Below are 228,045 nucleotides of genomic sequence, written 5' to 3' on the forward strand. Positions count from 1 at the left end.
CAGGCGCTGTCCGCGCTGCGCGGCGAGCTGACCCCGCTGGAGGACTTCCTGACCGAACTCGCCCGCACGGCCGACGGCACCGAGGTCACCGTCACGGGTGAACGCAGACCCCTGCCGGCCGAGGCGTCCCAGGCCGTGCGGCGGGTGGCACAGGAGGCGCTGACGAACGTCCGCAAGCACGCCCATGGCGCCAGAGTGGATGTCCGGCTCGACTACAGCGAGCACGAAGTCACGCTGAATGTCCGGGATTCGGGCGGGCGGCCGAGCGAACTCGACGGATCCGGAGGCGGGTACGGTCTGCTGGGCATGCGTGAGCGCGCCGAACTGCTCGGCGGTTCGCTGGACGCGGGGCCGGATGAAGAAGGGTTCGTGGTGACGCTGAAGGTGCCCGTATGACAGGGACGGAGGGGCAGGAGAAGATCGCGCGGGTGGTCGTCGCCGACGATCAGACCGTGGTCCGTGAGGGCATCGTGATGCTGCTGGGACTGCTTCCCGGTGTGGAGGTCGTGGGTGCCGCGGGCGACGGCGAGGAGGCCGTGCGGCTGGTCGGTGAACTCGCGCCGGACGTCGTCCTGATGGATCTGAGGATGCCGCGCTGCGACGGCGTCGAGGCCACCCGGCGGATCCGGGCGCGGTACCCCGGGACCCAGGTCGTGGTGCTCACCACCTTCTCGGACGACGAGTCGCTGTTTCCCGCGCTGCGGGCCGGTGCCCGGGGGTATCTGACCAAGGACGCGGACGGTGACGAGATCGTGCGTGCCGTGCACAGCGTGCTGTCGGGCGACGCCGGGCTGTCGCCGAGCGTCCAGAGACGGCTGCTGGAGCGGCTGTCGCAACCGGAGCCGGAACCCGCACCAGCGGCGGACGAGGCACCCGACGGGCTGACCACGCGGGAGATCGAGGTTCTGGTGCTGATCGCCGAGGGGCTCAGCAATCAGCAGATCGCTCGCAGACTGCATGTGTCGACCGCGACGGTGAAGACCCACATCAACAACCTCTTCGCCAAGGCGGGCCTCAAGGACCGGGCGCAGGCCGTGCGGTACGCCTACAGCAAGGGGCTGGCGCAGCCGCCCACCCGGTGACCAGCTCCTCACCGTCGTCCTCCTCCCACGCTCCTCCTCAGCACGTCCTCACCTGGACCTCTGCCCGCATGCGAGGCTGTGCGGCTGCGCGGGACCGGGCGGCCCGCCCGCCGACTACTCCCAGGGCGACAAGTCCCTGTACGCCCAGGCCGTCAAGAGCACCCTTCGCATCGTCGACGCGGGCAAGTGACCGCCGCCCGCCGCGCGCTCAGGCGTGGGTCGCCCACACATAGCGGTGTTCCGGGCGGCCGGCGTCGCCGTACTTGAGGGTCAGCCGGGCCCGGCCGGTGCGCTCCAGCAGCTTCAGATACCGCTGGGCGGTCTGCCGGCTCACCCCCGTCCGCTCGGCGATCTCCTGCGCGGACAGCGGGCGTTCGGCGCTCAGCAATGCCTGGCGCACCAGCTCGGCCGTCGTGGGGGAGTGTCCCTTCGGCAACTCGGGTTCCGACGGGGCGGACAGCGCGCCGAAGATCCGGTCCACCTCGGCCTGCTCCGCCTCGCCGCCGCCGTCCAGGGTGCGACGCAGCTCGGCGTACGCCTCCAGCTTGGCCCGCAGCCCCGCGAAGGCGAAGGGTTTCACCAGGTACTGCAGCGCCCCCTGCCGCATGGCCGCCTGCACGGTCGACACGTCCCGTGCCGCCGTCACCATGATCACGTCGGCCTGGTGGCCGCGCCGGCGCATCTCACGGACCACCGCGAGACCGGTGTCGTCGGGCAGGTAGTGATCCATCAGGACCAGATCGAGCCGCGGCAGGCTCTCCACCTGACGCAGCGCCTCGGCCGCGCTGTGCGCCTCGCCGGCCACATGGAAACCGGGCACCTTCTCGACGTAGGCGGCGTTGACGCGGGCCACACGGGTGTCGTCGTCCACGACCAGGACCTCGATCATCACGCCTCCTCCTCGGCGCCGGCGACGGTGACCATCGACGTCCCGGCAGACTCCTCGGATCCCGCGGGCACCGGTTCGGGCTCGGTCAGCGCCTCGGGAAGCACCACGGTGAACTCCGCGCCGCCGCCGGCCGCCGGGCCCACGGTCGCACTCCCGCCCTGCCGCTCGGCGAACCGCCGGACCAGGGACAGCCCGATGCCCCGCTTGCCGTGCGCGGGCGGCTTCTTGGTGGACCAGCCCTCCGTGAAGATCAGCTCGCGTCGGTCCTCCGGCACTCCGGGACCCGTGTCGCGTACCCCCAGGACGACCGCACGGCCCTCGGCGCGCAGTTCGACCTCCACGCGCGCGTGCGGGGTGGCCGCGACGGCGTCGAGGGCGTTGTCCACGAGGTTGCCCACCACCGTGACCAGCCCCCGCGGATCGATCAGCCGGTCCGGGAGCCGGGTGCGCTCCGACACCCACAGCGCGACCCCGCGCTCGGCCGCCACGGTCGCCTTGCCGACCAGGAGCGCGGCCAGCAGCGGGTCCTGGATCCGCTCCGTGACCTGCTCGGCGGTGGCCCGGTGGTCCCCGACCACCTCGCCGACGAACTCCACGGCGTCGTCGTACATCTCCAGCTCCAGCAGCCCCAGCAGGGTGTGCATGCGGTTGGCGTGTTCGTGGTCCTGGGCGCGCAGCGCGTCGATCAGCCCGCGCGTGGAGTCCAGTTCCCGTCCCAACTGCTCCAGCTCCGTGCGGTCGCGCAGGGTGGCCACGGCACCGCCGTCGCCGGTGGGCATGCGGTTGGCGACCAGGACGCGCTGGCCGCACACGGTGAGCAGGTCGGTGCCGGTGACCCGGCCGGCCAGCACATCCGTCGTACGGCCCGTGCCGAGCGCCTCGTCCGGGGTCCGCCCGAGGGCCTCGTCGCCGATCCCGAGCAGCCGTCGTGCCTCGTCGTTGAGCAGGCGGACACGGCCGCCCCGGTCCAGCGCCACCACCCCCTCCCGGATGCCGTGCAGCATCGCCTCACGCTCGGCGAGCAGCGCCGAGATGTCGGAGAAGGCCAGGTCACGGGTCTGCCGCTGGACCCGCCGGGAGATCAGCCAGGCGGCCAGCGCGCCCACCGCCAGGGCACCGCCGGCGTACGCGAACAGTCCCGGGATGGCGCTGATCAGCCGCGCCCGCACACTGTCGTAGGCGATGCCGACCGAGACCGCGCCGACGACGTGGTGGCCGGCGTCGTACAGCGGCACCTTGCCGCGCGCCGAGCGGCCCAGGGTGCCCCGGTCGATCTCCATGACCTCCTTGCCGGCCAGGGCGTCGGACGGGTCGGTGGAGACGCGCCGGCCGATCTCCGAGGGCGTGGGATGCGACCAGCGCACCCAGTCGCGGTCCAGCACCACGATGTACTCGGCGTGCGTGGCCCGCCGGATCCGCTCGGCCTCCCGCTGCACGGGGCCGTTCCCGCTCGGGGCGGTGGTCCGGACGCCCTCGGCGATCTGCGGGTCCTGCGCGGTGGTCTCGGCGATGGCCAGCGCCCGCCGCATCGCCTCCTGGTCCAGCTGTTTGCTCAGCGGTGCCAGGAACAGCCCGGTCGCGAGCACCGCGACTCCCGCGGCGATCGCCACCTGCATCAGCAGCACCTGGGAGAACATCCGCCGGGGCAGACCGAGGCGCAGACGGCGTACGGGGGGAGTGGAGCGCATACCCATGACGGTACGTGGGGCGGCCGGAAGCCCCCAGCGGGTGTGGTGTGGTTCTCTTGATCAGCTGTTGATCAACATGGACGGGGCACGGGCCGGGTCAGCTCGCCAACGCCGACGGCCGCAGCTCGCGCACCTCGACCACGTCCATCCGCGCGGGCGTGCCGAGCACCTCCGCGCCGCAGCTCTCCGGGCGGGGCGGCAGGGACGCGCCCTGTGCCACGGTGACCCGCCACCGGCGGCCGTCGGCGTGGGCGACGGTGACCTCCCAGCGCGGAGCCGTGCCCTCGGTCCGTACGACGCTCAGCACTCCCGCCCGGTACTCGTCCGCGGCCGTCCGCACGGCCAGCTCCGCCGCCTGGCCGGGCCGCTCCCACGCGGAGCACCCCCGGCATCCCTCGACCAGCACGCGCCCCTCCTGGGCGCCGTGCAGGGCCTCCTTCACGGTGTGGGCCCCGGCGCGGCCGTAGGCGTAGCCGTACGGCAGCACGAGGACCGTGGGCGCGAACCGATGTCCACCCAGATGGGTGACCTCCCAGACGCCGCGAACCCCCGACGCGACCAGCTCCGCGGCGAGGGGGCGGCCCAGGAGGGCGCAGCAGCGGTCACGCTTGCCGTTGGTGCACACGAGCGCCAGCGGGTCACCCCGGTGGGGCCGTCCGCCGAGCACCGTGCCGAAGGACCGGTGGTCGCCCGCCCCCAGCGCGGCGAAGTCCAGGTCGAGCAGGCGCCGCGGGTCGACGGTGCTGGCACGGTGCAGCCACACCCGCCCGGGAACGGTGTGCGCGGCGTACACCTGCCGCACCGGGGGCGGCCCGGGGTCGGCGTGGCGCCCGGGACGGCGGATCAGCGCGATCCGCACGCCGGTTCCGTCGGCGGCGGCCTCCAGCGCACGGCCCAGCGCGGGGTCGAGATGGCTGGACGTCAGAGCCCTGGCACCCCAGGGGCCCGGCTGTTCCAGCAACAGCCACGTCGTCGCCGTGGCAGCCGTACCGGAAACCGGCTCGTCGAGCACGCGGGAGACGGTCGCACACCTACTCACAGAGGTGAGCCTAACCTGACTTGACCGGCGGTGACTTGTGGGCCCGCCGTGCCCTACTCCGGGAGGGGCCGGGGCGGGCGCGGGCCGACGTAGTGCCCGCTGGGGCGCATGCGCAGCGGGCGCTCGCCGTACTCCTCCAGGGCGTGCGCGATCCAGCCCGCGGTCCGCGCGACGGCGAAGATCGTCTCGGCGGCCGAGGCCGGCATGCCGCAGGACACGGTGAACACCGCGAGGGCCAGGTCGACGTTGGCGTGCAGCGGGGTGTGCCGGGCGGTGGTGGCGACGATGTCCCGGGCCGCGAGCAGCGCGGACTCCGCGCGCGGGATGCGCTCCAGCAGCTCGAACAGCACCCGCGCGCGGGGGTCCTCGCCGGTGTACAGCCGGTGGCCGAGACCGGGGACGCGGCGGCCCGCGCGCAGCTCTTCGGCGATCACCGGGACCGCCGTGCCCTGGTCGAGCACCTCCAGGAGCATCCGGTGCGCCAGGCCGCCGGCCGCGCCGTGCAGCGGGCCCTCCAGCACGCCGAGCCCGGCCGAGACCGCCGCGTACGCGTGCGCCCGGGCCGAGGCGGCGACCCGGACCGCGAGCGTGGACGCGGCCAGGTCGTGGTCGGCCAGCAGGGCCAGCGCCGTGTCCAGGACGCGCAGGGAGGCATCGTCGGCCGGGTGGCCGGTCAGCCGGCCCCACAGGCGGTGGGCCAGCGGACCGTCGTCCTTGTGGTCGTACCGGACCCGCGGCAGCGCGGCGACGAGGGTGGGGATGAGGGTGCGCGCCGTGTGCAGCACGGCCTCCTCGGACAGGTCGAAGCGCAGCGGGTCCTCGGCGGCCGCGGCGATCGCGGCCACCCGCAGCCGGTCGACGGCGGAGGCGTGCTCGGACAGCGCGTCCACCGCGCGGCGGGCGACCGCGACGGTGGCCTCGGGCGCGGTGAACGTCGCCCCCGGCGCGGGCCGGCCGGTCCACAGCCACTCCGCGACCTCCTCGTAGGGGTGGCGGGCGGCCAGCTCTACCGCGTCGACGCCGCGGTAGTAGTACCGGTCCTGCTCGATCAGCGTGAGGCGGGTGCGGACGGACAGTTCACCGCCGGTTGCCGGACTTCCGGCGGCCTCCCGGCGGTTGCGGCGGGCGAGCGCCTCGACCTCCCCGGCCTCGAAGGTGCTGACCCGGCCGCCGGGCTCGCGTCTGCTGCTGAGCAGGCCGCGGCTCACATACGCGTAGACCGTCTCGGGCTTCACGCCGAGCAGTTCGGCGGTCTCCTTGGTGGTCAGCCGGCGCCCGGGACGGTGGGGAGCGGTGTCGTGATCGCGCATGGGGGTCACCGTAGCCGCCTCTGCACATGTTGATTCGCGTATTGATGCACGCAACATTGACCGTACCTTGATCCCTTATTGATCCTCGGATCAAGTCCGGGTACGCGCGGGCGACGAAGCAGGTTCGGGGGCGCTCGCCCACGGAGCCGGTCCCGGGGCGCTCGTATCCTGGACCCTCCGTCCCTGCCCGTCCGCGCACCGGGCACGAGCCGGTGCGCGCTGGTACGTCTGAGAGGTCGCCCGTTGGGGAACAGCTTGGCAAGCGGCGGCAGCCCGCAGCAGATCCCGGTCGTCGTACTCGCCGGTTTCCTGGGCTCCGGGAAGACCACGCTCCTCAACCATCTGCTGCACCGCAGCGGAGGCAGCCGCATCGGGGCCATCGTCAACGACTTCGGCGCCATAGAGATCGACGCCATGGCCGTCGCCGGCGCCCTCGGCGACTCGACCGTCTCACTCGGCAACGGCTGCCTGTGCTGTGCCGTGGACGCCAGCGAACTCGATCTGTACCTGGACCGGCTCGCCGCGCCCGCCGCCGGCATCGATGTGATCGTCATCGAGGCCAGCGGACTGGCCGAACCACGCGAACTCGTGCGCATGGTCCTCGCCAGCGAGCACCCGGGCATCGTCTACGGCGGTCTCGTCGAGGTGGTCGACGCCGCCGAGTTCGACGACACCCGCGCGAAGCACCCCGAGATCGACCGGCACCTCGCCCTCGCGGACCTGGTCGTCGTCAACAAGCTCGACCGCGCCGGCGACGCGGACCGGATCCTGGGGCTCGTCCGCTCGCTCACCGACCGCGCGGCCGTCGTCCCCGCCACCTACGGCCGGATCGACCCCGAGTTCCTCTTCGACTGCCGGCCCACCGAGGAGCGCGTCGGCCAGCTGTCCTTCGACGACCTGCACGACCACGACGACCCGGACCACGCCGGGCACCTGCACACCGGCTACGACAGCCTGTCCTTCACCTCCGCCGCCCCCCTGGAACCCCGGCGGCTCATGCGGTTCCTGGACAGCAGGCCCGAGGGGCTGTACCGGATCAAGGGCTACGTCGACTTCGGGCCGTACGACACGGTCAACCGCTACGCCGTGCACGCCGTCGGCCGGTTCCTGCGCTTCTACCCGGAACCCTGGGCGCCCGGCGACGAACGCCTCACCCAGCTCGTGCTGATCGGCTCCGGCATCGACGCGGACGCGCTCCGCAAGGAACTGGAGGCGTGCGGGAACGACGCCCCGCACGCCGACGAGCACGGCATGTGGGGCGTCCTGCGCTACGTACAGGGACCGGACGAGGCGGACGCCGACGTGGAGGAACCGCCCGCCTAGACCCCCGGGCGAACCCCCGGGCGAGCCCCAGGGGCCCGCCCGGAACCCGGTTACAGCACCGGCCCCGCCACCACCGCCACCGTCTTCGGCAGCGACGTGCCCGAGCCGTCCCGGCGCGGGTCCGGCTCCGGCAGCTCCGCCGGGGTGCCGTTCTTCTGCGCCGCGAGCGCCGGCGCCGGGCCCGCCCAGGCCAGCGACAGGCAGTCCTCGCCCTTCAGGAACCGCTGGCAGCGTACCCCGCCGGTGGCCCGGCCCTTGCGCGGGTACTGGTCGAACGGGGTCAGCTTGGCCGTCGTCTGCACCGAGTCGTCCAGCGTGCCGCGCGAGCCCGCCACCGTGAACACCACCGCGTCGGCGGCCGGGTCGACCGCCGTGAAGGAGATCACCTTCGCGCCCTCGGCGAGCTTGATGCCCGTCATGCCGCCCGCCGGACGGCCCTGCGGGCGGACGATGGAGGCCTGGAAGCGCAGCAGTTGCGCGTCGTCCGTGATGAACACCAGGTCCTCCTCGCCGGTGCGCAGCTCCACCGCGCCGACGATCCGGTCCCCCTCCTTGAGCGTGATGACCTCCAACTCGTCCTTGTTGGACGGATAGTCGGGCACCACCCGCTTGACGACACCCTGCTCGGTGCCGAGCGCCAGACCCGGCGACGACTCGTCCAGCGTGGTCAGGCAGACCACCGTCTCGTCGTCCTCCAGGGAGACGAACTCCGCCAGCGGGGCCCCGCCCGAGAGGTTCGGCGCGGCCGTCGGCTCGGGCAGCTGCGGCAGGTCGACCACGTTGATCCGCAGCAGCCGGCCCGCCGAGGTCACCGCGCCGATCACCCCGCGCGCGGTCGTCCGCACGGCCGAGACGATCACGTCGTGCTTCACCCGCTTGCCGCCCGCCGCCCGCGGAAGCGGCGCGTCGGTCGCCGTACGGGCCAGCAGCCCGGTCGAGGACAGCAGCACCCGGCACGGGTCGTCGGCCACCTGGAGCGGCACGGCGACCGGCGTGGCGGCGGACTCCAGCAGGACCGTGCGCCGGTCGGTGCCGAACTTCTTCGCCACGGCGGCCAGTTCGGCCGAGACCAGCTTGCGCAGCTCCGCGTCCGACTCCAGGATCCGGGTCAGCTCCTCGATCTCCGCGGTGAGCTTGTCCTTCTCCGCCTCCAGCTCGATCCGGTCGTACCGGGTGAGCCGGCGCAGCGGCGTGTCGAGGATGTACTGCGTCTGCACCTCGCTCAGCGAGAAGCGCTCGATCAGGCGCTCCTTGGCCTGCGCCGAGTTGTCGCTGGACCGGATGATCCGGATGACCTCGTCGATGTCGACCAGCGCGGTCAGCAGGCCCTCGACCAGGTGCAGCCGGTCGCGCTTCTTGCCGCGGCGGAACTCGCTGCGCCGCCGGACCACGTCGAAGCGGTGGTCCAGGTAGACCTCCAGCAGCTCCTTGAGACCGAGGGTGAGCGGCTGGCCGTCGACCAGGGCGACGTTGTTGATGCCGAAGGACTCCTCCATCGGGGTCAGCTTGTACAGCTGCTCCAGGATCGCCTCCGGCACGAAGCCGTTCTTGATCTCGATGACCAAGCGCAGGCCGTGCTCGCGGTCGGTGAGGTCCTTGACGTCGGCGATGCCCTGGACCTTCTTCGCGTTGACCAGGTCCTTGATCTTCGCGATGACCTTCTCGGGGCCGACCGTGAACGGCAGTTCCGTGACCACCAGGCCCTTGCGGCGGGCGGTGACGTTCTCGATGGAGACCGTCGCGCGGATCTTGAAGGTGCCGCGGCCGGTCGCGTACGCGTCCCGGATGCCGTCCAGGCCGACGATCCGGCCGCCGGTGGGCAGGTCGGGGCCCGGGACGTGCTTCATCAGCGCGTCCAGGTCGGCGTTCGGGTGCCGGATCAGATGGCGGGCTGCGGCGATCACCTCGCGCAGGTTGTGCGGCGGCATGTTCGTCGCCATGCCGACCGCGATGCCCGAGGCGCCGTTGACCAGCAGGTTCGGGAAGGCGGCGGGCAGGGCCACCGGCTCCTGCTCCTGGCCGTCGTAGTTCGGCGCGAAGTCGACCGTGTCCTCGTCGATCGACTCGGTCATCAGGCCCGTCGCCTCGGCCATCCGGCACTCGGTGTACCGCATGGCGGCCGGCGGGTCGTCGTTGCCCAGCGAACCGAAGTTTCCATGGCCGTCGACGAGCGGCACGCGCATGGAGAAGGGCTGCGCCATGCGCACCAGCGCGTCGTAGATCGACGCGTCGCCGTGCGGGTGCAGCTTGCCCATGACCTCGCCGACGACCCGCGCGCACTTCACATAGCCGCGTTCGGGGCGCAGGCCCATCTCGTTCATCTGGTAGACGATCCGGCGGTGCACCGGTTTCAGGCCGTCACGGGCGTCCGGCAGGGCGCGCGAGTAGATGACCGAGTACGCGTACTCGAGGTAGGAGCCACGCATCTCGTCCACGACGTCGATGTCGAGGATCCTCTCCTCGAACGAATCGTCGGGCGGCGGGGTCTTCGTGCTGCGGCGGGCCATCGCTGCCTGGCTCCTTCTGATCTGGTCGCTCGCCTACGGGGCGCTTGGTGCTGAAGCGTTTGACGGATCTGACGCCGACCATTGTGGACCGAGGCACTGACAACCCGTGCACGGCCCGGTCCGGGCGGCCCGGCCCGGCACCGGGGAGCGGGGGCGCCCCAGCGCCGGGCAACCGTCCGGGGAGGGGTCCGACGCAGCGTACGCGATCCGCTGTCGGCGTACGTCCGCGGGAACTTCGCGAAGGCCCCGCACGCTTTGCATACAGTGGCAGGAACGGCAGCACAACCGCGGTTTCCATCAACCGCCTCCGCTCGCGAAGGGACGTACATGCCCATGGGTCACACGACCACAGCCGAGGCAGGCTCCGGGGGCCTGGCAGCGACCGAGCACCGCCTGGCCAACGGTCTGCGCGTGGTGCTCTCCGAGGACCACCTGACCCCGGTGGCGGCGGTCTGCCTCTGGTACGACGTCGGCTCCCGCCACGAAGTCAAGGGGCGTACCGGCCTCGCCCACCTCTTCGAGCACCTGATGTTCCAGGGCTCCGCACAGGTCAAGGGCAACGGCCACTTCGAACTGGTGCAGGGCGCGGGAGGCTCGCTGAACGGCACCACGAGCTTCGAGCGCACCAACTACTTCGAGACCATGCCCGCCCACCAGCTGGAGCTGGCCCTGTGGCTGGAGGCCGACCGCATGGGCTCGCTGCTGGCCGCCCTGGACGAGGAGTCCATGGAGAACCAGCGGGACGTCGTCAAGAACGAGCGCCGCCAGCGGTACGACAACGTGCCCTACGGCACCGCCTTCGAGAAGCTGACCGCCCTCTCCTACCCGGAGGGCCACCCGTACCACCACACGCCGATCGGTTCCATGGCGGACCTGGACGCGGCCACGCTGGAGGACGCCCGCCAGTTCTTCCGCACCTACTACGCGCCGAACAACGCGGTGCTCTCCGTGGTCGGCGACATCGACCCCGAGCAGACCCTCGCCTGGATCGAGAAGTACTTCGGCTCCATCCCGTCCCACGACGGCAAGCCCGCGCCCCGCGACGGCTCCCTGCCGGACGTCATCGGCGAGCAGAAGCGCGAGGTCGTCGTGGAGGAGGTCCCGGCGCGCGCCCTGATGGCCGCCTACCGGCTCCCGCACGACGGCACGCGCGCGTGCGACGCGGCCGACCTCGCGCTGACCGTCCTCGGCGGCGGCGAGTCCTCCCGCCTGTACAACCGCCTGGTGCGCCGCGACCGTACGGCCGTCGCCGCCGGCTTCGGCCTGCTGCGCCTGGCCGGCGCGCCCTCCATGGGCTGGCTGGACGTGAAGACCTCCGGTGACGTCGAGGTGCCGGTGATCGAGACCGCCATCGACGAGGAGCTGGCCCGGTTCGCGGAGGAGGGGCCCACCCCCGAGGAGATGGAGCGCGCCCAGGCCCAGCTGGAGCGCGAGTGGCTGGACCGGCTCGGCACGGTCGCCGGCCGCGCCGACGAACTGTGCCGGTACGCCGTCCTGTTCGGCGACCCGCAGCTCGCCCTGACCGCCGTCCAGCGCGTCCTGGAGGTGACCCCGGAGGAGGTCCGGGAGGTCGCGGCGGCCCGTCTGCGGCCCGACAACCGCGCGGTCCTGGTCTACGAACCGAAGTCCCCGGAGGCCGCCCCCGACGCCGACGTCCCGGAGGACCCCGAGCAGGAAGCGACCGTGGAGGCGGGCCGCGACGAGACCGAGAACGAGGAGACGGCCAAGTGACCGAGCTCGCCACCATGGAGTTCCACCCCCAGCCGCAGCCCGGTGAGGCCAAGCCCTGGGCGTTCCCGGCCCCCGAGCGCACCGCGCTCGACAACGGCCTGACCGTGCTGCGCTGCCACCGCCCCGGCCAGCAGGTCGTCGCCGTCGAGGTGCTGCTGGACGCGCCGCTGGACGCCGAGCCGGCCGGCCTGGACGGCGTCGCCACCATCATGGCGCGTGCCTTCTCCGAGGGCACCGACCGGCACTCCGCCGAGGAGTTCGCCGCCGAGCTGGAGCGCGCGGGCGCCACCCTGGACGCGCACGCCGACCACCCCGGCGTCCGGCTCAGCCTGGAGGTCCCGGCCTCCCGCCTGGCCAAGGGCCTCGGCCTGCTCGCCGACGCGCTCCGCGCGCCCGCCTTCGCCCCGAGCGAGGTCGAGCGGCTCGTCCGCAACCGCCTGGACGAGATCCCGCACGAGCTGGCCAACCCCTCCCGCCGGGCCGCCAAGGAGCTCTCCAAGGAGCTGTTCCCGGCGGCCTCGCGCATGTCCCGGCCGCGCCAGGGCACCGAGGAGACCGTCGAGAAGATCGACGCGGCGGCCGTACGTGCCTTCTACGACCGCCATGTACGGCCCGCCACGGCCACCCTGGTCGTCGTCGGCGACCTGACCGGCACCGACCTGGACGCGCTGCTCGGCGACACCCTGGGCGCCTGGACCGGCACCCCGGGCGAGCCGCGGCCGGTGCCGCCGGTGACCGCCGACGACACCGGGCGCGTGGTGATCGTGGACCGGCCCGGCGCCGTCCAGACGCAGCTGCTCATCGGCCGGGTCGGCCCCGACCGGCACGACCGCGTGTGGCCCGCCCAGGTGCTCGGCACCTACTGCCTCGGCGGCACCCTCACCTCCCGCCTGGACCGCGTCCTGCGCGAGGAGAAGGGCTACACCTACGGCGTGCGCTCCTTCGGGCAGGTCCTCAGGTCCGCGCCGGACGGCACGGGCGCGGCGATGCTCGCCATCAGCGGCTCCGTGGACACGCCGAACACCGGCCCGGCGCTGGACGACCTGTGGAAGGTGCTGCGCACCGTCGCGGCGGAGGGCCTGACCGACGCCGAGCGGGACGTCGCCGTGCAGAACCTCGTCGGTGTGGCGCCGCTGAAGTACGAGACCGCGGCGGCCGTCGCGAGCACCCTGGCCGACCAGGTCGAGCAGCACCTGCCCGACGACTTCCAGGCGACGCTGTACCGGCAGCTGGCCGCCACGGGCACCGTGGAGGCCACCGCGGCCGTCGTGAACGCCTTCCCGGTGGACCGCCTGGTGACCGTCCTCGTCGGCGACGCCTCCCAGATCAAGGCGCCGGTCGAGGCGCTCGGCATCGGTGAGGTGACCGTGGTGCCGGCCGAGTAGCGGCCCGGCACGTCCGACGCACGCGCGCGTGGCCCGGCGCATCCGGCACGCGCGCGTGGGGCCCTGACGGCTTACGGGCCGTCAGGGCCCCACGCTGTTCCACTCGGTCCCTCAGATGCCCGTTTTGGGGCGGAGGTTGCCTGTCTGACCTGTGGGATGCGCTACAAAACACCGGATCCGTTTGAGGATCGAAAGCGGGCCGCCGTAGCGTCATCCGGGTTGTTCGTCAGGCAGTGCGCCGCACCCGCGGCACCGGACAGCCATCGCCGAGTCCCCGTACGGCGCGAGCCAGGGGAGCCGGGGACCCACCGTCCCTGGGGTGAATCGGGCGCCCGCGCGCGAGCGAGGGGGTCCGTAGGAGACCTTCCTGCTCCGAACCCGTCAGCTAACCCGGTAGGCGAGAGGGAAGGAAAGGACCAGCCACTTCATGGCGTTCATGTGCGCCACCGGGAAGCACCGCAAGCCCGGCCGGGTCAAGCGCACCACCGCTCAGGCGGCCGGCGTCGCGGCCCTGACCACCACCGGTGTCATCGGCACCCTCGCCGCCTCCCCGGCGCTCGCCGCCGACAACCCCGTGGACCAGACCGGCCTCACGCCGGTCCTCGCCGCCACCGAGGACGTCGCCGAGCAGATCGACGCGCAGGCCACCGCCCAGCAGCAGGCCGCCGACCGCAAGGCGGCCGAGGAGGCCGCGGCGAAGGCCGCCGCCGAGCGGGCCGAGGAGGAGCGGGTCCGCGCCGCGCGCGAGGCCGAGCGCCGCCGGCTGAACACCTTCGTCGCCCCCATCGCGCACTCCTACGTCTCCACCGCCTACCAGGCCTCCAGCTCGCTGTGGTCCTCCGGCTCGCACACCGGCATCGACTTCCACGCGGCCAGCGGCACCACGGTGCACTCGGTGGGCGCCGGCACGGTCGTCGCCACCGGCTGGGGCGGCGCCTACGGCAACCAGGTGGTGATCCGGATGGCCGACGGCATGTACACGCAGTACGGGCACCTGTCGTCCATCGGCGTCACGGTGGGCCAGCAGGTCGAGCCGGGCCAGCAGATCGGTCTGTCCGGCGCCACGGGCAACGTCACCGGCCCGCACCTCCACTTCGAGGCGCGCACGACGCCCGACTACGGCTCGGACATCGACCCCGTCGCCTACCTCCGCGGGCACGGCGTGCACATCTGACGCCCCGCGCGTTTCCGGCGGCCCCGGCTCACCGAGCCGGGGCTTTCGCCGTTTTTCACGCCGTCCGCCGGACTCGTTGTCCAAAAAATATCCATGGATTACCGCCCGCCGTCGGAAATTCCGGCCCGCTGGAATAGAGTCACGGGATACGCGTCCATCGTCGGCGTTTCACGGGGATTAAGGCGGAGGTCGGTCATGCGTATTCCGGCGCACTCGGTGTGCACCGCTGTCCGGGACGACATCGTCGCGGGTGTCTACGAGCGCGGCAGCCGGCTCACCGAGGAAGTCCTGGCCCGCCGCTACGGCGTCTCGCGCGTCCCCGTCCGTGAGGCGCTGCGCACGCTGGAGGCCGAGGGGTTCGTGGTGACGCGCCGGCACGCGGGCGCGTGCGTGGCCGAGCCGACCGAGCAGGAGGCCGCCGACGTGCTGGAGATGCGGACGCTGCTGGAGCCGCTGGGCGCCGCGCGGGCCGCCCAGCGGCGCACGGAGGCCCATCTGAAGGTGCTGCGCGGCCTGGTCCGGCTGGGCCAGGAGCGGGCCAGGAAGGGCAACAGCGAGGATCTGCGCTCGCTCGGCGGCTGGTTCCACGAGACGCTCGCCCAGGCCTGCGGCAGCCCGTCGCTGACCTCGATGCTGACCCAGCTGCGGCACAAGATCGCCTGGATGTACGCGGTGGAGCCCCCGGTGAGCCCGGTGGAGTCCTGGGCGGAGCACGGCGCGATCGTGGACGCGGTGGCGCGCGGGGACGGTGAACGCGCGCGGGCGCTGACGGCCCTGCACGCCGAGCGCGCGGCGGACGCGCACCGGCTGCGCTTTTCCGTCGCCGGGGAGCGTGTGAGGACTTCGCAACATGCCGTAAACATGTCGGGCCTGCGGCATTAACACGGGCACCGTATACAAAGAAGGGTTATTCGGTGGCGGTGTTTTCCGCTGCCCTTTTCGCGGGCTGCCCTTTTCGCGGTGCCGGAAATTCACGGTCGCGGGGGCCCGGATGGGCGAGGTCGGCAGGACGGTCCGCGAGAATTTCGGCCGGCCGGAAAGCCGTAGGCGCCCCGGTCCGAGTGGCGGTGAGAACGCGGAAGCCGCGCCGCCCGGTGCGGACGGCGCGGCTTCCCGGTCGTGCTCAGACGGTCTCGGGCAGCTCCTCCAGGCCCTCGGAGACCAGCTTGGCCAGACGGTCCAGGGCGGCTTCGGCGCCCTCGGCGTCGGAGGCGAGGACGATCTCCTCGCCACCCTGGGCGCCCAGACCCAGGACGGCCAGCATGGAGGCCGCGTTGACGGGGTTGCCCCCGGCCTTGGCGATCGTCACCGGGACGCCTGTGGCCGTGGCGGCTCGGACGAAGAGAGAAGCGGGGCGGGCGTGGAGGCCCTCGGCCCAGCCGACGTTGACGCGGCGCTCAGCCATGTGTTGCTGCCCTTCAGTACTCAGGGTTGTCTAGACCAGTTTCCCATACCGTGAAGCGTGCCCGGAGCGGGCCCGAAGGACCGCTCCGGCGCGACCCCGGACCGCGGCCTCGGTCCGGCGTCGCCCCCATAGACTGCCTCGCGCCGTTGTCGTACGCGACCCTTACGCTGGGGCCCATGCACACCTCGGCGGACCGGCAGGACCGGCACCACTATCCCGCCCACTGGGAGGCGGACGTGGTGCTGCGCGACGGCGGTACCGCGCGCATCAGGCCCATCACCGTCGATGACGCCGACCGCCTGGTCAGTTTCTACGAGCAGGTCTCGGACGAGTCGAAGTACTACCGCTTCTTCGCGCCGTACCCGCGCCTGTCCGCCAAGGACGTCCACCGCTTCACGCACCACGACTTCGTGGACCGGGTGGGACTCGCGGCCACCATCGGCGGCGAGTTCATCGCCACCGTACGCTACGACCGCATCGGCACCGACGGCCTGCCCGCCTCCGCGCCCGCCGACGAGGCCGAGGTCGCCTTCCTGGTCCAGGACGCCCACCAGGGCCGCGGGGTCGCCTCCGCCCTCCTGGAGCACATCGCGGCCGTCGCGCGCGAGCGCGGCATCCGCCGCTTCGCCGCCGAGGTGCTCCCCGCCAACACCAAGATGATCAAGGTGTTCACGGACGCCGGCTACACCCAGAAGCGCAGCTTCGAGGACGGCGTCGTACGCCTGGAGCTGGACCTCGAACCCACCGACCGGTCCATGGCCGTGCAGCACGCCCGGGAACAGCGCGCCGAGGCCCGCTCGGTACGGCGGCTCCTCGCGCCCGGCTCGGTCGCGGTCGTCGGCGTCGGACGCGCCCCCGGCGGGGTGGGCCGCAGCATCCTCGGCAACATCCGCGAGGCCGGCTACGCGGGCCCGCTGCACGCCGTGAACAGGGCCTTCCCCGAGGATCTCAAGGAGATCGACGGGGTGCCCGCGTACCGCTCGGTGCGCGACATCGACGGGCACGTGGACCTGGCCGTCGTCGCCGTACCGGCCGAGCACGTGCCCGCCGTGGTCGCCGAGTGCGGCGAGCACGGCGTCCAGGGGCTGGTCGTCCTGTCCGCCGGGTACGCCGAGAGCGGGCCCGAGGGGCGCGAACGGCAGCGCGCGCTCGTCCGAGCCGCCCGCGCCCACGGCATGCGGCTCATCGGCCCCAACGCCTTCGGGATCATCAACACCGCCGAAGACGTCCGGCTGAACGCCTCGCTCGCCCCCGAGCCGCCCCGCCCCGGCCGCATCGGGCTCTTCGCCCAGTCCGGCGCCATCGGCATCGCCCTGCTGTCCCGGCTGCACCGGCGCGGGGGAGGGGTGACCGGCGTCACGGGCGTCTCCACGTTCGTGTCCGCCGGCAACCGCGCCGACGTCTCCGGCAACGACGTCCTGCAGTACTGGTACGACGACCCGGACACCGACGTCGTCCTCATGTACCTGGAGTCCATCGGCAACCCCCGCAAGTTCACCCGGCTCGCCCGGCGGACCGCCGCGGCCAAGCCGCTGGTCGTCGTGCAGGGCACCGGCACCGCCCCGCAGGGGCACGCGGTACGCGCCACCCGGCTGCCGTACGCGACGGTGTCCGCGCTGCTGCGGCAGGCCGGGGTGATCCGGGTCGACACCATCACCGAGCTGGTGGACGCGGGGCTGCTGCTCGCCCGCCAGCCGCTGCCCGCGGGACCGCGCGTGGCCATCCTCGGCAACTCCGAGTCGCTCGGCGTGCTGACGTACGACCGGTGTGTGGCGGAGGGGCTGCGGCCGGCCCGGCCGGTGGACCTGACCACCGGGGCGACGGCGGCGGACTTCCACCGGGCGCTGGCCGGCGCACTGGCCGACGACACGAACGACGCCGTCGTCGTCACGGCGATCCCCGCGATCGGGGAAGGGTCGCCGGGGGACGCCGAACTGGCGGAGGCACTGCGGTCGGCCGCGGCGGCGGTGCCGGGCAAGCCGGTGCTGGTGGTCCATGTCGAGCTGGGCGGGCTGGCGCAGGCACTCTCGGCCGCGACGAGCACGGCGCCGGGGGCCGCCGACAAGACGCCCGGTGTGGGGACCGGCGCCCCTCCGGCCCGCCGCGCGGACCACGTGCCGGGTGCGCGAGCGGAACGGCCGTGGGGCGAGACGGCGGCACCGCCGTTCGCTCCTGCCGCCGAAACCCCCGCACCCCTTGCATCCCCCGCGCACCAGCCACCACAGGACGGCCCCCGTCTCATTCCCGCCTACCCCGCGGCCGAACGCGCGGTGCGGGCGCTCGCCGAAGCCGTGAGGTACGCGCGGTGGCGGCGGGAGGCGGCCGACCCGGGGAAGGTGCCGGAGTTCGACGACATCGACGAGAAGGGGGCCGCCCGGCTGATCGGCGAGCTGCTCGCCCGGGGCGAAGGGCTCACGATCTCCGCCGAGCAGACCTGCGAGCTGCTCGGCCGGTACGGCATCCCCGTGCGCCGTGCCCTGCCCGCGCCCGGCCCGGGCGCCGCCCTGGACGCCGCCCGCGAGCTCGGCTACCCGGTGGCCCTCAAGGCGACCGCCCCGCACCTCAGGCACCGCGCCGACCTGGGCGGGGTTCGGCTGGACCTCGCGGACGAGGAACAACTGCTGCGGGCGTACGCCGAGCTGACCGAGCTGTTCGGGCCGGCGCAGGAGCTGCGGCCGGTGGTGCAGGCGATGGCGCCCCGGGGCGTGGACACCGTCGTCCGCGCGGTGATCGACCCGGCGGCCGGGGCCGTGCTGTCCTTCGGCCTGGCCGGTGCCGCCTCCCAGCTGCTCGGGGACATGGCCCACCGGCTCATCCCCGTCACGGACCGGGAGGCGACCTCGCTGGTGCGCTCCATCCGCACCGCACCGCTGCTGTTCGGCTGGCGCGGCTCCACCCCCGTGGACACCCCCGCCCTGGAGGAGCTGCTGCTGCGGGTGTCCCGGCTGGTCGACGACCACCCGGAGGTGGTCGCGGTCACCCTGGAGCCGGTCGTCGTCGCCCCGCACGGCGTGAGCGTCCTCGGCGCCACGGTACGGCTCGCGCCCCCGCCCGCCCGTGACGACCTCGGCCCGCGCACGATGCCGGCCTACTGAGCGGCCCCACCGCCGTCCGGAACCCTCCGGCCACACCCGCCCCCGGTCCGTCCGACTGGCCCGGAGTGCCCCTGCCCACGGATTAGGATGGACGCCATGGCCAAGACCAGTACGACGACCCAGGGGCTGCGCGCGGCGATCGAGCGCAGCGGCTACTACCCGGCCCTCGTGGCCGAGGCGGTGGAGGCCGCTGTGGGCGGCGAGCCCGTCCGGTCGTACCTGGTCCACCAGGAGACGACGTTCGACCAGAACGAGGTCCGCCGGCACGTCACCGTGCTGGTCCTCACCGGCAACCGCTTCATCGTCAGCCACACCGACGAGCAGGCCGCCGACAGCACCTCCCCGACGCCGTACGCCACCACCTCCACCGAGTCCGTGAAGCTCGACCGGATCTCGTCGGTCGTGGTCAGCCGGGTGGTCGCCAACCCCGAGCAGTACACGCCGGGCACGCTGCCCCGCGAGGTGGTGCTGACCATCGGCTGGGGCGCGGTCAACCGCATCGACCTGGAGCCCGCCGCCTGCGGCGACCCCAATTGCGACGCCGACCACGGCTACACGGGCAGTTCCACGGCGGACGACCTCAGCCTGCGCGTCAGCGAGGCCGGGGACGGCCCGGAGACGGTGCGCCAGGCGCTCGCCTTCGCGCAGGCCATCTCGGAGGCGACCGCGGACCTCACGCGCTGATGTCCCAGCTCTCCGCCTGGGACCACCCGGAGCCCCTCGCCCTGGACACCGCGCCGCTGCCCGAGTACGGCAGCGGCTCCCTCGCCGACCTGCTGCCCACCCTGGCCGCCGGCCTCGGCGTCCCCGGCCCGACCGCCACGATCGGCGAACTGACCCCCGCCGACCGGGTCTGCGTCTTCCTGGTCGACGGCCTGGGCTGGGAGCAGCTCGCCGCCCACCCGGACGAGGCCCCCTTCCTGACCTCGCTGCTCGGCAGTTCCCGCGGCGGCACCGGCCGCCCGCTCACCGCCGGCTACCCGGCGACCACCGCGACCTCCCTCGCCTCCGTCGGCACCGGCCTGCCGCCCGGCGCCCACGGTCTGCCCGGATACGCCGTGCGCAACCCGGCCACCGGCGAGCTGATGAACCAGCTCCGCTGGCAGCCGTACACCGAACCGGGCGCCTGGCAGCCGTACCCCACCGTCTTCCAGCTGGCCCACCAGGCCGGGGTGCACACCGCCCAGGTGACCTCGCCCGCCTTCGAGCACACTCCGCTCACCAAGGTCGCGCTCAGCGGCGGCACCTTCCACGGGCGGCTCACCGGCGAGGAGCGCATGGATCTCGCGGCCGAGCAACTGGCCGCCGGCGACCGCTCGCTGGTGTACACGTACTACGCCGAACTGGACGGCTCCGGGCACCGCTACGGCATCGCCTCCGACACCTGGCGCGGCCAGCTGATGTACGTCGACCGGCTCGCCCAGCGGCTGGCCGAGCAGCTGCCCCCGCGCAGCGCCCTGTACGTCACCGCCGACCACGGCATGGTCGACGTGCCGTTCGACGAGCGGCACCGCATCGACTTCGACGAGGACTGGGAGCTGCGGGCCGGTGTCGCGCTGCTGGGCGGCGAGGGCCGGGCCCGGCACGTGTACGCGGTGCCGGGCGCCGAGAACGACGTGCTGGCCGTGTGGCGCGAGGTGCTCGGCGAGCAGTTCTGGGTGGCCTCGCGGGACGAGGCGATCGAGGCCGGCTGGTTCGGGCGGCCCGGCGAGTGCGACGAGCGCGTGTACCCCCGGATCGGGGACGTGATCGCCGCCGCGCACGACGACGTGCTGATCATCGCCTCCGAGCGGGAGCCCAAGGAGTCGGCGCTGGTCGGCAACCACGGCTCGATGACCCCGGCGGAACAGCTCGTCCCGCTGCTCGAAGTACGTTCCTGACCTGACCTGACCTGACCTGACCTTCCGCCCTCCCTTTTCACCGATTTCGCCGAAAGGTGCTCAACCCCTCATGCCCGAGCTGGTGTTCTTCTCCGGAACGATGGACTGCGGGAAGTCGACGCTGGCTCTGCAGATCGAGCACAACCGTTCCGCGCGCGGCCTGGCGGGCGTGATCTTCACCCGGAACGACCGCGCGGGCGAGGGCAAGCTGTCCTCCCGGCTGGGCCTGGTCACCGAGGCGGTGGAGGTCGAGGACGGCAAGGACCTGTACGCGTACCTCGTGGACCACCTCTCCCAGGGCGGCCGGGCCGACTATGTGATCGCCGACGAGGCGCAGTTCCTGGCGCCCGAGCAGATCGACCAGCTCGCGCGCGTGGTGGACGATCTCGGCCTGGACGTCTTCGCCTTCGGCATCACCACCGACTTCCGCTCCAAGCTGTTCCCCGGCTCGCAGCGGCTGGTGGAGCTGGCCGACCGGATCGAGGTGCTCCAGGTGGAGGCGCTGTGCTGGTGCGGCGCCCGGGCCACGCACAACGCCCGCACGATAGACGGCGAGATGGTGGTCGAGGGTGCCCAGGTGGTCGTCGGCGACGTCAACCAGTCCGCGGGCGAGGTCGGCTACGAGGTGCTGTGCCGCCGGCACCACCGGCGCCGGATGACCGCCGCGACGGCCCGCGCGGCGGCCCTGTCCCCGGACGTACTGCCCGTCTCGCCCTCCTGAGGCTCGGCCCGGCCCCTGGATCACCGGCCCTCCTGAGGGCTCAGCGCGGCCCCTGGATCACCGAGAACTCGGCGCCCTCCGGGTCCGCCACCGTCGCCACCCGCCCGTGCGGCCCGTCGTACGCCGGTGCGAGGACCCGGCCGCCCAGTTCCGCCACCCGGCGCAGCGTCGCGTCGAGGTCGGCGACCTCGAAGTACGTCCGCCAGTGCGGCCCCCGGTCCGGGGGCAGGCCGTGGCCCACGCCGTGCAGCCCGGCCACCGGACGGCCGTCCAGACGCAGGGTCAGACAGTCGTCACCGGCGGAGACCACCGGCTCCTCCTCGTACGGAAAAACGCTTTTGTAGAACTTCGTGACGCTTTCCGTCTCGAAGGTGAGCAGTTCGTTCCACACGGGGGTGCCCGGCACGCCGGTCAGGGCCGTCCCGGGATGCGCGACGCCCTCCCAGATCCCGAACACCGCCCCGGAGGGATCGGCGGCGATCGCCATCCGCCCGGCCTCGGCGGCGTCCAGCGGGCCGACGGCCACCGTGCCGCCGCACAGCCGTACCGTGTCGGCGGTCCGGTCCGCGTCGTCCGAGGCGAGGTACGGGGTCCAGGCGACCGGCAGCCGGCGGTCCGTCGGCAGCCGGCCCACGCCCGCCACCTCCCGTCCGTCGAGCAGCGCCCGCACATACGGGCCGAGCTGCTGCGGGCCGGGCCGGAACTCCCAGCCGAACAGCTCGCCGTAGAACTCCTCGGTGGCATCCAGCCCGTGCACCATCAGGCTCACCCAGCAGGGTGTGCCGGGCAGGCGCCGCGCGTGCGGACCGGCCGGCTCCCGTGCCTCGGTCATCGATCACTCTCTCCCCGGCCCCTCGCGGTGGCCGTGTCGCTTCCGCTCCCCGGAAGGGTGTCCGCGCCGTCGGCGCGCACGCCCGTGCCGGTCCCCGCATCCTCCGGGTGCCGCGGGGCCGTACCGCGCCGCTCGCCGTACCTACGAGAGGATGCCCGATCCGCCGTCTTTCGCCCCATCTTGGCGATGGCCGACGGTGTCCGTCAGTGGTACACCATGTGCTCGATCCCGTACGGACCGTGATCGAGCCTGTCCGGCCGAGCAGAGTAGCCGGACCTGGACGTCGCGGCCACCCCTGGCGTATGGATGGACCCCATGACAGCCATCATCACCGCATCCGAACTCCTGCCCGCGCTCACCGGCGGCAATCCGCCCGTCCTGCTGGACGTGCGCTGGCAGCTGAGTCTGGCCAAGGCGGCCGGCGCGCCCGCCTTCGACGGCCGGGCCGAGTACGCGGCCGGACACATCCCGGGCGCGGTCTTCGTCGACCTGGACCGGGAGCTGGCCGGGGCGCCGGGCGCGGCGGGCCGGCATCCACTGCCCGACCTCGCGGAGTTCGGTGCCGCGATGCGCCGCGCGGGCGTGTCGGCCGGCCGGCCGGTCGTCGTGTACGACGGCGGGCAGGGCTGGGCGGCGGCGCGCGCGTGGTGGTTGCTGCGCTGGACGGGTCACCCGGACGTGCGGGTCCTCGACGGCGGGTTGCCGTCCTGGCGGGGTGAGCTGTCCACCGAGGTGCCGGTCCCGGCCGAGGGCGACTTCACTCCGGCGCCGGCGGCCGGGGGGCTGCTGGACGCGGACGGGGCCGCCGAGCTGGCCCGCACGGGTGTGCTGCTGGACGCCCGCGCGGGGGAGCGGTACCGCGGTGAGGTGGAGCCGGTCGACCGGGTCGGCGGGCACATCCCGGGCGCGGTGTCGGCGCCGACGACGGAGAACGTGGGCCCCGACGGCCGTTTCCTGCCCGCGGCGGAGCTGAGGGACCGCTTCAAGGCCCTGGGGGTGTCCGGGGACACCGAGGTGGGCGTGTACTGCGGTTCGGGCGTCTCCGGCGCCCACGAGGTGCTCGCGCTGGCGGTGGCGGGCATTCCGGCGGCCCTGTACGTCGGCTCCTGGTCGGAGTGGTCCTCGGACCCGTCGCGTCCGGTGGCGGTGGGGGCGGACCCGCGGTAGCGCCACGACCGGGAACCGGCGAACGAAAAAGAGGGGCACGCACGCGTGCCCCTCTTTTTTCGACTGCCGTCGGCTGCCTACTCCTGCTTCTTGCGGCGGGTGCCGAACACGATCTCGTCCCAGCTCGGCACGGCGGCGCGGCGGCCGGGGCGGACGCCGTCGGCCTCGGCCTGGCGGTCGGTCGCGCCGACGAGCCGGTCACGGTGGCTGCCGACGGAGCGCGGCATGAGGACGTCCGCGTAGGCGGAGCCGGCCGAGGCGGCGGGCGCCGGCGGCTCCTCGGCGTCGGGCTCGTCGCCGGGCTCCTCCGCGGAGTCCGGCGAGCGCTCCGGGACGACCAGGTCGCCCCGGAAGCTCGGCACGGCCTCCAGCAGGCTGGTCAGCGAGTCGCGCTCGCCCGTGCTCTCCTCGGCCGGCTCCGGCGGTTGCGCGGACAGGCCGGGCCGCTCCCGGTCCACCCGTTCGAGCGCACGGTCCATCGAGCGTTCGCGGGGCAGCCGGGCGATCCGGGGGACGAACGGGAAGCTCGGCTCGGGCGCGGCCAGGTCGTCGGACTCGCCGATCAGCGAGCGCGCCTCGTCGTCCACGGCCTGGACCAGCCGCCGGGGCGGGTCGTACGTCCAGCTCGCCGAGTGCGGTTCGCCCGCGACCCGGTAGACGAGGAGCACCTCCCAGGTGCCGTCGTCGCGGCGCCAGGAGTCCCACTGCACGGTGTCCTTGTCGGCGCCGCGCAGCAGCAGCCGTTCCTGCACGGCCTCGCCGAGCAGCGGGCCGGAGTTCTCGCCGGGGCGGCGGACCGGGGTCTTGCGGGCGCGCTCGGCCATGAAGGCGCGCTCGGCCAGCACGGGCCCCTCGAAGCGCCGGACCCGGTCGACGGGGATGCCGGCGAGCTGTGCGACCTCTTCCGCGGTGGCCCCGGCTCGTATCCGGGCCTGGATGTCCCGCGGGCGCAGATGGCTCTCGACCTCGATCTCGATCTGGCCGAGACGCGGCCGGTCGCCGCGCACGGCGGCGCGCAGCCGTTCGTCGATCGGAAGTGTGTACTCCGTGGAGTCGGCAGCCTTCAGCACCAGCCGTGTGCCGTCATTCGAGACGGCCACGACACGCAGTTCGGGCATGGGGACCTCCCGGGTGGTGCCTGCCGACGTCACGTGCGTCGCTGCTTCCGCTAGTCGAGTGTGGCCTGCCCGGGTGCAGCCTGCCACAACCTTGCCGAGTTGCCCGGCGTGTCGGGCGCGGGCCCGGGACCGCCGTTATGGCACGGTTACCTGTTCGCCACGCTAAGTGACCAACTCCGTCACCCTGTGCAACTAGTCCCCTCCCGGTGATCCAGCGGGGCCGCGGACCTCCTGGTGGGAGACCGGACCCAGGGCTCGCAACAGTACTCCATTTGGGCCACGTGCGTGGATTGGCGCGCTGGCCAACTTCTCGCAAGGGGTACGACTTGGCCGTTCGCAACCGGTTTTGTCGATCATGACGTGGTGAACTTCACGCAATCGCCAGAAACGGAACTAATGGTTTCGTCCATACGTCCCCTTCTCGTGCAGTCGGTCGGCCAATGTCGATCAAGTACGGGAAAGGCAGGCAAGTTCCGGGTATGCGTGAGACACCCGATACGGGGCGCAAGCGGATCGATCTGAACGTCCCTCAGGTGGCGGGCGGCGCCCTGGCGGCGGTCGTGGCGGCGAAACTGGCTTCGTATTTCGGGGTGTACGGCACGATCCTCGGCGCCGGTGTGGTCAGCGTCCTCGCCACCTGTGGTGGAACGGTCTTCCAGCACTTCTTCAAGCGGACCGGGGAGCAGCTGAGGGAGAAGGCGGTGGTGGCGGCCCGGCCCCGGGAGCGGACGGTGCCGGCCCCGGGGGAGTTCACCGAGGGCACCGTCTACCGCGCGCGGGTGAAGAGCTGGCGCCGTCCGCTGGTCGCCGCCGCCCTGGTCTTCGGCGTCACGATGGCCGGTATCACGGCCTACGAACTGATCTCCGGCAACAGCTTCAGCGGCGGCAAGGGCACGACCGTGAGCGACGCCGTCACCGGCCGGAACTCCTCCGGCACCCGCTCCGACCACACGCCGGCCCCGTCGGACACGCCGTCCCCGCGGCACACCCCGGCGGGCGGCGGGGACACGTCCCACAGCACGTCCCCGACGCCCGGCGGCTCTCCGAGCGGCGAGCCGGGCGACGGGTCCGGCGGGACCCCGAGCGGCACCCCGGCCACCCCGTCGGCCCCCGCCACCCCGAGCCCCACACCCAGCGCGCCGGGTGCGTCCGCCACGGCGCCTACGCCCCCAGGACCCTCCGCAGATAGTCGTTCTGGAACAGCCGGTCCGGATCGAGACGGTCCCGCAACGCCGTGAACTCGCCGAAACGCGGATATACCCGGGAGAAGTACTCGGCGTCCCGGGTGTGCACCTTGCCCCAGTGCGGCCGCCCCTCGTGCGCGGTGAAGATGCGCTCGGCGGCCGTGAAGTACGCCTGGTACGGCGTGCCCCGGAACATGTGCACGGCGATGTAGGCGCTGTCCCGGCCGGAGGCGGTGGACAGGGTGATGTCGTCGGCCGGGGCGGTGCGCACCTCCACCGGGAAGCTGATCCGCAGCCCCGAGCGGTCGACCATGGCCCGCAGCTCGCGCAGGGTCTCCACCACGGCGGCGCGCGGGACGGCGTACTCCATCTCCACGAACCGCACCCGGCGGGGCGAGGTGAAGACCTTGTAGGGGATGTCGGTGTACGTCCGCGCGGACAGGGCCCTGCTGGAGATCCGGGCGATGGCCGGGACGGCGGCCGGCGCGGCCCGGCCGGCCCACTGGGCCACCTGGAACACCCCGTTGGACAGGAACTCGTCCTCGAACCAGGCGGCCGCCTGTCCCACCGGCCGCCGGGGACCCGCGCTGCGGTTGTTGCGCTTGGTGGTGGTGTTCCCGGTGTGCGGGAACCAGTAGAACTCGAAGTGCTCGTTCTCCGCCCACAGTTGGTCGAACTCCGACAGGACCCGCTCCAGCGGCATCGGTTCCTCGCGCGCGGTGAGCAGGAAGAGGGGCTCGACGGCGAACGTGATGGCGGTGACGACGCCCAGGGCGCCGAGGCCGATCCGGGCGGCGGCGAAGACCTCGGGGTTCTCCCGCTCGGAGCAGGTGAGCACGGATCCGTCGGCCGTGACGAGTTCCAGCCCCTTGATCTGGGCGGCGATGGAGCCGGAGGTGCGGCCCGTGCCGTGGGTGCCGGTGCTGGTGGCCCCGGAGACGGTCTGCTCCATGATGTCGCCCATATTGGTGAGCGACAGACCCTCGCGCGCGAGGGCGGCATTGAGTCTCTTGAGCGGGGTGCCCGCCTCCACCGTGACCGTCATGGCGTGCCGGTCGATGGTGCGTATGCCCGTCAACAGTTGAGGGCGGATCAGGACACCGTCGGTGGCGGCGATCGAGGTGAAGGAGTGCCCGGTGCCGACCGCCTTCACCTTCAGGCCGTCCTCCCGGGCCCGGCGCACCGCCGCGGCCAGCTCCTCCACCGAGGCCGGTGCGACCTGCCTGGCGGGCCGCGCGGTGACGTTGCCGCCCCAGTTACGCCAGGTTCCGTACGTCCCGCTCGCTGTGCTGCTCAACGGTGCCTCCCCGCCCCGCCGCCGGCCTGCGCAGCCGGCGGTACCCGAGGAAACCGACCACGACCGCGACGGCCCCGGACACGGCCGGAACCCCGTACCCGGCCCGCGCCCCGGCCGCGTCGATCGCCCAGCCGGCCGCGGACGAGCCGAGCGCGACACCGACCGCCAGGCCGGTGCTCACCCAGGTCATGCCCTCGGTGAGCCGCGCGCGAGGTACGTGCTCCTCGATGAGGGACATCGTCGTGATCATCGTCGGCGCGATGGACAGCCCCGCAACGAACAGCGCCACGGCCAGAAGCGGCAGGTTTCCGACCAGTAGGAGGGGGATCATACTCACGGCCATCGCCGCCACGCCCAGCAGCCAGCGGCGTTCCGGCGCCCCGCCGAAGCGCAGCAGCCCGAAGACCACGGCGGCCACGCAGGAACCGGCCGCGTACAGCGCGAGGACGAGGCTCGCGGCGCCCTTGTGGCCGCGCTCGTCTGCGAAGGCGACGGTGACCACGTCCACCGCGCCGAAGATCGATCCGGTCGCGACGAAGGTGGCCACCAGCACCCGCAGCCCCGCCGAGCGCAGGGCGCTGCCGCCGCCCTGCCGCTCGTCCGGGTGCGGCACCGGTTCGGTGGCCCGCTGCGCGGTCAGCCAGAAGACGCCGGCCGCGAGGAAACAGGCGGCCAGCAGCGGGCCCGCCTCCGGGAACCAGGCCGTGGACAGGCCGATGGAGACGATCGGCCCGAAGATGAAGCAGACCTCGTCCACCACCGACTCGAACGAGTACGCGGTGTGGAGCTGGGGCGTGCCCCGGTACAGCGCGGCCCAGCGGGCCCGGACCATCGCGCCCAGGCTCGGCACCGAGCCGGTCCCGGCGGCGCAGACGAACAGCACCCAGTCCGGCCACCGGAACCGGACGGCCAGCAGCAGCCCGGCCGCCGCGGTCAGGGCCACCAGGGTCGCCGGGCGCAGCACGCGGCGCTGTCCGTGGCGGTCCACCAGCCGGGAGACGCGCGGGCCGATGGCGGCGGCGGACAGCGCGAGGGTGGCCGACAGGGCGCCCGCGAGGCCGTACCGGCCGGTGACCTGGGAGACCATCGTGACCACGCCGACGCCCATCATCGACAGCGGCATCCGGCCGAGGAATCCGGCGGCGGAGAAGGCCTTGCTGCCGGGTGCGGCGAACAAGGCTCTGTAGGGGCTGGGCACGGGGTCTCCGGAAGCGGCTCGGTAAGGCACGAATAGAGCCGGTACAGCTTACAAGTAAGGGCACCCTAAGTGAACCCGTGCCGACGGTCCGGAATGCGCCAATATGAGCCGCGCGAACAAAGGGCCGGTAGGCGTTCGGGCAAAAGGCCGGTAGCCGTGCGGGCAAAAGGTGGCCAATAGGACCGAACCCGACTCCTCGCACCGCTGTTTCCCCGCTGTCAGTGCCGGGTGGCAGGATCGGACCCATGCCAGACGCGCTCGATGCCACCCCGTACGACGCCCTGCTCCTGCTCTCCTTCGGCGGCCCCGAAGGCCCGGACGACGTGGTCCCGTTCCTGGAGAACGTCACGCGCGGGCGCGGCATCCCCAAGGAACGCCTCAAGGAAGTGGGGCAGCACTACTTCCTCTTCGGCGGGGTCAGCCCCATCAACGACCAGAACCGCGCCCTGCTCCGGGCCCTGCGCGAGGACTTCGCCGCCCACGGCCTGGACCTGCCCGTCTACTGGGGCAACCGCAACTGGGCGCCGTATCTGACCGACACCCTGCGGGAGATGGCCGCCGACGGCCACCGCCGCATCCTGGTCCTGGCCACCAGCGCCTACGCCTCCTACTCGGGCTGCCGCCAGTACCGGGAGAACCTCGCCGACGCGCTGGCCACCCTCCAGGCCGAGGGTGTGGAAGCGCCGGCCGTGGACAAGCTGCGGCACTACTTCAACCACCCCGGCTTCGTCGAGCCCATGATCGACGGCGTGCTGCGCGCCCTGGCCGAGCTGCCCGAGGACGTCCGCGCGGGGGCCCACATCGCCTTCACCACCCACTCCATCCCGACCGCCGCCGCCGACACCTCGGGCCCCGTCGAGTCCCACGGTGACGGCGGCGCCTACGTGGCGCAGCACCTGGACGTGGCCCGGCTGATCGCCGACGCCGTCCGCGAGCGCACCGGCGTCGACCACCCCTGGCAGCTCGTCTACCAGTCCCGCTCCGGCGCCCCGCACATCCCGTGGCTGGAGCCCGACATCTGCGACCACCTCGAGGAGCGGCACGCGGCCGGCGTCCCGGCCGTCGTCATGGCCCCCATCGGCTTCGTCTCCGACCACATGGAGGTCCTGTACGACCTCGACACCGAGGCGAAGGCCAAGGCCGAGGAGCTGGGCCTGCCCGTGCGCCGCTCGGCGACCGTGGGCGCCGACCCGCGGTTCGCCGCCGCCGTCCGCGAGCTGATCCTGGAGCGGGCCGCCGTGGAACGCGGCCGGGAGGTCACCCCCTGCGCCCTGGGCGCCCTCGGCCCGAGCCACAACGTCTGCCCGGTCGGCTGCTGCCCGGCCCGTGCCCCGCGCCCCGCCGCCGCGGGCGCCGACAGCCCCTACGCGTGAGGAGAGCCGTGACCGACCCCCTGCACCGGGACCTGCTCGCACTGGCCCGCGAGGCCGCCCGCCGGGCCGGCGAACTGCTGCGCGACGGCCGCCCGAGCGACCTGGCCGTGGCCAGGACGAAGTCCAGCAACGTGGACGTCGTCACCGAGATGGACATCGCGGCCGAGAAGCTGATCACCGATCTGATCTCCGGCCGGCGCCCCGACGACGGCTTCCTCGGCGAGGAGGGGGCCTCGGCCGAGGGCACGAGCGGCGTCCGCTGGGTGATCGACCCGCTGGACGGCACGGTGAACTACCTGTACGGGCTGCCGACCTGGGCGGTGTCCATCGCCGCCGAGCAGGACGGCGAGACCGTCGTCGGAGTCGTCGCGGCGCCGATGCGCGGCGAGACGTACCACGCGGTGCGCGGCGGCGGCGCATGGGCCACGGGCGCGTGGGAGGGCGAGCGGGCGCTCGCCTGCCGGCCCGCGCCCCCGCTGGACCAGGCGCTGGTCTCCACCGGTTTCAACTACGTCACCGAGGTCCGCGCCCACCAGGCCGAGCTGGCCGCCCGGCTGATCCCGCTGGTGCGGGACATCCGGCGCGGCGGCTCCGCGGCGGTCGATCTGTGCGACGTGGCCTGCGGCAGGCTCGACGGGTACTACGAGCGGGGCCTGCACCCGTGGGACTTCGCGGCCGGGGACCTCATCGCCCGGGAAGCCGGCGCGCTGACCGGCGGACGGCCCGGAGAGCGGCCCTCACGGGAGCTGACGGTCGCGGGTGCCCCCGGCGTCTTCGAACCGCTCCAGCGGCTGCTGGAGGACCTCGGGGCGTGGCACGACTGACCGGGGCGGAGACGTGGCCGCACGCGAAGGGACCCCGGCGCTGGATTCGCCGGGGTCCCTCGTCGCGCTCGGGTCGATCAGACGCGTGACGCGCCGACCTCCACACCGTGTTCGGCGGCGAGGCGTCGCAGGTCGTCGAGTTCCGCCTGCTCCACTTCGACAAGGAAGTCGTCGCCCTCGTCACGAGCCCGCGAAAGGTCGGACTCGGTCGCCCTTATGCGCTGCAGAAGTCCTGAGGTGAAAGCGTCCATGCTGCGCCCCCTCGTCCTGGGTCGTGGGTCGGTGGCACGGGGGTGTGCCGTATGGAAGGGGCGATCACGGCTCTCGCGGGTGCCCAGCGCTGCCCGGCCGGGCGGCGACGGTGCCGGACACCCACGCCCGCTCTGCGGAAGCGGAAGGCGGAGTGCCGCATGGTGCTGCGGCACATGCAGAGCGTGATCGCGGGGTGTAAAGCCGTCCTCCCCCCGCTCCCCTCCGGGGAAACCTAACCGCGGGAGAAATTCTCGTATTCCCGCCCCGCAACCCCTGTCCCTGCGGTCCCGGAGGCCGCCTTACAGCCGACTTATGGCCGAAAAGGGCAGGATGGGGCTCACACCCCAACGCACACCCCTGCCCGCACGCGCCCGCGGCGCGCTAGCGCGGGTGGACACAGGAAGGACAAGCGACGTGCGCGTACTCGTCGTCGAGGACGAGCAACTGCTCGCCGATGCGGTGGCCACCGGACTGCGCCGGGAGGCCATGGCCGTCGACGTCGTGTACGACGGTGCGGCCGCCCTGGAGCGCATCGGCGTCAACGACTACGACGTGGTCGTCCTCGACCGCGACCTCCCGCTCGTGCACGGCGACGACGTCTGCCGCAGGATCGTGGAGCTGGGCATGCCCACGCGCGTGCTGATGCTCACCGCCTCCGGCGACGTCAGCGACCGTGTCGAGGGCCTGGAGATCGGCGCCGACGACTATCTGCCCAAGCCGTTCGCGTTCAGCGAGCTGATCGCGCGCGTGCGGGCCCTCGGCCGCCGTACCAGCGTGCCCCTGCCGCCGGTCCTGGAGCGTGCCGGCATCAAGCTCGACCCCAACCGCCGCGAGGTCTTCCGCGACGGCAAGGAGGTCCAGCTCGCTCCCAAGGAGTTCGCGGTGCTGGAGGTGCTGATGCGCAGCGAGGGCGCGGTCGTCTCGGCGGAGCAGCTGCTGGAGAAGGCCTGGGACGAGAACACCGACCCGTTCACCAACGTGGTGCGGGTGACGGTGATGACCCTGCGCCGCAAGCTGGGCGAGCCGCCGGTCATCGTCACCGTGCCCGGCTCCGGCTACCGGATCTGATCCCGGTGGCCGCGACACCCGCGCCGCCCCAGGCGCCGCCGAAGCCCACCTGGGACCCCAGGAGGCCGCAGCCGCCCTTCCCGTGGCTGCGGCCCACGATCCGCATACGGCTGACGCTGCTGTACGGCGGCATGTTCCTGATCGCCGGCATCCTGCTGCTGTCGATCATCTATCTGCTGGCCGCGCAGGCGATCAGCACCGGCAACCAGCCGCTGTTCAAGATCGTCAGCGGTTCGGCGATCAAGGTCACCAGCGACAACTGTCCCGCGGTCACCGCGATCAACTCCGGTCCGGTGCCGCTGTCGGACTTCAACGAGGCGATCGCCCACTGCGTCGACCAGCAGCGCCAGGCGGCCCTGGACAACCTGCTCAGCCGGTCCCTGCTGGCCCTGCTGGGGCTGGCCGTGATCGCCTTCGCGTTCGGGTACGCGATGGCCGGCCGGGTGCTGTCCCCGCTCGGCCGGATCACCCGCACCGCCCGCCAGGTGGCCGGCTCGGACCTGTCCCGCCGCATCGAGCTGGACGGCCCCGACGACGAGCTGAAGGAGCTGGCGGACACCTTCGACGACATGCTGGAGCGGCTCCAGCGGGCCTTCACGGCGCAGCAGCGCTTCGTCGGGAACGCCTCGCACGAGCTGCGCACCCCGCTCGCGATCAACCGCACGCTCCTCGAAGTGCACCTGTCGGACCCGAACGCGCCGGTGGAGCTCCAGCAGCTCGGCAAGACGCTGCTGGCCACCAACGAACGCAGCGAACAGCTGGTCGAGGGACTGCTGCTGCTGGCCCGTAGCGACAACCAGATCGTGGAGCGCAAACCGGTCGACCTGGCCGAGGTCGCCACGCAGGCCATCGACCAGGTGCACGCCGAGGCGGAGGCCAAGGGCGTGACCATCCGGGGCGAGCGCAAACCGGCGGTGGTCCAGGGCAACGGCGTCCTGCTGGAGCGGATCGCGCTGAACCTGGTGCAGAACGCGGTGCGCTACAACGTGCCCGACAAGGGCTGGGTCGAGGTGAATACCGAGGTCGAGCACGGGCAGGCGGTGCTGACGGTCTCCAACACCGGGCCGGTGGTGCCGGCGTACGAGATCGACAACCTCTTCGAGCCGTTCCGCCGGCTGCGCACCGAGCGCACGGGCAGCGACAAGGGCGTGGGCCTCGGCCTGTCCATCGTCCGGTCCGTGGCCCGGGCGCACGGCGGCCACATCCACGCCCGTCCCCGGGAGGGCGGTGGCCTGGAGATGCGCGTCACTCTGCCCATGTGACGCGGACGGACACACGCGGGCCGTGTTCGCTCTACGCGGAATTTTCCAGCCGCCGAACGGACGCTCCTTTGTGTGATCAGTCACATGGACGGATTTCCGGCCATGTACGGAGGGTGATCATGGCGACGGATGGAAAGCCGGGAATGTCCTGGTTTTCAAGGCCGTTGATCACGGGAAGTACACGGAGGGGCGCCTTTGAGGTGCGACATCGGGACCGTGTACGGTCCTCACCGCCATCCAAGCCGATCACTCCTGAGGGGTCGGATTGGGTGTCGATTGAGTAACAGACCTTGATGTGAGGCAAAATCTCCGCTTCAGGTCGGGCACAAGTCCGGCCTCTCACGCGTTACGTGCGCTGGAGAACACCGCAGACACCCAGAGGGGGAGAGCGATATGGCAACCGATTACGACACTCCACGCAAGACCGACGACGACGTCGACTCGGACAGCCTTGAAGAGCTGAAGGCCCGGAGGAACGACAAGTCCACCTCGTCGGTGGACGTCGACGAGTTCGAGGCCGCAGAGGGCCTGGAACTGCCCGGCGCGGACCTTTCGAACGAGGAACTGGCCGTCCGGGTCCTGCCCAAGCAGCAGGACGAGTTCACCTGCATGAGCTGCTTCCTGGTGCACCACCGCAGCCAGCTGGCCCGGGAGAAGAACGGTCAGCCGATCTGCCGCGACTGCGACTGAGGACGGGTCGGCCATGTCTGGCTCGACCCCTCCCCGGAAGCGCCGCTTCCCCCTGGGGAAAGCGGACCAAGGGCCGCTCGACGGCCCGCACGGCGCGCGTGACGACGAGCGGGGCTCACCCGGCGCGGGAGCCTCGCTCGGACCGGCGGAGGACCGGGACGGCCCCCCGGCGCCGGACCGGCACCCCGCGCCCGTCGCCCGGCGCCGGGCGACGGTGATCCGAGACAAGGCCCGGGACCTGGCCCGGGAAGGCGCCCGCAGGGGCGGCAGCCGGGCCCGTGCGGGCCTCGCCCACCTCGCGGACCGCGTCATCGACATCGCCCCGCGTATCCCCGTACGCGACCTCGCGACCCTGCGTCGCCAGTTCCCCGGCCTCGGCCCCGAGGAGCTGGCCGACAAGCTGGTGAAGGGCGCGGCGGCCGGCACCTCCACGGTCGGCGCCGGAATCGGGGCGGCGGCGATGCTGCCGGTGCCCCCGGCCATGCCGACCGAACTGGCCGCGGAGGTCACCGGGGTCGCCGCGATCGAGCTGAAGCTGATCGCCGAACTGCACGAGGTCTACGGCGCCCGCCCGCCGGGCGGCCTCAAGGCCCGTACCGCCGCGTATCTGTCCTCCTGGTCGGGGGAGCGCGGCATCGACGTGACGAAGCCGTCGACGTACGACACGGCCCTCGGCGGCCGGATGAAGCGCGAACTGCGCCAGCGGATCATGAAGCGGATGGTCCGCAACCTGCCCAACCTGGCGCCGTTCCTGGTCGGAGCCGCGGTCGGGGCGGTGGTGAACCGCCGGGAGACCAGAAAGCTCGCCGACCGTATCCGGGCCGACCTGCGCAGGACGAGGGTGCCCTGGGACGAGCTGCCGGAGCTGCCACCCCTGGAGAAGCCGGAGCGACCGCTGGAACTGCCCGGGCTTCCCGAAGAGCCCTGACCGGGCGCCGGCCGGGCGTTCTAGGCGTGCGCCTTCCGCGCCGCGTCGATCGCCGCGGCGAGCTTCTGCGGCTCCCGCGTCGACAGGTACAGGTACGGCGTCGGGTCCTCGGGGTCGGTGACCTCCACGCGCAGTGCCGTCGGGATGTAGGCGCGCAGCAGCAGGAAGGCGCGGGTGTCCGCCTTGTACGTCCGCCAGGCGCGGGCCTCCTCGGCGTCCAGGATCTCCGTCGCGCCCAGCGCGGACACCGGCAGCCTGGCCTCGCCCGCGATCAGCGAGTCCCCCACGACCCGGATGCGCGGGGAGCCGTAGGCGCTGGCCACCACGGCCGCCGCGGCCGTACCGCCGACCAGGCCGCCGAGCAGGGGCAGGGTGCCGAACGGCAGCAGGATCAGGGCGAGCGAGACGCCCACCAGGAGGCTGATCACCCACCACGAGCGGGGAGCCGTGAGACGTTCTTCGTAGGGGGTGGCGGAGAGCTGCATGAAACCTAGCTTGGCATGGGATCCGTAGTCGGCCGATGCGCGGGTAAGGTCTGCGGCTGTGAGTGGTAGTTCCGCAGCTCTTCAGCCTCCCGCCGACGCGGGCAAGCCCATACGGCACCCCGACGCGCCCGCGCCCGGGGAACTCCTCGGTGCCCATTACGAACACTGTTTCGGCTGTGGCCCCGGCCAGCCGCACGGACTGCACCTGGAGGCCCGGGCCGGAGAGGGTGTGTCGCTGACCGCCGAGTTCACCGTGCGCCCCGCCCATCAGGGCGCCCCGGGACTCGCCCACGGCGGCGTGCTCGCCGCGGCCCTGGACGAGACCCTCGGCTCGCTGAACTGGCTGCTGCGCACCATCGCCGTGACCGGACGGCTGGAGACGGACTTCGTCCGGCCCGTGCCCGTGGGCGCCACACTGTTCCTGGCGGCCGAGGTCACCGCCGTCGCCGGACGCAAGATCTACTCCACCGCCACCGGACGCGTCGGCGGCCCGGGCGGCCCGGTCGCCGTCCGCGCCGACGCCCTCTTCATCGAGGTCAAGGTGGACCACTTCATCGACCACGGCCGCCGGGAGGAGATCCAGGCCGCCATGAACGACCCGGACCAGATCCGGCGCACCCGCGCCTTCGAGGTGAACCCGTGAGCCGTAGCCCCCTCGACGTGCTGATCCGCCGGGTGGACCCCGACGTCCCGCTCCCGGCGTACGAACACCCGGGTGACGCCGGGGCCGATCTGCGCACCACCGAGCCCTGCGAGCTGGCGCCCGGCGAGCGCGCCGTGCTGCCCACGGGAGTGTCGATCGCCCTCCCGGAGGGGTACGCGGCGTTCGTGCACCCGCGGTCCGGCCTCGCCGCCCGCTGCGGTGTCGCCCTCGTGAATGCCCCGGGGACGGTTGATGCCGGGTACCGTGGGGAGATCAAGGTGATCGTGGTGAATCTCGACCCGCGCGAGAGCGTGCGGTTCGAGCGCTTCGACCGGATTGCCCAACTGGTCGTCCAGCAAGTCGAGAGGGTCCGCTTCCAGGAGGTCGCGGAACTTCCCGGCTCGGCGCGGGCCGAGGGGGGCTTCGGGTCCACCGGCGGCCATGCCGCGGTGGGCGGCGACAGCGGCACAAGCGGTCAGGCCGCCGTAGGCGGTCCGACGGGTGGGAATCGATACGCTTCGGTCGTATCCGACCGGGAAGGACAGTGACGTGTTCGGACGTCGCAAGAAGAAGGGTGCCGCCGAGGACGCGGCCGGCGAGGCCGAGCAGGTCGTCGACAGCGTCGACACCGAGGCGGACGAGGAGGAGGCCGGACGCGAGCGCCTCCGGCTGGAGCCCGGGCCCCGGCCCGACGGGCCGTGGGACAGCAGCGAGGTGCGCGACCCGGCCGAGGGCCGCGTGGACCTCGGCGGGCTGTTCGTGCCGGGCGTCGACGGCATGGAGCTGCGGGTGGAGGTGGCCGGGGACGCCATCGTCGCCGCCACCGTCGTGCTGCGCGACAGCGCCATCCAGCTCCAGGCGTTCGCCGCGCCCAAGCGCGAGGGCATCTGGGGCGAGGTACGCGAGGAGATCGCGTCCGGCATCACCCAGCAGGGTGGCATCGTCGACGAGGTCGAGGGCCCGCTCGGCTGGGAGCTGCGCGCCCGGGTACCGGTGCAGCTGCCCGACGGCACCGGTGGCTTCCAGGTCGTCCGGTTCGTCGGCGTGGACGGCCCGCGCTGGTTCCTGCGCGGTGTGATCTCGGGGCAGGGCGCGGTGCAGCCGGAGGCCGCCGGGCTGCTGGAGCAGATCTTCCGCGACACCGTCGTGGTGCGCGGCGAGGGTCCGATGGCTCCGCGCGACCCGATCGTCCTGAAGCTGCCGAACGACGCGCAGATGGTGCCCGAGGGTGTCCAGCAGGAGGAGGGCTCGCGCTTCTCCGGCGGGATGGGGCAGTTGCAGCGGGGTCCGGAGATCACCGAGGTCCGCTGACGGCTTCAGCCGGGATACACGGGCCGTGCCTTCGAGGCGCGGCCCGTTTTTGCGGGGGGGGTGCCCCTATCTGTTTGGTCAAGGTCGAGGACCAGTAGGTTCGTGTGGTCGAGGGCGGGGCCGAGCCGTAGGGGTGTGCATGGGGGATAGCCAGGTCACGATCAAGCTCACGAGTGACGAGGCGCTGGTGCTGTCGGACTGGCTGGAGAAGCTCCAGATGACGGACCTGAGCCGGGTTGTCGACGATCCGGCGGTCTGGGCGCCGATCCATCGCATCGCCGGGACGCTGGACAAGTCCCTTCCTGGGCTGTTCGCGCCTGACTATGACCAGCAACTTGAGGCCGCTCGCCGACGGCTTCGGCCGGAGGAGGACTGATCGATGAGTCTGAACCGTCACCTGGCTCCTGCGGGTTGGGGTTCGTAGAAGGTTGCGTCGCGGAGCATCGCGAAGAGAACGTCGGCCCGACGTCTCGCGAGGCAGAGCAGGGCCTGGGTGTGGTGCTTGCCCTGGGCGATCTTCTTGTCGTAGTAGGCCCGGGAGGCCGGGTCGCCCAGGGCGGCGAACGCGGAGAGGAAGAAGGCCCTTTTGAGCTGCTTGTTTCCTCTCCTGGAGGGCTGTTCGCCGCGGATCGATGAGCCCGAGCTCCTCGTGGCCGGGGCGAGTCCGGCGTAAGCCGCGAGGTGGCCGGCGGTCGGGAACGTGCTGCCGTCGCCGACCTCGATCAGGATCCTGGCTCCCGTCCTGACGCCGACTCCCGGCATCGACGTCAGGACTTTCGAAAGAGGGTGGGCCTCCAGCAGTTCCTCGATCCGCCCGGCCAGTAGTTTCCGCTGGTCAAGGACGGTAGCGAGCGATCCGGCCAGGCTCGGGACGATCAGCGCGGCCGCCTCGGTCCCCGGAACGGTGACGGTCTGCTCGTCCAGAGCGGCGAAGATCTCCTCGACCAGCCGCTCGGCCATCCGCGGTGCCTTCGGCCGCAGCAGCGTGACCAGCCGCCGCCGTCCGGCCTTGCGTATCTGGGCCGGTGACCCGAACCGCTCCAGCAACGTGAGGACAGCCGGGTGCTGCAACCTCGGCCCCAGAACCCGTTCCAGCGACGGATGGACCTGGGTCAGCAGACCGTGCAGCCGGTTCGCGACCCTAGTGGCTTCGCCGGCCAGGTCGTCGTCGAACCCGACGATCATCTCCAGCTCGGCGATCGTCTCGTCCTCGCCGTCGATCGCCCGCAGCGTGTGCGGCATCGCCCGGGCGGCGTCGGCGATGATGAACGCGTCCTTCGCGTCCGTCTTCGCCTCGCCCGGGTAGAGGTCGGCGATCCGCCGCATCGTCAGCCCCGGCAGATAGGCGACCGGACAGCCCATGTCCCTCGCGACCGCCAGCGGCAGGGCGCCGATCGAGGCCGGCTGATCGACCACGACCAGCACCGTCCCGTGCTTGGCCTGCAGCTTGGCGAACAGCTCGCGGAGCTTGGGCTCGGTGTTGGGCAACCGCTTGTCGAACGCCTTCTTGCCGGCCCGGGTGACGGCGGTGGCGTGGTGTTCGCCCTTGCCGACGTCCAGGCCGAGGAAGACGTCGATGTCGCCGGTGTCGATCACGTGCAGGCCCCTCCATCACGCTTTCGTCCGGCCTTGCCAGGGCACCGAGCTGCCACATCCACGTTACGGAGAGCTCTTCCGGCCCGGGTGAAGCCGGTGCTCAAGCCCCTCATCAGCGGTCCGTCGATGCCTCCGGACCCGGTGACACCACCCCCCGGATCATGAACAACAAGGGGGGGAAGTCATGCCGGACCCGAAGGCCGGAGGCCCCATTGCGGAGCCATGAAAACGGTAACGGGGGGGCTCGCCGTTGGGGGTGCCTGTCCGTCGCCGGGTGCGGCGCCGTCGTGGTTGCTCGCGCAGTTCCCCGCGCCCCTTCGGGGCGCTTCTCGTCAGGGTTGCGTCAAAGTTGAGCCCTGCTCGCCCTTCCAGGTCTGATCGCCCCGCCGGGCGGCCGTAAGGTCGACGCTGCGCAGACTTCTGGCACGGAAAGACAATGTGGGCATGGGACGCGGCACGCTTCGGATCTACCTCGGCGCGGCACCGGGCGTGGGCAAGACCTACGCCATGCTCGCCGAGGGACACCGCCGTACCGAGCGGGGCACGGACTGCGTGGTCGCGTTCGTGGAGCACCACGGCAGGCCGCGCACCGAGGTCCTGCTGCACGGCCTGGAGCAGGTGCCGCGCGGGAGGCTGGAGTACCGGGGCGCCGTCTTCGAGGAGATGGACGTGGACGCGGTGCTGCGCCGGGCCCCCGTCGTCGCCCTCGTGGACGAGCTGGCCCACACCAACGTCCCCGGCTCCCGCAACGCCAAGCGCTGGCAGGACGTGGAGGAGCTGCTGGCCGCGGGTATCGACGTCGTCTCCACCGTCAACATCCAGCACCTGGAATCACTCGGCGACGTCGTGGAGTCGATCACCGGCGTGCGCCAGCGCGAGACCGTCCCCGACGAGGTCGTCCGCCGGGCCGACCAGATCGAGCTGGTCGACATGTCCCCGCAGGCACTGCGCCGCCGCATGGCGCACGGCAACATATACGCGCCGGACAAGGTCGACGCGGCCCTGTCCAACTACTTCCGGCCCGGCAATCTGACCGCCCTGCGCGAGCTGGCGCTGCTGTGGGTGGCCGACCGGGTCGACGAGTACCTGAACGAGTACCGCAGCGAGCACCGGGTCTCGGCGATATGGGGCTCCCGGGAACGGATCGTGGTGGGCCTGACCGGCGGCCCCGAGGGACGCACCCTCATCCGCCGGGCCGCCCGGCTCGCCGAGAAGGGCGCCGGCGGCGAGGTCATGGCCGTCTACATCGCCCGCAGCGACGGGCTGACCTCGGCCTCCCCGAAGGAGCTGGCCGTCCAGCGCACGCTCGTTGAGGACCTCGGCGGAACGTTCCACCATGTGGTCGGCGACGACATACCGGCCGCGCTGCTCGACTTCGCGCGCGGGGTGAACGCCACCCAGATCGTGCTGGGCTCCTCGCGCCGCAAGGCCTGGCAGTACGTCTTCGGGCCCGGCGTCGGCGCCACGGTCGCCCGGGACTCCGGCCCCGACCTGGACGTCCACATCGTGACCCACGAGGAGGTCGCCAAGGGCCGGGGACTGCCCGTGGCCCGCGGCGGCCGGCTCGGGCGGGCCCGGATCCTGTGGGGCTGGGCGGTCGGACTGGCCGGCCCCGTCGTCCTCGCGCTCGGCCTGAACACCGCCGGCCTCGGCCTCGCCAACGACATGCTGCTGTTCCTGGCCGTCACCGTCGCCGCGGCCCTGCTCGGCGGCCTGCTGCCCGCGCTGGCCTCGGCGGCCTTCGGCTCGCTGCTGCTGAACTACTTCTACACCCCGCCGCTGCACCGGCTGACCGTCGCCGACCCCAAGAACATCGTCGCCATCGCGATCTTCTTCGGGGTCGGCATGTCGGTCGCCTCGGTGGTGGACCTCGCCGCCCGGCGCACCGACCAGGCGGCCCGGCTGCGCGCCGAGTCGGAGATCCTCTCCTTCCTCGCCGGCAACGTGCTGCGCGGCGAGACCAGCCTGGAGGAGCTGCTGGAACGGGTCCGCGAAACCTTCGCCATGGAGTCCGCCGCACTGCTGGAGCGGGAGAGCGACGTGGCGCCCTGGACCTGCGCGGGCCGGGCCGGCTTCGGGCCGCCGCTGGAGCGCCCCGAGGACGCCGACGTGGACATGCCCGTCGGCGACCACATGGCGCTCGCGCTCACCGGCCGGGTGCTGCCCGCCGCGGACCGCCGGGTGCTGGCCGCCTTCGCCGCCCAGGCCGCCGTGGTCCTCGAGCGCCGGCGCCTCCAGGAGGAGGCCGACCAGGCCCGCGCGCTCGCCGAGGGCAACCGCATCCGCACCGCCCTGCTGGCCGCCGTCAGCCACGATCTGCGCACCCCGCTGGCCGGCATCAAGGCCGCCGTGTCCTCCCTGCGCTCCGACGACGTGGCCTGGTCCGAGGAGGACCGGGCCGAGCTGCTGAAGGGCATCGAGGAGGGCGCCGACCGGCTCGACCACCTCGTGGGCAACCTCCTCGACATGTCCCGCCTCCAGACCGGCACGGTCACGCCGCTGATCCGCGAGATCGACGTGGACGAGGTCGTACCGATGGCCCTGGGCGGCGTGCCCGAGGACAGCGTCGGCCTGGACGTGCCCGAGACGCTGCCGATGGTCGCCGTGGACCCCGGGCTGCTGGAGCGGTCGGTGGCCAACCTGGTGGAGAACGCCGTCAAGTACAGCCCGCCCGGGCGGCGCGTCCTGGTGGCCGCGAGCGCCATCGCCGACCGGGTCGAGGTGCGCGTGGTGGACCGCGGGCCGGGCGTGCCGGACGAGGCCAAGGAGCGGATCTTCGAGCCCTTCCAGCGCTACGGGGACGCTCCGCGCGGCGCCGGCGTCGGGCTCGGCCTCGCGGTCGCCCGGGGCTTCGCCGAGGCCATGGGCGGCACCCTCACCGCGGAGGACACGCCGGGCGGCGGGCTCACCATGGTGCTGAGCCTGTGCGCGGCCGGACCGCGCCCCGAGCCGCTCCCCGCCGGGGAGTTCCGTACCGAACCGGAAAGGCACACCATATGACCCGGGTGCTCGTGGTCGACGACGAGCCGCAGATCGTGCGTGCCCTCGTGATCAACCTCAAGGCACGCGCGTACGAGGTGGACGCGGCCCCCGACGGCAGGACCGCCCTCGAACTCGCCGCCTCCCGCCACCCCGACGTGGTCGTCCTCGACCTGGGCCTGCCCGACATGGACGGCGTGGAGGTGATCCGGGGCCTGCGCGGCTGGACCCGGGTGCCGATCCTGGTGCTGTCCGCCCGGCACTCCTCCGACGAGAAGGTGGAGGCGCTGGACGCGGGCGCCGACGACTACGTGACCAAGCCGTTCGGCATGGACGAGCTGCTGGCCCGGCTGCGGGCCGCGGTGCGCCGGGCCGAACCGGCCGGGCCGGGCGAGGACGACCTGACGACCGTGGAGACCGAGGGCTTCACCGTCGACCTCGCCGCGAAGAAGGTCCACCGCGACGGCAAGGACGTCCGGCTCACCCCCACCGAGTGGCACCTGCTGGAGGTGCTGGTGCGCAACACCGGCCGCCTCGTCGGCCAGAAGCAGCTGCTGCAGGAGGTGTGGGGGCCGTCGTACGGCACCGAGACCAACTACCTGCGGGTCTACATGGCCCAGCTGCGGCGCAAGCTGGAGACCGACCCGTCGCATCCCAGGCACTTCATCACGGAGCCGGGGATGGGATACAGGTTCGAGAAGTGAGCCGACGGGCGCTCTCAGCGCCCTGTCGGCCCTGCCGACGGCCCCGGTACGCTTCACATATGACTGCTGTTCCTCGTTCCGAAAAGCCGGCCGGCCGGTTCCGGCGCATGCTCGACCGGCTCTCCTCGTCGCAGGAGGACCTGGAGTCCGAGGAGCTGCGCGAAGACGCCGAGACGGCAGGCTGCACCAAGATAGGCGACTGCCACGACCGGCAGATCGTCACCGTAACTGGTACCTTGCGCACGGTCACCCTGCGCCCGCGCGCCGGAGTCCCGGCCCTGGAGGCCGAACTCTTCGACGGCTCCGCCGCCCTGGACGTCGTGTGGCTCGGCAGGCGCTCCATCGTCGGGATCGAACCGGGGCGCAAGCTGATCGCATCGGGCCGGATCTCGATGAGCCGGGGCCGCCGGGTGCTGTTCAACCCGAAATACGAACTGCGACCCCTCGGACGGGAGTAGCCGGTGACGTCCCTCGACAAGCCGACCGAAGACACCGACCAGACTCAGCCCCAAGACGCCCGCGCGGTGACCGAGGCGGCGCTCTTCGAGGCCTTCGGCGGGGTCCGCGGCATGGTCGAGACGGTCGTGCCGGGCCTGCTCTTCGTCGCGATCTTCACGATCAACAAGGACCTGCACCTGTCCGCGATCGCCGCGCTGGCGGTCTCCCTGGTGCTGGTCGTGGTCCGGCTGGCCATGCGGGACACGGTCAAGCACGCCTTCAGCGGTGTCTTCGGCGTGGCCTTCGGCGTCGTCTTCGCGATGTTCACCGGCAACGCCAAGGACTTCTACCTCCCCGGCATGCTCTACACGCTCGGCCTGGCCGTGGCGTACATCGTCACCGCCCTCGCCGGGGTCCCGCTGATCGGCCTCATCCTGGGCCCGGTCTTCAAGGAGAACCTCTCCTGGCGCACCCGCAACCCGGGCCGCAAGAAGGCGTACACCAAGGCGAGCTGGGCCTGGGGCCTGATCCTGCTCGCCAAGTGCGCGATCCTCTTCCCGCTGTACTGGTGGGCCGACACCACCCAGCTCGGCTGGGTCCTGGTCGCCCTGAAGATCCCGCCGTTCCTGCTCGCGGTCTGGCTGACCTGGGTCTTCCTGGCGAAGGCACCCGCGCCCATCGACGTGTTCGCGGAGATGGAGGCGCAGGAGGAGGCGCAGAAGGCCGAGAAGGAGCGCAAGGCCGCCGCCCTGGCCGCGGAGACCGGTGAGTCCGACGGGGGGCGGCACCGCCGGGAGGCGTGAGCGGCCGTCGTACGACGACGAAGGGCGCCCTTGTCACCAAGGGCGCCCTTGTCACCAAGGGCGCCCTTTCCGTAGGCCCGGGCTCAGCTCTCGCGCCGCACCGACAGCAGTTCCTCCAGCTGCTCCTCCCGGGCCTGGGCGGCCACGAACAGCAGCTCGTCGCCCGGCTCCAGGGAGTCCTCCTTGGAGGGGGTCAGCACCCGCGTACCGCGGATGATCGTGACCAGGGAGGTGTCCTGCGGCCACTCCACGTCCCCCACCTGGGTGCCGGCCAGGGCCGACTCCTCGGGCAGGGTCAGCTCCACCAGGTTGGCGTCGCCGTGGCTGAAGCGCAGCAGCCGGACCAGGTCGCCGACGCTCACCGCCTCCTCGACCAGGGCGGACATCAGCCGCGGGGTGGAGACGGCCACGTCCACGCCCCAGGCCTCGTTGAACAGCCACTCGTTCTTGGGGTTGTTCACCCGGGCGACGACGCGCGGGACGCCGTACTCGGTCTTCGCCAGCAGCGAGACGACCAGGTTCACCTTGTCGTCGCCGGTCGCGGCGATCACGACGTTGCAGCGCTGGAGCGCCGCCTCGTCCAGGGAGGTGATCTCACAGGCGTCGGCGAGCAGCCACTCCGCCTGCGGGACGCGCTCGACCGAGATGGCGGTCGGCGCCTTGTCGATCAGCAGGACCTCGTGGCCGTTCTCCAGCAGCTCGCCCGCGATCGAGCGGCCGACCGCGCCGGCCCCGGCAATGGCGACCCTCATCAGTGACCGCCCTCCTCTTCCGGGCCACTGGCGAACGCCGCCTCGACCTTGTCCACGTCGTCCGTCCGCATCATCACGTGCACGAGGTCGCCCTCCTGCAGCACCGTCTGGGAGGTGGGCAGGACCGCCTCGCCCAGCCGGGTCAGGAACGCCACCCGGACGCCCGTCTCCTCCTGGAGCTTGCTGATCTTGTGGCCGACCCACTTCGGTGAGGCGTGCACCTCGGCGAGCTGCACCCCGCCGGTGGGGTCGCGCCACAGCGGCTCGGCGCCCGAGGGCAGCAGCCGGCGCAGCATCTGGTCGGCGGTCCAGCGGACCGTGGCCACGGTGGGGATGCCCAGCCGCTGGTAGACCTCGGCGCGCCGGGGGTCGTAGATACGGGCCGCCACGTTCTCCACGCCGAACATCTCGCGGGCCACCCGCGCGGAGATGATGTTGGAGTTGTCACCGCTGGAGACCGCGGCGAAGGCGCCGGCCTCCTCGATGCCCGCCTCGCGCAGGGTGTCCTGGTCGAAGCCGACGCCGGTGACCCGGCGGCCCCCGAAGCCCGGGCCCAGCCGGCGGAAGGCGGTGGGGTCCTGGTCGATCACGGCGACCGTGTGGCCCTGTTGCTCCAGGGTCTGGGCAAGAGCGGAACCCACTCTTCCGCAGCCCATGATGACGATGTGCACGACCGTCCTTCCGGTGTCCAAAAGTTACTGCTCAAGCATCAGGGTCTCAGACAGACGCCCAAAGCTACACACGGGCGCCACGCGCCCCGCACCCCCCTGCCCGGCACGGAGCGAGCCGTCGGCGAGTGATCCTGAGCACGCCCGCGAGGTCTGGATTCCGAGGCCCCACGGAACGGACGGTGCCCCGATCGGCCCCGCGGCCACGCGCGGGCGGCCCCCCGGGGGCGACGGCAGGCGGCGTTTGCCCCCCGGGCACGGCGGGCACCCGCCACCACGGATTCCGAAGTTCCGCACGCCCCCGATTTCACTCGTGAGGCAGATACCGCACGCCGGGTGGGCGGGTGCCCGTACGAAGGCTTACGATCCTCTCTCGTGTCCAAACTGACCGACGTGCCCAAACGGATCCTGATCGGGCGCGCACTGCGCAGTGACCGGCTGGGCGAAACCCTCCTGCCGAAGCGCATCGCACTCCCCGTCTTCGCCTCCGACCCGCTGTCCTCCGTCGCCTACGCGCCGGGGGAGGTCCTGCTGGTCCTGTCCATCGCGGGCGTGTCGGCGTACCACTTCAGCCCCTGGATCGCCGTCGCGGTCGTCGTGCTGATGTTCACCGTGGTCGCCTCCTACCGGCAGAACGTGCACGCCTACCCGAGCGGCGGCGGCGACTACGAGGTCGCCACCACCAACCTCGGCCCCCAGGCCGGGCTCACCGTGGCCAGCGCCCTGCTCGTGGACTACGTCCTGACCGTCGCCGTCTCCATCTCCTCCGGCATCGAGAACCTCGGCTCCGCGGTCCCCTTCGTCGTCGAGCACAAGGTGCTCTGCGCGGTCGCCGTGATCGTGCTGCTGACGCTGATGAACCTGCGCGGCGTGAAGGAGTCCGGCAAACTCTTCGCCATCCCGACGTACGTCTTCGTCGGCGGCGTCTTCATCATGATCCTCTGGGGTGCCTTCCGGGGCCTGGTCCTCGGCGACACCATGCGCGCCCCCACGGCCGACTACCACATCAAGGCCGAGCACCAGGGCCTCGCCGGCTTCGCGCTGGTCTTCCTGCTGCTGCGCGCCTTCTCCTCCGGCTGCGCGGCCCTCACAGGCGTCGAGGCGATCTCCAACGGCGTCCCGGCCTTCCGCAAGCCCAAGTCGAAGAACGCGGCCACCACGCTCGCGATGATGGGCCTGCTCGCCGTCACCATGTTCTGCGGCATCATCGCCCTCGCGATGACGACGAAGGTCCGCATGGCCGAGACCCCGGCCACCGACCTGCTGCACCACGGCATCCCGGTCGGCCCCGACTACGTCCAGAACCCGGTCATCTCCCAGGTCGCCGAGGCGGTCTTCGGCAAGGGCAGCTTCCTGTTCATCCTGCTCGCCGCCGCCACCGCGCTGGTGCTGTTCCTGGCCGCCAACACGGCGTACAACGGCTTCCCGCTGCTCGGCTCGATCCTCGCCCAGGACCGCTACCTGCCGCGCCAGCTGCACACCCGCGGCGACCGGCTCGCCTTCTCCAACGGCATCGTGCTGCTCGCCGGCGCGGCCACGCTGCTGGTGTTCATCTACGGCGCCGACTCCACCCGCCTGATCCAGCTGTACATCGTCGGCGTGTTCGTGTCCTTCACGCTCAGCCAGACCGGCATGGTCCGGCACTGGAACCGCCACCTCGCCGCCGAGAAGGACCCGGCCAAGCGCAGCCACATGATCCGCTCCCGCGCGATCAACGCGTTCGGCGCCTTCTTCACCGGCCTGGTGCTGGTGGTCGTGCTGGTCACCAAGTTCACGCACGGCGCCTGGGTGGCCCTGCTCGGCATGTGCATCTTCTACGCGACGATGACCGCGATCCGGAAGCACTACGACCGGGTCGCCGAGGAGATCGCCGCGCCCGAGGGCCCGAGCGACGACATGGTCCGCCCCTCCCGGGTGCACTCCGTCGTCCTGATCTCCAAGATCCACCGGCCCACGCTGCGCGCCCTCGCCTACGCCAAGCTGATGCGCTCGGACACCCTGGAGGCGCTGACCGTCAACGTCGACCCGGCCGAGACCAAGGCACTGCGCGAGGAGTGGGAGCGGCGCGGGATCGACGTACCGCTGAAGGTGCTGGACTCCCCGTACCGGGAGATCACCCGCCCGGTGATCGAGTACGTCAAGAGCCTGCGCAAGGAGTCCCCGCGCGACGCGATCTCCGTGATCATCCCCGAGTACGTGGTCGGCCACTGGTACGAGCACCTGCTGCACAACCAGAGCGCCCTGCGCCTGAAGGGCCGCCTGCTCTTCACACCCGGCGTCATGGTCACCTCCGTCCCCTACCAGCTCGCCTCCTCCGAGGCCGCCCGGGCCCGCGCCCGCAAGCGCCAGGAGTGGAACGCACCGGGCGCGGTCCGCCGGGGCCCGGCCGTGGAACGGCCCAAGGAGCCGTCGGGGAAGGACTGAGGGAGGCGGCCGGCGGCATATCCGGCCGGGACCGAGAGGGACGGGAAGGCCGTAGACTGGTGGGCTGTCGACCGTCGGCCGACCGCCCCCGTCCTTCTTTCTCTTTCTCTTCTCTTCGATCTGGAGTCACCTCACCATGCAGGCAGAACCGACCAAGTCTCCGGTGTCTCTGGTGGGTGAGGAGTACGAGGTCGAGGTCGGCCCCGTCGCCCACGGCGGCCACTGCATCGCCCGTACGTCCGAGGGCCAGGTGCTGTTCGTCCGGCACGCGCTGCCCGGCGAGCGGGTGGTGGCCCGGGTGACCGAGGGCGAGGAGGGCGCGCGTTTCCTGCGCGCGGACGCCGTACGGATCCTGGAGCCGTCCAAGGACCGCATCGAGGCCCCCTGCCCCTTCGCCGGCCCCGGCCGCTGCGGCGGCTGCGACTGGCAGCACGCCAAGCCCGGCGCCCAGCGCCGCCTCAAGGCCGACGTGATCGCCGAACAGCTCCAGCGGCTGGCCGGCCTCACCCCGGAGGAGGCGGGCTGGGACGGCACGGTGGTCCCGGCCGAGGGCGACAAGCTGCCCGCCGGCCAGGTGCCGCAGTGGCGCACGCGGGTCCAGTACGCGGTGGACGCCGCTACGGGCAAGGCGGGCCTGCGCCGCCACCGCTCGCACGAGGTCGAGCCGATCGACCACTGCATGATCGCGGCGGCGGGCGTGAGCGAGCTCGGCATCGAGAAGCGGGACTGGACCGGCATGGAGTCGGTCGAGGCGATCGCGGCGACCGGCTCCCAGGACCGCCAGGTGGTCCTCACCCCGCGCCCCGGCGCCCGCCTGCCGCTGGTCGAGCTGGACCGGCCGGTGTCCGTCCTGCGGGTGGACGAGAAGTCCGGTGGCGTGCACCGCGTGCACGGCCGGCCCTTTGTGCGCGAGCGCGCGGACGGCCGTACGTACCGGGTCGGCGGCGGCGGTTTCTGGCAGGTCCACCCGAAGGCGGCGGACACGCTGGTCACGGCGGTGATGCAGGGCCTGCTGCCGCGCAAGGGTGACATGGCCCTGGACCTGTACTGCGGTGTCGGCCTCTTCGCCGGCGCCCTCGCCGACCGCCTCGGCGAGCAGGGCGCGGTCCTCGGCATCGAGTCGGGCAAGCGGGCGGTGGAGGACGCGCGGCACAACCTGGCCGACTTCCCGCGGGTCCGCGTCGAGCAGGGCAAGGTCGAATCGGTCCTGCCGCGCACCGGCATCACCGAGGTCGACCTCATCGTCCTCGACCCCCCGAGGGCGGGCGCCGGCCGCAAGACGGTCGCCCACCTCTCCACCCTCGGCGCCCGCCGCATCGCCTACGTAGCCTGCGATCCCGCCGCGCTGGCCCGGGACCTGGGGTACTTCCGCGAGGGCGGCTACCGGGTGCGGACGCTGCGGGCGTTCGATCTGTTTCCTATGACGCATCATGTGGAGTGCGTGGCGATTCTGGAGCCTGCGGCGAAGGGTTTCTGACCTGCGGTTTTGATGGGTGCGCATGATGTGCGCTAAGGGCGTTACGGGCGATATCTTGACGCTCAAATGACGGTCTGCGAGGTAACTTGACGCTCATTTGACGCTCGTTCTGATGGGGTGTCAGGCACCTTATCGGGCAGGTCAGACCTGTCGAGTGGCGAGTATCGATCGGGCGCCGAGGGCAAGCGACGCTGAGTGCGGACCTACTGAGTCTGGCTGGTCAGATGTCCCGGAACGGACCAACCCGGTCCTCCGCGCCCAAGTTGACCGGGATGGACGCGAGCGTCAATCCGCTTCCCGAGGCGTTGGACGCCGAGTGGCACGGCAATCCGGGGGAACGGTATCGGACCACCCCGGCGGGCATGCCGTTGTCCCGGTGTTCAGCCGGAGGTTCGGGAACTACATTCCCGTCCACGTCCCCTATGCGAGGGCTGGCGATTACCGCGTGTACGTGCCGAGCGTTGTCGCCGACTGTCTCGACCGGAAGGCGTCGTCGTCGCCGAGCGCGGTCGGGGAGATGGAGCACGCCGAGTTCATTCCGGAGAGGTTGCCGCTCGACGCCCCGTGTTCCCGGCTGACGGACAACAGGACGTATGTCTACCGGAACGGTTGGGCAGCACGACTGATCCAGTCCGTCGCCGACCCGGAGAACGTGGAACAGAGGCTGGTCTGGTCCAGTGATCTTGGCGCCGTACGGCACTCGCGCCCCATGGGTTTCCAGCAGTGCTTCCAGGGTGAGGGGCGGCGCGGCCGCGTGCCGGCGAGGGGCCTTCCCGCCCCCGGCGGTGGGCGTCGGCTACCGGTGCGCGGTCAGGAACGGCAGGATGACGTCGGCCATTTCGTCGGGTACTTCCTCCGCGAGGTCGTGGCCCGCGTCGAAGACGTGTCCGGTGACGTGGTGGGCCACGTGCCGTGCCTGGGACTCGTTGCGCTCGCCGATGAAGGCGGAGCCGCCGAGGGCCAGGACCGGGATGTCCAGCTTCCGCCGTGCGGCCTGCCGGTTCTGTTCGGCGTCGGTGAGCATCGCCCGGTAGACGGCGAGCATCGCGCGGATGCCGCCGGGCATGGAGTAGCAGCGCACGTACTCCTCGACCGCGTCGGGGGTGGCGGTGTCGGGGTGGCTGCGCTCGTTCTTGATCATGTAGGTGATCAGTTCACGTTCGTGTCCGGCGATCAGCATCTCGGGGACGTCGGGCTGGAAGTAGAAGCCCAGGTGCCACAGATGCATGCCGCTGGAGACGTTCTCGGGGGTGAGGGCGGTGTGGTCCTCGAAGCCGAAGCCCGGGAGCAGGGCCTCGGCGAAGACCAGGGCGGTGGCGTGGTCGCGGTGCCGGGCGGCGAGCTGGTAGCCGATCACCGCACCCCAGTCCTCGCCGACCACGGCGTAGGTCTCGTGTCCGAGGCGGGCCATCAGCTCGGCGATGTCGTCGCTCATCGTCGCGGAGTCGTAGCCGTCCGCGGGGCGGGCGGAGTCGCCGAGACCGCGCAGGTCGGGTACGACGACGGTGTGGTGGGGCGTCAGCTTCGGGACGAGGTGGCGCCAGTGGTAGCCGGTCTTGGGCACGCCGTGCAGCAGCACCACGGCGGGGCCGGTTCCGGCCGTCCGGTAGTGCAGGCTCGTTCCGTTGACGGCGGCACGGCCGGTGCGCAGGGGTGTCGTCGTGTGGTCGTACATCATGACGTGCTGCTTCCTGTCCTGGGGGAGCGGGTGGGGCCCGGGCCCTCGGCGCTCCTGCGGGCGCCGTGAACAGGGCGGGACGGGTCTCCGTTTTCTTGATCGAGTGTTACAGATTCGGGGTATGGGAAACGCCCGCCGAGAACGCCGGCCGCTCAGTCGAGAGTGGTCAGCGCGAGTTCCACGAGGGGTTCCAGGGCGGGCGCGTCCGGTGTGATCTTCGAGGAGACCAGCAGTCCGTTGAGGAAGGTGACCAGGAACGCGGCGACCGTGTGCGGGTCGTGCCGCGTCGCGATCTCGCCCCGTTCCATCGCGGCCCGCAGTACCTCGGTGAGCGCCTCCCGGGTCGCGTCCTGCATGTCGCGCACGGTGCGCCGGGTCGCCGCGTCCTGGGGCAGCCGCTCGCAGGCGGCGTTGACGGCCAGGCAGCCCTGGCCGCCGTGCTCGGCGGCGATGCGGATCCGCTCCGTCAGCAGCGTACGGATCGCCGCGCGGGCGTCCGCCTCCTGCTCCAGGCTGCGCAGGGCGGCCGCCGCGAGGGTGGTGCGGTAGTGCTCCAGCGCGGCCCGGTAAAGGCCGTCCTTGTCGCCGAACGCGGCGTACAGGGACCCCTGTCCGATCCCCAGGTGCTGGGTGAGATCCCGGACGGAGGTCGCCTCGTAGCCGCGCGTCCAGAACAGCTCCATGGCGCGGCTCACCGCCGCTTCGGTGTCGAACTCCCGGGTCCTCGCCATGATCCCACCGTAGCTTATCTGGATCGGTTGTTCAAGAAAGGGGGCGGGTGGTGAAACGCTCCTGCGGGCGCGCTCATGGAGGACCACGCCCGGCCGGCTCCGAAGGGCCGCTAGTACGCGAGCTGCCCGATGCCCCCGTCGACGCGCAGTACGGTCCCCGCGGTGCAGGCGGATTCGTCGGAGGCGAGATAGACCGCCGCCTTCGCCGACTCGGTGGCGGTTCCCAGGCGGTGCAGGGGTACGGTCTGTCGGAGTTCCTCGTACAGGGCGGCCTGCCCGGGGATACGGGGCGACATCGATCCAGGACCTGGTCGACGCGCTGGGCGTGGAGCGCGGCAGCCTCTACGGCACGTTCGGCGACAAGCGCCGCTTCTACCTCGAAGCCGTCAGGCTCTACTGGGAGGTGTACGAGCGGCACCTGACCGCCGCGCTCGACACCGGCCCGCTCCTGCCCGCCCTGCGCGAGATCCTGACCCATCCCGTGCGGCTGGACGAACTGATCTCCGACATGGGCGTGCCGCAGGGCTGCCTGGTCGGCAACACGACCGCCGAACTCGTCCCCCAGGACGGCGACGCCACGGAGGCCGTCACCCGCTCGTACCGCCGGTTCACCGACATCGTCGCCGCGCACTCCGCCGCGCGCAGGCCGCCGGAGAGGTCACGGACACGTCCTCGCCCGAGGCCCAGGCGCAGCTCTTGCTCTACATCGTCCAGGGCCTCTCGCTCGTATCGAGGGCGGGGCTCGACAGGACGGCGGCCCTGGCGGCGATCGACACGGCACTGGACGGGCTGCGGGCCTGACCGGGCGTTCGAGGCGGCGCCTTGACGCTCGCTCGGCGCTGGTTGTGACGGGTCGTGGGGACGGCGGCGGCCTTCCGGGACCGCTCAGTGCTCCAGGGCCTCGGCCGGCACCCGGCAGACCTCGGCGGCCGGCTCCAGGTTGGCGCTCTGGTCGGCCCCGGTTCTGTCGCCATATTGCCTCAGTCGGAAACCTTGGATTTGCTTGACGACGTCGTACGAATCCCACCCGCACCGGGCGGTGTCCCCGCCCTTGTCGGCACGTAGGAAAGGCAGGAGGCCGCCGAGGTGGTCGGTACGCTGTGAAAAGGGAATTGGTGCGGGTGAGGCCGGCGCGTGAGGAAGATCTTCCGTCGGCGGAGCGCGCCTCCGCCGCACTCTTCCTCGAGGCCGACCGGCGCAGCAGAAGAGTGTGCGAACCGGAGATCGAGCCCCGTTCGGAAGCCGCTTCGAAGCAGTGGATCGAGCGGATGCGGTACTACCTCCAGATCGATCCGGCCGGTTGCCGGGTCGCGGTCGGCGAGGACGGGGACGTCGTCGGGCTCGCCATGTCGCAGAACCGGGGCGACGTGTGGTACCTGGCGACGTACGGGGTGCTGACCCGGTATCAGGGGCAGGGGATCGGCAGGCGGCTCATGGATGCCGCGCTGGCACACGCCGACGGGCGGCCGGGACTGTTCTCGTCCACGGTGCATCCCGCGGCCACGCGCCGTTACCGGCTGGCCGGCTTCACGCTCCACCCGCAGCTGCGCATGGTGGGCACCGTCGACCGCTCGACGCTGCCTGCGGTGAGTGGGCTCCGGGAGGGCCGGGCCGACGACTTCGAGTGGATGGACCGGCTCGACGAGCGGCTCCGCGGGGCGGGCCACGGCCCGGACCACGCCTACATGCTCGACCGGCTGCGTCTCGTCGTGTCGGACGACCCCGGCCGGCCCGGTTACGTGTACATCGACGAGGAGCAGGGGCGGGGCGTCCTGCTGGCCGCGGCGGAGCCCCGGACCGCCCAGGACCTGCTCTGGGAAGCCCTGGCCGCCTCCCGCGGGGACACGCTGGTCAACTGCATCACCACCGCCAACCACTGGGCGGTGGACGTGGGGCTGGCCGCCCGGCTCGACATCGGCCAGGAGGGATACCTCGCGCTCCGGGGGATGGCGGAGCCGGCGCCCTATCTGGCCAGTGGGCACTTCCTCTGACGGCGCGAGCGCGCGCCACCCTGGGGGCGTCCGGCCGGGACCCGGCCGGACGCCCTTCGCTTTGCCGGCGCGCAGCACCGTGTCGCCATGTGGTGTCGAGCTTGGCGATGGGCCGGCAACAGCGGCTGTGTACCAGAGACGCGACCAGCGAACGAGTCCCGCATGGCCGGCGCAGGCCGCGGTCGTCCGAGCGGCCGGGAACCGGGGCCCGAAGGCCGATCAGTCGCTGGACAGCGCCCGCAGCAGATCGCCGACCTGGGGGTCCGGCAGGGCACGTGCGACATCGGCCTGGGCGACCATGCCGACCAGCTCGCGTCCGTCGATCACCGGCAGGCGGCGCACCTTGTGCTCGGACATCGTGCGCAGGATCGCCCGTACGTCGTCGTCGGCCCCGATGGTGACGGCCTCCCCCTGCGCCAGCTCCCCGGCCGGACAGGTGGCGGGATCCTTGCCCGCGCCCAGTACCTTCACCACGATGTCCCGGTCGGTCAGGACCCCCTTCAATTCCTTGTCCGTGCCGCAGACGGGCAGCGCGCCCACCCCGAGATCCTTCATCCTGCGGGCGGCGTCCAGCACCGTCTCCTCGGCACCGATGTACTCGGCGCCACCGGTCATGATGTCGCGTGCCGTGGTCATGGAACCCCTTTCTCCTGCGTCTGGATGGACCCGACTCCTGTTCCCAGGCACTGCGGGTAGTAACGGATCTTCAGCGTCCGTCAGCCATGGCGGACAAGGGGTACTGAGGGCGCGCGGCGCATCAAGGGTCGCAGCGTCGATCCTCCACTCCGACGGCGACGCCATGGACGTCGCCGTCGTGGACGGGCGGATGGCCGGGGTGCGCGGCCGGCCCCAGGACCGGGTCGATCACGGACGGCTCGGACCGAAGGACCTCTTCGCCTGGCCGGTCAAAGCCTCGCCGGACCGTCTCATCAGGCCGGCCCACACGTCCCGTCCGGTCAGGAACAGGCAGCGGCCTCTTCCACGGTCGCCCGCACCTTCAGGAACGTGTCGGCCCCCGTGATTTCCAGGAGCCTGCGGATCTGCCGCGCCGGCGCCGCCACACGGAAGTCGGTCTCGTGGTGGGTCAGGATCAGCAGGTTCAGCAGTGTCGAGTCCCCGAAGGTGATGCCGGAGGCGTCCAGGACGACCTTCCGGTGCGTCCTGGCCGCGGTGTCCAGGGCCTTTGCCAGAGGCGGGATCGTGTGCAGGTCGTAGGACCCGCGCGCGCTGATGACCCAGGCGTCACGGCATGCGTACTGCTCGACTTCGGCCTGATCGGGAATCCGAGGCGGTGTCCCGCCGATGCCGTCGGGGCGGTCTGAGACCCCTTCTTCCACAAACACCCTCGGCTCCTCCCGCGTCTCCCTACGCCGGGAACACGCTTCCGATAGCGCGAAAAGTATGTCATGCATTCGCTGTCAGGCAAACCGGGTCAGTAGAATGCCGCGCATGGTTGCAGTGCCTGGATCTCACACCGGTTGGACCTTCCTCACCAACCACGCGCGAGTACTGGCGGCGATCGCCGACAACCCGAACATCCGGATCCGCGACATCGCCGCCCACTGCCGGCTCACCGAGCGTGCCGTCCAGCGGATCATCTCCGACCTCGAGCAGGACGGTTACCTCTCGCACACCCGCGAAGGACGCACCAACACCTACCGTGTCGAACCGGACAAGGTCCTGCGCCATCCCGCGGAAGCCGGCCTGACCGTGGCCGCACTGCTCTCCCTGCTCGTCCGGGACGAGACCGACCGCATCGTCCGGGACGAGACCGACCGTACGGGGAAACCCGGCGACCGGCCCGCCTCTCTGACCGCCACCGGCGGCACGAGCCAGTAGCGCTGCGTGGCGTCCCCGGCCCGGGGGCGGGGGCGACCACCGGGCGCGTCCTGACAGACTGGCGGGCATGGACATCCTCCGCAGGAACAATGTGACCGTCACCGGTGCTCCGCAGGGGCGGCCGGTGGTGCTGGCTCATGGGTTCGGCTGCGATCAGAACATGTGGCGGCTGACGGTCCCCGCCCTGGCCGAGGACTACCGGGTAGTGCTGTTCGACTACGTCGGTTCGGGCCGCTCGGACGCGACCGCGTTCTCGGAGAATCGTTACGCCTCCCTGACCGGGTACGCCCAGGACGTGGTCGAGGTGTGCGAGGCGCTCGATCTGCGTGACGCGGTGTTCGTGGGCCACTCCGTCAGCGCGATGATCGGCGTGCTGGCGGCGGACATGGCGCCGGACCGGATCGGGGCGCAGGTGATGGTCGCGCCGTCTCCCCGGTACATCGACGACGAGGGCTACCACGGCGGTTTCAGCGCCGATGACATCGACGAACTGCTGGCCTCCCTCGATGCCAACTATCTGGGCTGGTCGGCGGCGATGGCCCCGTTGATCATGGGCAACGCGGACCGGCCGGAACTGGGCGAGGAGCTGAGGAACAGCTTCTGCGCCACCGACCCGGACATGGCGCGCGTCTTCGCCCGGACCACGTTCCTGTCGGACTCCCGGGACGACCTGAAGAGCGTACGGGTGCCGACCCTGGTGCTGGAGTGCACCCAGGACGTGATCGCGCCCCGGGAGGTGGGGGCCTTCGTGCACCGGGCGATCCCCGGCTCGACGCTGGTCACGCTGGACGCGACCGGGCACTGCCCCCATCTGTCCGCACCCGAGGCCACCAACCGGGCGATCACGGAGTTCCTGGCGGCCCTGCGGTGATGTGCCGCACCGGACGTCAGCCCGATCCGTACGAGGCCGGCGACGAGAGGTCCTCCGACAGCGCCGAGTTCGCCGCGCTGCTGGAGGACAGCGCCGAGGAACTGTACGAGCGCGCGCCCTGCGGGTACCTGTCCACGCTGATGGACGGCACCATCGCCAAGATCAACGCCACGCTGCTGGGCTGGCTCGGTGCCGACCGGGAGGCGGTGGTGGGCCGGAAGCGGTTCACCGACCTGCTGACCGTGGGCGGCAGGCTGTATCACGAGACGCATTTCGCGCCGCTGCTGCGGATGCAGGGCGAGATCAGCGGGATCGCCCTGGAGCTCAAGCGGACGGGCGCCGGCCGGATGCCGGTGCTGGTTTCGTCCGTGGTCAAGCACGGCGACACCGGCGAGCCCCTGCTGATCCGCACCACCGTCTTCGACGCCCGGGACCGCCGCGCCTACGAAGAGGAGCTGCTGCGCCGCCGACAAGCGGCCGAGGAGGCACGCAGGCAGGCCGAGGAGGCACGGGAACAGGCCGAGGCCGACCGCGCCCGGCTGCAGGACGCCCTCGCCGTGCTCCAGCAGTCGCTGCTGCCCGACATCCTCCCGGACGTACCCGGGGTGGAGACGGCCGCCTACTACCACACCGCCCATCCCGACCGGCTCGGCGGCGACTTCTACGACGTCTTCCGCATCGACGGCGAACGCTTCGGCTTCTTCATCGGCGATGTGTGCGGCAAAGGCCCCCAGGCCGCCGCGCTCACCTCGCTGACCCGCTACACCCTGCGCGCCGCCGCGCTGCACGACCCCGACCCCGTGGCCGCGCTGACCACCCTCAACAAGGTGCTCCACGAACGCTACGCGGGCAGCGGCGACCCGCGTTACTGCACCGCCGTCTTCGGCACGCTGGAGCCCGACTCCGCCACCGGGCGGGTCGCCGTCCACCTGGCCTCCGGCGGCCATCCGCCGGTCATCACCGTGCGGGCCGACGGCACCGCCGACTTCCTGCCGACCCCCGGTGGTCTCCTCGTCGGCATCCTGCCCTCCGCGCGCTTCACCGCCGCCACCACCGTGCTCGCTCCCGGCGACCTGCTCCTGCTCTACACCGACGGCATCACCGAGGCCCGTACCGGCGAGGACCGCAGCGCCCTGTACGGGGACGAGGCACTGCTCACCTGCGTCGCGGGCCATGCCGGTGAGTCCCCGTCCGCCGTGATCCAGGCCCTGACGGGCGTGCTGCGAGGCTTCGGCGACGGCCTCGACGACGACACCGCGCTGCTCGCCCTCGGTGTCCCAGTCCCCAGCCCCCAGACGAGAAGCGTTCGATGAGCCCACTGAAGATCACCACCCGAGACGCCGCCACCGGTCCCGTTCTGGAGATTTCCGGCGGGCTCGACTACGACAACGCCCCACGGCTGCAGCAGCTGATCGCCACCGTCGCCCTCCGGCCGGGCCAGCGCCTCGTCCTGGATCTGGGCGGCATGGAATTCTGCGACTCCAGCGGCATCAGCTCCCTGATCGCCGCCCACAACCACGCGCGGGCCGCCCGGGCGGACATCGCGCTCGCGGCCGTCCCCGCCTCGACCCTGCGCACCCTGCGCATCGTCGGCCTCGACCAGATCTTCGCCATCTACTCCGACAGTGACGCGGTCCCTCCAGCCGGGAACGGGGGCGGGGGCTGACCGGACGGTGACGGCGCGCGCCCGCCCTACCGGGTGCCGGTGCCGCCGCCGGCGTGCTTCCTCACCCCCCGTGTGCCCCCTCCGCCGACGGGGGCGGCTGGAAGCAGGCGGTGACGTCCTTGCCGCGGGGGCAGCGGCGGACCTGCCAGTCGTCGGCGAGGGCGTCGACCAGGAACAGCCCGCGTCCCCCGGGGGCCTGGTGATCCGCCTGGCGTTGCTCGGGCAGCCGCGGCGAGGCGTCATGCACGGTCACGTGCAGACATCGCTCGTCCCAGGTGAGGATGAGCTGAGCGGCGCTGTGCGCGTGGACATGGGCGTTGGTGACCAGCTCCGAGACGGCCAGCACGACCGAGTCCACCAGCGCCGGTGCCGTCCGCTCCCAGCCGAGCGCGGACATATGCGCACGCGTCCAGTCCCTGGCCTCCTTCACTCCCGCGCTGACCGGCAACGAGCGTGCCCACCCGACAGCCCTCATCGATGAGTCGTCCGTCATGGTTTCTCCTCCAGCCGCCGACGGTTCCCTGTCCCGTCTGCCCCGGTACGCGGCAACCCAACGTGAGCCGGCGGTGACGTCCCGCGCCGTGCCCGCCGTCGTACGAGGCGCCGCGGTGTGGCGTGGCCGACAGTCCGGTCACCCTGGCTTGTCCGGCCCGATCGGGGGTATCCGGGGCGGGAGACTGACGTAGCGGAGGCGGTACGGGGATGGTACGGACCTTGGTGGGCGAGGGCGGCGCGGCCGCGTACTCGGACGACGCTGTCCTGAGCGTCGCGGTGGCTCTGGACGGGCAGGGCCCGTCCATCGCGAGGGCCCGCCACGCGGCTGCCGGGTTCCTGGCCCGGGTGCGCTCCGAGCACGGTGTCGCGGTCTCCCGGCGGGCTGTGGAGGTGACGCAGCTGGTGGTGAGCGAGCTGGTCACCAACGCGCAGAAGTATGCCGCCGGCCCGATCGTGATGGATCTGCGGATCGCGGGCGATCTGGTGGAGGTCCAGGTGTGGGACTCCGATCCCGTGCTGCCGGTGGCCCGTGCCGCCGACGTGGGCCGGGTGGGTCAGCACGGCCTGGAGATCGTCATGGCCCTCTGCCAGGGCTTCGAGGTCACGCGGGAGCCGGTCGGCAAGCGCATCACCGCCCGCCTGGCCCTGACGGACGATCCGCAGGGTGGGCCGGGAGGCTGGTGAGGCCGTCGCGCGGGATCCCGGAGGTGCGCGGGTCCCTCGGAAGCGGTACGTGATCTCGTAGCCGAGGGGCGGTTCCTCCTTGCCGGGGCCTGAGCGGCAAGGGCCGCCGCCCCGCCGTCAAGGGGTGACGTCGAGGCCGTCGATGAGGCGGCCCAGGAACCGGCTGAAGGTGGCTTCGGGGGTGAGGGAGAGTCCGGGGGCGGCGAGCGCCTCGGCGAGTTCCGGGTGGTGGCCGTCGGCGGCGACGGCGGCGAGGTAGCGGGCCTCGGCCGCGGCTCTGTCCGGGGAGCGTGAGACCGCGGCCTGGGCGATCTCGTGTCCGACGTGCCCGGCCACGAACGCGGTGAGCTGGGCGAAGATCTCCAGCTTCGCCGCACCGTCCAGCCCGGTGGGCCGCAGGACGGCGAGCGCGTGTTCCAGGAAGGCCAGCGTGTTGGGGCCCGGCACGCGTCGGGTGACCAGCGCGGCGGGCAGCCAGGGGTGGCGCAGCATGTGGGCGCGCTGGAGGTGGGCGATGGCCTTCAGGTCGGCGCGCCAGTCGCCGGTGGGCGGGTCCGTGACCGTCAGTTCGCCGCTGACGTGGTCGACCATCAGTTCCAGCAGCGTCTCCTTGTCGGGGGCGTAGGTGTAGAGCGACATGACGCCGGCACCGATCTCGGCCGCCACCCGCCGCATGGTGACCGCGTCCAGCCCTTCGGCGTCCGCGACGGCGACGGCCGCCGCGGTGATCGCCGTACGGCTGAAGGAGGGCCTGCGTCCCTTGCGGGGTTCGGTGGGACGCAGCCAGAGCTGTTCGGGGTCGACGCCCGGGGCGCCGGACCCACCGGCATGGGGCACGGTCTCGCGTTCCTTTCCGCTGGTCGTCGAGGTCGGCTCGGGTGAGGACCATCCAAGCATCCTCTATTCTCGTACATCGTACGGAATTGAGGAGGGGAACGATGTCATCACCCACGCCCGACGCCGTGGCCGGATCCGTCTGGACGCCACCCAATGGCCAACCGCCGCTGTCCGCACGGATGATGAGGGCGACCTGGCGAGGCCTGCCCGCGAAACGGCACGCGGTCGGATGGGAACCGGGGCTGGTGGTGCCCGCCGCCGACGGCAGCCCGTTGATCACCGACCACTACTTCCCGCGCGCCGAGGGCGACTTCCCCACCCTCCTGGTCCGCTCCCCGTACGGCCGGGGCCTGCCGTGGGCGCCGATGTACGGCCTGCTCTTCGCCGAACAGGGCTTTCACGTCGTCCTGCAGAGCTGCCGCGGCACCGGCGGCTCGGGCGGTACGTTCGACCTCTGGCGCAACGAGGCCGCGGACGGGCAGGCCGCCGTGGCCTGGCTGCGCGAGCGACCCTGGTTCAACGGCACCCTCGGGACCGTGGGCCCCAGTTACCTCGGCTACGTGCAGTGGGCCCTCGCCCTGGACCCGCCACCGGAACTCAAGGCGATGGTGGTGCAGGTGGGGCTGCACGACCCCTACGGCCTGTTCTACGCGGACGGCGCGCTGCGCCTGGAGAACGCCCTCGCCGTCGGCGCGGGCATGACCTACCAGCACCAGGGCATGGCACGGTTCCTGAAGGCGACCCTGCGCCTGCAACGCCGCCTGCGCGCCGTCACCACCGCGCGGCCCCTGCGCGGGGCGCACGTGCCCGCCCTCGGCGAAGTCCCCTGGCTGGACGACGTGATGACACACCCGGACGCCCATGACCCCTACTGGCACGGCGCCTCGCAGGCCCGGTCGGCGGAGCGGCTCCGCGTGCCCACGGCCCTGATCACCGGATGGCGCGACGCGCTGGCCGACCAGACCTTCGAGCAGTACGGCCGACTGCGCCGGGCCGGCTGCGAGACCGCCCTGCTCGTCGGCCCCTGGACCCACACCTCAGCCCTCCAGCAGGGATGGCCCGAGGTGTTCGCGGACAGTCTCGCGTGGCTGCGCGCCCACCTGTGCGCCGACCCCTCCGGCCTGCGTCCCACCACGGTGCGCGCGCACGTCGGCGGTGAGAACGCCTGGCGGGACCTCGACGACTGGCCGCCGGCCGCGACCGCCACCCCGTGGTACCCCGCCCCCGGCGGGCAGCTCGTCCGGCAGGCCCCGACCGAATCGGTGCCCCTGACGACGTTCCGCTACGACCCGGCCGACCCCACTCCGTCCCTCGGCGGCCCGCTGCTCTCCCGCACCGCCGGTCCCCGGGACAACAGCGGCCTGGAGGCCCGGGACGACGTCCTGACGTTCACCGGTCCGCCGCTGACCGAGCCGGTGGACATCCTGGGTCCGGTCTCCGCGCGGCTGAGCGTCTCCACGGACACCGGGCACGCCGACGTCTTCACCCGCCTGTGCGACGTGGACGAGCGGGGCCGCTCCGTCAACGTCTGTGACGGACTGGGCCGTCTGCGGACGACCGGAGACGCGCCCTCGCAGATCACCGTGGCGATGAGCGCCACCGCCCACCGCTTCCCCGCCGGGCACCGCATCCGCTGGCAGATCAGCGCGGGCGCCCACCCGCGTTACGCCCGCAATCCCGGCACCGGCCGGTCGCCGGTGGACGCCACCGAGTTCACACCGGTGCGCCTGACCCTCCACACGGACTCGGCGCTGACGCTTCCCCGCGCCTGAGGACTCGTGTGACGTCATCAGCCCCGGGCAGCGACGGCTGACGCGCCGGGCAATGGCTGACGGGCCGGCCGACGCCTGACGGGCCGGGCAATGGCTGACGGGCTGGTGACGGCTGACGGGCCGGGCAATGGCTGACGAGCCGGGCCGCCATCCGGCCCGGCTCGTGGTCACCGGGACCCGTCGGCCGCCGACGCGGTCGCGGCGTGGCGGAGGATCGGGTCGAGCAGGCCGGGGAAGCGAGCGCCGAGGTCGTCGGCGCGTACACGGATCCGCCGGTGCCGGCCGTCGACGGTCATGCTGATCAGCCCCGCCTCGCGCAGGATCCGCCAGTGGTTGGACAGTGTCGACGCCGGAACGTCCAGCCCGTCGGCGAGCGCGGCACAGGTCGACTCGGGGCGGCCCTGCGCCCGCCGCACCAACTCCAGGCGCACCGGATCACCGAGCGCGTGCAGGACGGGTGTGAGCGTCAACGACTCGCGCGGAGGCTGGGGCAAGGAACGCATGGTCCCATGATGCACTATTCGACAGTTCGGGATTGTCGAACTATCTTGTTCCGGTCCGCGTCAGAGGGAGGGAACGACGGTGACCCCGAACGAGAGCACGGCCGCGGCGGTATCGCGCGGGGGCGCGAACACCCGGGCGAAACAAGGGGCGTTACTGGCGGTGGCGTGCCTGGGGCAGTTCATGGTGCTGCTCGACAGCACGATCGTCGGCGCCGCCCTGCCCGACATGCAGCGGCGGTTACAGATCCAGCTGACCGGCCTGCAGTGGATCGTCGACGCCTACGTGCTGCTGGTCGCCATGCTGCTGCTGTCCGGAGGCGTCTTCGCCGACCGCTTCGGCCGCAAGCGGATGTTCCTGTCCGGAGTCGCGGTGTTCACCGCCGCGTCCGTCCTGTGCTCCGTCACCTCCTCGCTCGGCTGGCTGATCGCCGGACGGGTGGCGCAGGGCATCGGTGCGGCGGCGCTGAGCCCCGCCTCGCTGGCCCTGATCGCCGCCGCTCACCCCGTGCCGCGCGAGCGCGTCAAGGCGATCGGGCTGTGGGCCGGACTCAGCGGGATCGGCCTCGCCGCGGGCCCCCTGGCCGGCGGCGTGCTGGTGGAGGCGTTCGGCTGGCCCGCCATCTTCCTGGTGAACGTGCCCATCGGCGCGGCCCTGCTGCTGGCCGGCCTCCGCGTCCTGGACGAATCCCGCAACCCGGACGCGCCGGCGATCGACGTGCCCGGTACGGTCCTGTCGGTGCTGGGCGTGGGGGCGCTGGCCTACGGGCTCATCGAGGGCGGGGCCCGGGGGTGGACCTCCCCGGCGATCCTGGGCGGCTTCGCCGCGGCGACGCTGATCCTCACCGCCTTCGTCATCGTCGAAGCCCGGGTTCCGGCGCCGATGCTGCCGCTGCGGCTGTTCCGGCAGCGACTGTTCACCGTGTCCAACACGGCCATGACCGTGGTGGGCTTCGCGCTCATGGGCTCGTCGTTCTTCTTCTCCCAGTTCTTCGTGACCGTCCAGGGCAGTTCGATCCTGCGTGCCGGTCTCCAGACCCTCCCGGCCACCCTCGCCATGGTGATCGTCAGCCCGTACGCGGGCCGGCTCGCCGCGCGGCACGGCTTCCGCGTCGTGGTCACGGCCGGCCTCGTACTGGCCGGACTGGGGCTGCTGGCACTGGGCTTCGCGCACGCGGACACCGGTTACGGGAACGTGTGGTGGCGGCTGGGCATCACCGGCGTCGGCTTCGCCCTGACCATGTCCCCTCTGACCGGCGCCGCCATCCAGGCGGTCAGCCCGCAGGAGGGGGGTCTCGCCTCGGGCGTCAGCAGCACCGCCCGGCAGATCGGCGCGCTGCTCGGCGTGGCCGTGCTCGGAGCCGTCGTCCGCACCAGGCAGTCCGACGGCGCGTCCTTCGAAGCCGGCCTCGACACCGCCTTCACCGCGGCCGGCGCCGTCACCTTGACCGGCGCCCTGCTGACCGGTCTGTGGCTGGTGAAGTCCAAGGCCACGGAACATCCCGCTCCGCAGGCCCTTACGGGACCGCCCACGACCGGAACAAGGCCCTGACCCCCACGCCACACGCCGCCCGTACGGCACTTCCCACTGTCCGCACGCTGCCGAGCACGTCCGAGGGGAATCTCGGCGCATCTCGCGCCTCTGTGGCCTTGTGTCCGTTTCAGCGTGATCGGGTTATCCGACGGGCATCCGAGAGGCTGCCCGCCATGCCGTTCCTCCCCGTGGACCGGGCGTGACCGCGGTGATGAACCGCCCGTTCGCGTCGTGTGACGACTCGGCCGTGGATCCTGGACGACGACTTGCGGGCACAGCTCCAACCCAACTCGCGTCACACCGTCACGAGCTACTCGAACGCATCGGCCATGTTGACCGGAATGGCTCTCTTTCCAAGTTCTTCGGGGTGAACGGACTCTGGGGGAAAGGGATGCGCACGGACGGTGCCGAGGGGGAGCCGCGATGTCCGGACCGCTCTACGTTCCCGTTCTGCCGGCCCGGTCACACGCGGCCGGCGCCTTCCGGCGGCTGTGGCCGGACGTCCGGGCCGCGATCAGGCCGCTGTGGAACCTGCCGCCGTTGCCCGGGGCGACTCCGGAGGCATTGGCCACGGCGGTCGGCAAGTACGTCGGTCCTGTGAGTGCCGCCAGCCGTCACGGCGGATGGCTCGACGCACCCTTCGGCGAGGACGCCCAGACCGCAGCCCTCGCCGAAGCGCTGTTCCTGTTCTGCGAGTTGGGATGGTTGCGGCCGGTCACCGGGCCGGAGAGGACGGTGGCGCAGCAGGCGGCGGCCGTGGAGACGGCCAGGCGCTGCCTGCACGGACTGGGTGTCCGGGTGTGGGTCACGGGGGAGTGGGACGCCCGCCTCGGCGAGGCTGTCCGGGTACTGCTGGCCCGTACCGGTCCGGAGGTGCCCGTAGACCTGCTGCTCGACATGGGTGCGGTCCTCGACGACCGGCCCGACGCGGGGAAGGAGGCGTTGCGCGCCCTCGACGCATTGATGCCCCTGGCGGTCTGGCGGAGCGCGGTGCTGCTCGGCGGCGGTTTTCCCCGGGTCACCGCCGACATGCTGGAGGAAGGGTGGTGCGAGAGCGCGCGGGCGGAGTGGCGGATGTGGCACGAGGTCCGCGTCACGGGCCGGGCCTACGCTCCCCTGCTCGGTTACGGCGATTACGGGGTACAGCACCCGTCCGCCCTCGCTCAGGCTCCGACACCGGGGAGCGGCGGACCGCCCTGGGGTGTGCTCCGCTACACGACCGACAGGTCGTACCTCCTGTTCAAGACGCTGACCCGGGGGCCCGACCGGATCGCCGTCAACCGCAGTGCGGCCCGCCGGATCGTCGAACTGCCCGAGTTCCGGGGCGCGGGGGCCGGGCAGGGCGAGGAGTGGCTGAGCGACTGCGCGAACGGCCCGCTCACGACGAGCAAGGGCGTGGGCGGTCCCAGGGAATGGCTGTGTGCGGGAAACCTCCAGCACATGACGTATGTCGTACAGGGCCTGTCCGGCGGCTGAGTGGGCCGCCGGACAGGCGAGCGCAGGCCGTCCTGCGCGTGGCTCAGTCGAACAGCGGTGCCAGCGCGGTCTCGCCCGCCAGGATCCGCCAGGCGGGCACCCGCACCGTCCGGCTCACCGGGCAGGCCTTGGCCCCACGTCCCCCGGAGGGCAGTCCGGTGAGCAGGTCGCCTCGCGCGTGGAGGAGCCTGAGGTGCCGCGCGGGGTCTTCGCCGGGCCTCGGTCCGGGGTCGATCAGCACCGCCGTGTTCGCGCCGGCGTCGGTGAACACCAGGTCCACAGGGTGTCCGCCCACGAGGGAGGCCCGCTCCAGATCGGTGATGCCACGTCCGGTGAAGTACTGCTGCAGGCGGTCGGCGAGGTCTTCGCGGGCCTCGGTCACCGGGCCGGGCGGGCCGGACTCTGCCGTCGTGCCGTCGCCGCCCGCCCCCAGCGGCGCCGAGCGCGCGGCGAGCAGGGCCGGCAGGCCGCTCTGTTCCTGCCAGAAGGCGAGGCCGCCCACGGTGATCAGCTGCGACTTGGCCCGGGTGACCGCCACGTTCCACAGGTTGACCTGGCTCGCGACCCAGTGCGTCGTGCGGGGAGGTGTGTTGGGCGCCGCCACCGGGCTGAGCACCATCACGTCACGCTGTCCGCCCTGGAAGGTGTGGACGGTGCCCACCCGGACCCGGTCGTCGTCCCGCCACATCCGGGCCAGTGTCTCCTTCTGCGCCCGGAACGGCGTGACCACTCCCACGGTCGCGTCCGGCGCGAGCCCCGCCAGCAGTCCGTCGACCACGCGCCGTACGGCCTCTGCCTCGGCCGTGTTCCGCCAGGACCGGCCGTCGCCACCACGTGCCGACTCCCCGGAGGGCACGTCGACCCAGCCGAGCACCGGTGCCGGGTCGGCCGCTCCCACCGGGTCGTGCCCCGGCACCTGCCGCCGCACGTCGGTGAGCACCCGCAGACGGCCGCCGTAGCAGTGGCCGTTGACGATGTCGGCGATGCGTGGATGGCACCGGTAGTGCTCGTCGAGGAGCAGCGTGCCGTCGCCGTGCTGCTCGGCCGCGTGGTACGAGGAGTACGCGTGGTAGGCGAGGCGGCGGTGTTCCAGCTGCGCGGCGCTCAGCCCGGCCCGCGTCCGCGCCTGCCTCTCCTGCTGTGGTGACACACCGGGGATGTGCCCGAGCTGCATGGGGTCGCCGATGATCAGCGCCCGGCGGGCCCGGAACAGCAGCGGCAGCACCGACGGGACGGAGCACTGGCTGGCCTCGTCGATGACGACGAGGTCGAACAGCTTCGGGGCGAGTTCGAGCTGCCGCACGGAGTGGGTGCTGACGGCCCATCCCTTGATCTGCGTCATCAGGTTCTTCTGACTGCGCTGGTAGCCGGAGCGGCGGCGGAGCGCCTGAAGCCGCTGGTTCATGAGTCCGGTGGCCCGGTCCAGGGTCTCGGCGGACAGCGCGCGGGACAGTTCCGCCGACAGGCCGGACAGTGCTTCCGCCGTGGCGGCCCTGGACGCCTTGAGGCCGTCCTCGTCCCATTCCCCGTGCCGGCGGAAGAGTTCCCGCACCTCCCGCTCCACGGACACGATCCCGGCCAGGGACTCCAGCAGCTCGGACGGCACCGGCCGGCTCGCCGCCCAGGCCGGCCACGCCGGTCCGGACCCCTCGGGGTGCTCCGCCACCGCCGCGACCAGCGCGGCGAGGGCTCGCCCACGTCGCCACTCCCCGAGCTGCCACCAGCGGGCCCCGGCCGTTCTCCGTGCCCGCTCCGCCCACCGGTCCAGCGGCGCCGGGCCGTCCGTGTCCGCCGCCCAGGCCCTTTCGAGGAGGGGCAGGGGCAGCCCCAGCTCGGTGGCCCGCTCCTCCCGGTCGCGGAGCAGTTCCAGCAGCCGCGTCTCCTCACCGACGCGCTGGGCCGCCTCCGTCCGCAGCCGCTGCGCCGTCCCCCGGGTGTTCCGCAACTCGCCGCCCACGGTTGCCGATCCGCGCCGCGGCGCCTCGACCGGTTCGGCGAGCAGCCGTTCCAGCTTGGCCGCCTCCCGCTCCAGCGCCTCCGCGTTGCCCGTCCGCATCAGCAGGCCGGGCGCGATGTCGTCGCAGCGCTCGGCGACGACGTTCACGGCCTCGTTGTTCGTGGAGGCGACCAGCACCGACTGCCCGGCGGCGACGCAGGTGGTGACCACGGCCGTGACGACCTCGCTCTTGCCCGTCCCCGGCGGCCCGGTCGCCACCGTCAGCGGCTGGGTCATCGCCGAGGAGATCACCTGCTCCTGGCTCTCGTTGCACGGCCCCGGGGTGACGGGTGGCACCGGCTCCTCAGCGGTGGCGGTGGTGGCCGGCACCTGTCCGGCCCCGCCGCCGAGCAGCGCGCCCAGGGCGGTGCCCGGGATCTGCTCGGTCCGCGTGGAGATCTGGAGCAGGTTGTCCACCAGCGCCTGGGTGGCCGTGGCCTCCGCGCCGGAGGGCACCAGCAGCACGGCCGCGTTGTGCGCGCCGGGCCGCAGCGCCTGCATGACTGTGCGCCGGCTGAGCGCGGAGGGATCCAGCGGTTCGAGTTCCGTCAGTCCCAGCTTCTGGAGCAACTCCCTGATGGCGCGCAGCATCTGCGCGTCGTTGCCCTCCTGCCAGGCCGGCTGCCAGTGGGCCACCAGGTCGGCGGCGTCGTCCGCGTCCAGGAATTCGGAGACGACGCCGCTGTGCAGGGACGGCACACCGCTGGGCCGGAGCACGTCCCGGCCGTTCTCGTCCGGCGCCAGCTCCATCGGCTGGACGAGCAGCGGCGCCAGCTCCACCGTCGCGCGCCGCCCCCGGCCGCCGTCCCGCGCGGGCAGCGTGATCGCCGGATACCCGTACCAGTACTCCTGCCGTGTTCCCGCCTCGGTGCCCGACCCGGCCCGCCCGTCCCGCGGGCGGGGCAGCGATCGGGGCGCGACGATGTGTGGTCCACGGCCCGACTGGATGGTCTCCTCGCCCTGGGCCAGCAGGAAGTACTTCTCGTCGAGGCCGCTGTCCCGGTCGGGCCGCATGCCGGCCGCCGCCTGCGCGGTGAGGCAGTCCGCGTAGTAGCGCAGCAGCCGCTGCGCGTCGACGCCGTCCCGTTCGTCCGCCTCGGCCAGCTCCCGGGCCTTCAGCAGCGCGGGGGAGCGCCGAGCGGCGTCGCCGGCGTCGTGGGGCGGCGCCGGAAGCCGCACCGGTCGTGCCACCGACCGGGCGAAGGGAAGGCTGCGGGTGGCCCTGATCGTGGACTTGGTGGGCCGCTGCTCCTCCGGTACGCCGTTGCGGGCCATCTGCGCGGTCAGGTAGTCGAAGAGGTCGTCCGGGGTGATCCAGCCGCCCTCTTTGATCCGGCCGTTGCGCAGTCCCTCGACGATCTCCCCGGTGAACCGGGAGGTGCCGAGGCCGGAGCCGGGCGGCGCCATCGCGGAGGCCGCCTGGAGGGCGTCGGACGCGGTGATGAAGTACACGCCGGTCGGCCGCAGCAGTGTGCTCGCCGCGGGCCGGTCCGGTTCCGCCGAGGACCCCTTGGCGGTCCAGCCCTGCACGACGGAACCGCTGGAGCAGCAGTCCAGCAGGACCACTTTGGAGGCGGCCCGGCAGGACTGCAGCATCCGCTCCAGGAACTCCGCCGGTACGGCCGTACCCGGCAGGTCGGCCGGATCGGTGTCCCGGGTCAGGAAGTACAGCTGGCCGTCCTGCTCGCAGTACTCGCCGTGCCCGCTGAAGTAGAGCAGCGCGGTCTCGCTGGGCTGCCGGGCCTCCAGGAACGTCTCCACGGCGTGGAACATCTCCGCGCGCGTCGGCTCGGCGGCCATCGCGCACTCGTTGTACATGCCGATCTCGGTGTTCTCCAGGACGGCCCGCATGTAGTGCAGATCGGCCCGTACGGCCGGAAGGTCGGCGTACGCCTCGCTGTCGTACGTGGAGACGCCGACGAGCAGGGCGTGACGGTCGTTGTCGGTCATCGTCGCTCAGCCCGCCGTCGTGTCCTCGTCACCGCCGTCCGAGAGGAACCGCTCGATCAACGTGTCGTCCTCGCGGGCCTCCTTGCCGGTGATGTGCAGGACCGCGCCGTCGGGCCGCTTGACGACGATGGTCCGCTGCGGGACCCGCGCCAGCCACGTCTGCACCAGCCCGACGACGAAAGAGCCGGCGCTCAGCAGCAGCCCGACGGTCTCGGCGGAGGGGCCGCCCTTGTCGCCCGCTCCCACCGGGCCGCCGGGCGCGGGCAGGTCGAGCCTGGCCGTGGAGTCCGCCTCGGCGAGCACGGCGAGCAGCTCCCGTGCCTCCTTGCGGGCGCGCAGCGGGTCCTCGTCGACGACGGAGATCCGGTATCCGATGTGGTTGTCGGGCATGGCGTTCTCGTGCTCCCCGTGAGTTCACCGGCTCCTTGCCGGGCGAACGACACTAGCGCCCGGCACTGACATCGCAGCCTCCCTTCCGCCTTGCCTCGCAGGTCGTTGGCGTGAAAGTGCTTGCCGATGGCCGGGGCCCGCGCGTTCCCTGCCGGGTCGGTTCACGCGCGATTCCGCCCGGACCGGCTTGCCCGGCGCGCCCTCACGCGGGCATCCGCCCAGCGGGTCGCCGGCGTCGCGAAGATCAGCCAGCACAGGGGCGCGTCCGGCCCGGGTGCCGGTGCCGTGGGGGCCAGGTGTGTGGGCACGCAAGCCGCGGCGCCGACGCCGCCTGGCCGGCGCACATCCCGTGCGCGCGCGGCGAGCACGGCACTCCCGCGCCGGAACTCGGCGGAGACAAGGTCCGATTTCCGCCAGCGGGAGAGCCGACCTGTCCGACACAGTGGCCAGGGCGGGGCGCCCCGCCCGCACCACACGTTCCCCCTGCCCCCGCGAGGAGCCCATGCATGTCACCGTCGACCCGAGAGTGCTCTACTTCGGCACCCCCGTGGTCCTGCTGAGCACGTGCGACGAGAACGGCTCGGTGAATCTGGCGCCCATGTCCTCCGCCTGGTGGGTGGACCAGTCCTGCATGCTGGGCCTGGACGAGACCTCGCAGACCACGAGGAACCTGATCAGGACCCGTGAGTGCGTGCTGAACCTCGCTTCACCGGAACTCGCCCACGCCGTGGACCGCTTGGCGCTGCTCACCGGTTCGCGGGTCGTGCCGGGCCACAAACTGCGCAAGGGCTATCGGTACGAGCGCGACAAGTTCGAGGCGGCGGGACTGACCGAGATGGCTTCGGAGAAGGTGCGCCCGCCGCGGGTGGCACAGTGCCCGGTCCACCTCGAGGCCGTCGTCGACCGCGTCCATCCGTTCGGTGAGGAGGGCTCCGGCCTCGTGGCCGTGGAGGCACGCGTGGTACGGGTCCACGTCGAGGAAAGCCTGCTGGTGCCGGGCAGCCGCCGCCACATCGACGCCGACCGCTGGGACCCCCTGATCATGAAGTTCTGCGGGTTCTACGGCAACAGCCGCAACGTCCACCCGTCCCGGCTCGCCATGGCCTGGGGAATCCCCGGCGCCTGAGCACAGCCCCGCCTGGTGATCAACGGGTGGGCCGGTAATAGGCCGCTACGGGGTCGCGCGCCTCGTCGTGGAGGGCCGGGCCGTCGTGCGGCACCGCCGGCCAGGCGCCCGACGGCGGGTTGAGCGCGACGAGTTGCTCGGTCGACAGCGCGTAGACGACCCGGCCGATGCCGGAGCGGAGGATGCCGCCCTCGCACATGCCGCACGGCTGACAGCTGGTGTACAGGGTGGTACGGGCAGCCGTGTCCGGGTCGAGTTCGCGGGCCGCCCAGCGGGCCAGCTTCAGTTCCGGGTGGGCGGTGATGTCGTCGTCCCGGCGGACCGTGTTGTGGGCTTCCGCGAGCACGGTGCCGTCCGGTCCGGCCAGAAGGGAGCCGTACGGCGCGTCGCCCAGGGTGACCGCGTGGGCGGCGATGCCGATGGCACGCCGCAGAAGGGCCTCGTCGGCCGGGGTGATCATGATCGGGTGCTCCAGTGGGTGGCCACGGTGGTGAGTGCCTGCCATGCCGCGTCGGGCCGACGGGTCTCTTCCGGGTCTCCGTGGTAGGGGTCGAGTACGACGGTGTCCGCGCCCAGCAGGCGCAACTGGTCGAGGTCGTCGAGGATCTGCTCGAGGGTGCCGACACCGGCGGGCCGGTCGGAGGCGTCGACCGGTGCGCCGGTGACGCGCAGGGCGATGCGGGGCGCGAACCCCGGCAGCGCGTGCCGTCGCAGGACCGCGCGCATCTCGGGGAGGGGGAGCCGCAGCGGGTGCCAGGCGTCACCGAACCGCACGGCGCGCCGCAGGGCCACCTCGCTGTGGCCGCCGACCCAGACGGGAACGTCGCCCTCCGGGCGTCCCGCGTCCCTGGCCTCCCGGAGGATGCCGAGACTTTCGTCCGTCAGCCGGCCCCGCGCGGTGAACGGCACGCCCAGCGCGGCGTATTCCTGCCGGGCCCAGCCGACGCCCACCCCGAGGACGAAGCGGCCGCCGCTCAGTTGGTGGAGGTTGGCGGCCATGCGGGCCACCAACAGGGGGTGCCGGTACGGCAGGACGAGCACGGTCGTGCCCAGCCGCACCGTCGTGGTGAGGCCGGCCAGCCATGACAGGGTGGTGAACGGCTCGTAGAACGGCTCCGGGTACCGCTCGGCCACGTCCGGAGTGACTGCCACATGGTCCGACACCATGAGGACGCCGAAGCCGAGGCCCTCCGCGAGCCGCGCCCATTCACGCAGGACGCCGGGATCGGTTCCCGGGCCGAAGTTCGTTACGTTGACGCCGAGTTGCATGGACCGAGGCTATCCCGGTGATTACGGCGTACGGAACCGAAGTCTCCCTGCGTAGCCGCTGTTTCGCCGTGAATTTGCTGGTACTTTCGCCGCATGGCCGGGAATCTTGATCACGTCGACTGGGCGATCATCGAGCAGCTGCAACGGGAGGCCCGCATCTCCTTCAGCGAGCTGGGCCGCCGGGTGAACCTCAGCCCGTCGGCCACCACCGAACGCGTCCGCAATCTGGAGGCGTTGGGCGTCATCACGGGCTACCGTGCCGAGGTCGACCTGGCCAAGGTCGGCTACCCCGTCCTCGCCGTCGTCCGCCTCAAATACCCGGGCAACCGCCACGAACCGCTGCGCGGCCTCCTCGCCGAACGCCGCGAGATCCTGGAGTGCCTGCGCACCACCGGCGACGACTGCTACACGCTGAAGGTGGCCGCGACCTCCATGGGACACCTGGAGACCCTCATGGACGAACTCGCCGCCTTCGGCAGCGCCACCACGAGCGTCGTCTACAGCCAGACCCTCCCCTACCGCGGCCCGACCGCCCCCGAATCGACTACCGCTCCAGGGGCTTCGACGCCGTAGACTGCGCGGCCACCAGGTGCACGAGCCGACGAGAGGTGTGTTCACCGTGACACTGCCGGAGAAGCCGTCCATGGACGGGCTGGACGACAAATGGTCAGCCATCTGGGCCGAGAACGGCGTCTACCGGTTCGTACGACCCGCCGCGCGCGAGCAGGTGTACTCCATCGACACCCCGCCGCCCACGGTGTCCGGATCACTGCATGTCGGTCACGCCTTCTCCTACACGCACACCGACATCATCGCGCGCTTCCAGCGCATGCGCGGCAAGCACGTGTTCTACCCGATGGGGTGGGACGACAACGGCCTGGCGACCGAGCGGCGCGTGCAGAACTACTACGGCGTCCGCTGCGACCCCTCCCTGCCGTACGACCCGGAGTTCACGGCGCCGGAACCGGTCGCCAACCTCGCCAAGAAGGACCGGCCGCCGGTCGTCGACGTCTCCCGGCGCAACTTCATCGAGCTGTGCGAGCGGCTCACCGCCGAGGACGAGCGTGTCTTCGAGCATCTGTGGCGCCGGCTCGGCCTGTCCGTGGACTGGTCGCTGAACTACACCACCATCGGTGCCGAGGCGCGGCGCACCTCGCAGGCCGCGTTCCTGAAGATGCTCGCCGCCGGCGAGGTCTACCAGGACGAGGCGCCCACCATGTGGGACGTCGACTTCGGCACGGCTGTCGCCAATGCCGAGATGATCGACAAGGAGGTGCCGAGCGCGTATCACCGGCTGGTCTTCACGGTGGACGGCGAGCCGGTGCACATCGAGACGACCAGGCCGGAGCTGCTGCCGGCGTGCGTGGCGCTGGTGGCGCATCCGGACGACGAGCGCTACCGGCCGCTGTTCGGGCGGGAGGCCGTGACCCCGCTGTTCGGGGTCCGCGTGCCGGTCGTCGCGCATCCGCTGGCGAAGGCGGACAAGGGGTCCGGCATCGCCATGGTGTGCACCTTCGGCGACCAGACGGACGTCGTCTGGTGGCGTGAGCTGCGCCTGCCGACCCGCACCCTCGTCGGCCGCAACGGCCGCCTGCAACCGCTGGACTTCACCACCCTGCCGTGCGCGGACCCGGGCTCGGCGCAGCGCGCGTACGCTCCGCTGGCCGGCCTGTCCGTGACGCAGGCGCGCAAGGCGATCGTTGCGGCGCTGGGCGAGGGCGGCTTCGTCGCCGGCGAGCCCCGGCCCACCACGCACGCCGTGAAGTACTACGAGAAGGGCGAACGCCCGCTGGAGATCGTCTCCTCCCGGCAGTGGTTCATCCGCACGATGGCCCACCGGGAGGAGCTGCTGGAGCGCGGGGAGTCGATCGTCTGGCACCCGGCGCACATGAAGGCGCGCTACGACGACTGGGTCCGCGGCCTGAACAGCGACTGGCTGATCTCCCGGCAGCGTTTCTTCGGCGTCCCGTTCCCGGTGTGGTACCCGCTGGACGCCGACGGCGAGCCGGACTACGAACACCCCGTCGTCCCCGACGAGTCGGCCCTCCCGGTGGACCCGCAGAGCGCTGTCCCGCCGGGTTACACCGAGGAGCAGCGGGGGATGCCGGGCGGCTTCACCGGGGAGCCCGACGTGATGGACACATGGGCGACCTCCTCCCTCACTCCGCAGCTGGCGTGCGGCTGGCTGAACGACCCCGAGCTGTACGGGCTCACCTTCCCGATGGACCTGCGGCCGCAGGGCCACGACATCATCCGCACCTGGCTGTTCTCCACGGTGGTCAGGTCCCACATCGAGGAGGGGGAGACACCGTGGCGGCACGCGGCGCTGTCCGGGTGGATCCTCGACCCGGACCGCAAGAAGATGTCGAAGTCGCAGGGCAACGTCGTCACCCCCGAGCACCTGATCGACGAGCACAGTGCCGACGGCGTGCGCTACTGGGCGGCGTCCGCGCGGCCGGGCACCGACACGGCGTTCGAGCCGAAGCAGATGAAGGTCGGCCGGCGCCTGGCCACGAAGCTGCTGAACGCGGCGAAGTTCGTGTACGGCTTCCCGGAGGCGGCGGCGGACGCCACGGTCGGCGAACCGCTGGACGCCGCTCTGATCGAGTCGCTGAAGCGGACCGTCACCGAGGCCACGCAGGCCCTGGAGGCCTACGAGTACACCACGGCCCTGACCGCCGCCGAACGGTTCTTCTGGACCTTCTGCGACGACTACGTGGAACTGGTCAAGCAGCGGGCCTACGACGGCTCGGACTCGGCACGCCTGACCCTGCGGCTGGCCCTGGACACGGTGATCCGGCTGCTCGCGCCGTTCATTCCGTACGTCACCGAGGAAGTGTGGTCGTGGACGCACGAGACCTCGGTGCACACGTCCGCCTGGCCCGCGGCCGACGAGTTCGCCGGAACCTCCGGCGACGCGGGGCTCCTCCCGTCCGCTTCCGAGGTGATCAGGGCGGTCCGCAAGGCGAAGAGCGAGGCGAAGCTGTCCATGCGGTCCGACGTCCCCCGGGTGGAGGTCGCGGCCCCCGCCGGACTGACCGAGGCGATCCGCTCCCTCGAGGCCGATCTGAAGAACGCGGGCCACATCGGTGAGATCGCCTACTCCGCGGCGGCGGACCTGAAGGTGACGGTCGAACTGCCCGAGGCCGCCTGACGGGTCAGGGCCGCGGAATCCTCAGCCGCCCCGCCCGGGTGGCCGCACCAGCGGCCCACCCCGAGCAGGGGCGGCTGAGGCGTGCGCGGGAACTTCGAAACATTCGGATACGCAAGCGACTCCTGCGAGAAGTATTGACGCCGTTCACCGCTTCCCTAATTCTTCAGATGGCCGACATTGCGGCCGACGTTCGGCATTTCGAACACACCGCATGTCATGCCCGCGCCAAGACGACCGCTTACTCAGAGTTGAGGAAGTCCCCATGCCCACAGCAAGTTTCAGCCGCAGGCATCCGTCCGCGGCGCTCGCCGCGGTGCTCGCGGCCCTGACCGCGCTGGCGGCGTTGCTCGTCGCCACCCCGGCGCAGGCGGCCAGCAGCGGCGCCCTGCGCGGTGTCGGTTCCAACCGGTGTCTCGACGTGGTGGGTGGCGTCCAGACCGACGGTACGGCCTTGCAGCTCTACGACTGCTGGGACGGGACGAACCAGCAGTGGACGCTGACGGACGCCAAGCAGCTGACCGTATACGGCAACAAGTGCCTGGACGTCCCGGGGCACGCCACCACGTCCGGTACCAAGGTGCAGATATGGACCTGCTCCGGCGGCACCAACCAGCAGTGGCAGGTGAAGTCCGACGGCACGGTCGTCGGCACGGAGTCCGGGCTGTGCCTGGAGGCCGCGGGCGCCGGTACGGCCAACGGCACGGCGGTCCAGATCGGTACGTGCAACGGCGGCAGCAACCAGAAGTGGACCGGCCTGACCGGAACCCCGCCGACCGACGGCTCGTGTGCCCTTCCGTCGACGTACCGGTGGTCGTCCACGGGGGCCCTGGCGCAGCCGGCGAACGGATGGGCCGCGCTGAAGGACTTCACCAACGTGACGTACAACGGCAAGCACCTGGTCTACGCGTCGAACGTGTCCGGATCGTCGTACGGCTCGATGGCGTTCGCTCCCTTCACGAACTGGTCGGACATGGCCTCGGCCCGCCAGACCGGGATGAGCCAGTCCGCGGTGGCGCCCACCCTGTTCTACTTCGCGCCGAAGAAGGTCTGGGTGCTGGCCTACCAGTGGGGTGCCTGGCCGTTCATCTACCGCACTTCCAGCGACCCCACCAACCCCAACGGCTGGTCCGCCCCGCAGCCGCTGTTCACCGGCAGCCTTCCCGACTCCGGCACCGGTCCGATCGACCAGACGCTGATCGCCGACGACCAGAACATGTACCTGTTCTTCGCCGGTGACAACGGCAAGATCTACCGGGCGAGCATGCCGATCGGGAACTTCCCGGGCAACTTCGGCTCCTCCTACACCACGGTCATGAGCGACACCACGAAGAACCTGTTCGAGGCGCCGCAGGTCTACAAGGTGCAGGGCCAGAACCAGTACCTCATGATCGTCGAGGCCCGGGGCGCGAACGAGCAGCGCTACTTCCGTTCCTTCACCGCCACCAGCCTGAACGGCTCCTGGACCCCGCAGGCCGCCACCGAGTCCAACCCCTTCGCGGGCAAGGCCAACAGCGGCGCCGGCTGGACCAACGACATCAGCCACGGTGACCTGGTCCGCAACAACCCCGACCAGACCATGACCATCGACCCCTGCAACCTCCAGCTCCTCTACCAGGGCAAGTCCCCGTCCGCGAGCGGTCCTTACGACCAGCTGCCGTGGCGCCCGGGTGTCCTCACCCTCCAGCGCTGACCGTCAGTCCCGGTCTCGAGGAACCCCGGCCGTGCGGCGGCCGGGGTTCCTCTCATGGACGACGACGCCGTGCGAAGGCGGCGGCCACCGCCATCACCGTGGTGCCGCCGGCGGCAGTCCAGAACACGAGCCTGGCGTTCGGCCCGTTGACCGTCCGCAGCTCCCCGTCCGCGTGGCGGCAGAACGAGTCGGGCGGGAAATACCGCGAGACAGGGGTGCCGCGCGTGCCGTAGCAGGGTGACGTGTCGGGGAACAGGACCGGCTGCGCGCGCTGGGAAAGTGCTCCTCCGGCGAACACGGTCAGCCACCCGGCCACCAGGAACCCGATCAGCAGCCGGCCGGGAATCCTCGCCCGCCGTCCCAGCAGCCATATCAGGGCGGTCGGCGTGACGAAGACGGCGGCCGCGGCGAACAGCAGGATCAGAGTCTTCATGTTCCTTCGGCCTTGCTGATCAGGGATCCGCCGGACGGCGTCCGGGCAGCGTATCCGGCTGCTCCACGCCCCGAACACCCGGTGCGACGGGGCGCCTTGGGCGGGCGGGACGTCGCGGTGCCGTCCCCGTCATGTCACGAACGTGTCTTGAGCGCGAGCGCGAGGCAACGGGGGCGACCCGGCCGCCTATCAATGAGGGCAGAAGGCCACACGGGTGAACAGTCGCCCGGACCGCTCGCAACAGAGGACGGACACAGCATGCGCACTCGGAAGATCTCGGCACTGACCCTCACCGCCGTGGCCCTCGGCCTGGCGCTGACGGCATGCGGTAACGACGACGACGCCAAGACGTCCCCTTCCGCGTCCGCGTCCGCCTCCGCTTCGGCGAGCGACGCGCCGGCCACGGCCACGAGCACCCCGGGGTCCGGCAGCGCGGAAGGCAAGTCGTCGGACAGCTCCGCCAAGCCCGACACTGCGGGGAGCAAGTCGTCGGGCACGTCCGGCACGTCCGGCACCGCGCAGGGCAAGTCGTCGGGGACGTCCGCCAAGCCCGCCGTGAAGTGCACCGACAAGATCAACTACGCGGGCGACCCGCGCTCCAACGCCGAGATCAACTCCATCGGCGAGCAGACCGGCACGTGTCCGCCGGTGCAGAAGCCGGCGTCCGACGACAAGAAGTGCACGGACAAGATCAACTACGCGGACGACGTGCGTTCCAACGCCGAGATCAACTCCATCGGCGAGGAAACGGGCACCTGCCCGCCGGTCAAGCGGAAGTGACCAAGACGCGGAAGGGGGCCGGCACCCGCGGGTGCCGGCCCCCTTCCGCGTCCTCCGGCTACCTCTTGCGGCGGCAGGCCAGCCACAGCAGCAGCGTCGTCGCGCCGCCGGCGAGCAGCAGTACGCGGTTGTCGCGGGACCAGCGCGCGGTCCGGGCCGTGGTCTGCAGCACCGGCTCCGGAGCCTTCTCCTGCAACAACCGGCCCGCCTGCGCGGCCTTGGCAGCGGCCTGTTCCTTGACTTCCGCGGCCTTGACGGCGGCCTGGCTCTTCACTTCCGCGGCCTTGACGGCGGCCTGGTCCTTCACCTCCGCCGCCTGCTGCCGCACCTCGGCGGCCTTCTCCTTGGCGCGGGCCTTGACATCCGTCTTCGCCGCGAGCGCCTGGACCGTCTCGCCCAGCTCCTGACGCGTGTGCTCGACCTGCTCGCGCAGTTCCTCCGGGCCGGACGCGGTGGGCTCGTCGTGGGGCGGCTGGGTCATCGGTGCGCACTCTCCTTGATCTCGGCCACATCGGCCTTCACGTTCTTGATCGCCTGCTCCGGCGCGGGCGGCGCCGCCTCGGCGAACTGTTTCTTCCCGGTCAGCGCCATCACCCCGGCGATCACACCGAGCACGGCGGTGACGATCAGGGCGGCGGCCCACACCGGCAGCGTCACGGCCAGCGCCGCGATCACGGTGGCGACGAGGGCCTGGAGCGTCAGGAACCCGAACAGTCCCGCGCCGCCGAACAGTCCGCCGCCCTTGCCGTAACGCCTGCCTTTCTCCTTCATCTCCGCCTGCGCCAGGCGCAGCTCGCCCCGCACCAGCTCCGTCAGCTGCTGCGAGGCCCGCTGGACCAGCTCGCCCACCGGTTCGGTTCCGTGCGCCTGACGGTCTGCCGCGTAGTGGGGCTGCGTACGGGACACGGCGATCACCTTCCAGACCTGCGTGGCGTGCGGTATTTCCGTCGTGCACACGCGGGTACCCAGCTCCGGGCGGTTCACCGTCCCTTCATCGGCGGCCGGCCCGGACGTACGAGGTCCACCTCCGCCCACACCGTCTTCCCGGACGGCGGGTACGGCTCCGTGTCCCACCGGTCGGCGAGCGCGGCCACCAGCAGCAGGCCCCGGCCCGACTCCGCCTCCTGCGGCCGGACCGTCGTAGCGGGCGCGGGGAGCCGGTCGCCGCGCGCGTCACTGACCGCGACGCGAAGGGTTCCGGCGGTGACGTCGAGGCCGAGGACGAGCCGGAAGCTCCGCCCCCGCACCCGCCCGTGCACGGCCGCGTTGGCCGCGAGCTCGGCGACGATCTGCTCCGCGCGGTCGATGACGGTGGGTGACAGCCCCCAGGCGTGCAGCTCTCCTACGGCGAGCAGCCGGGCCAGGCGCGCGCCCCGGCGGGTGGAGGACAGCAGCTGGGAGAACGAATGTACGGTGGCGTTGGGGAGTTGGGGTGTCGTGGGGGTCATGGGATCACCGTGGCGGGCGTGAACCGCGTTGTTCCAGAGGCCCGCCCCGTACGCTGTGTCAGCGTACGGGCACTTTCGGTAGACGGTACGCATTCCCTGCCGTCACTCTGGGTGCCGTCGAGCGCGGGGGACGCAGCACGGAACGTACGCACCTGGAGGTGGCCGCGGATGACGCACGACGGCGCGAGCGAGAACGAGGACGACCTGGCGGTCCCCGAGGTGGAGCGGGAGCCCGATCCCTCCGACAGTCTGCGGACGTTCGGAGCGGTCGTCCAGGCCCTGCGCGAACACGCCGGACTGAGCAGGGAGGAGTTCGCGCGGTTGGTCCAGTTTTCCAAACACACCGTGGAATCGGTGGAGTTGGGCAGGCGTATGCCCGACGAGTCCTTCGTGGAACGCGCGGAGGAGGCGTCGGGCAACACGGGCGCGCTCCGCAGAGCCGCGAAGTACCTGACCCGGGGAGAGGCGGGCCTCGCGGCATGGTTCCGCCGCTGGGCCAAGCTGGAGAAGGTCGCGGTGAGCCTGAGCACGTATGAGTGCCGGTTGGTGCCGGGGTTGTTGCAGTCGGAGCGGTATGCGCGGACGGTGTTCGACAACAACATCCCGCTCCTGTCGGACGAGAAGCTGGAAGCGCAGGTTGCTGCCCGGCTGGAACGGCAAAAGACGCTGTACGAGCGGACTCACGTTCCGTTCAGCTTCATTGTGGAGGAGCACGTCTTCCGGCGTCGGCTCGGCGGAGCCGAGGTGATGAGGGACGTGATCGACCACACGCTGAAGCTGAGCGCCCTGCGAAACGTGAAGCTCCAGATCGTGCCAGTGGACGCCGACTGCCATGGGTGTCTGGACGGGCCGGTGCAGCTACTGGAAACGCCTGAGCACCGACGCCTCGCCTACTCGGAAGGCCAACGAAACGGGCGATTGATCGCGGACGCCAAAGAGGTGAGTCTCCTCTACCAGCGCTATGACACACTGCGGTCGCAGGCCCTGAACCCCACACTCTCACGGGGTCTGTTGGAGCAACTGCGAGGAGAGCTATGAGCACGACCGGACTCGCCTGGTTCAAGTCGAGCTACAGCGGAACCGACGGCGATAGCTGCGTTGAAGTTGCCGTCACGGAGCAGGCCGTGCACGTGCGTGACTCCAAGGACGTCGCGCGCCCGGACTTCGCTGTCGGCCGGGATGGTTGGGCGCGGTTCGTACGGTACGCGGGAGGAGAGCTATGAGCACGACGGAACTCGCCTGGTTCAAGTCCAGCTACAGCGGTAGTCAGGGCGATGACTGCATCGAAGTTGCCGTCACTGAGCAGGCCGTGCACGTGCGTGACTCCAAGGACGTCACGCGCCCGGACTTCGCCGTCGGCCGGGACGGTTGGGCGCGGTTCGTGCGGTTCGCGGCCGGAGGCTGACCCGCGGGGAGGCGTACCGTCCGCGACGGTACGCCTCCCTTGGGCACGGAGTCAGTCGGCGAGGGTCCCGCGGTACCCCACCGGTCCTTCGCCGGAGTACTGGGCCGTCCCCTCGAACCGGTTTCCGTCGTCGAAGAACGTCACGGATCCGTTGCCCCCGCCCGGAGAGGACCAGGTCACGGTGGTGCCCTCCGCCGGCTTCCCGTCCCCGGGCACCACATCACCGCGGTTGGAGATGCTCACCGACAGCGGCTCGTCCCGCTGCCAGCCGCCACCGCCGGTGTGAATCTCCGTGTTGTACGTGGCCACGCATGCCTCCTGTGCTCTCGCCCGCCCAGGCCCAGCGCCCCGGCTGCCTCCTCAGCTCTCGCCAACGCCACGTCGCTCCAACCTCTACGCCGCCGCCTCCACCCGGAAATCACCCCATCGAGCGATCCGGTCGTACTCACGTCCGTCAAAGGTGGGGACGTCTACCACGGAGCCCTGCGGTCAGCCGCGCGGATCTTCCGAGGAGTTCCTGCTCGGCCGAGGGGGTTTGCGCGTCGTCGAGGTCACCCAGGTCGACGGTCGGGTATGCGCACCCTGCCAGTGCCCCTCGCCCTTGATGGGTAGGAGAATGGAAGAGTGGCTGTGAAAGTCTTCGATCGCGAGCCGTTCTACCTGACGACGGCTTCGGAAACGCAAGAGTACTTGGACCGGATATTCACGGAAGAGAAGCAGGAGGGATACCTGAGCGTAGACTTCCAAATCATAAGAAACGACGAGGCTGTCATGGACAACATCCTCGGCGTCGGCCTGGACTACACCTCGGGTTACGGGGCGCTGCTTTGGTACTGTGACGGTGAATTCAGTGAAGAGGTCGCCGCGGTCTCGGGAGCGGAGGTCGCAGAACACGTGTGGGTCTCGCGGAACCCTTCCCCGCCGGAAGCGGACCCGCGAGTGGTGTGCGATCCATGGAGCCCCAGCTACTTCAACAGGGTCAGCGTGATAGCGCTGGACGGCGTCCGCCCTGTCGTCGAGGAGTACTTCCGGGAAAGCACGGGACTCCGGCCTGCGGGAGTGGAGTGGGTGAAGGGTCACTTCACCGGGGAACTCTACGAAGAAAATGAATAGACGTGACCGACCTGATTCAAGAAGGAGAAACTCCGGACGGTTTCGTCATGTCCCGGAGTGGGCTGTTGTCGGCCTCGTCACGGGCTCATTACTCATCGCTGAAGGTGGCGCGCAACTGCTGCTGTAGATGCAGATGGCGAAATTGATAGACGGCACCGACCTGCCTGAGCACGCCTCGCTTCTCGTGGGCATCCTGCAGGAACGCGAGAAGATCCCTGGGCAGGAGACGCCGAAAGGCGAGATAGTGCCGCACGAGGAACCACGGTGCGGAGGCGGTCCTGTGCAGAGCGATGGCGGCAGTAAAAGAAATGCTCACGCCCAGACCGAGCACCATGTAGAACGCAAAATGCCACATGCCTACCGGCCCGAAATTCTGCCAGTCGTCAACATTGGCCCAATTGATCAACACGACGACAGCAAAGACCGTCGGGCCGCCGAGCAGCCCAAGGGCTGACATTCGTACACTCAGAGCGATAAGTGACCTACGATCCTCCGCAAGCACATGGAGGGGAGATGTCTTCCTGGTGAGATCCGTGGGTGCCACTCTCCACCCCGTAAGTACGCCGGCCAGAACTGTCGAAACGAAGAATCCGGCCACCCTGTCAGGGGTGTCAAAAGTGAAAAAGGCCAGGACGACTCCGCCCGCACATCCGGCCAGAGCCGTTCGGTAGAGCACAGAGCGAGATGGCCGCCACTGCAACTTCACCGCCGGAACTTCTCGCTCCGCGATCTGAAGAAGGAGAACAAAAACCACGGAAATTACCGCAGAGAAAAGAAAACCGACACCCAGACGTCCGAGTGATTCGGTGACATAAAATGAGACGTGATCGGGTGCATAGAAAAAAAGGTCGTTGGCCAGGAGTACACAGAAGAAGCAGAAGGTGGTGAAGACCGTCAAAGCAACCACCTTGAGGAACATCATCACGCTGCGCGGAAGTCTTGACGCCAGCTCCCACCAAGCGATGTCCGTTCCGCTGTCGCGTTGCTCGAGGAGGCCGGCCAGTGTGCCGAGGTAATGCTGAGCCTGCTCGGCAGTCCAAGGGCATGGGGATTGCGGATGAGGCCGATAGGCTGCTGGAACGTAGGCCCGGAACAAATGCGTCAGCACGGCGTTCGCATCGGGGAACCGCCCTTCATTGCATAAATCGCCGGGATCGGGCAGCCCACCGCGACCTTCACCGGGCCTCGGATTGTAAATCGTCCGTGCGAGGAACAAGGCAAGAGGGGTTTTCAACGCGGTAGCGGCAGGCGAGTTGGTGCCGAGGCTGGTCAGCACCGGTGCCCATCTACCGGCCGCCGAACTGTGGGCGCCACCGGCGTCTCGGATCAGGTAGGTACTGGCTGCGGCGGCATCGAGTGGTTGCAGGGTGATCGCCGTGGCGCCGTTCAGGCGTACCGGCACTCCGTCGTCCGGCTCCAGTGCTCTGCGGTATTCGGTCGTTCTGCTGGAGAGGACGAAAGGCCAATCGACGGGCAGGGCTTGGTTGACCGCGTCCAAGGCGACAGCCTGTGCATGCGGGGCCATCTCGTCGAAGCCGTCCAGCAACGGGAGGACAAGCCGATGGTCCAGCAGCGCGCGGGCTCGTGTCACGCCGCGGTGCTGCGCGGCGAGCGCCGGGTGGTGGATACGCAGTTGCCGCTCGAGCCACTGGCTGAGTTCCTCGGCCGCGGGGTTCCAGGACGAGAGGGAGAACAGAACGGGAACTGGATCCCCGTTCTGTCGTTCCGCGCAGAGATCGAGCAGAAGACGCACGAGGACCATGCTCTTGCCGGTACCGGGCTCTCCTAGGAGGATCAGCCGCCGGAACGGCAGTCGGTCGCGGAACAGTGTTCCGATATCTTCGTATTGCCCTGCCAAATCCTCAGGGCCCGCTGTGCTCCGGGCCCCAGGGCGAGCAGTCAAGGTACTCCACGGCTCGGCCAGTTCCGCCGATGCGGCCTGCCAGGAAACAGGCAGGGGGTAGGGGTCGTTCAGACGCCGCAACCGTGCCTCGGTCTCCCACTCGGCCCGCACCGATGCGGCGAAGGCATCCGCGAGTTCCGTGACTTCGGCGATGTTCTCCTGCCGATCAGCCCGATAGCTGAGCCAGGCCACCAAGAGCGAGACGACACTGACCACCAACCCGACTACAGCCGCCCCGAACGAGAGGACCCCTGCCTGGTCGCCGACATCCAGTGACTTGCTGTGGAGCGCCTCTGCCGTCCACAGCAACCCCCACATGACCGGAAAGGCCACAGCTACGCCAGACCCCCACAACGCCACGCGAACACGACGACGCCCTCTGGTGCCCATGTCCGACACCATAGTCAGTCCCCCTGTCCACGCGTCGTTCAACAAGGGATGGCTACTGAACGTTGTCCGTGTGGCGGGGTGCGTCCGTTGCGGGCACCGGGTGTTGTTGGTGGCGACTGGCCATCTCGCCGGCCCGTCGGCCGCGCAAGGACACCGTCTGCATCGTCGACGGCACCCTGGTACCCGCCCGCGACCGTAGTGTGGCCGCCAGGTCGTCGACGACACCGGACGACGACCGGCCAACTGGCAGTGACCGGCGCACAGCTGTCCCTCTCCTGGTTTTGACACTTGCCGCACTCGACGCCGGGAACTCCGGGTGGTGAGCGATCCGGCCGGTAGCACGCCGTAAATCTCTCTCACGTCTGCCGCCCGTACCCACGGCATGAGCGCCACCCCGCCCACCCGGTACCGGCGGTGGCCGTGCCTCACGGTGGCGCGCTGACCAGGATTCCCCGTCCCGCGTGGAAGCGCTCGAATACGTGCATGGGCAGCGACGCCGAGTCCGCGTTGTGGGAGTAGCCCGACGGGTTGTGGAACCGTACCGTCCCGCCATGGGCCTCGTGGACCAGCACGAGATGCCCTCCCCGTCGCGGCTCGCGGGTACCCGGGTCGCGTATCTCGGGAGACACCGAAGCGATCAGGGCTTGCCCGGGGCGCACCGCTCGGGCGGATTCCTGGATCGGCGTGTTCTCGACCAGTTGGCACGCGAACCCGAAGTGTGAGCTGACCCAGGCCATGAAGGGCCTGTAGATCAGCCCCCGGACCTTGCCCTGGGGCTCCACCACGTAGCAGCCCCGCTCCAGGGCCAGCGAGAGGAGTTCACGCATCGGCAGCCGGATGTCCGTCCAGCCGTGGAGCAGGGACTGCAGGCATGCCAAGCCGCAGACTTTGCGGGACCAGAAGAGGTACTCCTCGTACGAGTGGTACCCGTCAGAGGCCCAGTCGTGCGGTCGCGACGAGGCTGCGCGTCTCAGGAAGACGTCGAGCCTTGACGGGGCGGCACGCCGGATGACGACCTCGTCGTTCCGGTCCAGGCTTCCCCATTGCGAGACGTAGGGGAGGCACCCGTCACGTGACGGGAAAGTCGAAATAGACATCTGGATAAGGCTCCCTCTTGAGCGTGTAGTGCCACCACTCGCAGGCGTAGGGAGAAAATCCGCACTTCTCCATGATGGAGCAGAGGAGCTCGCGGTTCTCCGCTTCGGCGGGCGTTGTTCCTCTTGCTCCGTGATGTGAGACCGGGTCCATCAGGTCGTGGCCGCCGCCCATGCGGACGTTTTCTCCGGTGGAGAGGCTGTAGAGCGTCAAGTCGACGCTACTGCCGCGACTGTGGCCCGACTTGGCCGCCACGTATCCCTTCTCGAAGAGCCCGGATCTGTCGATGTTGGGGTAGTGGCGCTGCTTCGTCCGGCCGTCCTCCGGCTGTTCCGACCAGCGCCGGAAGCAGTCGACGGCGCGTTGCGGACGGTATCCGTCCCAGACGAGCAGGCCGAAGCCGAGGGACGCGGCTTCTTCTTGCGCGTGCCCCAGGGCCGTACACAAAGCCTCGGTGCCGACTATCCGATTCGCCAGATACCCGTCCACCGGCTTTCCGGTGAAGTTGTCCGCAGTGGCGTACTTGGCATCCCACCGGATTCCGGGCACCAACTCGTCCAGGTACGCGAAGTCGCCGTTCATCGCTTTTTCTGGTGCAATGTCATGGACACGAGCCGGTCGATCACGTCGGAAAGCGGCAGGCCCGCGGCGGCCATCATGCGGGGATAGCGGCTGTAGGAGGTCAGGCCGGGGAGGGTGTTGACTTCGTTGAGCACCACCTGGCCGTCGTCCTTGAGGAACATGTCCACGCGGGCGAGCCCCTGGCAGCCCAGCGCGCGGTAGACGGTCTTGGCGCTCTCCCGGACGAGCCGGCGTGACTCCTCGGAGATGTCGGCGGGGACGATGAACGTCGAGTTCTCCGATCCGGTCTCGGGCGAGTCCTCCTGGTGGATCCGGAAGAACCCGTGCGAGAGGGCCACGCGGTCCACCTCGCCCGCGATCGGGGCGGACGGGTCCCCCAGGATCGCGCAGCCGATCTCGCTCCCGGCCACGGCCTCTTCGATCAGGACCTTCGAGTCGTACTGCCGTGCGGCCTCCAGCGCACTCGGCAAGTCCTCTTCTCCGGTGACTTTGCTGACTCCGAAAGACGATCCCGAACGGGCCGGCTTCACGAAGACGGGATAAGGAAGTTGCCCGGCATCGATCTTTTCGTCCGCCGCGACCACCCAGTATTTCGGTGTGGCGATTCCCGCGCTCCTGGCGATGGTGTAGGTCAAGGACTTGTCCATGCACAGGGCGGAGCTCTGGATGTCGCAGCCGGCATAGGGGATGCCGGAGAGTTCCAACAGCCCCTGGACCGCTCCGTCCTCGCCGAGTGTGCCGTGCAGAACGGGCAGCACGAGATCCAGCCGGATCACTTCGAACCGCCCCTGTTCCAGGACGAGCAGTCCGTGGACGCTTCGGTCGGGTGACAGTACGACCGGACGGGCGCCGCCGTTCTCCAGGTCCGCGCCGGGCGAGCCACAGAGCTTCCAGGAACCGGAGCGCGTGATGCCGATCCAGTACGGCTCGTAGGTATCGGCGCCGAGGTTCTTCGCCACCTCCTGGGCGGACTTGACGGAGACGGCGTGTTCTTCGGAAGAGCCCCCGAAGATGATGCCGATCTTCAGCCTGTCCATGTTTTCCCGCTTTCGAAGTCGAGGCAGTTGACGAGAGTGTTTCTGACGGTGTCGCTCAACGCGTGGTCGGTGTAATAGGCCGTGTGCGGGCTGATGACCACATTCGGCAGCTCCTGTAGACGCAACAGGGAGCGGTTCCCGATGGGCTTGCTCCGGCGGTCGGTGTAGAAAATTCCTTCCTCACCGTCGAGGACGTCCAGCGCCGCACCGCCCAACCTGCCGCTTTCCAACGCCGACAGAAGGGCTTCGGTGTCGATGAGCGCCCCGCGCCCGGTGTTGACGATGAACGCGCCGTCTTTCATCCGTTCGATACGCCGGTGATCGAGGAGATGGCGGGTTTCCGCGGTGAGCGGGGTGTGGAGCGTGACGATGTCGCTGTGCCGGAGCAGCTCGTCGACCGACCCGTGATCGGCGGCGGTGCCGGGGCGACGGTCGTAGGCCAGCACGCGGCAGCCGAAGCCTCGCAGCCGGTCGATGACCGCTGTGCCGATACGCCCTGTGCCGACCACTCCGACCGTCAGGTCGCGCAGCTCCTTGCCGCGTTTCTCACTCAGCCGGTAGTCATGGGCATCCGTGCGGCGGACGGTGGCCTTCGCGTGGCGCACGGCCATCAGCATCAGCATCAGCGTGTAGTCGGCAACGCTGTCGGGGGAATAGTCCACGGTTCCGACGGAGATTCCGACGCTCTTCGCGTAGCTCACGTCGATGTGGTCGCATCCGGTGCTTCGCGTGGAGAGATACTCCACACCGGCCCGGCTCAGCGCGGTGAGCGTGGCACGGGTGACGCGCGTCTTGTGGCCGATGCTGACGCATCGGTTCCCGGCGGCCAGGCCGGCATTGGCTTCGGACACCGCTTCCTTCGTGATGGTCGGCTCCACGCCGAAGCGGGGCGCCATTTCCCGGAAGAGAAGGGCCTCGTCCGGCTCGCATCCGTAGACCGTGATTCCCGTTGTGGAGACGGCCCGTGAGGACGGCGCCGGCGCTCGGCTGCGGCGCACCGCCGCTCGTGTTGGTCCACTGGAACTCATGTCTTCCAGACAAGAGAGCGTGGCGTTGCCGACGCGTATGCGTTTTTTGATACGCCGACGATATGGCGGCCGTCGCCTTCACAGGGCGGTCCCGGAGCAGGGCCGGGGCGGCCCGGCAGCATTTCGTCGCCGTATCGGAAAACGAATACGCTCAGGGAACATCACACCCTCTTGGCTGGAGGGCATGAAGAACAGCGAGCCGGGCTCTGCCCCCTTCCACCTCTCTGTCCCGCCCCCGCCCGCCGTCCTGGCCGGCGGCCGGGTCCCGACGCACCCCGGCGGCCCTTGCGCGGTCCGGGCATGATCCCGCTCAGCCTCGGCGAGATCGCCGCGGTGGTCGGCGGGAGGGTCGAGGGCGACGACGCCGTGACGGTGACCGCGCCTGCCGCGCTCGACGGCCGGCGGGCCGAGCCGGGCGGCCTCTTCGTCGCCGTGGCCGGCGAACACGCCGACGGCCACGACTACGCCGTCCAGGCCGGCCGGGCCGGCGCGGTGGCCGCGCTCGGCTCCCGGCCCACGGCGCTGCCGACCGTCGTCGTCCAGGACGTCGAAGCCGCGTTGCAGGCGCTCGCCGCCCACGTCGTGGCACGGCTGCGCGACGGGCTGACCGTGGTCGGGGTGACCGGCTCCCGCGGCAAGACCAGCACCAAGGACCTGCTGGCGGCCGTGCTGACGAGCGCCGCGCCGACGATCGCCACGGCCGGGTCGCGCAACAACGAACTCGGCGTGCCGCTCACCATGCTGCGGGCCGGCGCGGCCACCCGCTTCCTCGTCCTGGAGATGGGAGTGCGCCGCATCGGCGACATCACCAAGCTCACCGGCTTGGTCGCACCCGACATCGGTGTGGTCCTCAACGTCGGCCAGGCCCACCTCGGCCATCTCGGTTCGCGCGAGGCGATCGCCCGTGCCAAGGGTGAGCTGGTGCGGGGTCTGGCGCCCGGCGGCACCGCGGTCCTGAGCGCCGACGATCCCCGGGTGGCCGCGATGCGCTCGCTCACCGACCGCCCGGTGCTGACCTTCGGCCGGGCGGAACACGCCGACGTGCGCGTACTCGACGTGGTGCTGGACCGGCTTGCCCGGCCGTCCTTCACCCTGCGGACCGCCACCGCCTGCGCTCCGGTCACGCTGCCGCTCGTGGGCACCCACCAGGCACTCAACGCGGCGGCTGCCACGGCGGTGGGGCTGGCGGCCGGGGTCTCCCTCGATGCGGCCGCGGCTGCGCTGCCCACAGTGTCCCTGTCGAAGTGGCGCCTGGAACTACGTGCGCTCGCCGGTGGCGCGACGCTGCTCGACGACTCCTACAACGCCGACCCCGACTCGACCCGAGCCGCCCTGGACACGCTGGCGGCGATCGAGGGCGGGCACCGCATCGCCGTCCTCGGCGAGATGCTCGAACTCGGCGACGGCAGCGAGGCCGCGCACCGCGCCATCGGGGAGTACGCCGCCCACCGAGCGGACGTGGTGGTCGCGGTCGGTGCCCCGCCGCTCGCCGACGGAGCCGGGAAGCGGGCGGTGGCGCTGGCCGACAACGCCGCGGCCGTCGAGTGGCTGCGCGGCCGGCTCACGACCGGCGATGTGGTGCTCGTCAAGGCATCCCGCGGGGCGCGCCTCGACGAGGTCGCCGCCGCGCTCGTGTCCGAACGCCCCGGTGTACCGGCAGACCGACCGAGGAACGACAGGTAGGAGAGGCTGTGGCATATCGGGTACGGGTCATCACGGCGAGCGATCACGCCGCGTTCAACGCGGCCCAGCCTGCGGTGAGTTTCCTGCAGACCCCGGCTTGGGCGTCGGTGAAGAGCGGGTGGGGGTCGCAGTCGCTGGGCTGGTTCGACGACCGCGGCCGATTGGTCGGCGCCGGCCTGGTGCTGTACCGGCGGCTGCCCGGGTTCAGGACGTCGCTGGCGTACCTGCCCGAAGGACCGGTGATCGACTGGGCCTCGGACGATCTGGCCGGCTGGCTCGGCCCGCTGGTGGAGCACATCAAGCGCTCCGGCGCCTTCGCCATACGCATCGGGTCGACGGCGGTGGCCCGTACCTGGAGTGCCGAGACGGTCAAGGCCGCGATCGCCGACCCGGCGGTCACCAGGCTCGGCGACGTGCCGCCGGACACGGTCGGCGAGGCCGCCGCCCGGGCCCGCAGCCAGCTGCGCGAGCTGGGCTGGCGCCCGCCGAAGGAAACAGAAGGATTCTCCGCCGGACAGCCGCGCTGGGTTTTCCAGGTCCCGTTGGCCGGCAAGGACGAGGATCAACTTCTGAAGGGGACGAACCAGCTCTGGCGGCGCAACATCAAGAAGGCCGGCAAAGCGGGCGTCATCGTGACCCAGGGCGGTGTCGAGGACCTGCCCGACTTCTACCGGATCTACCTCGAGACCGCTGAACGTGATCACTTCGTCCCGCGGCCGTTCAGCTACTTCCCGGCCATGTTCGAGGCGCTGTCGGCCGAGGACGAGGACCGGATCCGGCTCTACCTCGGCCACCACGAGGGCGACCTCGTCGCCTCCACCATCTGGATCCGGGTCGGCGGACACGCCTGGTACAGCTACGGCGCCTCCGCCACGGCGAAACGGGAGGTACGCGGGTCGAACGCCGTGCAGTGGAGGATGATCACCGATGCGCTGGCAGCCGGATGCACGGTCTACAACCTGCGCGGCATCACCGACACCGTGGACAAGAACTCCCCGCATCTGGGCCTGATCCAGTTCAAGGTCGGCACCGGCGGCGAAGCCGTGGAGTACCTCGGCGAGTGGGACCTGCCGCTGAATCGCCTGCTCTACAAGGCATTCGACGTCTACATGTCCCGTTGAGGCCGCGGCGGCCGGCGATGGCCGACGGCGGGCAGTTCCACCGTGACGCGCAGCCCTCCGGCGGGGCGGGGGGTGAGCGTGAGGGTCCCGTCGTGCGCCTGGGTGATGCTCTTGACGATCGCCAGGCCGAGGCCGACACCCGCGTGGCCGGTGTGCAGGCGCTCGGTGCCCCGCCGGAACGGCTCGGTGAGTGTCGAGACCAGCTGAGAGGTGAGTTTCTCGCCGGTGTTCTCGACGGTGAGCACAACGGTGCGGGGGCGGGCGGTGGTGCCCACCCACACGACCCCCTGGTCGGGCAGGTTGTGCCCGATCGCGTTGTGCAGAAGGTTCGTGGTCAGCTGCAGCAGGAGGGCCTGTGAGCCGATGGTGACGCTCATCTCGCCGGAGGTTTCGATGCTGACGCCGCGCTTCTCCGCCAAGGGCAGGAGCGTTTCCGTGGCTTCTTCCGCCAGGAGGGACAAGTCGACGTGTTCCCTGATGAAGGAGCGTTGGCTGGCGCGGCTGAGCAGGAGCAGTGCCTCAGTGAGGTCGATGGCCCGGGTGTTGACCACGCGCAGCCGCTCGACAAGCTCGCCGATGTCGCGGTCCGGGTCGTTGCGGGCCACGTCGAGAAGCGCCTGTGTGACCGCCAGCGGGGTGCGCAGTTCATGCGAGGCATTGGCCGCGAATCGTTGCTGCTCGGCGACGTGGGCCTCGAACTGCGCGAGCATCATGTCGAAGGAGTCGGCGAGTTCACGGAACTCGTCGCGGCGGCCCGGCAGGCGTATCCGGTAGGAAAGCGGCCCGTTCGCCACCCGGCGGGTGGCGTCGGTGATGCGTATCAGCGGGGCGAGTATCCGGCCGGCCAGGACCCACCCGCCCACGAGGCCGAACGCCAGCAAGAACGCCAGCACCATGATCCCCGCCGGGACGAAGACGATCGGGCCGAAATTGGTCGGGTCGAAGACGCGCAGGAAGTCGGACCGATCGGGGAGGTCGAAACTGTTCGACCTTCCCCGCAGGAGAAACACCCACACGGCGGCAAGCAGCAAGGTGCCCGCCACCACGAGGAACCCGGCGTAGCTGAGGGTGAGCTTGAGGCGGACGCTCAGCCCCGGACGTCTACTCACGCGCCGTCCGGCCATCGGCGTCCGCTCCCGTGTCGATGCGGTAGCCGGCTCCGGGCACAGTGGCGATCAGCCAGGGTTCGCCGAGGCGTTTGCGCAGGGCCGAGACCGTGATGCGCACGGCGTTGGTGAACGGGTCCGCGTTCTCGTCCCACGCGCGCTCCAGTAACTCCTCCGCACTGATGACACCACCTTCGGCGGCGACGAGGACCTCGAGCACGGCAAACTGCTTCCTGGTGAGCGCGATGTAGCGGCCATCGCGGTAGACCTCGCGGCGGAAGGGATCCACACACAGGCCCGCGATCTCACGCACGGGTGGTCTGTTGTGGGCGCGCCTGCGGTCGAGTGCTCTGAGCCTGAGCACGAGTTCTCGCAGCTCGAAGGGCTTGGTGAGGTAATCGTCGGCGCCGAGTTCGAACCCGGTGGCCTTGTCGTCGAGCCGGTCGGCAGCGGTCAGCATGAGGATCGGCATGCCGCTGCCGGAGGCGACGATGTGCTGGGCGATCTCGTCACCGGTAGGTCCGGGGATGTCCCGGTCGAGGACGACGATGGCGTAGGTGTTGGTACTCAGCAGCTCCAGAGCGGTGTCACCGTCACCGGCGATGTCGGCCGCGATCGCTTCCAGGCGCAGCCCATCGCGGATGGCCTCCGCCATGTACGGCTCGTCCTCGACGACTAAGACGCGCATGGCCTCATGCTAGGAGCCGGTGCCATATCGCCGGCGTATGGAAAACCGGATACGGGCCGGCAGGACCACGCCGTCCCGGCCGCGTCTGACACGGTGAAAGAAACGCAACCGAACACCGCCGAACACGACCTCCGTCAGAATCCTTGACCGGTCATCACCGCGTCCCTAACCTCACACCGCGTGGGAGCGTTCCCATATCCGCGCGAGCGCAACTGACGGCCGCGCCCCCTCACCCCACGGAGGTCATCGTGACCGACGCACACCCGCCTGCCCGCACCCCCCGGCGGACCCGGCGCACGAGACACCGGCTGACCGTCGGCCTGTCCGCCGCCGCGCTGGCCGCCACCGCGCTCGCCGGACTGCCGGGGACCGCGCACGCGGCGACCGCGCGGCAGGTGGAACGCCTGGACCGGGGTCTGACCAGCGTCCACACCAGCGGCGGCAACCTGGTGTCCTGGCGCTGGCTCGCCACCGACCCGAACGACGTGGCGTTCAACGTCTACCGCGGCAGTACCAAGCTCAACTCCTCGCCCGTGACCGCCTCCACGAACTACTTCGACTCCGGCGCCCCCGACTCGGCCGACTACACCGTCCGCGCGGTGGTGGGCGGCACCGAGCAGCCCGCCTCCGAGCACGCCCTCCAGTTCCGGCCCGGCTATCTCGACGTACCGATCTCCCCGCCGGCCGGCGGCACCACCCCGGACGGGGTGGCGTACACCTACGAGGCCAACGACGCGAGCACCGGCGACCTCGACGGGGACGGCCGGCTCGACCTGGTCCTGAAGTGGCAGCCGACCAACGCCAAGGACAACTCCCAGTCCGGCTACACCGGCAACACCTACGTCGACGGCATACGGCTCGACGGCACCCGCCTGTGGCGTGTCGACCTGGGCCGCAACATCCGCTCCGGCGCCCACTACACCCAGTTCCAGGTGTACGACTACGACGGCGACGGCAAGGCCGAGGTGGCGATGAAGACCGCCGACGGCACCCGGGACGGCACCGGCGCGGTCATCGGCGACGCCTCCGCGGACCACCGCAACTCCAGCGGCTACATCCTGTCCGGCCCCGAGTACCTGACCATGTTCAACGGGCAGACCGGCAAGGCGATGCAGACCGTCGACTACGTCCCCGCCCGCGGCACGGTCTCCTCCTGGGGCGACTCCTACGGCAACCGCGTCGACCGCTTCCTCGCCGGCACCGCCTACCTGGACGGCGCCCGCCCCTCCCTGATCATGGCGCGCGGCTACTACACCCGTACCGTCATCGCCGCCTGGGACTGGCGCGACGGCCGGTTCACCCGCCGCTGGACCTTCGACACCAACTCCTCCACCAACTCCGGCAGGGGATACGACGGTCAGGGCAACCACGCCCTGTCCGTCGCCGACGTGGACGCCGACGGCAAGGACGAGATCGTCTACGGCGCGATGACCGTGGACGACAACGGCGCCGGCCTGTGGACCACCCGGATGGGCCACGGCGACGCGGCCCACCTCGGCGACCTGGACCCCGCCCGGCCGGGCCTGGAGTACTTCAAGGTCGACGAGGAGTCGGGCAAGCCGGGCTCCTGGATGGCCGACGCCCGCACCGGGCAGATCCTGTGGCAGACGGCCTCCGGCTCCGACAACGGCCGGGGTGTCGCCGGTGACGTCTACGCCGGCAGCCCGGGCGCCGAGGCGTGGTCGGCCTCCGACACCACCCTGCGTTCGGCGACCGGCGCCTCCCTCGGCCGCGAACCCTCCAGCGTCAACTTCCTGTCCTGGTGGGACGGCGACACCGTCCGCGAACTCCTCGACGGCACCCACATCGACAAGTACGGCACCTCGGGCGACACCCGGCTGCTGACCGGCTCCGGGGTCTCCTCCAACAACGGCACCAAGTCCACGCCCGCGCTGTCCGGGGACATCCTCGGCGACTGGCGCGAGGAGGTCGTCTGGCGGACCGCCGACAACCGCGCCCTGCGGATCTACTCGACGCCGCACCAGACCGGCACCAGGATCACCACGCTCCTCCACGACACCCAGTACCGCACGGCCCTGTCCTGGCAGAACACCGCGTACAACCAGCCGCCGCACCCCAGCTTCTTCCTCGGCGCCAACATGCCCACCGCACCGCGCCCCAGCGTCTACACGCCCTGAACGGCGGGCAGGCAGCGGCGCACGGGGGCCGGGCCGCCGCGCAGGCCGACGTGGGAGAAGAGCAGCTCCCGGCCGTCGACGGCCACCTCGTGCGGTACGCCGACGAAGCCGACGTCGCCGCCGGGGCGGGCCGAGCGCAGGGCCTGCCGCGTGGCCTCGGCGGTGCCGACGCACTCCAGCACCGAGTCGGCGCCGATCCCGCCGGTCATCTCCTTGACGCGGGCGACACCCTCCTCGCCCCCCTCGGTGACGATGTCGGTGGCGCCGAACTCCCGGGCGAGCCGCTGCCGGGGCTCGTGGCGGCTCATGGCGGTGATCCGCTCCGCGCCCAGCTCCCCGGTGGCGATGACCCCGCACAGGCCGACGGCGCCGTCACCGACCACCACGGCGGTGCGCCCGGGCCGGACGGCGTCCGCGCGGTCGATCCTGCGGAACGAGCCGGCGTGGGGGACCAGTCGTAAGCCGTCATTCAGCCGGGGAGCCGGCGGCCGCACGGACCTCTAATCAGGCAACTCCGCGAGCCGGCGCTGAGCTTCGGACCACCACAGCCCCTCACCGCCGCGCGTCACGGACTCCTCGTCCGCCCCGGCCACTTCCTTCAGGTAGTCCAGCCGCGCCTGCGCCAGGCTCAGCCACCCGTTGGGACCACCCCGGACGATGTGCGCGTCCGAGTCGTCCTGCCCGTCGTCCTCCCAGCCGCACTCCGGACAGATCTCGAAGTCGGCCCGCTCCTCCAGGGTCCGCTGGAAGCAGCAGGGACAGGCGACAAGGCCTCTCGCGGCGTCGCCGGAGGGACCGGAGGGCGGATCCACGGGGCTCATGGCCGACATCGTTCCGTTCCCGGCGACCGTTCCGCAAGGGCCTGCGCGAGAGGCCACTTGTGCGGGGAAAACGCAACTTCGACAGGGTCCGCACAGGCGGCTACCTTCGGCTGGTCTTCGGCGGTTTCCACGGTCGCGCAGGGGGTTTCCCCGGGCCGAGCCGTCCGCCGGACCGGGTCCGCATCAGGCACCCCCAGCCAGGGAGAGACGCATGCCCCACCTTGCTCTGTACACATTCGGCGCCCTGAAGTCACCGCTCGCCGATCCCGCGCCCGCCACGCAGGAGTTCTACGCCATCGGTGCGGCCGTCTACCCGGAGATCGGCCGGCGGCCCGGATACCTCGCGCACGCCGAAGCGGCGGACGGAGCCCGGGGTGAGTTCTTCGAGGCGGACTGGGGTGCGTGGGGGGAGTTCGCCGTACCGGCCTGGTACGACAAGGGCCGTACGGCCGAGACCACCGCCCTGGCCACGACCCTCTCCCTGTGGACCGGCCTGCGCCCCGCCTTCGACGCCGTCTACACCGGCCTGCACCGCGAGGCGCTGAACAGGCGCCACGACTGGTTCGAGAGGTCGGCGCACCCCAACTACGTGTTCTGGTGGGTCTCCGACGGCGTGATACCCACCTGGCAGGACGGCGTCGCCCGCCTGGAACACCTCCACGAGCACGGCTCCGCGCCCCACGCCTTCACTTTCCGCCACTCGTTCACCCCGGACGGAACTCCGGCCGTGACGTCGTAGTCGTTGCGAACATCAGCAGCAAGCAGACCGGGAACAGCAGGTCGACATGGCGGTCGTGGACCTGCGCGTTGCGAACCAAGGTGGGTGATCGCATGGGCACATTCGAGGCGCACGGTGGCGTCAAGAAGGATTTCGACTTCAACGTCGGTCTGGCGGAGGGCGATTGGGACGCCAAGCGGTTCGGTGACCGGCTGTGGGCTGATGTCGCACGAATCCTGGAGGTGTCCTTCGAGGACAGTCCCGGTGAACCAGGGGATGCCGGGAGTCACCGGTATTGGTTCGAGAATGACTCGATCAGCGTTTCCTTGTATGTCGACGACGGAGAGCCGGGCTGGGTGTTCGAGAAGGTTCCGGCGATGCTGACCGCCCGTTCTCGGTCCGAGTCCGTCGAAACCTGGCAGCTGGCGGAGAAACTCTACGACCGCCTCGTTGCGATCGGAAGCTATCTGGTGGTGGTGTTCGCCGACGACGGAATGCCGATCGACGCGAATTTCGACATCGGCGACGACTGGTGAAACCAGAGGCGCGCACGGCGGACGGAAACGCCGGTGGCCGCCCGCCGTGACGGCCGCGGAAGCCGCAGGAGCCGCAGGGCTTGCCGGCGATGACCTGGCCGGGTCTGCGGGGAAGTCCCACTGATGTCGCAGCCTCCCTGTCCGACCCGTCTTATCGAAGGTCGGACAGGGTGCGGCAGACTCGGCGGATCACATGTTGATCATGTGGCCGGCCAGGCCGTGGACGGCCTCCTTGACCGCTTCGCCGAGCGTCGGGTGCGCATGCACGTTGCGGGCGATCTCGTGGACCGTCAGGTCCCACTGCTGGGCCAGGGTCAGCTCCGGGAGCAGTTCGGTGACCTCGGGGCCGATGAGGTGGGCGCCGAGCAGCTCACCGTGCGTGCCATCGCTGATGATCTTGACGAAGCCGACGGGGTGGCCCAGGCCGTGCGCCTTGCCGTTGGCGGTGAAGGGGAACTTGGCCACCTGGACGTCGAAGCCCCGCTCACGGGCCTGCGCCTCCGTCCAGCCGAAGCTGGCCACCTGGGGCTGGCAGTAGGTCGCCCGCGGAATCATGGTGTAGTCCAGCTCCATGGTCTCCGCGTCCGCGATGGTCTCCGCGGCCACCACGCCCATGGACTCGGCGGCGTGCGCCAGCATCAGCTTGGCGGTGACGTCACCGATGGCGAAGATGTGCGGCACGCTGGTCCGGCACCGGCCGTCGACGTCGATGGCACCGCGCTCGGTGAGGCGTACCCCGGTGTTCTCCAGGCCGTACCCCCGCACGTTCGGTGCGAAGCCGATGGCCTGGAGCACCTTGTCGGTCTCCAGGGTGCGGCGCTCGCCGTTCTTGTCGACGGTCACCCGGACCCGCGGCCCCGAGTCGTCGATGCTCTCCACGGCCGTGCCGGTCAGCACCTCGATGCCGAGCTTGCGGTAGTGCTTCGCCAGCTCCTTGGAGATCTCCTCGTCCTCCAGCGGGACCATGCGGTCGAGGAACTCCACGATGGTGACGTCCACGCCGTAGCTGCGCAGCACATAGGCGAATTCCACCCCGATGGCACCGGCGCCCGCGATGACGATGCTGTCCGGCAGCGTCTCGCTGAGGATCTGGCTCTCGTAGGTGACCACACGGTCCGACAGGGAGGTGCCGGGCAGCAGCCGGGGCGTGGCGCCCGCGGCGATGATGCAGTGGCCGAACGTCACGGCCTCCGTGCGCCCGTCCGGGTAGGTCACCGTCAGGCTGTGGTCGTCGGTGAAGACGCCCCGCCCCTCGAACTGGGTGATGGCGTTCTTCTTCATCAGATAGTGGACGCCCTTGACCCGGCCGTCGGCGACCTTGCGGCTGCGCTCGTGGGCGACCCGGTAGTCCGCGGACACCTGGTCGCCCACGGAGATCCCGTACGCCTTGGCCTCGTTCGTGACGAACTGCACCATCTCGGCGTTGCGCAGGAGTGCCTTGGAGGGGATGCAGCCGACGTTGAGGCAGACACCTCCCCAGTAGCGCTCCTCCACCACGGCGGTGGACAGGCCGAGTTGCGCGCTGCGGACCGCCGCGGTGTAGCCGCCCGGGCCCGCTCCTAGAACAACGACATCGAAATGTTGGCTCACAAGAAGTCGATCCTCGTCCGGCCGCGGCTTCCCGCGCAACCCTTTCAGGTGCCGGGTGATCCCGGAGGCACGCCCCCGGGACCGCTCCCGGTCAGTTCCCGACCACGGGATCCGTACGGCCCTCGAAGGCGGCCAGGATCCGCTCCGCCGCCAGCGTCGCCGTCAACTCGCCCTCCCGCACGCGCCGTTCCAGGTCCGGGGCGGCCGCGCGGACCGCCGGATCGGCGTGCAGCCGGCCCAGCAGCTCGTCCCGGACCATCGTCCACACCCAGCCGACCTGCTGGTCCCGGCGCCTGGCCGCCAGCCGCCCGGTGCTCTCCAGCAGCCGGCGGTGCTGCTCCAGCCGCTCCCACACCGTGTCCAGACCGGTCGACTCCCGTGCGCTGCAATGCAGTACGGGCGGCGTCCAGAAGGCGTCCTTGCCGTGCATCAGCCGCAGCGCGCCCGCGAGTTCGCGGGCCGCGGCCCGCGCGTCGCGCTCGTGCGGGCCGTCCGCCTTGTTCACGGCGATCACGTCGGCCAGCTCCAAGACGCCCTTCTTGATGCCCTGCAGCTGATCGCCGGTGCGGGCCAGCGTGAGCAGCAGGAAGGAGTCGACCATGTCGGCGACCGCCGTCTCCGACTGGCCCACCCCGACGGTCTCCACCAGGATCACGTCGTAGCCGGCCGCCTCCATCACCACCATCGACTCCCGGGTGGCCTTGGCGACCCCGCCCAGCGTGCCCGCGCTGGGGGAGGGCCGCACGAAGGCCGCCGGGTCGACGGCCAGGCGCTCCATCCGGGTCTTGTCGCCCAGGATGGAGCCGCCGGTGCGGGTCGAGGACGGGTCGACGGCGAGCACCGCCACCCGGTGGCCCAGCGAGGTCAGCATCGTGCCGAACGCGTCGATGAACGTCGACTTGCCGACACCGGGCACCCCGCTGATGCCGATCCGTCGCGCCCGGCCGCTGTGCGGCAGCAGCTCGGTGAGCAACTGCTGTGCCAGCGCCCGGTGTTGTGGCCGGGTGGACTCGACGAGCGTGATGGCGCGGGCGACCAGGGCCCGCTTGCCGTCGAGCACACCCTTCACATACGTGTCGAGATCGATCGCTGCCATCGCCGCTACAGCTCGTGACCGAGGTCGGCCGCCAGCCGCTCGACCAGGTCGTGGGCCGCGTCCGGGATCACCGTCCCGGGCAGGAACACCTCCGCCGCACCCATCTCCCGCAGGGTCGGCACGTCCTGCGGCGGGATCACCCCACCGACCACGATCATGATGTCCTCGCGGCCCTCCTCGGCGAGCTTCTCGCGCAGCGCCGGCACCAGCGTGAGGTGCCCGGCGGCCAGCGAGGACACCCCGACCACGTGCACATCCGCCTCGACCGCCTGCCGGGCGACCTCCTCCGGCGTCTGGAACAGCGGGCCGACGTCCACGTCGAAACCGAGGTCGGCGAAGGCCGTCGCGATCACCTTCTGGCCGCGGTCGTGGCCGTCCTGGCCCATCTTCGCGACCAGGATGCGCGGCCGGCGCCCCTCGGCCTCCTCGAACGCCTCCACCAGGGCCCGGGTACGGTCCACCGACGCCGACTGTCCTGCCTCGTTGCGGTACACACCGGAGATCGTACGGATCTGCCCGGCGTGCCGCCCGTACACCTTCTCCAGGGCGTCGGAGATCTCGCCGACCGTCGCCTTGGCGCGGGCCGCGCGCACCGCCAGCTCCAGCAGGTTGTCGGTGCCGTCGGCCGCCCGGGTCAGCGCGTCCAGCGCGTCCCGGCAGGCGGTCTCGTCCCGCTCCGCGCGCAGCCGCCGCAGCTTCTCGATCTGCTGGGCGCGCACGGAGGAGTTGTCGACCTTGAGCACCTCGATCTGCTCGTCGCTGTCCACCCGGTACTTGTTCACGCCGATCACCGGCTGGCGCCCGGAGTCGATCCGGGCCTGGGTGCGGGCCGCCGCCTCCTCCACGCGCAGCTTGGGAATGCCGGCGTCGATGGCCTGCGCCATGCCGCCCGCCCGCTCGACCTCCTGGATGTGCGCCCACGCCTTGCGCGCCAGGTCGTACGTCAGCCGCTCCACGTACGCGCTGCCGCCCCACGGGTCGATGACCCGGGTGGTGCCCGACTCCTGCTGGATGAGCAACTGGGTGTTGCGGGCGATGCGCGCCGAGAAGTCGGTGGGCAGCGCCAGCGCCTCGTCGAGCGCGTTGGTGTGCAGCGACTGGGTGTGGCCCTGGGTGGCCGCCATCGCCTCCACACAGGTGCGGGTGACGTTGTTGAACACGTCCTGCGCGGTCAGCGACCAGCCCGAGGTCTGCGAATGCGTGCGCAGCGACAGGGACTTGGGGTTCTGCGGGTCGAACTGCCGGACCAGCTTCGCCCACAGCAGCCGGGCCGCCCGCAGCTTGGCGACCTCCATGAAGAAGTTCATGCCGATCGCCCAGAAGAACGACAGCCGGGGCGCGAACGCGTCCACGTCCAGGCCCGCCTCACGGCCCGCCCGGATGTACTCCACACCGTCCGCGAGGGTGTACGCCAGCTCCAGGTCGGCCGTCGCGCCCGCCTCCTGGATGTGGTAGCCGGAGATGGAGATGGAGTTGTAGCGGGGCATCTTCCGCGAGGTGTACGCGAAGATGTCGGAGATGATCCGCATCGACGGCTTCGGCGGATAGATGTAGGTGTTGCGGACCATGAACTCCTTCAGAATGTCGTTCTGAATGGTCCCGGCCAGCTTCTCGGGCGGTACGCCCTGCTCCTCCGCCGCCACGATGTACAGCGCCAGCACCGGCAGCACCGCGCCGTTCATCGTCATCGACACGGTCATCCGGTCCAGCGGAATCCCGTCGAACAACTGCCGCATGTCGTAGATCGAGTCGATGGCCACGCCCGCCATGCCGACGTCACCCGTCACCCGCGGGTGGTCGCTGTCGTACCCCCGGTGCGTGGGCAGGTCGAAGGCGACCGACAGGCCCTTCTGACCGGCGGCCAGATTGCGCCGGTAGAACGCGTTGGACTCCTCGGCGGTGGAGAAGCCCGCGTACTGCCGGATCGTCCAGGGCTGGTTGACGTACATCGTCGGGTACGGGCCGCGCAGATACGGCGCGATGCCCGGGAAGGTGCCCAGGAAGTCCAGGCCCTCCAGGTCACGTCCGGTGTACAGCGGCTTGACCCCGATGCCCTCCGGGGTCTCCCACACCGGCTCCGCGTCCCCGGCGGACCGCCGCAGCGCCGCGCGCCACTCGTCCTCGGTGCCGCCCGTGACCGGGGTGCCCAGCTCGATGCCGGAGAAGTCGGGGATTCCCATCAGGACACTCCCATGCGGTCGAGGGTCGCGGACAGCACATCCACGGCGTCGCAGCCCGCGAAGACGTACGAGTCGATGCCGGGGTACTCGCCCCGGCCCGCCAGGAACACATGCCGGGCCCCGGCCGCGCGCAGCGACTCGGCCACCTGCCCGGCCTGTTCGGCGTAGAGCGCGTCGCTGGAGCACACCACGGCCTCGGTGGCGCCGCTGTCGGCGAACTCCCCCTCGGTGACCGGCTCGATGCCGCCGGCCTGGAAGAGGTTGGCGGCGAAGGACGCGCGCGCGGTGTACTCCGCCGGGGAGCCGATCGTGGCCAGGTAGATCCGGGGCCGGGCACCGGTCCGTGCCAGATGGGCGTCGGAGCGGGCGCGCAGCTCCTCGTACGCCTCGTCCCGGCGCACCCGGGGCAGACCGCCCGAGGGCGGCTCGGGCGCGGGCGGCCGCTCCACCGGCTTCTCGGAAAGCAGCGGGAACTCGCTGACCCCGGTGATGGGTTCACGCCGCCTGGCGAGCCGCTTGGAGCGCTCCGCCCAGGTCGTGGCGAGATCGGTGCGCAGCCGGCCGGAGCGCAGCACGGCCGCCTGGCCGCCGTCGCGCTCGACGGACCGGAAGAAGGACCAGGCGGCCTCGGCCAGATCGTCGGTCAGCCGCTCCACGTACCAGGAGCCGCCCGCCGGGTCCACGACCCGGGCCAGATGGGACTCCTCGATCAGGATGGAGGAGGTGTTGCGGGCGATCCGCCGGGCGAACGCGTCGGGCAGCCCCAGCGCGTGGTCGAACGGCAGTACCGTCACCGCGTCCGCGCCGCCCACCCCGGCGGCCAGCGCCGCGACCGTGGTGCGCAGCATGTTCACCCACGGGTCGCGGCGGGTCATCATCACCGGCGACGTCACCACGTGCTGCGTCTGCGCGCCCGCCGCCGGCGCCCCGCACACCTCGGCGACCCGCGCCCACAGCCGGCGCGCCGCGCGCAGCTTGGCGATGGTCAGGAACTGGTCGGCGGTCGCCGAGTAACGGAACTCCAGCTGTCCTAGGGCCTGTTCGACGCCGAGCCCGGCCTCGGTCAGCTCCCGCAGATAGGCCACGCCGGTGGCCAGCGAGGCGCCCAGCTCCTGCGCGGCCGAGCCGCCCGCCTCGTGGTACGGCAGCGCGTCCACGGTCAGCGCGCGCAGCCCCGGGTACCCCTCGGCGCAGCGCACGGCCAGTTCCGCGTACGGCGCGAAGGCCAGCGCGGTGCCGGTACGGGCCTCGTACCCGAGCGGGTCGCCGCCCAGGTTGCCGCGCACCGCCCCGGCGTCCACGCCCTTGTCCGCGTACAGCCTGAGCAGGGCCTCGGCGGCCCGCACGGTGTCACGGCCGGCGTCCAGCACGACGGGGGCCAGGTCCAGATACACCCCGTCCAGCGCGCGGGCCAGCTCCGGGACCGGGATACCGCCCTCGCCCAGCACCAGCCAGAGCGAGGTGCCGCCGTTCTCCAGGTCGGCGAGCACCGCGTCCGCCGGGCCGTCGCCGAGCGCCGTGTGCCGCTGGCGCACGTCCCAGCCGCCCGGGCCGGTGCCCTCCGGGCGGCTGCCCCGCACGAACGGGGCGAAACCCGGCAGGCCGGGGTCGGGCGCGCCGTCGCGCGCGGTGTACAGGGGCCGGGTGCGCAGCCCGTCTTCCAGCGTCGTGGACAGGGCGTCCTCCGCTGCCTCGCCGGACAATTCCCTGCCTGACCTGCGCAGTACGCCCTCCACCAGGCGTTGCCACTGCTCGTGTGTCGCGTCAGGGAACTCGGCGGCCAGTGAGAGCCCGTCGTCAGGCAGGACCGTCATGGCTCGGATGCTAGGGCAGGGCGCTCGAACGGGGGCGCGGCACAGCCTGTGAGGTTTCTCTTCTTGCGCTTGTGATCCGTGCCATCCCCGGGGGCGCGGGGGGTGGCCGCCGAGGGGCCCTTCGTGTCGGTGTTGGGCCGAACGGGTGACTTGGCGTAAGAATTGGCTGGTGCAATTGGTCGCGAGTCAGGTCAGGGGGAGCCGGTGAGCCGTTACGACGTCACCGATGAACAGTGGGAAGGGCTCGCCCAGGTCGTGCCGCTGCGGGGCCGGGACTCCTGGCCGTCGGCGGTGAACCACCGCTCGCTGCCCGACGCCGAGACCGAGACCCGGCGCCGGTTCGTGGTCCTGCGCGTCAACGTCTTCGCGGACGCCCGGGAAGTGGCCGAGACCCTGATGGCGGGGGTACCGGTGCTGCTCGACCTGTCCGGCGCGGAGGGGGACGTGGCGAAGCGCGTCCTCGACTTCAGCACCGGCGTCGTCTTCGGCCTGGGCAGCGGGATGCACCGCGTCGACCGCAACGTCTTCCTCCTCACCCCGCCCGGCACGGAGGTCAGCGGCCTGATGGAGGGGGCGGGACTGGCGGGCACGTGACGGCGGGGCCGGCTGCCGGGGGTCTTGGTCCGCTGGTGGAGGGCGTACTCGTGCGCCGGGGGTTCGCCGAGTGCCTGCTGCCCTGGTGCGGCCTCTCGGCGAGACCGCCCCGTCTCGGGCATCGGCCCAGGCGCCACCGCGTGTTGCGTGGGCCGATCGGGCCGGAGCCGCGCTGAAGGAGTGGAACGGCTACGCGCCGACCCCCCCGGTGAGGAGCGGGAACCCGACAGCGAGCCGGACCGCCGCCTGGGTCCAGGCGGCCGCCCGGTGAGCGACGCCCCGCGCATCGTCCTGGACGAGACCGCGATGACCGCGGCCGGCCAGGGCCCGGGCCCGGCGGAGCAGCTGGCCGTGCTGCCGGGTATCACAGTGCCGCTCTGGCGGTGGCCCGGCACGAGACCTGGCGGGACAAGGGCGCGGACCCGGCCCGGACCGCGGCACCGGGGCGCCGCCCTCGCGGTCATCGTCACCAACGGACGCGCCACCGCCCCCGCCGACGAGCGTCCGGCCGAGGTCCGTGGGGCGTTCATCGCCCTTCGGCGACGGCAACCGCAAGCGCATCGGGGAACACTTCGGCACCGTCGAGGCGCTGCTCGCGCTCGGCACACTGTGCGCCCGCCGGCGGTTGCGCCCCGTTCCCGGAGCCGAGGTCCGTCCCCGCCCGGAGAAGACCCTCGGCACCGGCCCGCTGCCCATGCTCGCGCACCTCCGCGCGCCTGGCTGAGACGTCCGGGCGGAACAGCCGGCACCGCACCGACCCACGTGGCCGGGCGGGCCGGAGACCGCGGCGTGCCCCTGATCACGTCGGAGCGCAGGCGCGCATTCAGCGAGATGGGGCCCGCCCTCCCGGCGGACCGGAACGCGTTGTGAGCGTCAAGCTGAGGTTCGTGGGAGTCCTTCGATCGGGGGCTTGGCACGGCGGGAAAACGGTTCGGCGGGGGAACGGGGTTCTACGGTCCGCGTATGGCCGTGCCCTTCGTGTTCGCTGAGTCGCCGGCGGCCGACGTGCCCCCGTTCTCCGGCGTCCAGCCCGACATCCGGTCCCGGATCACCGAGCTGCGGCTCTCCGCCTTCGCCGGGCACCGGGGTGCCGCGTTCCCGCTCGGGCCGGTCACCCTGCTCGCGGGGCCCAGCGGGGCCGGCAAGACCACCGCGCTCACCGCCTTCGAGGCACTGGCCCGGCTCGGCGGCGGCGCCCCGCTCGCGGAGGCGTTCCCGGACCCGGCCGCCTGCGTACCCGAGCGGGCCCGGCCCGACGCCGAGGGGCGCCGGGGGTTCCGCATCGGGTGCACCGCCGAGGGCGCCGAGGGCCCGGTCCGGCTCGACATCGCCGTACAGGCCGAGCCGGACCTGCGGATCGTGGGGGAGCGGCTGACCGCGCGCGGGGTCGTCCTGCTGCAGACCGCGCTGCGCGACCCCGGGCGCCGTACCGTCCAGGCCGCCTGGCACACCGCGGGCGCCGCCCCGGTGACCCGCGCCCCGCTCCCCGACGACCGCCTGGGCACCGCCCTGCTGCCGCTGCGCGTGGCCGGCAAGACCGACGGGCAGTGCCATGTGCTCGCCGCCGCCGAGCAGATGGTCGTCGCCCTGCGCTCCGTCTTCCCCTGCGATCCGCGCCCCGAGTCCATGCGCCTGCCCGTCCCCACCGGCTCCGGCCGGCTGCTGCCCGGCTGCGACAACCTCGCCGACGTCCTGTGGCGCACCCGCGCCGAGTGCTCCCGCCGGCACGGGCTCCTGGTCGAGGCGCTGCGCGTGGGATGCGCCGGCCCGGTGGCCGACCTGGTGGCCGAGCCGCTGGCCGGCGGCACGGTACGGGCGCTGCTCGACCGCGGCGACGGCGTCCGCACCTCACTCGCCCGGCTCGGCGACGGCGAACTGCGCTATCTGGCGCTGACCCTGGTGCTGCTGACCGGGCCGGGCGTGCTCGACATGGACGTGCCGGGCGAGGTGCCCGACGCGCTGCGCACCCTCACCGTCCTCGCCGACGGCTTCGACCGGAGCCTGGACCCCGTCCAGCGCCGGGAACTGCTGCTGACGGCAGCCCGGATGGGCCGGCGCGGACACATCCGGTGCGTGGCCGCGGTGCACGACGCCTCATGGGCCGCCGGGACCCCGGACGTCACAGTGGTACACCTGAACGCGTGACCGAACACCCCGACCTGGCCGCCCTCCAGCGCAGACTGGCCGAGTTCGCCGCCGCGCGGAACTGGCAGCCGTACCACACGCCCAAGAACCTCGTCACCGCCCTCTCGGTGGAGGCGTCCGAACTGGTCGAGATCTTCCAGTGGCTCACCCCGGAGGAGTCCGCCCGGGTGATGGACGACCCCGGCACGGCGCACCGGGTCACCGAAGAGGTCGCCGATGTGCTCGCCTACCTGCTCCAGTTCTGCGAGGTCCTCGGCATCGATCCGCTGGCCGCGCTGGCCGCCAAGATCGACCGCAACGAACACCGCTTCCCGGTCCCGGGCGCCGGAGGCGGGCACCAACAGCCGGACTCGTAAGTTCCGTTATTACTATCCGCAGTCAAGTCGCGTGACGGATCCGAATTGTTGTCCACTAATTTCCGTCTTCCTCTGGCTTTTCGCCTCGACGACCCTCACTCTGGGTAGTGGACAAGAGAGTTCAGGAGGCCGTGCCGACGGGGTGCGGCGGACGGACGGGGGCATCGTATGGATGCGGTACGGCTCATCCTCGCGAGCAGGCGGGCCCTGGCGGCCGGTGCCGAGGCCGGGGAGATGATGGCGGAGGTGTGGCAGGCGCAGGCCCTGGCCCAGGCGATCGGGAGCCGCCTCGCGGTCTCCGGCCCGCCGGAACTGCGCGGCGAGGCGCTGGGGCTGACCGAGCTGGCGGGCCGGGGCTGCGGCGTCCTGGACCCGCCCGAACTCGACCCCGGCGATCTGCGCGCCGCCCAGCTCACCGAGCTGGACGACGCCCGCGAGACCCTGCTCTGCCTCGGCGGCCTGCTCGGCGAGGTCGGCATATCCCTGGTGGGCATGGCCAGCGCCGCCGCGGACGAGACGACGTACTGGCAGTGCATGGAGGCGATCGACGCGGCCGACGAGTCCCGTGACCGTGTGCTGGAGATGCTGCGCAAGCTGGCGGCACGGGCGGCGATGGTGCCGGAGGACGCCCAGGACAGCCCGTCCGGCGTGTGACCGCCGCCCCGCGCGAGCCGTGACGCCGGCTACGGCCGTATGTACGGGCGGGTCATGATCTCCATGTTGTGGCCGTCCGGGTCGTCGAAGTAGGCGCCGCGACCGCCGAAGAGACGGTTGATCCGGCCGGGCTCGGTGCGGCGGGGATCGGCGTAGTAAGTGACACCGACCGTCTCCAGCCGGGCGATCATGGTGTCGAACTCCTCGTCGGGCACGAGGAACGCGTAGTGCTGCGACTGGATCGGCTCGTCGCGCTTCTCGTAGTAGTCGAGCGTGACGCCGTTGCCCAGGTCCACAGGCAGGAACGGCCCGAAGGGCGCGCCGACCTCGAGGCCCAGGACCCCCGCGATGAACTCGGCCGACAGGTGGCGGTCCGAGGCGTGGACGGCGGTGTGGTTCAGCTGAACGGTGGCCGGCGAGGCGGGCTGATGGGTGTGCTGCTGGTCATGCGGCATGACGGGATGTGTCTCCGAGTGCTGGTTCCGCTGGGAACGCCGCAAAGAGGCGGCGGGAAGTGGGACACGGAGAAGACGGCGGGCCTCTCGCCCGCCTCGCGCTCACGCCGAGGCCGGGCGCCTCACTCGTGTATGGCCCATGGCCGACCCGGCAGTCACGTGAGCGACTCTAACAGGTCACCTCGACCGCCGAACCCCTCTTTTTTCAGGTCGACGGGAGTTCGCCGACGGTTGTCACCGGCGGCGGATCAGCGGGTGTCGGCACTTGGACGAGGAAAGGGACGAAGGTGATCCGGCCGTCTTGGACAAGTGGCCTGTAGGACATTCGATAGCACACGATCGAATACGGGTCGCGAATTGTTTTGTAGCACTTGAGCGGTGACGGGGGAGCGGCTCTGCTCTCCGGATCGGCCTTACTCTCCGGAGTGGACGACATACTCCCGGCCACACAGAAAAGGATTGCTGCGGTAACTGAAATGATGCGTAGCGTCGCCGTGTTCATTCTGTCACCTCAAAGGAAAGTCGAATAATACGGACCCCTCGCCGGTGCCTGCAACTCTAGATGCGTCACCGGAGCGGCGGAGTTAGCGTGCTGGTGTCCATCGAAAAGTCTCTGTCGCTGAATTGAAACGCCAGCAGAGGAGAGCTTCATGCGAGGGAAATCAGTACTGAGCGCCGCCGCGGTGGCCGCGCTGGTCAGCGGAGCGGTCGCCGGTGCGGTGGGACCGGCCTCCGCCGCCCCGAATCCGACGTGCCGGGTCGCGGGAGGCACCCTGACCGGCAGTGGATTCGCTCCCGACCAGAAATTCACCGTCACACCCGGTGGGGAGACGGCGCGCTCTTCCTCCGACGGCCGTATCGGACCGATGGCGGTCAAGGGAACAGGGACCTTCCGGGTGGGTACCGTGACCTGCACGGGTACGGGCACGGGAAGCTCGGCCGGCGGAGCGCAGACGTCCGCTGTCGTGTCGGCGGCGACGAGCGCGGCTCAGGCGGCCATCAAGCGGGGCGCCTCTCCGCAGCAGGCGAAGGCGCAGGGTGTGGCGGCCGCACAGGCGAAGGCGAGGAGCCTGGGCGTGCCGACGACGGTCTTGACGCAGATCCAGCAGCAGATCACCAACAACGTCAACCAAATCATCAATTCGACCATCAACGCGCCGGTCGACCAGGAGGCCGGAACACAGAACAAGCAGAATCCGCCGGGCGGGCAGACGCAGCCGGGGCAGCAAACCGAACCGGGCAAGCAGACGGAGCCGGGCAAGCAGACGGAGCCCGGTGGGCAGACGCAGCCTGGTGGGCAGACGGAGCCGGGCAAGCAGACCGAGCCTGGTAAGCAGACGGAGCCGGGTGGCCAGACGGAGCCGGGCAAGCAGACCGAGCCCGGTAAGCAGACCGAGCCCGGTAAGCAGACCGAGCCTGGTGGGCAGACGCAGCCGGGTGGCCAGACGGAGCCGAACAAGCAGGCTCCGCCGAACACGCAGACCGAGCCCAACAAGCAAGCTCCGCCCAACACACAGACCGAGCCCAACAAGCAAGCTCCGCCCAACACACAGACCGAGCCCAACAAGCAGGCTCCACCCAACACACAGACCGAACCGAACAAGCAGACCCCGCCTGCCGGGCAGCCCGCTCAGTAGCCCGGGTGTGTCTTCGAAGCCCCCGCTGGATCAGCGGGGGCTTCGCGCGCCGCGGCCCGGCGGGCGCATTTCACCCGACCGGGCCCCGCCGCGCCAGGCGGTACCCGGGCGGCCGACGCGGGCGGCGCCGTGCAGGATAGGTGTATGGACCTGCGAATCTTCACCGAGCCCCAGCAAGGGGCCACCTATGACACCCTGCTCACCGTGGCCAAGGCCACCGAGGACCTCGGGTTCGACGCCTTCTTCCGCTCGGACCACTATCTGCGCATGGGCAACGTGGACGGCCTGCCCGGCCCCACGGACGCCTGGATCACGCTGGCCGGCCTGGCCCGCGAGACCAAGCGCATCCGCCTCGGCACGCTGATGACGGCCGGCACCTTCCGGCTGCCCGGCGTGCTCGCCATCCAGGTCGCCCAGGTCGACCAGATGTCCGGCGGCCGGGTCGAACTCGGCCTCGGCGCGGGCTGGTTCGAGGAGGAGCACAAGGCGTACGGCATCCCGTTCCCGAAGGAGAAGTTCGCCCGGCTGGAGGAGCAGCTGGCGATCGTCACCGGGCTGTGGGCGACCGAGGTCGGCAAGACGTTCGATTTCCACGGGTCGTACTACGACCTCACCGGGTCGCCGGCGCTGCCCAAGCCCGCGCAGAAGAAGGTCCCCGTGCTGATCGGCGGCCACGGCGCGACCCGTACGCCGCGACTGGCCGCGCGGTACGCCGACGAGTTCAACATCCCGTTCGCCTCGGTGGAGGACAGCGAGCGGCAGTTCGGCCGGGTGCGGGCCGCCGCGGCGGCGGCCGGCCGGGACGCGGACGACCTGGTGTACTCCAACGCGCTCGTGGTCTGTGTCGGCAAGGACGACCAGGAGGTGGCCCGGCGCGCCGCCGCGATCGGCCGTGAGGTGGACGAACTGAAGGCCAACGGCCTGGCGGGCTCCCCGGCCGAGGTCGTCGACAAGATCGGCCGGTACGCCGAGATCGGCTCCCGCCGGATCTACCTCCAGGTACTGGACCTCGGCGACCTGGACCACCTGGAGCTGATCTCGTCCCAGGTCCAGTCCCAGCTGTCGTAACCACGGGCGAGCGGCCCTTGCCGCCGACGCCGGGCCCCGGCCACAGCATCCACTGGTACGGGACCCGGCTCCCGGGACGCGGGGCCGGCCGCCGGCCGGCCCCGCACGGATGCCGGCAGGGAGATCGTGCTTCGGGACCGGCGCTAGCGCGTGAAGCCGTAGTCCAGGATCTTCGTCGCGTCCTTGAACCGCTCGTCCGCCGAGCTCGCCGCGAGGACCGTGCCCACGACCGTCTTGGAACCGCGCGTGGCCGCGAACACCAGGCAGAACTTCGCCTCCGGCCCGGAGCCGGTCTTCACGCCGAACGCGCCCCGGTAGGAGCTGAGGAGCGTGTTGGAGTTCTTCCAGGGCTTCATGGCGTGCGTTCCACCACCGGGCCGGTACGACTTCATGCCGTCGTAGACCTTGGTGCCGACGACCTTCTTGAACGTCTTGTTCTTCAGCGCGGCCCCGGCCAGCTTGGCCAGATCGCGCGGCGAGGAGTAGTTCTTGCCGTTGGACACCCCGTCGAAGGAGTCGAAGTGGGTGTTGCTCAGGCCCAGTTCGCGTGCCTTGCTGTTCATCTTGGCGATGAACGACTTGGTCCGCTGGGCCGTCGTGGAGCCCGTACCGTAGGTGTCCGCCAGCGCGTAGGCCGCGTCGCAGCCCGACGGCAGCATCAGGCCGTACAGCAGGTCGCCCACCGACATCGAGTCACCGAGGAGCAGGCTCGCGCTGGAGTAGCGCTGGGTGTGGGTCGCCGGGTCGATGACATAGTCGGTGTACTCCCTCTTGATCTTCACCTTCTTCCCGAGGTCCACGTTCCGCTGCGACAGCACCACGAGCGCCGTCATGATCTTCGTGGTGGAACCGGTCCGCAGCCGGGCGTCCGGCGCCTTGCCGAACAGCTGCTTGCCGGTGGCCGGGTTCATGGCGTAGGCGCCCTGCGCCGACACCTGCGGGGCCGCCGCGGCGGCGGTGCGGGCCGCGGATGCCGTCGGCGCTGCCTGGGCGGCCTGGGCGGGCGCGGACGCGAGGACTCCCGCACCCAGCACCGCACCGGCCGTCACCGCGACGGCGGCGCTCCTGCGGGCCCGGGCCGCCCGCCCCGGTCCGCGGTCCCGGACTGCCTGGTCGATGGTCATGGGTTTCCCCCTCTTTCGCTTGTGTCAGTGGTCAGTTGACGAGGGCTCACTCCATCAGGTCCGGGACCGGGGGGCCGTAACGGACGTCACACGCCGGCCCTGTGAACGCCGAGCGCCGGAACGTCGAGTCCACCTCCCCGATGCGGCAGGGCACCCTCACGGGTGGTGGCAGGGCCGGTGGCCCTGAGCCCAGCAGGCGAGGCGAAAACCGGTGGTGGGCGTGGACCTCCGCCGGGGAGACTCGACCGCATGTTCCTGACGATCTCGACCAACGGCACGGCCGCGCGGCCTGCCACCGACCTGGGGTACCTGCTGCACAAGCACCCCGGCAAGGCACAGGCGTTCTCCACCTCGTACGGCACGGCCCATGTGTTCTACCCCGAGGCGGACGCCGAACGCTGCACGGCCGCGCTGCTGTTGGAGATCGATCCCGTCGCGCTGGTCAGGCGCGGCCGGGGCAAGGGCCGTGGCGGCGCGCCCGACGCGGCCCTCGCCCAGTACGTCAACGACCGCCCGTACGCGGCCTCTTCACTGCTGGCCGTCGCGCTGGGCAACGTCTTCTCCAGCGCCCTGCGCGGGGTGTGCGCCGCCCGGCCGGAGCGGGCCGCAGCCCCGCTGCCGCTGCGCGTCGAGGTCCCCGCGCTGCCCGCCCGCGGCGGCCCCGACCTCGTACGACGGCTCTTCGCACCGCTCGGCTGGTCGGTCACCGCCGATCCGGTCCCGCTCGACACCGCGTTCCCGGAGTGGGGCGACTCGCGGTACGTCCGGCTGCTGCTGGAGTCCGAACGGCTCACCCTCGCCGAGGCGTTGCGCCATTTGTACGTCCTGCTGCCGGTGCTCGACGACGCCAAGCACTACTGGGTCTCCGCCGACGAGGTCGACAAGCTGCTGCGGGCCGGCGAGGGCTGGCTGGCCGGGCACCCGGAGCAGCAGCTGATCACCAACCGGTACCTCTCACGCCGCTGGTCGCTCACCCGCCAGGCGCGGGAACGGCTGGAGCTGGTACGGCTCGCGGAGGCCGACGACAGCGAGGTCGAGGACATCGACAACGCGGTGGCGGACGAGCCCGAGAGCGGGGACATCGACGTCGCGGACGAGTCCGGGACCGAGGTCATCGACAACGCGGCCGCTGACGGGACAGGGACCGGCACCGGTACCGGTACCGGCACCGAGGAGAAGCCGACCCCGCTCGCCGTGCTCCGGCGGGAGGCCGTCCTCGCCGTGCTGGACGCCTGCGGCGCCGCACGCGTGCTCGACCTCGGCTGCGGCCAGGGCCAGTTGGTGCAGGCGCTGCTCAAGGACGCCCGGTTCACCGAGATCGTCGGCGTCGACGTCTCGCAGCGGGCCCTGACCATCGCCTCCCGCCGGCTGAAGCTGGACCGCATGGGCGAACGGCAGGCCGCGCGCGTCAAGCTCGTCCAGGGCTCCCTCGTCTACACCGACCAGCGGCTGCGCGGCTACGACGCCGCCGTGCTCAGCGAGGTCGTCGAGCACGTCGACCCGCCCCGACTGCCCGCCCTGGAGTACGCCGTGTTCGGGCACGCGCGCCCCCGCACGGTCGTCGTGACCACCCCGAACGCCGAGTACAACGTCCGCTGGGAGAGCCTGCCCGCCGGCCACGTCCGGCACGGCGACCACCGCTTCGAGTGGACCCGCGAGGAGTTCCGCACCTGGGCGGCGGCCGTGGCCGAACGGTACGGCTACGAGGCGGAGTTCACGCCCGTCGGCCCGGACGACCCCGAGGTGGGCCCGCCCACGCAGATGGCGACATTCACGATCACGACCGAGAGGGAGGCGAAGGCGGCATGACCGGGGCACAGCACAAGGGGCGGGTACTGCCCGTCACCGACCTCTCCCTCGTGGTGCTCGTCGGTGCCTCCGGTTCCGGCAAGTCCACGTTCGCCCGGCGGCACTTCAAGCCCACCGAGGTGATCTCCTCCGACTTCTGCCGCGGCCTGGTCTCCGACGACGAGAACGACCAGAGCGCGACCCGGGACGCCTTCGACGTCCTGCACTACATCGCCGGCAAGCGGCTGGCCGCCGGCCGCCGCACCGTCGTGGACGCCACCAGCGTGCAGCAGGACAGCAGGCGGCAGTTGATCGAACTGGCGAAGAAGCACGACGTGCTGCCCATCGCCATCGTGCTGGACCTGCCGGAGGGTGTGTGCGCCGAGCGGAACGCGGCCCGCGCCGACCGGGCGGACATGCCCCGCCGGGTCATCCAGCGGCACATCCGCGAACTGCGCCGCTCACTCAGGCACTTGGAGCGCGAGGGCTTTCGCAAGGTGCACGTGCTGCGCGGCGCCGAGGAGGTCGAGCACGCCACCGTCGTCACCGAGAAGCGCTACAACGACCTCACCCACCTCACCGGTCCGTTCGACATCATCGGCGACATCCACGGCTGCTCCGCCGAACTGGAGGCACTGCTCGCCAAGCTGGGCTACACCGACGGCGTGCACCCCGAGGGCCGTACCGCCGTGTTCGTCGGCGACCTGGTCGACCGCGGCCCGGACAGCCCCGGCGTGCTGCGCCGCGTGATGTCGATGGTGAACTCGGGCAACGCCCTGTGCGTCCCCGGCAACCACGAGAACAAATACGGCCGTTACCTCAAGGGCCGCAAGGTCCAGCACACCCACGGGCTCGCGGAGACCATCGCGCAGATGGAGGGCGAGAGCGAGGAGTTCAAGGCCGAGGTCCGGCGGTTCCTGGACGGACTGGTCAGCCACTACGTCCTGGACGGCGGCCGGCTGGTGGTCTGCCACGCCGGTCTGCCCGAGAAGTACCACGGCCGCACCTCCGGCCGGGTCCGCTCGCACGCCCTGTACGGCGACACCACCGGCGAGACCGACGAGTTCGGGCTGCCGGTGCGCTACCCGTGGGCGGAGGACTACCGGGGCCGGGCCGCCGTGGTCTACGGCCACACACCCGTGCCCGAGGCGACCTGGCTGAACAACACCATCTGCCTGGACACCGGCGCCGTCTTCGGCGGCAAGCTCACCGCGCTGCGCTGGCCGGAGCGGGAGCTGGTGGACGTACCGGCCGAGCGGGTCTGGTACGAGCCGGCCCGGCCGCTGCGCACCGACGCGCCCGGCGGGCAGGACGGCCGCCCGCTGGACCTGGCGGACGTGCACGGCCGGCGGGCCGTCGAGACCCGGCACGCGGGCCGGGTGGCCGTCCGCGAGGAGAACGCGGCGGCCGCTCTGGAGGTCATGAGCCGCTTCGCGATCGACCCGCGCCTGCTGCCGTACCTCCCGCCGACCATGGCGCCGACGGCCACCTCGCGGATCGACGGCTACCTGGAGCATCCCGAGGAGGCGTTCGCGCAGTACGCGCGGGACGGGGTCGCGCGGGTGGTGTGCGAGGAGAAGCACATGGGCTCCCGGGCCGTGGCCCTGGTGTGCCGGGACGCGGAGACGGCACGGCGGCGGTTCGGCGTGGAAGGGCCCACCGGTTCCCTCTACACCCGTACCGGCCGGCCGTTCTTCGACGACGAGCGGATGACCGAGGAGATCCTCGGCCGGCTGCGCGCGGCGGTCACCGAGGCCGGACTGTGGGACGAACTGGGCACCGACTGGCTGCTGTTGGACGCCGAGCTGATGCCGTGGTCGCTGAAGGCCGCGGGGCTGCTGCGCGGCCAGTACGCGGCCGTGGGCGCCGCCGCCGGCGCGGTGTTCCCGGGCGCGCTCGCCGCCCTGGAGACGGCGGCCGGGCGCGGTGCCGACGTGGGAGCGCTGCTCGACCGGCAGCGCGAACGTGCCGCCGACGCCGCCGCGTTCACCGCCGCCTACCGCCGCTACTGCTGGCCCACCGAGGGCCTGGACGGCGTCCGGCTGGCCCCCTTCCAGCTCCTCGCAGTCCAGGGCCGCAGCCTCGCCGCACTGCCGCACGACGAGCAACTCGCCCTCATCGACCGGCTGGTGGAGTACGACGGCACCGGGCTGCTGCACACCACCCGACGGCTGTACGTCGACACCGGTGACCCGGAGTCGGTGCGCGCGGGCGTGGACTGGTGGCTGGAGATGACCGGCCGGGGCGGCGAGGGCATGGTCGTCAAGCCGCTCGGCGCGTTGGTGCGCGACGGGGACGGACGGCTGGTGCAGCCCGGCATCAAGTGCCGGGGCCGGGAGTACCTGCGGATCATCTACGGCCCGGAGTACACCCGCCCCGACCACCTCACCCGCCTGCGGCAGCGGTTCCTCAACCACAAGCGGTCCCTGGCCCTGCGCGAGTACGCCCTCGGCCTGGAGGCCCTGGACCGACTGGCCGACGGCGAGCCCCTGTGGCGGGTGCACGAGGCGGTGTTCGGAGTACTGGCCCTGGAGTCGGAGCCGGTGGATCCTCGGCTGTAGGCGCAGCCGCGCTCTCGTGCCGGACACACTTCGTGGCGCCGTGCAGTCCCGCCTCGATGGTCCGCCGCCTTCCCGGGCTGCGGACCGTCCCTCGGCAGTTACGGACGTATCGTCCGGCCCTGGGCGGTGCCTTCCACGGCCTCCACGTACGCACGTGCCACCTCGGCGACGGGAGTACCGCCGGCCGAGTCCATGCCCATGCTTTCCAGGGTCTCCTTGATCCACCCCGGGCTGATGAGATTGATACGAAGATTCCGCGGCACCTCACCAGCCGCGTTACGGACGAAGCCCTCCAGGCCGGTGTTGATGAGGGCCCCCAGCGACCCACCGGCCAACGGAGCGGAGAAGGTGCCTCCGGTCAGCGTGACGGAGCCGCCGTCTCGGAGATGACGCAGGGCTCGCCGGGCCAGGGCGACCTGTCCCAGGAGCTTGCCCCGCATTCCCGCAGCGATCTCGTCGTCCGCCGCTGTCGCCAAGTCCACCAGCGGGCCACTGGCGGCACAGCACACCACCGCGTCGAGGTCCGGCACCTCGTCGAAGAGCGCATCCAGAGAGAAAGGATCTTCCAGATCCACCGTCACCGGACCTCTGCGCGAGGCCCTCACGACCTGATGAGAACCCTCTAACGCGCCGGCGACAGCACTGCCGACCGTTCCGGTCGCCCCAATCACAAGTACTTTCATGTGACCGATCATGTCAGCGGTGGCATACGGGGCGTCGTACTACTCAACGCGGCCTGCCCCGACCGCCAGGGCGCAGTCTCGGCGACAGCCACAGCACAGCGTCGTCCATGTCCGCCACGCCGAACGGGCCAGCCATACCAGTGGCCGATCGCGCCCGGCCAAACTCCCCACGAGGGAGCCGGTAACGGGAAGACCGATACACCCTCGCGCGACACGTTCCCCGAAGGAACCGCGAAGGCATCAGTCGTCAGGCGGCTCGGGTTATGGGCAACTGCGCGACCCACTTCGTCACCTCGGTCAAGTGCTCGGGCTGCAGCCCGAGGTGTGGGTCGGGCTGAACGAGGAGGGTCGCCGTTCCATAGGTGGTGCGCTCCGCCGCCCAGGCGTGGTCGAGGTCGGTGAAGTCGTCATCGATCCAGACGGCGGGGACGTCGCCGAGCCAGGCATCGAGGTGGTCGCGCTTCCACAGGTAGCCATTGGGGTGGCTGGTAGTGATCTGGGGACGCGGCAGGTCGACGTACGGCAGCTCCGGCAGGTCGAGAAGGGGGCCGATGAGGGCGGTGGCGTCCTGCCGCCAGCTGGTGCACCAGACGGGGGTGACCAGCCCGGTGCGGATCACGTCCATGAGTAGGCGGCCGTGGTCGGGGTTGAGCCAGACGGTGACCGGGTTGTCGGCGCTGCGGCCGGTGGGGACGACGTCGTGGCGGGCGTGGGTGGCCGGGGTCGAGCCGTGCTCGTCGGGGAAGGGTACGAGGACGCCGTCGATGTCCAGAAGCAGGTAGGGCGGGTGCATCGGTTCCTCCGGGGGTAGCCGGGCGGGTGGCTGTCAGAACTTGCGGGCGCGGATCAGCAGGGTGGTGGGGCAGTGGCCCATGCGGGGGTCGTGGAACTCCTGGGCTGAGGTGAGCCAGAAGCCCGCGTGGCTGAGATGCTTCTCCCACCGGTCCGTGGAGAACTCCCAGCGGGCGATGGGGAGCCGGGTGCGGTCGGGAAGGGTGACGTAGTTGCGGCGAGGACGGTCGTCGCCCGAGGGGCTTCGGCCAGCACGCCGCGGGTGCGGAACCGAGAAGGCGAGCACTCGCCCGGGCGTGAGGCGCTGGGCAATGGCCGGGAGCAGGAGCTCGGGCGCAACAAGCCCGACAGCGCCGAAGACGGAGTAGATCGCGTCGAACTGCTCGTCGGAGGCGTGCAGGTAGTGCAGGGCGTGGCCGGCGACGAAGGTGAGGTTGCTCAGCCGTCCGTAGTGGGATCGGGCGCGGCGGATCTGGAGGCCGACCAGGTCGACGCCGGTGACGCGGGCGCCGTGGCGGGTGGCGAGGTGGGCGGCGTTGTGGCCGGGGCCGCAGCCGAGCTCCAGGAGTCGCTTGCCGCAGAGGTCGGGGCCGAGAACGTCGGCGCCGGGACCTTGGCCGGGTCTCGTGGTCCATTCCATCCGGGCGGGTACGGAAAGGGGTTCGGCTAGTCCGGCGGCGGTGCGCTGGGCGGCGTGGGCGTGCCATGGGGATGCCTGGGCGAGCACGTCAGATCTCCAGGAGGTGGAGGACGTCGGTGAGGTGGCGGCGGACGGCCTTGATGTAGGCAGGGTCGGTGGCCGGGTCGTTGATCCACCGGATGGACTGGTCCATGAACCACTCGACGGCCCACATGCGGTGCCAGCCCAGGGCCCAGTTCTCGGCGGTGAGCCCGCCTCGCGGGGCGAGGGTGTCGGGGGTGCCGCCGGCGGTGACGTACTGCTCCAGGAAGACGCGCAGGCGCACTGGGTGCGGGGGCTCGATGGTGCCGTGCCAGCTGGCGAGGTCGAGCAGGCCGGGGCCGGTGAAGGCGCGGGCGAAGTCGAGCAACCGCCAGCCGCGCTCGCCGATGTGGAGGCTGGTGGGGTGGAACTCGGAGTGCACCCAGCCGAACGGTGCCAGCGTCGCTCCGGCCGAGCGAGCCTCGGCGGCCTGGGCGAGCCGGCCGAGCGCGTCCTCGACGTCGTCGGCGTCCTGCCACCGGTCGGCCTTGCGCAGCCGTTCGAGATGCGCCAGCGCCCGGGGCGGGAGCGCGCGCAGCCGGTCCTGGTCGAGGACGGGCAAGGGCGGAGCCGTGCGGGTGCCGTGCAGAATCACGGCCGCGGCGACGCCGTCGAGGTCGTCGGCCTCGCGGACGGACGGTCCGAGGTCTTCCATGAGCATGCCGAGCCAGCCGTCCAGGACGGCGGAGGCGTGGACCTGGGGGACGGGTACGCCGAGGGTGTGGGCCAGGCGGAGGGCCCGGTCCTCGCTGTCGAAGGGCTTCTTGGCGTACTTGAAGATGGCCGTAGTGCCGTCGGGGAAGGTCACGCGCTCGACTCCGGACATGGACCACACGCGTACCTCCTCCCGTACGGCGGTGGCCTGGCCGGCCACGGTGAGCAGGTTGTCGAGAAGTTCGGCGCTGGGGTTCGTGGTCACGTGGGGCTCCAGGGAGGGGTGGTGGCGTCCGGGGCGGGCGAGGGAAGTCGGCCCGCCCCGGAGCCTGATCGGGTGGGTTACGCGGCGGGGTTCACGCGGTGGGCGTAGACCTGCTCGAGCCAGCCCGCCTTGAAGGCGGCGAGGTCGTCGCGGAAGTTCGCCATCGAGGCACCGTAGGGGGCGACCACGCCGCCGGACTGGTCCGGCACGGACTGGCAGCCGTGCACGAGCCGGCCACCGAGCGCGGCGTGGGCCTTGATGGACTCGATCCGGCGGTGCTCGTTGAACCAGCCGCCGTGGTAGACCTCGTCGAGCATCCCGCCCGTCTCGTCGTCCAGGTCGAAGACGACGGAGGTGGCGGCGGGGAAGAACCAGCACGGTCCGACGTTGGAGATGTGCCCGTCCAGCTCGACCTTGTTGAGCACCATGAGCGTGGCCGCCTCGCGGAGCATCCGCAGGTGCTCGGCGGTGATCTGCGGCAGGCCGAGGCCGGCCAAGTGCTCCTCGCGGAAGAGGTAGGCGTACACCTCGTACGCGGTGGCCAGCACGCGGGCCGCGTCGGACGTGGACTCGCTGTGCTGCTTGATGAAGTCGAGCGCGAGCTGCTCGACCGCGCTCTCGGTCGTCTCGTCCACATCCAGGAGCTGGCCCTTGACCAGCTCCCAGTCGGCGACGAGCCAGGTGTTCGACTCGAAGCGGAAGAAGTACTCGGCCGGGTCGATGGTGATGCGCCGGCCGTCGACCTGGATGCCGGGCAGGCGGCCCCAGCGCGGGTCGAACGCCTCGGGCAGCTCGACCTCGATGGCCGTGGTGTCGATGGTGGTCACCGTGTCTCCGTCTCTGATCGGGCCGGATCCGGGCACAGCAATGCCCGAGCCCGGTGTGGGCGTACGGAACTTCGGGGTGCCGTCCGGACCCAGGGGGGAGCCTGGATCACGGTCGCGCCGTTCCGGGCGGCTGCTGATAAGTGAACCGGCGGTCACGCTGAGTGGGTACGGTGGAAGGCGGTTGAAGCGGTATACGCGGTTTACAGCTCCAGGGTGGAGGCGATCGTGGCGGCGCAGAGAGACCCCAACGTTCCTCTGCGCGACGTCATCGCGGCAGCCGACTGCACCTATGAGGCCCTCGCCAGAGACGTGCGGCGCATCGCGGCCGAGAACGGTGAGATCCTCCATACCAACAAGTCGGCCATCTCGCACTGGGTGAACGGCACCCGCACACCTTCGGGCCGGGTTGGCCAGTACCTGGCCGAGGCGCTGTCCCGCCGGGCGGCGCGGACAATCACCCAAACCGAGATCGGCCTCCACATCGGTGATGCCGATGCGCCGGCGGAATCCGACCCTGTCCTCGCCGCTACCGACCTGGGCCGGGCCGATGTCGAGCGCCGCCGCTTCCTCGCCGTCGCGGCCTTCACCACCGCCGGCGTGGCCATGCCGCTCGGCTACGACCACGAAGCCACCGCCCGCATGCTCCGCGCCCGCACCGGCACGTCCCTCGTCGGCGCGGAAGACGTGGACGTCGTACGGCAGATCACCGCGGCCTTCAGCGCCGCCGACGAGCGCCTCGGCGGCGGGCACGGCCTGACCACCGTTACCGCGTACCTCGCCGACACCGCCGCACCCATGCTGCGCGGACGCTTCCCGAGCGAAGCCTTACGCAGGGCCGCCTTCGGCGCCGTCGCCGAACTCGCCTACCTCGCCGGATGGAAGCACCACGACCTCGGCCAGGAAGGCGCCGCCCAGCGCTACTACCAGGTCGGCTACAAGCTCGCCTGCGAAGCCGACCCCCACGGCCACGCCGCCTGGATGATGCGCGCCCTCGCCCACCAAGCCCTCAGCCTCAAGCAGCCCCACCACTGCGTCGACCTCGTCGAAGGCGCCCTCCGCACAGGTCTCGGCCACGTCGACGGCCAGACCGAAGCCCTCCTCCACATCACCCACGCCCGCGCCTACGCAGCCACCGCCGAGCACCCGTCGGCCGCACGCGCCCTCCTCGCTGCCGAAGACGCCCTCCTACGAGTCGACGGCCCCCAGCCCACCTACTCCCGTGTCAGCGGCCCCGCCGCCGGCACTGTGGCCAGCCACACCGCCCGCACTCTGACCGACCTCGCCGACCACATCGGCACCGAACAGCAGCACCGAGACGCCCTCACCCGTTGGGACCCAGAGAAGTACAAGCGCGTCCACGCCCTCACCCACGCCGACCTCGGCGACAGCCTCGCCGCCCAGGCGCGCGCCGACGAAGCCGTCGCCGCCTGGACCCAGGCCCTGGGCCTCATGGAAGGCATGACCTCCGATCGCACCCGCAAGGCGATCACTTCGATTCGCTCCACGCTCGCGGTCTACCAGCGCCGCCGCGTTCCCGGTGCCGCCGATCTCGCCCGCCGTGCCCGTGAGGCCCTCGCCTAACATGCCCGACAACCCGCCTGACGAAGGGAACACCGTGGTCCAGCAGACCGACGACCAGCCCAAGGCCCTCAAACCGGCACTCGAATCGATGACCCTGCTGGTCGCGGCCGTCATCGTCCACGACAAGGCCGCCAACCGCGTCGTTCTCCTCCAGCGCAGCGAGAACGCGAAGTTCGCGCAGGGAATGTGGGACCTTCCCGTCGGCAAGAGCGAGCCGGGCGAGCCCATTACCGAAACCGCGGTCCGCGAGCTCTACGAGGAGACGGGACTCACTGTGAAGCCCGAGTCCCTCAAGGTTGCCCACATCATCCACGGCGCCAGGGGCGTCGAGGCCCCCAACGGCTTCCTCACCGTTGTCTTCGCCGCCCACGAGTGGACGGGCGAACCCGAAAACCGCGAGCCGCGCAAGCACGCCCAGGTTCGTTGGGTCGATACCGACGCCATCCCTACGGAGTTCGTGAACACAACCGCGAGTGCCCTCCACCGCTACCTCATGGGTGGACCGGAAGTCTCCCTCGACGGCTGGGGATAGGGGATTACCTGTGATGAACTGAAACGGCCACCGAAGCCCAATTAGCAAAACGCACGGATGTCGGACATCACGTCACGGCCACACATATGCTGAACAGGCAAAGTCCGTACAGGGCGATGGCGAGGTGAAGAATCACCCAGAGACGATGGAGGCGAATGCGATGCAGTCGAGGAAAAAGACGGTAGTGATCAACCCTCGCACGTACCAGTCTTTCGTCGGACCCCAGCACACCCAGTTCCATAGCGTCCGCAAGGGACTGGAGGAGGAGCGCGCCGCGCTGCGTGGCCTCATTCGCGCGGTTGGACACACCCCAGTCCTGTTCGAGGACTTCTCCGCACAGACCACACCCAGCAGGCAGGCGTGTCTAGATGCCCTTGACTCCGCGGACGTTTGCATCTTCCTGCTCGGGCCGTCCTACGGTCACGTTTTCCCCGAGACAGGGCAATCAGCAACACACGATGAGTGGGTTGCGGCCAAGACGGCGGGCAAGCCGCGCTGGGTCTATCGGAAGTTGGGAGTCACCTTCGAGAACGCCCAACAGGATTTCCTCGATCAAGTTGGCACCTCGCTGGCGGACAGGATCCGCCGGGCCGGGGTGGTCAAAAACAGCGCCGCCCTGACGTCGTCGAGTTCTCGAGAGCACGCAATCGTCGGCATCTCCGTTGCCCAACCTCGTTTTGATGCTCCTCAGCATGGTGAACTGGTGGAGGTTCGCTTGCACAAGTCGGGCCAAGTCTCCTTGCGAGCGACGCTTCCCCGGGACAATATGGGGTCCATCCTCGATCAAGACGCACTGTCTCAGCAAGTTACCTCCCTGCTTAGATTTAGCGGCGCACTGGACCTGATCCACAATGAGCGCATCGTTGTGGCGATCGGTGTATCCAACCCCCAAATGACCCAGGTCGACAGGTTTAACCCACATCAGTCACGTACCCGCGCCTATCTCAGCGCCTGCTAGCGCGACTCTTCGCCGGTTGCGGGCCAGTCCGCAGAACACCCAGCAACGGCCATCGCACGCCATCGTTGGCCAACAGTCAAAGGCCAGCTCATCGGCCCACAAGGGAGACACTTGCAGGGCACCGACCCGCCTCATTAAAGGCCAAGTAGGCCGTTGTCCGCGAGCGCCGACGCCTACCATCCCCCGCCCGGCGGTGTCGTCCCCTCGACACGGCCGCCGCCTGCCCTTGCATCGACGGGCGAGTCCTGGACCGCTGGGCGCTCGCCCTGCTCACCGCCGAGCGGCTGGTCCCGGACGCCGGGGATGAGTGACGGCCATGTCACCCCGCAGGGGACGGTGGCCGGTGCCGCCGCGCCGCGACCCGGAGCCCCGCCCACCGGAAACCCCCGCCAAGGGGATGAAGGGCGGCTCCGGCGGTCAGGATGGAGGCATGGGATTCCATGTCGACTCCGAGGCCGGGCGGCTGCGCCGGGTCATCCTGCACCGGCCCGACCTAGAGCTCAAGAGGCTCACCCCCAGCAACAAGGACGCCCTGCTCTTCGACGACGTGCTGTGGGTGCGCCGGGCGCGTGCCGAGCATGACGGGTTCGCCGACGTCCTGCGGGACCGCGGGGTCGAGGTGCACCTCTTCGGGGACCTGCTCACCGAGACCCTGGCGCTTCCCGAGGCCCGTGCCCTGGTCCTGGACCGGGTCTTCGACGAGAAGGAGTACGGCCCCCTGGCCACCGGCCACCTGCGCGACGCCTTCGACCGGATGCCCCCGGGCGAGCTGGCCGAGGCCCTGGTCGGCGGGATGACCAAGCGGGAGTACCTGGCCGGCCACGAGGAACCGGTCTCCGTGCGCTTCCACGTCATGGAGCTGGACGACTTCCTGCTGCGCCCGCTGCCCAACCACCTGTTCACCCGTGACACCTCGGCGTGGATCTACGACGGCGTCTCCATCAACGCCATGCGCTGGCCCGCCCGGCAGCGCGAGACCGTGCACTTCGAGGCGATCTACCGCCACCACCCGCTGTTCCGCGACGAGGCGTTCCACGTCTGGTCCCGGGGGCAGGCGGACTACCCGTCCACCATCGAGGGCGGTGACGTCCTGGTGCTCGGCAACGGCGCCGTGCTGATCGGGATGAGCGAGCGCACCACCGCGCAGGCCGTGGAGATGCTGGCGCACAAGCTGTTCGCGGCCGGCTCCGCGCGCACCATCGTCGCGCTCGACATGCCCAAGCGGCGCGCCTTCATGCACCTGGACACGGTGATGACCATGGTCGACGGCGACACCTTCACCCAGTACGCCGGCCTCGGCATGCTCCGCTCGTACACCATCGAGCCGGGCGACGGCGGACGGGAGCTGAAGGTCACCGACCACCCGCCGGAGCACATGCACCGGGCGATCGCCGCCGCGCTCGGCCTCGGCGAGATCCGGGTGCTGACCGCCACCCAGGACGTGCACGCCGCCGAACGCGAGCAGTGGGACGACGGCTGCAACGTCCTCGCCGTGGAACCCGGTGTCGTCGTCGCCTACGAGCGGAACGCCACCACCAACACCCACCTGCGCAAACAAGGCATCGAGGTGATAGAGATCCCGGGCAGCGAGCTGGGCCGGGGCCGGGGCGGCCCCCGCTGCATGAGCTGTCCCGTGCAGCGAGACGCTGTATAGAAATGTGGAGTGTCGTATAGACTTACATAGTCCCTGTAGTCGTACACCTGGAGCGCCCCCATGGCGACAGTCCCGACCGCCCTCGCCGGCCGCCACTTCCTCAAGGAGCTGGACTTCACCGAGGCGGAGTTCCGCGGCCTGGTCGAGCTGGCCGCCGAGCTGAAGGCGGCCAAGAAGGCCGGGACCGAGACCCCGTACCTGCGCGGGCGCAACATCGCGCTGATCTTCGAGAAGACCTCGACGCGCACCCGTTGCGCGTTCGAGGTCGCCGCCGCCGACCAGGGCGCCCACACCACCTACCTGGAGCCCTCCGGGTCGCAGATCGGGCACAAGGAGTCCGTCCGGGACACCGCCCGGGTGCTGGGCCGGATGTACGACGCCATCGAGTACCGGGGCGACAGCCAGGCCAAGGTCGAGGAGCTGGCCGCGTACGCCGGCGTGCCCGTCTACAACGGCCTCACCGACGACTGGCACCCCACCCAGATGCTCGCCGACGTGCTCACCATGACCGAGCACTGCGCCAAGCCGCTCGGCGAGATCGCCTTCGCCTACCTCGGCGACGCCCGCTTCAACATGGGCAACTCCTACCTGGTCACCGGCGCCCTGCTCGGCATGGACGTACGGATCGTCGCCCCGAAGTCCTACTGGCCCGCCCAGGAGATCCTCGACCGCGCCCGCGCGCTCGCCGGCTCCAGCGGCGCCCGGATCACCCTCACCGAGGACATCGCCGAGGGAGTGCGCGGCGCCGACTTCGTCGCCACCGACGTCTGGGTGTCCATGGGCGAGCCCAAGGAGGTGTGGGCCGAGCGGATCACGGCCCTCGCCCCGTACGCGGTCACCATGGACGTGCTGCGCGCCACCGGCAACCCGGACGTGCGGTTCCTGCACTGCCTGCCGGCCTTCCACGACCTCGGCACCGCTGTCGGACAGCAGATCTTCGAGGCGCACGGCCTGGACTCGCTGGAGGTGACCGACGAGGTCTTCGAGTCCGCCCACTCGGTGGTCTTCGACGAGGCGGAGAACCGGCTGCACACCATCAAGGCGGTGCTGGTGGCCACACTCGCCCGGGAAACCCTTGCCTGACCCTCCTCACCAGGCATTATCCTGACCGGCGGCCCGGAACCACCCCTTCCGTGGCCGTCGCCGCGGCCCCACCACGGCCGCCCGCACCACCAGAATCGAGCACCACCGGCATGCCCGCTCCCCGCATCAAGTCCCCGCGTCTGCTCGTCGCCGAATCCGGCGCCGACCGCGAAGGACACGGCCTGAAGCGCACCATGGGCCTCTTCCAGCTCATCTGCTTCGGCGTCGGCGCCATCGTCGGCACCGGCATCTTCGTCGGACTGTCCGACTCGGTCGCCCAGGCCGGCCCGGCCGTCGTCGTCTCCTTCGTCCTCGCGGCCCTCACCTGCGTCTTCACCGCCTTCTCCTTCGCCGAGCTGGGCGGCGCCATCCCGGTCTCCGGCTCCTCGTACTCCTTCGCCTACGCCGGCCTCGGCGAGTCCACCGCCTTCCTCGTCGGCTGGTGCCTGCTGCTGGAGTACGGCGTCTCCATCTCGGCCGTCGCGGTCGGCTGGAGCCAGTACGTCAACGAGCTGCTGCACAGCCTCACCGGCCTCCAGCTCCCGGCCGCCCTGTCCGCGGGCCCCGGCGACGGCGGCGTGATCAACCTGCCGGCCGTGATCGTCATCGCCATGGCCTCGGCGCTGCTGATGCGCGGGGTGCGGGAGAGCGCCGGGGCGACCGCCGCCATGGCCGCGGTCAAGCTCGCGATCCTGCTCGCCTTCTGCGCCATCGGCTACAGCGCCTTCAAGGACGGCAACCTCACCCCGTTCTCCCCGGCCGGCCTCGGCGGCATCGGCGCGGGCACCACCGCGGCCTTCTTCTCGTACATCGGCTTCGACGCGATCACCACGGCCGGCGAGGAGGCGAAGAACCCGCGCCGGCACATCCCCGTCGCGATCATGGTCTGCATGGGCATCGTGACCCTGCTGTACTGCGCGGTCGCGCTCGCCGCGATCGGCGCCATCGGCGGCGACCAGGTCGCCGGCCGCCCCGCCGCCCTGTCCTACGTCGTCAACGAGGTCACCGGCTCCGCCGTCGGCGGCGGTGTCATCGCCTTCGGCGCGGTCGTCGCCATCGCCTCCGTGGTCCTCGCCGTGATGTACGGCCAGACCCGCATCCTGATGTCGATGTCCCGGGACGGCCTGATCCCGCGCGTCTTCGAGAAGGTCAGCCCGAAGACCTCCACGCCGGTCGCCGGCACGCTGATCGTCGCCGTCGTCTTCGCGCTCCCGGCGGCCTTCGCCTCGCTGGACGCCGTGATGAACCTGTGCACCATCGGCACCCTCGCCATCATGGCCGTCGTCAACGTCACCGTGCTGGCCCTGCGCCGCCGCGAACCGGGCCTCGACCGCAGCTTCCGGGTGCCGCTGTATCCGGTGGCCCCGCTGCTCGGCATCGGCTTCTGCCTGTACCTGATGTGGGAGACCGGCTGGCACACCTGGATCCAGTTCGCCGTGTTCCTCGCGGCGGGCCTCGCGCTCTACGTCCTCTACGGCCGCCGGCACTCCACGCTGGCCGGTGCGGCCCCGGCCGGTGAGGTCACGCCGGCCGCGGCCGAGCGGGAACCACAGGCAGTCTGAACCACACCGCCTTGCCCGAGGGGGTGGGGCGGTGACCGCAGGAGGAGCTGAGGGCGCGGATCAGCAGCAGCCCGCGCCCGCCCTCCTGCCACACATCGGGCTCCTCGATCACCGGCGCGGTCAGCCGGCCGGGCGGCGCCGGGTCCGGGTCGTGCACCTCGACCTGGCAGTCGGTCGGCCGCAACTCCACCACCAGCTCTATCGGGCCGCGCCCGGCGGTGTGCTCCACCGCGTTGGCCACCAGCTCGGCGGTCAGCAGCTCGGCCGTGTCGCAGTCGGTCACGTGCTCGACCTCGGTGAGGGCCGTGCGCACCAGGGCGCGCGCCACGGGCACCGCCGCCGCGGTGTGCGGCAGCGCGATGCGCCAGGAGGCCGATTCGGCGGGGGGTTCGTGCACGGCGAGTCCTTCATGGAGCAGGCTGTCCTGCTGTCCGACTCCAGGCATGGTACGGGCCCGGCGGGACACGGCCGTCGCCGGGCCGGTCGGTCGCCCCGTTTCTGTCGCGCCATCGTGACGATGTTCACAGACCGGTGACGACTTCACGTCCTGGCGGGCCGTACCGACCTGTGTGCCCTGGTCCGCCCCCTACCGCGCCGGCAGACCCACGAACCGGGCCCCCGCGTCCCGCAGGCGTTCGTGCAGGCCCCGGAAGACCTCCGCCGAACGGACGCCGGGCCAGTCGGGCGGCAGCAGCTGGGTGGGCAGGCCCGGGTCGGTGTAGGGGAGGTGGCGCCAGGAGTCGAGGGCGAGGAGGTAGTCGCGGTACGCCTCCTCGGGCGGGGTGTCCGGGCGGCGGGACCAGGCCCGCAGCACCGGCGCGTGCGCGTCCAGGAAGCGCTCGTGCTCCTTGGCGATCGCGGCCAGGTCCCACCAGCGGGCCACCGCCTCGGCCGTGGGTGCGAAACCCAGGTGCTCGCCGCGGAAGAAGTCCACGTACGGGTCCAGCCGCAGCCGGCGCAGGGTGTGCTCCGTCTCCTCGTACAGCCGGGCCGGGGCGATCCACACCCCCGGCGCGGCGGTGCCGAAGCCCAGGCCGGCCAGCCGGGAGCGCAGCACGTGCCGCTTCTGCCGCTCCGACTCCGGGACCGAGAACACCGCGAGCACCCAGCCCTCGTCCGCCGAGGGCGCGGCCGCGTAGACGCGCCGGTCGCCGTCGTCCAGCAACTGGCGGGCCTCGGGGGACAGTTCGTATCCGGCCGCGCCGGACTCCGTGCGGGCCGGCAGCAGCAGACCGCGCCGCTTGAGCCGGGACACCGAGGAGCGTACGGAGGGCGCGTCCACGCCGACCGCGGCCAGGAGCCGGATCAGCTCGGCGACGGGCACCGGACCGGGCAGTGAGCGGCCGTACGCGCCGTAGAGCGTGACGATGAGGGACCTGGGGACGTGCTGCTCGGACACGTTGATCATTTTAGGTCGTCGGCATCATGGCTGGTCACCACCGGTACGCAGCAGGAACCGCCGCACCTTGCCGGTGGCCGTGCGGGGCAGGAGTCGTACGCCACGGCGGCGCGGGAGTCCGGTGACGGCCGGCGGACGGGTTCGCCGTACTGCCCTGAGCCCGGCCGTGTGCGCCCCGCACAACCGTCAGGAGCATGGACGCGCCACCGTAGGGGTGACGGTCACGTCCGCGGACCCGGCCGACCGGTACCAGTGGAGGCCTCGAACCCCTGTACACCGGGAGGTACCCATGCCCGTCCGCCGTTCCCTCCTCGCCGCCGCCCTCGGTGCCGCGGCCCTGCTGGGCGCGACCGCCGCTCCGGCCGCCGCCGCGCCCGGCGAGTACATCACCGTCGACCCGACCGGCCGGATCGCGGCCGACGGCACGGTCACGCTCTCCGGCACCTACCGCTGCACCGGCGCCACCGGGCCCGCGTTCATCGGTTCCTCGGTCAGCCAGGGCACCGTCCGCCAGCAGGGCATCGGCGGCAGCTCCGCCCGCTGCGACGGCGTCGAGCACCGCTGGCAGAACTCCGGCAAGCCCTACGGGCAGACGCTGCGGCCGGGGGCGGCGCGGGTGCAGGCCACCGTCCTGGAACTGCGCCCCTCGGGCATCGTCCCGCTGCCGGTCTTCCACGCGCAGACGGACCGGGACATCACCCTCGTCCAGGGCTGACACGGGCTCCGCCGGGTTCGGCGTCTGCCCGGGTCCGGCGGTGCTGACGAGCCCCCGCCGGTTCAGGTCGGCGGCCGGCGTTCACTTCGCCGGTTCGGAGCCTGTCGGGGCGGGCGGCCGGCAGCGTGCCCCGTGGGGTCAGGACCCGTCCCGGCCCGGCGGGGCTCACGCGCTCCCCGCGGTGCGGGGGCCGTTTCGCCCCGGCTGCCGGTGCTCGCCCCGCCGGCTCACAGCCCGTTCGGCGGTGACGCCCGACCCTGCCGGTTGACGTTCTGCCCGGGCTGTCGTCGGCTTCGCGCCGGTCAGCGGTCTGTCCGGGCTGTCACCGGCTCGCTGCCGGTTGACGTTCGTCCGGGCTGTAGTCCGCTCGCCGCCGGTTCACGGCCGTGGCCCGCGCCTTGTGGGTTCACCGCCGTCGTGCGCTTCCCGTCCGTTCACAGCTGTCGTCTGCTTGCCGTCGGTTCACGGCCGTGGCCCGCGCCTTGTGGGTTCACCGCCGTCGTGCGCTTCCCGTCCGTTCACAGCTGTCGTCTGCTTGCCGTCGGTTCACGGCCGTGGCCCGCGCCTTGTGGGTTCACCGCCGTCGTGCGCTTCCCGTCCGTTCACAGCTGTCGTCCGCTTCCGGTCCGTTCACAGCCGTGGCCCGCGCCCTGACGGTTCACAGCCGTCGTCCGCTCCCCGTCCGTTCACAGTCCGTCCAGGGCCGTGGCCCGCTCCCCGCCGGTTCCCGGGTCGTCCAGGGCCGGCGGGGCCGTCGTGCGTCGGACGACCGTGCCGCCCGGCCGGCGCAGGGCGGCGACGAACTTGTAGCGGGAGCCGCGGTAGACCGAGCGCACCCACTCCACCGGGGTGCCCTGCGCGTCCCGCGAGTGCCGGGACAGCAGCAGCATCGGCAGCCCCACGTCGGTGGCCAGCAACTGTGCCTCGCGCGGGGTGGACAGCGCGGTCTCGATGGTCTCGTCCGCCTCGGCCAGATGGACGCCGTAGACCTCGGCGAGCGCCGTGTACAGCGACGGGTAGGTGGCCAGCGAGTGGCGCAGGCCGGGGAAGCGCCGTACGGACAGGTGGGTCGTCTCGATCGCCATCGGGTCGCCGCTGGCCAGCCGCAGCCGCTCGATGCGCAGCACCCGTTCGCCGATCCCGATGCCGAGCAGGCCCGCCAGCCGCTCGTCGGCCGGCACCTCCCCGATGTCCAGCATCTGCGAGGCCGGGGTGAGGCCCTGGGCCCGCATGTCCTCGGTGTGCGAGGTGAGTTGGAGGGTGCGGTACAGCTTGGGCTGGGCCACGAAGGTGCCCTTGCCCTGGATCCGGTCGAGCCGGCCCTCGCCGACGAGTTCCTGCAGGGCCTGCCGCACGGTGGTCCGGGAGGTGTCGAACCGCACCGCGAGCAGCCGTTCGGCGGGCATGGCCGAGCCGGGTTGCAGCGCTTCGGCCATCGTCAGGAGCTGCTGCTTGATCCGGTAGTACTTCGGCACGCGCGCGGTGCGGCCGGGCGCCCCCGGGTGCGGATGGGCGCTGCTGACGTCGGTGGTCATGCCTGCCTTCCCGGCTGTGTCGATGGGCTCCCGTTATAGCGACCAACTCCCGTATGGTCTAGTCCAACTGAACGCTCCGGGCGAAAGGGACGGAACGCGGAGGGACGCACTCCGGTGACTTTCTCGTAACGGCCGGGACCGGCTTGTCGAACCACCCTTGACACTCCAAAAGGTCTAGGCCAAGCTCCACCGTACTGGTCTACACCATTAGTGGCCAGGTCCCGAGCCCTACGTGCAACAGCGTCGTACCGCAGGTCACCGCCGAGGGCGTGGGGGGTTAGTGGCATCCCTGAGGAGGGTGGCGTGAAGCGCAAGCTTGCGGCCGCGATCGTGATCGCGGGCATGATGGTCTCCGTGTCGGCGTGCGGCGGGGACGACGGCGACGAGGGCAACGCGGGCCAGACGCTCACCGTCTGGGCGATGGACGGCTCCACCCCGGACCAGTGGGTCAAGGACGTCTCGGCCGCCTTCGAGAAGAAGACCGGCGCCAAGGTGAAGTTCGAGACCCAGAAGTGGGACGGGATCCAGCAGAAGATCACCACCGCCCTCTCCGAGTCCACCCCGCCGGACGTCATCGAGGTCGGCAACACCCAGACCCCGGCGTACGCGGCCACCGGCGGCCTCGCCGAACTGGAGGACCTGAAGAAGGAGATCGGCGCCGACTGGACGCCGTCGGTCTCGCAGTCCTCCGTCTACGACGGCAAGCAGTACGCCGCGCCCTGGTACTTCACCAGCCGCGTGGTCATCTACAACAAGAAGATCTGGGCCCAGGCCGGCATCAAGGACGTCCCCAAGACGCGGGACGAGTTCTTCAAGGACCTGGAGACCATCGACAAGAAGACCGACGCCGAGCCGATCTACCTGCCCGGCCAGAACTGGTACTTCTTCGACGGCCTGACCATCGGCCAGGGCGCCGACCTGGTGAAGAAGCAGGGCGACAAGTACGTCTCCAACCTGGACGACCCCAAGGTCGCCAAGGCCATGGAGATCTACAAGAAGTACGCCTCCTACTCCAAGGCCCCCAAGGACAAGGACGAGGCCACCCCGCAGCAGGCCGAGGTGTTCGCCAAGGGCAAGACCGGCGCGTTCATCGGCATGGGCTGGGAGGCCGCCACCGCGGTCAACGCCAACAAGGCCATCGAGAAGGACCTCGGCTACTTCCCCATCCCCGGCGAGAGCGCCGACAAGCCCGAGAGCGTCTTCCTCGGCGGTTCCAACCTCGCCGTCGCGGCGGGCAGCAAGAAGCAGGAGCTGGCCAAGGAGTTCCTGAGGATCGCCCTGTCCGACCAGTACGAGGGCCAGCTGGCCAAGCTCAACGGCGTCATCCCGAACAAGAAGGCGCTGGAGTCCAACCTGAAGGGCAACCTGGTCGCGGAGGCCATCGCCCCCGGCGCCGCGGTCGGCGGCACCACCCCGCTGATCCCCGAGTGGGGCGCGGTGGAGAACAACCCCAACCCGATCAAGTCCTACATGACGTCCGTGCTGAACGGTAAGTCCCCGGCACAGGCCGCCAAGCAGGTCGAGGACGAGATCAACAAGCGCCTGGCCCAGCAGAACTGATCACCGCGCCGGGGGTGCCACCAGACGGCACCCCCGGCCCACGCCTTGGCCGTGCCACGGGTACGGCCACGGTGTTTCGTACGGCCACGGAAGAGATGGCAACTCATGTCAGTGCAGACCGAAGGCACGGACACGGCCGGGGAGCCCGCTGTCCGCAAGGCCCGGGTGCCGGCCTCGCCGAGAGGTGACGACCGCACCTCCGGGGCCCCGTCCCGGCGCCGCGCCGCCGCCCCCTACCTGCTCCTGCTGCCCGCGCTGGCGGCCACCCTGGTGCTGCTCGGCTGGCCGCTCGTCAAGAACGGCATGCTGTCGTTCCAGAACCTCAACCCGCGCCAGCTCATCCAGCACCTCACCGAGTGGAACGGCGTCGACAACTACCAGGAGGTGCTGACCGCCGGGGAGTTCTGGCGGGTCGTCGAGCGCTCCGTGGTCTTCACCGCCGTCAACGTCACGCTGATCATGGTGATCGGCACGCTGATCGGGCTGCTGCTGGCCCGGCTCGGCAAGCGGATGCGGCTGCTGCTCCTGTTCGGCCTGGTGCTCGCCTGGGCCATGCCGGTCATCGCGGCCACCACCGTCTACAAGTGGCTGTTCGCCCAGCGCTTCGGCGTCGTCAACTGGGTGCTGGACAAGCTCGGCTGGCACTCCATGGCCGACCACAACTGGCTGGAGACCCAGTTCTCCACCTTCGCCGTGGTCACCCTGCTGCTCGTGTGGCAGTCCGTCCCCTTCGTGGCGATCAACCTCTACGCCGCCACCACCACGATCCCCCGGGAACTGTACGAGGCCGCCGCCCTGGACGGCGCCGGCACCTGGAAGGGCTTCACCTCCGTGACCCTGCCCTTCCTGCGGCCGTTCCTGTACGCCACGACGTTCCTCGAAGTCATCTGGATCTTCAAGGCGTTCCCGCAGATCTTCGCGATGAACGAGGGCGGCCCGGACCACCTCACCGAGACCCTGCCGATCTACGCCTTCGTGGAGGGTGTCGGCAACCAGCACTTCGGGCTCGGCGCGGCGATCTCCTTCCTGACCATCGCGGTCCTGCTCGTCATCACCTCGTACTACCTGCGCATGGTGCTCAAGCAAGAGGAGGACGAGCTGTGAAGCGCTCGCTCTTCGGCCGTATCTGGCCCAACGCGACCGCCGTCGTCCTCTTCGTCGGCTTCGCGTTCCCCGTGTACTGGATGTTCGCCACGGCGTTCAAGCCGACCGGCGACATCATCGCCGACGACCCGGTGTGGTTCCCGACCGACGCCACCCTGGAGCACTTCAAGACGGCCGTCGACGCCGACCACTTCTGGACCCTGGTCCTCAACTCGGTCACCGTCACGCTGTTGTCGGTCGCGTTCTCGCTCGTCATCGCCCTGCTCGCGGCCTTCGCCCTGACCCGGATGCGGTTCAAGGGCCGGCGCGGTCTCATCGTGACGTTCATGCTGGCGCAGATGGCTCCCTGGGAAGTCCTCATCATCGCCATGTACATGATCGTGCGGGACAACGACATGCTGGACAGCCTGGTCCCGCTCACCGCCTTCTACACCATGATGGTGCTGCCGCTGACCATCCTGACGCTGCGCGGCTACATCGCCGCCGTGCCCAAGGAGCTGGAGGAGTCGGCGATGGTCGACGGGTGCACCCGCCCGCAGGCCTTCATCAAGGTGATCTTCCCGCTGCTCGCGCCCGGCCTGATGGCGACCTCGCTGTTCGGCTTCATCACCGCCTGGAACGAGTTCCCGCTCGTCCTGATCCTCAACAAGTCCGCCGAGAAGCAGACCCTGCCGCTGTGGCTGTCGCAGTTCCAGACCGCCTTCGGCGACGACTGGGGCGCCACCATGGCCGCCTCGTCGCTCTTCGCGCTGCCCATCCTGATCCTCTTCATCTTCCTGCAACGCAAGGCTGTCAGCGGTCTGACCGACGGCGCCGTGAAGGGATGACGCCCCGATGACCATCATCGCCCCCGGCACCGACACCCTCACCCGCAACGCCCTCGCGGTGCTCCAGCCCGGCTTCGACGGCACCACCGCCCCCGACTGGGTGCGCCGCCGCATCGACGAGGGCCTGGCCTCCGTCGCCCTGTTCGGCCGCAACGTCGTCAGCGAGGAGCAGGTCACCGCGCTCACCGCGCAACTGCGCGCCGGCCGGGACGACCTGCTCGTCGCCATCGACGAGGAGAGCGGCGACGTCACCCGCCTCGACGTGCGCACCGGCTCCGCCTTCCCCGGCAACCACGCCCTCGGCGCCGTGGACGACCCCGGCCTGACCCGGTCCGTCGCCCGCGAACTGGGCCGCCGCCTGGCCGCCTGCGGCGTCACCTTCGACTGGGCGCCCTCCGCCGACGTCAACGCCAACCCCGACAACCCGGTCATCGGCGTCCGCTCCTTCGGCACGAGCCCCGACCTGGTCGCCCGGCACACCGCCGCCTGGGTCGAGGGCCTGCAGTCCTCCGGCGTCGCCGCCTGCACCAAGCACTTCCCCGGGCACGGCGACACCAACGTCGACTCCCACCACGCCGTCCCCCGCATCGACGTCGACGCCGACACCCTCTACGAGCGCGAACTGCCCCCGTTCCGCGCGGCCATCGCCGCCGGCACCCGGGCCATCATGAGCGCCCACATCCTGGTGCCGGCCCTCGACCCGGACCGCCCCGGCACCCTGTCCCCGCGCATCCTCACCGATCTGCTGCGCGGCGAACTGGGCTACCAGGGCCTGATCGTCACCGACGGCATCGAGATGCGCGCCATCTCCGCCACCTACGGCCTCAACCAGGGCGTGGTCCTCGCGATCGCGGCCGGCGCCGACGCCATCTGCGTGGGCGGCGGACTGTGCGACGAGGGCACCGTGCTCGGCATGCGGGACGCGCTCGTCGCGGCCGTGCGCTCCGGCGAACTGCCCGAGGAACGGCTCGCCGACGCCGCCGCCCGGGTGCGCGACCTGGCCGCCTGGACCGCCGCGCACCGCGAGGATGCCGCGCGGACCACGCCCGACCCGGAGATCGGCCTGGTCGCGGCCCGCCGCGCGGTGACCGTGACCCGCACCGGCGCCGCCGCACCGGTCACCGGGCCGGTGTACATCGCCCGGTTCAACCCGGCCCCGAACATCGCCGTCGGCCACGAGACCCCCTGGGGCGTCGCCGCCGAGCTGGAGCGGCTGCTGCCCGGCAGCGACTCCGGGACCTTCACCGGCGACGACGCCGGAGCCGCCGCCCTCGTTGCGGCCGGCGGACGCCGGATCGTCGCCGTCGTCCGCGACGAACACCGGCACCCCTGGATGCGCGCCGCGCTCGACACCCTGCTCGCCGCCCGGCCCGACACCGTCGTGGTCGAGATGGGCCTGCCGCAGGCCCCGCCGCGCGGTGCCCTGCACCTCGCCACCTACGGCGCCGCCCGCGTCTGCGGAGTGGCCGCCGCCGAGGCCGTCCTGGCCGGCTGACCTCTTCCCTCCCGGCCGCCCGCCCCTCCCCGGCGGGCGGCCACCTTCTCCGTGCTTCCTCCGTGAACCGGTGGCCTTTTCACGCCCTGACGTATGCCACCGGCACATGTCTCACGTCCGACCCGCAGGTGTTGTCGTCCCGATCACCCCGGAGTGTGAACACATGCACGAGCCCACCCCCTACCTCCACCGAGCGGCGACCGGCCGCCCCTACTTCAGCGCCGACGGCGAGACCTACCTCGCCCCGACCCCGCTGCGCGACCTGGAGAAGACCGAGCCGCTGCGCGTACTGTCCGAGGACGACTTCGCGTTCTGGCAGACCTACGGCTACGTCGTCGTCCGTGAGGCCATCACCCCCGGCGAGGCCAAGGCCCTGCTCGACTTCGCGTGGGAGTTCCAGGGACTCGACCCCGACCGCCCCGACACCTGGTACGAGGAGCCCGAGTTCCGCTCCGAACTCGACCGCCACCTGTACATCTACGGCTTCGTCGAGGCATACCACCACCAGCTGATCTGGGACAGCCGGCAAAGCCGGCGGGTCTACGACGCCTTCGTGGACGTCTGGGACAGCCCCGAGCTGTGGGTCACCCTGGACCGGCTCAACCTCAACCCGCCCAACGTCCGCACACGTTCGCGGTCCCTGATCGAACCCACCGACGAGGGCTTCGACATCGAGCTGCACTGGGACGTCGACTCCACCCGCGCCGTGCTGCCGCAGCGCGTCCAGGGCATCATCGCGCTCACCGACACCCGGCCCGAACTCGGCGGCTTCCAGTGCGCGCCGGAACTCTTCCGCCGCTTCGAGGAGTGGCGGCTCGCCCAGCCGCCCGGCCGCGACCCGGTCCGCCCCGCGATCGACCGCGCCGAGTTCCCGGTGGTCCGCCCCGACCTCCAGCCCGGCGACCTGCTGATCTTCAACGGGATGCTCGCCCACGGAGTGGCGCCCAACCTCTCTGACAACGCTGTCCGGGCCGTCCAGTACCTGTCGATGATGCCCGCCCTGGAGGAACACACCGCGCTGCGCGACTCCCGCGTGCACTCCTGGCGCACCTTGGAGACCCCCGACTGGAACGCCACCCTGCTCGGCGACGCCCGCACCCCGGAAGCCCTCCGCTACGGCCCCGCCGAACTGAACGGCCTGGGGCGCAGGCTGCTGGGGCTCGACTCCTGGACCACCGGGGAAGGCGACCGGTGAACCGCGTCTGCCTCGCCCTGCCCACCAACCGCGCCTGCTCCGCCACCCTCACCGCCCTGCACGCGGAAGCCGCCCACGCGGTACGGAACTTCGGCGCCGACGTCCAACTGCTGATCCTGGACTCCGCCGACGCCCGCACCCGGGCCGCCCACGCGGACACCGTCGCGGCCCTGGCCCCGCAGCCGGGCGTGACCGTCCACCACCTCGACGAGGAACGCCAACGCGCCTGGCTGCGCCGGACGATCACCCGCTCCGGACTGCCCGAGCCGGACCGGCTGCTCGACCTCATGCTCCCGCCCGCCGTCTCCTACGGCGCCTGCACCAACCGCGCCTTCCTGCTGGCCGCCTCCCTGGGCTGCCACTCCGTGCACCGCAGGGACTCCGACAGCACCTACCAGGTCCACGCCGGCGAACCGGTGTTCCCCGTCCACCACGAACTGCCCTGGCTCGGCCGCCCCGCCACCGAGGCTACGGCGACGGTCACCCGCACCGACCTCGACCCGGCGCTGGCCCACCGTCCGGTCGCCCTGGCCGGCGCCTCCTTCATCGGCGAACTCTCCGTCGACATCGCGGAGATACGACGCCTGGACGAGGCCGTCTACCACGACGTCGTCGGCCTCTGGGCGCCCGGCGACTGGCCCGAGGACCGCCGCCGCGCGCTGGTCGAGGAGTCCTTCACGGGCGCCGGCACCGACCCCTTCACCGACGACCACTCGACCCTCACCGTGGTCGACCCCATGCGCGTCGACATGTGCAACATCGCCTTCGACCGGGCGGTGTACGAGCGGGTCCCGCTGCCGCCCGCCACCGACACCATCGGCAGCGACTACTTCCTCCTCCACCTCGTCCACGACGCGGGCCTGCCCGGCATCCTGCACAACCGCCACATCGAGAACTTCCACACCCCCGAACGCCGTACCGACACCGGCTTCCCCGCCTACCAGCGGCGGTTCGTGAAGTTCCTGCTGTCGATGCTCCACTTCCACCACGTCTACGACCGCATGGCCGCGGAGGGTGCCGCCGGCCTGCTCGACGCCGACCACCGGGTCCGCCCCGACCGGGTGGCACGGCTCGTGCGCGAGAGCACCACCCTGGACCGCACCGAGAACATCTGGCGCCTGGACCGAGTGGACACGGCGTACCGCAAACTGGGCGGCAGATACACGAAGTTCGCCGACCAACTGGCCGAAGAGCGCGACGAGTTGCTGGACCAGGCGGCAAGGGACATGGAGGACTTCGCCTTCCTGACCGAGGCATGGCCGGCACTGATGGAAGCGGCCCGCACATGAGCGCCCTGAAGGGGCGCGGGGAACGGCGCGACAAGCCACAGATCACCCGTACCCGCGACACAACACTCCCGGGCACATCCGTAGGCGCACCCACAACCGACCACATCCGCTACGACCTCACCGGCATAGAGCACCAATACGACACCCTGCTCAGCGAGTTGCCCGGCACGGACGTCTGCTTCGCCCTCAAGGCCTGCCCAGTGGACGAAGTCCTCCGCTGCCTGGCGGACCGCGGCGCCGGTTTCGACACCGCGAGCCCAGCCGAAATCCGACAGGCACTCCAGGCCGGGGCGCGGCCCCACCGCATCCACTACGGCAACACCATCAAGTCCGACCACGACATCGCCGCAGCCCACCGCCTGGGTGTCCGCACGTTCGCCACCGACAGCCTCGAAGACGTCACCGCGATCGCCGAGAACGCCCCCGGCGCCCGTGTGTTCTGCCGGCTGGCCACCAGCGGCCAGGGCGCCCTGTGGGGCCTGAACCGCAAGTTCGGCTGCGACCCGGAAGACGCCGTACGGATCATGGCCGCCGCCCGCTCGGCCGGTCTCGTCCCGGCCGGGCTCTCCGTGCACGTCGGCTCCCAGCAGATGACCGGCGAGGCATGGCAGCAGGCCCTGGACACACTCGCCGGGACACTGCTCGCGCTGGCCGGGCGGGGGATCGTACCCGACCACGTCAACCTCGGCGGCGGCCTGCCCGCGCTCGGTTACCTGGACCGGCGCGGCACCCCGCTCGACCCGCCGCTGGACAAGATCCTCACCGTGCTCCGCGAGGGCATGGAGCACCTGAACGGCCTGGCGGCCGCCCCGCTGCGGTTCGTCCTGGAGCCGGGCCGGCACCTGGTCGCCGACCACGGCGCGGTCCGGGCGCACGTGGTGCGGCTGACCGAGCGGACCGGGCCGGACGGCCGGCCCGCCCGCTGGCTGTACCTGAGCGCGGGCAAGTTCAACGGCCTGTACGAGATGGACCAGGTGACCCACCCGCTGGTCTTCCCCGGCCGGGAGACCGACGAGCACGTGCCCGCCATCGTCGCGGGCCCCACCTGCGACGGCGACGACGCCTACGGCGGCGGCCGGCACCCGGCGTCCGTCCCCCGGACCCTCGCCTCCGGCGACCCGGTGTGGATCCTCTCCGCCGGTGCCTACGCCCCCAGTTACACGACCCAGGGCTTCAACGGCATCCGCCCGCTGCCGTGCGTGTGCGTACGCGGCCCGGAAGGACTCCCACTGACATGAACGACCGTCTACGGGGCATCACCGAGGCCGACTGGCCCCGGCTGGCCGCCCTGGAGAGCGAGGCGTACGCGGACCTCTCCCTCACCGAGGGCGAGGAGGCGCTGCGCTCCCGGGCCCGCGCCTCGGCCGGCACCTGCTTCGTCCTGGAACGCGACGGCCGGCCCGCCGGCTACGTCCTCGCCCTGCCCTACCCCCGGTTCCGCTGCCCCGCGCTGGGCAGCCCGGAACCGGCCGTCCACGACACCGCCAACCTGCACCTGCACGACATCGTGGTCAGCGCCCCGCTGCGCCGCCGGGGGCTCGGCACCCGGCTGGTGCGCCACCTGACCGAGACGGCCCGGGCGCGCGGCTTCACCACCGTCTCGCTCGTCGCCGTCGGCGACAAGGAGGCGTTCTGGCGCGCCCGCGGCTACCGCGCCCACCCGTCGGCCCAAGTCCCGCCGGAGTACGGCCGGGGCGCGGTCTACATGTCGGCGCCGGTGACCGCCCCGGCCCGGTCGCTCCGGGAGGCGGTGTGATGCCCGCCGGGTCCTTCGCGCGCGCCAAGTGGTCGATCGCCGCGCTGTTCTGCTTCCTCGGCTTCCAGTACGGCACCTGGATCGCCCGCCTGCCCGCGCTGAAGACCCGGCTGGACCTCGGCGCCGGCGAGGTGGGGCTGCTGCTGATGGCCTGCGGGGCGGGCGCGGCGGTCTCCTTCCCGCTGGTCGCCGTGCTGATGCGGCGGCTCGGCTCCCGGCTGCTGTCCCTGGTGTCCGGCGCCGCCCTGATCGCCGTACTGGCCGCCCTGTCCGTCGTACCCGATTACCCGCTGGCGCTGCTCGCCGTGGCCGCCGACGGGGTCGCGGTCGGCTGTCTCAACGTGGCCATGAACGCGCAAGGCGCCGCGCTGGAGAAGGCGTACGACCGCACCGCCATGTCCCAGCTGCACGCCACCTTCAGCGCCGGGCTGCTCGCCGCCGCCCTGCTGGCCTCCGGTGTCACCGCGCTGACCGGGTCCGTACCGGCCCACTTCGCCGTCGCCGGCGCGCTGTTGCTGCTCCTGCTCGGCGGCGCCCGGCCGGGCCTGCTCGCGCACGAGGAGCCGGTCCCGGCCGACGGGAACGGGAAGAAGCCCAGGGCCCGGCGCGGGCTGCCGTCCGGTACGACCCTGCTCATGGGCTGTGCCATGGCGTTCGGCACCATCACCGAGGGCGCGATGAACGACTGGTCGACGCTCTACCTGAAGGACGTCGTCCGGGCGCCGGCGAGCGTCGCGCCGCTCGGCATCGCGGTCGTCTCCGTGATGATGCTGCTGGCCCGGGTGTGCGCGGACCGCTGGCGCACCCGCTGGGGCGACGGCGCGGTGGTGCGCACCGGCAGCGCGGTGGCCGCCGTCGGCCTGGCCCTCGCCCTGCTCGCCGGGGGAGTGGTCCCCACGCTGCTCGGCTTCGCCTGCGTCGGCCTCGGCGCCGCCGCCGTCACGCCGTGCGTGTACGTGGCGGCGGCCGGACACGGCTCGGACGCCCTCGCCCTGGTCGCCGCGATGGGCACCACCGGGCTGCTGGGCGGCCCGGCCCTGATCGGCTTCGTGGCGAGCGCGGCGAACCTCACCCTGGGCATGGCCACGGTGGCGGTCTGCGCCCTGATCGTCACGGCGACCGCGTTCCGGATCCCGTGGCGGGCCCGGACCGGCGCGCTCGCCGAGACGACCTGAGCGGAACCGGAGCGCTCACGGTCTGTGACGACGGCCCGGTGCCCGGGGTGCCGGGTCGTCGTCCCAGGCCGGGGGCGGCAGCCCGGCCGAGTCCAGCAGCTGCTCGCCGTACAGGTCCTGGAGCCAGTTGGTCTGGTACACGGTGTCCAGGTAGCGCTCGCCGAGGTCGGGGGCGATGGCCACCGCGGTCAGCTCCCGGGCGTCCTGCCGGGCCAGCCACTCCGTCGCCGCGCTGACCACCGTCCCGGTGGAGCCGCCGAACAGGAAGCCCCGCCGGGCCAGCCGGTGGCAGGTGCGGATGGTGTCCGCCTCCTCCACCCGGATCACCTCGTCGACGTAGGACTCGTCCAGCAGCGGCGGGCGCATGCTCATGCCCAGGCCGGGGATCATCCGGCGGCCGGGCGGGCCGCCGAACGCCACCGAGCCCGCGCTGTCCACGGCGACGATCCGCACCGGCCGGTGCCACTCGCGGAACCAGCGCGCGCAGCCCATCAGGGTCCCGGCGGTGCCGGTCCCGACGAACAGCACGTCAAGTCCCGGGAAGTGACCGGCGATCTCCGGCGCGGTGGTGCGGTAGTGCGCCCGCCAGTTGCCGGCGTTGGTGTACTGGCTCAGCCACACGTACCGGTCGTCCGACGCGCACAGCGAACGCAGGTACTCCAGCCGGGTGCCCAGGAAACCGCCGTTCTCGTCCAGGTCGGTCACCACGTGCACATGACTGCCGAGGGCCTCCATCAGCAGCTTGGTCGACAGGTTGCACCGGGGGTCCGTCACGCACAGGAACCGGTAACCCTTGCTCGCGGCGATCATGCTGAGCGCGACGCCCAGGTTGCCGGAGGAGGACTCGACGAGGACGGAGTCCGGCTTCAGGCTCCCGTCCCGCTCGGCGCTCTCCACCATCTCGTTCGCGGCCTTCAGCTTGATGGAGCCGGCGAAATTGAAGCCCTCGCACTTGAGGTAGAGGCGGTATCCGAATATCGACTCCAGATCGACGAAGAGACTCCCTTCGTTGAACGCTTGGGGAGCGGAGATCACGGGCACGGCGGGCCTCCTGTTGCCAGGGCCGGGGGAAACGGCCTCAGCCGTACCGGCGCAGGTCGTGGAAGAAGTCGTCGACGAGGCGGAGTCGGCCCGCCCGGGCGACCTGGTCGTAGACGTACTTGCCCACGGCGAGGTCGAGGACGCCGAGGCCGAAGGGCGAGAAGATCACCGGCTGGTCGCGCGGCGGCGCGGCCCGGCCCAGCAGCACGTCGTTGAGGGTGCCGTTGAGGAAGTCGCGGTTGCCGGTGCGCTGCTCGACCAGGTGCGGGGAGGTGTCCGCCTTCAGGCAGTGCTCCACGTCGTCCACGAAGTTGGCCGAGGCGAGCAGGACCTCGGGGGCGAGGTCGCGCAGCGAGATGTGCAGCACCAGCGGGTTGTGGTCGAACCAGGCCGGGGTCGTGACGTGCGGCCGGCCGGCGACGGTGGCGAACACCACCAGGTCGCTGGAGCGGATCAGGCCCTCCGCGCTGTCGTGGACGGTGACCGGCTCGGTGGCCCCGGTCTGCCGCAGATAGCCGCAGAAGCCCTCGGTGCTGGCGGGTGACACGTCGTGCACGCCGATCGCCTCGAAGGACCAGCCGGTGCGGGCCAGGAAGGTGTGGATGTACCGGGCGATCAGGCCGGTGCCGCAGAAACCGACCCGGGCCGGCCGGGGCCGCTCGCGGCTGAGCCAGTCCGCGGCCAGTGCGGCGGACGCGGCGGTCCGGGTCGCGCTGATGATGGAACTCTCCAGGCAGGCGAACGGGTAGCCGGTGTCGTGGTCGTTGAGGATGAGCACGGCCGACGCCCGGGGCAGCCCGGAGTCCACGTTCTCCGGGAAACTGGAGATCCACTTCAGCCCGTCCACGCGCACGGACCCGCCGATGGACGCCGGCAGCGCGATGATCCGGGAGCTGGGACGGTCGGGGAAGCGCAGGAAGTACGACGGCGGGTTCACCGACTCCCCGGCGCCGTGCAGCCGGTAGGTGGCCTCGACCAGCTCCACCACCTGTCTCTCGGTCCCTTCCAGGGCCTTCTTCACCTGCTCGCCGGGGATCACGGCGAACGTCGGCACGGACGGCGGGCCGGACTCGGCCGCGCGGGCGGTGTGGGGCAGTACGTCGGTCATCGTCCGCTCGCCTCCGGGGTGAAGGAGCCGTCGGCCACCTGCCGGGGCTCGGCCATGCCGACCAGGATCCGCCGCTCGCCGGTGAACGGCTCCCGGCTGTGCGCGCTGCGGATGTTGTCCACCAGCAGCAGGTCACCGGCCTGCCAGGGTTCGCGCCGGGTGTGCTCCTCGTACGTGGCGTTCAGGCGCTCGACGATGTCCGCGCCGATCGGGGCGCCGTCGCTGTAGCAGGTGTTGAACGGCAGACCGTCCGGGCCGTACTCGTCCACCAGGTACTCGCGGACCTCCGGGGCGAGCGTCCACTCGTTGAGGAAGGCGATCTGGTTGAACCAGCAGCGGCGGCCCGTCAGCGGGTGCCGGACGACGGCGGCGCGGCGCTGCCGGGTGCGCAGCGAACCGTCGGCGAGCCAGGTGAAGTCGATGGCGTTGGCCCGGCAGTAGGCCTCGATCGCGGCGCGGTCGGCGGTGCCGAAGGACTCCTCCAGGGACGCCCCGATCTCGTCGTTGTAGCTGCGGGTCAGCAGCCAGCCCTCCTGCTCGAACCGTCGCGCCAGGTCGGCGGGCAGCGCCTTGAGGACCTCCTCGGCGTCGGCCACCGCGGTCGCCCCGCCCGACTCGGGCGGGGTCAGGCACGCGAACAGCATCAGACCGGGCACCCGCAGCCGGTAGCTCAGCTCGTGGTGCATGCACATCGGCTGGTTGGCCGGCCACGGCGTGGAGGTGTACAGCCCCGGGCCGGCGGCCTCGCGCGGCGCGAACGCCTCCGCCTCCGTCATCGGCTCGCCCGCCAGCCGGGTCAGGACGGCACCGACCTGCTCGGCGTCCGTCAGACCGAGGCCGCGCACGAGCAGCGCGCCGTGCTCGGTGACCTGTGCGCGCAGCGCCTCGCGGTGCTCGGCCGCCCAGTCGGCGGGGTCGCCCGGCGGAGCGACGCGCAGCATCGCTGGTCGGTCCGGCCGCAGCTCCACGTCGAGCGGTGCTGCCAGGGATGAGGACGGCATCTCGGTTTCCTTTCCGGTCGCCCGTCGCATGGGGGACGGGCCCTCAGGTGGAGGCCAGCGGCACGGCCGCGGTCAGGACGGCCCGCGCCGCCCCGTCCGGGCGCGTGCGCGGGAAGTAGTGGCCGCCGTCGGGCAGTTCGTGCAGGTCGACGTGGTCGGCCAGCAGCCGCCAGTCCCGGTGGCGTTCGGCGTAGCCGGCCGTGTGCGGGTCGTCGGCGGCCACGACCACCGTCACCGGCGCGGCCAGCCTGTCCGGCGGCGGGGAGGCGAGCGCCGCTAGCAGATAGCGGTGCGCGGACACACAGTCGTGCCGGTAGGCGGCGCCGATGCGCTCGGCGTGCCGCTCGTTCAGTTCGGCGAGCTCGGTGTAGCCGCTGTCCGCGGCCAGCCGCGCCGCGATCTCCGCGTCACTGCTGCGGGACAGTTCGGCCACGGCGGCGCCGCGCCCGGCGGCGGTGCCCAGCAGCTGCGCGCCGAGGAACACCCGGGTCACCCGTACCCCCCGCTCCTGGAGCCTGCGGGCCGTCTCCAGGGCCGGGGCGGCGCCCGAGGAGTGCCCCCACAGCATGACCCGGGTCGGACCGAGCGCCGTGATCTCGGCGGCGACCCGCTCGGCCACCTCGGTGATCGGCGCGAAGGGTTCGCGTTCGCCGGCCAGATCGTGCCCGGGCGGATCGACGGCGAGCACCGCAAGGCCGCTGCCGGCCAGCGCCGCCGCCATCGGGCGGTAGTTGACCGCGTTGCCGCCCGCGTACGGGAAGCACACCAGCGCGCACTCCGGGGTGCCGTCCGGCTCCGACAGCGGTTGCAGCAGCTCCGGGCGGGACCGGCCGGCCCCGTCGAGGACGGCGGCCAGGTCGGCGAGGACCGGATGGCGGGTGATGTCCTTCAGCGACACCGCCCGGTCCAGCGCGACGCTGAGCTTGACGGCCGTCAGGGAGGTGCCCCCGGAGTCGAAGAAGTGGGCCGTGCGGCCGATCCGTTCCTCGGGCACGCCCAGCAGCTGCGCCCAGACCGCCGCCAGCCGCCGCTCGGTCGGCCCGAGCGCCTGCCCGTCCCCGGCGGCGCGGTCCGCCGGGGCGGCCCCCACGGCACCCAGGGCCTGTTCGGCCTGCCCGGTCCGCTCGGCCAGCGCGGTCAGCGCCTTGCGGTCGGTCTTGCCGTTGCCGGTCAGCGGAAGGCTCTCCCGCCAGTGGAAGACCGAGGGCACCATGTAGGAGGGCAGCGCCGCCGCGAGTTCCTCGCGCAGCGTCTCCGGCGGGATCCGCCGGCCGGTGTGGAAGGCGATCAGATGCTTGTTCCCGCCGCCTCGCTCGGCGACGACCACCGCGCCGTCGCGTACCCCGGCCACCCGCAGCAGGGTGTTCTCGATCTCGCCGATCTCGATGCGGAAGCCCCGGATCTTGACCTGGTTGTCCCGGCGGCCGAGGAACTCCAGCTTGCCGCCCGGGTGCCAGCGGCCCAGGTCACCGCCCAGATACAGCCGCGCACCGGGGTGGTACGGGTCCGTCCGGTACGCCTCCCGGGTCCGCTCCGGGTCGTTCACGTACCCCCGGCCCACGCACACGCCGGAGAACGCGATCAGCCCCGGGGCGCCCAGTGGCACCAGCGACAGGTGCTCGTCCACGACATAGACGCGGACGTTGTGCACCGCGCGGCCCAGCAGCACCCGGTCCGGCACGCCGTCCAGCACCTCGTGGTTGGTGTCGTCCGAGGTCTCGGTCAGCCCGTAGGCGTTGAGCAGCCGGATCCCCGGCTGGAGCGCGAACCAGCGCTGGGTCAGCTCCCGCTTCAGCGCCTCCCCGGTCACCGACACGCACCGCAGGTCCGGCAGCGCGCGCGGACGCCGCTCCAGGTACGAGACCACGACCTCCAGGTAGGAGGGCACCAGCTGGGCCACGGCGACCCGGCCGCGCACCAGCGTGTCCACGAACCGCTCCACGTCCGTGATCACGTCCTGGCCGACCAGCAGCGTCCGGCCGCCGGTCAGCAGCGCGGACAGCAGCTGCCACAGCGAGATGTCGAAGCACTGCGGCGCCGTCTGCGCCACCACCGACCCCTCGCCGATCCCCAGGTCGTCGATCTTGGCGTACAGGTGGTTGAGCAGGCCCGCGTGCTCGCACATCGCCCCCTTCGGCTCCCCCGTGGAGCCGGAAGTGAAGTAGATGTACGCCAGCCGGCCGGGCTCGATCGCCAGCCCGGGGTCGGTGTCGGGGTGCGGCTCCGCGTACGCCGTCTCCACCGGCAGCTTCTCGGCGCCCGGTACGGCGGCCAGCGCCTCGTCGAGGTTGTCGGTGCTGCCGGACTCGGTGAGCACCAGCCGGCAGTCCGCCCGGGTCAGCATGGCCGCGATCCGGCCGGCCGGGAAGTGCGGCTCGACGGGCAGATAGACGCCGCCCGCCTTGAACACCGCGAGCGTCGCCGCCAGCCAGTCCAGATCGCGCTCGGTGACGACGGCGACCACGTCCTCCGGGCCAAGACCACGCTCCAGCAGCGCGTGCGCCAGCCGGTTGGCCCGCGCGTTCAGCTCCCCGTACGTCCACTCCCGCTCGCCGTGCACGGCGGCCACCCGGTCCGGGTGCTCCCGCGCCCGCCGCTCGAACAGCTCGTGCGCGCGGGCGTCCGGCAGCTCCCGGTGCGGTCCCGCCAGCCCCTGGAGCTGCTCGCGCACCTCCTCGGGGGACAGCAGGCTCTGCTGCCCGTGGTCGGCGTCCGGGGCGGCCGCCAGCAGGGCCAGGGCCTTCAGGTGGTAGCCGCCGATCCGGGCGGCGGCACCGGCGTCCAGCACGTCGGTGCGGTACCGCAGGCGCAGCACCAGCCGCCCGCCCCGGTCGTACCAGCGGACGTGCAGCACCCCCTCGTCGGCGCCCTCCGCACTCCCCGTGCTCTCGGCGCTCTCGGGGCCCTCGGGGCCGAACACCACCTCGTACGGCGGCTCGGTCAGGCCCAGCTCCCGGCGCAGCCCGGCCACCGGGAACTCACGGTGCGCCAGCAGCTCCGCCTCGGCCCGCTCGGCGGCCGTCACCAGCGCCCGCCAGGACCCCGGCGGAACGGTCAGCCGGCACGGCAGCGGCTCGCCGCGCACCCCGGCGGTGTACCCCGTCACCACCTCCGGCTCGCCGGACAGCGCGGCCAGCACCTTGGCGTGCGCCGCCAGCAGCACCGCGCTCAGCGGGAGCCCGGAGCGCCGCACCAGGGCGCGCACCGCGGCCGTCACCTCCTCCGGGACCGCCGTCTCCTGCTCCCGCACGCCCGGCACCGGCTCCGCGGTCCAGCGCGGCACGGCGGTCGCTCCGCCGGCGGTCAGCACACGGCTCCAGTGGTCCCGGTCGGCTTCCACGCGCGTTTCCATCGATGGCCTTCCTCACCTGGTGGCGGCAGCGGCGGCGTCGGTCTTCTTCTCGGCCAGGTCCGGCGGGAGGGGCCCGCCGCCGGGCTCCGGCATGTCCACGGCCGGGTTGCCGCCCCAGTGGGCGCCCGGCGGGACCTCCTCGCCCTTCATCAGGAAGGAGTCGGGGGCCAGCACCGAGCCCTCGCCCATGGTCACGCCGTAGTGCACATGGGCGGCGACGCCGAGCGTGCAGCGGGCGCCGAGCGTGATGCCGTCGGACTTGAAGGTGCCGTCCTCCTGCGAGTGGCACTGGATCTTGCTGCCCACGTTGAGGGTGCACTCGTCTCCGACGGCGGCGAGCGTCCGCTCGGTCATGAAGCAGCCGTCGTCGAACACCCGCTTGCCCATGCGCACCCCCAGCAGCCGCCACACGAGGCTCTTGTAGGGGGTTCCGTTGAAGATGTTCAGGTACTGCACCGGGACCTTCCACAGGCGCTCGTGCAGCCAGAAGTTCCGGTCGTAGATGGAGCACAGCTGGGGCGTCAGCGCGCGGAACCTGGTCATGCAGCGTTCCACCAGCACGTAGTACGCGGTGGTCATCAGCAGGGTCAGCGCCAGGAACAGGGCGATCACCACCTGACCGGCCACGCCGTACAGCTCGACGGAGACCAGGCCGAACAGGGTCAGCAGGAAGACGTGCAGCCAGCGCGCGAACAGCATCAGCGTCATCGACAGCAGGTTGTAGCGGTTCTTCGCGGAGAGGTGGCGGCGCAGTTCCTCGCCCGTGCGCAGATGGTCGAACCGGGCGTCGCGGTCCACCGAGCGGGGGATCTCGAACGGCGGCGAGCCGAGCAGCCCGACGTTCGTGCGCACCTCGCCGTCCAGCGGCACCAGCACCTTGGTCGCGAGCAGACAGTTCTCGCCGGTCCGCCCGCCGACCGGATAGGCGATGTTGTTGCCCAGGAAGTTGCGCGGCCCGATCGTCACCCGGGACAGCCGGAAGGACGTACCCGAGTACTCGGCGTTCACCACCGACAGCCCGTCGGCCACCATCGTCCCGGTGCCCACGGTGACCAGGGTCGGCGTCTCGTGCTGCACCTCGGTGCCGAAGTTGGACCCGGTCTGCTCCACGCGGGACAGGTCGTAGCCGAGTCTGCGGAGGTAGTACACGATGTACGAGCTGTCGCCGAACAGCCAGGTGAAGAACTTGATGTTCGTGACGCGGGCGGCCAGCCGGTGCAGCGTGTAGTGCAGCCCGTACAGCGGATAGACCCGGTCGGGCCGGACCACCAGGTCCAGCAGCCGGGGCAGCGTGCACAGGGCGACCAGCCCCACGCCGACGAAGCCGAAGAACACGGCGAGGGAGACGGCCAGCGCGTCGGGTATCAGCTCCGGCCGGCTCAGCACGGCCGTCTGAGGATCGAGCCGTTTGCCGATCGCCGGTATCCCGGTGAACACCATGTACACCCCGCCGAGGGCGATCGGGATGTAGATGAACACCAGTTGCAGCAGCGTGACGGTGCCGAACCAGGCCCGGCGCAGGGTGCCGCACCGGGCGGGCGGGACCCGTACGTGGTCCACGTCGGTGGGCTCCGCCGGGGAGCCGTGCCAGCGCTCCCCGTCCGGGACCGCCTGGCCCCGGTGCAGCGCGGAGGAGTGGCCCAGCTGGGCGCCGTCGCCCAGCGAGGTGTCGATGTCCAGGACGGTCTTCTCGCCGACGAACGCGTCCCGGCCGATCGTGACCCGGCCGGTCTGGATCCGGCCGGCATGCGCCCGGTAGCCCAGGAAGAAGGAGTCCTTGCGGATCAGCGTCCCGGCGCCGATGGTCAGCAGGTCGGTGCAGACCGGGACCGAGCGGGAGAGGATCGTGACGCCTTTTCCGATCCGCGCGCCGAGGGCCCGCAGATACAGCACATACAGCGGGGTGCCGACTAGGAACACCATCGGATTCGCGTGCAGCAGCACCTTCACGAACCACAAACGCGCGTACGCCAGTCCCCAGACGGGAAACTCACCCGGTTTCCACCGGCCGACGAGAATCCATTTCGCGAGCACCGGAAAGGCGCACAGCGAAACGAACGCGATGCTTCCGAACACCAGCGAGCGCAGATAGACGCCGCCCGGTCCGGAAGCCTCGGAGATCCACTCGTATCCGCCGGCGGCTATGTATCCGTAGACGAGCGAGTAGACCAGGAAGACCAGCAGCTGGAACGCCCCGCACAACCGGTGATGAAGCGGGTTCACCGGGGTCACGGCGGCCGGTTCCGACGCCGTTTCCGCCGCCGGCGCGGGTGCCGCCGGGGCGCTGCCGTCGGGGGAGGCCGGTGCGAGGGCCTCGGCCAGGCCGCGGATCGTGGGGTGCCGGTAGATGTCCCGGATGGAGGGGGAGGGCAGGTCCGGTATTTTCCGCAGCCGTGCGCAGAACTGGGCCATGACCAGGGAATTGGCGCCCAGATCGGTGAAGAAGTGGCTGTCGGCCGGAACGTGGTCGGCCTCCACGAGTTCGGCCAGTGCCGCCGCGAGTTTCCTCTCGGTCTCCGCTCTGCCCGGGCCGGTGTCGCTCATGGTGACGGCGGTTTCGTCCGCCCCGGATATGGGGACCTCGGAGGACTGCTCCACCATTCGATCTCCTGAGGACGTATGGATGGCCCTTGCCGTCCGGATCCATTTCGATCACGAACCGCCGTTTTCAGTCTGGCGAGCCGGACGGCACCCTGCCACTCAACGAGGCCCGCCACGGCCCCCGGAAAACGGCCCCGGCACCGCACACTCGGGCCCCTCATGCCTCCCGCGCCCCAGGGTTCACCCGATCGGCGGGCCCCGGACGCAGTAACGACGGCCGGGGCCGGCCCCCGACGGGACCGGCCCCGGCTCGCGCACCCGGGCGGGACGGCCGTCAGCCGTCCTTGCCCATGGCCTTGCGCACCAGGTCCTTGGTGCGGTCCATCAGCGCGGCCACCGGCCCGAGCGCCAGGTTCTTCGCCCCGGACTCGACCCCCGGGTGCGGATGCGTGGGCGCCATGGCCTCGGCGGCCTTGACGGCCTTGGCCATGGCCGCGAGGTTGGTGACGTCGGTGCTGCGCCGGATGTGCGTGAACTCGTAGCGTTCCTCGGCCCGCGCGTGCTCCTGGACGTCCGTGCGCAGCCGCGCCAGCCGGGGCAGGAACTCCGGGTCGTCGGTGTCCATCTCGTCCAGCGCGGCCAGCGCCTCCTTGGCGGCCCGTTCCTCCGCGAGCCGGTCCCGGACGACGTCCTCGCCGCCGGGCAGGGCGCGCCGGGCGAAGGGGTGGACGACCTCCTCCTCGGCGGTCTCGTGCACGGCCAGCAGCCGCACCAGCCGCCGGAACGCGTCCCGCCGCTCGTCCCCGGTCGCGGCCTCGACCTCGTCGAAGAGGTTCCGGATGTCACCGTGCTGGCGCATCAGCAGCGCCACCACGTCCGTGTCCTTCGCCCCGTCGTCACCGGCCTGCGGAGTGTGCAGCTCGGACATGTCGGCTCCCTCACTTCTCGCGCATACGGGGGTCGGGGTGCTCGCCCTCGGACTCGACGCGGTACTCGCGGCCGAACATCCGGTCGTGCTCCGCCATGACCCGCTCGCTCGGCGGCTCCTCGCCGCCGTTGATCCGCTCCTGCATCTTCTCGAACCGCTCGTGCGCCTCGCGCACATAGCCGGCGCCGAGCGTGGTCAGGTCCATCTGGGTGTCGAGCAGGTGCCGCAGGTACTGCTTGTTCGGCTCGAAGGTGAGCACGGGCGGCAGCTCGGGCGCGAGGACCTCCTGCGGCTCCCGGCCGTCGTGGCGGCGCATCAGGTCGCAGGCCGTGTGCAGGTGCTCCAGCTCCATGTTCAGGTGCAGCTCCCAGATCGCCTTGACCCTGGGATCGCTCTCCTGCTCCATGAAGGAGTAGTAGAGGTAGCACTCGTTGTACTCGTGGTTGACCAGCTGCTCCCACCAGGTCTCCCCGGGGTCCACCAGGGACTCGTAGTGGGTGACGTGCTCCTCCTCGATCAGCCCGATCTCCTGGTAGAGCTGCCGTGCGATCGGCTCCATGTAGGTGGGGCCGGTGTTCATGTAGAAGTTCATGGTCTGCTGCTCCGCGGACATGATCGTCAGCGCGTGCAGCTTCGACAGCGGGCTCGTGGCCGCCTTGTCGTAGGGGTCGCGGACGTTGTCGTACGGGTCGCGGTGATGGAACTTCGTGGGCCGGCCCGGCATGACCTCGGTGAGGTTGTCGACGATCGACTCGGCCTTGCGGTGCTCGATCATCTCGTACAGGTTCGCGTACCTGTACAGGTGGTCGAAGTCCTCCAGGACCCCGAACTCGTACGCCTGCTTCAGATACGGATCCGGCTCCATCCGCGCCACCCACGCCGTCAGGTCCACCGCGACCTGCTCGTAGGCGATGGTCGTCTCCAGCACCGAGGACACGCCGGGCAGCAGCCAGTTGACCACCTTCTGCTGCTGGGCCTCGATGTAGCGGGTCCGGGCGAGCTGCCGCTTCACCTCCGGGTCGGCGGTGTTGCGGGCGAGCTGGTGGCTGAAGAGGATCGCCTCCACCTCGATGCCGTTCATGGTGATGACGCGGCACCGGGTGTACGGGTCACAGCGGTCGGGGTCGATCGGCTGCACGTCCAGCTCACGCCAGTTGCGCAGCTGACGGTCCAGCGGGATGCCCCGCTGCTCCAGGGGGTTGAAGGTCATGGAGGCCACTCCTGTGACGATTCGGGGGCGGGAGGTGCCCCCGTCGCCGCACCGCATGCGAGCGCCGGGGCACACCGCTCATGCTTCGGCCACGCCACCCGCCCGGCCACCGCCCACGCCCGGACGGCCGGAGGCTTCCTCCGTTCGTGCGCGTCACTGGGCTGTTCGCGCCGCCCCCTTCCGTTTCCGCCGCGCCGGTCAGGGCACCCGTGCCGCGTGGCGGCGTACGGAGCGGAACAGCGGGTGCGGCTGCCCGCGCTGTGTGCGGGCTGGATGACGCCGACGTTCGTCCACTGGGCGTATCCGGTCCGGGCGGTGCGGGGGCTGGTGCCCGAGCCCTTGGAGGTGGAGGAGTACGAGGGCAGCGCCTGGGTGGGGTTCACCCCGTTCGTGATGACGGACGTACGCCCGGCCGGTGTGCCCGCCCGGCTGCCCGGCCTGCCCACCTTCGCGGAGACCAACCTGCGGACCTACGTCCGGCACCCGGACGGCCGGGACGGGCTGTGGTTCCTCTCCCTGGAGGTCGCCTGCCCGGTCATGCTCGCGGCGCGGGTGATCGGCGCGCCGTACCACCCCGGTGTCCTGGAGGTCACCCGGAGCGGGGAGAGCGTCCGCTACCTGGGCCGCAGGCGCCCGGGTCGCGCCTCGTACCGGCTGGTCGTGCGCCCCGGTGCCCCCATCGAGCGGCCCACCGAGCGGGACGTCTGGCTGACCTCGCGCTGGCGGGCGTACACCCGGCGGCTCGGCCTGTTGTGGGAGACGCCCGTGGAACACGAGCCCTGGCCGCTGGCCGGCGCCACCGTCGGGGAACTGGAGGAGACCCTGACCGCCGAGGCGGGTCTGCCGGCCCCCACCGGCGAGCCGCTCGTGCACTTCTCGGACGGAGTCAGGCATGTGCGGATGGGCGTCTCGGTACCCTGCGCGCGGACACCCTGAGCCCGGGGGAGCCCCCCGGCGCCGGCAGACGCTCCGCTTCGAGGGCTGGATCGCGGGCCTGGGCACGACCTCCGGCACCCGCGTCGTGCTCGGCCACTGGCAGCGGTCGCCGTTCGGCCCGTTCAGCGATGTGATGCTGGAGCGGCCGGACGGCGAACGGCTGCTGCTCGCGCCCACGCGGGAGACGGCGCAGTTCATCGCCGGCACCTACGTCTTCGACACCGTACGCGTCGTGCCGGTGCGGATCGGCGTGGCGGACGGCGTCTGGACCGTCGCCGCGGGCCCGCTGCGGCTGCGCTTCGTCACCGGGCGGCGCCGGCCGCTGGGCGTGCTGCTGCGGGCCGTACCCGCCGCGCTCGCCCGCCGTCCCGCGTGGAGCGCGCTCACCGACGGCCCGGCCCGGCTGCTGCTGCCCGGCGTCCGCACCCGGGGCAGCGCCGGGGCGGGCCGCCGCGAGTGGTACGGCGCCCGGGACCTGCGCGCGGTCCGCGCGCTCGCCGCGTCCCTCGACGACACCGACCTCGGCGCCCTCGCCCCGGTCGACCCGCCCGTCCGCTTCGGTTTCGGTTCGGTGCCGAGCCGGCCGTCGCTCACCCGGGTCATCACGACCGTGAGGCTCGGGGCCGGGTGAGCGGCGCCGGCCGGGGTACCCGCCTCACCCCCGTGGAGGGAGGCTCACATGACCAGGACGCCGGACCGGCAGCCCGGGCGGGGTGTGGCGGTGGCGCACGGCGCCTTCAACGTGGTGGGCGGGCTGTGGCCGCTGGTGCACCTGCGCAGCTTCGAGTGGGTCTTCGGGCCGAAGACCGATGTGTGGCTCCAGATGACGACGGGCGGGCTGCTGGTCTCCTCCGGCCTCGCCCAGCTGGCGGCGGCGGCCGGTCCCGACGGGCCGGCCCACGCCCGCCGCATCGGCCTGGGCACGGCGCTGACCCTGCTGGCCGTCGATGTCGTCTACGTGCCCCGGGGACGCATCCGCCCGACGTACCTCCTCGACGCCGTGATGCAGACGGGCTGGATCACCGCCTGGCTGCGCACGCCCGCCCGGCCCGCCGCGCGGGCGGGGGCGGCGCAGTAGACGCAGTAGACGCGGTGGCGCCGCCGGGTGCCATGGGTCAGCCGATGCCCTCCGTCGTCAGGAGGTGGGACGCGGTGATCGCCAGCTCGCGCAGACGGTCCTGCGGCAACCGGGACGCCGGGCCGGACACTCCGAGGGCGGCCACCACCCGGCCGTGCCGGCGTACCGGCACCGCGGCGCAGCACAGTCCGGGCTGGTAGTCCTCCACGTCGAGGGCGTAGCCGAGGTCGTGGACGGCGGCGACGTGCTCCTTCCAGCGGGCCCACTCCTCCGGCTGCTCACGGGAGAGGCGCTCGGCGGTGGCTGGCCGGAAGGCCAGCAGGACGTGCCCGATGGCGGTGCCGAAGAAGGGGTCGTGCCCGCCGACGGGTACCGCCAGCTTGAGCGGCTGGGAGGACTCCACGGTGTCGATGTAGACGTAGTCCCGCAGTGCGGGGACGGCGAGGTAACAGGTCTCGGTGCTGATCGAGGCCAGCTTGTCGAGCACCGGATGGATGGCGTCGCGCAATGCGTCGTCGCTGCCGACGGAGCCGCGGGCGAGTTCGGTCAGGCGTTCCGTGAGGATGTACCGCCCCGCCGAGGAACGCTGTGTCACGTACCCGAGCGACTCGAGCGTGGACAGCAGGTTGTGGGCGGTACTGCGGGACAGGCCGACGGACTCGGCCGCGTCGCTCAGGCGGACCCCCTCGGCGGCGGAGCCGACGGCTTCCAGCAGGGCGAAGGCGCGGGCCACGGACTGCACGCGATGCGGGCGTGTGGAGTCGGTTTCCACCATGCCGAATCTTCCTCTTCGTGATTGGGCACCGTCCCACATGAGGGGCAACGTGCTAGCGTTGTAGCGCAATGCGGAATTGAGCATGCCGAATGTGAGCTGCGGTTCAACATACCGGAAATATTTGGTTTACGCCCTCGCTATGCCAAAAACGACAGCGGCGGCTCACCGGCCGTGCCGGAGCGCGTCGGCCGCGAGGCCGCGATCGGCGAGGCCGGGTGTCGCGCCGCCGTCCGGCGGGGCCGAGCACAAGGGGGGAAGTGTGCACACTGCCGACGCGGAGAAGGTCTCCTCGGCGGGGAGGATCTCCTTATACGAGGCCGGACCGGCTCCACACGGGGCCGAGCCGGCATCGTCCGTCGCCGCGGAGGTGAGACGCGGACTCGGCGGCCGCGTCGAGCAGGTGGCGGTCGGCCGCCTCCGCCCGGCCGCCTCCCCGAGACGCCGCCTCGACCCCGACCACGTGGAGACGCTGGCCGCCCTGGACGACCCCTACCCGCCGGTCGTCGTGCACGCGGCGACCGGCCGGGTCATCGACGGTCTGCACCGCCTGGAGGCCGCCCTGCGCAGGGGCGACCGGACCATCGCCGTCCGCTACTTCGACGGCGGACCGGACGAGGCCTTCGTCTACGCCGTCCACGCCAACACCGCGCACGGGCTTCCGCTGTCACTCGCGGAGCGCCGTACGGCCGCCCTGCGCATCCTGGAGTCCCGGCCCGCCTGGTCCGACCGCCGCATCGCCGCGGTCGCGGGACTGTCGGCCCGCGTGGTGGCCGACCTGCGCGGCACACGGTCCCCGGCCGGGGACCGCCCCGCGGTGCGGGTGGGCCGCGACGACCGCGCCCGCCCCGTCGATCCGCGCCGCGGCAGGGAACTCGCGGCCCGGCTGCTGCGTGAACAGCCGGACGCCTCGCTGCGGACCATCGCCGGGCAGGCCGGTGTGTCCCCCGGGACGGTACGGGACGTCCGCGCCCGGCTGAGCCGGGGCGAGGACCCGGTACCGGCACGCCAGCGCGGCCGGCGGCCGGCGTCGGTGGCGGCCCCCGCGCCCCTGCGGAGCACCGAGCCGCGGAAGCGGCCGGACGACGTCCCCGCCGGACACCCCGACTTCCAGGCCGCCCTCCGCGCGCTGCGCCAGGACCCGTCCCTGCGGTTCACCGAGGTGGGCCGGTTCCTGCTGCGCATGCTGGAGCCCCAAGTGCCCCTGGCGACCCAGCAGCAGCGAATCCTGCACGGCGTCCCGGGCCACTGCGCCCCGCTGCTGTCCGCCGCCGCCCGCGCCTACGCCGACTCGCTGCGCAGGTTCGCCGACCGGCTGGAGTCCGAGGTGGCGGTCACCGGCCCGGACGAGGTCTCGCGTGCGTCCTGACGGCGCGTCCGCGGGGTCAGGACGGCAGCGCGGGGTCCGCCAGGGGCGGGCGCGCCGTCCGCTGCGGACCCCGGCCGGCGATGAACTCGGTCACCAGCCCGGCGAACCACTCCGGCGACTCGAAGGGGAAGGCGTGTCCGGCGGCCACGTGCGTCAGCCGGGCGTCGGGGATGAGTGCGGCCATCCGTTCCTGGTGGTACGGCGGGACGACCGTGTCGTCGGTGCCCGCGATGACGAGCGAGGGCGCCGTGACCCGGGGCAGCAGCCCCGCGATGTCGACCTCCTCGTCGAGCAGCAGCTGCCGGGCCGTGCCCTCCGGCCGGAACATCGCGGCGAAGCCCGCGACCTCGCGCTCGAACGCCGCCGCGTCCCGGAAGTGCGGGGCCGTGGCCCGGAAGGCGGTCAGCAGGACCATGCGGGCCAGCAGCTCGGTGTCCGCCGCCAGCAGTCGCCGCCACAGGGCGAACTGGGCCGTCATCCTGGTGTCGCTCGTCGCCCATCCCGCGTGCAGCACCAGCGAGCGGACGCGGTCGCCGGACAGGGCTGCCACCGCCGCTGCCACACAGGCCCCGAGCGAGTGCCCCACCAGGTGGAACCGCGTCAGGCGGGCGTCGTCGGCGGCGGCGATCACCTGGCGGGCGAGGTCCCCGACCGTCAGCGGCGCCCCGGTGTCCGTGGTCGTGCCCGCGCCGGACAGGAAGGGGGCCACCACCGTGTGGCGGGGGCGCAGCGTGTCGATCAGGTGGCCGAAGTTGCCCTCCGGGGTGGCCCCGGTGCCGTGGACCAGGACCACGCCCTCGCCGGAACCCGTGCGCAGGTACTCCACCACGCTCGGGCCGGACGACAGTTCGGTGCGTACTCGGGGCACTGGTGCTCCTTGTCGGGGAAGAAGTCGGGCCGCCGGACGGGAGGCCGGCGGAAGGCGGCCCCGCGCCGACGGCGCGGGGCCGCAGAGGGGCGGGCGGTCGGGACGCCGTCTGCCGGACGGGTCCCGTAGGGGGGTGAGGGTGCGTGAGGCGGTCAGCCGCCGGACGCGGAGGTGGTGACCGGCGCGGCCGGCGACGCGGGCGTGGTGTCCCGCCGGCCCCGGCGTTCCATGCCCACGGAGACGACGGCCAGCAGGATGCCGACGGTGGTGATGACGGCGCCCACCCAGTTCGGGGAGGTGTAGCCCAGGCCCGCGTCGATGGTCACACCGCCGAGCCAGGCACCCACCGCCGCGCCCAGGTTGAAGGCCGCGATGTTCGCCGCGGACACCAGCGTCGCCGGTCCGCCGGCCAGTTGCATGACCCGGGTCTGGAGCGGCGGAATGGTGCCGAACCCGACGCCGCCGAGCACGAACAGGGTGATGACGGCGGTCACCTTGTTGTGCGCGGTCGCGGTGAAGAGCAGCAGGACGGCGGCGAGCGCGATCAGCAGGGTGAAGATGGTCGCGGTCAGGGCGCGGTCGGCGGCCTTGCCGCCCAGGTAGTTGCCGGCCACCAGCCCCAGGCCGTACAGCGCGAGCAGCCAGGTGATGCTGGACTCGGAGAACCCGGCCACGTCCGTCATCATGGGCGTGACATAGGTGAAGGAGGCCAGCAGGCCGCTGAAGCCGATCGCGGTGACGGCGAGCGCCAGCCAGACCTGTGGCTTGCGGAAGGCCGCCAGTTCCGCGCGCAGGTTGCTCTCCTCGGCGACCGGTTCGCTCGGCACCAGGGTCATGATGCCGAGCAGGCCGATCAGCCCCAGCACCACGACACCCCAGAACGCGGCCCGCCAGCCGAAGTGCTGGCCGAGTACGGTGCCCATCGGCATGCCCAGTACATTGGCGAGGGTGAGGCCGGTGAACATCAGCGAGATCGCGCCGGCCTTCTTGTCGGGGGCCACCAGGCCCGCCGCGACGACGGATCCGACGCCGAAGAAGGCGCCGTGGCACAGGGCCGACAGCACCCGGCCGGTCATCAGCAGGCCGTAGGTGGGCGCGACCGCCGCGACCAGGTTGCCCGCGATGAAGAGCAGCATCAGGCCGACGAGCAGGTGCTTGCGGCGTACCCGGGTGGTGGCCGCGGTCAGTACGGGCGCTCCCACGACCACGCCCAGCGCGTAGCCGGAGGTCAGCAGACCCGCGGTCGGGATGGAGACGTCGAAGTCCGCGGCGACTTCGGGCAGCAGGCCGTTGGTGACGAACTCGGTCGTGCCGATACCGAAGGCGCTGATCGCCAGGGCCAGCAACGCGAGGGGCATGGGTGTCCTTCCTTTGTGCAGACGCTCATAACAAGCGTGCACAACAGTTGCGGACGCCAGCTATGGGCGCAAGCGGATAGCGTGCACACGCATTGCTCATAGAGAATCCCGGGAGGCGCCCATGTACATCCCCGACGACTCCTCGGAAGTCCGCGTGCGCGGCTGGCGCACCCTCGCCGCACTCCACTGCGATCTGGAACGGACCCTGGAGGGCGTGCTGCGTCCGCACGGTCTGTCGGTGGTGGAGTACACCGTGCTGGAGGCGCTGGCCCGGCAGGACGGCTGGCACCTGCGCATGAAACAGCTGGCCCGGGTGGCCGCGCTCAGCGACAGCGCCGCCACCCGCATGGTCAACCGGCTGGAGGCGCGCGGCCTGCTGGCCCGGGTGCTGTGCACGACGGACCGGCGCGGGGTCTCCACCGAACTGACCGCCGCGGGGCGGGACCTGCTGGCCACGGCGAAACCGGCACACGACGCCGCGCTCTGCCGGGCACTGGAGGAGTCGCCGCTCATCGGCGAACTGGCCGCCCTGCTCGGCTCCTTGACCGAGACGGGCGAACCCGCGCGATGACCCCGGCGGGGTGTGCAACTGAAGCGATCAGCGGTTGAACACCCCTCTGTCCAACTCGCGATACCCGCGGCGCGTGGCCGCCCACCTGAGCAGCCACTATCGTCCAAGGCCGACGAACTCCGGGGCCGGTAGAGGCCGTTGACGACTCCCGCCCCGCAGACGAACTTCCCCCTCCCCACCGGGCGGTCAGGCGCGCCGCGCCGTGCCGCCGAAAGGAGTGACCGTGCCCGACCGGCAACCCAGCGGGACCAGGCAGAAACTGCCCTCGCTCACCGGCCTGCGGTTCTACGCCGCAGCGCTCGTCTTCTGCTTCCACACCTCGCTCACCAAGATGGTGGACCCGTTCGCCGACCGGGACTTCGCCGACGGCTACGGCCTGCTGTTCGGCAAGGCCGGCTGGGCGGGGGTGTCCTTCTTCTTCATCCTCAGCGGCTTCGTACTGGCGTGGTCGGCACGGCCGGGCGAGCGGCTCGGCCCCTTCTACCGGCGCCGGCTGCTGAAGATCTATCCCAACCACGTCGTCACCTGGGCCCTGACGCTCCTGCTGTTCTCCTCGACCGTCGGGGGAGTGTCGGTGTGGCTGCCGAACCTCTTCCTCGTCCACTCCTGGATACCCCGCCTGGACACCTTCGTGAGCGTCAACCAGCCCAGCTGGTCGCTCTGCAGCGAACTGCTCTTCTACCTCCTCTTCCCGCTGCTGTGGCGCTGGGTCAAGAACCTGCGGAGCGGCCGGCTCTGGGCATGGTTCGCCGTCACCTTCGCCGGCCTGCTGCTCACCCAGATCGTCATCGACACGCTCGTACCCGCCACCCCGCGGCTCACGGAGTGGCCCCTGTCCGAGACGCAGTGGTGGCTCGCCTACAACATCCCGCCGCTGCGCCTGTTCGAGTTCGTCCTCGGCATGCTCATGGCCCGGATCCTGCGGGAGGGCCGGTGGATCGGCCTCGGCATCGCTCCGGCACTGGCCCTGACCGGCGCCGGCTACGCCCTGGCCCTGGCCGTGCCCTGGCAGTACGGCCTGAACGTCACCCTGGCCGTGCCGCTCGCCCTGCTCGTGACGGCGGTGGCCGCCGCGGACGTCACCGGACGCCCGACCGGTCTGCGGGGCCGGGCCATGACCCTGCTCGGCGAGGTGTCGTTCGCCTTCTACCTGGTGCATTACCTGGTGCTCCTCGCCGTGCAGGACCTGCTGGACGGCCGGCGGTTCGCCACCCCCGTGGCGCTCGCCGTCCTCGCGGTGGCCTTCGTCGTCGCCCAGCTGCTGGGCTGGCTGCTCTACGCCGCGGTGGAGCGCCCGGTGATGCGCCGCTGGGCGGGCAGGCCGCGCAAGCGCGAGGACACACCTGCCTCCGGACCCGCCCCGGGCGCCCCTCGGCCCGTCACCCAGCGGGTCTGAGCGCGGGCGGACACGGCGAAGGGCGGGGAGTTTCGTCTCCCCGCCCTTCTGCCGGTCCCGTGAACGCCCCCTCACCGCGCCCCGCGGGGCGCGGCCCGGAGCACCGCGCGGCGCGTCACAGCACGCCGCGCAGCACGCCGCCGTCCACCCGGAGGGCCGAACCTGTGGTCGCCGACGCCTGCTCGGAGCACAGGTACACCACCAGGTTCGCCACCTCCTCGGAGGAGGCGAGACGGCCGAGCAGCGAGGTGGGCCGCTCCTTCTCGATGAACAGGCGGCTCGCCTCCTCCGGCGAACCCGCGGCATCGCCCACCAGCTCCCGCACGAACTTCTCGACCCCCTCGCTGAGGGTCGGTCCGGGCAGCACGCTGTTCACCGTGACGCCGGTGCCGCCGACCGCCTCGGCCAGACCCCGGGCCACGGTCAGCTGAGCGGTTTTCGTCATGCCGTAGTGGACCATCTCCGGCGGCACCTGGACGGCGGATTCGCTGGAGACGAAGACGGTCCTTCCCCAGCCGCGCTCCACCATCTTCGGCACATAGTGCCGGGACAGCCGGATACCGCTCATCACATTCACGTCGAAGAAGCGCTGCCACTCCTCGTCCGGGATTTCAAAAATCGGCTGAGGGGCGAAGATTCCGGCATTGTTCACCAGAATATCCACGGTCGGAAATGCCTCCACCAGTGCGCGGCACCCCGCCGCGGTGCCCACGTCGGCGGCCACCTTGTGCACCCGCTCGGCGGAGCCGAACTCGCCGACAGCCTTGTCCAGGCGCTCCTCGGTCCGGCCGTTGAGCACCACTTCCGCACCGGCGGCGTGGAGACCCCTGGCGACGGCGAGCCCGATTCCGGCAGTGGAACCGGTGACCAGCGCGATGCGGCCCGAGAGATCGATATGCATGGCGTGCGTCCTCCTTCTGCAGAGGGTTCGGTGAAATTCGCTGTGCGACTCTAACCCGCACTGGACAAGAACCGGGGTGTGCGAGAAACACTCGTCCCGCACACACTCGTCAGGCACCGGAAAACACCGGAAGAGAGAGGAAGCCGTGCAACACAATCTCGCGGGAAAGGTCGTTCTCATCACCGGCGCGGGCGGCGGAATCGGTTTCGCCACGGCCCGCGCATTCCTGGACGAAGGGGCGTACGTGGTGGGGGGTGACCTCGATCCCGGACCGCTCGCGGCACTGGGCGACGACAGGGTGCTGCCGGTCGAGGCCGATCTGCGCGACCCCTACGGGGCCCGGCGGCTCGCCCAGGCCGCGCTCGACCGCTTCGGGCGCGTCGACGTCCTGCACAACAACGCGGGAGTGGCGACGGTCCGGCCGGGGGGCTTTCTCGGCGTCGAGGACGACGCGTGGCGGGACGTCCTGGAGCTGAACCTGCTGGGATACGTCCGGATGGCCCGCGCCGTGCTGCCCCACATGCTGGAGCGGGGCAGCGGTGTGCTGCTGCACACCGCCTCGGAGGCGGCCCGCATGCCCAACCCCAGGCTGCCGGACTACAGCGTGGTGAAGGCCGGGGTCCTCATGCTGTCGAAGGCGCTGGCCAGGGAGTTCACGCCGCGGGGCGTGCGCTCCAACGTGATCTCTCCCGGTTTCATCCGCACGGCCGTCTACGACCGTCCGGGGGGCCTCGCCGACGCGCTCGCCGAGGAGTTCGGCACCGACCGGGAGACCGCGCTGAAGCGGTACGTCGAGCTGAACGGCATCCCGGCGGGCCGGCTCGGCCGGCCGGAGGAGGTCGCCGCGGCGGCCGTGCACCTGGCCTCCGACGCGTCGGCGTTCGTCTCCGGGGCCGAGATCGTCGTGGACGGGGGCGTCACCCCGACCGTGTGACGAGTGTCTCGTCCCCATGAATTCTGCTGGGTGCGATTTGCATTCGGATAAACCTTGATCCTTTCGGTGATGCGGGATCTAGGCTACGGTCAGTTTGAACCCGGTGAGCGACAGCTGAGCTGCGGTGAGTGACCGCGCCGTCGTCCCGGACTCGTCCCCGTGCGACAGAGTGGCCGCACGACCACGCGCTGGGGCACCCGCTTCCACGGTGCCCCGGCGGCGAAGATTCGAGGAGCTGTTCCGCCGTGAAGAGAGTCGCCCTTGTCATGGGCACCCGTCCGGAGGCCATCAAGTTCGCTCCGGTGATCCGCCTGTTACAGCGCGATCCGCGCTTTGAGCCGGCCGTCATCTCCACCGGCCAGCACCGCGAGATGCTGCACGAGACCCTCGCCGCCTTCGGTCTGTCGGTGGACCACGACATGGCGGTGATGAGGGAACGCCAGACCCTCTCCGGAACGACCGCGCGCATCCTGGAGAGCCTCGACACCTACCTGCCGGAACAACGCCCGGACGCCGTCCTCGTCCACGGGGACACCGCTACCACCCTGGCGGGCGCACTGGCCGCCTTCCACCACCGCATACCCGTGGTGCACGTCGAGGCCGGACTGCGCAGCGGCACACTGTCCTCGCCCTTCCCCGAGGAGGGCAACCGCCGGCTCGTCGCCCGCGTCGCCGACCTGCACCTGGCACCGACCTGGGGCAACCGCGACCACCTGCTGAAGGAGGGCGTCCCCGCCCGCGACATCGTGGTCACCGGCAACACCGTCATCGACGCCCTCCAGTGGGGCGCCCGGCACGCGGCCGACTGGGGACGCCCCGAACTCGAGGACCTGGAACAGGAGAGCCGCAGGGTCATCCTGGCCTCCGCCCACCGCCGGGACGCCTGGCCCCAGCTGAGCGACATCGCCCGCGCCTGGCGCCGGCTCGCCGACCGCGGTGACGCGCGCGTCGTCATCCCGCTGCACCGCAACCCGGCCGTACGCGAGGCGATCCTGCCCGTGGTCGCCGGCCACCCGGACATCACCGTCACCGACCCCCTGCCCTACCTCTCCTTCTGCCGGCTGCTCGACCGCGCCGACATGATCATCTCGGACAGCAGCGGCGCCCAGGAAGAGGGCCCGGCGCTCGGCACCCCCACCCTGGTGCTGGCCGACGTCACCGAGCGGGTGGAGACCATCGAGACGGGAGCGGCCCGGCTCGTGGGCAAGACCACGGAGGGCATCGTCGAGGCCGCCGCCTCCCTGCTGGACGACAGCGCCGCCTACACCGCCATGGCCCGCGCGGTCAATCCGTACGGCGACGGCTACGCGGCCGAGCGCACCGTCGGAGCGCTCGCCCACTACTTCGGCCTCGGCCCGGCGCCCTCCCTCTTCGCCCCCGAATCGTCCCTGGTGACCGGGCACTTCCCGGCCGGCGTGGCCCAGCTCGCCGGCTGACCCGACCCGCGCCGCCCCCCGGACAGGGACCACAGCCACCGACGAAGGACACCCATGGCACTCACCGAGACGGTGCTCGCTTTCTCCACCCGTACGCTGCGCGCCCGGCTCACCGCGCCCGGCGACGAGATACCCCTGCGCGAGGAGACCCTGGTCGTGAACCCCACGGCCCTCCCGCTCGACCTGGGCACCGACCGGCCCTCCCTGGTCCCCGCCCTGCGGTCGGCCGTGCTGAACCGGGTGACGCTGCGCCATCCCGGCCCGCTGCTGCTGTTCACCGGCTGGGACCAGGAGGACCTGGCGGACCTCGGCACCCGGGAAGGATGGCTGCGCATCGGCGACGACCCGTCGCTGGCCGCCGGCGCCGGCGAGGGCGCCCCCTTCCCCGCGCACACCCCCCTGTGGCGCTCGCCCGTGGAACAGGTCGGCACCGTGACGCTCCCGCCGGAGCGGCTGGGCATCCCGAGCGCGGCCCGCACCGCCGTCCCGCTGCGCCTGAAGGCCAATCTCTGGTACGCGCCGGCGGGCACCGACTGCCATATCCACCGCAAGCACGACTTCCTGGAGGTCCACACCCAGATCGCGGGGCGCGGACGCATGCAGAAGTTCCACGCCCAGGACGCCGCCACCCGCTACCAGGACCTCGCCCTGGAGCCGGGCGCGACCCACGCGCCGTTCTGCGCCCACGACTCCACCGGAGCCTGGCACTACCCCTGGCACCGCTACTGGTCGGACACCGACTGCGTCTGGCTGGCCCTGGAGTACCACCCCTGCTGACCCTCCGCCCGCACGATCCCGATCCACCGATCCCGAGGAACCACCACCGCAAGCAACCTCCAGGAGAGTGACGCCGTGACAGACCCCACGGACCGCCCGATGGTGCGCATCCCCCGTTTCGACTCCGAGACCGTCGCCGACCAGTTGCGGGACGGCTACTGGCTGGAGGCCACCGACCTCGACGGCGACGGCCGCGTCGACCTGTTCGGCTACGGCCTGCGCCTGGGCGAGATCTACTGGTACCGCAACGACGGGACCTGGGAGCGCCGGCTGGCCGCCGACGGGATCCACATGCCGGTGGGCGCCGACTTCGCCGACATCAGCGGCAACGGCGTCGCTGACATCATCGTGTGCCACGAGCTGTACGGCCCTGTCGGCACCATCGTGGACCCCGACCCGGAGGGCGGGAAGATCAGCTGGCTGGAGAACCCGGGGCAGCCGGACAAGGACCCCTCGCGCTGGAAGCGGCATTACGTGGGGCGGGCCGTGGGCATGCACCGGCTGCGCGCCGGCTACTTCACGCAGAGCGAGCGCCTGGAGATCATCGGGTTGCCCATCGTGGCGGTGGAGGACGTCCACGCCGTCCTCCCGGTGGTGATGTTCACCCAGCCCGACGACGTGCACAGCGCCGCCGAGTGGCCCATGACCGTCATCGACGACCAGCACTTCCGCATGATCCACGGGGCGGAGAAGAAGAAGGGCCTCATCCCCGGCAGCGACCGCGACAGCCTTCTGCTGGCCTCCGACGAGGGCGTCACCTGGCTGTACTGGGACGAGGAACGCGCGCAGTGGGAACGGGTCCTGATCGGCACCGGGGAGCGCGGCCAGTTCGAGCGGACCGGCTTCCGCGGCAGCGGCGACCTGAACGCCGGACGCCTGGGCGACGACCCCCTGGCCTACGTCGCCGCGGTCGAGCCCTTCCACGGCAACACCGTCGCCGTCTACACCAAGCGGCCCGAGCCCGGCTCCGCCCCGACCTGGACCCGTACGATCCTCGACGTGTTCGGGGACCCCAACGAGAACGGGGAAGGCCCGGGACACCAGATCGTCTGCGCCGACTTCGACGGCGACGGCGACGACGAGTTCCTGGTGGCCCTGCGCGGCCCCTGGCCCTGGCAGGGAGTCTTCTACTACAAGGCCCTCGACGCCCGGGCCGGGGTGTGGACCAAGTGGCGGGTCGCCGACGAGTCCGTGGCCCGGATCGCCCTCGGCGACTTCGACGGCGAGGGCCGCATCGACTTCGCCACCATCTCCTACGCCGTCGACAACTACTACGTGGCCAAGGACGCCAAAATCGTGCTGCACCGCAACCGCACCGGGGAGGACCGATGAGCCGCGTCCGCAAGGCCGTCATCCCGGCGGCCGGCCTCGGCACCCGTTTCCTCCCCGCGACCAAGGCGACTCCCAAGGAGATGCTGCCGGTCGTGGACACACCCGCCATTCAGTACGTCGTCGAGGAGGCCGCCGGCGCCGGGTTGGACGACGTCCTGATGATCACCGGACGGAACAAGCGGGCCCTGGAGGACCACTTCGACCGCAACCACGAACTGGTCACCGCGCTCCGGCGCAAGGGTGACGAGCGGCGGCTGGCCGCCGTCACGGCCTCGGACGACCTCGCCACCGTGCACTACGTCCGGCAGGGCGATCCGCTCGGCCTCGGCCACGCCGTGCTGTGCGCGGCGGACCATGTCGGCGACGAGCCGTTCGCGGTCCTGCTCGGCGACGACCTCATCGACCCCCGGGACCCCCTCCTCGGCACCATGCTCGACGTGCGGGAGCGGTACGGCGGTTGCGTGGTGGCCCTGATGGAGGTCCCCGACGAGGACATCGGCCGCTACGGCTGCGCCTCGCCGGCCCCCGGGAGCAGCCCCGACGTGCCCCGGATCACCGGGCTGGTGGAGAAACCGGCTCCGGGGACGGCGCCGTCCAACCTCGCGGTGATCGGGCGCTACGTCCTGTCGCCGGAGATCTTCGACGTCCTGCGCACCACCCCCGCCGGGACGGGCGGCGAGATCCAGCTCACCGACGCCCTGCGGGCACTGGCCTCCGGCACGGCACCCGGCGGCCCCGTCCACGGCGTGGTCTTCCGCGGCCGCCGCTACGACACCGGGGACCGCGGCGCCTATCTGCGCGCCGTGGTCCGGCTCGCCTGCGAACGCGAGGACCTGGGCCCGGACTTCCGCGACTGGCTGCGCAAGTACGTCGCCAACGAACTCTGAACCCGCCGCCCCCCGCCCTGAATCACTTGGTCGCGCCCTGTGCGAAGCCGTTGTAGATGTAGCGCTGGAGGAACAGGAAGACGACGAGGGTCGGCACGATGACGAGGATCGTGCCGGCCGAGATGTTCTCCCAGTGCGCGCCGAACGGGCCCTTGAAGCGGAACAGGGCCGTGGAGATGGTGCCGAGGTCCTCGGACGGCATGTACAGGAAGGGGATGTAGAAGTCGTTGTACACGGTGATCCCCTTGATGATGACGACCGTGGCGATCGCCGGTTTCAGCAGGGGCAGGATGATCTTCCAGTAGATGGTGAGGGAGTTGGCCCCGTCCAGCCGCGCCGCCTCGTCCAGCGACACCGGGATGCCGCGGATGAACTGCAGGAAGATGTAGATCGAGACGATGTCCGTGCCCATGTAGAGCAGGACGGGCGCCCAGATGGTGTTGAACAGCCCGAAGCTGTTGACCACTTGGAAGGTCGCCACCTGGGTGGTGACCCCGGGCACCAGGGTTGCGATCAGGAACAGCGCCATCACCGGCTTCTTCAGCCGGAAGCGGAAACGGTCGATGGCGTACGCGGTCATCGACCCGATGAGCACCGTGCCGGTGATGGAGAACAGCAGGATGACGGCCGTGTTGACGAAGGCGGACAGCATCTTGCCGTCGTTGAACGCCGTCACGTAATTGCCGAAGTTCAGCCAGTCGCCCGGCAGCGACAGCGCACCGCCGTCCGCGACCTCCTCGGAGGTCTTCAGGGAGGTCAGGAAGACGACGGCGAGCGGGATCAGCACCACCAGCGAGGCGACGATCAGCGACAGATAGGTCAGCGCGGGGCCGATCCGGCGGCGGGCGGGCAGGGGCGTGGTCATACGAGGTCCACCTTCTCGTCGGGCACGAGGCGGCGCTGGATCCAGGTGATCAGCAGGATGATCAGGAGCAGGACGACGGCGGCGGCCGAGGCCAGCCCGGTCTTGTTGAACTGGAAGGCGAGCTTGACCGTCTGGATGACGAACGTCGTCGTGCCGGTCGCGCCGCCGGTCATGATGTACGGGATCTCGAACACCGACAGCGAGCCGGAGACGGCCAGGATGACGCTCAGGCTGACCACCGGCCGGATGCTCGGCGCGATGATGTGCCGGAACTGCTGCCAGCGCGAGGCCCCGTCGAGCTGGGCGGCCTCGTACAGTTCCCCCGGGATGGACTGGATCGCGCCGAGGAACAGCACGAAGTTCAGCCCGGTGAACCGCCACACGGACACCCCGGCCAGGGAGGTGTTGGCCGACTCGGGATCGCCGAGCCAGGCGTGGTCGGAGCCGGCGCCGAACCAGGACAGCACCGAGTCGAGCGTGCCGCCGTCCTGGAAGAAGTACAGGAAGACGAAGCCGATCGCCACACCGTTGATCAGGTAGGGGAAGAACAGGATCCCCTTGAAGAGGTTCCGGAAGCGCAGGTCGAAGCTGAGCACGGTCGCGAAGTACAGGGCGATCACGATCTGCACGGCCGAGGCGGCGAGGTAGTAGAAGCTGACGAAGAACACCCGGAACAGCTCGGGCCGGGTGAGGATCTGCTCGTAGTTGTCGACGCCGGTGAAGCGGCGGTCGGGACTGACGCCGTCCCAGTCGGTGAAGCTGTAGTAGATCATGTTCCCGACCGGCACATAGGTGAACGTCACCAGCAGGGCCAGGGGAACGGCCAGGAACAGCCAGGGGGTCAGCCGGCGCAGCACCCGGCCGCCCCGGCGGCCGCCGCCCGGCGGGGGCGCCCCGCCCGGAACTGCGGTGGCGCGGGGCACCTTGGCGGGTGCCGTACGGGTCGTCTCGGTCATCTCGGCCTTCCGTCGTCGCGGGCGCGGACCCGGCGCGGTTCAGGAACCGGCGGTCCGGGCCGCCTCGTTCCACCGCTTGTCCAGGTCCGTGAAGTAGTCGTCGAGGCTGCCGTGCTGCGCACCGCGGGCGAGGTCGACCAGCTTCTGGCGGTAGTCGGGCTTGTTCAGCCCGATCTCGGCCGCGTTGTCGATCGCGTTGACCTCACCGGTCTTCGCCTCGGAGCGCTCCACGAAGGTGACATCGTTGTCAACAAAGTCCTTCAGCGTGCCGGGCATCGCGGCGGACTTCAGGGCCGGGACGGCGCCTTCCGCGGCCGCGTAACCGGACTTCTGGGTGAACCAGTCGATCCAGGCGCGTGCCGCCGCCTTGTGCGCGGAGTGGGCGTTGACGGCCTGCTGGTAGTCGGAGGCGAGGACGGCGCAGTACTTGCCGTCCTTCCGCACGGGGAAGGGCATGAAGCCGATGTCGTCCGGGTCGCCGCCGGCCTTCTTCGCCGCGTCGCGCATCTGGGTGATGGCCCAGGAGCCGAGCTGCATGGTGGCGACCTTGCCCCGTGCGATCAGACCCTTGGACGCCTCCCAGTTGGTGGTGTTGGGGTCCTTCTCCGACAGGCCGTCCTTGACGATGTCGTGGAGCAGGGAGTCGATCGTGTGCAGTTCGCCGCCCTCGCGCCAGGGCGAGACGGCGCCGGCGAGCTTGTCGTTCGCCTCGGCGTCGCAGGTGACGGAGCCGATGCTGTTGCTCCAGGCGGTCAGCGGCCAGCCGTCCTTGAAGTTCGTGTAGTACGGCAGGGCGTCCGTCTTCGCCTCGACGGCCTTCAGGTCGGCCAGGAACTCGCCCGGGGTGGCCGGCCAGCCGGTGATGCCGGCCTTCTTCCAGACGGCCTTGTTGTAGACGAAGCCGTTGGCCGTGCCGAACTGGGCGATGCCGTAGACCTTGCCGCCGACCTCGGTCTTGTCGCTGAACCGGTAGGTGCCGCCCAGTTCGGCGGCGGTGCCGAGGGGGGCGAAGAACTTCGGGTAGTCGTTCTTGGCCACGGCGGCCGGGATCATCAGGACGTCACCGTAGTCGTCGGTGTTCATCCGGATCTTGACCTCGCCCTCGTAGTCGGTGAGGGCCTCGAACTTCACCTTCACCTTGGGGTAGACCTTGGTGAACTCCTCGGCGTACCGGGCCATCGTCCCGTTCTGGACGAGGTCGGTGCGGTGGGTGAGGACCTTGATCGTGCCCGAGGCGTCGGCCGGGTCGGCCGGTGCCTTCGCCGTCTCGCCGGAGACCGCGCCCCCGCCGCTGCATCCCGCGACGGTCAGCACCGCGGCGGCCAGCAGTCCACCGCGCCACCGACGCCCCGCGAACGTCGTGTTCTTCCCCATGTGCCCAGCTCCTCCAGGATTGCGGCTCAGCTCTGCGAGTGGGATGTCGGCACTATGTCAGCCACTGGTGAACCGGTAAAGCTCCGATTTCCAGCGTGATGCGCAATCGTTACCGTTGGTCGACGTCCGATCCACTGGCCTGCGGATTCCGTTGCAGCTCATGACAGTTACGTCGCTAGACCGGTTTATAGACAGTCTGCTGTCCGCACGTTAGGTTGTGCGCCGTTGTCCGTCGACCGGCCTGAGTCAGGCGATAGGAGCCGCACCATGAAGGACGTCACCCAGCTCACCGAGGGCTGGAGCCTGCGCCACGGGGAGGAGCTGCTGGAAGCCCGGGTGCCCGGTTGCGTCCACACCGATCTCCTCGCCGCCGGCGCCATTCCGGACCCCTTCGTCGCCCGCAACGAGACGGACGTCGCCTGGGTGGGCCGCCGCGCCTGGACCTACGTCCGCCGGCTCGGCCACGACAGCGGCCACGAGCGCACCGACCTCGTCTTCGACGGCCTCGACACGGCCGCGTACCTCACCCTCGCGGGCCGCCCCCTCGGCACCACGCGCAACATGCACCGCACCTACCGCTTCGACGTCACCGGACGCACCGGCGAACTGGAGATCCGCTTCGCCTCCGCCTACGACGAGGCGGCGGCCGTCCGCGCGCTGACGGGGGAGCGGCCCAACGTCTATCCCGAACCCTTCCAGTACATCCGCAAGATGGCGTGCGCCTTCGGCTGGGACTGGGGGCCCACCCTGGTGACCGCGGGCATCTGGCGGCCGGTCCGGCTGGAGCACTGGTCCACCGCCCGCCTGGCCGAGGTGCGGCCCCAGGTCACCGTGGCCGAGGGCACCGGCCGCGTCGAGGTACGGCTGCGCGTCGAGCGCACCGAGCGGGGACGGGACCGGCGCCTGCGCGTCACGGCGGAGGCGGCCGGCGTCCGGACCGAGGCCGAACTCACCGGCGACGAGACGGTCCTGAGCCTGGACGTCCCCGACCCGCGCCTGTGGTGGCCGCGCGGATACGGCGAACAGCCCCTGTACGACCTCGAACTCACCCTGAGCGACGACAGCGGCCCGCTCGACACCTGGCACCGCCGGATCGGCTTCCGCACGATCGAGCTGGACCGCTCCGCCGACGCCCACGGCACCGGCTTCACCCTGGTCGTCAACGGCGTACGGGTCTTCGCGCGGGGCGTCAACTGGATCCCCGACGACGCCTTCCCCTCCCGGATCACCCCCGAGCGCTACCGCACCCGCCTCACCCAGGCCGCGGACGCGGGAGTCGACCTGGTCCGGGTGTGGGGCGGCGGCATCTACGAGGACGAGGCGTTCTACGACGCCTGCGACGAGCTGGGCCTGATGGTCTGGCAGGACTTCCTCTTCGCCTGCGCCGCCTACCCGGAGGAACAGCCGCTGCGCGGGGAGATCGAGGCCGAGGCGCGCGACAACGTTGTCCGGCTGATGCCGCACCCCTCGCTGGTGCTGTGGAACGGCAACAACGAGAACCTGTGGGGCTTCCGCGACTGGGACTGGGAGGGCCCGCTCGCCGGCGACTCCTGGGGCGAGGGCTACTACCTGGGCCTGCTGCCCCGTGTCGTCGCCGAACTCGACCCCAGCCGCCCCTACACCGCGGGCAGCCCCTGGTCCGGCTCCTGGGACCACCACCCCAACGACCCCGCCCACGGCACCCACCACTCCTGGGAGGTGTGGAACCGCCAGGACTACGCCGAGTACCGGGCGAGCGTGCCCCGCTTCGTCGCCGAGTTCGGCTGGCAGGCACCGCCCGCCCTGGCCACCCTGCGCCGCGCGCTGCCCGGCGAGGTCCTCGCGCCCGACTCCCCGGGCATGCTCCACCACCAGAAGGCCGAGGACGGCAACGGCAAGCTGAACCGCGGCGTCGCCCGCCACTTCCCGCTGCCCGAGGACGACTTCGACCGCTGGCACTACCTGACCCAGCTCGTACAGGCCCGCGCCGTCGCCGCGGGCATCGAACACTGGCGCTCCCACTGGCCGGTGTGCGCCGGCACGGTCGTCTGGCAGCTCAACGACTGCTGGCCGGTGACCTCCTGGGCCGCCATCGACGGCGACGGCCGCCCCAAGCCGCTCTACCACGAGCTGCGCCGCGTCTACGCCGACCGGCTGCTCACCCTGTGCCCGGACCCCGACGGCCCGGACCCCGACGGCTTGGTGCTCGCCGCGGTCAACCAGGCCGCCACGCCCTGGCGGCCGGCGGTGACCCTGCGACGCGTCGACGCCGACGGCACCACGCTCGCCGAAGCCGTGGTCGAGCCGGCCGCGCAGCCCCGCTCCGTCGCCCGGATCCCGGTCCCCGAGCACCTCGTACCGGACCCGCGGACCGGCAGGGAGTTCCTGGTCGCGGACGCCGAGGAGGCCCCCCGCCCGGGCGGGGCCGGGAGCGGGGAAGGACTGCGCGCACTGCACTTCCCCGTCCCCGACAAGGACTTCGCCTACCCCACCCCCCGCTACGACGTCACCCTGGAGCCCGTGCCCGGACCGGGGGATAAAGTCGACGTCGTGGTGAGCGCCCAGACCCTCGTCAGAGACCTTCTGCTCCAGCCCGACCGGCTGGGCCCGGACGCCGTCTGCGACCGCGGCCGGCAGACCCTCCTGCCCGGGGAGCGCACACGTATCCGGGTCGAGGGCTGCGGCCCGGTCACCGTGGACGCCGTCGAGGCCGCCCTGTTCTGCGTGGACCTCGGGTGAGCGGGACCGGGGAACGCGTCACCATCAAGGACGTCGCGGCGCGGGCCGGGGTGTCCAAGGGCGCCGTCTCGCTCGCCTTCAACCACAAGCCCGGCGTCTCCGAGGCCACCCGGGAACGGATCTTCGCGGCGGCCCGGGAACTGGGCTGGGCCCCCAGCTCCACGGCGCGCAGCCTGTCCAGCAAACGGGTCGACATCGTCGGGCTGGCCCTGTGCCGGCCCGCCCGGCTGCTCGGCCTGGAGCCGTTCTACATGGACTTCATCTCGGGCATCGAGAGCGTCCTCGCGGAGCGGTCCTGCTCCCTGCTGCTGCGGCTGGTGCGGGACCTGGACGAGGAGATCGCGCTCTACCAGGAGTGGTGGCGCGGCCGGATGATCGCCGGCGCGATCCTGGTGGACTTCCGCGAGGACGACCCCCGGGTGCCCGCCCTGCGGCGGCTCGGCATGCCGGCGGTCGCCGTCGGCCACCCCCGCCTCACCGGCACGTTCCCGGCGGTGTGGACGGACGACGCGTCGGCGGTCGCCGAGGCCGTCCGCTATCTGGCGGCCCTGGGCCACCGGCGCGTCGCCCGGGTCGGCGGCCCGGCCGACCTGGGACACAGCGCCATCCGGACCCGTGCCTTCGCCGACACCGTCCGGGAACTGGGCCTGGAGGAGGCGCGGCAGATCGCCACCGGTTTCGACGAGAAGGAGGGCGCCCGGGCCACCCGCACCCTGCTGCTCGCCGCCGACCGGCCGACCGCGATCGTCTACGACAACGACATCATGGCGGTCGCCGGGGCGGGTGTCGCCGCGGAGATGGGCTTCACCGTCCCCGACGACCTGTCGCTGCTGGCGTGGGACGACTCCCAGCTGTGCCGGATCACCCATCCGACCCTGTCGGCCATGAGCCACGACGTGCACCACTTCGGCGCCGAGGTGGCGCGCGTGCTCTTCGACGTGGTCAACGGCGTGGACACCGGCGGCCACCAGGTTCCGACCCCGTCCCTGACCCCACGCGGGTCCACGGCACCGGCGCCGGGCGCGTAGACCGAGGCCGGACCGGCCGCCCTGGGGAACGGCCGTGGGGTGGCGGACCGGTGGCGGGCTCGTGGTCCGGGGCCGGGGCCGGGCGGGGTGGAGTGGGCGCGGGCCCGTGAACCGGTGGCGTGCGGAAGGGCCGCGTCCCCAGCGGACGCGGCCCGTCGGCGTGCAGGGATGCCGGATCTGCCTGTCTGCCGGGTCAGCCCTTCGCGCACGCGGCGCCGTTGAGACTGAAGGCGGCCGGTACGCCGTTGGCGGTGCCGGAGGAGCCGTTGAACCCGAAGCTCACGGAGCCGCCGGCCGGGATCGTCTCCGTCCAGGACTCGTGGGTGGCCTTCACCTCGCTGCCCTGCTGGACGGCCTTGGCGTTCCAGACCGAGCCGAGCCTCTGGTCCCCGGGGAAGGCGAAGGCGAGCTGCCAGCCCTTGACGGCCGTCGTCCCGGTGTTGCGGATGGTGACGTCCGCGTTGAACGAGGTGCCCCAGTCGCTGAGCCGGTAGTCGACCGAGCAACTCGCGGGCGCGGGAACGGATCCGCCGTCACCGAAGACGCCCGACTCCCGGGCCGTCTGCCGGATGCCGTCGGCGCCGGAGAAGATGCGCTGACCCCAGGCGGTGAGGTGCGCTGCGTCGAAGCCGGTGGCCATGTCCAGGTACTCGACACCGCCGCCGTTGCCGCTCCAGGACCAGCCGAGGTAGCCCACACCGAGCTGCCGCGCGCTGGACATGATGGCGTCCTCGTCCGGATCGCCGTCCGAGTGCATGCTCCCGAATTCCCCTACGACGAGGGGAAGTCGCTGCGAGATGAACCGGTCAAGGTAACTTCTGACCTTGTCTGCGGTGTTGAACACGCCGTACATGTGGATGGAGAACACCGTGTTGCGCTCGGGATCCGCGGCGAATACCTCGGCGGCGTGGTCGCGCATGGTGAAGGACCAGTCCTGGCCCCAGTTCGGGGCGTCCACCATGAGCGTGTGCCGGAATCCGGCCGCCCGCATCCGGGCGAGGGCGTTCGCGGTGTCGGAGGTCCACGCCGCATAGCCGGAATTGCCGTACGGCTCGTTCCCGATGTTGAGGATGACGTACTTCTCCTGGCCCTGTACCGCGTTCTTGACGCCGATCCAGTAGTCGACGGCGCGGGCGAGGGTGGTGGCCCCGGCCTGCTCGCCGTAGCCGGTGGTGTCGTGGGCCTCCAGGACGCAGACGAGCCGGTTCTGCTTGCACTGCGCGACGACGGCGGCGACGTCGGCGGTGTCGTTCTTGGTCCACCGGTCACCCGTGGCGAGCACCACGCGCGCCGAGTTGGCGCCGAGGGCCTTGATGTCCTTCAGCGCCCGCGCCGTCCTGGTGGGGTACCAGGCGTGCGCGTGGTTGACGCCCCGCAGGACGAAGTCCTCGCCGTTCGCGTCCAGCAGCCGGCCCCCGGCGACGTGGAACCCCGGGGCCGCCTGGGCCTGCGGCTGCGGCTGTGCCTGTGCCTGTGCCTGTGCCTGTGCGGAGGACGGTGCGGCCAGTAGTGAGGCGGCGAAGGCCAGCAACGCTCCCGCCGCGGTGGCCAGTCTCTTTCTCATCTCTGCTCCCCAGAACGTGGCGCGTACGGCCGGGACGCGAGGGCATGCGCGAACCGGTCGGAATTCCGCAGCCGGACGTGGTGTCGCGGTGAGGCTAGGGCGAGAAATTGAGAGAGACAACCATCTGAGCAAAACCGGTTAAGTTTAGCGGGAGTTCAGTGGACGGGGCGTCTGTTCGGTGGTGCCGCTCCCGGGTGAGGACGGCTCGGCGATGACGAGGTGTCCTCAGCGATCCGCTGTCGGACGCACGGGGCCGGCGATGTGCGCCGTGGCGAGGCCGGCGAGGATCTGGTCCACGGTCCGGTCGGGCGTCTGGTGCGATGTGTCCAGCCAGAGCCCACGGCGCGGGGTGTGCTCGCGCAGGGCCCGGTCGAGGCCGACCGTCCAGGGACCGCCGTAGCCCTGCTTGCGGCGGCCGGCCTCTCGTCGTACGACCACTTCCGGGGCGGGAGCGAAGACCGCGCCGGGGACCAGTGGTGCGCACCGTCCAGGAATGCCCGCAGGCCGTGCTGTGGAACGGCACGGTCGGTCTGGCCCCGCTCGGACACGACCTGCCCGCGGAACTGGCCGTGGTGCCGCTGACCGACATGCCGCCGAGCCGGGTGGTGGCGGTGTGGAACGAGAGCGACAGCAACCCGTTGATCCGGTCCTTCATCGAGACCGCGACAGCCGCGTACCGCCGCTGAGCAGCCGCGAGTCCCGGACGACGCCGGCCCGGACGGCGAGCGGCGCCATCACCACTGCATTGGTATGGACATGTCTGGGTGGCCGCAATAGCCTGGGTGTTGGTCTAGACCAACGCACGGTTCGGCTCGATCAACTCCCCACGCGTTCCGAGGAGCGGCTACATGCGCACCAAGGGCAAGTTGTACGCGGCCGTATTAGGCCTCGCCACCGCCGGCGCCTTCGTACTGTCCACCGGCGGTGCCAGCGGTCACGGCTACACCGACCTCCCCATCAGCAGGCAACTGCTCTGCGCCGACGGCACGGTGCGGGGCTGCGGCGAGATCCAGTGGGAGCCGCAGAGCGTCGAGGGCCCCAAGGGCTTCCCGGCGGGCGGACCCGCCGACGGGCAGCTCTGCTCCGGCGGCGAGACCCGGTTCAGCCAGCTCGACGGCGCCCGCACCCCCAGGGGTGCGGAGTGGCCCACCACCAAGGTCACCGGCGGCCAGAGCTACACCTTCCGCTGGCAGTTCGAGGCCCGGCACGCGACAACCGACTTCCGGTACTACGTCACCAAGCAGGGCTGGAACCAGGGCCACGCCCTGACCCGCGCCGACCTGAACACCACACCGTTCCTTACCGTCCCCTACGGCGGCAAGCAGCCGCCGGCCACCCTCAGCCACAGCGGCACCCTGCCGACCGGGCTGAGCGGCCACCACGTCATCCTCGGCGTCTGGACCATCGCCGACACGGGCAACGCGTTCTACGCCTGCTCGGACGTGACGTTCTGACCCGGTCCCCGGCAACCCCGGAGCGCTGCCGGTCCCGGCGGCGCCCCTGAACCACCGGCCCCGGGCCGGGCGCGAAGTCCCTGTCCGGGCCCGCCCCTCAGGCGCGGGCCCGGACAGGGAATCCAGGCCGTTGACCGCCGACGGTGCCGTACCGTTGCCGACGGCATCCGATGCGGACCGGTCGGTCTCCTGCTCGCCCCCCGCTCGCCGTGCCGGCTCCTCATCCCCGCTTCGGCCTTCGGCGCCCCTCCGTGTAACGCCGGAGCGTACAAGTCCCTGATCCGGTGGGCGAGATCACCTCGCCGATCAGTCCCAGGGCGGTGGGCGGGCTTTCACCCCAGGTCGGCGAGGAGGCCGTCCAAGGCACCTTCGAGGGCCGCGGTGTTGGCCGGGCCGAACCAGGTGGTGCGGATGCGCTCGTTGTTCCCGGCGGGGGTCTCGTGGTCGGCGGCGAGTCGGTGCAGAGGGCGGGACTCGTCGCCCAGGGAACGGCCGACGTTCTGGAAGAGGCCGCGCACATACCGGTCGGCGATGTCAGGGGCGATGCCGTGGCCGGCGGCCCACGAGGTGAGCGTGGCGAGGTAGGCGTAGTGGGTGGTGAGCGTCCCGGTCAGCGCGGAGAAGACGTTGAACGCGGCCTCGTCCGTGACGGGAAGCGCTCCGCCCAGCCGTTCGAAGAGGCAGTCCACCACCGGGTGCGAGGGGAACGTCACGGTGACGGAACGGCGTTCGCGCACGGCGGGCAGCGGGATGGCGCGGACGATCGGGGCGCGGGTGACGAGGGTTCGGCGCAGGTCGTCGGCGGCGAGCCCGGCGATCAGGCTGACCAGGATCTTGCCGTCGTCCGCTGCCAGCCCGGCGAGGGCGTTGTGGTGGTCCTGGCGGCGTACCGCGAGGAACACCACATCGGCGCGGTCCACCACCTCTTGGTTGTCGGCGCACACGGTGACGCCCTCGAAGCGCTCGGACAGTTCGGCGGCGGTGCGGGCTCCCCGGGGAGAGAGGAAGACCTCCGGTGACGTGCCGCCTCCGTCGCACAGGCCCTCGACCATGGCCCGGCCGATCTCGCCCACTCCGATGATGCCGATGCGCTGCACTGTGCCGTCCTCCAGGGTGTGACGTCGCTGCTGTCGTGCGGGGCAGTGGGACCCGGGGGCGCCGGGCAGGCTCGTGCGGCCGGAGGCCGTCGGGCCGCCGGGTCCCGGGGCGGGGCGTCATCGCCCCTTCGTCACCGATCCAGAGCCGTGCGCAGGAACCGGAGGATCTCCGCCTGGGCGGCCTCGGCCTGTGGCTCCACGCCGGGCAAGGTGAGGAACGCGTGCTTCGCGCCCGGGTATTCGGAGAGCCGCACATCGGTTCCGGCGGCGCGCAGTCGCTCGGCGTAGCGGCGGCCGTGGTCGGCGACCGCGTCCTGAGTGGGTACCACGACGAGTGCCGGGGCGAGCCCGCTCAGGTCGTCCGCGTACAGCGGAGAGACCGCCCTGGCGTCGGTCCCCGGCGGGACGGCGAGCCGCCGGACGAGCCGCAGGAGGGGCAGGGCCCGGCTCGGGCGGTACGCGTACTCGGCGACCGAGGGATGGTCGAACATCGTCTCGGTCACGTCGACCACGGGGTTGACCAGCACCTGCGCCCTGAGCGCCAGGCCGGCGTCCCGGGCCCGGACGGCCGTCAGCGCGCTGATCAGCGCGCCGCAGCTCTCGCCGAAGACGGCCGTGCGCGCCGGGTCGGCACCCCACCGCGCGGCATGCCGCACCACGTGCTGGAGCACTTCCCAACCGTCGTCGGCCGCGTTCGCGAGCGGACTGTCCGGGGCGAGAAGGCGGTGCTCGACCGAGATGACGAGCGCGGGCAGTCGAACGGCGAGGTGGCTGTTGGTCCAGTCGCACTGCGCGGCCGTGCCCACGAACCCGCCTCCGTGCACATGGACCACGAGTGGCAGGCCGGTGCGGGCCGCGGCGTCGTCGTCCCCGGCCGGGGCCGGCCGGTAGACCCGGACCGGTAAGTCGCGGCCGGGAAGCGCGATCTCCTGCCAGACGACCGAGGCGCCGGGGTCCGGCTCGCCGAGGATCGCCCGCGCCGCGCCGGAGGCCCGGAAGCGGTTCTCGGCCTCACGGTAGACGCGCAGTTCCTCGGCGGTGATCGTCGAGAAGTCCGGCTCCGGCGGCCGTACGGCGGTAGTGGTCTCGCTCATGTCTCCCTCTTTCCTCCCGGTCGGATGCCGGGCGTGTCGTCGCGGTCGGACAGCGCGTTGCCCTCATTGTGCACGCACCGCGTGCACAGGCAAGTGCATGGACTAGGCTGGGAGTTGACGAGAGGGGCGAGATGACTGGCCGAAGGCGATGGTCGACCGAGGAGATCCTGGACACGGCGGCGAAACTGCTGAGCGCGGGCGACGCCGAGTCGTTCAGCGTCCGCAGGCTCGCCGCGGCGCTCGGGACCGACTCCTCAAGCCTCTACCGGCACTTCCGCAACAAGACCGAACTGCTGCGCGCGGTCGCCGACCGGATCCTGCTGGCCGCGATGGACGGCTACCGCCCCGAGGGCGACTGGAAGCAGCGCATCACCACCCTTGCCCTGCGCCTGCGCGAGGCGTTCGGCGAGCAACCCCAACTCGCCGCGGTCTGGGGACGCTACGGGTCCGGCGGCACCGGATCCCGGTTGGTCATGGAGGAAGTGCTCCAGGCCCTGCGCACGTCCGGTCTGCCCGACGAGGAGGTCCCGGCGCGCTACCACCGCATCGTGATCCTCCTCGTCGCGCTGATCTCGTCCGAGGCCGGCATCAGCACCATCACCCCCGAGGAGTACGAACAGGGCATGGAGCAGTTCCGCGTCGCCGTGCTCGGCGCCGACCCCGAACGCTTCCCCGCCCTGGCCCACTTCGCCCGCGACGTCCGCCCCCTCGCAGCGGACCGCCGCGCCGCGTTCGAAGAGATCCTCACCGCCCAACTCGCCCAGATCGAAGCCCGGACGGCCGCACCGGAGTGAGAGGCGCCGGGTGGCCGTCCGGAGGCCGGGTCGGAGCGCGACCGGAGGGCCCGCCGCCGGCGCAGAGTCCCGGAGAAGTCCCGGAAATGCCGCCGCACCCCGTCCGATCCGCTGAACAGCAGGTCGGACGGAGTGCGGCGGCAGCGGCGTATCAGATGTCCCGGAAGATCTCGATCTGCGCCCCGATCGAGTTCAGGCGCTCGGCGAGGTCCTCGTAACCGCGGTTGATGACATAGACGTTGCGGAGCACGGACGTTCCCTCCGCCGCCATCATCGCCAGCAGGACGACCACCGCCGGGCGCAGGGCCGGCGGGCACATCATCTCGGCCGCGCGCCAGCGGGTCGGGCCCTCGACCAGGACCCGGTGCGGGTCCAGCAGCTGGAGCCGGCCGCCGAGGCGGTTGAGGTCGGTCAGGTAGATGGCGCGGTTGTCGTAGACCCAGTCGTGGATGAGGGTCTTGCCCTGCGCGGTGGCCGCGATGGCCGCGAAGAACGGGACGTTGTCGATGTTCAGGCCGGGGAACGGCATGGGGTGGATCTTGTCGATCGGCGCCTCCAGCTTGGAGGGGTGGACCGTGAGGTCGACCAGGCGCGTACGGCCGTTGTCCGCGAAGTACTCGGGGCTGCGCTCGTGGTCGAGCCCCATCTCCTCCAGGACCGCCAGCTCGATCTCCAGGAACTCGATCGGCACCCGGCGCACCGTCAGCTCCGACTCGGTGACCACGGCGGCGGCCAGCAAGCTCATCGCCTCGACCGGGTCCTCGGAGGGGGAGTAGTCGACGTCGACGTCGATGTTCGGCACGCCGTGCACGGTGAGCGTGGTGGTGCCGATGCCCTCCACCTTCACGCCCAGCGCCTCCAGGAAGAAGCACAGGTCCTGGACCATGTAGTTGGAGGAGGCGTTGCGGATGACCGTGACGCCGTCGTGGCGGGCGGCGGCCAGCAGCGCGTTCTCGGTCACGGTGTCGCCGCGCTCGGTCAGCACGATCGGCCGGTCCGGGCGGACCGAGCGGTCCACCTGCGCGTGGTACTGGCCCTCGGTGGCCGCGATGTCCAGACCGAACCGGCGCAGGGCGATCATGTGCGGCTCGATGGTCCGCGTGCCCAGGTCGCAGCCGCCGGCGTACGGCAGCTTGAAGCGGTCCATGCGGTGCAGCAGCGGGCCGAAGAACATGATGATCGAGCGGGTGCGCACGGCGGCCTCCGCGTCGATCGCCGCCATCTCCAGCTCGGCGGGCGGGACGATTTCCAGGTCGACGCCGTCGTTGATCCAGCGGGTCCGCACGCCGATGGAGTTCAGTACCTCCAGAAGGCGGTACACCTCCTCGATGCGCGCCACCCGGCGCAGCACCGTGCGCCCCTTGTTCAGCAGCGACGCGCACAGCAGGGCCACGCACGCGTTCTTGCTGGTCTTGACGTCGATGGCGCCGGACAGACGGCGACCGCCGACCACGCGCAGATGCATCGGACCCGCGTAACCCAGGGACACGATCTCACTGTCCAGGGCTTCACCGATTCGGGCGATCATCTCAAGGCTGATGTTCTGGTTGCCGCGCTCGATGCGGTTGACCGCGCTCTGGCTGGTGCCGAGCGCCTCCGCGAGCTGCGTCTGCGTCCAGCCCCGGTGCTGCCGGGCGTCACGGATGAGCTTGCCGATGCGTACGAGGTAGTCGTCTGACATGACCTTGAGGCTATCTCAGATATGAGATGGCGCTCGCCAGGGGGGTCTGTTCGGGTGACGGGGTGACGCAGCGTCAGCCGGTCGGCCGTACGGGAGGCCGCCACACCGGGTGGGAAGGGTCCGTACGCAGGCCCGTCGGAGCCGCGGGGGAGCCATGGGGGAGCCGCGTCGGGGCCGCGTGGGGGGGCGCTGTGGGAGGCGCACCCTCCGCCGCGAGGGCCGGCCGTGTGCCGTATCTCTCGCGGCGAAGGGCGAGCGCCGGTGCCGGGACTCAGAAATCGTCCGCGCCTTCGCGCAGTTCGGGGGTCCAGTAGCCGGTGAGCGCCTTGGCCGGGTCGACGGCGATGCCCTCGCTGCCGGGCGCGGTCACGGCGATGACCGTGGGGTCGCCCTCCAGCATGACGGAGAACGCCGACACCGGCTCGGCGTCCTCGTCGATTCCGCCGTCCGACAGCTTCACCAGGGCGTAGGCCGGGGCTCCTGCCGTGAGCACGACCGGTGCGGCCGGCTTGCTCTTGGCGACGGCCGGAACGTCCTGCTTGTGGCTCTCCAGGAACTGGATGTGCGGGAAGCCCGTCAGCCGGCAGGCGTGGGAGGAGGTGTTCTTCGCCGTGAGGACGATGTGGGTGTAGGGCGGACCGTCCTGCGTGGCGGCGCTGACGGTGAGGTTCCCCGCGGTGCAGAGCGGGGCGGAGTCGGAGGCCCGCTCGCCGGTGGTGCCGGCCGAGCCGGAAGAGCCGCTGGAGCCGGTCTTGCCCGCGGAGTCCTTCGACCCCGTCGAGCGCGCCGAGCCGGCCGAACCCGTCGCCCCGGACGTGCCGGTGCCCTTCTCGCCGGCCGGCTGGGCGGTCACCTCGGTCGCCGCCACGGTCGCCGCCACCGTGGCCTCGGGAGTGGCCGAGGACGTGGTGTCCCCGTCGCTCGAGCAGGCGGTGAGGGAGAGGACGAGAGCCGTGCCCGCGACGGCGAGCAGCGCGGAGCGATGACGCGGAGTGTTCATGGAGGTTCCCCCTGGAGAATGCGGAGCCGCGGCGCGGTGCCGTCGGCCGAGGTCGTGATGCGGTGGTGCGCGGTCGATATGCCGGTGGTGCGCGGTCGTGTGCCGGTGGTACGTGGTCTTGTCCGTCGACGGTGGGTGGTCCGGGCCGGTCGGGAGCGTGTGCGCCCCCGAAGCCGTCGACCGTTCCGCGTCGGCCTTCAGTCGATCACTTCCGGTCTGTGCCGCCCAGGCGGTTCCCCCGGCAGAAGTACCGTCGGCCATACTTCTGCCGGGCGCTCGCAACCGGACGAGCCGGACGAACGGGGACATCGACGGTGCGCGACGGCACGCCATCCAGCGAGGGTCACGGCACGCCATCCAGTGAGAGCCACGGCACGCCGTCCGGCGGGGATTTCGGGCCGTGGTTGCGCCGGCTGCGGGCCCGTGCCGGACTGAGCCAGGAAGCCCTCGCGCACGCCGCCGGGGTGAGTGTCAGGGCGCTGGCGGACATGGAACGCGGGCGTACCCGGGGACCGCAGCGCCGTACCGTGCGGGCGCTGGCCGACGCGCTGGGACTGGACGACGACGAGGCGGCGGGCCTGGAGGAGGCCGCCGCGCTCGGCCGTCCGCGCCCCCGGCCGGACACCGGACCGGCCGGCCCCGGCCCGCTGGCCCTGCCGCGCGACATCCGGGACTTCACCGCGCGCGGCCCGGCCCTCGCCCGGCTGCTGGACCTGGCGCGGGACACCGCCGAGGACCGGCCGGTGGTCAGCGTGGTCGCCGGGCAGCCCGGTCTGGGCAAGACCGCGTTCGCGGTGCACGCCGCGCACCGCCTCGCCCCGCACTTCCCCGACGGGCGGTTCGCCCTGGACCTGCACGGAATGGACCCGGAACCGACCACGCCCCGGGACGCGCTGGCCCGGCTGCTGGGCGCGCTGGGGGTCCCCGATGCCGCGCTGCCGGCCGGCACGGACGACCGTGCCGGTCTGTGGCGGTCCCTGGCCGCCGAACGGCGCCTGCTCCTGCTGCTGGACAACGCCGCCGACGAGGCCCAGGTCGCCCCCCTGCTGCCCGGCGCCGGCCCGTCCCTGACCCTCGTCACCAGCCGGCACGCCCTGGCGGGCCTGGAGTCCGTGCACCGCACCGATCTGGCCCTGCTGCGGCGCGAGGAAGCGGTGGAACTGCTGACCCGCATCATCGGCCCGGACCGGGTGCGGGCGGAGGCGCAGGCCGCCCGCGACCTCGCCGACCTGTGCGGGCACCTCCCGCTGGCCGTCCGGATCGCCGGCCAGCGCCTCCTCAGCCGTCCGCACGAACGCCTCGCCAAGCTCGTCGCCCGCCTCGCCGCCGAGGGCCGGCGGCTGGACGGACTCCAGGCCGGAAACCTGCGGGTGCGTGCCGCCTTCGCGCTCTCCTACCGTCAGCTCCCCCCGGACACCCGCACCCTGCTGCGGCGCGCCGCGCTGGCCGCCGGGGCGGACTTCAGCCCGGAGACCGGCGCGCTGCTGGCCGGCCTGTCCCACGACGAGGCGGTCGCCCGCGCCGAGGAACTGACCGACGCCGGTCTGCTGCAGAGCGACCCCGCCGCCGAGCGGTACCGCTTCCACGACCTGCTCAGGCTCTACGCGGCCGAACAGGCCGACGCCGAGGACGGCCCCGAGGTCCGGGACGCCGCCCTCGACCGGACCGCGGACTGGATGCTGCGCCGGGCCACCGCCGCCGCGCTGCACTTCGACGTCGACCACGAACGGACCGGGCCGCAGGCGGACCCCGACCCGGACACGGCGCCCACCGGCCGGGACGAGGCACGGGCCTGGCTGGAGGCCGAGCGGGCCCAGTGGCTCGCCGCGCTGCGCCGGGCCCACGCGGCGGGCCGGTACCGGCAGGTCCTGGACACGGCGGAGGCGATGCACTGGTTCTCCGACCTCAACCAGCACTGGGAGCAGTGGGTGGAGGTGTTCCGGCGCTCCGCCGATTCCGCCCGTGCCCTGGGCAGCAGACGTGAGGAGGCGGTTCACCTCAACTACCTCGCCTGGGCCTACAACCTCTGCGTCCACGACCCCCGTGCCGCGCTGACGAGCGCCGACGCCGCGCTCGCGGCGGCCCGCGACTGCGGGGACGGGCTGCAGGAGGGCTGGGCGCTCGGCTACGGCGCGGGCGCGCTCAGCCGGCTGGGCCGTACGGAAGAGGCCGGGGAGCGCCTGCGCGCCGCGGCCCGCCGCCTGGCCGCCCACCCCTCCCCGCAGGCCCGGCTGGCCGAGCTGACGGTCCTCAACACCCTCGGCGCCCTGCTGCGCGAGACCGGCCGGGCGGCCGAGGCCCTGGACATCCACCGGCGCAGCGAGCGGATCTGCCGCGCGGGGGTGCCGGGCCGGACCGAGGAACTGATCGGGTTGTACCAGGCGTTCACCCGGCAGCAGATCGGCAACGACCTGGCCGCCCTCGAACGCTGGCGGGAGGCCGAGGCGCCGCTGCGGCAGGCCCTCGCCGTCTTCGAGGCGGCGCAGATGCCGGCCTGGGCGTCACAGGCCCGGCTCGACCTCGGCCGGGCGCTCGGTGCCGTGGGGCACCCCGAGGCCAGGGAGACGCTGGTCGCCGCCCGTGCCGACCTGAGGGCACTGAGGAGCCCGCGCCAGGCCGAGGCCGACGCCGCGCTCGCCGCGCTCGGCCGGAGCACCGCGGACACCTGAGGTCCCGCCGCCGGCCGGGGGCGGTTACGCGCGGGAAGCCCGGCCCTCGCCGCCGGAGATGACCTGTCGCAGCGAAGGTCGAGCGTTCTCACCGAAGGCTGAGCGCCCAGCCGTTTCGGCGGGTCAGCCGTGACGAGTGAGCTTGATCGCGGACGCCAGCAGGATCACGGCCAGTAGAGGGACCAGGACCAGGTCGGGGAAGACGCCGAGCATGAGCCCGCCCAGCATGGCGCCGACGATCGAGCCCGCGGCCAAGGTGGCGGTGAAGCGGAGGTTCGCGCCGAGGACGGCGAAGCTGCCGTCGCGGCTGTAGCGGGCGAAGGCCACGAGCATGGTGGGCAGCGAGATGAGCAGGGACAGGCTTCCCGCGGTCTTGATGCCCTGCCCGAACAGCAGCACGATCGTCGGGATCAGCAGCTCGCCCCCCGCCACGCCCATGATCGCCGCGACTGCTCCGATGCCGAACCCGGCCAGAACACCGCAGGACACCTGCGCCCACAGTGGCAACGCGAGCGTGCCCACGGTAGTGATGTGCGTGACCACCAGGGCGGCGGCCATGAGCAGCATCAGGGCGGCCAGCACCTTGTAGAGGGTGGTGCTGCGCATACGCACCGCCCAGGACGCTCCGACCCACGCGCCGACCAGACTTCCGGCCAGCAGGTTGAGCGCGACGGGCCAGCGTGCGACCAACTCGGCCGCCGGGACGGCTCCCAGTCGAGCGGGCAGTGCCGCCACGACCACCACCAGGCTCATCGCCTTGTTCAAGATGACCGCCGAGAGCGCGACGAAGCCGAACAGACCGATCAGCAGGGGCAGGCGGAACTCCGCGCAGCCCAGCCCGATCATCCCGCCCAGCAGGCCGACGCCCGCTCCCGCGCCGAACACCACGGAGGCCGATCGCGTGGAGCGGGGAGGAACGAGGCTCTGGTCGGTGGTCATGACCGGCATCCTGGCTGGCAGCCACCCGCACCCGCTACCACGAGACGTCACCTTCGGACGAAGGCACCTGGGGCCCGCTCAGGATTCGTCCGGACCTCCGAGGACCGGCAGCGCATCGACCCCGCCGGGGCGGGCCACTCAACCTCCGGTGAGGAAGAAACCCGGCCACCAGCCGTCGGTGAGAGCGCTCAGCCTTCGCTGCGACAGAACAGGAGAGCGCGTGCGGACATGACCCAGCCGCGCCCATGTACTAGTGTTATCTCGACATCGAGATATCTGCCGAGGCGCACCGCGGTCGCCACACTGGTAAGGCATGCCTAACTTAGCCTGACCTTACTGGTTCGGCCAAGCCGGCGTGGCGGCACGATTGACGGTGGTACGCGCACATCAATGAAGGAGACTGTCGTGTCGGCGAACAGCTTCGACGCCCGCAGCACGCTGCAGGTGGGCGGCGAGTCGTACGAGATCTTCCGGCTGGACAAGGTGGAGGGCTCGGCCCGGCTGCCGTACAGCCTCAAGGTCCTGCTGGAGAACCTGCTCCGCACGGAGGACGGCGCGAACATCACCGCCGATCACATCCGCGCCCTCGGCAACTGGGACTCCCAGGCGCAGCCCAGCCAGGAGATCCAGTTCACGCCGGCCCGCGTGATCATGCAGGACTTCACCGGCGTCCCCTGCGTCGTGGACCTCGCCACGATGCGTGAGGCCGTGAAGGAGCTGGGCGGCGACCCGGCGAAGATCAACCCGCTGGCGCCGGCCGAGCTGGTCATCGACCACTCCGTCATCGCCGACAAGTTCGGCACCACCGACGCCTTCAAGCAGAACGTCGAGCTGGAGTACGGCCGCAACAAGGAGCGCTACCAGTTCCTGCGCTGGGGCCAGACCGCCTTCGACGAGTTCAAGGTCGTCCCGCCGGGCACCGGCATCGTCCACCAGGTGAACATCGAGCACCTGGCCCGTGTCGTCATGGTCCGCGACGGCAAGGCCTACCCCGACACCCTGGTCGGCACCGACTCGCACACCACCATGGTCAACGGCCTCGGCGTCCTCGGCTGGGGCGTCGGCGGCATCGAGGCCGAGGCCGCCATGCTCGGCCAGCCGGTCTCCATGCTCATCCCGCGCGTCGTCGGCTTCAAGCTCACCGGCGAGCTGAGCCCCGGCACCACCGCCACCGACCTCGTGCTCACCATCACCGAGATGCTCCGCAAGCACGGTGTGGTCGGCAAGTTCGTCGAGTTCTACGGCGAGGGCGTGGCCGCCACCTCCCTGGCCAACCGCGCCACCATCGGCAACATGTCGCCGGAGTTCGGCTCCACCGCCGCCATCTTCCCGATCGACGACGAGACCCTGAACTACCTGCGCCTGACCGGCCGTTCCGAGCAGCAGGTCGCCCTGGTCGAGGCGTACGCCAAGGAGCAGGGCCTCTGGCTGGACCCGGCCGCCGAGCCCGACTTCTCCGAGAAGCTGGAGCTGGACCTCTCCACGGTCGTCCCCTCCATCGCCGGCCCGAAGCGCCCGCAGGACCGCATCGTCCTGGCCGACGCCGCCGAGCAGTTCAAGCAGGACGTCCGCAACTACGTGGACGTCGTGGACGAGGCGGGCCAGGAGTCCTTCCCGGCCTCCGACGCCCCGGCCGTCGCCCCGAACGGCGCCCCGAGCAACCCGGTCCAGGTGACCGCCCCCGACGGCACCACCTACGAGCTGGACCACGGTGCGGTGACGGTCGCGGCCATCACCTCCTGCACCAACACCTCCAACCCGTACGTCATGGTCGCCGCCGCCCTGGTGGCCAAGAAGGCGGTCGAGAAGGGCCTGACCCGCAAGCCGTGGGTGAAGTCCACCCTGGCCCCGGGCTCCAAGGTCGTCACCGACTACTTCGACAAGGCCGGCCTCACGCCGTACCTGGACAAGCTCGGCTTCAACCTGGTCGGTTACGGCTGCACCACCTGCATCGGCAACTCCGGCCCGCTGCCGGAGGAGGTCTCCAAGGCCGTCAACGACCACGACCTGGCCGTCACCTCGGTCCTGTCCGGCAACCGCAACTTCGAGGGCCGGATCAACCCCGACGTCAAGATGAACTACCTGGCGTCCCCGCCGCTGGTCGTCGCCTACGCCATCGCCGGCTCCATGAAGCTGGACATCACCCGCGAGGCCCTGGGCACCGACCAGGACGGCAACCCGGTCTACCTGAAGGACATCTGGCCCTCCGAGGCCGAGGTGAACGACGTCGTCGCCAACGCCATCGGCGAGGACATGTTCTCCAAGTCCTACAGCGACGTCTTCGCCGGCGACGCCCAGTGGCAGTCGCTGCCGATCCCGACCGGCGACACCTTCGAGTGGGACGCGGAGTCCACCTACGTCCGCAAGCCCCCGTACTTCGAGGGCATGACCATGGACCCGGCCCCGGTCGAGGACATCGCCGGCGCCCGCGTCCTGGCCAAGCTGGGCGACTCGGTCACCACCGACCACATCTCCCCGGCCGGTGCCATCAAGGCCGACACCCCCGCCGGCAAGTACCTCACCGAGCACGGTGTCGAGCGGCGTGACTTCAACTCCTACGGCTCCCGCCGGGGCAACCACGAGGTCATGATCCGCGGCACGTTCGCCAACATCCGCCTGCGCAACCAGATCGCGCCGGGCACCGAGGGCGGCTACACCCGCGACTTCACGCAGGACGGCGGGCCGGTCTCCTTCATCTACGACGCCTCGCAGAACTACCAGGCCGCCGGCATCCCGCTGGTCGTCCTGGCCGGCAAGGAGTACGGCTCCGGCTCGTCCCGCGACTGGGCGGCCAAGGGCACCGCGCTGCTCGGCGTGAAGGCCGTCATCGCCGAGTCCTACGAGCGCATCCACCGCTCCAACCTCATCGGCATGGGCGTCCTGCCGCTGCAGTTCCCGGAGGGCACCTCCGCCGAGTCCCTCGGTCTGACCGGCGAGGAGACCTTCTCCATCTCCGGCGTCACGGAGCTGAACGAGGGCCGCACCCCGCGCACGGTGAAGGTCACCACCGACACCGGTGTGGAGTTCGACGCGGTCGTCCGCATCGACACCCCCGGTGAGGCCGACTACTACCGCAACGGCGGCATCATGCAGTACGTGCTGCGCAACCTGATCCGCAAGTAAGCGGCAGGGCACAGCGGTCAGCGGCACAGGGCCGCGTCCCCGGCACCCGGGGGCGCGGCCCTTCGCCGTCCTGCTCGGGGCGGACCCGGTGGCCGAGAGCACCGGGTCCGCGAGCCGGGCAGGCGAGGGGGCGGGTACCTGCCCGGAGAGGGGGGTCGGGGCGCGCGGCCGACGTGACCGCCGAGCCTCGCGACATCGTTGTCATCGGCCGTGTCCCGACTGTACCGCCGCCACCGCCGACCCCGTCAACCCGTTCCCCTAGCCCGACCGGGTGATACCGGCGCGCGCCTGCCGGAGCGTGCGCGGGCCTCTGTGGTACCGGTGGCCCCCGCTGTTGCCCCTGGGGCCGGTGTGGCCCCGGTCGGCGCTTGACCTCAAGCGGACTTGAGCTTCTACGTTCGTCCTGTTGCCGGCGACGGCGAGCCGCAGGCCGCCGGTCAGCCGAAGTGTCGTGCCGTCAGGAGGGGTTGAACGATGAAGGCTGTCGCGTTCCGCGCGTTCGGAGGGCCCGAGGTCCTGGAGCTGATGGAGTTGCCGACGCCCGCACCGGGGCCGGGCGAGGTGCGGGTGAGGGTGAAGGCGGCCGGCACCCAGCCCGTCGACTGCGCGGTGCGCACCGGCTGGGTCCCGCCGGGCTTCACCGTCACCTTGCCGCACATCCCCGGCGGCGACTTCGCCGGGGTGGTGGACGCGCTCGGCGAGGGCGTCACCGGGTTCTCGATCGGCGACGAGGTCCTGGGCTTCCGCACCCAGCTCACCTACGCCGAGTACCTCGTCGTCCCCGCGGACCAGATCGTGCCCAAGCCCGCCGCGCTGTCCTGGGAGGTCGCCGGCTGCCTGTCCGCCTCCGGCCAGACCGCCCACACCGCGATCGAGATCCTCGGCGTCGGCGAGGGCGAGACCGTGCTGATCAACGGCGCCGCCGGCGGGGTCGGCACCATCGCCGTGCAGCTCGCGGTGGGCCGGGGCGCCAAGGTGATCGCCACCGGCCGCGAGGAGAACCACGCCTACCTGCGCCGGTTGGGCGCCGTCCCGGTCACCTACGGCGCGGGCCTGATCGACCGGGTCCGCGCGGCGGCGCCCGAGGGCGTGGACGCCGCCCTGGACGCGGCGAGTGTCGAGGGCCTGCGGGTCGCGGCCGAACTCGTCAAGGACAAGGACCGGGTCGGCACCGTCTTCGCCCACGAGGACTACGAGGAGCTGGGCGTGCGCTGGATCCGCAGCATGCGCTCGGCGCGGCGGCTCGCCGAACTGGCCGGACTGGTCGCCGACGGCGAGCTCACCGTGCACATCCGCAAGACCCTGCCGCTGGCCCGGGCCGCCGAGGCGCACCGCGAGCTGGAGACCGGCCACGGCCGCGGAAAGATCGTCCTGCTCATCGGCTGAGCGCCGCCCGCCTCATCCCCCCTTTCCTTCCTTTTCCTTCCTTCCGCTCTTGCGAGGAGATCTCTCATGTCCACACCCCCGCTCAAGATCGGCGTCATCATCGGCAGCGTGCGCACCGGCCGGTTCGCCGACAAGGTCGCCCAGTGGTTCCTCTCCGAGATCGGCCGCCGCGAGGACATGGACGTCCATGTCATCGACCTCTCCGAGCCGGCGCTCGTGGCGGAGCTGAAACTCACCCTGGACACCACCGAGCCGGGGGAGGGCACCCTCGGTCTGGCCCAGCGCATCGGCGGACTGGACGGGTACGTCGTCCTCACGCCCGAGTACAACCACGGCTACCCGGCCTCGCTGAAGCTCGCCATCGACTACGTCTACCGCGAATGGCGGGCCAAGCCCGTCGGCTTCGTCTCCTACGGCGGCATGGCCGGCGGCCAGCGGGCCGTGGAGCAGCTGCGCCAGGTCTTCGCCGAGCTGCACGCCGTCACCCTGCGCGACACCGTCAGCTTCCACATGGCCTGGAGCCAGTTCGACGAGGAGGGGCGCCCCAAGGACGCCGACGGCGTCGGCAAGGCCGCCTCCGTGCTGCTCGACCAGCTCGCCTGGTGGGGCCTGACGCTCCGTGAGGGCCGCGCCGCCCGCCCCTACGACGGCTGATCCGGGAGCACCGGGTGGCCCGGCGGGCGGGGCCGCCGTCAGTCGGCGCGCGGACGGGTGGGCGGCGCCGCCGCGTGGGCCAGCAGGCACTCCTCCAGGAAGGCCAGGGCCCGCAGGTGGTAGGTGCGGGCGGCCCAGCCGAGGCTGATGTTGTGCCCGGCGTCGGGCAGCCGGTCCACCACCGCACGCGGCGCGGCGAGCGGCGCCAGCAGGGCCCGTACCGCCTCCTCGTCGGTGCGCCACCACTGCTCCTGCTCGGCGAAGGTGAACCGGACCGGCACCCGCACCCGGGCCGCCAGCTCCGGGTACATCCGGGGCCACGCCAGGGTCTCGCCGGCCTCCGTCGCCGGCACCGGCGCCACCAGCCGCTGCCCCTCCCGGAAGGCCTCCGGCGGGTACAGCCGCAGCTGCCCCCAGTGCCGCCGCCAGGCCCCGGGCGCGCCGGCGCCGGGCAACTGGTCGGGCGGCACGGCGAAGGCGCTGCCCAGCCCGGACAGGTCCAGCCCGATCAGCGGGGCCGGCAGGGCGTCGGCCGCCGCGGTGGACAGCGCGAGCCGGCCGCCGCCGGAGTGGGCGAGCAGGAAGAACCCGGCGCCGACGGGCCACCGTCCGGCGAAGTCGGCCAGGGCCGCGCCGAGCGTGGCGGTCTGCCCGGCCAGATCCTGTCCGTCCGGCAGTACGGCGGCCGAGGCGCCGTAGCCCGGGCGGTCGAGCGCCAGCACGGTGCAGCCGAGCCGGCTGCCCAGCTCCAGCAGCGACAGGCCCGGCCGCGCCCGGTTGTCGAAGTAACCGGCCCGCATGCCGCTGCCGTGCAGGGCGAGCACCACGGCCCGGGGCGCCTGCCCCGCCCCGGGTTCGGCGAGCAGCCCCGACAGCCGTACGCCGTCGCCGCCGTCGAGCGTCAGCTCCCGGGGGCCGGGTGGGTCGTCCGGCGGGGTGGGCGTGGGGGAGTCCGGACGGGTGAGCCCTGGCGACGATACGGCCTGCACCGGGGGTACCTCCTGTGGTGGGCGGCGGGGTGACGAGCGGTGCGGTGACGAATGCTGCGGACATGCCTTTCTACCAAGCCGCCCCCGCGATCGCGGCCGCATCCGGCGCCGGTGCGGCGCGGGCGGCCGTACGGCGGACCCGGCCGGCGGCTCAGCGGGCGTCGCCGTCCGCCGGGTGCCGGGCGGAGCGGACGGCCTTCCACCAGCCGGGGTGGTCGCGGTACCAGGCGACGACGTCGGCGAGCCCTCGCTCGAAGGGGATCCGCGGGGCGTAACCCAGCTCCTCGCGGATCTTGCTGTCGTCCAGGGCGTAGCGCAGGTCGTGCCCCTTGCGGTCGGGCACGTGCCGTACCCGCGACCAGTCGGCGCCGCACAGCGCGAGCAGCCGGTCGGTGACCTCGCGGTTGGTACGTGCGTCACCGCCGCCGACGTTGTAGACCTCGCCCGGCCGGCCCCGGTCGAGCACCAGCGCGACGGCCCGGCAGTGGTCGTCGACGTGCAGCCACTCGCGCACGTTGTGCCCGTCGCCGTAGAGCGGCACCGGCAGGCCCTCCAGCAGGTTGGTCACGAACAGCGGGATCAGCTTCTCGGGGTGCTGGTGGGGGCCGTAGTTGTTCGAGCAGCGGGTGATCGACACGTTCAGGCCGTGTGTGCGGTGACAGGCGCGGACGAGCAGGTCCGAGGACGCCTTGGAGGCGGCGTAGGGCGAGTTGGGCAGCAGCGGGTGGTCCTCCGTCCAGGCGCCCTCGGCTATGGAGCCGTAGACCTCGTCGGTGGAGACGTGGACGAACCGCCCGGTGCCGGCCGCGAGACAGGCGTCCAGCAGCGTCTGGGTGCCGGCCACGTTGGTGCGCACGAACTCCGACGCCGACCGGAGCGAGCGGTCCACGTGCGACTCCGCGGCGAAGTGCACCACCGCGTCGTGCCCGGGCAGGATCCGGTCCAGCAGCTCCCGGTCGCAGATGTCACCGCGCACGAACTCCAGCCGGGGGTGCGCCGCGGGCAGATTGTCCCGGTGACCGGCGTAGGTGAGCTTGTCGAGGACGGTCACCCGGGACGTCTCGTGGCCGGGGTAGCCGCCGTCGAGCAGCGTGCGCACGAAGTGCGAGCCGATGAACCCGGCTCCGCCGGTGACCAGCAGTCTCATGCCGTCGCCTCCCGTGCGGTGCGGGCGGGGGTGCGTGGTGTCATCGGTGCTCCTGTGGCCGGTCGGGTCCTCGAAGGCAGTATGGGCGGCCACCGGTCCCACAGGCGAAGGGCCCCCGCCCCGCGCGACACCGGCCCGCCGGAAGAGCCGCGATGCTCCTCCGGCGGGCCGGCCGCCGTACCCGGTGTGCGCTCAGGCCAGCAGCTCCACCTCCGCCAGGGTCGACCCGCCGTCCAGGACCAGGCGGTAGCGGCTGTACGTGCCCGGCGCGGCGATGGTGAAGGCGCGGGTCTGCCGGTCCCAGGCGAACGTCTCACCGGTGCGGTGGTCCAGGGTCCGCCACGTCGTGCCGTCGGTGGAACCCTGGAGGGTCCAGCCGGACGGCGCGGTGGTGTGGTCGGCCCCCGAGGTCAGCGTGTACTGGACGGGCCGTACGGCGCCCGGGGCCGGCAGGTCGGCGGAGGTGAGCGTCGCGCTCGTCGCCGAGGTGTCGTCGAAGAGCGCCCCGGTGCCCTTGAGGACGTCCGAGCGGGGCTCGGGCACCTGGTCGCCGCGGGTGATCGAGACCGGCGCCGCGTTCTCGCCCGTGCCCCAGGCCGACGGCTCCGGGCCCATGGCGAAGTCCAGCACCCCGCCCCTGGCCAGCAGCGAGTGGGGGAGTGCAGTCGACGTCCAGGAGCGGCCATTGACCCTGAGCCCCTGCACATAGACGTTCTTCGCGCTGTTGCGCGGGGCCCGCACCACCAGGTCCCGGCCGTTCTCCAGGTGCACGGTCGCCTTCTTGAACAGCGGGGAGCCGATGGCGTACTCGCCGCTGCCCATCACCAGCGGGTAGAAGCCGAGCGCGGAGAACAGGTACCAGGCGGACTGCTCGCCGTTGTCCTCGTCGCCGTGGTAGCCCTGCCCGATCTCGCTGCCGGTGTACAGCCGGGACAGCGCCTCGCGCACGTACGCCTGCGTCTTCCACGGCTGGCCGGCCGCGTCGTACATGTACAGGACGTGGTGCGCGACCTGGTTGGAGTGGCCGTACATGCCCATCCGGACGTCCCGGGCCTCGGTCATCTCGTGGATGACACCGCCGTAGGAGCCCACGTAGTCCGGGGAGGCGGTCTCCGGGGTGGCGAAGTAGGCGTCGAGCTTGTCGGCGAGGCCCTGCCGGCCGCCGTACAGGTTGGCCAGGCCCCGGCTGTCCTGCGGGACGGTGAAGGCGTAGCCCCAGCCGTTGGTCTCGGTGTAGTCGTGGCCCCACACCCGCGGGTCGTACTTCGCGGAGTCCACCCGCCAGCCTCCCTTGGCGTCCCGGCCCTGGAAGAAGCCCGCCTTGCCGTCGAACAGCCTCACGTAGCCGCGGGCGCGGTCGAGGAAGTACCGCGACTCCTCCCGGTAGCGGCTCTCGCCCGTCTTCCTGTACAGCGCCTCGCCCATCTTCGCGATGCCGTAGTCGTTGACGTAGCCCTCCATCGCCCAGGACAGGCCCTCGTGGGTGTCGGTCGGGGTGTAGCCGAGGAAGGGGGAGACGGCCATGCCCTTGCGGCCCACGCCCGGCGCGGGCGGGACGACGGTGGCGTTCTTCACGGCCGCGTCGTACGCCGCCCTCGCGTCGAACTTCACGCCCTTGACGTAGGCGTCGGCGAAGGCCACGTCCGAGGAGGTGCCGGTCATCAAGTCCGCGTAGCCCGGGGAGGACCAGCGGGAGGTCCAGCCGCCGTCCTTGTACTGCTGCACGAACCCGTCGGCCAGCTCCCCGGCCCGAGTGGGCGTCAGGAACGAGTAGGCGGGCCAGGTGGTGCGATAGGTGTCCCAGAAGCCGTTGTTGACGTACACCTTGCCGTCGACGATCTTCGCGCCGGTGTGCGTGGGGGTGTCCGGGCCCGGCATGGGGGAGAACGGGGAGGCGTAGCGGTCCTTGCCGTCCACCTTCTCGAAGCCGGAGTTGGGGTACAGGTACAGCCGGTACAGACCGGAGTAGAGCGTGGTCAGCTGGTCCTCGCTCGCGCCCTCCACCTCGACCTTGCCGAGCAGTTCGTCCCAGGCGTGCCGGGCGCGCGCCTTCACGGTGTCGAAGGACGTGCCCGCAGGGATCTCCCGGCGCAGGTTCTCCCGTGCCTGGTCGACGCCGATCAGCGAGGTCGCCAGGCGCAGGGTGACGGTGCGGTCGGCGCCCGCGGCGAACCGCAGATAGCCCTTCACCCCGCTCGCCGCGCCGTCCGTCACCGGCTTGTCGAACTCGCCGTACACGAACAGCCGGGTGGCGCCCGTGGACAGGCCCGACTTCACGTCCGAGTAACCGGTGACCCGCCCGTGCTCCTCGTCGAGGGTCAGCCCGGCCTGCTCGGTGACGTTGTCGAACAGCACGCTCGCGTCGTCGCCGGGGTAGGTGAAGCGCAGCACGGCCGCGTGGTCGGTCGGCGTCATCTCGGCCTTGAGGCCGTTCTCGAACCGGACCCCGTAGTAGTGGGGCCGCGCGGTCTCGTTCTCGTGCCGGAAGGCCAGTTCGCGTGCTTCGCGGCCGGTGTCCGGGGTGCCGGCCGCGGCCGACGGCATCACCTGGAAGGTCTGCCGGTCGCCCATCCAGGGGCTCGGCTCATGGCTCGCGCTGAACGCCTGGATCGTCGGCAGGTTGTCCGCGTTGTTCGCGCGCGCGTACTCGTACAGCCAGCTCAGCGAGGACGCGTTGGTCACCGGCGTCCAGAAGTTGAAGCCGTGCGGCACGGCGGTCGCCGGGAAGGTGTTGCCGCGCGAGAAGCTGCCGCTGGAGTGGGTGCCCCGGGTGGTCAGCGCGTAGTCCGCCAGGTGTGCCTTCGGCTTGGCGGGCGCCACCGGCCTCAGGGACACGTCGTCCAGCCAGCCGCGGAACTTCGCCGGGCCGTCCGGGGAGTCGTAGGCCACCAGGATCCGGTCGACGGTCTTCCCGGCCGCCACCGATCCGATCCGCGCGGCCACGTTGTTCCACTGGTTGACGTACAGCGCCTTCGACGCGCCCTGCCCGCGCGGGGAGAGCGGGAAGCCGTGCTGGTCCAGGGCGCCCAGGTCGCTGAGGTGGGTGCCGTCGGTGAAGGCCAGGTCGACGCTGACGTTGGTGGCGTCGTAGTCGCGGTCGCCGTCGGCCATCGACGGGAAGATCCGGTACGCCAGCTCGGTGTCGCGGCCGACCCGCACGTTCACGTCGAAGACCTTGTTGGAGGAGTAGGCGCGGCCGTCCGCGGTGTGCCGGCCGGCGTAGCGCAGGGCACGCTTCCCGGTGAAACCGGCCCGCGCCTTGGCGGTCGGGGAGCCGCTGGGACCCTTGTCCACCAGGGTCAGCATGTCCTGCGGCACCGGCCCGCCGCCGCCTCCGGTGGAGAACTGCACATCGGCGAGCTGGAGGATGTCCGGGGCGCCGTTGTTGCGCGTCACCTCCAGCCGGAAGTGCTGGTAGACGGCCGGTTCGGCCAGGTCGTACGACTTGGTCAGATACCGCTCGGAGAAGGTCTCGCCCGATCGGGTGTCGAGCGTCGTCCAGTGCGTGCCGTCGGCGGAGCCCTTCAGGGTCCAGTCCCTCGGGTCGCGTTCGGCGTAGTCGTTGGCCGAGGTGAGCGCGTACGTCCGGAGCCCGACCGGCTTGTCCAGGTCGAACTCCGCCCAGCCGGACGGCTCGAAGGTCAGCCACTTGGTGCCGGGCTCGCCGTCGGCCAGGTTCTCCTTGACCTCGCCGGCGCCCGCGTTCTCGCCGCCCGCCCGGACCTCGGTGACATGGTCGGTCACATTGCCCGGGATGCCGGTGCTGTAGCCGCCGTCGACGCCCGCCGCCCGCTTGCTCCCGTCCGGGCCGGTGTCCACGGTGTTCAGCCAGTCCGGCGCCGGCTCGCCCGCCTCGAACGAGGACGCGAACTCCCGGTCGGGCACCGCGGGCCGGGCCGGCAGGGCGACCGCCGCGCCCTGCGCGCCGACGGCCATGACAAAGGCGGCCGTGAGGACGGCCGCCGGACCCCATCTGTGCCGAGTTCTCCGCTGCATCTACGGATTTCCCCTCCTGCGCCCCTTCGGACAACGTTGTCAGCTGCGGGCGCAGGAACCAGTAGGTGGTCAAGTGGCCCGTGATGTCAAGGGTGTTGACTGTGGCATTCAGGGAGTAATGTCGCGAATTTTTCCTGCGCGGCACGTGTCGCGGGCTCATATTTCCGGCAGGTCTCAACTCGGAAAAGACCCATGGGGAACCCTGCACTCGATCTTGTCCGCCGGGGTCAAGTGGACTATACCTGTCGGCATTTCCCGCACGACCCTGCACGACCCGACCTGCGGTGCCGGCGAGGATCCGGTTCACCGCCTGAGTCCTGGAGAAGGCGAGGACTTGAGCATGGGATCCACTGCGCACCACCGTGCCGAAGGTGTCGGCCGCCGCGATCTGATCAAGCGCTCGGCGGCGCTCGGTCTGATCGCCACGCCGGGGATGGGCCTGCTGTCCGCCTGCGCCAGCAGCGGCGGTGACGGACAGGACAAGGCGAAGCAGGGCAAGAAGACCGCCAAGAACCCGCTCGGTGTCAACGACACCGCCGGGCTGGAATTCGTCCTCTTCGACGGTGGCTTCGGCAAGGAGTACGCCGAGGACGCGGTGAAGATCTACGAACACGACTTCCCCAAGGCCGAGGTGAAGTTCGCGGCCACCCAGAAGATCCAGTCCACCCTCCAGCCCCGCTTCAACCAGGGCACCCCGCCGGACCTCATCGACAACTCCGGCGCCGAGCAGATGGACATGGGCGTCCTCGTCGGCAAGAACCAGCTCGCCGACCTCACCGCACTGCTGGACGCGCCGTCGTACGACGACCCGGGCAAGAAGGTCCGCGACACACTGCGCCCCGGCATCGTGGAGATGGGCCAGTTCGACGGCGACCCGGTCTGGATCCTGTACTACGCCTACACGGTGTACGGCGTCTGGTACTCGCAGAAGGCCCTGGACTCGCTGGACGCGGCGTACCCGGAGACCTGGGACGACATGCTCGCGCTGTGCGCCAAGGCCAAGAAGAAGGGCATCGCGGGCTGGACCTACGCGGGCAAGTACCCGTACTACATCCCCTTCTCGCTGTACCCGATGATCGCCAAGGTCGGCGGGCGCGAGGTGCTCGACGCCATCGACAACCTCGAGCCGAACGCCTGGAAGCACCCCGCGGTCAAGGCATGCTTCGAGGCCTACTACGAGCTGTACAAGAAGGGCTACATCCTCCAGGGCACCCCGGGCCTGGACCACATCCAGTCGCAGACCGCGTGGGCCAAGGGCAAGGCGCTGTTCCTGCCGAACGGCTCCTGGGTGGAGAACGAGTCGGCCAACGTCATCCCGCCCGACTTCGGCCTCGCCGTCTCCGCGCCCTCCGGCCTCGACGCCTCCGACAAGCTGCCGTTCGGCACCATCTGGGCCTCCGGCGGCGAGCCCTTCATCGTCCCGGCCAAGGCGAAGAACGCCGAGGGCGGCATGGAGCAGCTGCGCATCATGCTCTCCGAGGCGTCCTCGAAGAACTTCACCGCCAAGGTGAAGTCGCTGACCGCGTTCAACGGCGGCACCTCGGGCATCACCCTCACCCCGGGCCTGAAGTCGGGTGTGGCGGCGCTGGAGAAGGCCGGGAGCAACGTGGTGAATCCCCGGCTGCAGGACTGGTACGTGCAGTTGCAGAAGGAGAAGATCGGGGTGTCCGGCCTCGGCGAGATGATGGCCGGCCGGCTCACCCCCGCCGAGGCGATCAGGAAGATCCAGTCGTTCGCCGACGAGGCGGCCAAGGACTCCTCCATCAAGCACTACAAGCACCAGTAATCCGGCACCCTGACAGCACCGGAGTGGCGATGCGGCACGGCAAATACCGGTTCATCGTGGGGTTTCTGGCACTGCCCCTGGGACTGTACGCGCTCTTCGTGGTGTGGCCGTTCATCCAGTCCATCTACTACTCGTTCACGGACTGGACGGGCCTCAGCCCCGATTTCGAGATGGTCGGGTTCGACAACTACGAAAGGATGCTCGACGACGACATCTTCTGGAAGTCGTTGCGGCACAGTCTCCTGTTCGCTCTGGTGCTGCCGGTGGTGACACTCGCCCTGGCGCTGTTCTTCGCCTTCATGATCAATGTGGGCGGCCGGCGGAGGAAGGGCGGCCCCGCCATTTCCGGGGTGCGGGGCTCGGCCTTCTACAAAATCGTCTATTTCTTTCCGCAGGTCCTGTCGATCGCGATCGTCTCGCTGCTGTTCGCCTTCGCGTACAACCCGGACAGCGGAGCGATCAACTCGCTGCTGCGCGGCATCGGCCTCGACGGCGTGCAGCCGCTGTGGCTGGGCGATCCGAACCTCGCCCTGTGGTGTGTGATGGCGGTGCTCGTGTGGTCCACGGTCGGCTTCTTCGTGGTCCTGTTCTCCGCGGGCATGGCCTCGATCCCGGCCGAGCTGTACGAGGCGGCGCTGCTGGACGGCGCGAACCGGGCCACCACGTTCTTCCGCGTCACCCTGCCGCTGCTGTGGGACACCGTGCAGTCCGGCTGGGTCTACCTGGGCATCCTCGCCCTCGGCGCGGAGTCGTTCGCCGTCGTGCAGATCATGACGACCGGACCGGGCGGACCGGACTACTCGACCACCGTGATGGTCCTGTACGTGTACCAGAAGGCGTTCCGGGACGGTCAGGCCGCGTACGCCACCACCATCGGCGTCGCCCTGCTGGTCGTCACGCTCGCGTTCGCGGCGATCGTGATGCGGCTGGGCCGTCGCGAGCGGCTGGAGTTCTGAACCGATGAAGACGACCGAGACCCCCGCCCCGCCGCCGGCCGAGTCCGGCGCCACGGTCCACAAGACGGACCGGCACCCGGCCGCGCGCCGGCCCTCCGGCCGGCAGCGGGAGGGGACCGTCCTCAACGTCTTCTCCCACGGCGTCCTCGTGATCTGGGCGATCATGGTGGTGATGCCGCTGGTGTGGGCGGTGATGACCTCCTTCAAGGACGACGGCTCCATCTTCGGCTCGCCCTGGTCCCTGCCGGACCGGCTGCACTTCGACAACTGGGCCCGGGCCTGGACCGACGCCCATATGAGCGACTACTTCCTGAACACCGTCCTGGTGGTCGGCGGCTCGCTCGTCGGCACCCTGGTGCTCGGCTCGATGGCCGCCTATGTGCTGGCCCGGTTCGACTTCCCGGGCAACCGCTTCATCTACTACCTGTTCGTCGGCGGCATGAGCTTCCCGGTCATGCTCGCGCTGGTCCCGCTGTTCTACGTCGTGAACAACATGGGCCTGCTGAACACGATCCACGGCCTGATCCTGGTCTACATCGCCTACTCGCTGCCGTTCACGGTGTTCTTCCTCACGGCGTTCTTCCGCACCCTGCCCACCTCGGTGGCGGAGGCGGCCTTCGTGGACGGCGCTTCGCACACGCGTACGTTCTTCCAGGTCATGCTGCCCATGGCCAAGCCCGGCCTGATCAGCGTGGGCATCTTCAACTTCCTCGGCCAGTGGAACCAGTACATGCTGCCCACGGTCCTGAACACCGACCCGGACAAGAAGGTGCTCACCCAGGGACTCGTCCAGCTCGCGGTCAGCCAGGGCTACAAGGGCGACTGGTCCGGTCTGTTCGCGGGCCTGGTCATGGCGATGCTGCCGGTGCTCGCGGCGTACATCGTCTTCCAGCGGCAGGTGGTGCAGGGACTGACCGCGGGGGCGCTGAAGTAACCCCGGGCCGGGCGGGCGGGGCCACACCCCGTGATTGCTCGTGCGCACACCGTCCCGGCGGATCCGGGGCGGTGTGCGCCGCCGTGCCCGGGTGCCCGGAAACGGTTCAACCTCTTGACGTGAGTCGCCCCGAACGGCTCAGCTTAGAGTTCACTAGTTGGACATACACGGGGCCTCGCCGAAGCGGCCCCGCGCTCAGGAGGTCGTCGTGGAGACTCCAGGGTCGCAGTCGTCACTGCACCGGGCCAACCTGGAGCGGGTGGTCCGGGCCGTACGACTGGCCGGGTCCCTCACCCAGGCGGAGATCGCGCGGACGACCGGGCTGTCCGCGGCCACCGTCTCCAATATCGTGCGGGAGCTGAAGGACGGCGGCACCGTCGAGGTCACCCCCACGTCGGCGGGCGGGCGGCGGGCCCGCAGCGTCAGCCTGAGCGGGGACGCCGGCATCGTGATCGGAGTCGACTTCGGGCACACCCATCTGCGCGTCGCGGTCGGCAACCTCGCCCACCAGGTGCTCGCCGAGGAGGCCGAGCCGCTGGACGTCGACGCCTCCGCCGACCAGGGCTTCGACCGGGCCGAACAGCTGGTCAACCGCCTCGTCGCGGCGACCGGCGTGGACCGGACCAAGGTGGCCGGCGTCGGCCTCGGCGTGCCCGGCCCGATCGACGTCGAGTCCGGCACCCTCGGCTCCACCGCGATCCTGCCCGGCTGGGGCGGCACCAAGCCCGCCGAGGAGCTGCGCGAGCGGCTCGGCGTACCCGTGCACGTGGACAACGACGCCAACCTCGGCGCCCTCGGCGAGCTGGTCTGGGGCAGCGGCAAGGGGGTGCGCGACCTGGCCTACATCAAGGTCGCCAGCGGTGTCGGCGCCGGCCTGGTGATCGACGGCAAGATCTACCGGGGCCCGGGCGGCACGGCCGGCGAGATCGGGCACATCACCCTGGACGAGTCCGGCCCGGTCTGCCGCTGCGGCAACCGCGGCTGCCTGGAGACCTTCGCGGCGGCGCGCTATGTGCTCCCGCTGCTCCAGCCCAGCCACGGCCCCGACCTGACCATGGAGGGCATCGTCCGGCTGGCCAGGGACGGGGACCCGGGCTGCCGCCGGGTGATCGCCGACGTCGGCCGTCACATCGGCAGCGGAGTGGCCAACCTCTGCAATCTGCTGAACCCGAGCCGGGTGGTCCTCGGCGGCGACCTCGCCGAGGCCGGGGAGCTGGTGCTCGGACCGATCAGGGAGTCCGTCGGCCGCTACGCCATCCCCAGCGCCGCCCGTCAACTGTCCGTTCTCCCCGGGGCACTTGGCGGCCGGGCCGAAGTCCTCGGCGCGCTCGCCCTCGCCCTCAGCGAGATGGGTGATTCCACCCTTTTGGACGGAGCCCTGCAGGTCACGGCGCCTGCCTTCACTTAGAGAACGGATGGCACCGTTGCCATCTCGTTAAGGATTTACTTCTTGACGTCGCACGTGTGGCCGAGTTGACTTCCAGCCACCTCGGCCGCAACGACGCGGCCTCGTCAGGGAGGTTTCTCAAGTGAACGCACGTATGCGTCGTGCCGCCGTTGCCGTTGCCGCCGGTGCGATGGCCGTCTCGCTGGCCGCCTGTGGCAGCGCCAAGGAGTCGAAGGGCAACGACGACTCTTCCTCCGCGTCGTCCGCCAAGAAGGGCGACGACATCACGGTCGGTCTGCTCCTTCCGGAGAACAAGACCGCGCGGTACGAGAAGTTCGACCGGCCGCTGATCGAGAAGACGATCGGCGAGCTGACCAACGGCAAGGCCAAGGTCGAGTACAACAACGCCCGTCAGGACGCGAACCTGCAGGCCCAGCAGGTCGACACGATGATCACCAACAAGGTGGACGTCCTGATCATCGACGCGGTGGACGCCAAGGCCATCCAGAACTCCGTCAAGAAGGCCGTGGACCAGGGCATCAAGGTCGTCGCCTACGACCGCCTCGCCGAGGGCCCGATCAGCGCCTACACCTCCTTCGACAACGTCCAGGTCGGCAAGACCCAGGGCGAGGCCCTGCTGAAGGCGCTGGGCGGCAAGGCCACCAAGTCCTCCAAGATCGTCATGATCAACGGCTCGGTGACCGACCCCAACGCCAAGCAGTTCAAGGACGGCGCGCACTCCGTCCTGGACGGCAAGGTCACCATCGCCAAGGAGTACGACACCAAGGAGTGGGCGCCGGACAACGCCAACTCCGAGATGGAGGCGGCGATCTCCGCCGTCGGCAAGAAGGACATCGCGGGCGTCTACTCCGCCAACGACGGCATGGCCGGCGGTATCATCACCGCCCTGAAGGCCGCGGGCCTGAAGGTGCCGGTCACCGGCCAGGACGCCGAGCTGGCCGGTGTGCAGCGCATCGTCACCGGCGACCAGTACATGAGCGTGTACAAGTCGTACCCGCAGGAGGCGGAGACCGCGGCCAAGATGGCCGTCGCGCTCGCCAAGGGCGAGAGCCTGGACTCCATCGCCAAGGACAAGGTCTCCAGCGCCAGCGCCAAGGACATCCCGTCCGTGCTGGTCCCGGTCGTGTCCCTCACGCAGGACAACATCAAGGAGACCGTGATCAAGGACGGCATCTACACCGTCGACGAGATCTGCTCCGGCAAGTACAAGGCCGCCTGCGACAAGCTCGGCCTGAACAAGTAAGCGGCACCCGGTCCCTTCCCGGCCGCCGGGCGTTCGACCTCTGAACGCCCGCGGCGCGGACGACGGCCGGCCGCCTCCTCGCTCCTCCGGCGCCCCGGCGCATTCACACAGCCCCGCAAGCTCGGCCCGGGGCGCCGGACGGAACTCCCTCCCCCCAAACTTCTGCACAACCTCCCGCCGGGTCAGGCGGCGAAGGAGATGGTTCACGTGTCCGCTACGCCCGTGCTGGCGTTGCGCGGGGTCTCCAAGCGGTTCGGTGCCGTTCAGGCGCTCACCGACGTAGAGCTCGAGATCCACGCCGGTGAGGTGGTCGCCCTGGTCGGCGACAACGGCGCCGGAAAGTCCACGCTGGTCAAGACGATCGCCGGCGTCCACCCCATCGACGAGGGTGCCATCGAATGGAATGGCAAGCCCGTGTCGATCAGCAAGCCGCACGACGCCCAGGCCCTGGGCATCGCGACGGTCTACCAGGACCTCGCGCTGTGCGACAACATCGATGTCGTCGGCAACCTCTTCCTCGGCCGTGAGCTGAGGAAGTGGGGCGTGCTGGACGAGGTCGAGATGGAGCGCCGCGCCCGCGAGCTGCTCACCACGCTGTCGATCCGCATCCCCAGCGTCCGCATCCCGATCGCCTCGCTCTCCGGCGGTCAGCGCCAGACCGTGGCCATCGCCCGTTCCATGCTCGGCGACCCCAAGCTGGTCATCCTGGACGAGCCCACCGCCGCCCTCGGCGTCGAGCAGACCGCCCAAGTGCTCGACCTGGTCGAGCGGCTGCGCGAGCGCGGCCACGCCGTCATCCTCATCAGCCACAACATGGCGGACGTGAAGGCGGTGGCCGACAAGGTCGCCGTCCTGCGCCTCGGCCGCAACAACGGCGTCTTCGAGGTCAAGACGACCTCGCAGGAGGAGATCATCTCCGCCATCACCGGCGCCACCGACAATGCCGTGACCCGCCGTGCCGCGCGCACGTCCAGCGCGAACGGGGAGGCTTCCCAGTGAGCATCGACAAGACCTCCGCCACCGAGCCCGGCAAGACGTCCGCACAGGACGCGGCCCCGGTCGAGAACCCCGAGGCCGCCGCGGCCGCGGTCACCGCCGTCGACCCGCGCCTGCTGGTGCAGGAAGAGGGCCTGCTCGGCTACTGGAACGAGTTCAAGCGCAAGATGAAGGCCGGCGAGCTGGGCTCCCTGCCGGTCATCGTGGGCCTGGCGATCATCTGCGTGATCTTCCAGGTGCTGAACTCCAACTTCCTGTCCGCGCAGAACATCAACGACGTGACGATCACGATGGTCGGCACGGGCATGATCTCCGTCGGCATCGTCTTCGTGCTGCTGCTCGGCGAGATCGACCTCTCGGTGGGCTCGGTCAGCGGCGCGGCCAGCGCCCTGATGGCCGTCCTCGCGGTCAACCAGGGCTGGCCCGAGTGGGCCGCCGTCCTCCTCGCCATCGCCGCGGGCCTCGCCATCGGCGCGCTGCACGGCTTCTTCTTCGCGGTGCTCGGCGCCCCCGCCTTCGCCGTCACGCTGGCCGGCCTGCTGTTCTGGCTCGGCTTCATGCTGAAGGTGCTGGGCGAGGACGGCACGATCAACCTGGACGGTGAGGGACTGGTCGCCAAGCTGACCACGTACTACTTCTCCGACATCGCCGCCGCCTACGGGCTCGCCGTGGTCGTGGTCGCGGTGTTCTTCGTCACCTCCTTCCTCGGCAACCGCCGCCGGGAGGCCGCGGGCATCCCCGCCCGGCCGCTGAGCGACACGGTGCTGCGCACGGTGCTGCTGGCCGTCGTCGCCTTCGCCGCCGCCTACATGTACAACCAGTACAAGGGCCTGCCGCTGGCCACGGTGATCTTCCTGGTGTTCCTGGTCGCCACGGACTTCCTGCTGCGGCGCACCACCTACGGGCGCAAGATCTTCGCGCTCGGCGGCAGCGTCGAGGCGTCCCGGCGCGCGGGCATCAACGTCACGGCGGTGCGGATCTCCGTCTTCGCGATCTCCGGCGGGTTCGCCGCGATCGGCGGCCTGTTCCTGGCCTCGAAGATCGCCTCGGCCAACCAGAGCGCCGGCACCGGCGACCTGCTGATGAACGCCATCGCCGCGGCCGTCATCGGCGGCACCTCGCTCTTCGGCGGACGCGGCCGGACCTGGAACGCCCTGCTGGGTGTTCTGGTGATCGTGTCCATCCAGTACGGTCTCCAGCTCCAGTCCATCGCGGAGCCGGTGAAGTACATGATCACCGCCGCCGTTCTGCTGACCACCGTCGTGATCGACTCCATCACGCGCAAGACGCAGAAGACCGCGGGTCGCGCCTAGCGCCCGCCCGCTCGCCCCAAGGGGCGCGGACGACCGCGTACCGGCCCGTCGTGGCCGGTCCCGCGGCCGACCGCGCCCCTTCGGGATGCCCGTCGGGCCCGGCATTAGACTCGGGCGGGCCCGGCAACAGCTCGATCAGCTCTAGTTCAAGGAGGCACGGGTGCCGCTGCTGACCCGCATCAGGGGACCGCGCGATCTGGACCGGCTCAGCCTGGAGGAGCTGGACCAGCTGGCAGAGGAGATCCGTACCTTCCTCGTCGACGCTGTCTCCAAGACCGGCGGCCACCTCGGTCCGAACCTCGGTGTGGTGGAGCTGACCATCGCCCTGCACCGGGTCTTCCACTCGCCCGAGGACAAGGTGCTGTGGGACACCGGCCACCAGTCCTACGTGCACAAGCTGCTCACCGGCCGGCAGGACTTCTCCCGGCTGAAGATGAAGGGCGGCCTGTCCGGCTACCCGGCGCAGGCCGAGTCCGAGCACGACGTCATCGAGAACAGCCACGCCTCGACCGTGCTCGGCTGGGCCGACGGCATCGCCAAGGCCAACCAGCTGCGCCGGCGGGACGACCACGTCGTCGCCGTCATCGGTGACGGCGCGCTCACCGGCGGCATGGCCTGGGAGGCGCTGAACAACATCGCCGAGGCCAAGGACCGCCCCCTCGTCATCGTCGTCAACGACAACGAGCGCTCCTACGCCCCGACCATCGGCGGCCTCGCCAACCACCTGGCGACCCTGCGCACCACCGACGGCTACGAGCGCTTCCTCGCCCGGACCAAGGACATCCTCGACCGCACCCCGGTCGTCGGCAAGCCGCTGTACGAGACCCTGCACGGCGCCAAGAAGGGGCTGAAGGACTTCATCGCCCCGCAGGGCATGTTCGAGGACCTGGGCCTGAAGTACCTCGGCCCGATCGACGGCCACGACATCGAGGCGCTGGAGTCCGCGCTGGCCCGCGCCAAGCGGTTCGGCGGCCCGGTGATCGTGCACTGCCTCACCGAGAAGGGCCGCGGCTACCAGCCCGCCCTCCAGGACGAGGCCGACCGCTTCCACGCCGTCGGCAAGATCCACCCGGACACCGGGCTGCCGATCAGCTCCTCCGGCGCCGACTGGACCTCGGTCTTCGGCGAGGAGATGGTCAGGCTCGGCGAGGAGCGCGAGGACATCGTCGCGATCACCGCCGCCATGCTCCAGCCGGTCGGCCTGGACAAGTTCGCCAAGCGCTTCCCCGACCGGGTCTACGACGTCGGGATCGCCGAGCAGCACGGCGCCGTCTCCGCGGCGGGCCTCGCCTACGGCGGGCTGCACCCGGTCTTCGCCGTGTACGCCACCTTCCTCAACCGCGCCTTCGACCAGGTCCTCATGGACGTGGCCCTGCACAAGTGCGGGGTGACCTTCGTGCTGGACCGGGCCGGGATCACCGGCACCGACGGCGCCTCGCACAACGGCATGTGGGACATGTCGATCCTCCAGGTGGTGCCCGGGCTGCGGCTGGCCGCGCCGCGCGACGCCGACCAGGTGCGGGCCCAGCTGCGCGAGGCCGTCGCCGTCGAGGACGCGCCGACCGTGGTGCGCTTCTCCAAGGGCGCCGTCGGCCCCGCCGTACCCGCCGTGGGCCGGGTCGGCGGCATGGACGTCCTGCGCGAGCCCGGCACCGACCGCCCGGACGTGCTGCTGGTCTCCGTGGGCGCCCTCGCCCCGATGTGCCTGGAGATCGCCGCCCTGCTCGACCAGCAGGGCATCTCCACCACCGTGGTCGACCCGCGCTGGGTCAAGCCCGTGGACGAGGCCATGGCCCCGCTGGCCGAACGGCACCGGGTCGTCGTCACCGTCGAGGACAACAGCCGGGTCGGCGGCGTCGGCTCCGCGATCGCCCAGGCCCTGAGGGACGCGGGCGTGGACGTACCGCTGCGCGACTTCGGCATCCCGCCGCGCTTCCTCGACCACGCCTCCCGCGCCGAGGTCATGGCCGAGATCGGGCTGACCGCGCCCGACATCGCCCGCCAGGTCACCGGGCTGGTCGCCAAGCTCGACGGCCGGTTCGAGCGCCCGGCCGACGCCGTGGACTCCGTGGAGCCCGCGCGCGACTAGCGGAAGCCCGCGTGCCGTACGGGCCGGTCCCGCCGCCTCCCCCGGTGGCGGAACCGGCCCGTTTGCGTGAACCTGCCTGTGCCGGGGCAAACCGCACCACCGGCCCTCTCGATCATGTCGAGGCCGGCAAGCGTGGGAGGTGGGTTCGTGAGCAGCACGCTGTTCCGGACGAAGAACGTCGAGCAGTCCATCCAGGACACCGAGGAACCCGAGCACGCGCTCAAGAAGTCACTGTCCGCCCTGGACCTGACCGTCTTCGGTGTCGGCGTCATCATCGGCACCGGCATCTTCGTCCTCACCGGCACGGCGGCGAAGAACACCGCCGGCCCCGCGGTCTCGCTGTCCTTCGTCATAGCCGGCGCCGTCTGCGCGCTCGCCGCCCTCTGCTACGCCGAGTTCGCCTCCACGGTTCCGGTGGCGGGCTCCGCCTACACCTTCTCCTACGCCTCGCTCGGCGAACTCCCCGCCTGGATCATCGGCTGGGACCTGGTGCTGGAGCTGGCGCTCGGCACGGCGGTGGTCGCGGTCGGCTGGTCCGGCTACATCCACTCGCTGCTCGACAACTGGGGCTGGCACCTGCCCGAGGCGCTCGGCGGGCGGGACGGTGCCACCGGCTTCGGCTTCGACATCCTCGCCGCCGCCCTCGTACTGCTGCTCACCGCCATCCTCGTCGTCGGCATGAAGGTGTCCGCGCGGGTCACCTCGGTGGTCGTCGGGATCAAGGTGGCCGTCGTCCTCGTCGTGATCGTCGCGGGCGCCTTCTTCGTCAACGGTGCCAACTACGACCCGTTCATTCCGAAGGAGCAGCCCGTCGCGGCCGGCGGCAGCCTCAAGGCCCCCCTGGTCCAGCTGATGTTCGGGTGGGCCCCCTCGCACTTCGGGGTCATGGGCATCTTCACCGCCGCCTCCGTGGTCTTCTTCGCCTTCATCGGCTTCGACGTCGTCGCCACCGCCGCCGAGGAGACCCGCAATCCGCAGCGCGACGTCCCGCGCGGCATCCTCGGCTCCCTGGTCATCTGCACCGCCCTGTACGTCGCCGTGTCGATCGTCGTCACCGGCATGCAGAAGTACAGCTCGCTGTCCGTGGAGGCGCCCCTCGCCGACGCGTTCAAGACCACCGGGCACCCCTGGTTCGCGGGCCTGATCAGCTTCGGCGCCGCGGTCGGTCTGACCACCGTGTGCATGATCCTGCTGCTCGGCCAGTCCCGGGTGTTCTTCGCGATGAGCCGCGACGGGCTGCTGCCCCGGTTCTTCTCCCAGACCCACCCGAGGTTCCGCACCCCCTACCGGTCGACCATCCTGCTCGGCGTCGTCATCGCGGTCGTGGCGGGCTTCACCAGCCTGAGCGAACTGGCCGAGCTGGTGAACATCGGCACCCTCTTCGCCTTCGCCATCGTGGCGCTCAGCGTGATCATCCTGCGCCGCACCCGCCCCGACCTCCCCCGGGCCTTCCGCACCCCGCTGGTCCCGCTGGTCCCGGTGCTGTCGGTGCTCGCCTCGCTGTGGCTGATGCTGAACCTGCCCGCGGAGACCTGGCTGCGGTTCGCGGTGTGGATGCTGATCGGTTTCGTCGTCTACTTCCTCTACGGCCGCTCGCACAGCCGGCTCGCCCAGCGCGGGCACACCCCGGCCGGCGAGCCCCCGCGCCCGCCCGCCTGACCCCGGCGACACTCCCGCCCCCCGTATGTCCTTCGGCGCCCGGCGCCAGGCGTCCGGATAGCGTGCTGACCATGCTCGCCCCGCAGCTCGCCCCCGCCCGGACCACGCTCACCCGGACGGCGTACTGGACGCGGCTGCTGCCCGTGCTGGCCGTACTGGCCTGCGTCACCCGGATCCCCTCCTTCGTCCGCCCGCTGTGGAACCCCGACGAGGGCTACCTCGCCGTCGAGGCCCGGCTGCTCGCCCACGGCGGGCAGCTCTACGACACGGTGGTGGACCGCAAACCGCCCCTGCTGCCCTGGCTGTACGAGGCCGCGTTCGCGCTGTGCGGCTCCGGCTCCCTGACCCCGCTGCGGATCCTCGCCGTCCTCGCCCAGCTGCTCACCGCCGTGCTGCTGGCCTCCCTGGCCCGCCGCCACTGGGGCGACCCGGCGGGCGGCACCGCCGGGGTGCTGTACCTGCTGGTGTCGGTGGGGTTGAACCCCGAGGACGCGCAGGCCGCCGGCTTCGAGGTGTTCATACTGCCCTGGACGGCCGCCGCCGTGTGGTGCGCGGACCGGGGGCGCTGGGGCGCGGCCGGCACCGCCGTCGCGGCCGCGTTCCTCACCAAACAGACCGGCGGTGCCGTCCTGCTGCCGGTGCTCTGGCTGCTGCACCGGCGCGGTGCCGTCCGGGCGGGCCTGCCCCGGCTCGCGGCCGGGTTCGCCGCCCCCGTGCTCGGCGCGGCGCTGCTGACGGACCCGGCCGGCTTCGTGTTCTGGACGGTGACCGGCTCCGCCGCCTACGCCAGCGTCTCCGGCTCCCCGCTCCACGTCCTCGGCCGCGCCCTGGCCAACACCGCGCTCGTCGCGGCGGCCTCGGCGGGGCTGCTCCCGCCGATCGCGCGGGCCCTGCGCGGCGCCCGCGCCCGGGCGGCCGAGGCATGGCTGTGGCTGTGGCTCGCCTCCTCGGCCGTCGCCGTGGCCGTCGGCTGCCACTTCTTCGGCCACTACTACCTGCAACTCCTCCCGCCGCTCGCCCTGCTGGCCACCGCCGCGCTGCACACCCGCCCGGGGCAGCGGCACCTGGCCGCCGTCGTCACCTCCTGCTGCGCCTGCGCCCTCTTCGTCGGCTGGGGCCTCGTCGCCCCGCGCCCCGAACTCGCGCACGCCCAGCGGCTGGCGGCGGCCCTCGCCCACCGCACGGCACCCGGCGACCGGGTCCTGGTGTGGGGGATACACCCCGAGACGTACTGGCTGGCCGGCCGCACCCCCGCCACCCGCTACCTCACCGCGGGGCTGCTCACCAACTACAGCGGCGGCCGGGACGGCTCCCGGGTCGGCGAGGCGTACGCCGTCCCCGGCGCCTGGCCCGTCTTCCGCCGCGAGCTGGCCGCGCACGCCCCCGCTCTGATCGCCGACGACTCCCGCGGCAAGCCGTACGCCCCCGCCCGCCTGCCCACCCTGCGCCGCCTGCTCGCGAGCGACTACACCGAGGTCGCCCGCGTCGACGGCGCGGTCCTGTACGCCCGCGCGGCGGCGCGGCCGGACGCGGCACCGTAACGGGCACGCGGCGTGGCGTGGGGCGGGGCGGCTCCCTCGGGGCGTCGTGGCGGCTGCGGGCCCCGCCGGGCGTCGTGGCGGCTGCGGCTCCTGGAAAGCGGATCCCGCCGGCCGGGACTCCTGCCGACGCGGGGGCCCGGTGGCGGTGCTTCGCGGGTGGCCGGCCGGGGCCGCCGTCGGTGGGGCTCAGCCCAGGACCGTACGCGGCCCCGCCACCCGCGCGCCCAGTTCCGTCACCCGGCGGCGCAGCTCGCGGTCGGCGGTCACCACCAGGCGGGGGCGGCCGGGGCTGGCGGCGGCCAGCTCCACGACGTGGTCGTCCCCGCTGCCCGGCGCCGACTCCACCCGCACGCCCGGCACCGAGGCCACGCCCCGGGCCGCGCCCTCGACCACGAGCACGATCTCCACCGGCCCCGGGTGCCCGGGCAGGCCCTCGCCCGCGAGCCGGTCCCGCAGCCGCTCGGCCGCGCCCTTGCGGTCCTTCCACCAGCCGTCGGGCCGCGACCCGACGACGTTCGCGCCGTCCACGATGACGAGCGGCGGGGCGGGGGAGGGCGGGGCGTCGAGGGGATCGGTCATACCGCAAGGGTCCCATGTCCCGAGCCGGGGGCCGTGCCCCGTGACCGGTGCGGGGCGGCTTAAAGTGAACCGGTGAACGGCGACTGGCTCCTTCGCGGCCGAGACGGCCGGCTCAGTGTGTACCAGCTGTCGGGCGACGCCGTCCTGTGCCGGGCGGAGCGCGGCCCCGGCGGCCCCTGGTCCGCCGCCCGCAGGATGGGCGGCGAGCAGAAACTGCACCCCGTCCTGGCGATCGGCCAGGGCGCCGACCGCTATGCCCATCTGGTGTCCTGGCGGCCCACCGTCAAGGGCGAATCCGGACTGGTCCACTCCACGCACTTCCGCCCGCACCTGGCCGCCCTGGACTGGCAGCCGATCGGCCACCCGGACAAGACCGGCGAGCGCACCGGCACCCCCGCGGTCACGGTCGACGCACAGGGCCGCGCCCATGTGTTCGTCCGGAACAAGGGCGGCGGGGTGAGCATGCTCGGCCAGAAGGAGAAGGGCGGCTGGGGCCCCTGGCGGGACCTGGGGGGCAGCGAGGTGCACGACCGACTGGCCGCGGTCACCACGGCGTCCGGCACGGTGGAGCTGTACGCGGCCGACGGGCAGGGCCTGCTGCACTGGCGTCAGGAGTCGCCGGGCGCCGTGCCCGTGCTCCAGGAGTCCCTGCCCGCCCCGGTCCGTCCGGGCACCCTGCGCGCCCTGGCCACCTCCCCGGAGAGCACGACGCTCTACTACACCGACACCGACGGCACCCTGTGCGCCTGGCGGCCCGGCGGCAAGCCGGCCACGCTGCTGCCCGCGGCGGGCCCCGGCCCGGTCTCGGCGGTCCGCTGCGAGCTGGACGGGTACGACTGCACGCTGCTGGCCCAGCGGACGGCGAGCCGCCGGGTCGCCTTCGCCGCCTATCCGACCGAACAGGAGTCGGCGGGAGCCTGGTGGACCGAGTCGGGCCCCGAACTGCCCCTGGACGCGCTGGTGTCCCTCGCGACGGACGAGACCGGCCGGGTGGTGGCGGCCACGCTGTCCCCCTCGACGGGACAGCTCCTGCTGACCCGGCGCAAGGACGAGCCGGGCCTGGCCCTGGAGGCGTGGCGGCAGTTCTGAGCACGCGGAAGGGCCCCCGCCTCGCTCCGGCGGGGGCCCTTCACACGTCGTACCGGGTTACGCCGGGACGCTCGCCACGCCCGGGGCCAGGAACTTCTTGCCGTTCACGCGCTCGGAGACGCCCTCGCGGTCCAGGTACGGCGTGATGCCGCCCAGGTGGAAGGGCCAGCCGGCGCCCGTGATCAGGCACAGGTCGACGTCCTGGGCCTCGGCGACGACGCCCTCGTCGAGCATGAGCCCGATCTCCTGCGCCACCGCGTCCAGCACCCGCGCCCGCACCTGCTCCTCGGTCAGGACCACGTCGCCCTGCTTGAGCAGCGCGGCGACCTCCGGGTCCAGCTCCGGCTTGCCGGAGTCGTAGACGTAGAAGCCGCGCTTGCCCGCCTCCACGACCGCCTTGAGGTTCGGGGAGACCTTGAAGCGGTCCGGGAACGCGCCGTGCAGCGTCTCGGAGACGTGCAGGCCGATCGCGGGGCCGACCAGCTCCAGCAGCACCAGCGGGGACATCGGCAGGCCGAGCGGCTCGACGGCCTTCTCGGCGACCTCGACCGGGGTGCCCTCGTCGATGACGTTCTGGATCTCGCCCATGAAGCGGGTCAGGATGCGGTTCACGACGAACGCCGGGGCGTCCTTGACCAGCACCGCGGTCTTCTTCAGCTTCTTGGCGACGGCGAACGCGGTCGCCAGGGAGGCGTCGTCGGTCTGCTCGCCGCGAACGATCTCCAGCAGCGGCAGGATCGCGACCGGGTTGAAGAAGTGGAAGCCGACGACCCGCTCGGGGTGCTTCAGCTTCGACGCCATCTCCGTCACGGACAGCGAGGAGGTGTTGGTGGCGAGGATCGCGTGCGCCGGGGCGACCGCCTCGACCTCCGCGAACACCTGCTGCTTGACGCCGATCTCCTCGAACACGGCCTCGATGACGAAGTCCGCGTCCGCGAAGCCCTCGGCCTTGTCCAGGACACCGGTGACCAGCGCCTTGAGGCGGTTGGCCTTGTCCTGGTTGACGCGGCCCTTGCCGAGCAGCTTGTCGATCTCGGCGTGGACGTAGGCAACACCCTTGTCGACGCGCTCCTGGTCGATGTCGGTCAGCACGACTGGCACCTCCAGGCGGCGCAGGAACAGCAGGGCGAGCTGGGAGGCCATCAGACCGGCGCCGACGACACCGACCTTGGTGACCGGGCGGGCCAGGTTCTTGTCCGGGGCGCCGGCGGGACGCTTGCCGCGCTTCTGGACGAGGTTGAACGCGTAGATGCCGGCGCGCAGTTCGCCACCCATGATCAGGTCGGCGAGCGCCTGGTCCTCGGCGTCGAAGCCCTGCTGGAGGTCGCCGTTCTTGGCGGCGGCGATGATGTCCAGGGCGCGGTAGGCGGCCGGGGCCGCGCCGTGCACCTTGCCGTCGGCGATGAACCGGCCCTTGGCGACGGCCTGGTCCCAGGCCTCACCGCGGTCGATGGCCGGGCGCTCCACGGTGATGTCGCCCTTGAGGACCTGAGCCGTCCAGATCAGGGACTGCTCCAGGAAGTCGGCGCCCTCGAAGATCGCGTCGGCGATCCCGAGGTCGAAGACCTGCTGGCCCTTGAGCTGCTTGTTCTGGTTCAGCGAGTTCTCGATGATGACCGAGACGGCCTTCTCGGCGCCGATCAGGTTCGGCAGCAGGGTGCAGCCGCCCCAGCCGGGGACCAGGCCGAGGAAGACCTCGGGCAGCGAGAACGCCGGGATCGCCTTGGAGACGGTCCGGTAGGAGCAGTGCAGACCGACCTCGACGCCGCCGCCCATGGCCGCGCCGTTGTAGTACGCGAAGGTCGGCACGGCCAGCTTCGACAGCCGCTTGAAGACCTCGTGGCCGCCCTTGCCGATGGCGAGCGCGTGCTCGTGCTCCTTCAGCAGCTCCACGCCCTTGAGGTCGGCGCCGACGGCGAAGATGAACGGCTTGCCGGTGATGCCCACACCGACGATCGCGCCCTCGGCCGCCTCCTTCTCGACCTGGTCGACGGCGGTGTTCAGGTTCGCCAGCGAGGCCGGGCCGAAGGTGGTCGGCTTGGTGTGGTCCAGGCCGTTGTCCAGCGTGATCAGCGCGAACCGGCCCGCGCCGAAGGGCAGGTCGAAGTGGCGTACGTGCGCGCTGGTGACGACCTCGTCGGGGAACAGGTCCGAGGCCTGCTTCAGAAGCTCGGCGGTGGTGCTCACTTGTCCCCCTCGAAGTGCGGGTTCTCCCAGATGACCGTCGCGCCCATGCCGAAGCCGACACACATGGTGGTCAGGCCGTAGCGGACGTGCGGCTGCTCCTCGAACTGGCGGGCCAGCTGCGTCATCAGCCGGACGCCGGAGGAGGCCAGCGGGTGGCCGAAGGCGATGGCGCCGCCGTACTGGTTGACGCGCGCGTCGTCGTCGGCGATGCCGTAGTGCTCCAGGAAGGCCAGGACCTGGACGGCGAAGGCCTCGTTGATCTCGAACAGGCCGATGTCGGAGATGGAAAGGCCCGCCTTGGCGAGGGCCTTCTCCGTGGCCGGGATCGGGCCGTAGCCCATGACCTCCGGCTCGACGCCCGCGAAGGCGTAGGACACCAGGCGCATCTTGACCGGCAGGCCGTTCTCGCGGGCGAAGTCCTCGCTCGCGATGATCGACGCGGTGGCGCCGTCGTTCAGACCGGCCGCGTTGCCCGCGGTGACCCGGCCGTGCACACGGAACGGCGTCTTCAGGTTCGCCAGGTTCTCCAGCGTGGTGCCCGGGCGCATCGGCTCGTCGGCGGTGACCAGGCCCCAGCCGGTCTCGCCGCCCTCCGGGTTGGTGCGGCGCACCGAGATCGGCACCAGGTCGGCCTGGATCTTGCCGTCGGCGTACGCCTTGGCGGCCTTCTCCTGGGAGCGCACCGCGTACTCGTCGGCGCGCAGCTTGGTGATCGACGGGTACCGGTCGTGCAGGTTCTCCGCGGTCATGCCCATGAACAGGGCGGACTCGTCGACCAGCTTCTCGGAGACGAAGCGCGGGTTGGGGTCCACGCCCTCGCCCATCGGGTGCCGGCCCATGTGCTCGACACCACCGGCGATGACGGCGTCGTAGGCACCGAAGGCGATCGAACCGGCGGTGGTGGTCACGGCGGTCAGCGCGCCGGCGCACATGCGGTCGATCGAGTAGCCGGGCACGGACTGCGGCAGGCCCGCGAGAATGCCGGCCGTGCGGCCGAGGGTGAGGCCCTGGTCGCCGATCTGCGTGGTCGCCGCGATGGCGACCTCGTCGATCTTCTTCGGGTCCAGACCGGGGTTGCGGCGCAGCAGCTCCCGGATCGCCTTCACGACGAGGTCGTCGGCGCGGGTCTCGTGGTAGATGCCCTTCGGGCCCGCCTTGCCGAACGGGGTGCGGACGCCGTCGACGAAGACGACGTCCCTGACGGTACGAGGCACGATGGCTCTCCTCCAGATGCGGGATGGCACTGCTGCGTTGCGCTGAGCGCGCGCTCAGCCCCATGCTACTTATGGGTAACGTAGCTGCACAGCCCTGTACGGGGGAGCGGTGAACGTCACACCTTCGGGGGAGCCGTCGAACCCCGGGGCGGAGTGTCGTGCGCCGCGCTCATACGGCCGGTACCGATCCGACGAGGCCGCCGTCGACGACCAGGTCCTGACCGGTGATGTACGCGGCGTCGTCGGAGGCCAGGAAGGCGACGGCCGCCGCGACGTCGTCGGGGTGACCGAGCGAACCCAGCGGCACCAGGGCCGAGTCGCGGGCTTCGGCGTCCGGGTGGGGGTTCGCCTCCCGCCACATCGCCGTGTCGATGTAACCGGGGCTGACGGAGTTGACGCGGATACCGCGAGCGGCCAGGTCGGAACCCATGGTGCGGGCGAGGTTGTGCACCGCCGCCTTGCCGGCGGAGTAGACCGACGCGACGGGCAGCCCGCGATGCAGGGTCCAGGAGGCGTTGATGACGACGGCGCCACCGCGCGGCATCAGCCGCAGTGCCTTCTGCACGGTGAAGAAGACGCCCTTGAAGTTGACGTCGACGGTCCGGTCGAAGTCCTCCTCGGTGATCTCCATGGTCGGCTTGAAAACGCCGGTCCCGGCGTTGGCGAAGACCGCGTCCAGCGTGCCGCGCCAGGTCTCGATCCGCCGCATCAGCGCGTCGAGATCGGACAGGGACGCGACGTCGGCACGGATGGCCAGCACCCGGTCGTCCACCGCGTCGAGCCGGGCGACCGCCGCGTCCAGGCGCGCCTGGTCACGTCCGGTGATGACGACGTAGGCACCCTCGTCCAGGAGCCGTCGCGCCGTGGCGAACCCCATCCCGCTGGTGCCGCCGGTGATCAGAGCCGTCTTGTTCGTGAATCGCTGCATGGCAGTGATCTTCGGGCGGCGCGGGCGGTTCCGGCAGTGTCGCCTGGGCCTGGGTCTGTCACCACCACCTTCGACGCGGGCCCGCGGCCGGGCGGCGCGGTGCGGGGCCGCCCGGCAGGGTCGGGACCGCTTACGAGGCGGGGACCGACGACCAGGCGGGGACGGGAGGCTCCGCCTCCGCTGCCGCCAGCAGGCCGGCCAGGCGGCTCTCGGTCGGCGTCCCCTCCGCCGGGGTGTGCAGCAGCAGACGCGCGCCGGGCAGGTCCGAGACGGGCAGCATCGTGTAGTCGAAGGTCAGCTCGCCCGCGACGGGGTGCCTCAGCGACTTGATTCCCTCGGTGGAGGATCCCACCGGGTGTTCCGCCCAGACCGCGGCGAACGCGGGACTGGCGGCGCACATGTCCTCCGCCAGCCGGCCGAACTCAGGATCGTCCGGATAGCGCGCGGCGTCCGCGCGGAACTGGCCGACGATCTGCCGCGCCGCGTCCTCCCAGCCGCACAGCGAGGCGCGGAAGTGCGCGCTGGTGAAGAAGCTGACCAGACAACTGTGGGCCGACTCCTCGTAGCCGAAGACCAGCCGGGCGGCCCGGTTGACGGCGATCAGCTTCCAGTGCCGGTCGATGACGTACGCCGGCCGCGGCAGCCAGCCGTCGACGACCCGGCGGATCCCGGCCGGTACCGGCCGTTCGGCGGGCCGGGCCTGCGGCGGGTTCAGCCCGGCCAGCAGGTACAGGTGCTCACGCTCGGCGGCGTCCAGGCGCAGCACGCGGGCGACGGCGTCCAGCACGTCGGCCGACACATTGATGTCGCGCCCCTGTTCCAGCCACGTGTACCAGGAGACCCCCACCCCGGCGAGCACCGCGACCTCCTCGCGCCGCAGGCCCGGCGTACGGCGCCCGCTCCCGGCCGCCATTCCCACGTCCGCGGGGGTCAGGCGCGCGCGCCGTGAGCGCAGGAACGCCCGTATCTCGGCGCTGCGCCGCTCGCGGGCCTCGGCCGGCAGCTTGGCGATCTCCACGCGCCTAGGCCCCCTTGGTCACCAGCGAGTCCACCAGTACCGGCGTCACCAGCTCGATCTGCCAGGGACGCGCGCCGTACCCGGCCAGCGCGGCGGCCACGGAAGCGGCGTCCACCACCTTCGGCGGCTCCCAGCAGATCCGGCGCACGGTGTCCGGAGAAATCACGTTCTCCTGCGGCATGTTGAGCCGCTCGGCAAGGGACGACACCCCCGCCCGGGCGACGGACAGCCGGGCCGCGGCGGCGGGGTCCTTGTCGGCCCATGCCCGGGGCGGCGGCGGCCCCGCCACCGGCTGCCCGGGCTGCGGCAGCGCGGCCTCCGGCAGCGCCTTCGCGCGGTCCACGGCGGCCTGCCACTGCTCCAGCTGCCGCCGTCCCATCCGGTGCCCGAAGCCGTTCAGCGCGGCGAGGGCGTGCACATTGCCCGGCAGGGCCAGCGCGGCCTCCACGATGGCGGCGTCGCTCAGCACCTTGCCCGGCGAGACGTCCCGGCGCTGGGCGATCCGGTCCCGGGTCTGCCACAGCTCCCGGACCACGCCGAGCTGCCGACGGCGGCGCACCTTGTGCATCCCGGACGTACGGCGCCAGGGGTCCTTGCGGGGCTCGGGCGGCGGCGCCGTCGCGATCGCGTCGAACTCCTGCAGGGCCCACTCCAGCTTGCCCTGCCGCTCCAGCTCCTTCTCCAGGGCGTCCCGCAGGTCGACGAGCAGTTCGACGTCGAGCGCGGCGTAGCGCAGCCACGGCTCGGGCAGCGGGCGGGTCGACCAGTCGACGGCGGAGTGGCCCTTCTCCAGGACGTAGCCGAGGACGCCCTCGACCATGGCGCCGAGGCCGACCCGGGGGAAACCGGCGAGCCGCCCGGCCAGCTCGGTGTCGAACAGGCGGGCCGGGACCATGCCTATCTCGCGCAGGCAGGGCAGGTCCTGGGTGGCCGCGTGCAGCACCCACTCGGCGTCGGCCAGGGCCGCGCCGAGTCCGGACAGGTCGGGGCAGGCGACGGGGTCGATGAGCGCGGTCCCGGCGCCCTCGCGGCGCAGCTGGACCAGGTAGGCGCGCTGGCCGTAGCGGTAGCCGGAGGCGCGCTCGGCGTCCACGGCGACCGGGCCGGTGCCGGCGGCGAAGGCGGCCGTCACCCGGGCGAGGTCCGCCTCGTCGGCGATCACGGGCGGAATGCCCTCGCGCGGTTCGAGCAACGGAGTCGGCGCCCCCGTCACAGAAGATCCGGCGTCGTCCGGAGGAGTGCCTCCGGTGGTGCGCAGGGAGCTGTCTGCTGCGGTGTCTTGGGCGTCGGTCACCTGTCAAGGGTATCCGTGCGCGCACCGCGCCCGTCGACGGAACGTTCCGTCGACGGGCGCGGCAGGGTCGTAAACCGGTCAGCGGCGGGCGGCGTCCGCTTCGCCGGAGTGAACGGGGCTTGCGCCGAAGGAGGCATCCGGTGGGCTCAGTGGATGATCCCGGTGCGCAGGGCGACGGCCACCATGCCGGCCCGGTCGCCGGTGCCCAGCTTGCGGGCGATGCGGGCCAGGTGGCTCTTGACGGTGAGGGCGGACAGGCCCATGGACACGCCGATCGCCTTGTTCGACTGGCCCTCCGCGACCAGCCGCAGCACCTCGACCTCGCGTCCGGACAGCTCCCGGTAGCCGCCCGGGTGGCTCGGGGCACCCGGGGGGCGGCGGTGCATACGGGCGGCGGCGCCGAGGGGAGCGGCACCGGGACGGGTGGGGAGCCCGATGTTGGTGCGGGTGCCGGTGACGACGTAGCCCTTGACGCCGCCGGCCAGCGCGTTGCGGACCGCGCCGATGTCGTCGGCGGCGGAGAGCGCCAGTCCGTTGGGCCAGCCCGCGGCCCGGGTCTCGGACAGCAGGGTGAGGCCGGAGCCGTCGGGGAGGTGGACGTCGGCGACGCAGATGTCGCGCGGGTTGCCGATGCGGGGACGAGCCTCCGCGATGGACGAGGCTTCGATGACATCGCGCACGCCGAGCGCCCACAGATGGCGGGTGACGGTGGAGCGGACGCGCGGGTCGGCCACGACCACCATGGCGGTCGGCTTGTTCGGGCGGTAGGCGACCAGGCTTGCGGGTTGCTCAAGGAGAACGGACACCAGGCCTCCTGGGTGGGGGACGGGGCCGGCTTGTGGGGATGAAGCCGGGACGAACCGTGCTTTCAAGGTCACAGTCGTCTTCGGCAGCAAACTCGTCCGCCTTTAGGGAGTGATCACGATCTAGTGAGTAACAATCCGTACGCTTCGGACACACGATCGATCAACCGAAGATCGAATCGGTTCGAGCGAGTGCGATTCGAGTACGGAAAGTGGCCGTATCGACAAAGAGATGGTCAATACGGTGTTTCGTACCGACCCCTCGGCAGGACAATGCGCGCCTCAGCGGGACTGCGGGCCCCGGCGCTGCGGCAGGGTCACCACCGACGCGTCCCCGGGACCGGCCGGCGGCAGGCCCGCGACCTGCGCCAGCAGATCGCACCAGGAGTTCAGATGCGCGGCGGTGTCCGGCACCCCGCCCAGGCCCTCACGGGGCGTCCACGAGGCGCGGATCTCGATCTGCGAGGCGGCGGGCCGCTCCGCCAGCCCGCCGAAGTAGTGCGAGCCCGCCCGCGTGATCGTTCCGCTCGGCTCCCCATAGGCCAGCCCGCGCGCCTGGAGCGCCCCGGTCAGCCACGACCAGCACACCTCCGGCAGCAGCGGATCGGCCGCCATCTCCGGCTCCAGCTCCGCCCGCACCAGCGTCACCAGCCGGAACGTGCCCTGCCACGCGTCGTGCCCGGCCGGGTCGTGCAGCAGCACCAGACGCCCGTCGGCCAGCTCCTGCTCGCCGTCGACCACCACCGCCTCCAGCGCGTACGCGTACGGGGCGAGCCGCTGCGGGGCGGGCGTCGGCTCCACCTCGACCTGCGGCCGCGGCCGCGCCGCGCGCAGCGCGTCGACCGCGGCCCGGAACGCCGGCGGCAGCCCGCCGCCCCCCCGCCCCTGAGCGGTGTCCTCCGCGTCGTCCATTCCGTCAGCGCCGTCCGACAGTCGTCCCTGAGCCGCAGCCATGCGGGGAAGAGTAAGGGGAAGCGGGCCTTCGCGCAGGGCAAGACACCCCGCGCCACCCCTCCCCGGTGTCATGCGAGACTTGCCCCGTGACCGCGAACGACACCTTCACGGGCCAGGGGCCCGCAGCGACGTACGACAGCGCGTTCCTCAAGGCGTGCCGGCGCGAACCCGTGCCGCACACCCCCGTGTGGTTCATGCGCCAGGCCGGCCGCTCCCTGCCCGAGTACCGCAAGGTCCGCGAAGGCGTCCCCATGCTGGAGTCCTGCATGCGGCCCGAGCTGGTCACCGAGATCACCCTCCAGCCGGTGCGCCGGCACGGCGTGGACGCGGCGATCTACTTCAGCGACATCGTCGTCCCGCTCAAGGCCATCGGCATCGACCTCGACATCAAGCCCGGCGTCGGCCCGGTCGTCGAGCAGCCCATCCGCACCCGCGCCGACCTGGCCCGGCTGCGCGACCTCGGCCCCGAGGACGTGCCGTACGTCACCGAGGCCATCGGCATGCTCACCCGCGAGCTGGGCGCCACCCCGCTGATCGGCTTCGCGGGCGCGCCCTTCACCCTCGCCAGCTACCTGGTCGAGGGCGGCCCCTCGCGCACGTACGAGAACGCCAAGGCCATGATGTACGGCGACCCCGAGCTGTGGGCCGACCTGCTGGACCGGCTCGCCGACATCACGGCCGCCTTCCTGAAGGTGCAGATCGAGGCCGGCGCCAGCGCCGTCCAGCTCTTCGACTCCTGGGCCGGCGCGCTGGCCCCGGCGGACTACCGGCGCTCGGTCATGCCGGCCTCCGCCAAGGTCTTCGACGCGGTCGCCGGGTACGGCGTCCCGCGCATCCACTTCGGCGTCGGCACCGGCGAACTGCTGAAGCTCCTGGGCGAGGCCGGCGCGGACGTCGTCGGCGTCGACTGGCGCGTCCCGCTGGACGAGGCCGCCCGCCGCGTCGGCCCCGGCAAGGCCCTCCAGGGCAACCTGGACCCGACCGTGCTGTTCACCGACAAGGACACCGTCGAGGCCAAGGCCCAGGAGGTGCTCGACGCCGCCGCCGGGCTGGAGGGGCACGTCTTCAACCTCGGCCACGGCGTCATGCCGAACACCGACCCGGACGCGCTGACCCGGCTCACGGAGTACGTCCACACCGCGACCGCGCGCTGACTCACCAGGCGGAACGGGGCCGCGCGCGCCTGCCGAACAGCAGGCCGGGCGGCTCCGGCGGCGGGGGTGTGCCGGGCTTGAGCGGCCAGGCGAGCAGCATGCCCGCCACGAAGCCGACCACATGCGCCGCGTACGCCACCGTGCCCGCGCCGGACACCCCGTGCCCGGAGGAGTACACCGCCTGGAGCCCGAACCAGAACCCGAGCACCAGCCAGGCGGGCAGCCTGAGCGGCAGGAAGACCAGGAACGGCACCAGCACCCACACCCTGGCCCGCGGATACAGCACCAGATAGGCGCCGAGCACCCCGGCGATCGCCCCGGACGCGCCGATCAGCGGGTCCGCGGACGTGTCGTTGAGCAGCGCGAAGCCGTATCCGGCCGCGTAGCCGCACACCACGTAGAAGAGGAGGAACCGGATGTGGCCCATCCGGTCCTCGACGTTGTTGCCGAAGATCAGCAGGAACAGCATGTTCCCCAGCAGGTGCGGCCAGCCGCCGTGCAGGAACATCGCCGTGAACACCGACAGCGGCGGCGACTTGTCGTAACCGGGCGGCGCCACCACGCAGCCCGGCCCCTGCGGGCCCACACCGACCTCCCCGGTCGGCACCAGCCGGGGCATCCGGTCGTGGATCAGCTCCCGGGGGACCGCCGCGTAATGGTCCAGGAACGCCTGCAGATCGCACAGCTGCGCCAGCTTGGAGCCGCCGGTCACGGAACCGGCCATGCCGGGCATGGTGACGAACACCAGCACATTCGCGGCGATGAGCGCGTACGTCACCCAGGGGGTGCGGCGCACCGGGTTCAGATCATGGACGGGGATGACCACACACAAGTAGTGCCCGCGATCCGGCCCCGCTATCAGCGCGTCCGCCGTGGGTCAGCCCGACCGCACCTTCGAGGCGGCCTTGCGCGCGGCCACCAGCACCGGGTCCCACACCGGTGAGAACGGCGGGGCGTACCCCAGGTCCAGGGCCGTCATCTCCTCCACCGTCATCCGCGCGGTCAGCGCCACCGCCGCGATGTCCACCCGCTTGCCCGCCCCCTCCCGGCCGACTATCTGCACGCCCAGCAGCCGTCCCGTACGGGTCTCGGCGAGCATCTTCACCGTCATGGGGGCGGCCCCCGGGTAGTACCCGGCGCGGCTGGTCGACTCGATGGTGACCGTCTCGAACCGCAGCCCCACCCGGCGGGCGTCCTTCTCCCGCAGGCCGGTACGGGCGATCTCCAGGTCGCACACCTTGCTCACGGCCGTGCCGACGACACCGGGGAAGGTGGCGTAGCCGCCGCCCGCGTTGGTGCCGATGACCTGGCCGTGCTTGTTGGCGTGGGTGCCGAGCGGAACGTACTGCTGCTGTCCGGAGACCAGGTTCAGCACCTCCACGCAGTCGCCGCCCGCCCAGACGTTCTCCTGCCCGCGCACCCGCATCGCCAGATCGGTGAGCAGCCCGCCGTGCGCGCCGAGCGGCAGTCCGGCCGCCCGGGCGAGGGCGGTCTCCGGACGGACGCCGATGCCGAGGATCACCACGTCCGCCGGGAACTCGGCGTCCCGCGTGGCCACCGCCCGCACCCGGCCGTCCTGCCCGGTGAGCACCTCGGTCACCTCGGCGTCGCCGACCATGGTGATGCCGAGGCCCTCCATGGCCCGGTGCACCAGCCGGCCCATGTCCGGGTCCAGTGTCGACATCGGCTCCCGGCCCCGGTTGACGACCGTCACCTCGAAACCCCGGCGGATCAGCGCCTCGGCCATCTCGACACCGATGTAGCCGGCGCCCACGACCACGGCCCTGCGGCCCGGCGTGCCGGCGAGGGTGTCCAGCAGCGCCTGGCCGTCGTCGAGCGTCTGCACCCCGTGCACCCCGGGGGCGTCCACGCCGGGCAGATCCGGGCGGACCGGCCGGGCACCGGTGGCGATGACCAGCTTGTCGTACGGCGTCCAGTACTCGGCGCCGGAACCGACGTCACGCGCGCGTACCCGCTGCCCGGCCACGTCGATCTCCGTGACCTCCGTGCGCATCCGCAGGTCGATGTCCCGCGCGCGGTGCTCGTCCGCCGTCCGCGCGATCAGCCGGTCCCGCTCCGGAACCTGACCGCCCACCCAGTACGGGATGCCGCATGCCGAGAAGGAGGTGAAGTGGCCGCGTTCGAACGCCACGATCTCCAGTTCCCCGGGCCCCCGCAGCCGCCGTGCCTGCGACGCCGCGGACATGCCCGCGGCGTCACCCCCGATCACGACCAGCCGTTCCCTGCCGCCAGCGATGCTCATGGGAACACGCTACGGGGCGCGGCCGGTTCGGCCCCCGTCGGCCCCCGGAGGCCGGGCGCCGGGTCCCGGCCGGTGTGTCAGTGGGGTCTGAGAGAGTGGGGGACATGAGCACAACGGGTAGGGGCCTGGGGCACGTCGTCGTCATCGGGGCCGGGATCGCCGGGCTGGCCGCCGCGCACCGGCTGCTGGGGCGCGGCGCGCGCGTGACGGTGCTGGAGGCCGGCGACCGGGTCGGCGGCAAGCTGCTGCCCGGGGAGATCGCCGGCGTCCGCGTCGACCTCGGCGCCGAGTCCATGCTGGCCCGCCGTCCGGAGGCGGTGGCCCTCGCGCGTGAGGCGGGCCTCGGCGAGTCGCTCCAGCCGCCGGCCACCGCCACCGCCTCGATCTGGACCCGGGGCGCCCTGCGGCCCATGCCCAAGGGCCATGTGATGGGCGTGCCCGGCACCGCCGCCGCGCTCTCCGGCGTCCTGTCCGCCGAGGGCCTGGCCCGCATCGAGCGCGACGCCGACCTGCCCCGCACCGAGACCGGCGACGACGTGGCCGTCGGCGAGTACGTGGCGGCCCGGCTCGGCCGCGAGGTCGTCGACCGCCTCGTGGAACCGCTGCTGGGCGGGGTGTACGCGGGCGACGCCTACCGCATCTCGATGCGCTCGGCGGTCCCGCAGCTCTTCGAGGCCGCCCGCGCCCACACCTCCCTCACCGAGGGCGTCCGCGAGATCCAGGCCAAGGCCGCCGCGCACCAGCAGGCCGGGCCGGTCTTCATGGGCATCGCCGGCGGCATCGGCCGGCTGCCGCTCGCGGTCGCCGAGTCGGTGCGCGCGCGGGGCGGCGAGATCCTGACCGGCACGCCCGCGCGTGAACTGCGCCGGGAGCCGGACGGCTGGCGGATCACCGCGGGCGAGCGCGTGCTGCGCGCCGACGCGGTCGTGGTCGCCGTGCCCGCCCCGGCCGCCGCCCGGCTGCTGCGCGCCGAGGCCCCCGGGGCCGCCGCCGAGCTGGCCGCCGTCGAGTACGCCTCCATGGCCCTGGTCACCCTCGCCTACCGGCGCGCCGACGCGCGCCTGCCCGAGGGCAGCGGCTTCCTCGTGCCGCCCGTCGACGGCCGCACCATCAAGGCGTCCACCTTCGCCTCCCACAAGTGGGGCTGGATCGCCGAGGAGGACCCGGACGTGGTGGTCCTGCGCACCTCCGTGGGCCGCTACGGCGAGACGGAGGTCCTCGGCCGGGACGACGCCGGCCTGGTGGAGGTCTCCCGGCACGACCTGCGGGAGGCCACCGGCCTGGACGCCGCCCCGCTGGAGACCAGGGTCACCCGCTGGACCGACGGCCTGCCCCAGTACCCCGTCGGGCACCACGCGCGCGTGGCCCGCGTCCGTGACCACATCGCCAGGCTCCCGGGGCTCGCGGTGTGCGGCGCCCAGTACGACGGCGTCGGCATCCCGGCGTGCATCGCGAGCGCCTACGCCGCGGTGGACCAGCTGGAGGGCGACGACCGGGGCGTGCGCGAGCTGACGGCCCACCCGGTGCAGAGCCTGCACGGCGGAGCGGGAGAATAGGGACCATGAGTGACGACGCCCCCATCACCGAGTCCGGCAGGATCCCGAACAAGGGCAAGCTGGCCAAGGACCTCAACGAGGTCATCCGCTACACCCTGTGGTCGGTCTTCAAGCTGAAGGACGCCCTGCCGGAGGACCGCGCGGGATACGCCGACGAGGTCCAGGAGCTGTTCGACCAGCTCGCCGCCAAGGACGTCACGGTCCGCGGCACCTACGACGTCTCCGGTCTGCGCGCCGACGCCGATCTCATGATCTGGTGGCACGCCGAGACCAGCGACCAGCTCCAGGAGGCGTACAACCTCTTCCGCCGCACCAGGCTGGGCCGCGCGCTGGAGCCGGTCTGGTCGAACATGGCGCTGCACCGCCCGGCGGAGTTCAACCGCTCGCACATCCCGGCGTTCCTCGCCGACGAGACGCCCCGGAACTACGTCAGCGTCTACCCGTTCGTGCGCTCCTACGACTGGTACCTGCTGCCCGACGAGGACCGCCGCCGGATGCTCGCCGACCACGGCAAGATGGCCCGCGGCTACCCGGACGTGCGCGCCAACACGGTCGCCTCGTTCTCCCTCGGCGACTACGAGTGGATCCTCGCCTTCGAGGCCGACGAGCTGTACCGCATCGTCGACCTCATGCGCCACCTGCGCGCCTCCGAGGCCCGCATGCACGTCCGCGAGGAAGTCCCCTTCTTCACGGGCCGCCGCAAGGACATCGGCGACCTGGTGGCGGGGCTCGCCTGAGGTCAGGCGCCTTCTGGCCGGGCCGCCGGAGGCCGCCGCGGTGCGCACGACGCGTGCCGCGCCGGCACCCGGCCCTCCAGCAGGTACGCGTGCAGGTGCCCGTTGACGCAGGCGTTGGGCCCGCCCGCGATCCCGTGGGTCCCCGCGTCCCGCTCCGTCACCAGCACCGACCCGGCCAGCCGCCGGTTCATCGACAGCGCCCCCTGGTACGGCGCCGCCGCGTCCCGCTCGGCCGCCAGGATCAGCACCGGCGGCAGCTCGCCCGGCCCGGTCCGTACGTCCAGCGGCTGCTGCCGGGGCGCCGGCCAGAAGGCGCACGGCAGATTCGTCCAGGCGTTGTCCCAGGTCTCGAAGGGCGCCACCCGGGCGAGGCGGGTGTTGTCGCGGTCCCACACCGCCCAGTCCGTCGGCCAGGCGGCGTCGTTGCACTCGACGGCGGTGTACACGGCCGAGGCGTTCTCCGCCTCGGCGGCCGTCTCCGGGCGCGGCGCGGCCAGCCGGACCAGCGGCTCCGGGTCGCCGCGCAGATAGGCCGACAGGGCCGCGGCGCGGCTCGGCCAGTAGTCCTCGTAGTACCCGGCGGTCAGGAACGCGTTGTGCAGCTGGCCGGGGCCCACCGTCCCGCCCGCCGCCTTGGCGGCCAGCCGCTCGCGCGCGGTGTCGTAGCCGCGCTGCACCCGCGCGGAGGTGGCGCCGAGCCGGTACACGTCGTCGTGCCGGGCGATCCAGTCCCGGAAGTCCGCCCAGCGGTCCTCGAACGCCGCCGACTGCTCCAGGTTGCTGCGGTACCAGATCTTCTCCGGATCCGGGTCCACCGCCGCGTCCAGCACCATGCGCCGCACGTGGGAGGGGAACATCGCCGCGTACAGCGCGCCGAAGTAGGTGCCGTACGAGGCGCCCATGAACGTCAGCCGGTCCTCGCCCAGCGCGGCCCGCAGCACGTCCAGGTCCCGGGCGTTGTTCAGCGAGGTGTAGTGGCGCAGCCGGCTCCCGGACCGTTGGGCGCAGCCGCGCGCGTACGCCCGCGCCCGCTCGACGCGCTCCCGCTTGTACGCCTCCGACGGGTGCACCGGCGCCTCGGTGGGTGCCTTGAGGAAGCCCGCGGGGTCCTCGCAGGACAGCGGCGCCGAGCGGCCCACCCCGCGCGGGGCGTAGCCGACCAGGTCGTAGCCGGCGGCGATCCGCTCCCAGCCCGGAACCGTGCCGATCAGCGGGAAGTA

198 protein-coding genes, 6 pseudogenes and 1 riboswitch (2 of these 205 only partly in view) are annotated in these 228,045 nt (G+C 71.5%); of the genes and pseudogenes, 114 read left to right on the forward strand and 90 right to left on the reverse strand.

What is annotated here, in order from left to right; all coding sequences use genetic code 11:
- Window positions 1–396: the 3' end of a histidine kinase gene (locus tag HB370_RS29435; protein ID WP_030785363.1), read on the forward strand. 756 nt of this gene lie to the left of the window's left edge; only the last 396 of its 1,152 coding nucleotides appear in the window; the start codon falls outside the window, past its left edge; it ends in the stop codon at window positions 394–396.
- Window positions 393–1,082, forward strand: coding sequence for a response regulator transcription factor (locus HB370_RS29440; RefSeq protein ID WP_030785361.1), 690 nt, complete (start codon window positions 393–395; stop codon window positions 1,080–1,082). Before HB370_RS29435 ends, HB370_RS29440 begins: the two co-directional genes overlap by 4 nt.
- Window positions 1,083–1,290: 208 nt before the next feature.
- Here HB370_RS29440 and HB370_RS29445 read toward each other — a convergent pair whose 3' ends face one another.
- From HB370_RS29445 to HB370_RS29460, 4 genes are all read right to left on the reverse strand, one after another.
- Window positions 1,291–1,971, reverse strand: a complete 681-nt coding sequence (locus tag HB370_RS29445) for a response regulator (RefSeq protein WP_030785359.1) — start codon at window positions 1,969–1,971, stop codon at window positions 1,291–1,293.
- A complete protein-coding gene (locus tag HB370_RS29450) occupies window positions 1,971–3,659 on the reverse strand; it encodes a sensor histidine kinase (protein WP_208974454.1) in 1,689 nt (562 codons plus the stop codon). The genes HB370_RS29445 and HB370_RS29450 overlap by 1 nt, the downstream gene beginning before the upstream one ends.
- Before the next feature lie 97 nt (window positions 3,660–3,756).
- Complete coding sequence (locus tag HB370_RS29455; RefSeq protein WP_030785356.1) at window positions 3,757–4,698, reverse strand: sucrase ferredoxin; 942 nt, start codon at window positions 4,696–4,698, stop codon at window positions 3,757–3,759.
- Between the two features lie 53 nt (window positions 4,699–4,751).
- Window positions 4,752–6,008: a citrate synthase gene (locus tag HB370_RS29460; protein ID WP_030785353.1), complete on the reverse strand. Its 1,257-nt coding sequence runs from the start codon at window positions 6,006–6,008 to the stop codon at window positions 4,752–4,754.
- A 255-nt stretch (window positions 6,009–6,263) separates the two neighbouring features.
- On the opposite strand from HB370_RS29460, the gene HB370_RS29465 reads away from it, so the two are divergent.
- Entirely contained in the window at window positions 6,264–7,331 is a 1,068-nt protein-coding gene (locus HB370_RS29465) for a GTP-binding protein (protein WP_244405671.1), read from the forward strand.
- Window positions 7,332–7,381: 50 nt separating this feature from the next.
- On the opposite strand, the gene HB370_RS29470 is transcribed toward HB370_RS29465, so the two are convergent.
- Window positions 7,382–9,838: a DNA topoisomerase IV subunit A gene (locus HB370_RS29470; RefSeq protein ID WP_030785345.1), complete on the reverse strand. Its 2,457-nt coding sequence runs from the start codon at window positions 9,836–9,838 to the stop codon at window positions 7,382–7,384.
- Window positions 9,839–10,165: 327 nt separating this feature from the next.
- On the opposite strand from HB370_RS29470, the gene HB370_RS29475 reads away from it, so the two are divergent.
- The 4 genes from HB370_RS29475 to HB370_RS29490 all read left to right on the forward strand — a co-directional run bounded on the left by HB370_RS29475 (window position 10,166) and on the right by HB370_RS29490 (window position 15,010).
- Window positions 10,166–11,569: a pitrilysin family protein gene (locus tag HB370_RS29475; RefSeq protein ID WP_037702059.1), complete on the forward strand. Its 1,404-nt coding sequence runs from the start codon at window positions 10,166–10,168 to the stop codon at window positions 11,567–11,569.
- On the forward strand, window positions 11,566–12,954 hold the full coding sequence (locus HB370_RS29480; protein WP_030785340.1) for a pitrilysin family protein: 1,389 nt from the start codon (window positions 11,566–11,568) through the stop codon (window positions 12,952–12,954). Before HB370_RS29475 ends, HB370_RS29480 begins: the two co-directional genes overlap by 4 nt.
- A gap of 254 nt (window positions 12,955–13,208) precedes the next feature.
- Window positions 13,209–13,369: riboswitch (cyclic di-AMP (ydaO/yuaA leader) on the forward strand.
- Between the two features lie 12 nt (window positions 13,370–13,381).
- The gene (locus HB370_RS29485; protein WP_030785338.1) at window positions 13,382–14,128 is read left to right on the forward strand and encodes a M23 family metallopeptidase; all 747 of its coding nucleotides are present in this window, start codon (window positions 13,382–13,384) and stop codon (window positions 14,126–14,128) included.
- 195 nt (window positions 14,129–14,323) lie between these two features.
- Window positions 14,324–15,010, forward strand: a complete 687-nt coding sequence (locus tag HB370_RS29490; RefSeq protein WP_030785336.1) for a GntR family transcriptional regulator — start codon at window positions 14,324–14,326, stop codon at window positions 15,008–15,010.
- Between the two features lie 241 nt (window positions 15,011–15,251).
- On the opposite strand, the gene HB370_RS29495 is transcribed toward HB370_RS29490, so the two are convergent.
- Window positions 15,252–15,533: an HPr family phosphocarrier protein gene (locus HB370_RS29495; RefSeq protein WP_030785334.1), complete on the reverse strand. Its 282-nt coding sequence runs from the start codon at window positions 15,531–15,533 to the stop codon at window positions 15,252–15,254.
- 176 nt (window positions 15,534–15,709) lie between these two features.
- Here HB370_RS29495 and HB370_RS29505 point away from each other — a divergent pair, with 176 nt between their 5' ends.
- The 4 genes from HB370_RS29505 (at window position 15,710) to HB370_RS29520 (ending at window position 21,229) form a co-directional block, all read left to right on the forward strand.
- The gene (locus HB370_RS29505; protein ID WP_030785332.1) at window positions 15,710–18,628 is read left to right on the forward strand and encodes a GNAT family N-acetyltransferase; all 2,919 of its coding nucleotides are present in this window, start codon (window positions 15,710–15,712) and stop codon (window positions 18,626–18,628) included.
- Window positions 18,629–18,724: 96 nt separating this feature from the next.
- Window positions 18,725–19,312: a DUF5998 family protein gene (locus HB370_RS29510; RefSeq protein ID WP_223283776.1), complete on the forward strand. Its 588-nt coding sequence runs from the start codon at window positions 18,725–18,727 to the stop codon at window positions 19,310–19,312.
- Window positions 19,312–20,508, forward strand: a complete 1,197-nt coding sequence (locus HB370_RS29515; protein WP_030785326.1) for a nucleotide pyrophosphatase/phosphodiesterase family protein — start codon at window positions 19,312–19,314, stop codon at window positions 20,506–20,508. Before HB370_RS29510 ends, HB370_RS29515 begins: the two co-directional genes overlap by 1 nt.
- A gap of 70 nt (window positions 20,509–20,578) precedes the next feature.
- Window positions 20,579–21,229, forward strand: coding sequence for a thymidine kinase (locus tag HB370_RS29520; protein ID WP_030785323.1), 651 nt, complete (start codon window positions 20,579–20,581; stop codon window positions 21,227–21,229).
- A gap of 40 nt (window positions 21,230–21,269) precedes the next feature.
- Here the strand turns inward: HB370_RS29520 and HB370_RS29525 are convergent, their stop codons facing one another.
- Window positions 21,270–22,061: a VOC family protein gene (locus tag HB370_RS29525; RefSeq protein ID WP_030785320.1), complete on the reverse strand. Its 792-nt coding sequence runs from the start codon at window positions 22,059–22,061 to the stop codon at window positions 21,270–21,272.
- Between the two features lie 315 nt (window positions 22,062–22,376).
- Here HB370_RS29525 and HB370_RS29530 point away from each other — a divergent pair, with 315 nt between their 5' ends.
- Window positions 22,377–23,228 carry a sulfurtransferase gene (locus HB370_RS29530; RefSeq protein ID WP_030785317.1) on the forward strand — a complete coding sequence of 284 codons (852 nt, stop codon included), beginning with the start codon at window positions 22,377–22,379 and terminating at the stop codon, window positions 23,226–23,228.
- 77 nt (window positions 23,229–23,305) lie between these two features.
- Here the strand turns inward: HB370_RS29530 and sepH are convergent, their stop codons facing one another.
- Window positions 23,306–24,346, reverse strand: coding sequence for a septation protein SepH (gene sepH, locus HB370_RS29535; RefSeq protein ID WP_030785314.1), 1,041 nt, complete (start codon window positions 24,344–24,346; stop codon window positions 23,306–23,308).
- A gap of 479 nt (window positions 24,347–24,825) precedes the next feature.
- On the opposite strand from sepH, the gene HB370_RS29540 reads away from it, so the two are divergent.
- Entirely contained in the window at window positions 24,826–25,584 is a 759-nt protein-coding gene (locus tag HB370_RS29540) for a hypothetical protein (RefSeq protein WP_078637577.1), read from the forward strand.
- Here HB370_RS29540 and HB370_RS29545 read toward each other — a convergent pair.
- Together HB370_RS29545 and HB370_RS29550 are read right to left on the reverse strand one after the other, a co-directional pair.
- Window positions 25,508–26,827 carry a D-arabinono-1,4-lactone oxidase gene (locus HB370_RS29545; protein WP_030785308.1) on the reverse strand — a complete coding sequence of 440 codons (1,320 nt, stop codon included), beginning with the start codon at window positions 26,825–26,827 and terminating at the stop codon, window positions 25,508–25,510. The two genes, HB370_RS29540 and HB370_RS29545, sit on opposite strands and share 77 nt — an antisense overlap.
- Complete coding sequence (locus HB370_RS29550; protein ID WP_030785305.1) at window positions 26,787–28,025, reverse strand: MFS transporter; 1,239 nt, start codon at window positions 28,023–28,025, stop codon at window positions 26,787–26,789. The genes HB370_RS29545 and HB370_RS29550 overlap by 41 nt, the downstream gene beginning before the upstream one ends.
- Window positions 28,026–28,270: 245 nt before the next feature.
- Between HB370_RS29550 and HB370_RS29555 the strand changes: the two genes are divergently transcribed.
- A complete protein-coding gene (locus HB370_RS29555) occupies window positions 28,271–29,398 on the forward strand; it encodes a ferrochelatase (RefSeq protein ID WP_030785303.1) in 1,128 nt (375 codons plus the stop codon).
- Between the two features lie 8 nt (window positions 29,399–29,406).
- Entirely contained in the window at window positions 29,407–30,222 is an 816-nt protein-coding gene (locus HB370_RS29560) for an inositol monophosphatase family protein (protein WP_030785302.1), read from the forward strand.
- Between the two features lie 77 nt (window positions 30,223–30,299).
- Here HB370_RS29560 and HB370_RS29565 read toward each other — a convergent pair whose 3' ends face one another.
- Window positions 30,300–30,473: a hypothetical protein gene (locus HB370_RS29565; protein WP_167345744.1), complete on the reverse strand. Its 174-nt coding sequence runs from the start codon at window positions 30,471–30,473 to the stop codon at window positions 30,300–30,302.
- Window positions 30,474–30,888: 415 nt separating this feature from the next.
- Here HB370_RS29565 and HB370_RS29570 point away from each other — a divergent pair, with 415 nt between their 5' ends.
- The 4 genes from HB370_RS29570 (at window position 30,889) to HB370_RS29585 (ending at window position 34,422) form a co-directional block, all read left to right on the forward strand.
- The gene (locus tag HB370_RS29570; protein ID WP_007387794.1) at window positions 30,889–31,542 is read left to right on the forward strand and encodes a response regulator transcription factor; all 654 of its coding nucleotides are present in this window, start codon (window positions 30,889–30,891) and stop codon (window positions 31,540–31,542) included.
- Window positions 31,543–31,547: 5 nt separating this feature from the next.
- Window positions 31,548–32,804 (forward strand): HAMP domain-containing sensor histidine kinase, encoded by a 1,257-nt coding sequence (locus HB370_RS29575; protein WP_030785299.1) that lies wholly within the window; start codon window positions 31,548–31,550, stop codon window positions 32,802–32,804.
- Between the two features lie 393 nt (window positions 32,805–33,197).
- Window positions 33,198–33,494, forward strand: coding sequence for a DUF4193 domain-containing protein (locus HB370_RS29580; protein WP_003997302.1), 297 nt, complete (start codon window positions 33,198–33,200; stop codon window positions 33,492–33,494).
- Between the two features lie 13 nt (window positions 33,495–33,507).
- Complete coding sequence (locus HB370_RS29585) at window positions 33,508–34,422, forward strand: hypothetical protein (RefSeq protein WP_030785296.1); 915 nt, start codon at window positions 33,508–33,510, stop codon at window positions 34,420–34,422.
- A gap of 20 nt (window positions 34,423–34,442) precedes the next feature.
- Here the strand turns inward: HB370_RS29585 and HB370_RS29590 are convergent, their stop codons facing one another.
- On the reverse strand, window positions 34,443–34,907 hold the full coding sequence (locus HB370_RS29590; protein ID WP_030785294.1) for a DUF3093 domain-containing protein: 465 nt from the start codon (window positions 34,905–34,907) through the stop codon (window positions 34,443–34,445).
- 58 nt (window positions 34,908–34,965) lie between these two features.
- On the opposite strand from HB370_RS29590, the gene HB370_RS29595 reads away from it, so the two are divergent.
- The 4 genes from HB370_RS29595 (at window position 34,966) to HB370_RS29610 (ending at window position 37,237) form a co-directional block, all read left to right on the forward strand.
- Window positions 34,966–35,550, forward strand: a complete 585-nt coding sequence (locus HB370_RS29595; protein ID WP_030785289.1) for a PaaI family thioesterase — start codon at window positions 34,966–34,968, stop codon at window positions 35,548–35,550.
- On the forward strand, window positions 35,547–36,098 hold the full coding sequence (dut, locus tag HB370_RS29600; protein WP_030609154.1) for a dUTP diphosphatase: 552 nt from the start codon (window positions 35,547–35,549) through the stop codon (window positions 36,096–36,098). Before HB370_RS29595 ends, dut begins: the two co-directional genes overlap by 4 nt.
- 1 nt (window position 36,099) lies before the next feature.
- The gene (locus HB370_RS29605) at window positions 36,100–36,861 is read left to right on the forward strand and encodes a DUF3710 domain-containing protein (RefSeq protein WP_030785285.1); all 762 of its coding nucleotides are present in this window, start codon (window positions 36,100–36,102) and stop codon (window positions 36,859–36,861) included.
- A 139-nt stretch (window positions 36,862–37,000) separates the two neighbouring features.
- A complete protein-coding gene (locus tag HB370_RS29610) occupies window positions 37,001–37,237 on the forward strand; it encodes a hypothetical protein (RefSeq protein WP_030795553.1) in 237 nt (78 codons plus the stop codon).
- Between the two features lie 17 nt (window positions 37,238–37,254).
- Here the strand turns inward: HB370_RS29610 and HB370_RS29615 are convergent, their stop codons facing one another.
- A complete protein-coding gene (locus tag HB370_RS29615) occupies window positions 37,255–38,454 on the reverse strand; it encodes an IS110 family transposase (protein ID WP_167345782.1) in 1,200 nt (399 codons plus the stop codon).
- 447 nt (window positions 38,455–38,901) lie between these two features.
- Here HB370_RS29615 and HB370_RS29620 point away from each other — a divergent pair, with 447 nt between their 5' ends.
- Genes HB370_RS29620 through HB370_RS29635 form a run of 4 tightly spaced genes read left to right on the forward strand, consistent with a single transcriptional unit; the run spans window position 38,902 to window position 43,381 of the window.
- A complete protein-coding gene (locus HB370_RS29620; RefSeq protein ID WP_030777350.1) occupies window positions 38,902–41,457 on the forward strand; it encodes a sensor histidine kinase KdpD in 2,556 nt (851 codons plus the stop codon).
- The gene (locus tag HB370_RS29625; protein ID WP_030777352.1) at window positions 41,454–42,140 is read left to right on the forward strand and encodes a response regulator; all 687 of its coding nucleotides are present in this window, start codon (window positions 41,454–41,456) and stop codon (window positions 42,138–42,140) included. The genes HB370_RS29620 and HB370_RS29625 overlap by 4 nt, the downstream gene beginning before the upstream one ends.
- Window positions 42,141–42,199: 59 nt before the next feature.
- Complete coding sequence (locus HB370_RS29630) at window positions 42,200–42,598, forward strand: OB-fold nucleic acid binding domain-containing protein (protein WP_078629620.1); 399 nt, start codon at window positions 42,200–42,202, stop codon at window positions 42,596–42,598.
- A gap of 3 nt (window positions 42,599–42,601) precedes the next feature.
- On the forward strand, window positions 42,602–43,381 hold the full coding sequence (locus HB370_RS29635; protein WP_030777356.1) for a DUF3159 domain-containing protein: 780 nt from the start codon (window positions 42,602–42,604) through the stop codon (window positions 43,379–43,381).
- Window positions 43,382–43,464: 83 nt separating this feature from the next.
- Here the strand turns inward: HB370_RS29635 and HB370_RS29640 are convergent, their stop codons facing one another.
- Window positions 43,465–44,133, reverse strand: a complete 669-nt coding sequence (locus HB370_RS29640; protein ID WP_030609167.1) for a TrkA family potassium uptake protein — start codon at window positions 44,131–44,133, stop codon at window positions 43,465–43,467.
- Window positions 44,133–44,804, reverse strand: coding sequence for a TrkA family potassium uptake protein (locus HB370_RS29645; RefSeq protein ID WP_030777359.1), 672 nt, complete (start codon window positions 44,802–44,804; stop codon window positions 44,133–44,135). The genes HB370_RS29640 and HB370_RS29645 overlap by 1 nt, the downstream gene beginning before the upstream one ends.
- Before the next feature lie 372 nt (window positions 44,805–45,176).
- Here HB370_RS29645 and HB370_RS29650 point away from each other — a divergent pair, with 372 nt between their 5' ends.
- Window positions 45,177–47,225, forward strand: a complete 2,049-nt coding sequence (locus HB370_RS29650) for an APC family permease (protein ID WP_030777361.1) — start codon at window positions 45,177–45,179, stop codon at window positions 47,223–47,225.
- Window positions 47,226–47,361: 136 nt separating this feature from the next.
- A complete protein-coding gene (locus HB370_RS29655; protein ID WP_030777363.1) occupies window positions 47,362–48,702 on the forward strand; it encodes a TRAM domain-containing protein in 1,341 nt (446 codons plus the stop codon).
- A 796-nt stretch (window positions 48,703–49,498) separates the two neighbouring features.
- Here HB370_RS29655 and HB370_RS29660 read toward each other — a convergent pair.
- From HB370_RS29660 to HB370_RS42055, 3 genes are all read right to left on the reverse strand, one after another.
- On the reverse strand, window positions 49,499–50,380 hold the full coding sequence (locus tag HB370_RS29660) for an alpha/beta fold hydrolase (RefSeq protein ID WP_030777365.1): 882 nt from the start codon (window positions 50,378–50,380) through the stop codon (window positions 49,499–49,501).
- A gap of 152 nt (window positions 50,381–50,532) precedes the next feature.
- On the reverse strand, window positions 50,533–51,111 hold the full coding sequence (locus HB370_RS29665; protein ID WP_030777368.1) for a TetR/AcrR family transcriptional regulator: 579 nt from the start codon (window positions 51,109–51,111) through the stop codon (window positions 50,533–50,535).
- Between the two features lie 110 nt (window positions 51,112–51,221).
- Window positions 51,222–51,407, reverse strand: a complete 186-nt coding sequence (locus tag HB370_RS42055) for an SDR family oxidoreductase (RefSeq protein WP_030777370.1) — start codon at window positions 51,405–51,407, stop codon at window positions 51,222–51,224.
- 29 nt (window positions 51,408–51,436) lie between these two features.
- On the opposite strand from HB370_RS42055, the gene HB370_RS29670 reads away from it, so the two are divergent.
- Together HB370_RS29670 and HB370_RS29675 are read left to right on the forward strand one after the other, a co-directional pair.
- Window positions 51,437–51,937, forward strand: coding sequence for a hypothetical protein (locus HB370_RS29670; protein ID WP_244405673.1), 501 nt, complete (start codon window positions 51,437–51,439; stop codon window positions 51,935–51,937).
- Window positions 51,938–52,232: 295 nt separating this feature from the next.
- The gene (locus tag HB370_RS29675) at window positions 52,233–53,102 is read left to right on the forward strand and encodes a GNAT family N-acetyltransferase (protein WP_106980583.1); all 870 of its coding nucleotides are present in this window, start codon (window positions 52,233–52,235) and stop codon (window positions 53,100–53,102) included.
- 219 nt (window positions 53,103–53,321) lie between these two features.
- Here the strand turns inward: HB370_RS29675 and HB370_RS29680 are convergent, their stop codons facing one another.
- Complete coding sequence (locus HB370_RS29680; protein WP_030777374.1) at window positions 53,322–53,738, reverse strand: CBS domain-containing protein; 417 nt, start codon at window positions 53,736–53,738, stop codon at window positions 53,322–53,324.
- Between the two features lie 103 nt (window positions 53,739–53,841).
- Between HB370_RS29680 and HB370_RS42060 the strand changes: the two are divergent.
- Window positions 53,842–54,039: pseudogene (locus tag HB370_RS42060) on the forward strand (hypothetical protein); the annotation flags it as partial.
- Window positions 54,040–54,058: 19 nt separating this feature from the next.
- On the opposite strand, the gene HB370_RS29690 reads toward HB370_RS42060, so the two are convergent.
- Window positions 54,059–54,385, reverse strand: a complete 327-nt coding sequence (locus HB370_RS29690; RefSeq protein ID WP_244406058.1) for an STAS domain-containing protein — start codon at window positions 54,383–54,385, stop codon at window positions 54,059–54,061.
- A 166-nt stretch (window positions 54,386–54,551) separates the two neighbouring features.
- Here HB370_RS29690 and HB370_RS29695 point away from each other — a divergent pair, with 166 nt between their 5' ends.
- The 4 genes from HB370_RS29695 (at window position 54,552) to HB370_RS29710 (ending at window position 57,478) form a co-directional block, all read left to right on the forward strand.
- Entirely contained in the window at window positions 54,552–54,941 is a 390-nt protein-coding gene (locus HB370_RS29695; RefSeq protein WP_078637367.1) for a helix-turn-helix domain-containing protein, read from the forward strand.
- A gap of 67 nt (window positions 54,942–55,008) precedes the next feature.
- The gene (locus HB370_RS29700; RefSeq protein ID WP_030777381.1) at window positions 55,009–55,812 is read left to right on the forward strand and encodes an alpha/beta hydrolase; all 804 of its coding nucleotides are present in this window, start codon (window positions 55,009–55,011) and stop codon (window positions 55,810–55,812) included.
- Window positions 55,812–57,125 carry a SpoIIE family protein phosphatase gene (locus HB370_RS29705; protein ID WP_030777383.1) on the forward strand — a complete coding sequence of 438 codons (1,314 nt, stop codon included), beginning with the start codon at window positions 55,812–55,814 and terminating at the stop codon, window positions 57,123–57,125. The genes HB370_RS29700 and HB370_RS29705 overlap by 1 nt, the downstream gene beginning before the upstream one ends.
- On the forward strand, window positions 57,122–57,478 hold the full coding sequence (locus tag HB370_RS29710; RefSeq protein ID WP_030777385.1) for an STAS domain-containing protein: 357 nt from the start codon (window positions 57,122–57,124) through the stop codon (window positions 57,476–57,478). Before HB370_RS29705 ends, HB370_RS29710 begins: the two co-directional genes overlap by 4 nt.
- Before the next feature lie 61 nt (window positions 57,479–57,539).
- On the opposite strand, the gene HB370_RS29715 is transcribed toward HB370_RS29710, so the two are convergent.
- Complete coding sequence (locus HB370_RS29715; protein WP_030777387.1) at window positions 57,540–57,971, reverse strand: ATP-binding protein; 432 nt, start codon at window positions 57,969–57,971, stop codon at window positions 57,540–57,542.
- Window positions 57,972–58,180: 209 nt separating this feature from the next.
- Here HB370_RS29715 and HB370_RS29720 point away from each other — a divergent pair, with 209 nt between their 5' ends.
- On the forward strand, window positions 58,181–58,657 hold the full coding sequence (locus tag HB370_RS29720) for an ATP-binding protein (protein ID WP_030777389.1): 477 nt from the start codon (window positions 58,181–58,183) through the stop codon (window positions 58,655–58,657).
- Window positions 58,658–58,774: 117 nt separating this feature from the next.
- On the opposite strand, the gene HB370_RS29725 is transcribed toward HB370_RS29720, so the two are convergent.
- Window positions 58,775–59,494: a TetR/AcrR family transcriptional regulator gene (locus HB370_RS29725; RefSeq protein WP_030777391.1), complete on the reverse strand. Its 720-nt coding sequence runs from the start codon at window positions 59,492–59,494 to the stop codon at window positions 58,775–58,777.
- A 101-nt stretch (window positions 59,495–59,595) separates the two neighbouring features.
- Between HB370_RS29725 and HB370_RS29730 the strand changes: the two genes are divergently transcribed.
- Window positions 59,596–61,266: a CocE/NonD family hydrolase gene (locus tag HB370_RS29730; protein ID WP_030777392.1), complete on the forward strand. Its 1,671-nt coding sequence runs from the start codon at window positions 59,596–59,598 to the stop codon at window positions 61,264–61,266.
- A 167-nt stretch (window positions 61,267–61,433) separates the two neighbouring features.
- Here HB370_RS29730 and HB370_RS29735 read toward each other — a convergent pair whose 3' ends face one another.
- A complete protein-coding gene (locus HB370_RS29735) occupies window positions 61,434–61,769 on the reverse strand; it encodes a helix-turn-helix domain-containing protein (protein ID WP_030777393.1) in 336 nt (111 codons plus the stop codon).
- Window positions 61,770–61,923: 154 nt separating this feature from the next.
- Here HB370_RS29735 and HB370_RS29740 point away from each other — a divergent pair, with 154 nt between their 5' ends.
- A complete protein-coding gene (locus HB370_RS29740; RefSeq protein WP_280117795.1) occupies window positions 61,924–63,318 on the forward strand; it encodes an MFS transporter in 1,395 nt (464 codons plus the stop codon).
- A 405-nt stretch (window positions 63,319–63,723) separates the two neighbouring features.
- Window positions 63,724–64,776 (forward strand): beta family protein, encoded by a 1,053-nt coding sequence (locus tag HB370_RS29745; RefSeq protein WP_030777396.1) that lies wholly within the window; start codon window positions 63,724–63,726, stop codon window positions 64,774–64,776.
- A 43-nt stretch (window positions 64,777–64,819) separates the two neighbouring features.
- On the opposite strand, the gene HB370_RS29750 is transcribed toward HB370_RS29745, so the two are convergent.
- Window positions 64,820–68,722, reverse strand: coding sequence for an AAA domain-containing protein (locus HB370_RS29750; protein WP_030777397.1), 3,903 nt, complete (start codon window positions 68,720–68,722; stop codon window positions 64,820–64,822).
- 6 nt (window positions 68,723–68,728) lie between these two features.
- Window positions 68,729–69,112 carry a hypothetical protein gene (locus HB370_RS29755; RefSeq protein WP_030777398.1) on the reverse strand — a complete coding sequence of 128 codons (384 nt, stop codon included), beginning with the start codon at window positions 69,110–69,112 and terminating at the stop codon, window positions 68,729–68,731.
- A 502-nt stretch (window positions 69,113–69,614) separates the two neighbouring features.
- Between HB370_RS29755 and HB370_RS29760 the strand changes: the two genes are divergently transcribed.
- On the forward strand, window positions 69,615–70,238 hold the full coding sequence (locus tag HB370_RS29760; protein WP_030777400.1) for a flavin reductase family protein: 624 nt from the start codon (window positions 69,615–69,617) through the stop codon (window positions 70,236–70,238).
- 19 nt (window positions 70,239–70,257) lie between these two features.
- Here the strand turns inward: HB370_RS29760 and HB370_RS29765 are convergent, their stop codons facing one another.
- Window positions 70,258–70,698 carry a nucleoside deaminase gene (locus HB370_RS29765; RefSeq protein WP_030777401.1) on the reverse strand — a complete coding sequence of 147 codons (441 nt, stop codon included), beginning with the start codon at window positions 70,696–70,698 and terminating at the stop codon, window positions 70,258–70,260.
- Window positions 70,695–71,507 carry an LLM class flavin-dependent oxidoreductase gene (locus tag HB370_RS29770; protein ID WP_030777403.1) on the reverse strand — a complete coding sequence of 271 codons (813 nt, stop codon included), beginning with the start codon at window positions 71,505–71,507 and terminating at the stop codon, window positions 70,695–70,697. The genes HB370_RS29765 and HB370_RS29770 overlap by 4 nt, the downstream gene beginning before the upstream one ends.
- Window positions 71,508–71,600: 93 nt before the next feature.
- Between HB370_RS29770 and HB370_RS29775 the strand changes: the two genes are divergently transcribed.
- From HB370_RS29775 to HB370_RS29785, 3 genes are all read left to right on the forward strand, one after another.
- Window positions 71,601–72,080 (forward strand): Lrp/AsnC family transcriptional regulator, encoded by a 480-nt coding sequence (locus HB370_RS29775; RefSeq protein WP_030777405.1) that lies wholly within the window; start codon window positions 71,601–71,603, stop codon window positions 72,078–72,080.
- A 46-nt stretch (window positions 72,081–72,126) separates the two neighbouring features.
- Window positions 72,127–74,661: a valine--tRNA ligase gene (gene valS / locus HB370_RS29780; protein WP_244405675.1), complete on the forward strand. Its 2,535-nt coding sequence runs from the start codon at window positions 72,127–72,129 to the stop codon at window positions 74,659–74,661.
- A 262-nt stretch (window positions 74,662–74,923) separates the two neighbouring features.
- Entirely contained in the window at window positions 74,924–76,351 is a 1,428-nt protein-coding gene (locus tag HB370_RS29785) for a non-reducing end alpha-L-arabinofuranosidase family hydrolase (protein ID WP_167513046.1), read from the forward strand.
- Between the two features lie 52 nt (window positions 76,352–76,403).
- Here HB370_RS29785 and HB370_RS29790 read toward each other — a convergent pair whose 3' ends face one another.
- Entirely contained in the window at window positions 76,404–76,784 is a 381-nt protein-coding gene (locus HB370_RS29790) for a hypothetical protein (RefSeq protein WP_030777409.1), read from the reverse strand.
- 258 nt (window positions 76,785–77,042) lie between these two features.
- Here HB370_RS29790 and HB370_RS29795 point away from each other — a divergent pair, with 258 nt between their 5' ends.
- Window positions 77,043–77,564, forward strand: coding sequence for a hypothetical protein (locus HB370_RS29795; RefSeq protein ID WP_030777411.1), 522 nt, complete (start codon window positions 77,043–77,045; stop codon window positions 77,562–77,564).
- A 58-nt stretch (window positions 77,565–77,622) separates the two neighbouring features.
- Here HB370_RS29795 and HB370_RS29800 read toward each other — a convergent pair whose 3' ends face one another.
- The 3 genes from HB370_RS29800 to HB370_RS29810 all read right to left on the reverse strand — a co-directional run bounded on the left by HB370_RS29800 (window position 77,623) and on the right by HB370_RS29810 (window position 79,012).
- Entirely contained in the window at window positions 77,623–78,045 is a 423-nt protein-coding gene (locus HB370_RS29800; RefSeq protein ID WP_030777413.1) for a DUF3618 domain-containing protein, read from the reverse strand.
- Window positions 78,042–78,470: a phage holin family protein gene (locus tag HB370_RS29805; RefSeq protein ID WP_244405677.1), complete on the reverse strand. Its 429-nt coding sequence runs from the start codon at window positions 78,468–78,470 to the stop codon at window positions 78,042–78,044. The genes HB370_RS29800 and HB370_RS29805 overlap by 4 nt, the downstream gene beginning before the upstream one ends.
- Window positions 78,471–78,544: 74 nt before the next feature.
- On the reverse strand, window positions 78,545–79,012 hold the full coding sequence (locus tag HB370_RS29810) for an ATP-binding protein (protein ID WP_030777418.1): 468 nt from the start codon (window positions 79,010–79,012) through the stop codon (window positions 78,545–78,547).
- A 168-nt stretch (window positions 79,013–79,180) separates the two neighbouring features.
- Between HB370_RS29810 and HB370_RS29815 the strand changes: the two genes are divergently transcribed.
- From HB370_RS29815 to HB370_RS29825, 3 genes are read left to right on the forward strand one after another with little or no spacing between them, the layout of a single operon-like run.
- A complete protein-coding gene (locus HB370_RS29815; protein ID WP_030777420.1) occupies window positions 79,181–80,050 on the forward strand; it encodes a helix-turn-helix transcriptional regulator in 870 nt (289 codons plus the stop codon).
- Window positions 80,047–80,235 carry a DUF397 domain-containing protein gene (locus HB370_RS29820; RefSeq protein WP_030777428.1) on the forward strand — a complete coding sequence of 63 codons (189 nt, stop codon included), beginning with the start codon at window positions 80,047–80,049 and terminating at the stop codon, window positions 80,233–80,235. The genes HB370_RS29815 and HB370_RS29820 overlap by 4 nt, the downstream gene beginning before the upstream one ends.
- Window positions 80,232–80,417, forward strand: coding sequence for a DUF397 domain-containing protein (locus HB370_RS29825; protein ID WP_030777430.1), 186 nt, complete (start codon window positions 80,232–80,234; stop codon window positions 80,415–80,417). The genes HB370_RS29820 and HB370_RS29825 overlap by 4 nt, the downstream gene beginning before the upstream one ends.
- A gap of 51 nt (window positions 80,418–80,468) precedes the next feature.
- On the opposite strand, the gene HB370_RS29830 is transcribed toward HB370_RS29825, so the two are convergent.
- Entirely contained in the window at window positions 80,469–80,726 is a 258-nt protein-coding gene (locus HB370_RS29830; protein WP_030777432.1) for a hypothetical protein, read from the reverse strand.
- A gap of 315 nt (window positions 80,727–81,041) precedes the next feature.
- Between HB370_RS29830 and HB370_RS29835 the strand changes: the two genes are divergently transcribed.
- Window positions 81,042–81,530: an Imm1 family immunity protein gene (locus tag HB370_RS29835; protein WP_078637369.1), complete on the forward strand. Its 489-nt coding sequence runs from the start codon at window positions 81,042–81,044 to the stop codon at window positions 81,528–81,530.
- A gap of 88 nt (window positions 81,531–81,618) precedes the next feature.
- Here HB370_RS29835 and HB370_RS29840 read toward each other — a convergent pair whose 3' ends face one another.
- Window positions 81,619–83,823: an NACHT domain-containing protein gene (locus HB370_RS29840; RefSeq protein ID WP_157855538.1), complete on the reverse strand. Its 2,205-nt coding sequence runs from the start codon at window positions 83,821–83,823 to the stop codon at window positions 81,619–81,621.
- Between the two features lie 116 nt (window positions 83,824–83,939).
- Here HB370_RS29840 and HB370_RS29845 point away from each other — a divergent pair.
- Window positions 83,940–84,038: pseudogene (locus tag HB370_RS29845) on the forward strand (IS5/IS1182 family transposase); the annotation flags it as partial.
- Between the two features lie 210 nt (window positions 84,039–84,248).
- Here the strand turns inward: HB370_RS29845 and HB370_RS29850 are convergent.
- From HB370_RS29850 to HB370_RS29865, 4 genes are all read right to left on the reverse strand, one after another.
- Window positions 84,249–84,701: a hypothetical protein gene (locus HB370_RS29850; protein WP_051815351.1), complete on the reverse strand. Its 453-nt coding sequence runs from the start codon at window positions 84,699–84,701 to the stop codon at window positions 84,249–84,251.
- Between the two features lie 190 nt (window positions 84,702–84,891).
- The gene (gene vanX / locus HB370_RS29855) at window positions 84,892–85,500 is read right to left on the reverse strand and encodes a D-Ala-D-Ala dipeptidase VanX (RefSeq protein WP_030777445.1); all 609 of its coding nucleotides are present in this window, start codon (window positions 85,498–85,500) and stop codon (window positions 84,892–84,894) included.
- A complete protein-coding gene (gene vanA / locus HB370_RS29860) occupies window positions 85,497–86,537 on the reverse strand; it encodes a D-alanine--(R)-lactate ligase (protein ID WP_030777447.1) in 1,041 nt (346 codons plus the stop codon). The genes vanX and vanA overlap by 4 nt, the downstream gene beginning before the upstream one ends.
- The gene (locus HB370_RS29865; RefSeq protein WP_078637372.1) at window positions 86,525–87,565 is read right to left on the reverse strand and encodes a D-isomer specific 2-hydroxyacid dehydrogenase family protein; all 1,041 of its coding nucleotides are present in this window, start codon (window positions 87,563–87,565) and stop codon (window positions 86,525–86,527) included. The genes vanA and HB370_RS29865 overlap by 13 nt, the downstream gene beginning before the upstream one ends.
- Window positions 87,566–87,865: 300 nt before the next feature.
- Between HB370_RS29865 and murF the strand changes: the two genes are divergently transcribed.
- A complete protein-coding gene (gene murF, locus HB370_RS29870) occupies window positions 87,866–89,248 on the forward strand; it encodes a UDP-N-acetylmuramoyl-tripeptide--D-alanyl-D-alanine ligase (RefSeq protein ID WP_037700608.1) in 1,383 nt (460 codons plus the stop codon).
- 8 nt (window positions 89,249–89,256) lie between these two features.
- Window positions 89,257–90,369, forward strand: coding sequence for a peptidoglycan bridge formation glycyltransferase FemA/FemB family protein (locus HB370_RS29875; protein ID WP_030777453.1), 1,113 nt, complete (start codon window positions 89,257–89,259; stop codon window positions 90,367–90,369).
- Here the strand turns inward: HB370_RS29875 and HB370_RS29880 are convergent.
- Both HB370_RS29880 and HB370_RS29885 read right to left on the reverse strand, forming a co-directional pair.
- Window positions 90,354–91,478 (reverse strand): HAMP domain-containing sensor histidine kinase, encoded by a 1,125-nt coding sequence (locus tag HB370_RS29880; protein WP_051815415.1) that lies wholly within the window; start codon window positions 91,476–91,478, stop codon window positions 90,354–90,356. The two genes, HB370_RS29875 and HB370_RS29880, sit on opposite strands and share 16 nt — an antisense overlap.
- Entirely contained in the window at window positions 91,471–92,163 is a 693-nt protein-coding gene (locus HB370_RS29885; protein WP_030777457.1) for a response regulator transcription factor, read from the reverse strand. The genes HB370_RS29880 and HB370_RS29885 overlap by 8 nt, the downstream gene beginning before the upstream one ends.
- 308 nt (window positions 92,164–92,471) lie before the next feature.
- Between HB370_RS29885 and HB370_RS29890 the strand changes: the two genes are divergently transcribed.
- The gene (locus HB370_RS29890) at window positions 92,472–94,301 is read left to right on the forward strand and encodes a rhamnogalacturonan lyase (RefSeq protein ID WP_280117796.1); all 1,830 of its coding nucleotides are present in this window, start codon (window positions 92,472–92,474) and stop codon (window positions 94,299–94,301) included.
- Between the two features lie 5 nt (window positions 94,302–94,306).
- Here HB370_RS29890 and HB370_RS29895 read toward each other — a convergent pair.
- Window positions 94,307–94,720: pseudogene (locus tag HB370_RS29895) on the reverse strand (zinc-binding dehydrogenase); the annotation flags it as partial.
- 81 nt (window positions 94,721–94,801) lie between these two features.
- Entirely contained in the window at window positions 94,802–95,122 is a 321-nt protein-coding gene (locus HB370_RS29900; RefSeq protein ID WP_030777464.1) for a CPCC family cysteine-rich protein, read from the reverse strand.
- A 211-nt stretch (window positions 95,123–95,333) separates the two neighbouring features.
- On the opposite strand from HB370_RS29900, the gene HB370_RS29905 reads away from it, so the two are divergent.
- Window positions 95,334–95,861, forward strand: a complete 528-nt coding sequence (locus HB370_RS29905) for a DUF3291 domain-containing protein (protein ID WP_030777467.1) — start codon at window positions 95,334–95,336, stop codon at window positions 95,859–95,861.
- Window positions 95,862–95,953: 92 nt separating this feature from the next.
- On the forward strand, window positions 95,954–96,376 hold the full coding sequence (locus HB370_RS29910; protein WP_030777469.1) for a hypothetical protein: 423 nt from the start codon (window positions 95,954–95,956) through the stop codon (window positions 96,374–96,376).
- 189 nt (window positions 96,377–96,565) lie between these two features.
- On the opposite strand, the gene lpdA is transcribed toward HB370_RS29910, so the two are convergent.
- From lpdA to HB370_RS29930, 4 genes are all read right to left on the reverse strand, one after another.
- Complete coding sequence (gene lpdA / locus HB370_RS29915) at window positions 96,566–97,966, reverse strand: dihydrolipoyl dehydrogenase (RefSeq protein WP_030777472.1); 1,401 nt, start codon at window positions 97,964–97,966, stop codon at window positions 96,566–96,568.
- 91 nt (window positions 97,967–98,057) lie between these two features.
- Entirely contained in the window at window positions 98,058–99,062 is a 1,005-nt protein-coding gene (gene meaB, locus HB370_RS29920; RefSeq protein WP_030777474.1) for a methylmalonyl Co-A mutase-associated GTPase MeaB, read from the reverse strand.
- 5 nt (window positions 99,063–99,067) lie between these two features.
- Window positions 99,068–101,242 (reverse strand): methylmalonyl-CoA mutase, encoded by a 2,175-nt coding sequence (gene scpA / locus HB370_RS29925; RefSeq protein WP_030777475.1) that lies wholly within the window; start codon window positions 101,240–101,242, stop codon window positions 99,068–99,070.
- Window positions 101,242–103,056, reverse strand: a complete 1,815-nt coding sequence (locus HB370_RS29930) for a methylmalonyl-CoA mutase family protein (protein WP_030777478.1) — start codon at window positions 103,054–103,056, stop codon at window positions 101,242–101,244. The genes scpA and HB370_RS29930 overlap by 1 nt, the downstream gene beginning before the upstream one ends.
- A gap of 204 nt (window positions 103,057–103,260) precedes the next feature.
- Here HB370_RS29930 and HB370_RS29935 point away from each other — a divergent pair, with 204 nt between their 5' ends.
- The 5 genes from HB370_RS29935 (at window position 103,261) to HB370_RS29955 (ending at window position 106,805) form a co-directional block, all read left to right on the forward strand.
- Complete coding sequence (locus HB370_RS29935) at window positions 103,261–103,650, forward strand: cell division protein SepF (protein WP_030606675.1); 390 nt, start codon at window positions 103,261–103,263, stop codon at window positions 103,648–103,650.
- Window positions 103,651–104,167: 517 nt separating this feature from the next.
- Window positions 104,168–104,374 (forward strand): cytochrome P450, encoded by a 207-nt coding sequence (locus HB370_RS29940; protein ID WP_030777481.1) that lies wholly within the window; start codon window positions 104,168–104,170, stop codon window positions 104,372–104,374.
- A 239-nt stretch (window positions 104,375–104,613) separates the two neighbouring features.
- Window positions 104,614–105,795 (forward strand): ATP-binding protein, encoded by a 1,182-nt coding sequence (locus tag HB370_RS29945; protein ID WP_030777483.1) that lies wholly within the window; start codon window positions 104,614–104,616, stop codon window positions 105,793–105,795.
- Window positions 105,747–106,151, forward strand: a complete 405-nt coding sequence (locus tag HB370_RS29950; RefSeq protein ID WP_078637373.1) for a nucleotide pyrophosphohydrolase — start codon at window positions 105,747–105,749, stop codon at window positions 106,149–106,151. The genes HB370_RS29945 and HB370_RS29950 overlap by 49 nt, the downstream gene beginning before the upstream one ends.
- Before the next feature lie 168 nt (window positions 106,152–106,319).
- Entirely contained in the window at window positions 106,320–106,805 is a 486-nt protein-coding gene (locus HB370_RS29955) for a DUF6099 family protein (protein ID WP_030777487.1), read from the forward strand.
- A 29-nt stretch (window positions 106,806–106,834) separates the two neighbouring features.
- Here HB370_RS29955 and HB370_RS29960 read toward each other — a convergent pair whose 3' ends face one another.
- Entirely contained in the window at window positions 106,835–107,260 is a 426-nt protein-coding gene (locus HB370_RS29960) for a VOC family protein (RefSeq protein ID WP_030777489.1), read from the reverse strand.
- Window positions 107,261–107,910: 650 nt separating this feature from the next.
- Between HB370_RS29960 and HB370_RS29965 the strand changes: the two genes are divergently transcribed.
- Window positions 107,911–108,897, forward strand: a complete 987-nt coding sequence (locus HB370_RS29965; protein WP_157855539.1) for a hypothetical protein — start codon at window positions 107,911–107,913, stop codon at window positions 108,895–108,897.
- A 144-nt stretch (window positions 108,898–109,041) separates the two neighbouring features.
- Complete coding sequence (locus tag HB370_RS29970) at window positions 109,042–109,965, forward strand: LLM class F420-dependent oxidoreductase (RefSeq protein ID WP_030777492.1); 924 nt, start codon at window positions 109,042–109,044, stop codon at window positions 109,963–109,965.
- A 143-nt stretch (window positions 109,966–110,108) separates the two neighbouring features.
- On the opposite strand, the gene HB370_RS29975 is transcribed toward HB370_RS29970, so the two are convergent.
- Window positions 110,109–111,089, reverse strand: coding sequence for a serine hydrolase (locus HB370_RS29975; RefSeq protein ID WP_051815353.1), 981 nt, complete (start codon window positions 111,087–111,089; stop codon window positions 110,109–110,111).
- A gap of 249 nt (window positions 111,090–111,338) precedes the next feature.
- On the opposite strand from HB370_RS29975, the gene HB370_RS29980 reads away from it, so the two are divergent.
- Both HB370_RS29980 and HB370_RS29985 read left to right on the forward strand, forming a co-directional pair.
- On the forward strand, window positions 111,339–112,898 hold the full coding sequence (locus HB370_RS29980; RefSeq protein WP_030777497.1) for a 3' terminal RNA ribose 2'-O-methyltransferase Hen1: 1,560 nt from the start codon (window positions 111,339–111,341) through the stop codon (window positions 112,896–112,898).
- Window positions 112,895–115,438 (forward strand): polynucleotide kinase-phosphatase, encoded by a 2,544-nt coding sequence (locus HB370_RS29985; RefSeq protein WP_030777499.1) that lies wholly within the window; start codon window positions 112,895–112,897, stop codon window positions 115,436–115,438. Before HB370_RS29980 ends, HB370_RS29985 begins: the two co-directional genes overlap by 4 nt.
- 98 nt (window positions 115,439–115,536) lie before the next feature.
- Here the strand turns inward: HB370_RS29985 and HB370_RS29990 are convergent, their stop codons facing one another.
- From HB370_RS29990 to HB370_RS30010, 5 genes are all read right to left on the reverse strand, one after another.
- Window positions 115,537–116,121, reverse strand: coding sequence for a short chain dehydrogenase (locus HB370_RS29990; RefSeq protein ID WP_030777501.1), 585 nt, complete (start codon window positions 116,119–116,121; stop codon window positions 115,537–115,539).
- A 247-nt stretch (window positions 116,122–116,368) separates the two neighbouring features.
- The gene (locus HB370_RS29995; RefSeq protein ID WP_030777504.1) at window positions 116,369–116,914 is read right to left on the reverse strand and encodes an HAD domain-containing protein; all 546 of its coding nucleotides are present in this window, start codon (window positions 116,912–116,914) and stop codon (window positions 116,369–116,371) included.
- A 33-nt stretch (window positions 116,915–116,947) separates the two neighbouring features.
- Window positions 116,948–117,640, reverse strand: a complete 693-nt coding sequence (locus HB370_RS30000) for a class I SAM-dependent methyltransferase (protein WP_030777506.1) — start codon at window positions 117,638–117,640, stop codon at window positions 116,948–116,950.
- A gap of 1 nt (window position 117,641) precedes the next feature.
- Window positions 117,642–118,553, reverse strand: a complete 912-nt coding sequence (locus HB370_RS30005) for a phosphotransferase (RefSeq protein ID WP_030777509.1) — start codon at window positions 118,551–118,553, stop codon at window positions 117,642–117,644.
- Between the two features lie 77 nt (window positions 118,554–118,630).
- Window positions 118,631–119,380: a hypothetical protein gene (locus HB370_RS30010; protein WP_030777511.1), complete on the reverse strand. Its 750-nt coding sequence runs from the start codon at window positions 119,378–119,380 to the stop codon at window positions 118,631–118,633.
- A gap of 225 nt (window positions 119,381–119,605) precedes the next feature.
- Here HB370_RS30010 and HB370_RS30015 point away from each other — a divergent pair, with 225 nt between their 5' ends.
- The 6 genes from HB370_RS30015 to HB370_RS30040 all read left to right on the forward strand — a co-directional run bounded on the left by HB370_RS30015 (window position 119,606) and on the right by HB370_RS30040 (window position 126,750).
- A complete protein-coding gene (locus tag HB370_RS30015) occupies window positions 119,606–120,961 on the forward strand; it encodes a hypothetical protein (protein ID WP_030777513.1) in 1,356 nt (451 codons plus the stop codon).
- Between the two features lies 1 nt (window position 120,962).
- The gene (locus HB370_RS30020; RefSeq protein WP_030777515.1) at window positions 120,963–121,493 is read left to right on the forward strand and encodes an NUDIX domain-containing protein; all 531 of its coding nucleotides are present in this window, start codon (window positions 120,963–120,965) and stop codon (window positions 121,491–121,493) included.
- A 145-nt stretch (window positions 121,494–121,638) separates the two neighbouring features.
- Entirely contained in the window at window positions 121,639–122,451 is an 813-nt protein-coding gene (locus HB370_RS30025) for a DUF4062 domain-containing protein (protein WP_244405679.1), read from the forward strand.
- Between the two features lie 430 nt (window positions 122,452–122,881).
- Window positions 122,882–124,105, forward strand: coding sequence for an arginine deiminase (locus tag HB370_RS30030; protein WP_030777520.1), 1,224 nt, complete (start codon window positions 122,882–122,884; stop codon window positions 124,103–124,105).
- A gap of 60 nt (window positions 124,106–124,165) precedes the next feature.
- Window positions 124,166–125,188 carry an ornithine carbamoyltransferase gene (gene argF, locus HB370_RS30035; RefSeq protein ID WP_030777522.1) on the forward strand — a complete coding sequence of 341 codons (1,023 nt, stop codon included), beginning with the start codon at window positions 124,166–124,168 and terminating at the stop codon, window positions 125,186–125,188.
- A gap of 110 nt (window positions 125,189–125,298) precedes the next feature.
- Window positions 125,299–126,750 (forward strand): amino acid permease, encoded by a 1,452-nt coding sequence (locus HB370_RS30040; RefSeq protein WP_030777525.1) that lies wholly within the window; start codon window positions 125,299–125,301, stop codon window positions 126,748–126,750.
- On the opposite strand, the gene HB370_RS30045 is transcribed toward HB370_RS30040, so the two are convergent.
- Both HB370_RS30045 and HB370_RS30050 read right to left on the reverse strand, forming a co-directional pair.
- Complete coding sequence (locus tag HB370_RS30045; protein ID WP_051815417.1) at window positions 126,710–127,195, reverse strand: ATP-binding protein; 486 nt, start codon at window positions 127,193–127,195, stop codon at window positions 126,710–126,712. The two genes, HB370_RS30040 and HB370_RS30045, sit on opposite strands and share 41 nt — an antisense overlap.
- Before the next feature lie 141 nt (window positions 127,196–127,336).
- On the reverse strand, window positions 127,337–128,158 hold the full coding sequence (locus tag HB370_RS30050; RefSeq protein WP_030777530.1) for a PaaX family transcriptional regulator C-terminal domain-containing protein: 822 nt from the start codon (window positions 128,156–128,158) through the stop codon (window positions 127,337–127,339).
- Window positions 128,159–128,438: 280 nt separating this feature from the next.
- Between HB370_RS30050 and HB370_RS30055 the strand changes: the two genes are divergently transcribed.
- Entirely contained in the window at window positions 128,439–128,864 is a 426-nt protein-coding gene (locus HB370_RS30055) for a DUF6299 family protein (protein ID WP_030777532.1), read from the forward strand.
- A gap of 686 nt (window positions 128,865–129,550) precedes the next feature.
- Here the strand turns inward: HB370_RS30055 and HB370_RS30060 are convergent.
- Complete coding sequence (locus tag HB370_RS30060; RefSeq protein WP_030777533.1) at window positions 129,551–130,399, reverse strand: GntR family transcriptional regulator; 849 nt, start codon at window positions 130,397–130,399, stop codon at window positions 129,551–129,553.
- Window positions 130,400–130,702: 303 nt separating this feature from the next.
- Here HB370_RS30060 and HB370_RS30065 point away from each other — a divergent pair, with 303 nt between their 5' ends.
- The 9 genes and pseudogenes from HB370_RS30065 (at window position 130,703) to HB370_RS30105 (ending at window position 140,800) form a co-directional block, all read left to right on the forward strand.
- Window positions 130,703–131,959 carry an extracellular solute-binding protein gene (locus HB370_RS30065; RefSeq protein WP_030777536.1) on the forward strand — a complete coding sequence of 419 codons (1,257 nt, stop codon included), beginning with the start codon at window positions 130,703–130,705 and terminating at the stop codon, window positions 131,957–131,959.
- Window positions 131,960–132,064: 105 nt separating this feature from the next.
- Window positions 132,065–133,063: a sugar ABC transporter permease gene (locus HB370_RS30070; protein ID WP_030777537.1), complete on the forward strand. Its 999-nt coding sequence runs from the start codon at window positions 132,065–132,067 to the stop codon at window positions 133,061–133,063.
- Window positions 133,060–133,890: a carbohydrate ABC transporter permease gene (locus HB370_RS30075; protein WP_030777539.1), complete on the forward strand. Its 831-nt coding sequence runs from the start codon at window positions 133,060–133,062 to the stop codon at window positions 133,888–133,890. The genes HB370_RS30070 and HB370_RS30075 overlap by 4 nt, the downstream gene beginning before the upstream one ends.
- Window positions 133,891–133,897: 7 nt before the next feature.
- Complete coding sequence (locus HB370_RS30080; RefSeq protein ID WP_030777541.1) at window positions 133,898–135,385, forward strand: glycoside hydrolase family 3 protein; 1,488 nt, start codon at window positions 133,898–133,900, stop codon at window positions 135,383–135,385.
- Between the two features lie 163 nt (window positions 135,386–135,548).
- Window positions 135,549–136,580, forward strand: a complete 1,032-nt coding sequence (locus tag HB370_RS30085) for a phytanoyl-CoA dioxygenase family protein (RefSeq protein WP_030777543.1) — start codon at window positions 135,549–135,551, stop codon at window positions 136,578–136,580.
- Window positions 136,577–137,869 (forward strand): DUF6271 family protein, encoded by a 1,293-nt coding sequence (locus tag HB370_RS30090; RefSeq protein ID WP_030777545.1) that lies wholly within the window; start codon window positions 136,577–136,579, stop codon window positions 137,867–137,869. Before HB370_RS30085 ends, HB370_RS30090 begins: the two co-directional genes overlap by 4 nt.
- Window positions 137,866–139,107 (forward strand): type III PLP-dependent enzyme, encoded by a 1,242-nt coding sequence (locus tag HB370_RS30095; RefSeq protein WP_030777547.1) that lies wholly within the window; start codon window positions 137,866–137,868, stop codon window positions 139,105–139,107. Before HB370_RS30090 ends, HB370_RS30095 begins: the two co-directional genes overlap by 4 nt.
- Window positions 139,104–139,463, forward strand: a pseudogene (locus tag HB370_RS30100) (GNAT family N-acetyltransferase); the annotation flags it as partial. The gene HB370_RS30095 and the pseudogene HB370_RS30100, both read left to right, overlap by 4 nt.
- A gap of 38 nt (window positions 139,464–139,501) precedes the next feature.
- A complete protein-coding gene (locus HB370_RS30105) occupies window positions 139,502–140,800 on the forward strand; it encodes an MFS transporter (RefSeq protein WP_106980585.1) in 1,299 nt (432 codons plus the stop codon).
- Window positions 140,801–140,815: 15 nt separating this feature from the next.
- Here the strand turns inward: HB370_RS30105 and sbnA are convergent, their stop codons facing one another.
- From sbnA to HB370_RS30140, 7 genes are all read right to left on the reverse strand, one after another.
- On the reverse strand, window positions 140,816–141,841 hold the full coding sequence (gene sbnA, locus HB370_RS30110) for a 2,3-diaminopropionate biosynthesis protein SbnA (protein ID WP_030777554.1): 1,026 nt from the start codon (window positions 141,839–141,841) through the stop codon (window positions 140,816–140,818).
- Between the two features lie 37 nt (window positions 141,842–141,878).
- On the reverse strand, window positions 141,879–142,949 hold the full coding sequence (gene sbnB / locus HB370_RS30115) for a 2,3-diaminopropionate biosynthesis protein SbnB (protein ID WP_030777557.1): 1,071 nt from the start codon (window positions 142,947–142,949) through the stop codon (window positions 141,879–141,881).
- Window positions 142,946–143,950, reverse strand: coding sequence for a TauD/TfdA family dioxygenase (locus HB370_RS30120; protein WP_030777558.1), 1,005 nt, complete (start codon window positions 143,948–143,950; stop codon window positions 142,946–142,948). Before HB370_RS30120 ends, sbnB begins: the two co-directional genes overlap by 4 nt.
- Window positions 143,951–143,993: 43 nt before the next feature.
- Complete coding sequence (locus HB370_RS30125; protein WP_030777559.1) at window positions 143,994–147,302, reverse strand: non-ribosomal peptide synthetase; 3,309 nt, start codon at window positions 147,300–147,302, stop codon at window positions 143,994–143,996.
- Window positions 147,303–147,314: 12 nt separating this feature from the next.
- Window positions 147,315–149,903, reverse strand: a complete 2,589-nt coding sequence (locus HB370_RS30130) for a Pls/PosA family non-ribosomal peptide synthetase (protein ID WP_051815357.1) — start codon at window positions 149,901–149,903, stop codon at window positions 147,315–147,317.
- A gap of 274 nt (window positions 149,904–150,177) precedes the next feature.
- Window positions 150,178–150,771 carry a hemerythrin domain-containing protein gene (locus HB370_RS30135; protein WP_030777562.1) on the reverse strand — a complete coding sequence of 198 codons (594 nt, stop codon included), beginning with the start codon at window positions 150,769–150,771 and terminating at the stop codon, window positions 150,178–150,180.
- A 10-nt stretch (window positions 150,772–150,781) separates the two neighbouring features.
- The gene (locus HB370_RS30140; protein WP_030777563.1) at window positions 150,782–151,981 is read right to left on the reverse strand and encodes a hypothetical protein; all 1,200 of its coding nucleotides are present in this window, start codon (window positions 151,979–151,981) and stop codon (window positions 150,782–150,784) included.
- A gap of 216 nt (window positions 151,982–152,197) precedes the next feature.
- On the opposite strand from HB370_RS30140, the gene HB370_RS30145 reads away from it, so the two are divergent.
- Genes HB370_RS30145 through HB370_RS30155 form a run of 3 tightly spaced genes read left to right on the forward strand, consistent with a single transcriptional unit; the run spans window position 152,198 to window position 153,995 of the window.
- The gene (locus tag HB370_RS30145) at window positions 152,198–152,917 is read left to right on the forward strand and encodes a DUF2071 domain-containing protein (protein ID WP_030777564.1); all 720 of its coding nucleotides are present in this window, start codon (window positions 152,198–152,200) and stop codon (window positions 152,915–152,917) included.
- On the forward strand, window positions 152,874–153,548 hold the full coding sequence (locus HB370_RS30150) for a hypothetical protein (protein WP_244405681.1): 675 nt from the start codon (window positions 152,874–152,876) through the stop codon (window positions 153,546–153,548). Before HB370_RS30145 ends, HB370_RS30150 begins: the two co-directional genes overlap by 44 nt.
- Window positions 153,549–153,596: 48 nt before the next feature.
- A complete protein-coding gene (locus HB370_RS30155) occupies window positions 153,597–153,995 on the forward strand; it encodes a hypothetical protein (protein WP_051815359.1) in 399 nt (132 codons plus the stop codon).
- 37 nt (window positions 153,996–154,032) lie between these two features.
- Here the strand turns inward: HB370_RS30155 and HB370_RS30160 are convergent, their stop codons facing one another.
- Entirely contained in the window at window positions 154,033–154,770 is a 738-nt protein-coding gene (locus tag HB370_RS30160; RefSeq protein WP_051815361.1) for an IclR family transcriptional regulator, read from the reverse strand.
- Between the two features lie 367 nt (window positions 154,771–155,137).
- On the opposite strand from HB370_RS30160, the gene HB370_RS30165 reads away from it, so the two are divergent.
- Complete coding sequence (locus HB370_RS30165; protein WP_037700620.1) at window positions 155,138–156,136, forward strand: ParB/RepB/Spo0J family partition protein; 999 nt, start codon at window positions 155,138–155,140, stop codon at window positions 156,134–156,136.
- Between the two features lie 16 nt (window positions 156,137–156,152).
- On the opposite strand, the gene HB370_RS30170 is transcribed toward HB370_RS30165, so the two are convergent.
- A complete protein-coding gene (locus tag HB370_RS30170; protein WP_063766408.1) occupies window positions 156,153–157,004 on the reverse strand; it encodes an alpha/beta hydrolase in 852 nt (283 codons plus the stop codon).
- 152 nt (window positions 157,005–157,156) lie between these two features.
- Window positions 157,157–158,362, reverse strand: coding sequence for an MFS transporter (locus HB370_RS30175; protein ID WP_030777570.1), 1,206 nt, complete (start codon window positions 158,360–158,362; stop codon window positions 157,157–157,159).
- Window positions 158,363–158,483: 121 nt separating this feature from the next.
- On the opposite strand from HB370_RS30175, the gene HB370_RS30180 reads away from it, so the two are divergent.
- Entirely contained in the window at window positions 158,484–158,933 is a 450-nt protein-coding gene (locus HB370_RS30180) for a MarR family transcriptional regulator (RefSeq protein ID WP_030777571.1), read from the forward strand.
- A gap of 223 nt (window positions 158,934–159,156) precedes the next feature.
- Window positions 159,157–160,329, forward strand: coding sequence for an acyltransferase (locus HB370_RS30185; protein ID WP_030777572.1), 1,173 nt, complete (start codon window positions 159,157–159,159; stop codon window positions 160,327–160,329).
- A 115-nt stretch (window positions 160,330–160,444) separates the two neighbouring features.
- Here HB370_RS30185 and HB370_RS30190 read toward each other — a convergent pair whose 3' ends face one another.
- A complete protein-coding gene (locus tag HB370_RS30190) occupies window positions 160,445–161,230 on the reverse strand; it encodes an SDR family oxidoreductase (protein WP_030777573.1) in 786 nt (261 codons plus the stop codon).
- Window positions 161,231–161,375: 145 nt separating this feature from the next.
- Here HB370_RS30190 and HB370_RS30195 point away from each other — a divergent pair, with 145 nt between their 5' ends.
- From HB370_RS30195 to HB370_RS30215, 5 genes are all read left to right on the forward strand, one after another.
- Window positions 161,376–162,164, forward strand: a complete 789-nt coding sequence (locus tag HB370_RS30195; RefSeq protein ID WP_030777574.1) for an SDR family oxidoreductase — start codon at window positions 161,376–161,378, stop codon at window positions 162,162–162,164.
- A gap of 245 nt (window positions 162,165–162,409) precedes the next feature.
- Window positions 162,410–163,600, forward strand: a complete 1,191-nt coding sequence (gene wecB, locus HB370_RS30200) for a UDP-N-acetylglucosamine 2-epimerase (non-hydrolyzing) (protein ID WP_051815370.1) — start codon at window positions 162,410–162,412, stop codon at window positions 163,598–163,600.
- 54 nt (window positions 163,601–163,654) lie between these two features.
- The gene (locus HB370_RS30205; RefSeq protein WP_030777577.1) at window positions 163,655–164,377 is read left to right on the forward strand and encodes a hypothetical protein; all 723 of its coding nucleotides are present in this window, start codon (window positions 163,655–163,657) and stop codon (window positions 164,375–164,377) included.
- A 99-nt stretch (window positions 164,378–164,476) separates the two neighbouring features.
- Window positions 164,477–165,709 carry a VCBS repeat-containing protein gene (locus HB370_RS30210; RefSeq protein WP_030777579.1) on the forward strand — a complete coding sequence of 411 codons (1,233 nt, stop codon included), beginning with the start codon at window positions 164,477–164,479 and terminating at the stop codon, window positions 165,707–165,709.
- Window positions 165,706–166,596 carry a UTP--glucose-1-phosphate uridylyltransferase gene (locus HB370_RS30215; RefSeq protein WP_030777581.1) on the forward strand — a complete coding sequence of 297 codons (891 nt, stop codon included), beginning with the start codon at window positions 165,706–165,708 and terminating at the stop codon, window positions 166,594–166,596. The genes HB370_RS30210 and HB370_RS30215 overlap by 4 nt, the downstream gene beginning before the upstream one ends.
- A 22-nt stretch (window positions 166,597–166,618) precedes the next feature.
- Here the strand turns inward: HB370_RS30215 and HB370_RS30220 are convergent, their stop codons facing one another.
- Genes HB370_RS30220 through HB370_RS30230 form a run of 3 tightly spaced genes read right to left on the reverse strand, consistent with a single transcriptional unit; the run spans window position 166,619 to window position 169,791 of the window.
- Entirely contained in the window at window positions 166,619–167,461 is an 843-nt protein-coding gene (locus HB370_RS30220) for a carbohydrate ABC transporter permease (protein ID WP_030777584.1), read from the reverse strand.
- Window positions 167,458–168,417 (reverse strand): sugar ABC transporter permease, encoded by a 960-nt coding sequence (locus tag HB370_RS30225; protein ID WP_030777586.1) that lies wholly within the window; start codon window positions 168,415–168,417, stop codon window positions 167,458–167,460. Before HB370_RS30225 ends, HB370_RS30220 begins: the two co-directional genes overlap by 4 nt.
- Before the next feature lie 39 nt (window positions 168,418–168,456).
- Window positions 168,457–169,791 (reverse strand): ABC transporter substrate-binding protein, encoded by a 1,335-nt coding sequence (locus HB370_RS30230; protein ID WP_030777588.1) that lies wholly within the window; start codon window positions 169,789–169,791, stop codon window positions 168,457–168,459.
- 267 nt (window positions 169,792–170,058) lie between these two features.
- Here HB370_RS30230 and HB370_RS30235 point away from each other — a divergent pair, with 267 nt between their 5' ends.
- Together HB370_RS30235 and HB370_RS30240 are read left to right on the forward strand one after the other, a co-directional pair.
- Window positions 170,059–172,509, forward strand: a complete 2,451-nt coding sequence (locus tag HB370_RS30235) for a glycoside hydrolase family 2 protein (RefSeq protein ID WP_030777590.1) — start codon at window positions 170,059–170,061, stop codon at window positions 172,507–172,509.
- The gene (locus HB370_RS30240) at window positions 172,506–173,537 is read left to right on the forward strand and encodes a LacI family DNA-binding transcriptional regulator (protein ID WP_030777592.1); all 1,032 of its coding nucleotides are present in this window, start codon (window positions 172,506–172,508) and stop codon (window positions 173,535–173,537) included. The genes HB370_RS30235 and HB370_RS30240 overlap by 4 nt, the downstream gene beginning before the upstream one ends.
- Window positions 173,538–173,730: 193 nt before the next feature.
- Here the strand turns inward: HB370_RS30240 and HB370_RS30245 are convergent, their stop codons facing one another.
- Both HB370_RS30245 and HB370_RS30250 read right to left on the reverse strand, forming a co-directional pair.
- Window positions 173,731–175,101 (reverse strand): cellulase family glycosylhydrolase, encoded by a 1,371-nt coding sequence (locus tag HB370_RS30245; RefSeq protein WP_030777594.1) that lies wholly within the window; start codon window positions 175,099–175,101, stop codon window positions 173,731–173,733.
- Between the two features lie 225 nt (window positions 175,102–175,326).
- A pseudogene (locus tag HB370_RS30250) lies at window positions 175,327–175,527 on the reverse strand (hypothetical protein); the annotation flags it as partial.
- 29 nt (window positions 175,528–175,556) lie between these two features.
- On the opposite strand from HB370_RS30250, the pseudogene HB370_RS30255 reads away from it, so the two are divergent.
- Window positions 175,557–175,787: pseudogene (locus tag HB370_RS30255) on the forward strand (LysR family transcriptional regulator); the annotation flags it as partial.
- Window positions 175,788–175,949: 162 nt separating this feature from the next.
- A complete protein-coding gene (locus HB370_RS30260; RefSeq protein ID WP_030777601.1) occupies window positions 175,950–176,555 on the forward strand; it encodes a lytic polysaccharide monooxygenase in 606 nt (201 codons plus the stop codon).
- Between the two features lie 332 nt (window positions 176,556–176,887).
- Here HB370_RS30260 and HB370_RS30265 read toward each other — a convergent pair whose 3' ends face one another.
- Both HB370_RS30265 and HB370_RS30270 read right to left on the reverse strand, forming a co-directional pair.
- The gene (locus HB370_RS30265) at window positions 176,888–177,652 is read right to left on the reverse strand and encodes an NAD(P)-binding domain-containing protein (RefSeq protein WP_030777603.1); all 765 of its coding nucleotides are present in this window, start codon (window positions 177,650–177,652) and stop codon (window positions 176,888–176,890) included.
- Window positions 177,653–177,783: 131 nt separating this feature from the next.
- Window positions 177,784–178,746, reverse strand: coding sequence for an alpha/beta hydrolase (locus tag HB370_RS30270; RefSeq protein ID WP_030777605.1), 963 nt, complete (start codon window positions 178,744–178,746; stop codon window positions 177,784–177,786).
- Window positions 178,747–178,877: 131 nt separating this feature from the next.
- Here HB370_RS30270 and HB370_RS30275 point away from each other — a divergent pair, with 131 nt between their 5' ends.
- Window positions 178,878–179,540: a TetR/AcrR family transcriptional regulator gene (locus HB370_RS30275; RefSeq protein ID WP_030777607.1), complete on the forward strand. Its 663-nt coding sequence runs from the start codon at window positions 178,878–178,880 to the stop codon at window positions 179,538–179,540.
- Between the two features lie 151 nt (window positions 179,541–179,691).
- Here the strand turns inward: HB370_RS30275 and HB370_RS30280 are convergent, their stop codons facing one another.
- A complete protein-coding gene (locus HB370_RS30280; protein WP_030777609.1) occupies window positions 179,692–181,221 on the reverse strand; it encodes a UDP-N-acetylglucosamine 1-carboxyvinyltransferase in 1,530 nt (509 codons plus the stop codon).
- Window positions 181,222–181,492: 271 nt separating this feature from the next.
- Window positions 181,493–182,221: a DUF4232 domain-containing protein gene (locus HB370_RS30285; RefSeq protein ID WP_030777611.1), complete on the reverse strand. Its 729-nt coding sequence runs from the start codon at window positions 182,219–182,221 to the stop codon at window positions 181,493–181,495.
- Window positions 182,222–182,625: 404 nt separating this feature from the next.
- Here HB370_RS30285 and HB370_RS30290 point away from each other — a divergent pair, with 404 nt between their 5' ends.
- Window positions 182,626–184,890 (forward strand): helix-turn-helix domain-containing protein, encoded by a 2,265-nt coding sequence (locus HB370_RS30290; protein ID WP_078637376.1) that lies wholly within the window; start codon window positions 182,626–182,628, stop codon window positions 184,888–184,890.
- A gap of 123 nt (window positions 184,891–185,013) precedes the next feature.
- Here the strand turns inward: HB370_RS30290 and HB370_RS30295 are convergent, their stop codons facing one another.
- The gene (locus HB370_RS30295; protein ID WP_030777613.1) at window positions 185,014–185,829 is read right to left on the reverse strand and encodes a sulfite exporter TauE/SafE family protein; all 816 of its coding nucleotides are present in this window, start codon (window positions 185,827–185,829) and stop codon (window positions 185,014–185,016) included.
- Window positions 185,830–186,234: 405 nt separating this feature from the next.
- On the opposite strand from HB370_RS30295, the gene acnA reads away from it, so the two are divergent.
- The 3 genes from acnA (at window position 186,235) to HB370_RS30310 (ending at window position 190,992) form a co-directional block, all read left to right on the forward strand.
- A complete protein-coding gene (gene acnA / locus HB370_RS30300; RefSeq protein WP_030777616.1) occupies window positions 186,235–188,952 on the forward strand; it encodes an aconitate hydratase AcnA in 2,718 nt (905 codons plus the stop codon).
- Between the two features lie 474 nt (window positions 188,953–189,426).
- Window positions 189,427–190,338, forward strand: coding sequence for an NADP-dependent oxidoreductase (locus tag HB370_RS30305; RefSeq protein ID WP_030777619.1), 912 nt, complete (start codon window positions 189,427–189,429; stop codon window positions 190,336–190,338).
- Between the two features lie 66 nt (window positions 190,339–190,404).
- Window positions 190,405–190,992, forward strand: a complete 588-nt coding sequence (locus HB370_RS30310; RefSeq protein ID WP_030777621.1) for an NAD(P)H-dependent oxidoreductase — start codon at window positions 190,405–190,407, stop codon at window positions 190,990–190,992.
- Window positions 190,993–191,030: 38 nt separating this feature from the next.
- On the opposite strand, the gene HB370_RS30315 is transcribed toward HB370_RS30310, so the two are convergent.
- The 3 genes from HB370_RS30315 to HB370_RS30325 form a co-directional block, all read right to left on the reverse strand.
- On the reverse strand, window positions 191,031–191,897 hold the full coding sequence (locus tag HB370_RS30315) for an alpha/beta fold hydrolase (protein ID WP_030777624.1): 867 nt from the start codon (window positions 191,895–191,897) through the stop codon (window positions 191,031–191,033).
- 235 nt (window positions 191,898–192,132) lie between these two features.
- Window positions 192,133–193,128, reverse strand: coding sequence for a dTDP-glucose 4,6-dehydratase (rfbB, locus tag HB370_RS30320; RefSeq protein WP_030777626.1), 996 nt, complete (start codon window positions 193,126–193,128; stop codon window positions 192,133–192,135).
- Window positions 193,129–193,320: 192 nt separating this feature from the next.
- Window positions 193,321–197,124 (reverse strand): GH92 family glycosyl hydrolase, encoded by a 3,804-nt coding sequence (locus tag HB370_RS30325; RefSeq protein ID WP_208974457.1) that lies wholly within the window; start codon window positions 197,122–197,124, stop codon window positions 193,321–193,323.
- Window positions 197,125–197,464: 340 nt separating this feature from the next.
- Here HB370_RS30325 and ngcE point away from each other — a divergent pair, with 340 nt between their 5' ends.
- From ngcE to HB370_RS30375, 10 genes are all read left to right on the forward strand, one after another.
- A complete protein-coding gene (ngcE, locus tag HB370_RS30330; RefSeq protein ID WP_030777630.1) occupies window positions 197,465–198,910 on the forward strand; it encodes an N-acetylglucosamine/diacetylchitobiose ABC transporter substrate-binding protein in 1,446 nt (481 codons plus the stop codon).
- 29 nt (window positions 198,911–198,939) lie between these two features.
- The gene (locus tag HB370_RS30335) at window positions 198,940–199,866 is read left to right on the forward strand and encodes a sugar ABC transporter permease (RefSeq protein WP_030777633.1); all 927 of its coding nucleotides are present in this window, start codon (window positions 198,940–198,942) and stop codon (window positions 199,864–199,866) included.
- Window positions 199,867–199,870: 4 nt separating this feature from the next.
- A complete protein-coding gene (locus HB370_RS30340) occupies window positions 199,871–200,800 on the forward strand; it encodes a carbohydrate ABC transporter permease (RefSeq protein ID WP_030777635.1) in 930 nt (309 codons plus the stop codon).
- A gap of 208 nt (window positions 200,801–201,008) precedes the next feature.
- A complete protein-coding gene (locus tag HB370_RS30345) occupies window positions 201,009–202,208 on the forward strand; it encodes an ROK family transcriptional regulator (protein ID WP_030606849.1) in 1,200 nt (399 codons plus the stop codon).
- Window positions 202,209–202,341: 133 nt separating this feature from the next.
- A complete protein-coding gene (locus HB370_RS30350) occupies window positions 202,342–203,451 on the forward strand; it encodes a sugar ABC transporter substrate-binding protein (protein WP_030777637.1) in 1,110 nt (369 codons plus the stop codon).
- A 198-nt stretch (window positions 203,452–203,649) separates the two neighbouring features.
- Window positions 203,650–204,450, forward strand: a complete 801-nt coding sequence (locus tag HB370_RS30355; protein WP_030777639.1) for an ATP-binding cassette domain-containing protein — start codon at window positions 203,650–203,652, stop codon at window positions 204,448–204,450.
- The gene (locus HB370_RS30360) at window positions 204,447–205,760 is read left to right on the forward strand and encodes an ABC transporter permease (protein ID WP_030777641.1); all 1,314 of its coding nucleotides are present in this window, start codon (window positions 204,447–204,449) and stop codon (window positions 205,758–205,760) included. Before HB370_RS30355 ends, HB370_RS30360 begins: the two co-directional genes overlap by 4 nt.
- Window positions 205,761–205,920: 160 nt before the next feature.
- Window positions 205,921–207,849 (forward strand): 1-deoxy-D-xylulose-5-phosphate synthase, encoded by a 1,929-nt coding sequence (gene dxs / locus HB370_RS30365; protein WP_030777649.1) that lies wholly within the window; start codon window positions 205,921–205,923, stop codon window positions 207,847–207,849.
- A gap of 147 nt (window positions 207,850–207,996) precedes the next feature.
- Window positions 207,997–209,508, forward strand: a complete 1,512-nt coding sequence (locus HB370_RS30370) for an amino acid permease (RefSeq protein ID WP_030777650.1) — start codon at window positions 207,997–207,999, stop codon at window positions 209,506–209,508.
- Window positions 209,509–209,579: 71 nt separating this feature from the next.
- Window positions 209,580–211,049: a glycosyltransferase family 39 protein gene (locus HB370_RS30375; RefSeq protein WP_030777652.1), complete on the forward strand. Its 1,470-nt coding sequence runs from the start codon at window positions 209,580–209,582 to the stop codon at window positions 211,047–211,049.
- Window positions 211,050–211,235: 186 nt separating this feature from the next.
- Here the strand turns inward: HB370_RS30375 and HB370_RS30380 are convergent, their stop codons facing one another.
- Window positions 211,236–211,628, reverse strand: a complete 393-nt coding sequence (locus HB370_RS30380) for a hypothetical protein (protein WP_030777654.1) — start codon at window positions 211,626–211,628, stop codon at window positions 211,236–211,238.
- A gap of 72 nt (window positions 211,629–211,700) precedes the next feature.
- Between HB370_RS30380 and HB370_RS30385 the strand changes: the two genes are divergently transcribed.
- The gene (locus tag HB370_RS30385; protein ID WP_030777656.1) at window positions 211,701–212,717 is read left to right on the forward strand and encodes a hypothetical protein; all 1,017 of its coding nucleotides are present in this window, start codon (window positions 211,701–211,703) and stop codon (window positions 212,715–212,717) included.
- 57 nt (window positions 212,718–212,774) lie between these two features.
- On the opposite strand, the gene HB370_RS30390 is transcribed toward HB370_RS30385, so the two are convergent.
- The 7 genes from HB370_RS30390 to HB370_RS30420 all read right to left on the reverse strand — a co-directional run bounded on the left by HB370_RS30390 (window position 212,775) and on the right by HB370_RS30420 (window position 221,115).
- Window positions 212,775–214,904 carry a 3-hydroxyacyl-CoA dehydrogenase NAD-binding domain-containing protein gene (locus HB370_RS30390; protein ID WP_030777658.1) on the reverse strand — a complete coding sequence of 710 codons (2,130 nt, stop codon included), beginning with the start codon at window positions 214,902–214,904 and terminating at the stop codon, window positions 212,775–212,777.
- Complete coding sequence (locus tag HB370_RS30395; protein WP_030777660.1) at window positions 214,901–216,118, reverse strand: acetyl-CoA C-acyltransferase; 1,218 nt, start codon at window positions 216,116–216,118, stop codon at window positions 214,901–214,903. Before HB370_RS30395 ends, HB370_RS30390 begins: the two co-directional genes overlap by 4 nt.
- Before the next feature lie 169 nt (window positions 216,119–216,287).
- The gene (locus HB370_RS30400) at window positions 216,288–217,046 is read right to left on the reverse strand and encodes a glucose 1-dehydrogenase (protein WP_030777663.1); all 759 of its coding nucleotides are present in this window, start codon (window positions 217,044–217,046) and stop codon (window positions 216,288–216,290) included.
- A gap of 130 nt (window positions 217,047–217,176) precedes the next feature.
- Window positions 217,177–218,064: a helix-turn-helix transcriptional regulator gene (locus HB370_RS30405; protein ID WP_051815372.1), complete on the reverse strand. Its 888-nt coding sequence runs from the start codon at window positions 218,062–218,064 to the stop codon at window positions 217,177–217,179.
- 4 nt (window positions 218,065–218,068) lie between these two features.
- The gene (locus tag HB370_RS30410) at window positions 218,069–219,358 is read right to left on the reverse strand and encodes a ribonuclease D (RefSeq protein WP_078637378.1); all 1,290 of its coding nucleotides are present in this window, start codon (window positions 219,356–219,358) and stop codon (window positions 218,069–218,071) included.
- Window positions 219,359–219,504: 146 nt separating this feature from the next.
- Complete coding sequence (locus HB370_RS30415; protein ID WP_030777669.1) at window positions 219,505–220,164, reverse strand: response regulator transcription factor; 660 nt, start codon at window positions 220,162–220,164, stop codon at window positions 219,505–219,507.
- A 279-nt stretch (window positions 220,165–220,443) separates the two neighbouring features.
- On the reverse strand, window positions 220,444–221,115 hold the full coding sequence (locus HB370_RS30420; protein WP_078637379.1) for a DUF3000 domain-containing protein: 672 nt from the start codon (window positions 221,113–221,115) through the stop codon (window positions 220,444–220,446).
- Window positions 221,116–221,201: 86 nt separating this feature from the next.
- On the opposite strand from HB370_RS30420, the gene hemE reads away from it, so the two are divergent.
- Complete coding sequence (gene hemE / locus HB370_RS30425; RefSeq protein WP_030777674.1) at window positions 221,202–222,269, forward strand: uroporphyrinogen decarboxylase; 1,068 nt, start codon at window positions 221,202–221,204, stop codon at window positions 222,267–222,269.
- Between the two features lies 1 nt (window position 222,270).
- Here hemE and HB370_RS30430 read toward each other — a convergent pair whose 3' ends face one another.
- The gene (locus HB370_RS30430; RefSeq protein ID WP_030777676.1) at window positions 222,271–223,095 is read right to left on the reverse strand and encodes a rhomboid family intramembrane serine protease; all 825 of its coding nucleotides are present in this window, start codon (window positions 223,093–223,095) and stop codon (window positions 222,271–222,273) included.
- Between the two features lie 51 nt (window positions 223,096–223,146).
- A complete protein-coding gene (locus HB370_RS30435) occupies window positions 223,147–224,532 on the reverse strand; it encodes an FAD-dependent oxidoreductase (RefSeq protein WP_030777678.1) in 1,386 nt (461 codons plus the stop codon).
- A gap of 104 nt (window positions 224,533–224,636) precedes the next feature.
- On the opposite strand from HB370_RS30435, the gene hemG reads away from it, so the two are divergent.
- Window positions 224,637–226,088: a protoporphyrinogen oxidase gene (gene hemG, locus HB370_RS30440; protein WP_030777680.1), complete on the forward strand. Its 1,452-nt coding sequence runs from the start codon at window positions 224,637–224,639 to the stop codon at window positions 226,086–226,088.
- Window positions 226,089–226,093: 5 nt separating this feature from the next.
- Window positions 226,094–226,825 (forward strand): hydrogen peroxide-dependent heme synthase, encoded by a 732-nt coding sequence (gene hemQ, locus HB370_RS30445; RefSeq protein WP_030777682.1) that lies wholly within the window; start codon window positions 226,094–226,096, stop codon window positions 226,823–226,825.
- 2 nt (window positions 226,826–226,827) lie between these two features.
- On the opposite strand, the gene HB370_RS30450 is transcribed toward hemQ, so the two are convergent.
- A protein-coding gene (locus HB370_RS30450) for an alpha/beta hydrolase (RefSeq protein WP_030777684.1) crosses the window boundary here: on the reverse strand, window positions 226,828–228,045 show its 3' portion. It continues 411 nt past the right edge of the window; only the last 1,218 of its 1,629 coding nucleotides appear in the window; the start codon falls outside the window, past its right edge; the stop codon is at window positions 226,828–226,830.

The sequence above is a fragment of the Streptomyces sp. DSM 40868 genome, from assembly GCF_011820545.1.
Taxonomy (GTDB): domain Bacteria; phylum Actinomycetota; class Actinomycetes; order Streptomycetales; family Streptomycetaceae; genus Streptomyces; species Streptomyces eurythermus.

Excerpts from the sequence above, each read along its gene's own strand:
- HB370_RS30235 (WP_030777590.1), top strand. The coding sequence starts at position 170,059 with ATGAAGGACGTCACCCAGCTCACCGAGGGCTGGAGCCTGCGCCACGGG.
- HB370_RS29790 (WP_030777409.1), bottom strand. The coding sequence starts at position 76,784 with ATGAAGACTCTGATCCTGCTGTTCGCCGCGGCCGCCGTCTTCGTCACG.
- HB370_RS29640 (WP_030609167.1), bottom strand. The coding sequence starts at position 44,133 with ATGAGGGTCGCCATTGCCGGGGCCGGCGCGGTCGGCCGCTCGATCGCG.
- murF (WP_037700608.1), top strand. The coding sequence starts at position 87,866 with ATGATCCCGCTCAGCCTCGGCGAGATCGCCGCGGTGGTCGGCGGGAGG.
- HB370_RS30060 (WP_030777533.1), bottom strand. The coding sequence starts at position 130,399 with ATGACCACCGACGTCAGCAGCGCCCATCCGCACCCGGGGGCGCCCGGC.
- scpA (WP_030777475.1), bottom strand. The coding sequence starts at position 101,242 with ATGGGAATCCCCGACTTCTCCGGCATCGAGCTGGGCACCCCGGTCACG.
- HB370_RS29460 (WP_030785353.1), bottom strand. The coding sequence starts at position 6,008 with ATGCGCGATCACGACACCGCTCCCCACCGTCCCGGGCGCCGGCTGACC.
- HB370_RS30020 (WP_030777515.1), top strand. The coding sequence starts at position 120,963 with ATGCCCGACAACCCGCCTGACGAAGGGAACACCGTGGTCCAGCAGACC.
- HB370_RS30275 (WP_030777607.1), top strand. The coding sequence starts at position 178,878 with ATGACTGGCCGAAGGCGATGGTCGACCGAGGAGATCCTGGACACGGCG.
- hemQ (WP_030777682.1), top strand. The coding sequence starts at position 226,094 with ATGAGTGACGACGCCCCCATCACCGAGTCCGGCAGGATCCCGAACAAG.
- HB370_RS29865 (WP_078637372.1), bottom strand. The coding sequence starts at position 87,565 with ATGAGTTCCAGTGGACCAACACGAGCGGCGGTGCGCCGCAGCCGAGCG.
- HB370_RS29700 (WP_030777381.1), top strand. The coding sequence starts at position 55,009 with ATGGACATCCTCCGCAGGAACAATGTGACCGTCACCGGTGCTCCGCAG.
- HB370_RS29795 (WP_030777411.1), top strand. The coding sequence starts at position 77,043 with ATGCGCACTCGGAAGATCTCGGCACTGACCCTCACCGCCGTGGCCCTC.
- HB370_RS29440 (WP_030785361.1), top strand. The coding sequence starts at position 393 with ATGACAGGGACGGAGGGGCAGGAGAAGATCGCGCGGGTGGTCGTCGCC.
- HB370_RS30045 (WP_051815417.1), bottom strand. The coding sequence starts at position 127,195 with ATGCCTGGAGTCGGACAGCAGGACAGCCTGCTCCATGAAGGACTCGCC.
- HB370_RS29735 (WP_030777393.1), bottom strand. The coding sequence starts at position 61,769 with ATGCGTTCCTTGCCCCAGCCTCCGCGCGAGTCGTTGACGCTCACACCC.
- HB370_RS29955 (WP_030777487.1), top strand. The coding sequence starts at position 106,320 with ATGGATGCGGTACGGCTCATCCTCGCGAGCAGGCGGGCCCTGGCGGCC.
- HB370_RS29665 (WP_030777368.1), bottom strand. The coding sequence starts at position 51,111 with ATGGCGAGGACCCGGGAGTTCGACACCGAAGCGGCGGTGAGCCGCGCC.
- argF (WP_030777522.1), top strand. The coding sequence starts at position 124,166 with ATGGCGACAGTCCCGACCGCCCTCGCCGGCCGCCACTTCCTCAAGGAG.
- HB370_RS30285 (WP_030777611.1), bottom strand. The coding sequence starts at position 182,221 with ATGAACACTCCGCGTCATCGCTCCGCGCTGCTCGCCGTCGCGGGCACG.
- HB370_RS30125 (WP_030777559.1), bottom strand. The coding sequence starts at position 147,302 with ATGGAAACGCGCGTGGAAGCCGACCGGGACCACTGGAGCCGTGTGCTG.
- HB370_RS29715 (WP_030777387.1), bottom strand. The coding sequence starts at position 57,971 with ATGACGGACGACTCATCGATGAGGGCTGTCGGGTGGGCACGCTCGTTG.
- HB370_RS30030 (WP_030777520.1), top strand. The coding sequence starts at position 122,882 with ATGGGATTCCATGTCGACTCCGAGGCCGGGCGGCTGCGCCGGGTCATC.
- HB370_RS29975 (WP_051815353.1), bottom strand. The coding sequence starts at position 111,089 with ATGACCATCGACCAGGCAGTCCGGGACCGCGGACCGGGGCGGGCGGCC.
- HB370_RS29520 (WP_030785323.1), top strand. The coding sequence starts at position 20,579 with ATGCCCGAGCTGGTGTTCTTCTCCGGAACGATGGACTGCGGGAAGTCG.
- HB370_RS29775 (WP_030777405.1), top strand. The coding sequence starts at position 71,601 with ATGGCCGGGAATCTTGATCACGTCGACTGGGCGATCATCGAGCAGCTG.
- HB370_RS29910 (WP_030777469.1), top strand. The coding sequence starts at position 95,954 with ATGGGCACATTCGAGGCGCACGGTGGCGTCAAGAAGGATTTCGACTTC.
- HB370_RS30280 (WP_030777609.1), bottom strand. The coding sequence starts at position 181,221 with ATGTCAGACGACTACCTCGTACGCATCGGCAAGCTCATCCGTGACGCC.
- HB370_RS30295 (WP_030777613.1), bottom strand. The coding sequence starts at position 185,829 with ATGACCACCGACCAGAGCCTCGTTCCTCCCCGCTCCACGCGATCGGCC.
- HB370_RS30175 (WP_030777570.1), bottom strand. The coding sequence starts at position 158,362 with ATGCCCCTCGCGTTGCTGGCCCTGGCGATCAGCGCCTTCGGTATCGGC.
- HB370_RS30210 (WP_030777579.1), top strand. The coding sequence starts at position 164,477 with ATGGTGCGCATCCCCCGTTTCGACTCCGAGACCGTCGCCGACCAGTTG.
- HB370_RS30375 (WP_030777652.1), top strand. The coding sequence starts at position 209,580 with ATGCTCGCCCCGCAGCTCGCCCCCGCCCGGACCACGCTCACCCGGACG.
- HB370_RS30160 (WP_051815361.1), bottom strand. The coding sequence starts at position 154,770 with ATGGTGGAAACCGACTCCACACGCCCGCATCGCGTGCAGTCCGTGGCC.
- HB370_RS29515 (WP_030785326.1), top strand. The coding sequence starts at position 19,312 with ATGTCCCAGCTCTCCGCCTGGGACCACCCGGAGCCCCTCGCCCTGGAC.
- HB370_RS29820 (WP_030777428.1), top strand. The coding sequence starts at position 80,047 with ATGAGCACGACCGGACTCGCCTGGTTCAAGTCGAGCTACAGCGGAACC.
- HB370_RS29760 (WP_030777400.1), top strand. The coding sequence starts at position 69,615 with ATGCATGTCACCGTCGACCCGAGAGTGCTCTACTTCGGCACCCCCGTG.
- HB370_RS30180 (WP_030777571.1), top strand. The coding sequence starts at position 158,484 with ATGTACATCCCCGACGACTCCTCGGAAGTCCGCGTGCGCGGCTGGCGC.
- HB370_RS30205 (WP_030777577.1), top strand. The coding sequence starts at position 163,655 with ATGGCACTCACCGAGACGGTGCTCGCTTTCTCCACCCGTACGCTGCGC.
- vanA (WP_030777447.1), bottom strand. The coding sequence starts at position 86,537 with ATGGACAGGCTGAAGATCGGCATCATCTTCGGGGGCTCTTCCGAAGAA.
- HB370_RS29750 (WP_030777397.1), bottom strand. The coding sequence starts at position 68,722 with ATGACCGACAACGACCGTCACGCCCTGCTCGTCGGCGTCTCCACGTAC.
- HB370_RS29510 (WP_223283776.1), top strand. The coding sequence starts at position 18,725 with ATGGCCAAGACCAGTACGACGACCCAGGGGCTGCGCGCGGCGATCGAG.
- HB370_RS30340 (WP_030777635.1), top strand. The coding sequence starts at position 199,871 with ATGAAGACGACCGAGACCCCCGCCCCGCCGCCGGCCGAGTCCGGCGCC.
- HB370_RS29565 (WP_167345744.1), bottom strand. The coding sequence starts at position 30,473 with ATGGACGCTTTCACCTCAGGACTTCTGCAGCGCATAAGGGCGACCGAG.
- hemG (WP_030777680.1), top strand. The coding sequence starts at position 224,637 with ATGAGCACAACGGGTAGGGGCCTGGGGCACGTCGTCGTCATCGGGGCC.
- HB370_RS30025 (WP_244405679.1), top strand. The coding sequence starts at position 121,639 with ATGGAGGCGAATGCGATGCAGTCGAGGAAAAAGACGGTAGTGATCAAC.
- HB370_RS29720 (WP_030777389.1), top strand. The coding sequence starts at position 58,181 with ATGGTACGGACCTTGGTGGGCGAGGGCGGCGCGGCCGCGTACTCGGAC.
- HB370_RS29470 (WP_030785345.1), bottom strand. The coding sequence starts at position 9,838 with ATGGCCCGCCGCAGCACGAAGACCCCGCCGCCCGACGATTCGTTCGAG.
- HB370_RS30435 (WP_030777678.1), bottom strand. The coding sequence starts at position 224,532 with ATGAGCATCGCTGGCGGCAGGGAACGGCTGGTCGTGATCGGGGGTGAC.
- HB370_RS29970 (WP_030777492.1), top strand. The coding sequence starts at position 109,042 with ATGGACCTGCGAATCTTCACCGAGCCCCAGCAAGGGGCCACCTATGAC.
- HB370_RS29990 (WP_030777501.1), bottom strand. The coding sequence starts at position 116,121 with ATGAAAGTACTTGTGATTGGGGCGACCGGAACGGTCGGCAGTGCTGTC.
- ngcE (WP_030777630.1), top strand. The coding sequence starts at position 197,465 with ATGGGATCCACTGCGCACCACCGTGCCGAAGGTGTCGGCCGCCGCGAT.
- HB370_RS29905 (WP_030777467.1), top strand. The coding sequence starts at position 95,334 with ATGCCCCACCTTGCTCTGTACACATTCGGCGCCCTGAAGTCACCGCTC.
- HB370_RS30155 (WP_051815359.1), top strand. The coding sequence starts at position 153,597 with ATGACCAGGACGCCGGACCGGCAGCCCGGGCGGGGTGTGGCGGTGGCG.
- HB370_RS29810 (WP_030777418.1), bottom strand. The coding sequence starts at position 79,012 with ATGACCCCCACGACACCCCAACTCCCCAACGCCACCGTACATTCGTTC.
- HB370_RS29980 (WP_030777497.1), top strand. The coding sequence starts at position 111,339 with ATGTTCCTGACGATCTCGACCAACGGCACGGCCGCGCGGCCTGCCACC.
- HB370_RS30040 (WP_030777525.1), top strand. The coding sequence starts at position 125,299 with ATGCCCGCTCCCCGCATCAAGTCCCCGCGTCTGCTCGTCGCCGAATCC.
- HB370_RS29730 (WP_030777392.1), top strand. The coding sequence starts at position 59,596 with ATGTCATCACCCACGCCCGACGCCGTGGCCGGATCCGTCTGGACGCCA.
- HB370_RS29610 (WP_030795553.1), top strand. The coding sequence starts at position 37,001 with ATGGGGGATAGCCAGGTCACGATCAAGCTCACGAGTGACGAGGCGCTG.
- HB370_RS30080 (WP_030777541.1), top strand. The coding sequence starts at position 133,898 with ATGACCATCATCGCCCCCGGCACCGACACCCTCACCCGCAACGCCCTC.
- HB370_RS30335 (WP_030777633.1), top strand. The coding sequence starts at position 198,940 with ATGCGGCACGGCAAATACCGGTTCATCGTGGGGTTTCTGGCACTGCCC.
- vanX (WP_030777445.1), bottom strand. The coding sequence starts at position 85,500 with ATGAACGGCGACTTCGCGTACCTGGACGAGTTGGTGCCCGGAATCCGG.
- HB370_RS30350 (WP_030777637.1), top strand. The coding sequence starts at position 202,342 with ATGCGTCGTGCCGCCGTTGCCGTTGCCGCCGGTGCGATGGCCGTCTCG.
- HB370_RS29995 (WP_030777504.1), bottom strand. The coding sequence starts at position 116,914 with ATGCACCCGCCCTACCTGCTTCTGGACATCGACGGCGTCCTCGTACCC.
- HB370_RS30130 (WP_051815357.1), bottom strand. The coding sequence starts at position 149,903 with ATGGTGGAGCAGTCCTCCGAGGTCCCCATATCCGGGGCGGACGAAACC.
- HB370_RS29625 (WP_030777352.1), top strand. The coding sequence starts at position 41,454 with ATGACCCGGGTGCTCGTGGTCGACGACGAGCCGCAGATCGTGCGTGCC.
- HB370_RS30095 (WP_030777547.1), top strand. The coding sequence starts at position 137,866 with ATGAGCGCCCTGAAGGGGCGCGGGGAACGGCGCGACAAGCCACAGATC.
- HB370_RS29945 (WP_030777483.1), top strand. The coding sequence starts at position 104,614 with ATGGCCGTGCCCTTCGTGTTCGCTGAGTCGCCGGCGGCCGACGTGCCC.
- HB370_RS29490 (WP_030785336.1), top strand. The coding sequence starts at position 14,324 with ATGCGTATTCCGGCGCACTCGGTGTGCACCGCTGTCCGGGACGACATC.
- HB370_RS29950 (WP_078637373.1), top strand. The coding sequence starts at position 105,747 with ATGGGCCGCCGGGACCCCGGACGTCACAGTGGTACACCTGAACGCGTG.
- HB370_RS29785 (WP_167513046.1), top strand. The coding sequence starts at position 74,924 with ATGCCCACAGCAAGTTTCAGCCGCAGGCATCCGTCCGCGGCGCTCGCC.
- HB370_RS30225 (WP_030777586.1), bottom strand. The coding sequence starts at position 168,417 with ATGACCGAGACGACCCGTACGGCACCCGCCAAGGTGCCCCGCGCCACC.
- HB370_RS30245 (WP_030777594.1), bottom strand. The coding sequence starts at position 175,101 with ATGAGAAAGAGACTGGCCACCGCGGCGGGAGCGTTGCTGGCCTTCGCC.
- HB370_RS29960 (WP_030777489.1), bottom strand. The coding sequence starts at position 107,260 with ATGCCGCATGACCAGCAGCACACCCATCAGCCCGCCTCGCCGGCCACC.
- HB370_RS29765 (WP_030777401.1), bottom strand. The coding sequence starts at position 70,698 with ATGATCACCCCGGCCGACGAGGCCCTTCTGCGGCGTGCCATCGGCATC.
- HB370_RS29630 (WP_078629620.1), top strand. The coding sequence starts at position 42,200 with ATGACTGCTGTTCCTCGTTCCGAAAAGCCGGCCGGCCGGTTCCGGCGC.
- HB370_RS30400 (WP_030777663.1), bottom strand. The coding sequence starts at position 217,046 with ATGCAGCGATTCACGAACAAGACGGCTCTGATCACCGGCGGCACCAGC.
- HB370_RS29815 (WP_030777420.1), top strand. The coding sequence starts at position 79,181 with ATGACGCACGACGGCGCGAGCGAGAACGAGGACGACCTGGCGGTCCCC.
- HB370_RS30135 (WP_030777562.1), bottom strand. The coding sequence starts at position 150,771 with ATGTCCGAGCTGCACACTCCGCAGGCCGGTGACGACGGGGCGAAGGAC.
- sbnB (WP_030777557.1), bottom strand. The coding sequence starts at position 142,949 with ATGACCGACGTACTGCCCCACACCGCCCGCGCGGCCGAGTCCGGCCCG.
- HB370_RS29585 (WP_030785296.1), top strand. The coding sequence starts at position 33,508 with ATGTCTGGCTCGACCCCTCCCCGGAAGCGCCGCTTCCCCCTGGGGAAA.
- HB370_RS29695 (WP_078637367.1), top strand. The coding sequence starts at position 54,552 with ATGGTTGCAGTGCCTGGATCTCACACCGGTTGGACCTTCCTCACCAAC.
- HB370_RS30050 (WP_030777530.1), bottom strand. The coding sequence starts at position 128,158 with ATGATCAACGTGTCCGAGCAGCACGTCCCCAGGTCCCTCATCGTCACG.
- HB370_RS29825 (WP_030777430.1), top strand. The coding sequence starts at position 80,232 with ATGAGCACGACGGAACTCGCCTGGTTCAAGTCCAGCTACAGCGGTAGT.
- HB370_RS30325 (WP_208974457.1), bottom strand. The coding sequence starts at position 197,124 with ATGCAGCGGAGAACTCGGCACAGATGGGGTCCGGCGGCCGTCCTCACG.
- HB370_RS30085 (WP_030777543.1), top strand. The coding sequence starts at position 135,549 with ATGCACGAGCCCACCCCCTACCTCCACCGAGCGGCGACCGGCCGCCCC.
- HB370_RS42055 (WP_030777370.1), bottom strand. The coding sequence starts at position 51,407 with ATGTCGCCCCGTATCCCCGGGCAGGCCGCCCTGTACGAGGAACTCCGA.
- HB370_RS29745 (WP_030777396.1), top strand. The coding sequence starts at position 63,724 with ATGTCCGGACCGCTCTACGTTCCCGTTCTGCCGGCCCGGTCACACGCG.
- HB370_RS29770 (WP_030777403.1), bottom strand. The coding sequence starts at position 71,507 with ATGCAACTCGGCGTCAACGTAACGAACTTCGGCCCGGGAACCGATCCC.
- HB370_RS30305 (WP_030777619.1), top strand. The coding sequence starts at position 189,427 with ATGAAGGCTGTCGCGTTCCGCGCGTTCGGAGGGCCCGAGGTCCTGGAG.
- HB370_RS30380 (WP_030777654.1), bottom strand. The coding sequence starts at position 211,628 with ATGACCGATCCCCTCGACGCCCCGCCCTCCCCCGCCCCGCCGCTCGTC.
- HB370_RS29450 (WP_208974454.1), bottom strand. The coding sequence starts at position 3,659 with ATGCGCTCCACTCCCCCCGTACGCCGTCTGCGCCTCGGTCTGCCCCGG.
- meaB (WP_030777474.1), bottom strand. The coding sequence starts at position 99,062 with ATGGCAGCGATCGATCTCGACACGTATGTGAAGGGTGTGCTCGACGGC.
- HB370_RS30055 (WP_030777532.1), top strand. The coding sequence starts at position 128,439 with ATGCCCGTCCGCCGTTCCCTCCTCGCCGCCGCCCTCGGTGCCGCGGCC.
- HB370_RS30190 (WP_030777573.1), bottom strand. The coding sequence starts at position 161,230 with ATGCATATCGATCTCTCGGGCCGCATCGCGCTGGTCACCGGTTCCACT.
- HB370_RS30270 (WP_030777605.1), bottom strand. The coding sequence starts at position 178,746 with ATGAGCGAGACCACTACCGCCGTACGGCCGCCGGAGCCGGACTTCTCG.
- HB370_RS30070 (WP_030777537.1), top strand. The coding sequence starts at position 132,065 with ATGTCAGTGCAGACCGAAGGCACGGACACGGCCGGGGAGCCCGCTGTC.
- HB370_RS30140 (WP_030777563.1), bottom strand. The coding sequence starts at position 151,981 with ATGACCTTCAACCCCCTGGAGCAGCGGGGCATCCCGCTGGACCGTCAG.
- HB370_RS29445 (WP_030785359.1), bottom strand. The coding sequence starts at position 1,971 with ATGATCGAGGTCCTGGTCGTGGACGACGACACCCGTGTGGCCCGCGTC.
- HB370_RS30355 (WP_030777639.1), top strand. The coding sequence starts at position 203,650 with ATGGTTCACGTGTCCGCTACGCCCGTGCTGGCGTTGCGCGGGGTCTCC.
- HB370_RS30420 (WP_078637379.1), bottom strand. The coding sequence starts at position 221,115 with ATGGCTGCGGCTCAGGGACGACTGTCGGACGGCGCTGACGGAATGGAC.
- HB370_RS30230 (WP_030777588.1), bottom strand. The coding sequence starts at position 169,791 with ATGGGGAAGAACACGACGTTCGCGGGGCGTCGGTGGCGCGGTGGACTG.
- HB370_RS29680 (WP_030777374.1), bottom strand. The coding sequence starts at position 53,738 with ATGACCACGGCACGCGACATCATGACCGGTGGCGCCGAGTACATCGGT.
- HB370_RS30260 (WP_030777601.1), top strand. The coding sequence starts at position 175,950 with ATGCGCACCAAGGGCAAGTTGTACGCGGCCGTATTAGGCCTCGCCACC.
- HB370_RS29900 (WP_030777464.1), bottom strand. The coding sequence starts at position 95,122 with ATGAGCCCCGTGGATCCGCCCTCCGGTCCCTCCGGCGACGCCGCGAGA.
- HB370_RS29525 (WP_030785320.1), bottom strand. The coding sequence starts at position 22,061 with ATGACCGAGGCACGGGAGCCGGCCGGTCCGCACGCGCGGCGCCTGCCC.
- sepH (WP_030785314.1), bottom strand. The coding sequence starts at position 24,346 with ATGCCCGAACTGCGTGTCGTGGCCGTCTCGAATGACGGCACACGGCTG.
- HB370_RS29965 (WP_157855539.1), top strand. The coding sequence starts at position 107,911 with ATGCGAGGGAAATCAGTACTGAGCGCCGCCGCGGTGGCCGCGCTGGTC.
- HB370_RS29655 (WP_030777363.1), top strand. The coding sequence starts at position 47,362 with ATGCAGGCAGAACCGACCAAGTCTCCGGTGTCTCTGGTGGGTGAGGAG.
- HB370_RS29505 (WP_030785332.1), top strand. The coding sequence starts at position 15,710 with ATGCACACCTCGGCGGACCGGCAGGACCGGCACCACTATCCCGCCCAC.
- HB370_RS29710 (WP_030777385.1), top strand. The coding sequence starts at position 57,122 with ATGAGCCCACTGAAGATCACCACCCGAGACGCCGCCACCGGTCCCGTT.
- HB370_RS29530 (WP_030785317.1), top strand. The coding sequence starts at position 22,377 with ATGACAGCCATCATCACCGCATCCGAACTCCTGCCCGCGCTCACCGGC.
- HB370_RS29620 (WP_030777350.1), top strand. The coding sequence starts at position 38,902 with ATGGGACGCGGCACGCTTCGGATCTACCTCGGCGCGGCACCGGGCGTG.
- HB370_RS29660 (WP_030777365.1), bottom strand. The coding sequence starts at position 50,380 with ATGATGTACGACCACACGACGACACCCCTGCGCACCGGCCGTGCCGCC.
- HB370_RS30120 (WP_030777558.1), bottom strand. The coding sequence starts at position 143,950 with ATGCCGTCCTCATCCCTGGCAGCACCGCTCGACGTGGAGCTGCGGCCG.
- HB370_RS29705 (WP_030777383.1), top strand. The coding sequence starts at position 55,812 with ATGTGCCGCACCGGACGTCAGCCCGATCCGTACGAGGCCGGCGACGAG.
- HB370_RS29475 (WP_037702059.1), top strand. The coding sequence starts at position 10,166 with ATGCCCATGGGTCACACGACCACAGCCGAGGCAGGCTCCGGGGGCCTG.
- HB370_RS30215 (WP_030777581.1), top strand. The coding sequence starts at position 165,706 with ATGAGCCGCGTCCGCAAGGCCGTCATCCCGGCGGCCGGCCTCGGCACC.
- HB370_RS29495 (WP_030785334.1), bottom strand. The coding sequence starts at position 15,533 with ATGGCTGAGCGCCGCGTCAACGTCGGCTGGGCCGAGGGCCTCCACGCC.
- HB370_RS29555 (WP_030785303.1), top strand. The coding sequence starts at position 28,271 with ATGCCAGACGCGCTCGATGCCACCCCGTACGACGCCCTGCTCCTGCTC.
- HB370_RS30310 (WP_030777621.1), top strand. The coding sequence starts at position 190,405 with ATGTCCACACCCCCGCTCAAGATCGGCGTCATCATCGGCAGCGTGCGC.
- HB370_RS29840 (WP_157855538.1), bottom strand. The coding sequence starts at position 83,823 with ATGGGCACCAGAGGGCGTCGTCGTGTTCGCGTGGCGTTGTGGGGGTCT.
- HB370_RS29590 (WP_030785294.1), bottom strand. The coding sequence starts at position 34,907 with ATGCAGCTCTCCGCCACCCCCTACGAAGAACGTCTCACGGCTCCCCGC.
- rfbB (WP_030777626.1), bottom strand. The coding sequence starts at position 193,128 with ATGAGACTGCTGGTCACCGGCGGAGCCGGGTTCATCGGCTCGCACTTC.
- HB370_RS29755 (WP_030777398.1), bottom strand. The coding sequence starts at position 69,112 with ATGCCCGACAACCACATCGGATACCGGATCTCCGTCGTCGACGAGGAC.
- HB370_RS29540 (WP_078637577.1), top strand. The coding sequence starts at position 24,826 with ATGCGTGAGACACCCGATACGGGGCGCAAGCGGATCGATCTGAACGTC.
- HB370_RS29885 (WP_030777457.1), bottom strand. The coding sequence starts at position 92,163 with ATGCGCGTCTTAGTCGTCGAGGACGAGCCGTACATGGCGGAGGCCATC.
- HB370_RS29580 (WP_003997302.1), top strand. The coding sequence starts at position 33,198 with ATGGCAACCGATTACGACACTCCACGCAAGACCGACGACGACGTCGAC.
- HB370_RS30150 (WP_244405681.1), top strand. The coding sequence starts at position 152,874 with ATGTGCGGATGGGCGTCTCGGTACCCTGCGCGCGGACACCCTGAGCCC.
- HB370_RS29800 (WP_030777413.1), bottom strand. The coding sequence starts at position 78,045 with ATGACCCAGCCGCCCCACGACGAGCCCACCGCGTCCGGCCCGGAGGAA.
- HB370_RS29485 (WP_030785338.1), top strand. The coding sequence starts at position 13,382 with ATGGCGTTCATGTGCGCCACCGGGAAGCACCGCAAGCCCGGCCGGGTC.
- HB370_RS30220 (WP_030777584.1), bottom strand. The coding sequence starts at position 167,461 with ATGACCACGCCCCTGCCCGCCCGCCGCCGGATCGGCCCCGCGCTGACC.
- HB370_RS29985 (WP_030777499.1), top strand. The coding sequence starts at position 112,895 with ATGACCGGGGCACAGCACAAGGGGCGGGTACTGCCCGTCACCGACCTC.
- HB370_RS29930 (WP_030777478.1), bottom strand. The coding sequence starts at position 103,056 with ATGACGGTCCTGCCTGACGACGGGCTCTCACTGGCCGCCGAGTTCCCT.